The sequence below is a fragment of the Pseudomonas sp. 05N36 genome, from assembly GCF_056397385.1.
This window is the reverse complement of sequence record NZ_JBFTNH010000004.1, coordinates 114,032-344,717: the sequence shown is the minus strand read 5'-3', so window position 1 is coordinate 344,717 and position 230,686 is coordinate 114,032. Positions and strand designations below refer to the sequence as shown.

Below are 230,686 nucleotides of genomic sequence, written 5' to 3'. Positions count from 1 at the left end.
TCAGCGCAAAAAAGAACCCGAACAACTTCCAGTGGACCGTTGTGCGTGAGCGATCCAGGCCCTTTGCCGTGACCTTGAAGGGTCGGCCGAACGGCCGGACCATCGCGCTGAGGATCGTCGCCGTCACCGCCAGTGAGGCGACGATTTGGGTGACCTCGGTAAAAATCGGCAAGGTACGCCGGTCAGTGACCCACGTCCCGTAGCCCCAGAATGCAATCAACGCCGGCATGCCGAAGGCCATGAAATCCGCCGGATGGGCATAGAATCCGGCAATACCGAAATACCAATACAACACCGGCGACACCAGCATCATCAGGATGAATGGCTTGGAGAACCAGTGCATCAAGCCATGCACGAAGTGCAGCCGTTCATTGAGTGAGTAGCCACGACCACGCAAGGGGCCCTCTTTGAGCAGCGCGACCTGGATCGTCCCCAGGCACCAGCGTCCACGCTGATTGATGTACTCGGTCAACCCCTCGGCGGACAAACCGATCGACAGTCGCTCATTCAACCAGCGGGTGACGTAGCCTTTTTGCTGCAGACGGCAGCTGGTGTAGATGTCTTCGCAGACCGAACCGGTCGGAAAGCCACCCATTTCAGTAATCAGATCACGCCGCACGACAAACGAAGTGCCCACGCAAAACGCGGTATCCCAACCATCCTTGGCCGGCTGGTAGACGTCGAAGAACACTCGCTGCTCGTCGACCCAGCAGTTGGATGAACCGAGGTTGTGCTGAATCGGATCGGGGTTGTAGTAGAACTGCGGCGTCTGCACCAGGCCGACCTTGGGGTCGTCGAACAATCCCAGGGTGCGCATCAGGATTGGCTGCTGCGGGGCGAAGTCGGCGTCGAGCACCAGTATGTACGGCGCATTGCTGCTGGCCGCCGACAGACGCAGGCCGTTGTTCAGGTTACCGGCCTTGGCGTGGGAATTGTCGGGACGTCGGGCGTATTGCACACCGACCTCGGCGCAATAGTCGCGCAACCAGTCGCGGCGGGTATCGTCGAGCACCCAGATGGTCACGTTGGGGTAGTCGATCGCCTGGGCGGCGATGATGGTTTTTTCCAGGATATCGAGGCCTTCGTTGTAGGTGGCGATGAACACATCCACCGCCGGCACCGAGTGGCCCTGGGCACGCAAACGTTGCTCCCCGGCATCGGCACTGGCGTGGTGATCCGAGCGACAGAGCAGGACGATGATCGAAAACAGCGTGTAGCCGATCGCCAACATTTCGAAAAACAGGAACGCGTAAGCCCAGACCGAGGCAAATCCTGCGTGTCCATCAGGCAAGGTGTCGCGAATCCGCCAGGCCACGTAATTGATCAACAACAGCGCGGTCATGGCTCCGAAAGCGGCGCGCGCCGCCCATTGATCACGGCGCGTCAGGCAGGTGAACAGAATCACCGCGACCACGGTCCAGAAATTGATTTGCACAAGTTGCAGCGTGTCCAGTGCCTGCATGTCAGTCAGCCTCTTGAAAACCGGTAAAGGGGTTGATGCCGGTGGCAGCGATCGCAGCCCAAGCTGTAGCGCCCAAGTGAGGCAGGTGGTAATAGAAAAAGTCGTTGGTTGTTGAGTCCGGGCCGATGGCCAACCCGGTACTGATACGCGGGGCGGGTGTTGCAAACAGCCAGCCATTGCCGGCCTGTTGGGCCAGCAACACATTCCACAACGGCTGCGCCTTTTCCTTCATACCGCTCAAGCTCGCCACGGCGGCGGTTTGCGCGGTGCCTTCGGTCCATAAACCGTCCGGGTCGCGGTTGAAGCCATACCCGGCACCCGAGCGGTGCGCCTGATCGATAAACGTGAAGACACGCCGCCAGTCCGCAGGAGGATTACTCAAGGCGATCAAGGGCCAGATCTGCGCGTCCAGTCCTGAGCGCTGGCGATCCGAGGTTCGACCATCCTTCCCGGTGCCGATCAGAAAGCGCCCTTCCCCGGCGTCCCACTGACTCGACACGAATTGCCGGGCAATCTGCGCCTGGTGCGCCGAGCCCGGGTCGGGCGCAGCCGTGTTGAGTGCCGACCAGGCTGCCGCCAGGTCGACGTTGTGTTCGGTGGACTTCCAGGTCTGCTGGATCTGCTTGGGGAAATACCCGTAGTAACCGCCGCTGAAACCCGCGGGAGCCTGTCCGTCATACGTGTTTTTCCCGGACCACTGCAACACCCTGCGAGCAGCCTCCAGGTAGGAGGAATCACCGCTCTGGCGCAACGCCTCCAACAACGCCAACGCGGCCCAGGCCTGATTGCCGGTGGCACTGCTGACCTGATAGGCGTCCTGATTCCAGGCATTGCGCTCTACGCTCCAATAACCCGGCAGGCGCATCGACGACGAACCCACCGGGCCTGCCGCGTAGGCGTTGCGCAAGCGTCCATCCTGATATTCCGGGTCATGCGTCGTGGCGAAGGCCAGCGCATCGGCAATCCGTCGCGCCGACTCGGCTTTACCACAGGCAAACAAGGCGATGCTGGCCAGGGCGTTGTCGTAGGTGAACGCAACCCCACGCAACGCCTGGATTGGCGCCGGCTGACCGTCCAGCGGCGGATAACTGGCCAGCAACACCGGCCCCGCCGCTTGCGATTGCACCGCGTGATCCAGCGCTGCACAGGTCATCGACGCCAGTTGCGGCCTGGCTTGCGTTGCCAGCGCAGATCCGCCGCTGCTCATCAGCATCACCCCGATCAGGCCCGGCAGCCACGGCCATTGCACAACGTTGCGCGGACTCATCAGTGAGATACCTCGGCGCTGGCCCACAGCCCTGGATTGCAGGTCATGGCGCGCTGGCTGTCGGTGAGGTCAGCGGCAAAAGTACCGACGACGTACACCGAGTTCTGCTCGGCAAACGGGAAAGGAACGCTGTAGCTGTTAGGGCGAATATCCTTAGTGCTGGATAACAACTGCACGACATTGGCCTTGAGCGGTTCGTCCAGGCCATGGATTCTTACCGTCAGGACACTGTCGTGATCAATCTTGCTGGCCACGCGCTCCGGAAACACCGCGACGACATAGCTTTCTTTGCAGTTGGTGGCTCGCAACAAAGTCGACCCGGCTTGCACCACCGTCCCTTGGGGCGCCAACAGCTCTTGAACCGTGCCGGACGAATACGCCGTGACCTCATAGCCAGCCGTCAATTTGACCCGACTCTGTTCGGTTTCGATCAGGTGGTTGAGATTGTCGAGTTCGCGTTGATAGGTCTCGCGGTTGCGGGCCTGATTTTCCAGGCTCAGTTTCAGGGTGGTCATCTGCGCGCTGAGGTCGAACATGCGCAACTGATCAGGGTCAAGGTAGACCTGCTTATTGGCGGCATTGACATCACCGTCATTGATTTTCAGCTGTGAACGGACAGACTCTGCCGCGCCTTGTAACGAGGCCAACTTGGCTTTCGAGGCGGCGACGACCGCGCCACTGACCGCCCCTTGAGTGAACAACTCGAGGTTGCGATCGAGGGTTTCCTGTGCGTCCGTCAAGCGGGCGCTGGCGGCAGTGCTCTCGGCCTTCAGCGCACGTTGTGCATAGAGCTGACGAGTATGAAACGCCGATTGATAGCGCTGGCTGGTTTTCTCCAACTCGTCGTAATACTGCTGGTCGTGCTCGGCCTGGCTGGCCGATGATGATAGTTCCTGCTCCAGGGTCAAACGCCGGGTTTGCAGGGTCAACAACGTCTCCTGGTTAGCCCGCGGGTTTTCGACCACCGCAATCTTCTGGCCCTGGGTAAAGGTCGAGCCGGGTTTGACCTCAAGCGAATTCACCACCCCCTCGATGGGTGTCGTCAGCAGAATGACCGGTGCATTCAAAATTGCCCGTGTCGCCGATGTCGACACCAGCGGCATCAGCAACGTCGAGAGCAACAGCCAGATGATAAATACCAGGACACCCAAGCCCACCAGACGCGGCAACAGGGACCATGAAAAAAACCTTGAGCGTTCTTCTGCCATGTTTAATTCTCCCAATAAGCCATGAATACACGGCTATATGTCAGCACTGCGCAGCCGTCATGCCCGATTAGAACGTAACCGCAAAACACATTAAGCAGGATCAACGAAAGCGGATCATCAATTCCCCGGACAGCAACAAAGCCCGCACGGTTTATTTAGATTCAGTGTGATGTGAGCAGGAATAAGTTCCCTGTCTTTTTGGAGTATTAGTTGCCATCATGACGCATCATTAAAACGCCAGTATCTTTAAAATAGCACTGCCAAAGTTATGCCAAAGTTGTGAAATTACCGTGAGTACTTGCCCGACAATACAGGCAATTTGCTGTCACCCAACCCCGGCCGATGCCGGAGCAGCCAGGGGGAGACACTAATTTCAGCACCCATCGCTGTCAAGCATCGAGCCATTCAATAAAATGGCGTCAATTATTCAGCGCACCCTGTATTGGATCCACATAAAGCAAGTAACAGCACCCTCCCATTGCAACTGCTTATTTTATTTGAGGATTTTTTTATTATTGAATTTTTACAGCGTTAACATGTCGAGATTTACAGCGTTCTGATCTGGCACACATCAAGAATAAAACGATATAACTACACTGCGCCGACCAGACATAGCCGATGACACATGAACACTTCCAATTTAATAGATGATGTCTAATGGCTCCTTATAATGAACCGCCGCACATGAAAACGCCCCGACAAGTCGGGGCGTTTTCATGTGCGGCCAAGGCTTAGCGCGGCAACGCTGGAGAGTTCACATCGGCCGCCACTCAATCAGAGAACATTAATCCAGTTCACTCAGGATCCGATGCGCCAGGCGCACCCGGGGCTCGTTGGGGTAACTCTTGTTGGCCAGCACCACAATGCCAAGCTTCTTCTCGGGGACGAAGGCCACATAGGCAGAGAACCCGCCGGTCGCCCCCGTCTTGTTGACCCAGACCGCCTCCTGTGGTGCCAGTGGCGGATTCAATGCCGTGACGACATGACTGTCGTAAATCATCTTGTCGGCATTGCCTTCAACCAGCGCACTCAGTTGCACCGGGTAATCGTACTGCTCCCAGATCAGGTCTTGAGTCATCGGACCTAGCTGGAAATAGCCCTTGTGCGTCTCCATCAGTGCCCGACCGAGTTTTGCTTCGACCTTCGCAACGCCCAGATTGGCCTCGACAAAACGAATCAGGTCCGTGGAGCTGGTTTTTACCGAGTAGGCCTCGTCACCCAGCACACCCGGATTCAACCGGACCGGGACATCCTGCTTGTTGTAACCCTGAGCATAGAGCGACAGCTTGCTCGCCGGGATGTTGATGAAGCTGTTAGGCATTCCGAGTGCCGGGAAGAGTCGCTGTTCCAGCGCCACCGCGAACGGCATCTTCATGCTGATCGCCGTAATCATGCCCAGCGCCCCGATGCTGGGGTTGGCATAGGTTCTTTGAGCGCCCGGCGCATACGTCGGCTGCCACGTCTTGAAGTAGTCCATCAGCTGTTGGTTGTTCTGTACCTGATCAGGCACCTGCAGGGGGAAGCCGCCTGCGGTATGGGTCGCCAGGTTGATCAGCGTCGCTTTATCGAACGGGCTTCCCGCAAGCTCGGGCAGGTACTTGCCGGGGTGGTCAGTGAGTGAAAGCTGACCGTTGACCTCGGCGTAGGTCGCCAGGGTGGCCGTGAAGGTTTTACTGATCGAGCCGATTTCAAACAGTGTGTCGCTCGTGACCTTTTGCTGTGTTTCCTTTGAGGCCACGCCGAAGTTGTAGAACCGCTGCTTGCCATTCGCGGTCACCGCAATGGCCAGGCCGGGAATGTTGTACTGCTGCATGACCGCCTGGGCGGTATCTTGCACGACGCTGTCGATATCCGAGCGCTGGGCATTCGCCATGGCGAGGCTGCCGAAAGAGACGGTGGCCGCCAGCAATAGCGATGCTGCGCAAGGCTTTGCGATAAAGCGCATTCAAATCATCCTCAAGTCTGTATATTCGCGGACAAACCTATCATCTTGATACAAAGGCTCCAGAATCGATGTATCACAGGATATTTCGCCAACTCCGCAGGCCGGCCAGACAAACCGCACAAATAAAAACGCCCCGACAAGTCGGGGCGTTTTCAGGTGCGGCTAAGGCTTAGCGCGGGAATGCTGGCGGGTTTACACCGGCCATGTCTTCCATCACGCGAACCACCTGGCAGCTGTAACCGAATTCGTTGTCGTACCAAACGTACAGAACAACGCGGTTGTCTTGGGTGATGGTTGCTTCAGCGTCCACAACACCTGCGTGGCGCGAGCCAACGAAGTCGGTGGAAACCACTTCCTGCGAGTTGACGAAGTCGATCTGCTTATGCAGATCGGAGTGCAGCGCCATGTAGCGCAGGTACTCGTTCATCTCTTCACGGGTGGCGGCTTTCTCAAGGTTCAGGTTGAGGATTGCCATCGACACGTTCGGCGTTGGAACACGGATCGCGTTACCGGTCAGCTTGCCGGCCAGCTCAGGCAGGGCCTTGGCAGCAGCGGTAGCAGCACCGGTCTCGGTGATTACCATGTTCAGCGCGGCGCTACGACCACGGCGATCGCCTTTGTGGAAGTTGTCGATCAGGTTCTGGTCGTTGGTGTACGAGTGAACCGTTTCAACGTGACCGTTGATGATGCCGAACTTGTCGTTCACAGCCTTGAGCACCGGCACGATGGCGTTGGTGGTGCAGGAGGCGGCGGAAACGATCTTGTCGTCAGCGGTGATTTCACCGTGGTTGATACCGTGAACGATGTTCTTCAGCTTGCCCTTGCCAGGCGCGGTCAGAACAACGCGGTCGATACCCGGGCAGGCCAGGTGCTGGCCCAGGCCCTCGGCGTCACGCCATACACCGGTGTTGTCCACCAACAGAGCGTCTTTGATGCCGTACTGGGTGTAGTCCACTTCAGTCGGGTTCTTCGCGTAGATAACCTGGATCAGGTTGCCGTTGGCGGTGATGGTGTTGTTGGCTTCGTCGACGGTGATAGTGCCGTTGAACGGACCATGAACCGAATCGCGACGCAGCAGGCTGGCGCGTTTGATCAGGTCGTTTTCAGCGCCTTTGCGCACAACGATGGCACGCAGACGCAGGCCGTCGCCACCACCGGTTTTTTCGATCAGGATGCGCGCCAGCAGACGACCGATACGACCGAAGCCGTACAGTACAACGTCAGTGCCTTTGCGTGCGGAAGCGTTCTGCTGGCCTACAACGTCAGCCAGTTCTTCACGGACGAACTGCTCGGCAGTACGGCCCTTGCCTTCGGCCTTGAACTTGACCGCCAACTTGCCCAGGTCTACCGAAGCGGCGCCGAGCTTGAGCTCGCTCATCGCTTTGAGCAGCGGGAATGTTTCGTGAACGGACAGTTCGGCGTCATCGGACTGACGATGGCGAGCAAAGCGGTGAGCTTTGAGAATCGCGATGACAGACTGGTTGATCAGGCTGCGGCCATAGATCGAGCTCACCACGTTGTTATTGCGGTAAAGCTGACCGATAAGCGGAATCATCGCTTCTGCGAGTGCTTCACGGTCGATCCATTCACCAAGACACTGGTCGGGCTTCTGAGTCACGGGAACCTTCCACATGTAGGGGCTGAAAAAAGGGGCTACATTATGCCGCCGAGTCGTCTGCGGAGCAATGCACGCCTATCGCAACATGCTTTTCCTTTCGTCGACGGTAGTCTGCAACTGACAGCCGGCACCTTCGCCCGCTACAATTACCGACTTTGTCGCAACGCTGGAGCTCAACCTTCCGTGCCCGTTCTGCGTCTACCGCTTCTCCCTGCCGCGGCAGGTAAACAGCACTGGGGCAACCTGCCCGGTGCCGCCCTGAGCCTGGCCATTGCCGAGGCCGCCAGCGCTGCCAAGCGCTTTACCCTGCTACTGACCGCCGACAGCCAAAGTGCCGAACGGCTGGAACAGGAGCTGAGTTTCTTCGCCCCCGATTTGCCGGTGCTGCATTTCCCGGACTGGGAAACCCTGCCTTACGACCTGTTCTCGCCGCACCAGGACATCATATCCCAGCGCATCGCCAGCCTGTATCGGCTGCCCGAGTTGAGCCATGGCGTTTTGGTAGTGCCGATCACCACCGCCCTACATCGCCTGGCCCCCACCAAGTTCCTGCTCGGCAGCAGCCTGGTGCTGGATATCGGCCAGAAGCTCGACGTCGAGCAAATGCGCACGCGACTGGAAGCCAGCGGCTATCGCTGTGTCGACACGGTTTATGAGCACGGCGAATTCGCGGTACGCGGCGCGCTGATCGACCTGTTCCCGATGGGCAGCAAACTGCCCTACCGCATCGACCTGTTCGATGACGAAATCGAGACCCTGCGTACCTTCGACCCGGAAAACCAGCGCTCCATCGACAAGGTCGAATCGGTCCGGCTGCTGCCCGCCAAAGAATTCCCGCTGCAAAAGGAAGCCGTGACCCGTTTCAAGGCACGCTTCCGTGAGCGCTTCGATGTCGATTTCCGGCGCTGCCCGATCTTCCAGGACCTGAGCAGCGGGATTACACCAGCCGGTATCGAGTACTACCTGCCGCTGTTCTTCGACGAAACCTCGACGCTGTTCGACTACCTGCCACAGGACACCCAGGTGTTTTCCCTGCCGGGCATCGAACAGGCGGCGGAAAATTTCTGGAACGACGTGCGCAACCGCTACGAAGAGCGCCGCGTCGATCCATCCCGGCCATTGTTGCCGCCGGCCGAGCTGTTCCTGCCGGTGGAAGACTGCTTCGCACGCCTCAAGAGCTGGCCGCGGGTAGTTGCCAGCCAGCAAGACGTCGAAACCGGTGTCGGCCGCGAACGTTTTCCCGCTACACCGTTGCCGAACCTGGCCATCGAAGCCAAGGCCAATCAGCCGCTGGAAGCACTGTCGAATTTCCTTGATGGGTTTTCCGGTCGCGTGCTGTTTACCGCCGAGTCGGCCGGTCGCCGCGAAGTGCTGCTGGAACTGTTGGAACGCCTGAAGCTGCGACCGAAAACCGTCGACAGCTGGCCGGACTTCGTCGCCAGTAAAGAACGCCTGGCGATCACCATCGCACCGCTGGACGAAGGCCTGGTACTGGACGATCCGGCACTGGCACTGATCGCCGAAAGCCCGCTGTTCGGTCAGCGAGTGATGCAGCGCCGTCGCCGCGAGAAACGCGCCGACGCCAATAACGATGCCGTGATCAAAAACCTCACCGAGCTGCGCGAAGGCGCACCGGTGGTGCATATCGATCATGGCGTTGGCCGTTACCTGGGCCTCGCGACCCTGGAAATCGAAAACCAGGCCGCCGAGTTCCTGACCCTCGAATACGCCGAGGGCGCCAAGCTTTATGTGCCGGTGGCCAACCTGCATTTGATCGCCCGCTACACCGGCAGCGACGATGCACTGGCGCCACTGCACCGCCTCGGCTCCGAAACCTGGCAGAAAGCCAAACGCAAAGCCGCCGAACAGGTGCGTGACGTCGCCGCCGAACTGCTCGACATCTATGCTCGCCGCGCGGCCCGCGAAGGTTATGCCTTCGCCGATCCGAAAGCCGATTACGCAACCTTCAGCGCCGGTTTCCCGTTCGAAGAAACCCCGGACCAGCAAACCACCATCGACGCAGTGCGCGAAGACATGCTCGCGCCGAAACCGATGGACCGGCTGGTCTGCGGCGACGTCGGTTTCGGCAAGACCGAAGTGGCGATGCGCGCGGCATTCATTGCCGTGCACGGCGGCCGTCAGGTCGCGATTCTGGTGCCGACCACCCTGCTCGCCCAGCAGCACTACAACAGCTTCCGCGACCGCTTCGCCGACTGGCCAGTGACCGTGGAAGTGATGAGCCGCTTCAAGTCGACCAAGGAAGTGAATGCCGCCGTTGCCGACCTCGCCGAGGGCAAGATCGACATCGTCATCGGCACGCACAAACTGCTGCAAGACGACGTAAAGATCAAAAACCTCGGACTGGTGATCATCGACGAAGAACACCGCTTTGGTGTTCGTCAGAAGGAACAGCTCAAGGCCCTGCGCAGCGAAGTCGACATCCTGACCCTGACCGCCACACCGATTCCGCGCACGCTGAACATGGCGGTGTCGGGCATGCGCGATCTGTCGATCATCGCTACGCCACCAGCGCGACGTTTGTCGGTACGCACCTTCGTCATGGAACAGAACAAGAGCACGGTCAAAGAGGCCCTGCTCCGCGAGCTGTTGCGTGGCGGCCAGGTCTATTATCTGCACAACGATGTGAAAACCATCGAGAAATGCGCCGCCGATCTCGCCGAGCTGGTGCCAGAAGCACGGATCGGTATCGGCCACGGACAGATGCGCGAGCGCGAACTCGAACAGGTGATGAGCGACTTCTACCACAAGCGCTTCAACGTGCTGATCGCCTCGACCATCATCGAGACCGGCATTGACGTGCCGAGCGCCAACACCATCATCATCGAGCGTGCCGACAAGTTCGGCCTGGCGCAGCTGCACCAATTGCGTGGCCGCGTCGGTCGCAGTCACCACCAGGCTTACGCCTACCTGCTGACACCGCCGCGCCAACAGATCACGCCAGACGCGGAAAAACGCCTGGAAGCGATCGCCAATACCCAGGACCTCGGCGCAGGCTTTGTACTGGCCACCAACGACCTGGAAATCCGTGGCGCCGGCGAACTGCTGGGCGACGGGCAGAGCGGGCAGATCCAGGCGGTCGGTTTCACCCTGTACATGGAAATGCTCGAACGCGCGGTGAAATCCATCCGCAAGGGCGAGCAGCCAAACCTCGATCAACCGCTGGGTGGTGGCCCGGAAATCAACCTGCGCTTGCCGGCGCTGATCCCGGAAGACTACCTGCCGGACGTCCACGCACGACTGATCCTCTACAAACGCATCGCGTCGGCGACCGATGAGGAAGGCCTCAAGGACCTGCAAGTGGAGATGATCGACCGCTTCGGCCTGCTGCCGGAACCGACCAAGAACCTGGTGCGCATGACCTTGCTGAAACTGCAGGCCGAGCAACTGGGGATCAAGAAAGTCGACGGCGGCCCGCAAGGCGGTCGTATCGAGTTCGGCGCACAAACGCCGGTCGATCCGCTGGTGCTGATCAAACTGATCCAGGGCCAACCCAAACGCTACAAATTCGAAGGCGCCACGATGTTCAAATTCATGGTGCCGATGGAGCGCCCGGAAGAGCGCTTTAATACAGTAGAGGCGCTGTTTGAGCACCTCACTCCAAAATCTGCTTGAAGGACGCCGCATGCGCCTGTTTCGCTCATTGACCCTGTTGTTGACCCTCGTTACCCCGGCGGCGTTTGCCGACAGCTTGTATCAGGTTGAAATGATCCTGTTCCGCCAGAACGCCGTGCCGGCCATTGTCAGCCGCGTCGCGCCGGAAGACTGGGCTGCCGGTGCACGGCCGATCAGTGCCGACAGCCTGCGCACCCCAAGCCTCAATGCCGAGGCTGAAAAGCTGCGCGCCAGCGGCGATTACACGGTGCTGCTGCACAAGGCCTGGCAACAGAGTCTTGGCGAGGACGCGAAAAAAATCTCGATCAGCGATGGCAAGGCGCAATTCGGCCAGTTCCCGATCGAAGGCACGCTGAACCTGAAGCTCGGGCGCTTCACCGACGTCGACGCGAACTTCTGGGTCAACCAGTTCGATGGCTATGGCCGGGTTACCGCCAGCGAACGCCTGAAGCAGCAAAGCCACACCAAAAACGGTCAGCTCAACTACCTCGACAACGGCCACCTGGCGCTGCTGATCAAAATCACTTCGCTGACCGCACCTGCGCGTTCGCCAGTCCCTGACGTTCTCCCGGACTGATTGAAGTCCCCATGCCCGCAAACCTGAGCAAACCCCTGGCCCCCTCATGGGTCAGCCGATTCAAGGAACAAAGTCTGGAGCGTGGCCGCCGCTACGCACTGGAAAATCGTGTCAGGATCGTCGAGGCCGGCGACAGCACCATCACCGCCAGTTGCGAAGGCTCTGGCGGCAATGTTTACCGCCAGACCATTACGCTGCGCGAATCCACCAAAGGCACTCTGTTACTGGTCGATGCAACGTGCAGTTGCCCGGTGCGCGTCAACTGCAAGCATTGCGCTGCAGTGCTGCTCAAAGTCCAGGAAACCCTTGAGTACCCGGCCGCCACCAAAGACGCCGAGCTGCTGGAAAAACTTCAGGCGGTGCTTGAAAACCGTACGCCCGCACCTTTGCCACAACTGCTGGTGGACAACGTGCAACCGGTGCCGCGCCTGTGGCTGGCGAGCATCGAGTTCAGCGCGTTCGAACCACGCAACGGCAAAATGCAGCGCTATATCCAGCACCGTGCCGCGCTGTCGTTCAACTATCTGGATGAATACGTCAGCGGGCAGAAAAATGCCGACATCCTGATCCGACAGGAACAGCAAACGCTACGAATCAAACGCCAGCCAGACGTCGAAAAAGCCTACCGGGAACAGCTGCGAATCCTCGGATTCAGAGTGGCGACCCGCCAAAGCAAAGCCTTGCCGGAAAGCGCTGGCGAACTTTACGAGATGGTCAACGACAGCGCCTGGCTGACGTTCACCCTCAATGAGCTGCCCAAGTTGCGCACCCAAGGCTGGGAGCTGCAGATTGACGAAGACTTCGGCTTTGACCTGACGGCGGTCGATGACTGGTACGCCACGGTCGAAGAAGCACCGGAGCGCGACTGGTTTGATCTGGAGCTGGGGATTATCGTCAATGGCGAGCGCCTGAGCCTGCTGCCGATCCTGCTGAACCTGATGCGCTCGCACACCGAGATTCTCAACCCGGAACGCCTGGCCAGACGCCGCGACGATGAGTTGATCCTGGTGAACATCCCGCACCGTCCGAACTCCGAATACGGCCCGTTGCAGGTCGCGCTGCCGCTCGGCCGTTTAAAGCCGGTACTGGCGACCCTTGGCGAGTTTTACCTGCAAGAGCCCGGCGAAACCCGGTTGCGACTGAGCAGCGCCGATGCCATCCGCCTGAATCCGCTGGAAGACATGCCCCTGCTTTGGGAAGGTGGCGAGCATATCCGCACCTTCGCCCAGCGCCTGCGTGACATCAAGGATTACACCACCGAGGCACCCGAAGGGCTGAACGCCACATTACGGCCCTATCAGCTTGAAGGCTTGAGCTGGATGCAGTCGCTGCGGCAACTGGAAGTCGGCGGCATCCTTGCGGACGACATGGGCCTGGGCAAAACCCTACAGACCCTGGCGCATGTGCTGACCGAGAAAAACGCCGGCCGCCTGGACCGGCCGTGCATGGTGGTAATGCCCACCAGCCTGATTCCCAACTGGCTCGACGAAGCGGCGCACTTTGCTCCGCAACTCAACGTGCTGGCGCTGTATGGCACCGGACGTAAAAAACACTTCGAGCATTTGGCCAAATACGACCTGATCCTCACCACGTACGCGCTGCTGCCCAAGGATGTCGAACGCCTGGCAGCGCAGCCATTGCACGTGCTGGTGCTCGACGAAGCGCAATACATCAAGAACCCCAACAGCAAGGCCGCTCATGCGGCGCGGGAGCTCAATGCCCGCCAGCGCCTGTGCCTGAGCGGCACGCCGCTGGAAAATCACCTGGGCGAGCTGTGGTCACTGTTTCACTTCTTGCTGCCCGGCTGGCTCGGCGACGTCAAAAGCTTCAATCGCGATTACCGCGTACCGATCGAAAAACGCGCCAGCGACGTACGACTGCAACACCTGAACGGTCGGATCAAACCGTTCCTGCTGCGTCGAACCAAGGAACAGGTCGCCACCGAACTGCCGCCGAAAACCGAGATCGTCCATTGGGTCGAGCTCAACGAGGCGCAGCGCGACGTTTACGAAACCATGCGCCTGGCCATGGACAAGAAAGTCCGCGACGAGATCACCCGCAAAGGCGTGGCGCGCAGTCAGATCATCATTCTTGAAGCGTTGCTCAAGCTACGGCAGGTGTGCTGCGACCTGCGGCTGGTCAATGAGGCCGCCCTGCCGACGCGCGGCAGCACCTCGGGCAAGCTCGACAGTCTGATGGAGATGCTTGAGGAACTGTTCGAAGAAGGCCGAAAGATCCTGCTGTTTTCACAGTTCACCTCGATGCTGTCGCTGATCGAAGACGAGCTGAATAAACGCGGCATCGCTTACGCACTGCTGACCGGGCAAACCCGCGATCGACGCACGCCGGTGAAAGATTTCCAGAGCGGCAAGCGTCAGATTTTCCTGATCAGCCTGAAGGCAGGCGGTGTTGGCCTGAACCTGACGGAAGCCGACACAGTGATTCACTATGATCCGTGGTGGAACCCGGCGACGGAAAACCAGGCCACCGACCGCGCTTACCGGATAGGCCAGGAGAAGCCGGTGTTCGTCTACAAGATGATTGCTCGCGGTACCGTCGAAGAGAAAATCCAGCACCTGCAAAAGGAAAAGTCCGACCTCGCGGCTGGCGTACTGGATGGGCGCTCGACCGGGGACTGGAAGCTGCAGAGCGACGATATTGAGGCGTTGTTTGCGCCGCTGCCGGACAAATCGAAGATTTAGCGGCGACTGCGAAATCGCCATCGCGAGCAGGCTCGCTCCCACCCGGGATCGCATAACGACATAAAATTCTCGGCACACATTGATCTAATGTGGGAGCGAGCCTGCTCGCGATGGGGTCGACTCGGTGTAACGGATACTCAGCCCTTCAACACCCGCGCCAATGTCGACTTCACCTTGCCCATCCCGTCATGCAGCGCCTGCTCGATTTCAGCCATGGTAATCACTGCCGTCGACTTGCCCGCCGCCGGGTTCACCACCAGCGCCAGACACGCATAATCCAGCTCCAGTTCGCGAGCCAACGCCGCTTCCGGCATACCGGTCATGCCGACGATATCGCAGCCATCACGCTCCAGACGGGCGATCTCGGCAACGGTTTCCAGCCGTGGGCCCTGAGTGCAGGCATACACACCGTGACTGCTGTAGGCACAGCCTTCAGCCGCCAACGCCGCAATCAACTGCTCGCGCAATGGTTCGCTGTAGGGATAGCTGAAATCGATGTGGGTGACCTGCTCCAGGTCATCGGCAAAATAGGTGTGCTGGCGACCGCTGGTGTAATCGATCAATTGATGAGGCACGCAGAAATGCCCGGTGCCCATGGCGGCATGAATCCCACCGACTGCATTGACCGCCAGAATCGCCTGCGCGCCTGCCTGCTTCAATGCCCACAGGTTGGCCCGATAATTCACCTGATGCGGCGGAAAACGGTGCGGATGGCCGTGACGGGCGAGAAACAGCACTTCACGTCCGGCGTATTCACCGACCTGGATCTCGGCCGATGGTGCGCCGTACGGCGTGTCCAGAGCCAATGACTGGCGAATGCTCAAGCCTTCGAGCTGGGTCAGGCCGGTGCCACCGATAATCGCGTAAACCGTCATTGCAAAAAGTCCTTAATCAATCAGTTGGGCATCTTTGAGCGCGCCAAGGGCAACAAGCCAACGCGGGTCCTGCCGGTAATCGGTGCTGGCGAACGACTGGCTGCGCATCCGCGCGATGCGTGCAGACGGCGTGACCTTCAGGCGTTGAGCTGCGCTCAGTGCCAGCTCGGCGGCCGCACGGTCATTGCATACCAGCCCCATGTCGCAACCTGCAGACAGTGCCGCCTCGATCCGGCTGGCGGCGTCGCCGACCACGTGGGCACCGGCCATCGACAGATCGTCACTGAAGATCACCCCGTCAAACTGCAATTCGCCACGCAGGATGTCCTGCAACCAGCGGCGTGAGAAGCCGGCGGGCTGCGAGTCAACCTGCGGGTAGATCACGTGAGCAGGCATCACCGCCGCCAGCTGCTTGCTCAAGCGTGCGAACGGTACGAGGTCCTTGGTGCGGATTTCCTCGAGACTGCGCTCGTCATTCGGAATCGCGACATGCGAATCGGCCTCCGCCCAGCCATGGCCAGGGAAGTGCTTGCCGGTAGCCGCCATGCCGGCGCTGTTCATGCCGCGAATGAACGACCCCGCCAGCAAGGCCGCACGTTCCGGATCACCTTCGAACGAACGGGTACCGACCACGGCACTGCGCTGATAGTCGAGGTCCAGCACCGGGGCGAAGCTCAAGTCGAGGCCCACGGCCAGCACTTCAGTCGCCATGATCCAGCCACACTGCTCGGCCAGGTATTCGGCGTTCGGGTTGTCAGCAATCGCCCGCATGGCTGGCAGACGCACGAAGCCCTGACGCAGGCGCTGCACCCGGCCGCCCTCCTGGTCCACCGCCAACAGCAGGTCGGGACGCACCGCGCGGATCGACGCACTCAACTCACGAACCTGACGCGGATGCTCGATATTGCGCGCAAAAATGATCAGGCCGCCCACTTCGGGCTGACGCAACAGTTGGCGATCTTCAGCCGTCAGCCAGGTACCGGCGACGTCCACCATCAACGAGCCTTGCAGGCCAGCAGTCATAGAAATTCCTTGATAACGAAAAGCGCGCGCGGCGCATCTTTGAAGAGCCCGGCCCGATGCAGACACACGACTTCGCCGCCAAGGGCGATGCCCGGCGGAACGCGGTCGGTAAAAGAGAAATCGAGCGGGTCTGAAACGAGAGTCGGCATGGGCGGCTAGCTTAGCGGATGTAAGCGGCCGCGCCCACCCGTGAGCCGTTAAACCTTGGCGGCGACGGGTGCCGACTTGCTGCGAGGACGCAACTGGGCCGACGCCATGGCCTCGTCGGTTACGCCGGTTTCTGCGCGCATGCCAGCGGCCAGGAACGGCACCATCAGACGCATCACCTGCTCGATCGAGGTGTTCACCCCGAAATCGGTCTCGGCGATAGCGCGCAAGGCCTTGATCCCCGACATGCTGAATGCCGCTGCGCCGAGCATGAAGTGCACGCGCCAGAACAGTTCGATAGGCGGAATACGCGGTGCGGCTTCATTGACCAGCAACATGTAACGACGGAATACCTTGCCGTACATGTCTTCCAGGTAACGCCGCAAGTGCCCCTGGCTCTGGCTGAATGCCAGCCCCAACAGGCGCATGAAGATAGACAGGTCATTGCCGCTGCGTGGCTGCACCACGAGGGCTTGTTCGACGAGGATTTCCAGCAGCTCTTCAAGGCTCGGCTTGCTGTCCGGCTTGGCCTGACGGCGCTCCAGCTCACGATCGAGGCTGATGCAGAAAGGCCCAAGAAAACGCGAGAAGACCGCTTGAATCAGGGCCTTCTTCGAGCCGAAATGATAATTCACCGCCGCCAGATTGACCCCAGCCTTGCTGGTGATCAACCGCAATGAGGTTTCGGCAAAACCTTTTTCCGCGAACAACTGCTCGGCAGCATCGAGAATGCGTTCAACGGTTTCCGACTGGGCCATGGCTACTCCGCCTGACAAACACTTGTTTGAAACATACGTTTCAGCCTGGGCCTTGTCAAGCCTGCCTGTTCGTTTTGCGAACGGTCGGTCAGCTATTTAACCATACAAGTCGGGAGCTGTAGCCAGTCCTACAGACTGCGAGCAGACGATCTTCAAACCGACCGTCCAGCGGTCGGATAAAAAAGGAGGATTGCCAAGACCACTCCACTGTATATAATCCCAGTCACTGTATAAAAAGACAGAGCGATCGACATGCTAAAACTGACGCCACGCCAAGCTGAGATTCTGGCTTTTATCAAACGTTGCCTCGAAGACAACGGTTATCCGCCGACCCGCGCAGAAATCGCCCTGGAGCTTGGCTTCAAGTCGCCCAATGCAGCTGAAGAACACCTCAAGGCACTGGCACGCAAGGGCGCAATCGAAATGACGCCCGGAGCCTCACGCGGCATTCGCATCCCGGGCTTCGAAGCCAAGGCCGACGAGTCCACCCTGCCCATCATTGGCCGGGTTGCTGCCGGCGCTCCGATTCTCGCTCAACAGCACATCGAAGAATCCTGCAACATCAACCCTTCCTTCTTCCATCCACGCGCCGACTATTTGTTGCGTGTTCACGGCATGAGCATGAAGGACGTGGGGATTTTCGACGGCGACCTGCTCGCCGTGCACACCACGCGCGAAGCCCGTAACGGCCAGATCGTGGTTGCGCGGATCGGCGACGAAGTGACCGTCAAGCGCTTCAAGCGCGACGGCAGCAAGGTCTGGCTGATTGCCGAAAACCCCGAGTTTGCCCCGATTGAAGTGAACCTGAAAGATCAGGACCTGGTGATCGAAGGCTTGAGCGTCGGCGTCATTCGCCGCTAAAGGAGGCGTTATGCAGTTCCCTCACACACCACAGCACACACAACTTCCGCTGTTCGAAGCGTTCATGGCACAGCCATTGGCGCCGATTCTCAAAGACGTGGTCGAGACACCCTGGAGCGCGGAACCCGAAGTGTTCAGTGAGCTGTCATTGCGTGGTGCGGCTGGGAGCTGCCTGAACCTTCTGGCCCCCATCCTCAGAGAGCTGAGCCAGGACAAGGACGCTCGCTGGCTGACGCTGATCGCTCCGCCTGCCAGCCTGACTCAAGCCTGGCTGCGAGATGCCGGCCTGAACCGCGAACGCATTCTGTTGCTGCAACCACGGGGAACACAAAGCGCCCAGCAATTGGCTTGCGAAGCCTTGCGCTTGGGCCGCAGTCACACCGTTGTGAGTTGGCTGAACCCGTTGAGCTCCAGCGCGCGCCAACAGCTGATCAGCGCCGCCCGTACCGGGGATGCTCAAAGTCTGAATATTCGGCTGGGCTAAGTGACACGCACTGTGCACCTGAAGGCGCAGGGCTTCTCCAGGACAGAGAAGCCAATCTGTAACCTTGATATGAAATGATGCCCTACGGAAAGCCGACGAACGGAATCAATGAAGAATCCGCGGCCCTTCTTCTTTGTCGAATTCGCCTTCAACCAAGCGTCCAGCCATCTGCACACCCACGCTCAACATCGCCTTGGCGACTTCAACGTGCTGGCCMTGCAGGAACGCCTTGGCGTCTTCAGAGAAGTCCAAAGTCACCAGAGAACCCTCGTCCTCAGCTCTGCGCAGTTCAATACGACCGTCTGGCAGTTCGACAATTTCTAGAAAGGACGTTGGCATAAAGGTCTGTTCTCCACGAAAGGCGGGGATTATATAGTCATCAGCGCAGCTTCGCTCGGGATCTTGACCGGATGCACATCACCGAAACCGATGCTGAAGATCATCCCTGATCCATGGCCTGTCCTGAACGCTCAGCATTCAGGACAGAGACTCAGCACTCATTCAACCCTTCGCGAAACCGAATCGCCAGTTCTTTGAGGTTCTGGCGCCAGCTTTCCAGCTCTTCTCGACTCAACTCTTCAGGCGTCTCTTCCTCATCGAGGTTAACCGCCATGATCAGCGGCTGGGTCACATCGCCCTTCGGCTTGTGTGGCACGCGTGGCGGCTGAAACAGTGCGGCATGGGCAGCCAGAAGTTTCGCCAGCCAGGTTTCAGGATTGTTCGCCAACTCGACCATCTCCGCCATCTCCGGAATAGCGATGGTTTCGAGCACTTCCCGAGTCAGCAGCAATTCCGCTCGCGGTGCATTGGCCTGAGGCAAGCGGTAGAAACCGGCAATTTCATGACACAGGCCCAGCAGAGCGCCGTACAAATGAAACAACGCTGACTCACGCCCGGCCTGGATCAGCGCCAGGGAGTTCATCGCCCGCCCCTCTTCCGCTCGGGCCAGCGCCTCAAGCGACAGACCGGCAAAGTAAATTTTCTGATTGGTACGGGTATAGAGCTCAAAGGCCATGACGGCAGTCTCCACAACGAAATAAGGCGCGTGATGCAGGTCTGACAGTGTCATGGATCGGACAAGCTGACCGCAAGCAAAAAACAAAAGGCCGCATGAAAACCCGGGGGTTCGCATGCGGCCTTTTGCATCACATTGCCCGGTTACTTGGCAACGCGCTTGTCTTCAACCACCCACTTACCGCCGTCGTAGAACGCCTTCCAACCAGTAGGCTTGCCCTCGACCTCGGTCTGCACATATTGCTCCTTGGTCTTGCGGCTGTAACGGATCACCGCGGGGAGACCATCTGGATCCTTCTTCGGCGCTTCGCAGAGGAAGTGGTACTTCGGATCGATCTCATCCTTGTGCGGCACGATCTCGATCACCAGCGGAGCACGGGTCTCGCGGTTTTTCGGGAACTGGCTCGCCGCCAGGAACAGCCCGGAAGCACCGTCACGCAAAATGTAGGTGTCGTTGACCTTCTCGCACTTGAGCTCGGGCATCTTCACCGGATCCATCTTCGGTGGCGCCGCATCACCGCTCTTCAGCAGTTTGCGGGTGTTCTTGCAGGTCGCGTTGGTGCATCCGAAGAACTTGCCGAAACGACCCGTCTTCAACTGCATTTCACTGCCGCACTTATCGCACTCCAGGCTCGGTCCTTCGTAGCCCTTGATGCGATAGCTGCCTTCTTCGATCTCGTAGCCTGCGCAATCCGGGTTGTTACCGCAGATGTGCAGCTTGCGCTTCTCATCCAGCAGGTAAGCGTCCATCGCGGTGCTGCAGATCGGGCAGCGATGCTTGCCGCGCAACACCAAAGATTCCGACTCACCCTCGTCGTCCGCAGCGATTTCATCGCCCGGCACCAGGTTGACAGTGGCCTTGCAGCGTTCTTTTGGTGGCAGGCTGTAGCCCGAGCAACCAAGGAACACACCAGTCGATGCGGTACGAATCTGCATCGGACGACCACAGGTAAGGCACGGGATGTCGGTCATGACCGGCTGGTTGGCACGCATGCCGTTTTCCGCGCCCTCGGCTACTTCGAGTTTCTTCTTGAAGTCGCCGTAGAACTCGTCCAGCACGTTTTTCCAGTCACGCCCACCCTGGGCGACGTCATCGAGGTTCTCTTCCATGCCGGCGGTGAAGCCGTAGTCCATCAGGTTCGAGAAGCTTTCAGACAGACGCTCGGTGACGATGTCACCCATCTTTTCCGAGTAGAAACGACGGTTGTGCAGCGCGACGTAACCGCGGTCCTGGATGGTCGAAATGATCGCCGCATAGGTCGAAGGACGACCGATACCGCGCTTTTCCATTTCCTTGACCAGGCTCGCTTCCGAGTAACGCGCCGGCGGCTTGGTAAAATGCTGGCTTGGATCAAGCTTGATCAGCTTCAGCACATCGCCCTGCGCCATGTCCGGCAACACATCGTCGTCGCCTGGCTTGGCCATTTGCGGCATGACGCGGGTGTAACCGTCGAACTTCAGGATGCGGCCCTTGGCGCGCAGCTCGAAGCCGCTGGCAGCGACGCTGACGGTGGTCGACAGGTATTTCGCAGGCAGCATCTGGCACGCGACGAATTGGCGCCAGATCAGCTCGTAGAGACGCTCAGCATCACGCTCCATACCCGACAGCTTGCTTGGATCGGTATTCACGTCAGAAGGACGAATCGCTTCGTGAGCTTCTTGCGCGCCTTCCTTGCTGCTGTAGACGTTCGGTGTTTCCGGCAGGTACTTGCTGCCGAACTCACCTTCAATATAAGTACGCGCCATCGCCACGGCATCAGCCGAGAGGTTGGTCGAGTCGGTACGCATGTAAGTGATGTAGCCAGCTTCGTACAGACGCTGGGCCATCATCATGGTTTTTTTCACGCCGAAGCCCAGGCGGTTACTGGCAGCCTGTTGCAGGGTGGACGTGATGAACGGTGCCGACGGCTTGCTGCTGGTCGGTTTGTCTTCGCGCTTGGCGATGGTGTAGCTGGAAGCCTTGAGCTTCTCCAGCGCAGCCATGGCCTGGGCTTCGTTGAGCGGCTTGAAGGCTTCGCCGTTTTCACGGGCCACTTCAAAACGCACATTGGCGCCCTTGGCAGTGCCGAGGTCAGCGTGAACTTCCCAATACTCTTCGGGGTTGAACGCACGAATTTCGCGCTCACGCTCCACCACCAGCTTCACGGCTACCGATTGCACACGGCCAGCAGACAGACCGCGAGCGATCTTGGCCCACAGCAGCGGCGAAACCATGTAACCCACCACGCGGTCGAGGAAGCGACGCGCCTGCTGGGCATTGACCCGATCGATGTCCAGCTCGCCCGGCTGGGAGAAGGCTTCCTGAATCGCCTTCTTGGTGATTTCGTTGAACACCACGCGCTTGTAGCGGCTGTCATCACCACCGATGGCTTCGCGCAGGTGCCAGGCAATGGCTTCCCCCTCGCGATCCAAGTCGGTTGCGAGATAGATGGTGTCAGCATCTTTGGCGAGCCGGCGCAGCTCTTCGATGACCTTTTCCTTGCCCGGGAGGATCTCGTACTTGGCTTTCCAGCCATGATCGGGATCGACACCCATGCGCGAGACCAGCTGCTTGCGCGCCTTTTCTTTAGGCGACAGCGCCGGCGCTTCACCAGCAGCAGCCTTGCCACGCTTGGCAGCAGGCTCTTTGCTGGCGCTAGCCGAACCGCTGGTGGGCAGGTCTCGGATATGGCCGATACTCGACTTCACCACGTATTGGTTACCCAGATACTTGTTGATGGTCTTGGCCTTAGCCGGGGATTCCACAATGACCAGCGATTTGCCCATGGATCAGAAAATTCCTGAATTCTAGAAGTGAAAGGCGGTTGGCGCCTGACGCGGCACCGCTATATATAGTGGCAACAAGGTGAGGTCAAGCGCAGGGTTCTGCGCGCGCTCAGCTTATGGCCTTGAAAAAAGACTTGGTTCGGCCTGCACCAAAGCAAAGCGTGGGACCTGTTCGCCGTCAACTTCGACCGTTTCCAGGAACATGCTCAAGGGACGCACCCAAAAGCCGTAATCGCCATACAGGGCTTGGTAGAAGACCACTTCTTCTTCGGTCTCGGAATGCCGCGCAACACTGAATACGCGGTACTGCGGACCTTTGTAATGCTGGTAGAGCCCTGGTTGTATCGGCATGGTCTGGCCCTCACTCAAATCACTTGAAATAAAAAACAAAAAAAATCTTCAGAAAAACAAAAACCGGGGCACTTGGCCCCGGCTTCCGTCGACGAATCGCTTAAACGCGTTCGAAAACGGTGGCAATGCCCTGGCCGAGGCCAATGCACATGGTCGATACACCGAAGGTGCCGCCATTCTGCTTCATTACATTGAGCAGCGTGCCGGAGATACGTGCACCGGAGCAACCGAATGGGTGGCCCAGGGCGATCGCGCCGCCGTGCAGGTTAACCTTCTCGTTCATCTTGTCGAGCACTTTCAAATCTTTCAGCACTGGCAGGGCCTGTGCAGCGAAAGCTTCGTTGAGTTCGAAGAAGTCGATATCGGCAATACCCAGACCTGCACGCTTCAGTGCTTTCTGTGTCGCCGGTACTGGACCATAGCCCATGATCGCCGGATCCACACCTGCCACTGCCATCGAGCGGATCACCGCCATCGGCTGGATGCCCAGGTCCTGTGCACGCTGCGCCGACATCACGATCATGCACGAAGCACCATCGGTGATCTGCGACGAAGTACCGGCTGTCACGGTGCCACCCTTTGGATTGAACGCCGGCTTCAACGCCGCCAGGCTTTCCAGGGTAGTTTCCGGACGGATGGTTTCGTCGTAGTCGAACAGTTTCAGGAAACCGTTCTCGTCGTAACCCTGCATCGGGATGATTTCGTCTTTGAACTTGCCTTCCACCGTCGCTTTATGGGCGAGTTGGTGGGAGCGCACGCCGAAGGCATCTTGCTGCTCACGGGTAATGCCGTGCATTTTGCCGAGCATTTCAGCGGTCAGGCCCATCATGCCCGAGGCTTTCGCCGCGTACAGCGACATGTGCGGGTTCGGATCGACACCGTGCATCATGCTCACGTGACCCATATGCTCGACGCCGCCAACCACGAACACGTCACCATTACCGGTCATGATCGCTTGCGCTGCGGTGTGCAATGCACTCATCGACGAGCCACACAGGCGACTGACGGTCTGGCCGGCAGCCGTGTGCGGGATCTGAGTCATCAAGGACGCCATGCGGGCGATGTTCCAGCCCTGCTCCAGGGTCTGGTTCACGCAGCCCCAGATCACGTCTTCGACTTCGCTCGGGTCGACCTTGACGTTGCGTTCCAGCAATTTGCTGATCAGGTGCGCCGACATGTCTTCGGCGCGGGTGTTGCGGTGCATGCCGCCCTTGGAGCGGCCCATCGGAGTACGACCGAAGTCGACAATCACGACGTCTCTAGGATTCAAGCTCATATAATTTCACTCTCGCTCTAGTGTGGGCGCTTAACCGAAGAAGCTCTGGCCGTTTTGGGCCATCTCGCGCAGCTTCGCGGTCGGGTGGTACAGCGCGCCCAAATCAGCGTACTGGTCAGCCAGGGCAACGAACTCTGCAACACCGATTGCGTCGATGTAGCGCAGTGCACCGCCACGGAATGGAGGGAAACCAATACCGTAGACCAGGCCCATGTCGGCTTCGGCAGCGGTTTCGACGATGCCGTCTTCCAGGCAACGCACGGTTTCCAGGCACAGCGGGATCATCATCCAGTTGATGATGTCTTCGTCGGTCACTTCACGCTGTTCGAAGACGATTGGCTTGAGCACTTCGAGTACCGACGGATCGGCTACTTTCTTCTGTTTGCCGCGCTTGTCGGTCTCGTAGGCGTAGAAGCCCTTGCCGTTCTTCTGGCCCAGGCGCTTGGCTTCGTAGAGCACGTCCACCGCCGAACGACGGTCGTCTTTCATACGATCCGGGAAGCCTTCAGCCATCACGTCGCGACCGTGGTGACCGGTGTCGATACCGACCACGTCCATCAGGTACGCCGGACCCATTGGCCAGCCGAACTTTTCCATGATCTTGTCGATACGGACGAAGTCCACACCGGCGCTGACCAACTTGGCGAAACCGCCGAAGTACGGGAACAGAACGCGGTTGACCAGGAAGCCCGGGCAGTCGTTGACGACGATCGGGTTCTTGCCCATTTTCTTGGCGTAGGCAACGGTGGTGGCAACGGCCAGCTCGCTGGACTTCTCGCCACGAATGACTTCAACCAGCGGCATCATGTGCACCGGGTTGAAGAAGTGCATGCCGACGAAGTTTTCCGGACGCTTGAGGGCCTTGGCCAACAGGCTGATGGAAATGGTCGAGGTGTTCGACGCGAGGATGGTGCCCTCTTTGACCTGGTCTTCGACTTCAGCCAATACCGCTTGCTTGACCTTAGGGTTCTCGACAACGGCTTCGACCACCAGATCGACGTGACCGAAATCACCGTAGGACAGGGTTGGACGAATGCCGTTGAGCACTTCGGCCATTTTGGCTGCGGTCATGCGGCCTTTATCAACGCGGCCAACCAGCAGTTTCGCGGCTTCCGCCAGCCCCTGCTCGATACCGTGCTCGTTGATGTCCTTCATCAGGATTGGCGTGCCTTTGGACGCCGACTGATAAGCGATACCGCCACCCATGATACCGGCGCCGAGTACGGCAGCCTGTTTCACGTCCTTGGCGATTTCGTCGTAGGCCTTGGCTTTTTTCTTCAGCTCCTGATCGTTCAGGAACAGACCGATCAAGCTCTGCGCAGCAGAGGTCTTGGCCAGTTTGACGAAGCCGGCGGCTTCAACTTCCAGAGCCTTGTCGCGACCGAAGTTCGCGGCTTTCTGGATCGTCTTGATCGCTTCAACCGGTGCCGGGTAGTTCGGACCAGCCTGACCAGCCACAAAACCTTTGGCGGTTTCGAAAGCCATCATTTGCTCGATGGCGTTCAGCTTGAGCTTTTCCAGCTTCGGCTGACGCTTGGCCTTGTAATCGAACTCGCCGGAAATGGCGCGCTTGATCAGCTCCAGGGCTGCTTCCTGCAGCTTCTCTGGAGCGACCACCGCATCGACTGCGCCGACTTTCAGCGCGTCTTCCGGACGGTTTTCCTTACCAGCGGCAATCCACTCGATGGCGTTGTCGGCACCGATGATCCGCGGCAGGCGAACGGTACCGCCGAAGCCTGGGTAGATGCCCAGTTTGACTTCCGGCAGACCGATCTTGGCCGTGGTGGACATGACGCGGTAGTCCGCCGCCAGGCACATTTCCAGACCGCCACCCAAAGCGATGCCGTTGATCGCGGCCACGGTTGGAACATTGAGGTCTTCGAAATCGCTGAAAATCTTGTTGGCTTCGAGGTTGCCAGCAACCAGCTCTGCATCCGGCAGCTTGAAGTTGTCGACGAATTCGGTGATGTCGGCACCGACGATGAATACGTCCTTGCCACTGCTGACGATCACACCCTTGACCGACGCATCTGCCTTGATGGCGTCTACGGCCGAACGCAGCTCGTTCAGGGTTAGACGGTTGAACTTGTTGACGGACTCACCCTTGAGGTCGAATTTCAATTCGACGATGCCACTTTCAAGAGCCTTAACCGTGATGGCTTTACCTTCGTAAATCATCAACTGATCTCCACGATATGGAAGCTGAACAGTACACGTCGGACGCTGACGTTCTGGCTCGGCATGGACGTTACCGTCGATGCTAATGCCATTCCACCAGGCACACCCGCCAACGCGATAGTCGGGATTCTGTAGGAGCCGTCTGTAATACAAACGCTCAATTCATACGCCCGTTTGATTTGGGTACGCCACCTTCACGGAATTTCCGACAATTGTCAATCGCCCAAAAGACGGGTTATCACTCGACTTTGCAGTCATATCCGTACCACGAAGACCTGCAACACGCGGATGCATGTGCAACTATTCATAGAATCAATATTTAGAAACGTCGCCCTAATTACCGGCGCAACTCGAAATACAAGCTACGCTGGCCGGGGACATTAAACGAAAAACAGAAGCGCTTATGGCGAACGCCAAGCGCAAGATCGGCGCCGCGCTCGAGATAGCGCGACGATTCAGCGAATTACCGGCCTGCCTGGCCACTCCAGCCCGATGATGATGTCGGGCTTTTTATTGCCGGTTGTTCAAGCCAGCGCCTTGAGGACAGCATCAATCTGTTGCAACACCTCGGCCTCGCCCCGTTCCCCCCAATACAAGGTGATCATTTGCTTGTCGGCCTCAACCTTGTAGACGTTGGCCGGCAACTTCCGGAAATGAATCAGCAATGACTCATCCTGACAAACCTCTCGCCATTGATTGACCCACACACCCGGCGCACTTTGCCAATAGATCCAGCACGCCGGCTGATTGCCCCGTCGCGGCCGATGGTATTGCGCACACGGGCTGGGCGGCGCCGGCTCCAGCCAATGCGGCCACTCCTGCGGTGCCAACTGCATGGCCAGGCCAATACGCCGCGCCTCCATGCGCAAGGCCATCTGCCCCCCCTGTTTACGCGAAGGCCGCAGCCATGCCAGCGGGCTCAGCACCACTGCAAGGATTGACACCACTATCCAGACCGTCATATCTGTACTCCCGATTCTTGATGGGCGGATTGATCCCTGTCAGAACCAATCCGCTTGAAACCAGCCATACTTACCGTTATCGCAATCCTCAGGAGGAGCACCTCATGCCCTACCACCATATTCTGGTCGCCGTAGATCTAACCGAAGAGTGCGATCCTGTGATTCACCGTGCTCGCGAGTTATCGGTCAGCAACGGTGCCAAATTGTCCCTGGTTCATATTGTCGAACCGATGGCCATGGCCTTTGGTGGTGACGTGCCGATGGACCTGTCGCAATTGCAGCAACAGCAATTCGACCAGGCCAAGGAGCGCCTCGATCGTCTGATCAACAAGTATCCTGAACTTTCCAAAGAATACAGCCACCTGACCTATGGTCAGCCACGCCAGGAAATCCATCATATGGCCAAGGAACAGGAGTGCGACCTGATCGTCGTGGGCAGTCATGGTCGCCACGGCCTCGCACTGCTGCTGGGTTCCACCGCCAATGACGTGCTGCATGGTGCGCCTTGCGATGTGCTGGCGGTGCGCCTGATCAAAAGCTAAAACCCGTAACCCTGTGGGAGCGAGCCTGCTCGCGATGGCGGCTTGTCAGTCAACATTGATTTCGACCGACAGGGCCTCATCGCGAGCAGGCTCGTTCCCACATTGAATCTATTTCGGTCTGCAGATCGTTTTGCATATGAAAAGCCCGACGTTCAGCGATGAACGTCGGGCTTTTTTACATCAGCAACGGATCAATCAGGCATCCAGCTCGGCCCAGCGCTCGACCAACACGTCAAGTTCCGCTTGCAGTTGCTCAAGCTGCGCGATGACCTTGGCGGTTTCGGCAGCAGGACGTTGATAGAAACCGGCATCGGCCATTTCGGTTTGCACCTTGGCGATCTGCTGTTCCTTGGCATCGATATCGCCCGGCAGCGCTTCCAGCTCACGCTGCAGCTTGTAGCTGAGCTTTTTCTTGGCCACTGGTGCTTCTTGAGCCACCACGGGTGCAGGCGCCGCAGTGACGACTGCAGAGTTCAGGTCGGCCTTGCCGGACTTGCTCTCGGTCACGCCCAACAGGCGCGGCGAGCCGCCCTGACGCAGCCAGTCCTGATAACCACCGACGTATTCGCGAACCTTGCCTTCACCTTCGAAGACCAGGGTGCTGGTCACCACGTTGTCGAGGAATGCCCGGTCGTGACTGACCATCAGCACGGTGCCGTTGAAGGTCAGCAAGACCTCTTCCAGCAGCTCGAGGGTTTCCACGTCGAGGTCGTTGGTCGGTTCGTCGAGGACCAGCAGGTTGGCCGGCTTGCTGAACAACTTGGCCAGCAACAGACGCGCACGCTCACCACCGGACAACGCCTTGACCGGCGTACGGGCACGCTGCGGGCTGAACAGGAAGTCGCCGAGGTAGCTCAGCACGTGACGGCTCTGACCGTCGATATCGATAAAGTCTCGACCTTCGGCGACGTTGTCGATCACGGTCTTTTCCAGATCCAGCTGATGGCGCAGCTGGTCGAAATAGGCCACATCGATGCGAGTGCCCTCTTCAACCGTACCGCTGGTCGGCTGCAAGCCGTTGAGCATCAGCTTCAGCAAGGTGGTTTTGCCGGTACCGTTGGCGCCCAGCAGACCGATACGGTCGCCGCGCTGCAAGACCATGGAGAAATCCTTGATCAGGAACGGGCCATCCGGGTGGGCGAAGCTGACGTTCTCGAGGACCATCACCTGCTTGCCGGACTTGTCAGCGGTATCCAGCTGAATGTTGGCCTTGCCGGTGCGCTCACGACGCTCGCTACGCTCGACGCGCAGCGCCTTGAGGGCGCGAACGCGACCTTCGTTACGGGTACGACGAGCCTTGATACCCTGGCGGATCCAGACTTCTTCCTGGGCCAGCTTCTTGTCGAACAACGCGTTGGCGGTTTCTTCAGCGGCCAGCGTGGCTTCCTTGTGAACGAGGAAGCTGGCGTAGTCGCCGTTCCAGTCGATCAGGCCGCCGCGGTCCAGTTCCAGGATGCGGGTGGCCAGGTTTTGCAGGAAAGAACGGTCGTGCGTGATGAACAGCACGGCGCCCTGGAAATCCTTCAACGCTTCTTCGAGCCAGGCGATGGCACCGATGTCCAGGTGGTTGGTCGGTTCGTCGAGCAGCAGCAGATCCGGTTCCGAAACCAGGGCCTGCGCCAGCAGGACGCGACGGCGCCAGCCGCCGGACAATTCGGCGAGGGTTTTGTCAGCCGGCAATTGCAGGCGGCTCAGGGTACTGTCGACCAATTGCTGCAAACGCCAGCCATCGCGAGCTTCGAGGTCGTGCTGGACGTGCATCAGTTTGTCCAGATCAGCATCGGTCACGATGTTCTGGCTCAGGTGGTGATACTGCGCGAGCAGCTCGCCCACACCGTCCAGGCCTTCGGCCACCACGTCGAACACTGTCCGCTCGTCGGCCACCGGCAATTCTTGCGGTAATTCGCCGATCTTGAGGCCTGGTGCGCGCCAGACGGAGCCGTCATCAGGCTTCTGATCGCCTTTGACCAGCTTCATCATGCTGGATTTGCCAGTGCCGTTGCGGCCGATGATGCACACCCGCTCACCACGGGCGATCTGCCAGGACACCTTGTCCAACAACGGCATAGCGCCGAAAGCAAGGGACACATCGCTGAATTTGAGCAGGGTCATGAGCTTCTCCAAAAACCGGGCGCGCATTCTACCTGACTTGCGACGTCAGAAGGCCGGCATTTTCAATGTCGAAACACTCTTTGTTGCGATCTTGTACCAACGAGCGGGCAAAGCTTTCACCGGCTGCTGGCAAAAGGCTAAGCTATAAATAATCAGTGCTCGCATGTGCAGGCACTTGTCGTGTTTTTTCTGCCCGGATGTCTCATGCGCAGTCGCCTCTTCAGTTTTTTATCCTGCTTGCTTCTTTCTGCCGCTGCCGTTCAATCCGCCCAGGCGGTGGACCTGTCCACCCAACGCCAATATTACGACGAAGCCAAGCGCGCCTTGGCCAAAGGTGATACCGGCCCGTATTTTCGCTACAGCCAGGAGCTGAGCGATTACCCGCTGGAGCCGTATCTGGCCTATGACGAGTTGACAGCGCGCCTGAAAACCGCGAGCAACGATGAGATCGAAAGATTCCTCGCCGAGCACGGCGACCTGCCGCAAGCCAACTGGATGAAATTGCGCTGGTTGCGCTGGCTGGCTGAACGGGGTGACTGGTCGACCTTCGTCAAATACTACGACCCCAAACTCAATTTCACCGAACTGGACTGCCTCAATGCGCAATACCAGATCGGTCACAACCTCAAGTCCGAAGGTTACGCCAACGCTGACAAACTCTGGCTGACCGGCAAATCCCAGCCTGAAACCTGCGACTCGTTGTTTGCGCAATGGGCCGCCGAAGGCCAACTGACCGAACAGAAACGCTGGGAACGCCTCAAACTCGCCGCTCACGCACGCAACTATGCGCTGGCCAACAGTTTGATCAACAACATGACCACCCTGGCATCGCGTGGGCGTTTGTTGGTAGACGTCGCGCAAAGACCCGAAATGCTCGACCAGCCTTCGCGCTTCACCCCGGCCGATGAAGCCATGTCTGACATTGTCAGTCTTGGCCTGCGCCGCTTCGCGCGCCAGGATCCGGACCGGGCGATGGCCCTGCTCGACAGCTATGCCGTCAGCATGCATTTCTCTCGCGACGAAAAGGTCGCCATCGCCCGTGAAATCGGCCTGACCCTGGCCCGTCGTTTCGACAGCCGCGCCCTTGATGTCATGACCAAGTATGACCCGGAGTTGCGCGACAACACCGTATCCGAATGGCGCTTGCGCTTGCTGTTGCGCCTGGCGCGCTGGGACGAAGCCTATCAGTTGACCAGCCGCCTGCCACAGGATCTGGCCCTTACCAATCGCTGGCGCTACTGGAAGGCCCGTAGCCTGGAGCTGGCCCAGCCGCAAAACCCGGAAGCGCAAACCCTGTACAAGAGTCTGGCGCGTGAGCGTGACTTCTACGGATTCCTTGCCGCCGACCGCTCGCAATCACCGTATTCGCTGGTCAACAAACCGCTGATGTTGAGCCCGGCGCTGATCAACAAGGTTCGCAATACCCCGGGCATACGTCGGGCGCTGGAATTCCTTGCCCGCGGGCAAATCGTCGACGGGCGCCGCGAGTGGTACCACGTCAGCCGCCACTTCAGCCGTGATGAAATGGTTGCCCAGGCAAAACTGGCGTACGACCTGAAATGGTATTTCCCGGCGATCCGCACCATCAGCCAGGCGCAGTACTGGGATGACCTGGACATTCGCTTCCCGATGGCCCACCGCGACACCCTGGTGCGTGAAGCCAAGGTCCGCGGTTTGCATTCAAGCTGGGTGTTCGCCATTACCCGCCAGGAAAGTGCCTTCATGGACGACGCCCGCTCCGGCGTCGGTGCCAGTGGCCTGATGCAGTTGATGCCCGGCACCGCCAAGGAAACCGCGCGCAAGTTCAGTATTCCGCTGGCCTCGCCGCAGCAAGTGCTGGACCCGGACAAGAATATCCAGCTCGGCGCTGCCTACCTGAGTCAGGTCCACAGTCAGTTCAACGGCAACCGTGTCCTGGCCACCGCCGCCTACAACGCCGGCCCCGGCCGTGTTCGCCAGTGGCTAAGCGGTGCCAACCACCTGAGCTTCGATGTCTGGGTCGAAAGCATCCCGTTCGATGAAACCCGCCAGTACGTACAGAACGTGCTGTCCTACTCGGTGATCTACGGCCAGAAGCTCAACTCACCGCAGCCGCTGGTGGATTGGCAAGAGCGGTATTTCGACGATCAATAACCGGTAATACCGGTTATGTAGGCGCTGCCGAAGGTTCGCCGTCTTCGGCGGCGCCTACAAACTGCAACGCCGCCAACCGCGCATACAGCGCATTGCTGGCGATCAGTTCGTGGTGCGTACCCACCGCGACCAGCTTTCCCTGGTCCATCACTGCGATCCGGTCGGCGTTCTTTACCGTGGCCAGGCGATGGGCGATGACCAGTGTGGTGCGGTTTTTCATCAAGCGGGGCAGTGCTTGCTGGATCAGGTGTTCACTTTGCGCATCGAGGGCGCTGGTCGCTTCGTCCAGCAGCAGGATCGGTGCATCCACCAATAACGCCCGGGCGATGGCCAGGCGCTGACGCTGACCGCCGGAAAGTCCGAGACCACCGTCACCCAGATGCGTCTGGTAGCCATCAGGCATTTTTTCGATGAAGTCGTGGGCGTAGGCAATCTTCGCCGCTTCCTGGACCTGGGCCAGGGTTGCCGAGGGTTTGCCATAGCGGATGTTCTCTTCGATACTGCCGAAGAACAGCGCCGGGTTTTGCGATACCAGCGCGAAACAACGGCGCAAATCCATAGGATCGAGTTGGGTCAGCGGCACGCCATCGAGCTGGATGCGGCCCGCGATCGGATCGTAAAAGCGCAGCAGCAGGTCATAAACCGTCGACTTGCCGGCCCCTGAAGGCCCGACCAGCGCGAGGGTTTCGCCGGCCTTGATGGCCAGGCTCAAACCATCGATAGCGTAGCTTTCGGGCCGTGACGGGTAGGAAAAACGCAGATCTTCGAGCAGCAAATCGCCACGCACCCGATCAGGCAAAGTCACTTGCCCCGAGACCGGTGGCCGGATGATGTTTTCCGAGCGCAGCAACTCGGCAATTCGTTCAGCCGCACCGGCCGCCCGCTGCAACTCGCCAATCACTTCGCTCAAGGTGCCAAAGGCACTGCCGACGATCAGGCTGTAGAACACGAACGCCGCCAGCTCACCCGCAGAAATGCGCCCGGCCATCACGTCCATGCCGCCGACCCACAGCATCACCGCCACCGCCCCCAGCACCAGCATGATCACCAGGGTAATCAGCCAAGCGCGCTGGATGATACGTTTGCGTGCGGTGTCGAAAGCCTCTTCCACAGTGACGGCGAAGCGCTGTTCGTCCTGCACCTGGTGGTTGTAGGCCTGCACGGTCTTGATCTGGCCAAGAGACTCCGACACATAGCTGCCGATATCGGCAATGCGATCCTGACTCAAGCGCGACAGGCGGCGAACCCGGCGACCGAAGATCAGAATCGGTGCGATCACCAACGGCAGCGTCACCACCACAATGCTGGTGAGTTTCGGGTTGGTGATAAACAGCAGCACGACTCCACCGATGACCATCAGCAAATTGCGCAGGAACAGCGACAGCGACGAGCCGATCACCGATTGCAGCAGCGTGGTATCGGCCGTCAGGCGCGACTGGATCTCGGAGCTGCGGTTGTTCTCGTAGAACCCCGGGTGCAGGTAAATCAAATGATTGAACACCTGTTGACGGATATCGGCCACGCAACGCTCACCGATCCACGACACTAGGTAAAAACGCATGAAAGTGCCGATCGCAAGGCCCAACACCAGCAACATGAACACGCCGATGGACTGGTTGAGCAACTGCGGGGACTGGGTCATGAAGCCCTGATCCACCAGCAGGCGAATGCCCTGCCCCATGGACAAGGTAATACCGGCAGTGACGATCAGCGCCAGCAAGGCACCGAGCGCCTGCCAACGGTAAGGTGCAACAAAACGACTGGCCAGGCGAATCGCGCGGCGGTGACGGGCAGACAGCATCAGGATCATCCGAAAGCGCAAACTGAAAGAATCAACCTGGCCAAGCCTACACCGGTCGATCCGCCGCAACGCTGTAAATCACAATGAGTCAGGTTAAATATGACCGCTGACAATAGAGCCTAGATGTTATCGGTCTAAAGTCCGGCTAGAAGTCCGGGGTTATTTCTGATGGACTGGTATTGCCGCCTTGTCCCCTGTAGGGAGTTGTCACAGCTTGGTCATTTGGTGGTTCTACAGTAAACGCACAACCTGATGAGGAGACAGGCCATGTCCTTGCAAAACAGCAGCGATGACAAGATTCAAGTGATCCGCACCCAGCCACACCAGTCTCTGGGGTGCTCCATCATTGACGCTCAAGGGCGCGAAGTACCGATCACTGAAGAGATGATCCAGAGTGCGTGCCGCGAACTGGAACAACGGTTGGTCAAGCCTGCCAAGCAAGATTGATACATCGCCTCACGTCTTCCGACCCGGCCCCTTGGCCGGGTTTTTTATTGCCAGTTTGAAAGTAATGTCGTTTGTCAGGGCCTCATCGCGAGCAGGCTCGCTCCCACAGTGGATTGTCGGTGTTCACAAACCCCTGTGGGAGCGAGCCTGCTCGCGATGAGGTCGACTCGATCCCTAGACGACCACTGCCCCCAGCGCCGCCACCATTTGTCGCAACGCCGGCGACTCCCCCTCAATGCGCACCTTCAGCCCGTCAATCTCACGCCGCTCAGGGTAATGCTTGCGCAACAAGTCAAACGCCGTGCGCTGTTCGGCACCGCTGACCACCAGGCTGCGGCGGAAGTCCGCGTCATCACGACGCGGGTCGTACACGCCACGGCAGACCATCGCCAAGGCCCAGGCCGGATCACAACTGGCGTTCAAGTGGACTTGCGCCAGCCAGGGTGCCGGCAACAGCTCATCAAGAGTGACCTTTGCGGGTTGCCCGAGGAACTGGCAAAACGCCTGATAGATCTGCGCAGTCCCGCGCTGCTTGCCGTCGAGGCTGTAACCGGCGATATGCGGGGTGGCGATCACACACAGCTCGGCCAAGCCGATATCAACGCTCGGCTCGCCTTCCCACACGTCCAGCACCGCTTGCAGGTCTTCGCGCGCCAGCAGCACTTCACGCAGCGCAGTGTTGTCCACCACCGGACCACGGCTGGCATTGATCAGCCAGGCGCCAGGCTTGAGCTGGTTCAAGCGGTTTTGGTCAAACAGGTGCCAGGTCGAATGCTCGGCGTTGTTGCTCAACGGGGTGTGCAAACTGATAACGTCGCATTGCCCGATGATCTGCTCCAGGCTGACGAAGTCGCCGCCTTCGGCCGCCTGACGCGGCGGATCGCAGACCAGCACTTTCCAGCCCAGACCTTGCAGGACCTTGACCAGCCGACCACCGACTTCACCGGCACCGACCACCCCGTAAGTGCGCTCGGCCAGCTCGACACCTTCGATTTCGGCCAGGGTCAGCAGGCTGCCCAACACGTAGTCGACCACGCCCCGGGCATTGCAACCCGGTGCGCTGGACCAGGTGATGCCGGCCTGCTGGAAGTAGTCCAGATCCAGGTGATCCGTACCAATGGTGCAGGTGCCGACAAACCGCACATTGCTGCCTTCGAGCAAGTCGCGGTCGACGTTGGTCACCGAACGCACCAGCAGCACATCGGCCGCCTCGACCGTGGCGCGGTCGATGGAGCGTCCCGGTACACGGCGGATTTCGCCGAAACCTTCAAAGAACGAATCGAGCAGCGGGATATTTTCGTCGGCAACAATCAGCATGGCAGGCTCCTTTGGCGGATCGGCAGTGTAGCGCAGCTCCCGCGGGGAATGAGCTTTACAAATCCGCAACACTGCAATTTTCCTGACTGTGGCGTCAACGCGTAGAATGCGCCGCCCCGCGCATCAATCCCCTCTGGACGCTTCGCCTGTGAATTCCGTAACCGACAGCCTCACCGCTACGCCCCTCAATCGCCCGGCCCGGGTTCGCCTGGAGCTTAAAAACCTGCTTGGCCTGGCGCTGCCGATCATGATCGCGCAACTGGCAACCACTGCCATGGGCTTCGTCGATGCAGTGATGGCCGGCCGGGTCAGCCCACGGGATTTGGCGGCGGTGGCACTGGGTAATTCGATCTGGATTCCGATCTACCTGCTGATGACCGGGGTTCTGCTGGCCACCACCCCCAAGATCGCCCAACGCTTTGGCGCAAAGCAGCACGATGAGATCGCGCCTCTGGCACGCCAGGCCTTGTGGCTGGCACTCTGTGTCGGACTGATGGGCAGTGGCTTGCTGCTTGGCGCCGAGCCGATCCTGCACTGGATGAAAGTCGACCCGCAGTTGATTGAGCCGAGCATGGGCTACTTGCACGGTATCGCCTTCGGCTTTCCCGGCATTGCCTTCTACTACGTACTGCGCTGCTACAGCGATGCCATGGGCCGCACCCGTCCAAGCATGGTCATTGGCCTGGGTGGTTTATTGCTGAACATTCCAGTGAACTACGCGCTGATCTATGGCCATTTCGGCCTGCCGGCCCTCGGCGGCGTCGGTTGCGGCTGGGCCAGCGGCATCGTCATGTGGTTCATGGCGCTGAGCATGGCCGGCTGGACCCGCTGGGCGCCCTTCTATGCCCCCACGCGTGTGCTGGTACGTTTCGATCGTCCGCAGTGGGCGGTGATCAAACGTCTGGTCGGCATCGGCCTGCCGATCGGTATCGCGGTATTTGCCGAGTCCAGCATCTTTGCAGTCATCGCCCTGCTGATCGGCAGCCTCGGATCGACTGTCGTGGCCGGGCACCAGATCGCCCTGAACATCAGCTCGCTGCTGTTCATGATTCCTTATTCCCTGGGGATGGCGGTCACCGTACGCGTGGGTCAGGCGCTAGGGGCCGGGAACCCGTATCAGGCGAGCTTCGCGGCGAAGGTCGGCCTGGGCGCGGCGCTGGTGTTTGCCGCGTTCTCGGCGAGCCTGATTCTGCTCCTGCGCGAACCCATCGCCTCGATCTACACCGCCGACCAGACCGTCATCCAGATCGCCTCGATGCTGATCGTCTATGCCGCGCTGTACCAGTTTTCCGATGCTATCCAAGTGATCTGTGCCGGCGCCCTGCGCGGTTACCAGGACACCCGGGCGACCATGGTCCTGACGTTGTTCGCCTATTGGGGGATCGGCCTGCCGGTAGGGTACGTGCTGGGATTGACCGACTGGTTCGGCCCGGCCAGCGGCCCGAGCGGGCTGTGGGAAGGTCTGATTGCAGGCCTGAGCTGTGCGGCGCTGATGCTGTCGATTCGTCTGACGCGCAGTGCGCGCAAGCGAATCCGCATCAGTCGGGCAGCGAGTTAAGCGACGGTAAAAAGAAGGCCTGCAAACGCAGGCCTTTTTTTCGGGTCCGTTAATCGGACTTCTTGCGAATCCAGTACAGATAGGTCCCGGCATCTTCATGCTGTCCCACCAGTTCATGGTCCAGGAACACGCAGAACTTGGGAATGTCGCGACGGGTCGACGGGTCGGTGGCGATCACCTTGAGCAGGCCGCCAGGCACCAGGTCACGAATATGCTGGTGCAGCATCATCACCGGCTCCGGGCAATTGAGGCCGGTGGCGTCGAGGGTGCCGTCTACCGGCGTATTGATCATTTCACTCATGATTCACTCCTGAAACTGGCCGGCATTGTCGCGCAAAACCGGGTGTTCAGTCATCTGTGACATCTGTGGGAGCGAGCCTGCTCGCGATAGGGCCATCACATTCAATATCAATGTTGATTGTTACACCGCTATCGCGAGCAGGCTCGCTCCCACATGGGGCCGGGGGAATCAGCGGGTTTTCGGTTTCTTTACGTCATGCCGGCGCAAATGGCAGGTCACTTCTTCGCGGTCGTGGTACAGCTGTTTGCAGCCGATATCGACCCGAATGCCACGCGCCTTGAAGCCTTCTGCAATGCGCTCAAGCAAGCGCTTCACTTCAGCATAACGCTGCTTCATCGGCAGCTTCAGGTTGACCACCGCCTCGCGGCAATGCCCTTCGCCAATCCATTCTTCCAGCATCGCCGCGTTACGCGCCGGCTTCTCGACGATGTCGCAAACCATCCAGTCCACCGGCTGCTTGGGCTTGAAGGTAAAACCGTCCGCCATCAAGTGCTGAACCAGCCCGGTGTCCATCAGGCTTTCAGCCATCGGACCGTTATCGATCGCCGTCACCAGCATGCCGCGATTGACCAGTTGCCAGGTCCAGCCGCCCGGCGCGGCGCCAAGGTCGACACCAGTCATGTCGCTGTGCAGGCGCTCGTCCCACTGATCACGCGGAATGAAGTGGTGCCACGCCTCTTCCAGCTTCAGGGTCGAACGGCTGGGCGCTTCACGCGGGAACTTCAGGCGCGGAATGCCCATCGGCCACATCGCCGAGTTGTTGGCTTCGGCCAGGCCGACGAACACTTCACGACCGCTTTTGAAGGTCAGCAGCAAACGTGGCTTGCTGGCGTCTTCCACCAACTTGCCGGCGCCGCTCAGCGCCTTGCGCAGCGGGCCTTCGAATTTCTTGCAGAAGTTCGACAGCTCTTTGCCGTCGTTGGTGTCGACCACTTCCAGCCACAGGCTGCCACACGTCGGGAAGCTCGCCAGATGGGCGAGGATCACGCTGATGCGGTCGGTTTCCGGCAGATCGATGAAGATCCCGCGCGCCCATTGGCGCGGAAAAATCAGCTCGGCGAAACGCTGGCCGCGCATCAGGCGCTCGGCGCCATCTTCTTCGGTGCAGACAAACTCGGCGCAGGCACTGGCGGCTTTGGCCTTGGCATAACCGGCCACGTTCAGCCGCGCGGCGTGTTCGGAAATCTCGGAACAGACTTCGCCTTCGAAGCCCGGCCGGCAATGCATAAAGAGGGTGTTCATTCTTACTCCTGGGCAGATGGCGAGACATTCAACCACTGCGCGATGCCCAGACTTGCGTTGAAGCAAAGCCTGTCACGAAAACCGGCGCATGATAGCCGAGTTCGCAACGCCGGACTTGTCCATAGCGTCCGGTTATTAGCCAGATTTGCCAAACAGGGCTAGGTTAAAGGCTCTGTCCGTCCCGTCAGTCCGTAGCCGTGCGGACTCAAAGGAGTCATTTCAATGCCGTCCCTTGATAGTCTGAAGACCCTTAAAACGCTGAAAATAGACGACAAGACCTACCATTATTTCAGCTTGCCGGAAGCCGCAAAGTCCTTGGGCGATCTCGACAAGCTGCCGATGTCGCTCAAAGTGCTTCTGGAAAACCTGCTGCGCTGGGAAGACGAAAAAACCGTCACCGGCGCCGACCTCAAGGCCCTCGCCGCCTGGCTCAAAGAGCGGCGCAGCGACCGGGAAATCCAGTACCGCCCCGCGCGCGTGTTGATGCAGGATTTCACCGGTGTGCCAGCAGTGGTCGACCTCGCGGCCATGCGCGCCGCCATGGCCAAGGCCGGTGGCGATCCGCAGCGAATCAATCCGCTGTCGCCGGTGGACCTGGTGATCGACCACTCGGTGATGGTCGACAAATTCGCCAGCAGCACGGCCTTCACCCAGAACGTCGACATCGAGATGCAGCGCAATGGCGAGCGTTACGCCTTTCTGCGCTGGGGCCAGAGCGCCTTCGACAACTTCAGTGTGGTGCCGCCGGGCACCGGCATTTGTCACCAGGTCAACCTCGAATACCTCGGCCGCACCGTATGGACCAAAGATGAAGACGGCCGCACCTATGCCTTCCCTGATACGCTGGTCGGCACCGACTCCCACACCACCATGATCAACGGTCTCGGCGTACTCGGCTGGGGCGTGGGCGGCATCGAAGCGGAAGCGGCGATGCTCGGCCAACCGGTGTCGATGCTGATCCCGGAAGTGATCGGTTTCAAACTCACCGGCAAACTCAAGGAAGGCATCACCGCCACTGACCTGGTGCTGACCGTCACCCAGATGCTGCGCAAGAAAGGCGTGGTCGGCAAATTCGTCGAGTTTTACGGTGACGGCCTCGCCGAGTTGCCGCTGGCGGATCGCGCAACTATCGCCAACATGGCCCCGGAATACGGCGCCACCTGCGGCTTTTTCCCGGTGGACGAGGTGACGCTGGAGTACCTGCGCCTGTCCGGTCGGCCCAGCGCCGTGGTGAAACTGGTTGAGGCCTACTGCAAAACCCAGGGCCTGTGGCGTCTGCCCGGCCAGGAGCCGGTGTTCACAGACAGCCTGGCGCTGGACATGAGCAGCGTCGAAGCCAGCCTCGCCGGCCCCAAACGCCCGCAAGACCGGGTGTCGCTGCCAAATGTCGCCCAGGCGTTCACTGACTTCCTCGGCCTGCAAGTCAAGCCCGCCCGCCCCACCAGCAAGGAAGAAGGCCGCCTCGAAAGCGAAGGTGGCGGAGGCGTCGCCGTCGGCAATGCCGATCTCGTGAGTGAGGCGGACTACGAGTACGAGGGCCAGACGTATCGGCTGAAAAACGGTGCCGTGGTGATTGCCGCCATCACCTCGTGCACCAACACCTCCAACCCGAGCGTGATGATGGCGGCCGGGCTGGTGGCCAAAAAAGCCGTGGAGAAAGGCCTCAAGCGTAAACCGTGGGTGAAGAGCTCTCTGGCGCCGGGCTCCAAAGTGGTCACTGACTACTACAAGGCCGCCGGCCTGACCCAATACCTCGATGAATTGGGCTTTTCACTGGTCGGCTACGGCTGCACCACCTGTATCGGTAACTCCGGCCCATTGCTGGAACCGATTGAAAAAGCCATCCAAAGCTCCGACCTGGCCGTCGCCTCGGTGCTGTCCGGCAACCGCAACTTCGAAGGTCGCGTGCACCCGCTGGTGAAAACCAACTGGCTGGCCTCCCCGCCGCTGGTCGTCGCGTATGCCTTGGCCGGCAGCGTGCGCATGGACATCAGCAGCGAGCCGCTGGGTGAAGGCAAGGATGGCAAACCGGTGTACCTGCGGGACATCTGGCCGAGCAGCAAGGAAATCGCCGACGCCGTGGCGCAGGTCGACACCGCGATGTTCCACAAGGAATACGCCGAGGTGTTTGCCGGAGATGCGCAGTGGCAAGCCATCGAAGTCCCGCAAGCGGCGACCTACGTCTGGCAGAAGGATTCCACCTACATCCAGCATCCGCCGTTCTTCGATGACATTTCCGGCCCCCTGCCGGTGATTCAGGACATCAGCGGTGCACGCGTACTGGCGCTGCTCGGCGATTCAGTGACCACCGACCACATCTCCCCCGCCGGCAACATCAAGGCCGACAGCCCGGCCGGACGTTACCTGCGTGAACAAGGCGTGGAACCGCGAGACTTCAACTCCTACGGCTCACGTCGCGGCAACCATGAAGTGATGATGCGCGGCACGTTTGCGAACATCCGCATTCGCAACGAAATGCTCGGCGGCGAAGAAGGCGGCAATACGCTCTACATTCCGACCGGGGAGAAACTGGCGATCTACGATGCCGCCATGCGCTATCAAGCGTCAGGCACCCCGCTGGTGGTGATTGCGGGCCAGGAATACGGCACCGGTTCAAGCCGTGACTGGGCGGCCAAGGGCACCAACCTGCTGGGCGTCAAAGCGGTGATTGCCGAGAGCTTCGAGCGGATTCACCGTTCCAACCTGGTGGGCATGGGCGTGCTGCCGCTGCAATTCAAGCTCGACCAGAACCGCAAGAGCCTGAACCTGACCGGCAAGGAGACCCTCGACATTCAAGGGCTGACGGGCGTCGAGCTGACGCCGCGAATGAACCTGACGCTGGTGATCACCCGCGAGGACGGCAGCAGCGAGAAGGTGGACGTGTTGTGCCGGATCGACACGTTGAACGAAGTGGAATACTTCAAGGCGGGAGGAATTCTGCATTACGTGTTGCGGCAACTAATTGCTTCATAATGTCGCACTGACAAAAACACCGCCTTTGGGCGGTGTTTTTATTTGTGGGATTCTCGTCTCTATAATTCAGCGCCATTTGATAGGCGCTGCTCACAATGTTGTGCCAGACACAAAACCACTGTGGGAGCGAGCCTGCTCGCGATAGCGTACTGACAGTCAACATCAATGTTGAATGTAATTGCCTCATCGCGAGCAGGCTCGCTCCCACAGTGGATCGCGTCACACTGCAGAAACTCGTACACAAGGACTTTACATGATTGCTCTGCCATGGCTCTACCTGGCACTCCTCTCCATCGGCTACGCACTGGCCCTGGTCTACAGCCACCTCGGCTGGCTGGCGACCATTTCCGTCGGGTTGTTAGCGTTCGCCGGCTTTGCCGTTCGCCAACCACAGATCCAGGTCGGTCGCGTCCTGGGTCACGGCCTGTTCGTTTTCCTCGCGGTAGCGCTGGCCATGCACTGGCTTCCCGGTTTCTACAACGGTCGCGGTATCGGCCCGGAACGCTTCAGTGCCGATGCCGTGCCGTTTTCCATGTACCTGAATCTGGACAAGCCACTGATTGGCTTCTGGCTGTTGCTGGTGTGCCCGTGGATTGTCGGTCGCCGCTCCCTGCGCCTTTCACTGTATGCCACCGCCGTGGCACTGCCCTTGAGTGCGCTGGCCGCTCTTGGTGGCGCAATGCTGCTGGGCATGATCAGTTGGGCGCCGAAGTGGCCCGATCAAGCCTGGCTCTGGGTACTGAACAACCTGCTGCTGGTGACGCTGGTCGAGGAGGCGCTGTTTCGCGGTTACATCCAGGGTGGTTTGAGCCGCTGCCTGCAACACCTGCGCTACGGCGAACACCTCGCCCTGCTTGGCGCCACCTTGCTGTTCGGTCTGGCGCACTTCGGTGCTGGCTGGCAATGGGTGCTGCTGGCAAGCCTTGCCGGAGTCGGTTACGGGCTGGCATACCGTTTCGGTGGGCTGGGGGCCGCCATCGCCACGCACTTTGGCTTGAATCTGCTGCACTTTGGCCTCTTTACCTACCCGATGCTGGCGGGCTGAAGTTCAAGGAATGTGCGCCAGCGCTGAATATTGAAAAAATAATTTCAATTTATTCCTGGCATTGCCGACACCCTGTCAAAGCCTTGCGGATTGAAAAAGCCATGCGTAATAACCAGCCCATTACACAACGCGAACGGACCTTTCCGGCTCAGCAACGGTTGATTTCCACGACCGATGCCAAAGGCGTGATCACCTACTGCAACGACGCTTTCGTCGAAATCAGCGGGTTTTCTCGTGAAGAGCTGATCCGTGCACCGCACAACCTGGTCCGTCACCCCGACGTTCCGCYTGCGGTCTTCGCGCACATGTGGGGCACACTGAAACAAGGCTTGCCATGGATGGGCATTGTCAAGAATCGCTGCAAGACCGGTGATCACTACTGGGTTAACGCCTATGTCACACCGGTGTTCGACGGCAATCAGGTGGTCGGTTACGAGTCGGTGCGGGTCAAGCCCAGCGCCGAACAGATCCGCCGCGCCGAAGCACTCTACCAACGCATCAATCAGGGCAAGTCGGCGATTCCTCAAACAGACAAGTGGCTGCCGGTGCTGCAGGACTGGTTGCCGTTCATTCTGGTCAGCCAGTTGAGCTTCATGATCGGCGCCACGCTCAACTCGCAGTGGGGTTTTGCGCTGGCTGCCGGGCTGTCCGTGCCGCTTGGCCTGCTGGGCTTGAGCTGGCAACAGCGTGGCCTCAAGCGCTTGCTGCGCCTGGCCGAGCAGACCACATCCGACCCGCTGATTGCGCAGATGTACACCGACAGCCGCGGCGCTCAAGCGCGCCTGGAAATGTCGATCCTCAGTCAGGAAGCCCGTCTGAAAACCTGCCTGACTCGCCTGCAAGACACCGCCGAACACCTGAACGAGCAAGCTCGACAGTCCGACACCCTGGCGCACAAAAGCTCGACCGGCCTGGAACGTCAGCGCGTCGAAACCGAGCAAGTGGCGACCGCCGTCAACCAGATGGCCGCCACCACCCAGGAAGTCGCCAGCCACGTGCAACGCACCGCTGACGCGACCCAGGAAGCCAATCGCCTGACCGGTCGTGGCCGTGACATCGCCGGTGAAACCCGTGACGCAATCCAGCGTCTGTCGGTGGTGGTCGGTGAAACCGGCCTGACCGTGACCCAACTGGCCAAGGACAGCGACGAAATCGGTGGCGTGGTCGACGTGATCAAAGGCATTGCCGACCAGACCAACCTGCTGGCCTTGAACGCGGCCATCGAAGCGGCTCGCGCCGGCGAGATGGGCCGTGGTTTTGCGGTGGTTGCCGACGAAGTAAGGCAACTGGCGCAACGCACCAGCGAGTCGACCGGGCAGATCCACACCCTGATCGCCAAGCTCCAGCAGACCGCCAGCACCGCGGTGCAAACCATGGAAGCGGGTCACCGTCAGGCTGAAGAAGGCGTGGCACGGGTTCTGGAAGCCGACCAGGCACTGGTGGGCATCAGCGAAGCGGTGGCCAACATCACCGACATGACCACCCAAATCGCTGCCGCGACCGAAGAGCAAAGCGCAGTAGCCGAAGAGATCAGCCGCAACATCAGCACCATCGCACAACTGGCTGACCAGACCTCGGAACAGGCACAGAACTCGGCGTTACTGAGCGAAGAGCTGACCCGCACCGCGAATACCCAGTACTCGTTGGTGGAGCGCTTTAACCGCTGATTGTTGCTGGCAAATACAAAACCCGGGAGGTGAATCTTCCGGGTTTTTTATTGCCAATCTGAAAGTGATGTCGCCTGTCAGGCCCCTATCGCGAGCGGGCTCGCTCCCACAGGGTTTTGTGCATCACCACAATCCACTGTGGGAGCGAGCCTGCTCGCGATGAGGCCGCAACTGCCACCCTCATTATCAGAGAAGAAACTCAGCAACCTTCTGCGCCGCAGCCGCCAAATGCTGCTCATGAGTAAACCCGGACGCCTTCAACGGCTTCAAATCATGATCGCCAGCCACCAGCCAGAACACCTCGATATTCGGCGCTAACGTATAACCCTCGACCGCCTCACGACTCCCCAACGCATCCCTCTCCCCTTGCACAATCAGCGTCGGCGTCTTTAAACCGGCCAGATGCTCGACCCGCGGCTTTTCCGGTTTACCCACCGCATAAAACGGATACCCCAGACACACCAACCCATCAGCCCCCAACTCATCAGCCAGCAAACTGGCCATGCGCCCGCCCATGGACTTGCCGCCTATGGCCAGACGCCCAGCGACATGGCGTCGCACCAGGGCATGCACTTCACGCCAGCATTCGAGCAATTTGGGCGCCGGATTCGGCGGGCGTTTGCCACCGTCGATGCGCCGCTGCGCCATGTACGGAAACTCGAACCGCAACACGTTGACGCCCAGCCCGGCAAGGCGTGCGGCGATGTCGTTCATCCACTCACTGTCCATCGGTGCGCCCGCGCCATGAGCGAGAATCAGCGTCGCCGATGCCGGCGCCGAGGCGGCGTCCCACAACCATCCGCGATCCTGCACGCACTGCGCCCATTGATCCCCGTCAATACTGGCCTTGTGCTGTTTGTCCATGCTTGCCTCGCTTTTAATCTGCCTATAACTCCAGGCGAAGGGAGCGTCATCGCCATGCGCGAACGCTTTCACTTCGGCTGAACCGTGGATGGGGAACCATGAACACTTCTTTAAGTACCGCCTATAACTACAAGGTGGTCCGCCAATTCGCCATTATGACGGTGGTGTGGGGCATCGTCGGCATGGGGCTCGGGGTTTTTCTCGCGGCTCAATTGGTCTGGCCTGAACTCAACTTCAATTTGCCCTGGACCAGCTTCGGCCGTTTGCGCCCGCTGCACACCAACGCGGTGATCTTCGCGTTCGGCGGCTGTGCCCTGTTCGCCAGCTCCTTCTATTCGGTGCAACGTACCTGCCAGACGCAGCTGTTCGCGCCGAAAATCGCCGCATTCTGCTTCTGGGGCTGGCAGTTGGTCATTGTCCTGGCCGCCATCAGCCTGCCGCTGGGCTACACCACTTCCAAGGAATACGCCGAGCTGGAATGGCCGATCGCCATTTTGATCGCTATCGTCTGGGTCGCCTACGGCGTCGTGTTCTTCGGCACGGTGATGAAGCGCAAGACCAAGCACATCTACGTCGGTAACTGGTTCTTCGGTGCGTTCATCATCACCGTGGCCATCCTGCATATCGTCAACCACGCCTCCCTGCCGGTGAGCTGGACCAAGTCCTACTCGGCCTACGGCGGTGCAACGGATGCCATGGTCCAGTGGTGGTACGGACACAACGCGGTAGGTTTCTTCCTCACCGCCGGTTTCCTCGGGATGATGTACTACTTCGTGCCGAAACAGGCCGAACGCCCGGTGTACTCGTATCGCCTGTCGATCGTGCACTTCTGGGCACTGATCACCCTGTACATCTGGGCCGGCCCGCACCACTTGCACTACACCGCGCTGCCGGACTGGGCGCAGTCGCTGGGCATGGTGATGTCGCTGATCCTGCTGGCACCGAGCTGGGGCGGGATGATCAACGGCATGATGACCCTCTCGGGCGCCTGGCATAAGTTGCGCAGCGACCCGATCCTGCGCTTCCTCGTGGTGTCCCTGGCGTTCTACGGCATGTCGACCTTCGAAGGGCCGATGATGGCGATCAAGACGGTCAACGCCCTCTCCCACTACACCGACTGGACCATCGGCCACGTACACGCCGGCGCACTCGGCTGGGTGGCAATGATCTCGATCGGCGCGCTGTACCACATGATCCCGAAAATCTTCGGCCGCACGCAGATGTACAGCCTCGGCCTGATCAACGCGCACTTCTGGCTCGCGACCATCGGCACCGTGCTCTACATCGCCTCGATGTGGGTCAACGGCATCGCCCAGGGCCTGATGTGGCGCGCGGTCAACGAAGACGGCACGCTGACCTACTCCTTCGTCGAAACCCTGGTGGCCAGCCACCCAGGCTACGTCGTGCGGCTGGTGGGCGGCGCGATCTTCTTCAGCGGCATGCTGCTGATGGCTTACAACACCTGGCGCACCGTGCGTGCCGCACAGCCAGCCGAAGTCGCCGCCGCGGCGCAGATGGCCTGAGGAGTCCGCCATGAAACACGAAACGATTGAGAAAAACGTCGGCCTGCTGTTGCTGCTGATGGTCTTCGCGGTGAGCATCGGCGGTCTGACCCAGATCGTCCCGCTGTTCTTCCAGGACGTCACCAACAAGCCGGTCGAAGGCATGAAGCCTTACACCGCGCTGCAACTCGAAGGTCGCGACATCTACATCCGCGAAGGTTGCGTCGGTTGCCATTCACAGATGATTCGTCCGTTCCGCGCCGAGACCGAGCGCTACGGCCACTACTCGGTGGCCGGTGAAAGCGTCTGGGATCACCCGTTCCTGTGGGGCTCCAAACGCACCGGCCCGGACCTGGCCCGGGTCGGCGGTCGCTACTCGGAAGACTGGCATCGCGCGCACTTGTACAACCCGCGCAACGTGGTGCCGGAGTCGAAGATGCCCGCCTACCCATGGCTGGTGGCCAACGCGCTGGACAGCAGCCACACCGAAACCAAGTTGCGGACCATGCGCACCCTCGGCGTTCCGTACACCGACGAAGACATTGCAGGCAGCGTCGAAACGCTCAAGGGCAAGACCGAAATGGACGCGCTGGTCGCCTACCTGCAAGTGCTCGGCACTGCGATCAAGAGCAAGAGGTGAGCCATGGCCATGTTCTTTGAGATAAGTAGCGGAATGATCCGTGGCCTGGGCACCGTCGTCGTCTTCATCGCCTTCGTCGGCCTGACACTGTGGGTTTTCAACGGCAAACGCAGTCCGGATTTCGCCGAAGCGCGCCTGCTGCCTTTTGCCGATGAACCGCAACCCGACGACACCAATAGCCAAGAAACAGCAACAACAAGGAGTACCCGGCCATGACCACCTTCTGGAGTACGTGGATCTGCGTACTGACCATTGGCAGCCTGATCGGCCTGACCTGGCTGCTGATCGGCACCCGCAAGGGCGAAACCAAGGGCAGCGTCGACCAGACCATGGGCCACAGCTTCGACGGCATCGAGGAGTACGACAATCCGCTGCCGCAGTGGTGGTTCATGCTGTTCGCCGGGACCCTGGTGTTTGCCGTCGGCTACCTGATCCTTTATCCGGGCCTGGGCAACTGGAAAGGCGTACTGCCGGGCTATCAGGACGGCTGGACCCAGACCAAGGAATGGGACCGGGAAATGGCCAAGGCCGACGCCAGGTTCGGGCCGATCTTCGCCAAATTCGCGGCCATGCCCGTGGAAGAGGTCGCCAAGGATCCACAAGCGCTGAAAATGGGCGGACGCCTGTTTGCCTCCAACTGCGCGGTCTGCCACGGCTCGGATGCCAAGGGCGCTTTCGGCTTCCCTAACCTCACCGACAACATCTGGCGTTGGGGCGGCAGTGCCGAAACCATCAAGACCACGATCATGGGCGGACGCATGGCGGCCATGCCGGCCTGGGGTGAAGTACTGGGCGAGACCGGGGTGAAAAACGTCGCGGCGTATGTGCGTCACGAGCTCGCCGGCCTGCCGCTGCCAACCGACAGCGGCGCTGACCTGCAAGCCGGACAGCAAACGTTCAGCACCACCTGCGTAGCCTGTCATGGTGCAAAAGGCCAGGGCACGGAGCTGATGGGCGCGCCAGACCTGACGCAACCGACAGGCTTCATCTACGGCACCAGCCTGACGCAGCTGCAACAGACCATCCGCCATGGTCGCCAGGGTCAGATGCCGGCGCAGCACGAACTGCTCGGTAACGACAAGGTGCAACTGCTGGCCGCGTATGTGTACAGCTTGTCTCACAGCCCGAACGCCGAGCGTTTGCAGGCTGAAAGCAAAACCGAATAAATCGTCACTGCCCAACTGCTGCATTCACCCGAATGCGGCAGTTCCCTGCTCCTTTGCGACGCATTGTCGCACCCCTCAATGGTCTGCCTTTCGGTTCGGTGGATTCGCGTCTACGCTTGCTTCGAAGCGGACTGGCAACAGCCGGTCAAAGGTCAACCGTACACGATGCGTTCGACGAATCTGTTCGATGACAGGCCGCAAAGGCTGGTAGATACCGGCTGTCGCGCAAATTGCCGCCTGTCACCTGCCCGCCTCGTTTGAACACACCCAGTTACACCTGACCCGACCCCCTCGCCTTTTTGGTCCGCCGAGACATTTTGTCCATGGGCAATTTTGTCCCTACGCGGAGCATGGAAAGGCCGCAGAATCAGCTTTTGAAAGCATTGACGTGGGTCATGGCGCGTTGCAATGACCCCCCGCTTTCTCCATACTTGCGACCGATTTTTATCCCTAATAAAACACCTAAACCGTGGAACCTTAGAATGAGCACAGCAATCAGTCCGACTGCTTATAACTATAAGGTAGTCCGCCAGTTCGCCATCATGACGGTGGTCTGGGGGATCCTTGGCATGGGGCTCGGTGTCTTCATCGCCTCACAACTGGTCTGGCCGGAGTTGAATTTCGGCCTGCCGTGGACGACGTTTGGACGCCTACGCCCATTGCACACCAACCTGGTGATTTTCGCCTTCGGTGGTTGTGCACTGTTTGCCACTTCTTACTACGTCGTGCAGCGAACCTGCCAAACGCGACTGATTTCCGACAGCCTCGCCGCCTTCCACTTCTGGGGTTGGCAAGCGGTGATCGTCGGCGCGATCGTTACCTTGCCGTTGGGTTACACCACCACCAAGGAATACGCGGAACTGGAATGGCCCCTGGCTATCCTGCTGGCCATCGTCTGGGTCACCTACGGCCTGGTGTTCTTCGGCACCATCGTCAAGCGCAAGACCAAGCACATCTATGTCGGCAACTGGTTCTACGGTGCCTTCATCGTCGTGACAGCGATGCTGCACATCGTCAACCACGCGTCCTTGCCGGTCAGCTTCTTCAAGTCCTACTCGGCGTACGCCGGTGCGACTGACGCCATGATCCAGTGGTGGTACGGCCACAACGCGGTAGGTTTCTTCCTGACCACCGGGTTCCTGGGGATGATGTACTACTTCGTGCCGAAACAGGCCGAGCGTCCGATCTACTCGTATCGCCTGTCGATCGTGCACTTCTGGGCACTGATCACCCTGTACATCTGGGCAGGTCCGCACCACCTGCACTACACCGCACTGCCGGACTGGGCCCAGTCGCTGGGCATGGCGATGTCGATCATCCTGCTGGCACCAAGCTGGGGCGGCATGATCAACGGCATGATGACCCTGTCGGGCGCCTGGCATAAGCTGCGCACCGACCCGATCCTGCGTTTCCTGGTCGTGTCCCTGGCGTTCTACGGCATGTCGACCTTCGAAGGCCCGATGATGGCCATCAAGACCGTCAACTCGCTGTCTCACTACACCGACTGGACCATCGGCCACGTACACGCCGGTGCCTTGGGCTGGGTAGCGATGATTTCGATCGGTGCGCTGTACCACATGATTCCGAAAATCTTCGGTCGTGCGCAGATGCACAGCATCGGCCTGATCAACACGCACTTCTGGCTCGCGACCATCGGTACCGTGCTCTACATCGCTTCGATGTGGGTCAACGGCATCACCCAGGGTCTGATGTGGCGTGCAATCAACGATGACGGCACCCTCACCTACTCCTTCGTCGAAGCCCTGCAAGCCAGCCACCCTGGTTTCATCGTCCGCGCCCTTGGTGGTGCGTTCTTTGCCAGCGGCATGCTGTTCATGGCGTACAACGTGTTCCGCACCGTACGCGCCTCGAATCCGGAAGATGCTGAAGCCGCCGCTCAGATCGCTGTCGTTGGAGCTCACTGATGAAGCATGAAGCAGTCGAGAAGAATATTGGCCTGCTGGCCTTCTTCATGGTCATCGCCGTCAGCATCGGCGGCCTGACCCAGATCGTCCCCCTGTTTTTCCAGGACGTGACCAACAAGCCGGTTGAAGGCATGAAGCCACGCCCGGCGCTGGAACTTGAAGGCCGTGACATTTTCATCGCCAACGGTTGCGTCGGCTGCCACTCGCAGATGATCCGTCCGTTCCGTGCTGAAACCGAACGTTATGGCCACTACTCGGTAGCCGGTGAAAGCGTTTGGGACCACCCGTTCCTGTGGGGCTCCAAGCGTACCGGTCCGGACCTGGCCCGCGTAGGCGGTCGTTACTCCGATGACTGGCAGCGTGCGCACTTGTACAACCCGCGCAACGTGGTGCCTGAGTCGAAAATGCCGGCTTACCCGTTCCTCGTGGAAAACAAGCTCGACGGCAAGGACACCGCGAAGAAAATGGAAGTCTTGCGCACCCTCGGCGTTCCTTACACCGACGAAGACATCGCCGGTGCAAAAGATGCCGTGAAGGGCAAAACCGAAATGGACGCGCTGGTGGCCTATCTGCAAGGCCTGGGCACCATCATCAAAAGCAAACGGTGATCTGGATGGATATCGGGATGATTCGTGGCCTGGGCACCGTTGTCGTGATGGTTGCCTTTATCGGTCTGGCGCTGTGGGTATTCAGCCCCAAGCGCAAGTCGGAGTTTGAAGACGCGACCTTGCTGCCTTTCGCGGATGATCCCGAAGCCATCAAGCACGTCGAGCAAGCTTCTAGGAGTAACAAAGAATGACTACGTTCTGGAGTCTGTACGTCACAGTCCTCAGTCTGGGTACCATCTTCGCCCTGACCTGGCTGCTGCTGTCGACCCGCAAGGGCCAGCGCGCCGAGCAGACGGATGAGACGGTTGGCCACGCCTTCGACGGGATCGAGGAGTATGACAACCCGCTGCCGAAATGGTGGTTCATGCTGTTTGTCGGCACCATCATCTTCGCCCTCGGCTACCTCGTGCTGTACCCGGGCCTGGGCAACTGGAAAGGCCTGCTGCCAGGTTACGGCTACCTCGACAACGAGAAGCAGACCGCGTTCGCCAACGGCCAGTCCGGCTGGACCGGCGTTCACGAGTGGGAAAAGGAAATGGCCAAATCGGACGCCAAGTTCGGTCCGATCTTCGCCAAATTCGCAGCCATGCCAATTGAGGAAGTTGCCAAGGACCCGCAAGCCCTGAAGATGGGTGGCCGCCTGTTCGCCTCCAACTGCTCGGTTTGCCACGGTTCCGACGCCAAAGGCGCTTACGGCTTCCCGAACCTGACCGACGAAGACTGGCGTTGGGGCGGCGAGCCACAAACCATCAAGACCACCATCATGGGCGGTCGCCACGCGATGATGCCGGCCTGGGGTGAAGTGATCGGCGAGCAAGGCGTCAGCGATGTTGCCGCGTTCGTGTTGACCAACCTCGATGGCCGCAAGCTGCCGGAAGGCGCCAAGGCCGACCCGGTTGCCGGCCAGAAGATTTTCGCCGCCAACTGCGTGGCTTGCCACGGTCCGGAAGGTAAAGGCACCCCAGCCATGGGCGCGCCTAACCTGACCCACCCGGCCGCGTTCATCTACGGTTCGAGCTTCGCTCAACTGCAGCAGACCATCCGTTACGGCCGTCAGGGCCAGATGCCTGCGCAAGAACAGCTGCAAGGCAACGACAAGGTTCACCTGCTGGCCGCTTACGTCTACAGCCTGTCTCACGGTGAGAAGGCAACAAACGCCGAGTAAGGCAAACGCGTGATCGCAACAAAAAACGGCCCCGCCAGTGATCTGGCGGGGCCGTTTTCATTTCCGTCATTCATTTGCCTACTTCAAGACAGGGATGACCTTATCGAGCTTTCGACTTGGCCAGTTACTGTTGCGGACAACGCTGACCGCCAGCGACTGCCGGTCAGCGGTAAAACTGGCAATCAGATAAGTTTGCTGGGAGGCAGAGCCGCTCAGAAACACCGGCACATCACCAAAGTACTTTGGCTTGCCCCAATCAAAGTAAGCCCCCGCCCAGCCGTGATCATGCCCACCAAAGACCGCCGTCACCCGGTATGTCTCGAGCATTTGTTGAAATCGTGCAATTTGCTCGTCATCCCCCTTCCAATCGAAAACCTTGTGCATATTGAGAATAATGATCTTGCCCTGCTCCCGAGCGCTCTTTAGATCCTCCTCCAGCCAGTCAAGCGCAGGGGTAATTTCAAACACTGTCGGAGCCAGTGGATTGCCGGAGGTAAAACTGACGGTATAGGTCGGCTCATTGTTCAATTGAACCATGTGCACATCACCGACATTTTTCGAGTAAGCGAGGCTGCCATAATAGATACTTCCCAAGCCTGAACTTCTTGCCGCCAGATCCATGGATTCGACTTTTCCCCAGTAGCGCTCCTTGAGGTCGTTGACACTGCCAGCCGCACAGAGATTCAGGAAGCAGTCGCCCACGTTATTGGCATAGTCATGATTACCCAGCCCGTAATCATATAGCCCCTCCAGTTTATTCTCGAAAACCGACTTCATGTATGAACGTTCGCCACCATGGCCAAAGGCTGTGATATCTCCGTTAATCATCACCGGTATGCGGGATGCGCCGCCATTCAGCTTCCTGAAACTTGAAATATCGGAGTACTGCAACTCTATCAGCTCTTTTGAGCGCGCCTCCTTGTTGGGGTCCGGAAGATCATCATCCGTGAGATCAGTCCAGGGGTATTGCGAATCCGATACAAACACCATATGGCGCGGCGTCTCTGTAGACGAGGCGCCATAGACCACAGGGATAACCAACACCAGTGCAAGACACACCAGCCACACACGCTCTTTATATAAAGTCATAGAAGTCCATTTCCATCGATAGTTAACAGCCACTCCATAGCGGCAACTGCAAAATATATCGCCCATCGATAATTAACAAACTACCGACCTCTGCAGTTCAACAGCAGATATTTCCAACATTTCCTGATATTCGCTCACTTCAAAACATTCACTAAAAAATGTTCTATATAGTCCAGCGCAAATGAACGTCAGGCAGTGGAAGGCGGGGGATGCGGGAGTCGGACTCGGTACGCCCCTTGCGGGCGCGCGGAAGTCACCCTGGCCGGACGGACAGCTATACTCAACAAGTCAATTGATCTGCATCACGATTTGTTACATTTGCTACACCATCTACGAATTTTCACCAACGCGACCAAAGGTCGCACCCTTGAACTAGAGCGACAGGCGTATCATTGCGCCACTGCAACAACCCTTTTTGACCGCGGTCGGCACGTACTGACCGAGGCATTTTTCCACTGCCGTGGGATGCAATGATGAGCAACCAGATTCCGGTACACGACGTCACCCCGCCTGCCAAAAACGCAAATAACAGCGTCGACCTCTACGCCTCTCGGGAAAAAATCTACACCCGTGCCTTCACCGGCTTGTTCCGCAATTTGCGGATGGCCGGCGGTGCCGCGTTGTTCCTGCTGTATTTCGGCACGGTCTGGCTCAATTGGGGCGGTCACCAGGCGGTCTGGTGGAACCTGCCGGAGCGCAAATTCTTCATCTTCGGTGCGACCTTCTGGCCGCAGGATTTCATCCTGCTGTCCGGCCTGTTGATCATCAGCGCCTTCGGCCTGTTTTTCATTACCGTCTATGCCGGACGCATCTGGTGCGGCTATACCTGCCCGCAAAGTGTCTGGACCTGGATTTTCATGTGGTGCGAGAAGGTCACCGAAGGTGACCGCAACCAACGCATCAAGCTCGACAAGGCGCCAATGAGCGCCAACAAGTTCTTGCGCAAGCTCAGCAAACACACGATGTGGCTGTTGATCGGTTTCGTCACCGGCATGACTTTTGTCGGCTACTTCTCACCGATTCGTGAACTGACGATCGACTTCTTCACCGGCCAGGCTGATGGCTGGTCGTATTTCTGGGTCGGCTTCTTCACCCTTGCCACTTACGGCAACGCCGGCTGGTTGCGCGAACAGGTGTGCATCTACATGTGCCCTTACGCGCGCTTCCAGAGCGTGATGTTCGACAAGGACACGCTGATCGTTTCCTACGACCCGCGCCGCGGCGAAGCCCGTGGTCCGCGCAAAAAAGGCATCGACTACAAGGCTCAGGGCCTGGGCGACTGCATCGACTGCACCATGTGCGTTCAGGTGTGCCCGACCGGCATCGACATCCGTGACGGCTTGCAGATCGAATGCATTGGCTGTGCCGCCTGCATCGATGCCTGCGACAGCATCATGGACAAGATGGACTACCCGCGCGGCCTGATCAGCTACACCACCGAGCACAACCTGTCCGGGCAAAAAACCCATAAACTGCGTCCGCGCCTGATCGGTTACGCGCTGGTGTTGCTGGCCATGATCAGCTTGCTGATCACCGCGTTCTTCATGCGCTCGCTGGTCGGCTTCGATGTCAGCAAGGACCGCGTGCTGTACCGCGAGAACGCCGAAGGCCGGATCGAGAACGTCTACAGCCTCAAAGTCATGAACAAGGACCAGCGCGACCACACCTACGTGCTGGAAGCCTCCGGGCTGCCGGATCTCAAGCTGCAAGGCAAGCGCGAGATCAAGGTGGCTGCTGGCGAAATCTTCAGCATGCCGGTCGAACTGTCGAGTGCACCGGAACAACTGCCGTCGAGCACCAACGAGGTGAAATTCACCCTCAAGGATGCCGACGACAACAGCGTCCACGTTGAAGCCAAGAGCCGATTCATCGGCCCACAAACCCGTTGAGAGAAGTCATCATGCCCGCAGCAACTGCCACCAGCCCTTGGTACAAGCACCTCTGGCCATGGATCATCATCGGGATTCTGACCTGTTCGGTGACACTGACCCTGTCCATGGTGACCATTGCCGTCAAAAACCCGGATAACCTGGTCAACGACAATTACTACGAGGCGGGCAAAGGCATCAACCGTTCGCTGGACCGCGAGCTGCTGGCCCAGACCCTGCTGTTGCGCGCCAACGTGCATCTGGATGAGGTGACCGGCGAAGTCGACGTGCGCCTGACCGGTAACAGCATGCCCGCGACCCTGGAACTGAACCTGATCTCGCCGACCCAGCCGGATAAAGACCGCAAGATCACCCTGACCCGCAGCGCGACCGAACCCGGTCGTTATATCGGCCAGTTGACCGACAAGATCGAAGGCCGGCGCTTCGTCGAGCTGCTGGGCAGCCAGGACGATCATGTGTGGCGAATGTTCGAAGAAGAACAGATCGGCCACGACAAGCATTTGCTGCTCGGTGACGAACCGCTGCAAGGCGCCGAAGATCAGTAGCAGTAACACCTGCGCTTCGCGCATCGCGAGCAGGCTCGCTCCCACAGTGACCTCTGGCGTACACAACTCTTGTGCATGACATTGATCAAATGTGGGAGCGAGCCTGCTCGCGATGAGGCCCTCCCGGACGATATAGACCTTATCGCATGACCACTCCACTCCCCTGCTACCACTGTGCCCTGCCCGTCCCGCCCGGCAGCCGGTTTACCGCCGTCATCCTCGGCGAAACCCGCGAGCTCTGCTGTCCGGGTTGCCAGGCCGTGGCCGAGGCGATTGTCGCGGGCGGGCTGGAGCACTATTACAGCCATCGCAGCGAGGCCTCGGCCAACCCTGAAGCCTTGCCGGTGCAACTGGTGGACGAACTGGCGCTGTATGACCGCGCCGACGTGCAACAACCGTTTGTCCGCCACGACGGCGAACTCGCCGAAACCACCTTGCTGATGGAAAGCATCAGCTGCGCGGCCTGCGGCTGGCTGATCGAGAAACACCTGCGCAGCCTGCCGGCCGTGGCCGAGGCGCGACTGAACCTGTCCAACCATCGCCTGCACGTGCGCTGGGCCGACAGCCAGTTGCCCTTGAGCCAGCTGCTCAGCGAGCTGCGTCACATCGGTTATGCCGCCCACCCCTACCAGGCCGACCGCGCCAGTGAACAACTGGCCAGCGAAAACCGCCTGGCCCTGCGTCAACTGGGGGTTGCCGGCTTGCTGTGGTTCCAGGCGATGATGGCGACCATGGCCACCTGGCCGGAATTCAACATCGACCTCAGCCCCGAGCTGCACACCATCCTGCGCTGGGTCGCTCTGTTCCTGACCACGCCGATTGTGTTCTACAGCTGCGCGCCCTTTTTCAAAGGTGCGATGCGCGACCTGCGCACCCGCCACCTGACCATGGACGTTTCCGTGTCGCTGGCCATCGGCGGTGCCTACCTCGCCGGGATCTGGACCTCGATCACCGGCGTCGGCGAGCTGTATTTCGACGCGGTCGGGATGTTTGCGCTGTTTCTGTTGGCGGGCCGCTATCTGGAGCGCCGTGCCCGAGAACGCACCGCCGCCGCCACCGCGCAACTGGTGAACCTGCTGCCCGCATCGTGCCTGCGCCTGAGCGCGGACGGCCAAAGCGAACGCATCCTGCTCAGTGAGTTGCGTCTCGGTGACCAGGTATTGGTGCACCCCGGCGCCATCCTCCCGGCCGACGGCAAGATCCTCGATGGCCAGTCGAGCATCGATGAGTCGCTGCTGACCGGCGAGTACCTGCCGCAACCCCGGACGCTCGGCGATGCGGTGACGGCCGGCACCCTGAATGTCGAGGGCGCCCTGACCGTCGAAGTGCTGGCGCTGGGCCAGGACACTCGCCTCTCGGCCATCGTCCGCCTGCTGGATCGCGCCCAGGCCGAAAAGCCGCGCCTGGCAGAAATCGCCGACCGCGCTGCGCAGTGGTTCCTGCTGCTGTCATTGATGGCCGCCGCAGCCATTGGTTTGCTCTGGTGGGAGCTGGATGCATCCCGGGCTTTCTGGATCGTGCTGGCGATGCTGGTCGCGACCTGCCCTTGCGCGCTGTCGCTGGCCACGCCGACCGCGCTCACCGCCGCCACCGGCACCTTGCACAAACTCGGCCTGCTGCTGACCCGCGGCCACGTGCTGGAGGGTCTGAATCAAATCGACACGGTGATTTTTGACAAGACCGGCACACTCACCGAAGGTCGCCTGGCCTTGCGTTCGATTCGAGCACTGGGCGCACTCGACAGCGATCAGTGCCTGGGCCTCGCCGCCGCCCTCGAAAACCGTTCTGAACACCCGATTGCCCGCGCCTTTGGCCGAGCGCCGCTGGCCGCCGAAGAAGTCCTCAGCACCCCGGGATTGGGCCTTGAAGGCCTGGTTGGCGAACAGCGCCTGCGCATCGGTCAGCCGGCGTTTGTCTGCGAACTCAGCGGCTGCGCTGTGCCGGCTATCCCGGATGAAGCCGGCCAATGGCTGTTGCTTGGTGACAGCCATGGCGCACTGGCCTGGTTCGTACTCGACGACCGTCTGCGCAACGACGCACCGGCGCTGCTCGCGGCGTGTAAAGCACGCGGCTGGCGCACGTTGCTGCTGTCCGGCGACAGCTCGCCGATGGTTGCCAGTGTCGCCGCCGATTTGGGTATCGACGAGTTCCGGGGCGGCTTGCGCCCGGATGACAAGCTGCAGGTGCTCAAGCAGTTGCACCAGCAGGGCCGCAAGGTGTTGATGCTCGGCGACGGGGTCAACGACGTGCCAGTGCTGGCCGCCGCCGACATCAGCGTGGCCATGGGCTCGGCCACCGACCTGGCGAAAACCAGCGCCGACGCAGTGCTCCTGTCCAATCGTCTCGACGCCTTGGTGCAAGCCTTCAGCCTGGCCCGGCGTACACGTCGGGTAATCATCGAGAACCTGCTGTGGGCCGGGCTGTACAATGGCCTCATGTTGCCGTTCGCCGCCCTCGGCTGGATCACTCCGGTATGGGCCGCGGTCGGCATGTCGATCAGTTCGCTGACCGTGGTGCTCAATGCGCTTCGCCTGACTCGCATGCCGAGCCAGCCAAGCGCCAGTGCCACGCCAGTCACCCGCCCGCTACCGGTTTGATCCGGTCAGGCATGGAGTCCAGATGCCAGCTCTTTATGTAATGATCCCGGCGGCGCTGCTGATCGTCGCCATCGCCATTTACATTTTCTTCTGGGCGGTCGACAGCGGTCAGTACGACGACCTCGACGGTCCGGCCCACAGCATCCTGTTCGACGACCAGGACCCGAGCCATCAGGCAGCAGCCGACGAAGCCCGCGGTCACGCACCGACCGATCCGGCCAAACCGAGCGACAAGGCCCCGCCTCATGCTTGAGTTGGCGCCACTGCTGGTTTCTGCGGTGATCCTTGGCCTGCTCGGCGGCGGGCATTGCCTGGGCATGTGCGGCGGGTTGATGGGCGCGTTGACCCTGGCGATCCCCAAGGAGCAACGCAGCCGGCGCTTCCGTCTGCTGCTGGCGTACAACCTCGGGCGGATTCTCAGCTACGCCACTGCCGGCCTGCTGATCGGCCTGGCGGGATGGGCGGTGGCCAACAGCCCGGCGGCGATGTTCATGCGCATCCTCGCCGGCTTGCTGCTGATCGCCATGGGCCTGTACCTGGCCGGCTGGTGGAGCGGCCTGACCCGCATTGAAAGCCTGGGACGTGGCCTGTGGCGCTACATACAGCCAGTTGCCAACCGTTTGTTGCCGGTATCGAGCCTGCCGCGCGCGCTGCTGCTCGGCGCACTCTGGGGCTGGTTGCCGTGCGGTTTGGTCTACAGCACGTTGTTGTGGTCTGCCAGCCAGGGCAACGCCATCGACAGCGCCTTGTTGATGCTCGCATTTGGCCTTGGCACCTGGCCGGTTTTGTTGGCCACTGGCCTTGCGGCCGAACGGGTCACGGCGTTACTGCGCAAACGCAGCGTGCGCATGACCGGTGGTTTGCTGGTGATCCTGTTTGGCCTCTGGACCTTGCCTGGACCGCACCAGCATTGGTTGATGGGGCACTAGATCGGCGGTGCTCCCATCGCGAGCAGGCTCGCTCCCACAGGGATTTTGTGAGCGCTGGAGATCCAATGTGGGAGCGAGCCTGCTCGCGATGAGGCCGTCACCGACAACATAGATCCCGACCGAATGCCCCCTTGATGCAAATCAAGATGCCCCAACGCCGCACCCCCTAGACTCGCCACCACTGCCAGCCTATCCGGGGGAATGCCCGCATGCTCGACGCCATTCGTTGGGACACAGATCTGATCCGCCGTTACGACCTGGCGGGGCCACGCTACACCTCGTATCCGACCGCGGTGCAATTCAACAGCCAGGTCGGCACTTTCGATCTGTTTCATGCCCTGCGCGAAAGCCGCAAGGCCCTGCGCCCGCTGTCGCTGTATGTGCACGTGCCGTTCTGCGCAAACATCTGCTACTACTGCGCCTGCAACAAAGTCATCACCAAGGACCGTGGCCGCGCCCTGCCCTACCTGCAGCGCCTGGAACAGGAAATCCAGCTGATCGCCTGTCACCTGGACCCGAACCAGAAAGTCGAGCAACTGCATTTCGGCGGCGGCACCCCGACCTTTCTCAGCCATGACGAACTGCGCCAGTTGATGGCGCAACTGCGCAAGCATTTCAACCTGCTGGACGATGACTCCGGCGATTACGGCATCGAGATCGACCCACGGGAAGCCGACTGGTCAACCATGGGCCTGCTGCGCGAACTGGGTTTCAACCGGGTCAGCATCGGCCTGCAAGACCTTGACCCGGCCGTACAGCGTGCGGTCAATCGCCTGCAAAGCCTGGAGGAAACCCGGGCAGTGATCGAGGCAGCGCGCACCTTGCAGTTCCGCTCGATCAATATCGACCTGATCTACGGCCTGCCCAAGCAAACCGCCGAGAGCTTTGCCCGCACCGTGGACGAAGTCATCAGCCTGCAACCGGATCGGCTCTCGGTGTTCAACTATGCGCACCTGCCCGAACGTTTCATGCCTCAGCGGCGAATCAACAGCAGCGACCTGCCGGCAGCCGCCGAAAAACTGAACATGCTTCAGCGCACCATCGAGCAACTAACCGCCGCCGGTTATCGCTACATCGGCATGGACCATTTCGCCCTGCCGGATGATGAGCTGGCCATCGCACAGGAAGAGTCGACGCTACAACGCAACTTCCAGGGTTACACCACCCACGGTCATTGCGACCTGATCGGTCTTGGCGTGTCGGCCATCAGCCAGATCGGTGATTTGTACTGCCAGAACAGCAGCGACCTGATTCAGTACCAAAACACCCTGGCCAGCGCGCAACCGGGCACCAGCCGTGGCTTGCTGTGCAACCAGGACGACCGTCTGCGGCGGGCAGTGATTCAGCAATTGATCTGTACGTTCAGCCTGGCATTCGCCCAGATCGAGCAGGCTTTCAACATCGATTTTCGCGGCTATTTCAGCGAGCTCTGGCCGCAGTTGCAGGCCATGGCCGAGGACGGCCTGATCGAACTCGACAGCGAAAAAATCGTGGTCCTGCCGGCCGGAAGGTTACTGGTCCGCTCGGTGTGCATGGTCTTCGATGCGTACCTGGAACAACAGAATCGCCAGCGATTCTCTCGAGTGATTTAAGACACTGCAGACTGGCCTCCAGGTCATTGCGTGGGTTACCCTTACGTCTTATGTGTGTTTCCCCACAAGGATCTAAGAAATGTCCGAGCCAGTTAAACTGCGCGCTCACAGCCAGGCACATTGCAAGGATTGCAGTCTGGCTCCCCTCTGCCTGCCACTTTCGCTGAATCTGGAAGACATGGATGCGCTGGACGATATCGTCAAACGGGGTCGCCCGCTGAAAAAAGGCGAGTTTCTGTTCCGTCAGAGCGATCAGTTCGATTCCGTTTTTGCAGTACGCTCCGGCGCGTTGAAAACCTTCAGCCTGAGCGATGGCGGCGAAGAACAGATCACCGGCTTCCACCTGCCGAGCGAACTGGTTGGCTTGTCGGGCATGGACACCGAGAGCCACCCGGTTTCGGCCCAGGCCCTGGAAACCACCTCGGTATGCGAAATCCCCTTCGAACGGCTCGATGAACTGGCCCTGCAACTGCCGCAATTGCGCCGCCAATTGATGCGTGTGATGAGCCGCGAGATTCGTGACGATCAGCAGATGATGCTGCTGCTCTCGAAAAAGACCGCCGACGAGCGTATCGCCACGTTCCTGGTCAACCTGTCGGCGCGTTTCCGCGCACGCGGATTCTCCGCCAACCAATTCCGCCTCAGCATGTCGCGCAACGAAATCGGCAACTACCTGGGCCTCGCAGTGGAAACCGTGTCCCGGGTATTCACGCGCTTCCAGCAAAACGAGCTGATCGCGGCCGAAGGCAAGGAAGTGCACATCCTCGACCCGATCCAGCTGTGTGCACTGGCCGGCGGCTCGATCGAAGGCTGACGTTGCGATTGCGGCTGAGCGAACCTGCCCGGCCGCAGTTATACTTCGCCGTTTGCAGCCTGCCAGGACATCTCGACGATGGTCATCGACTCCTTCGACATCAAATCCCTGATCCGCCCCGTGATCGATTTTCCTAAGCCGGGCGTGATCTTTCGCGACATCACCCCGCTGTTCCAGTCCCCAAAGGCCCTGCGCCTGGTGATGGACAGCTTTGCCCACCGCTACGTCGAAGCCGACTTCACGCACATCGGCGCCATGGATGCGCGCGGCTTCCTGATCGGTTCGATCCTCGCCTATCAGTTGAACAAGCCACTGGTGCTGTTTCGCAAGCAAGGCAAGCTACCGGCTGACGTACTGTCCGAGGGGTATCAGACCGAGTACGGCGAAGCTTTTCTTGAAGTTCACGCCGACAGCCTCTGCGAAGGCGATTCGGTGCTGATCTTCGATGACCTGATCGCCACTGGCGGTACGCTGATCGCTGCGGCCAACCTGATTCGGCGCATGGGCGCGCGGGTTTTCGAAGCCGCGGCAATTATCGACCTGCCGGAACTGGGCGGCTCCCAACGCCTGGAAGATATGAACATTCCGACGTTCTGCCTGACGCAGTTTGCGCTGACTGAAAGATAAGCTGGCGCCTTCACCGACGCCATCGCGAGCAGGCTCGCTCCCACACTGGATCTTCGGTAGTTACAAAATCCCTGTGGGAGCGAGCCTGCTCGCGATGGCGTCAGCCCCGGCACCGCCTGATTCAAAGCCCCATCTGCTTGCTGATGATCTCGTTCATCACTTCCCGCGTGCCGCCGCCAATGGACAGGATCCGGCTGTCGCGGTACAGCCGCTCCACCAGGCTTTCACGCATGTAGCCCAACCCACCGAGAATCTGCACCGCGTCATTGGTGATGCGATCGGCAGTGTCGGTGGCAACATTCTTGGCCATGGATATTTCCTTGATCACGCTCTGCCCCGCCGCCATTTTCGCAGCCTGGCGATAGGTGAACTCCCGGGAGACTTCCAGCGCCGTGGCCATCTCCGCCAAGCGATGCTTGAGCACCTGAAACTTGCCAATCGGCTTGCCGAACGCTTCGCGCTGCCGAGCCCATTTCAGGCTCTCTTCCAGCGCCAGTTGTGCAGTCATGTTGGCCATCAATGCCAGCGCCAGGCGCTCGTTTTGAAAGTTGCCCATGATACAGGCAAAGCCCATGTTCTCGACGCCGATCAGGTTGCCCACCGGCACACGGCAATCATCGAAAAACAGCTCGGCGGTATCCGACGCCCACCAGCCCATTTTCTTCAGCTGACGACCGACAGTGAATCCTGGCGTGCCCTTCTCGATCAGCAGCAGGCTGATGCCGCCAAAACCCGGCTCACCGGTGCGCACCGCGACGGTATAAAAATCCGCGCGAACTCCACTGGTGATAAAGGTTTTGCTGCCACTGACCCGGTAGTAATCCCCGTCACGCACGGCGCGGGTTTGCAGGTTGGCCACATCGGAGCCGCCGCCGGGCTCGGTAACCGCCAGCGCGCTGATTTTTTCGCCGCAAAGGACTTGCGGCACCACTCGGTCGCGCACCTCGGGCCTCGCCCATTTGAGGATTGGTGGCAGGCCGATGTCCAGTGAGCCCAGCCCCGCCACCAGCCCGCCGGAACCACAGCGCATCAGCTCTTCACTGGCGGCGATCTTGGCGAACAGGTCTCCTTCGTGACTACCACCCAGCGCTTCGGGGTAGCCAATGCCGAGAATCCCCGCTGCGCCGGCCTTGAGGTAGAGCTCGCGGGGGAAGCCCTCGGCCTCCTCCCACTGATCGATGTCCGGCAGAATCTCGCGCTCGACGAAACGTCGCACGCTGTCGCGGACCAACTGATGGCTGGGGTCGAAGTATTCCTGAAAGGCAGGCATCGGCGAGCTCCACTGAAGGTTCAGCGAACTTACCGAGCGCTTGCTTGGTTTTCAATAGAATTGTGTGAGTCAGGGAGACCGGGTCGCCCGTATCGCGAGCAGGCTCGCTCCCACAGATACGGCGCTAACCTTGTGGGAGCGAGCCTGCTCGCGATGACGTCAGTTAACGCGCTACAGAACGATTGGCTTACGCCCGGCAAACGAATGAGCCAGGGTGCCGCCATCCACCAGTTCAAGCTCGCCACCCAACGGCACACCATGGGCGATGCGCGAAGCAATCAGGCCTTTATGGCTGAGCAACTGGGCGATGTAGTGCGCTGTCGCTTCACCTTCAACCGTCGGGTTGGTGGCCAGGATGACTTCAGTGAACGTACCCGCCTCTTCAATCCGCGCCAGCAATTGCGGAATGCCGATGGCTTCCGGCCCCAGGCCGTCGAGTGGCGACAAATGCCCCTTGAGCACGAAGTAACGACCGCGAAACCCGGTCTGCTCCACGGCATAGACATCCATCGGCCCTTCGACCACGCACAGCAAGGTGTCATCGCGACGAGGGTCGGCGCACTGCGGGCACAGATCGTCTTCGGTCAGGGTGCGGCACTGCCGGCAATGGCCGACTCCTTCCATGGCCTGACTCAGGGCCAGCGCCAGCCGCGAGCCGCCACTGCGATCACGCTCGAGCAGTTGCAACGCCATGCGCTGGGCGGTTTTCTGACCGACACCGGGCAAGATGCGCAAGGCGTCGATCAGTTGGCGAATCAAAGGGCTGAAGCTCATGGGGGAAACGTCCGACATATCAACGAGACGCGGTTTATACCCGCGCCTCTGGCCAGCGTCAAATGCTCATCGACGGTATCACGCTCGATGTTTCTTCAGCATTACCGAGTCGACTTCATCGCGAGCAGGCTCGCTCCCACAGGGATTTATATTGTGACATCAATCGCGAACATCCCCCTATCCAATGTGGGAGCGAGCCTGCTCGCGAAGGCGGCCCTATGGACGCTGCATGCTCTCCCGTCGAAAACAAAAATGCCAGGCTGAGTGCCTGGCATTTTTGTAGTCCATCCGACGCGTCAGCGAATCAGAATGGCAGTTTCATGCCCGGCGGCAGTTGCATGCCTGCGGTCATGCCGGACATTTTGTCCTGGCTGTTGGCTTCGATCTTGCGCACGGCGTCGTTGACGGCGGCAGCGAACACGGCCTCCAGCATCTCCTTGTCGTCTTCGCTCAGGCCTTCTACCAGGCTTGGATCGATGGTCACGCGCTTGACGTCGTGACGACCGGTCATCACCACGGTGACCATATCGCCACCGGCTTTACCGGTGACTTCGGCGTTGGCCAGCTCTTCCTGCATCTTGGCCATTTTTTCCTGCATCTGCTGCGCCTGCTTCATCAGGCCGGCCATGCCACCTTTCATCATGGGAATCACCTCAAAAGTACTTGGATCAAAACAGCGCCCGGCCCAGCGGGCCGAACACCTTCAGTTATTAGCCCTGGCTGACCAGAGCCTCGACAGGTTCAATAGTATCGTTACGGATCACCGCGCCGAACTGTTGCATCATTTGCTGGATGAACGGATCGCCGTGGATCGAGTCCTCAGCCTCGCGCTGGCGGTCGGCACGACGACGCGAAGCCGCCTGGGCCGGGGTTTCCTGCTCAGGCTTGATCAGCTCGATGCTGACCGTCAGGATGCGCTGGTGATACTGGTTCAGCGCATCGTTCAGCCGGCGTTGTTGAGTCGCATTGAACAGTGCGCTGTGGGCCGGGTCCAGGTGCAGCAACCAGTGGTCGCCATCGACGGCAATCAGCGTGCAGTTGGCGGCGATGCTGCCGGTCATGCCGGAAATCGGCAATTTCGGGAACAGCTCCAGCCATTGCAATGCCAGCCCTGTGGCCGGCATCGCGGCCGGTTCAGGCTCGGGGGCCGGCGCGGGTTCTGCGGCGTGCTCACTGGCCAGTTCATCAAGGTAACTATAGGCCGAATCCATGTCCGGCTCGATGTAGTCCTCGTCCAGCGGCGGCTCGTCATCCAGGTCCATTCCCGGCGTGGCGGCGTCGACTTCAGCCACCGGCGGCTCGGGAATCGGCGCTGCCACCCACTCCGGCGCATCGGGTACAACGCTGTCCGGAGTCGGCGTCGGTATTGGCGTCAGGTCAGGCTGCTCGGCAATCGTCTCCAGCACCGGCTCGACAGCCGGTTGCTGCACGATCTCAGGCTCTACCGGATCGTTCCAGGGCAAGTCGACGACTTCTTCGACAATGACCACGGGTTCAGCCACCGCTTCGACCACCGGCGCAGGCACGACCACTGGAGCAACAGGCTCAGGTGTCGGCACTGGCGCAACCACCTCGGCAACCGGTTGAATCGGCGCCGCACCAGGTGCAGCGGCAACGGGAGCAGGCGCAACTACCGGCGCAACACGCGGTGCGCCAGCCACTGAGTTTGCGGAATCAACTGTGGCCTGGCTGATCCCCACTGGCTTTAGCGGCTGCCTCGGCGCGTCTGCAGTGTCTGCCGGACGGAACGCGAGCATTCGCAGCAAGACCATTTCGAACCCACCGCGCGGGTCCGGTGCCAGCGGCAAATCGCGGCGACCAATCAAGCCCATCTGGTAATAGAACTGCACATCTTCGGGCGGCAAGGCCTGAGCCAGTGCCAACACCCGGTCGCGGTCGCCATGACCGTTATCGACGCCTTCAGGCAGGGCCTGGGCAATCGCCACGCGGTGCAGCACGTTAAGAATTTCCGACAGCACACCGTTCCAGTCCGGGCCCTGCTCCGCCAGATGCCGCACCGCTTCGAGCAACGCCTTGGCATCGCCATCCAGCAGCGCGTGCAGGACGTCGTAGACCTGACCGTGATCGAGCGTGCCGAGCATCGCCCGCACGTCGGCCGCCATGACCTTGCCTTCACCGAAGGCAATGGCCTGGTCGGTGAGGCTCATCGCATCGCGCATCGAACCGTCGGCAGCACGGCCCAGCAGCCACAGTGCATCGTCTTCGAACGGCACATTCTCGACGCTCAGCACGTGGGTCAAATGCTCGACCACACGCTCCGGTGTCATGTTTTTCAGCGAGAACTGCAGGCACCGCGACAGAATCGTTGCGGGAAGTTTCTGCGGGTCGGTGGTCGCCAGGATGAACTTGACGTAGGGCGGTGGCTCTTCGAGGGTTTTCAACAGCGCATTGAAGGAATGGCTGGAGAGCATGTGCACTTCGTCGATCAGGTAGACCTTGAAGCGCCCACGGCTCGGCGCGTACTGCACGTTATCGAGCAGCTCACGGGTGTCCTCGACCTTGGTCCGGCTCGCGGCGTCGATCTCGATCAGGTCGACAAAGCGCCCTTCATCGATTTCACGGCACACCGAGCACTCGCCACACGGCGTCGAAGTGATACCGGTCTCACAGTTCAGACATTTGGCAATGATCCGCGCGATGGTGGTCTTGCCCACACCGCGGGTGCCGGTAAAAAGATAGGCGTGGTGCAGCCGCTGGCTGTCCAAGGCATTGATCAGAGCCTTGAGCACATGGGTCTGGCCGACCATTTCGCGGAACGAGCGCGGACGCCATTTACGTGCAAGAACCTGATAACTCATCGAAAACCGTCGCATCTGGGAAGCGGAAGCGGGTAATGCTAGCGGAGCAAGGCCAAAATTGCATCCGGTGTGCTCGGCTAATCTGGCTAAGCTGGTATTTGGATCCGTTTTAATCGGCTCCTGCCGGTCTTTTTGCTGGAGATTTTATGCGTTCTGCCTTGGGGGCTTTGCTGTTGATCAGCGTCAGCGCTGCTGGTGCGCCCGCCCCCTTGCGCTTTGCGATCACCGACAGCTGGGCGATGCCCATGGTGCAAATAGAGCACGGCCGACCGACCCAGGGCATTCTGTACGACGTGATGCTCAGCCTGGCCACACAACTGAGACTGCCGACGGAGTTTCACGTGCTGGCCCGCGCACGCGTGCAGAGCGCCATGGAGCACGGGGAAATCGACATCCGCTGCTACGCGGCGCAATCCTGGCTGCCAAATCAGTCCGGCGACTATCTCTGGAGCGTTCCGTTGTGGTTTCAGCGCGACGTACTGGTCAGCACGCAAGGCGCTCCTGCCTCGATCATCCCGGCCAGCCTTTCCGTGCAGCCGATCGGCACCGTACTCGGCTACAGCTACCCGACCCTGCAACCACTCTTCGACAGCGGCCAACTCAAACGCGACGATGCGCGCAATCAGGAACAGGTGTTGAAAAAACTGGCAGCCGGCCGAAATCACTACGCTGTCAGCAATCAATGGGCCCTGGACTGGTTCAACCTGCAAATGATGCCTGACCGGCCAATGCGGGCAGTCGCGGTGTTGCAGGAGCAAAACGTCGGTTGCTACGTGCGTAACGACCCAAGACTGCCGGTCCAGTTGATTCTGCAAACGCTGCTCAAGATGAAAATGTCCGGGGAAATCGACGACATCATCAGGCTCTACACCGGAACCAGCGAACCGACCCTGGCCGATCAGTAAGCCTCAGACCGCCTGGTCCAGCACCTGCCACCGGGTCGGAGCGACGAAAGCCTCGACCCAACGCGGCACTTCGCTGGCCGGCATCGGCCGGGCAATGAAATAGCCCTGCGCCACCTCACAGCCCAGGCGCAACAGCAACTCGCCATGCTCGATGCTTTCCAGACCCTCGGCGATCACCTCTCGCCCAAACGCCCGGGCAAGACCAATGACTGCGGTGGTCAACGCCAGGTCATCGCGATCATGCAGTATGTCGCGCACAAATGACTTATCGATCTTGATGGTTTGCGTGTGCAGGCGCTTGAGGTAACTCAGCGACGAATAACCCGTGCCAAAATCTCCCAGGGAAAACCTCACGCCCAGCGCCTGACAGGCTTGCAGGCAGGTGCTGACGTGCTGAATATTCTCGATCGCCACCGACTCGACAATCTCCAGGTCAAGCAACTGGGGCGCGACCCAGGCGTGCCGTTCGAGCACGGTCTTGAGCCGATCAAAAAAGTCCGCCCGCTGAAAATGCCGGGCAGCGATGTTGACGCTGACCGGCCAGCGTTGACCGTTTATTTGCCATCGCGACAACTGCGCCAGAACCTGCTCCATCACCCACTCGCCAATATCGACGATCAGGTCCGTCTCCTCGACAAACGGCAGAAACTCCTTGGGCGGCACCAGACCGTTCTGCGGGTGCTCCCAGCGCAGCAACGCTTCGAAACCAACCACCGCACCGCAGCGCATATTGACCTTGGGCTGGAAGTGCAGGCGCAGCTCATTGTTGAGCAAGGCCTGGCGCACCCGCGCGACCGTCTGGTGTGTGGCCTTGACCTCTTGGTCGCGCACTACATCAAACAGATGGAAGCGGTTACGCCCGCTCTGTTTGGCCACGTACATCGCCTGATCGGCGTGGCGCAGCAGGGTCTCCGCATCTTCGCTGTCATCCGGGAACAGCGTAACGCCGATGCTGGCAAACACATTGATGTCCTTGCCCAGAATCGAATACGGCGCAGAGATCGCCTCCAGCACGCGATGCAGCGCCGCGCGTAATTCCGGCATATCGCGCACAAACCGCAAGATCAGCACGAACTCGTCCCCGGCCAGCCGCGCCACCACGTCCTCGCCGCGAACGATGGTGCGCAGACGCTTGGCCACCTCGACCAGCAACAAGTCGCCGCTGGCGTGACCATAGCCGTCATTGACCGCCTTGAAGCCGTCGAGGTCGAGCATGCATACCGCCAACGGCACGTTCTCGACGCGGGAGTAATCCAGGGCCTGTTCGAGCAAATCGGAGAGATACGCCCGATTGGGCAGGCCGGTCAGGACGTCATGGCCGACCCGCCATTGCAGCGAGTGCAGCAACTGACGCTTTTCACTGATATCGAAGCAAATCGACAGATACCGATGGACCCGTCCGGTCGACTCATCCAGCACCGGCACCATGGTGCTGTCGACCCAGTGCAGGCTACCGTCCTTGGACCGGTTGCAGATTTCGCCCTTCCAGACTTTGCCCAAGGCAACGGTGCGCCACATCGTGGTGAAGAAATCGTCAGGATGCAGACCCGAGTTGAGGATGCGGTGGTTGGCCCCCAGCAACTCCTCGCGACTGTGACCAGACACGGCGCAAAACAAATCGTTGACGTAAGTAATGCGCCCCGCCAGGTCCGTCTCGGAGAAAATGGCGGCTGCATCTACGGCCCTGCGGTACTTCTCATCCATGAGTGCGGCTCACTGTGGCTAGCGGTTGTACCGCTCGACCAGCGCACAACGCCCGGAAGAGATGTTTTGAAGGATGCGGCACTGCGCAGAGGGTCGCAGCGCGTGATGCTGCCAGGGCAACATCCTTGTAAAAGAGCGGGCCGGCAAATTCAGATGCACGTTAAAACTCCATGAACAGCATTTGATGGCCCCCGAACAGACGACTATCAACTAGGCTCAGAGGCCTTGTACAAACACGTCAGAAACGCTGACTCTGGTAATATTGAAACGGCATTTCGCTTCGTCAGCGGCGCCTCTGCACACCCTGCGAGGTAACGCAATGCTGGCCGTCTCACATTGCCTGGACTTATGAAGCCAGGTCACCAAATGCCTGTACGAAACGGGGATTCTACGAAATACATCACATTTTGCAAAGCAAGGTGATGGATCATGCAGTTGTCTAATGCAAAAATCTATCGTTAAGTTCTTGATTCTAAATGGGAATTGAGCGATGCAAATTTCAAGTTTGGGTCCAGCCATAAGGCGCTATCGCAAGGTGGCGGGGCTTACTCAGGCTGAACTCGGTGAAAAAACCGGTTTTGACCCCAAAACCATCAGCCGCTTCGAAACCGGCACCTATACCCCCAGCGTGGAAGCCCTGTTCATGCTTGCCGATGTGCTGGGAGTGAAGCTCAAAGCGTTTTTTGCCGATCTTGGCGACGAAGACGAACAGCGAGCGTATTTGTTCGGTGTCATACACAAAGCCACCCCGAAGGATCTGGGAAAGCTGATCGCGGCGGTAGACCAGGCCTTGTCCAAGCCTTAGAGCCAGAAACAAAAAAGAGCAGGCACGTGTATCGGCTTGATACACCTGCCTGCTCTTTTGCTATCGACTACTGACAGAAACTGACAGACCGACCGTTTAGGCTTGAGCCATCAACGCCAACGACATCGGAGTCGCCATGAACGCCCAACATTACCTGCTGCTGTACGTCGACAGCCCCGCCACCAGCGCCAACTTCTACAGCCGCCTGCTCGACAAACCACCGGTTGAACTGCAACCGACCTTCGCACTGTTCATTCTTGATTCGAGGCTAAAGCTTGGGCTCTGGTCCAGGCACACCGTTGAACCTGCGGCCGAAGCGGCGGGCGGTGGCGGCGAACTGGGATTCTCGGTGGCCGACGAACAGACAGTCGACACGCTGTACGCCGCATGGACCGCACAAGGGCTGCGCATCGCCCAAGAGCCGATCGCACTGGATTTCGGCTACACCTTCGTGGCGCTCGATCCGGATGGGCATCGGTTGCGGGTGTTTGCGCTTTCGGAATGACGGCGAGGTTGTTTCAGACGAAATGAGGCATCGATCAGGAACGATCAATGAGATAGAAATTCTGGATTTTTTTGAGGATCATAAGCCTTGCGAATGAAGGCTTGGCGTTAAGGTGGCGACCCCACCAGCCACACCCCGGCACACAATGTTCCCGCTGTGGCTGCTTCCTTCCGGATCTGACCAGGTTCACGGGTAATCGTTGCGGGGGGACCGATGGGGTCACCATAACGACGCTCACCTGACGGCGAGCCGCGCCATTGTACCTATCTGAGACGAAGTTACAACCGTTCGCGCAGATTAAAAAATATGAGGCACGTCAAGGACCTGCGTTGGTCCTGAAAAGATCGCGGCCTGCAGCGGCTCCTGCCGGTAAATGCCGACTCCGGAGCTGCCGCAGGTTGCGATATCAAACATTGATGCCGTGCGCCTTCAAAAACTCGACAAACGCCTCTTCGTCCAGCACCTTCAACCCCAGCTCATTGGCCTTGACCAATTTGGAGCCGGCGCCGGGCCCCGCCACTACACAATAGGTCTTGGCCGATACCGAGCCCGCCACCTTGGCGCCGAGGCTTTCGAGCTTGTCCTTGGCGACATCACGACTCATCAGCTCCAGAGAACCAGTGAGCACCCAGGTCTGGCCTGCCAGCGGCAAGCCTTCGACGACTTTCTTCTCGCTGTGCCAGTGCATGCCGAAGTCGCGCAACTGCTGTTCGGCATCCAGCGCCAACCGACGGTTCTGCTCGATGGCGAAGAATTCCCGAACGGCGTTGGCCTGCTTCTCCGGCAGCGCCTGGCGCATGTCCAGCCAGTCGGCGCTGATGATCGCTTCCAGCGAACCGAACTTGTCAGCCAGCTTCTGCGCCCCGCCCGGCCCGACCGAGGGAATGTCCAGTTTGTCGATCATCCCGCCCAGCGTGGTACTGGCGGCAAACTCGGCGCCCAATTCGCCCTGATCCTGAATCTCCAGGCCATGCTTGAGCAGTTCTTCGATCACCTTCCGGTTGTGCGCGTCTTCAAAGAAGCTGTGAATCTCGTAGGCGACTTCCAGGCCGACATCCGGCAAGTACGTCAGCACCTGCGGCAATGCCTGCTGAATCCGCGCAAGCGATGCCAGCGAGCGCGCCAGGACCTTGGCCGTCTCTTCACCGACATCCGGAATACCAAGGGCGTAGATGAAGCGCGCCAACCCCGGTTTCTTGCTGTCGGCAATCGCGCTGAGCAGGTTCTTGCTCGACAACTCGGCGAACCCTTCAAGATCGACGATCTGTTCGAAACTCAAGGCGTACAAATCCGCTGGCGAGCTGACCAGGCCTTCATCCACCAGCTGCTCGACACTCTTCTCGCCCAGCCCCTCAATGTCCATGGCCCGGCGCGAAACGAAATGGATAATTGCCTGCTTGAGCTGCGCCGCGCAGGCCAGACGCCCGACGCAGCGATATACCGCCCCTTCGCTGACCGTTTCACGACCCTTGCTGCGCTTGACCAACTGCGTGCGCTCGACATGTGAACCACAGACCGGGCAGCACTTGGGGATCTGTACGGGACGGGCGTTTTCCGGACGACGCTCGGTAACCACTTGCACCACCTGCGGGATCACGTCACCGGCGCGGCGAATGATCACCGTATCGCCGATCATCAGGCCCAGCCGCGCGACTTCGTCCATGTTGTGCAGTGTCGCGTTGGACACGGTCACACCCGCCACTTTCACCGGTTTCAAGCGTGCAACCGGAGTCACCGCACCGGTTCGGCCGACCTGGAACTCCACGTCGAGCAACTCGGTGAGCTCTTCCATCGCCGGAAACTTGTGGGCAATTGCCCAGCGCGGCTCGCGAGCACGAAAGCCCAGCTCACGCTGCGAGGCGAGGTTGTTGACCTTGAACACCACGCCATCGATTTCATAAGGCAGCGCGTTGCGGCGCTCGCCGATATCGCGGTAGTAATCCAGGCATTCAGCGATGCCCTTGGCCAGTTTCAACTCGTGACTGACCGGCAAGCCCCATTGTTTGAGTTGTTGCAGATTGCCAACGTGCGTGTCGGCAATCTCGGCCGAGACCTGGCCAAGACCGTAGCAGCAGAACTCCAGCGGACGACTGGCGGTAATCTTCGAATCCAGCTGACGCAAGCTGCCTGCCGCGGCGTTGCGCGGGTTGGCGAAGGTCTTGCCGCCGGCTTCCAGTTGCGCGGCGTTCAGGCGATCGAAACCGGCCTTGGACATATACACTTCGCCGCGCACTTCCAGGGTCGACGGCCAGCCGCTGCCCTGCAGCTTGAGCGGAATGTTGCGCACGGTGCGCACGTTGACGCTGATATCTTCACCGGTGGTGCCGTCGCCGCGAGTGGCGCCGCGCACCAGCATGCCGCCCTGATATAGCAAGCTGACCGCCAGGCCATCGAGCTTCGGCTCGCAGCTGTACTCCACCTCGGCGCCACCGCCAAACAAATCGCCGGCCGGCAAATCCAGACCTTCGGTGACCCGACGATCGAACTCGCGCATGTCGTTTTCTTCGAAGGCGTTGCCGAGACTGAGCATCGGCACTTCGTGCCGCACCTGAGTGAACGCCGCAAGCGCCGCACCGCCAACCCGCTGGGTCGGCGAGTCGACAGTGACCAGCTCGGGGTTTGCCGTTTCCAGCGCCTTGAGCTCATGGAACAGCCGATCGTATTCGGCGTCCGGAATGCTCGGCTCGTCGAGGACGTAGTAACGGTAGTTGTGCTGATCCAGCTCAGCGCGCAGCTCTTGAATGCGTTTTTCAACGGCGGTCATGGGTGCTCTCTCATAAAGCAAAAGAGCAGCCGAGGCTGCTCAATCTTCAAAATACGATAGCGTAAAGACGCAGATTCTGTGGCGAGGGAGCTTGCTCCCGCTCGGCGGCGAAGCCGTCGTAAACCAGAATGGGGCCGCTTCGCAGCCCAGCGGGAGCAAGCTCCCTCGCCACAAGAAGCTCTCTAGTCATAGAGAGCTTGACCATTCGATATCAGCGCTTCTGGGTCAGGGCGCGACGCTCGAACTCGACGATACGTTGACGGTAGTGCTCGATGGTCTGAGCGGTCAGCACGCTGCGCTGATCGTCCTTCAGTTCGCCATTGAGCTCCTGAGACAGTTTGCGGGCAGCCGCGACCATCACGTCGAAGGCCTGTTTCGGGTGGCGCGGGCCTGGCAAGCCGAGGAAGAAGCTGACGGCCGGGGTGCTGAACAGGTCGATATCGTCCAGATCGAACACGCCAGGCTTGACCGCGTTGGCCATGGAGAACAGCACTTCACCGTTGCCGGCCATGCTTTCGTGACGATGGAAGATATCCATCTCGCCAAAACGCAGACCGCTTTCCAGGATGTTCTGCAACAGGGCCGGGCCTTTGAAACCACCCGGGTCACGGCAGATCACGCTGATGACCAGGACTTCTTCTGCCTGCGGCTGTTCTTTATTGGCGGCAGCACTCGACGACTTGGTTTCGTCCGGGAAATCATCACGGCTGCTGAAGCTCGGGCCGCCATCCAGGTCCAGATTCAAATTCAGGTCGCCCTGGGATGGCTCGCCACCCCGCTTGCCGCGCTTGGAGCCCGATTCACGCGGCTCACGGGCAGGCATGCTCACCGACGGCAAGTCATGCTCGTCGAGTTGCGGTTCTTTATGGGTATCCAGCACGCGTGGCGGGCCCAGCAGTTCGGCACCACTGTCCTCGTCCGGCAGGTTGGACAGGCTTCGGTCCAGGCGAAACTTCAGCTTGCCCTTGCCGCCGCGCATGCGCCGCCAGCCATCAAAAAGAATACCGGCAATGACAATAATGCCGATGACGATCAGCCACTCGCGCAGACCGATTTCCATGTAATCCCGTGCCTCTATAAAAAATGCTGAAAAATAAGGGGTTTACAACCTGTAAACCGCTTTAAAACGTGGCGCCAACTCTATGTTCTGAATGGCGTTTTGCCCACGCATACGAAAAATTGACATTAAACTAGCACGACCAAAGATAACTTTACACCGTCAGTCACAATGGCTTCAGCCATTATGTCGATTAGCCAGCATTCTCTGCGGAAAAAAATCCCTGCTTCGCGCAAATATCTGGCCTACGCGCCATGACTCAGGCGTCCACCATCGCCATCGCCTCCTCGACATCCACAGCTACCAGACGCGAACAACCAGGCTCATGCATCGTGACCCCCATCAATTGGTCGGCCATTTCCATGGCGATCTTGTTGTGGGTGATATAGATGAACTGCACTGTTTGTGACATCTCTTTCACCAATCGGGCATAGCGTCCAACGTTAGCGTCATCCAGCGGTGCGTCAACTTCGTCGAGCATGCAGAACGGCGCCGGGTTCAGCTTGAAGATCGCAAATACCAGTGCCAATGCCGTCAGGGCTTTTTCACCGCCTGACAGCAAATGGATGGTGCTGTTCTTCTTCCCGGGCGGACGCGCCATGATCGTTACCCCTGTATCGAGTAGATCTTCGCCCGTCAGTTCCAAATAAGCGCTGCCTCCACCGAAAACTTTTGGAAAAAGAGCCTGCAATCCACCGTTAATCTGATCAAAGGTATCTTTGAAGCGATTGCGGGTTTCCTTGTCGATCTTGCGAATGACGTTTTCCAGCGTATCGAGCGCTTCCACAAGGTCAGCATCCTGAGCATCCAGATAACGCTTGCGCTCGGACTGCTGCTGATACTCGTCGATGGCTGCGAGGTTGATCGCGCCCAGTCGCTGAATTCGCGCAGCAATACGCTCGAGCTCTTCTTCGGCGTCTTTTTCGTTCGCTTCAGCCACCAGGGTGGCGAGCACCCCGTTCAGGTCATAGCCGTCTTCGAGCAATTGATCCTGCAAGGTTTTGCGGCGCACGGTCAGGGCCTGCCATTCCATGCGCTGCTGTTCAAGTTGACCACGGATCAGCTGTGATTGCTGCTCGGCCTGGCTGCGGCGTTTCTCGGCATCACGCAACTCACGGTCGGCATCTTCCAGGGCGATCTGCGCGGTTCTGAGTTCTTCGTCGACGCTCATGCGCTTGTCGAGCAACTCTTCAAGCTTGAGCCGCAACTCTTCCAGCGGTGCTTCGCCCTCCTCCAGATTAAGACTGAGCTGCTCGCGCTTTTCCGTCAGACGCTCGGACTGCAATTCCAGCCGTTCCAGCGCCTGACGGGTTGAATCGTGTTGCGCCTTGAGCGAGCCCAGACGCACCGCCAATTGGTGCGCGTGGTCTTTATGCTGACGGGCCTCCTGCCGCACCCGATCCAGGCGCTCGCGCAAGCTGTCGCGCTGAGCCAGCAGCAGCTCGCGCTGTTCGGTGTCGATCGCCATGCTGTCGAGGGCTTCCTGCAATTGCAGGCGCGACTCGCCAATCTGTTCATGTTCCAGCGCGCGTTGCTCCGCCAATTCACCGAGCTCTTCGTCGAGCCGCGTACGGCGTAACGTCAGTTGCTCGGCCTTGGCTTTACCGGCCGACAGCTGAGCTTTCAACTCGCCTTGCTGGCGCGCTTCGTCTTGCAGCAAACGGCGCAGGTGTTCGCGGCCATTCTCTTGCTGACGCTGCTGGGCGCGCAGGTTTTGCAGGGTGGTTTCCAGCGTCTCGACGGTGGCTTCGCGCTCTTCGCGCTCAAGCCCCAGACGCTGGATTTCCTGCCCGCGCGCCAACATGCCGCTCTCGGCCTCACTGGCGCGGCGCACCCGCAAGAAGTGCCGCCCAACCCAGTAGCCATCACGGCTGATCAGGCTTTCGCCGACCGACAATTGACCACGCAGCGACAGCGCCTGTTCAAGACTGTCCACCGGCTTGACCTGTCCCAGCCATGGCGACAGATCGATCTGCGCCTCAACCTTGTCGAGCAGGCTGCCGGGGATCCGCACACCATCGCTGGCTGGGCTGAGCAAACGCAGATCGCCTTGGGCAAAGCCGGACAGATCGAAGCCCGCGAAGTCATCGACCAGCACTGCTTGCAGGTCGGCACCGAGCACGGTTTCCACCGCCAGCTCCCAACCCGCTTCAACCTTCAAGCCTTCAGCCAGACGCGGACGTTCGGCCAGACGCTGTTCACGCAACCACTCGGCGGCGCCGGTGCCCGGATCAAGCGCCGCTTGCTGCAACGCCTCCAGCGAGGCCAGGCGCCCGTTGAGCCGTTGCAAGTCGCCCTGCGCCTGCTGCTGGTTTTGCAGGGCCAGCTGCAGTTCCTGACGCAACTGCTCAAGCCGCTCGACCTGCGCTTCTTCGCTGGCCTGCAAATCTTCGAGGGTTGCTTCACTGGCGGCAAGCTGTTCGCTCAGATCAAGGATCGCCGCGTCTTCCGGTGCTGCCGACAACAGGTCGCGCTCTTCGGCCAAGCGACGTTGGCGCTCGGCCAGGCGTTCCATGCTGGTTTCCAGCTGTTGGATGCGCGACTGCTGGACTTCGGCCTGACGCCGTGGCTCGGCCGAGCGCAGGTTGAAACTGTCCCACTGCTCCTGCCAGCCGTGCATGGTGGTTTCGGATTCTTCCAGCGCGGCGGCGGCCTCTTCAGCAGCGGCGCTGGTGACTTCCTGCTCGGGCGTGAGCATGTCCAGCTCTTCGCCGAGGGTCGCCAGCAAGGTGCGGTCGTGGCCCAGGTGCGACTCGGTTTCCAGGCGCGAACGCTCGGCTTCCTTCAAATCGTCCTGCAACTGACGCAAACGCTGCTGACCGTGCTGGATGCTTTGCTCGACCCGGGCGATATCGCCGCCGACCGAATAGAAACGGCCCTGCACCAGATTGAAGCGCTCAGACAGGTCGTGATGACCGTCGCGCAGCCGCTCGATGCTCGCATCGGCATTGCGCTGTTCAGCGACCAGGGCCTCGAAACTGATTTCCTGGTTGCCGATGATTGCTTCGCGCTGGCCGACCTGTTCGTTCAATGCCTGCCAGCGTAGCGCCGACAGCTGCGCCTTGAGCTGACGCTCTTCGGCTTTGTATTCCTGATACTTCTCGGCGGCCTGGGCCTGACGATGCAGGCGTTCGAGCTGACGTTCCAGCTCTTCACGCAGGTCGGTCAGGCGCTCAAGGTTTTCGTGGGTGCGACGGATACGGTTTTCGGTCTCGCGCCGGCGCTCCTTGTACTTGGAGATCCCCGCCGCTTCTTCAATAAAGTTACGCAGGTCTTCCGGCTTGGACTCGATCAGCTTGGAGATCATCCCCTGTTCGATGATCGAGTAGCTGCGCGGGCCCAGGCCGGTACCGAGAAAAATGTCGGTGATATCGCGGCGACGGCATTTGGTCCCGTTGAGGTAATACGTGGTCTGGCTGTCGCGGGTGACTTTACGGCGAATGGAGATTTCCGCGTAGGCCGCGTACTCGCCGAGCAACGTGCCGTCGGAGTTGTCGAACACCAGTTCGATGCTCGCCTGGCTCACCGGTTTGCGACTGGTGGAGCCGTTGAAGATGACGTCGGTCATCGACTCGCCGCGCAAGTTCTTGGCCGAGCTCTCGCCCATCACCCAGCGTACGGCGTCGATGATGTTCGATTTGCCGCAACCATTGGGCCCGACCACCGCCGCCATGTTACTGGGGAAGTTTACCGTGGTCGGGTCGACGAAGGATTTGAACCCCGCCAGTTTGATGCACTTGAGCCGCACGCTCAGGCAACCGGCAAGGCAGACAGCACCAGATCGCAACTGCGCCGGGCATAAGCCGAGAGCACGACGCGAATCTCTGGCAAATCACGAGCCAGCACGGCCGCGAGCAAGCGCTCGAACAGCTCGAGGAACTCACTCATCTCGGCCTTGCGCTGTTCCAGGGCGAGAAAATACGCACGGCTCATGGCCGGTTGCAGGTTCTCGACGGTTTCCTGCAAGTACGGGTTATTGGCGAATGGGTACGCCGCCCGCATCACGCTGAAACTGTCTTCGACAAAAGCGCGGATGTCCTGACGCTCGTAACTGGCGCTCAGGCGCTGCTGGATTTGCAGGAACGGCGCCATGTCGGCCTGGACCTGCCAGCCACTGGCCACTGAATTACCGAGCAGGATGTACAGCTCGCTCATCAGCGTGCACAGGCTCTGCACCTTGTGTGCGGTGAGTTCGGTCACATGAGCACCACGACGCGGCAGGATGGCGATCAGGTGCCGGCGCTCGAGAATCAGCAAGGCTTCGCGAACCGAGCCGCGGCTGACATTGAGGGCCAGGGTGACCTTCTGTTCCTGGATGCGCTCTCCGGGCTTGAGGTCGCCGCGAATGATGCGTTCGGCGAGGTGGTGAGCTATTTGCTCGGCGAGGCTGTCCGGCGCCTTGAACGTCATGGTTTTCCTTCAAACTCTTCGATCTGCACAAGCGGCGCAGTGTAGCGCACTTGCGGGGTGATGGCGCAGGGCCCAGCCAGCGGAATTTGGCACGATTCAAGCAAAAAGCGAGGTATCCCGCGAGGGTCAATAATGAAAGAAGCCGTTGTTGATCGGCAAAAGCGAATTTCCTGACCTTTAAGTCAGAAAATCATTGACCGAAAAGTCAGACCTGATAAATTCAGGTTCGTCGGTTAACAACAATAATGAGTCTGCGAGGCCTTCCGTGATCCAGTTTTTACTTAACCAGGAACTCCGTAGCGAGCACGCCCTGGACCCGAACCTGACCGTGCTGAACTATCTGCGCGAACATTTGGGCAAACCCGGTACCAAAGAAGGTTGCGCCAGCGGTGACTGTGGCGCGTGTACGGTGGTGGTCGGTGAATTGCAGACCGATGACAGCGGCCACGAACACATTCGCTATCGCAGCCTCAATTCCTGCCTGACGTTTGTGTCGTCGCTGCACGGCAAACAGCTGATCAGCGTCGAAGACCTCAAACACCAAGGCAAGCTGCACAGCGTGCAAAAAGCCATGGTCGAGTGCCACGGCTCACAGTGCGGCTTCTGCACACCGGGCTTCGTCATGTCGTTGTTCGCCCTGCAGAAAAACAGCGATCACGCCGATTCCCATAAAGCCCACGAAGCCCTCGCCGGCAACCTTTGCCGCTGCACCGGCTACCGGCCGATCCTCGCCGCCGCCGAACAAGTGTGCAGTGCCAGACAGCCCGACCAGTTCGATGCCCGCGAAGCCGAAACCATCGCTCGCCTGAAAGCCATTGCGCCGACCGACACCGGTGAACTGAACAGCGGCGATAAACGCTGCCTGGTGCCACTGACCGTCGCCGATCTGGCCGACCTCTACGACGCTTATCCGCAAGCCAGACTGTTGGCCGGCGGTACCGACCTGGCACTGGAAGTGACCCAGTTCCACCGCACGCTGCCGGTAATGATCTACGTCGGCAACGTCGCAGAAATGAAGCGCATCGAGCGCTTTGACGATCGCCTGGAAATCGGCGCCGCTACCGCCCTCTCCGATTGCTACGACGCCCTCAAGGCCGAGTACCCGGACTTCGGCGAATTGCTGCAACGTTTCGCCTCCTTGCAAATCCGCAATCAGGGCACCCTGGGCGGCAATATCGGCAACGCCTCGCCGATTGGTGACTCGCCTCCGCTGCTGATCGCTCTGGGCGCACAGATCGTGCTGTGCAAAGGCGAAACCCGTCGCACCCTGGCGCTGGAAGACTACTTCATCGATTACCGGGTCACTGCGCGCCAGGAAAGCGAGTTCATCGAAAAGATCATCGTGCCGCGCGCCAGCGCTGAACAACTGTTCCGCGCCTACAAGGTCTCCAAGCGTCTGGACGATGACATTTCCGCGGTCTGCGCGGCATTCAACCTGCGCATCGAAAACGGCGTGGTTACCGACGCCCGCGTCGCGTTCGGCGGCATGGCTGCGACGCCGAAACGCGCGAAAAGCTGCGAAGCCGCACTGCTCGGCGCGCAGTGGAGTTCACTTTCTCAAGGGCAGACAACGGTCGAACGTGCCTGCGCCGCCCTTGCGCAAGACTTCACACCGCTCACGGACTTCCGTGCGAGCAAGGAATACCGCCTGCTCAGCGCGCAGAACCTGCTGCGTAAATACTTCATCGAACTGCAAACACCGCACATCGAGACTCGGGTGACCGCTTATGTCTAACCATCACAAAGTCGAGAAGACCCAAGCCGAACTGGCCGAACTGTTTGCCAAGGACCTGACCACCGGTGTCGGTCGCAGCGTCAAGCACGACAGCGSCGACAAACACGTGTCCGGTGAAGCGCAGTACATCGACGATCGACTGGAATTCCCGAATCAGCTGCACGTTTACGCACGGCTCTCCGACCGCGCCCACGCGAAAATAATCAGCATCGACACCCAGCCCTGCTACGCCTTTGAAGGCGTGCGCATCGCCATTACCCATGAAGACGTGCCGGGCCTGAAAGACATCGGTCCATTGTTGCCGGGCGACCCATTGCTGGCCATCGACGACGTACAATTCGTCGGTCAACCGGTGCTCGCGGTGGCCGCGAAAGATCTGGAAACCGCACGCAAGGCGGCAATGGCCGCGATCATCGAATACGAAGATCTGGAGCCGGTGCTCGACGTGGTCGAAGCCCTGCGCAAACGCCATTTCGTGCTGGACAGCCACACCCACAAGCGCGGAGATTCAGCCACTGCGCTGGCGACCGCCGAGCACCGGATTCAAGGCACGCTGCACATCGGCGGCCAGGAACACTTCTATCTGGAAACCCAGATCTCTTCGGTGATGCCGACCGAAGACGGCGGCATGATCGTCTACTGCTCGACCCAGAACCCCACCGAAGTGCAGAAACTGGTGGCGGAAGTGCTCGACGTGTCGATGAACAAAATCGTCGTCGACATGCGCCGCATGGGCGGCGGCTTTGGCGGCAAGGAAACCCAGGCCGCCAGCCCCGCCTGTCTCTGCGCGGTAATTGCGCACCTGACCGGGCAGCCGACCAAAATGCGTCTGCCACGGGTCGAAGACATGCTGATGACCGGCAAGCGTCACCCGTTCTACATTGAATACGATGTGGGCTTCGACGACAGCGGACGCCTGCACGGCATCCAGCTGGAACTGGCCGGCAACTGCGGTTGTTCACCGGACCTGTCGGCGTCGATCGTCGACCGGGCGATGTTCCACTCGGACAACTCGTACTACCTGGGCGACGCGACCATCAACGGTCATCGCTGCAAGACCAACACCGCATCGAACACCGCCTATCGTGGCTTTGGTGGCCCGCAAGGAATGGTCGCCATCGAAGAAGTGATGGACGCCATCGCCCGTCATCTGGGCCTCGATCCGCTGGCCGTGCGCAAGGCCAACTACTACGGCAAGACCGAGCGCAACGTCACCCATTACTACCAGACCGTCGAGCACAACATGCTCGAGGAAATCACCGCCGAGCTGGAAGAAAGCAGCCAGTACGCCGAACGCCGCGAAGCGATCCGCCGCTACAACGCCAACAGCCCGATCCTGAAAAAAGGCCTGGCGCTGACCCCGGTTAAATTCGGTATTTCCTTCACTGCCAGCTTCCTCAATCAGGCCGGTGCGCTGATTCACGTCTACACCGACGGCAGCATTCATCTGAACCACGGCGGCACCGAAATGGGCCAGGGCCTGAACGTCAAAGTCGCGCAAGTCGTGGCCGAAGTGTTCCAGGTTGAAATCGACCGTGTGCAGATCACCGCGACCAACACCGACAAAGTGCCGAACACCTCGCCGACCGCCGCGTCCAGCGGTGCCGACCTGAACGGCAAGGCTGCGCAAAACGCCGCCGAAATCATCAAGCAACGCCTGGTGGAATTTGCCGCGCGCAAGTATGCGGTCAGCGAAGAAGACGTGGAGTTTCACAACGGCCACGTGCGGGTTCGCGATCAGATCCTGACCTTCGAAGAACTGATCCAGCAGGCGTATTTCGCCCAGGTGTCGCTGTCCAGCACCGGCTTCTACAAGACCCCGAAAATCTACTACGACCGTAGCCAGGCTCGCGGCCGGCCGTTCTACTACTACGCGTTTGGCGCAGCCTGCGCCGAGGTGATCGTCGACACCCTGACCGGCGAATACAAAATGCTCCGCACCGACATCCTGCATGACGTCGGCGCTTCGCTGAACCCGGCCATCGACATGGGCCAGGTCGAGGGTGGCTTCATCCAGGGCATGGGCTGGCTGACCATGGAAGAGCTGGTCTGGAATGCCAAGGGCAAACTGATGACCAACGGCCCGGCCAGCTACAAGATCCCGGCGGTCGCCGACATGCCGCTGGATTTGCGGGTCAAGCTGGTGGAAAACCGCAAGAACCCGGAAGACACGGTGTTCCACTCCAAAGCCGTAGGCGAGCCGCCGTTCATGCTGGGCATCGCCGCCTGGTGTGCGATCAAGGATGCGGTGGCGAGCCTGGGCGATTACCGGCATCAACCAAAAGTCGACGCGCCGGCCACACCGGAGCGGGTGTTGTGGGGCTGTGAGCAGATGCGCCAGTTGAAGGCGGTGAAAGCCGTGGAAGCCGAAACCGAGCTGGCTTCGCTGTAAAGACCGCGTCGCGGCCAATCGCGAGCAGGCTCGCTCCCACAGGGTTATGTGCTGATTGTTGGACCTGTACAAATCCAATGTGGGAGCGAGCCTGCTCGCGATGAGGCCCGAACAGACAACGCAGATGTTGAGGTGAACATGTACAACTGGATCGACGCCCTCGCCGACCTGCAAAACCAGGGTGAGCCCTGCGTGTTGGTGACCATCATCGAAGAGCTCGGTTCGACGCCGCGCAATGCCGGTTCGAAAATGGTCGTCAGCGCCACGCAGGCGTTCGACACCATCGGTGGCGGGCATCTGGAATACAAGGCGATGCAGGTCGCCCGGGAGATGCTTGCCAGCGGCAAACAGGACACCCACCTGGAGCGTTTCACCCTCGGCGCCAGCCTCGGTCAATGCTGCGGTGGCGTCACGGTGTTGCTGTTCGAGCCCATGGGCCAGGTACAGGTACAGATCGCTGTATTCGGTGCCGGCCACGTCGGTCGGGCGCTGGTGCCGTTGCTGGCCAGCCTGCCCTRCCGCGTGCGCTGGATCGATTCGCGGGAGGCCGAGTTCCCCGAACAGATCCCCCACGGCGTACGTAAAATCGTCGCCGAAGAACCGGTGGACGAAATCGACGACCTGCCCGCTGGCAGTTACTGCATCGTCATGACTCACAATCACCAGCTCGACCTGGAACTCACCGCGGCGATCCTCAAGCGCAACGACTTCGCCTACTTCGGCCTGATCGGCTCGAAGACCAAACGGGTGAAATTCGAACACCGCCTGCGCGAGCGCGGTTTCGACAACGCCGTGCTGCAACGCATGCGCTGCCCGATGGGCCTGGGTGAGGTCAAAGGCAAATTGCCGGTGGAAATCGCCATCTCCATCGCTGGCGAAATCATCGCCACCTATAACGCGAATTTCGGCGCGCACAGCACGAAAGCCGAACCTATTGCCAAACTGCTGCCCGCCTCGCGCCGCAGTCACGCTTCGAACTAAAAAGCCACGAACCGAGAACGACAATGCCTTTGACTCGCAAAGCCTACCGTGCCGCCATTCTGCACAGCATCGCCGACCCAGCCGTGGTGGGTATCGAAGCCTCCTACGAGTATTTCGAAGACGGCTTGCTGGTGACTGAAAACGGCCAGATCAGCGCCATCGGCCACGCCAGCGAGTTGCTCGCCAGCCTGCCCGCCGACATTCAAGTCAGCCATTACCAGGATGCGCTGATCACCCCGGGCTTCATCGATACGCACATCCACCTGCCGCAAACCGGTATGGTCGGCGCCTACGGCGAACAACTGCTGGACTGGCTCAACACCTACACCTTCCCGTGCGAAAGCCAGTTCGCCGACAAGGCCCACGCCGAAGAAGTCGCCGGTATCTTCATCAAGGAGCTGCTGCGCAACGGCACCACCACCGCACTGGTGTTCGGCAGCGTGCACCCACAATCGGTGGACTCGTTCTTCGAAGCCGCCGAAAAGCTCGACCTGCGGATGATCGCCGGCAAGGTGATGATGGACCGCAACGCGCCGGACTACCTGACCGACACCGCCGAATCCAGCTATGTCGACAGCAAGGCGCTGATCGAGCGCTGGCACGGCAAGGGTCGATTGCACTACGCGGTGACGCCTCGTTTTGCACCGACCAGCACCCCGGAACAACTGGCCCTGGCCGGCCAGTTGCTCAGCGAATACCCCGACCTGTACATGCAGACCCACATCAGTGAAAACCTGCAGGAAGTTCAATGGGTCAAGGAACTGTTCCCGGAGCGCAAGGGCTACCTGGACGTCTACGACCACTACAAACTGCTCGGCGAACGTTCGGTATTCGCGCACGGTGTGCACCTGTGCGATGACGAATGCGCGCGCCTGGCCGAAACCGGTTCGGCGATCGCCTTCTGCCCGACCTCGAACTTCTTCCTCGGCAGTGGCCTGTTCAACCTGCCGATGGCCGAAAAACACAACCTGAACGTCGGCCTGGGCACTGACGTTGGCGGCGGCACCAGCTTTTCGCTGCTGCAAACCCTGAATGAAGCCTACAAAGTCATGCAGCTGCAAGGCGCACGCCTGAGCCCGTTCAAATCGCTGTACCTGGCAACCCTTGGCGGTGCCCGCGCACTGCGCCTGGAAGACAAGATCGGCACCCTGCAACCGGGCACCGACGCCGACTTCCTGGTGCTGGACTACAACGCCACGCCGCTGCTCGGCTATCGCTTGAAACAGGCCAAGAGCATCGCCGAGACGCTGTTTGTGCTGATGACACTGGGGGATGACCGGACGGTGTTGCAGACGTATGCGGCGGGGAGCCTGGTGCACCAGCGTTAAGTTTTTCCAGAAATAAAAAATCCCCCGCAGCCATTCGGTTGCGGGGGATTTTTTTATCGTCTGTCAGACCGCCATCGCGAGCAGGCTCGCTCCCACAGTTGATCTTCAGTGGTTACAGAATTTGTATTCAGCACAAAACCCTGTGGGAGCGAGCCTGCTCGCGATAGGCGCGCCGCGGTCTATCAAAGCTTGGCGGTCGGCCGCCCTGGCTTTTTGGTCTGCAACAGGTGCGAGAACACCGCGTGCAAATCGTCCGAGGCGCTTTCTTCGTCGAGGTTGAGCTTGCTGTCGATGTGATCCATGTGATGCATCATCAGGTTCACCGCCAGGTCGGCATCGCGGGCCTCGATGGCATCGATCAGCTGAGTGTGTTCATCGTAGGAACAGTGCGAGCGGTTACCGCTTTCATACTGGGCGATGATCAAGGAAGTCTGCGACACCAGGCTGCGCTGGAAGCTGATCAGCGGGGCGTTCTTCGCCGCCTCGGCCAGCTTCAGGTGAAACTCGCCAGACAGACGGATACCGGCACCGCGGTCGCCACGGGAGAAGCTGTCGCGCTCGTCGTTGACCATTTGCCGCAGCTCGGCAATCTGTTCGGCCGTCGCGTGTACGACTGCCAGTTCAGTGATCGCCTTCTCTACCAGACGCCGCGCCATGAATACCTGACGGGCTTCTTCGACACTCGGGCTGGCAACCACGGCACCCCGGTTGGGCCGCAACAGCACCACGCCTTCGTGGGCCAGACGCGACAGCGCGCGGCGAATGATGGTGCGACTGACCCCGAAAATTTCTCCCAGCGCCTCTTCGCTCAACTTTGTACCGGGCGCCAGGCGCTGTTCGAGGATGGCCTCGAAGATATGCGCATAGACGATATCGTCCTGGGTTCCGCTGCGGCCGGCTTTGCCTGCTCGCGGTTGTTTCTTGAGGGGCTGCAACTGTTCGTTCATGGGCACTCGAGTCGGGAGAACTGCGGCGAATTGACTGTGACTGTAATACGTCACAGAGGGTCGCTGGCAAGTATTGCGTAAAAAACACAGCACATTGTACACAACCGCTGGTGGCAACACGACTGTACGGCCACATACGCCCCCGGCTGTATTGCAACGAGCTGCCATGTTTAAGTTTAGGCTTGAACACATGGCCCGTGGCGAGGGAGCTTGCTCCCGTTGGACTGCACAGCAGTCCTGAAACCTGCCGACTCGTTTATTCAGATAACCTCGCTCACACATTACGACCGCTACGCGGCCGAGCGGGAGCAAGCTCCCTCGCCACGCGGGTGGCAGCGGACTTTATTCGTATATCAAGAACAAGGAACACCGCGCCATGACCGACGCCACTCACGCGCAACTTCGCCCGTTGGCCGACACTTCACCTTCGGCCATCGTCGCCGGGTTCATCGCCATGATGACCGGCTACACCAGCTCACTGGTGCTGATGTTCCAGGCCGGCCAGGCGGCGGGCCTGACCAGCGGGCAAATTTCATCGTGGATCTGGGCGATTTCGATTGGCATGGCGGTGTGCTCGATCGGTTTGTCCTTACGTTATCGCACACCGATCACCATTGCCTGGTCGACGCCCGGTGCGGCGCTGCTGATCACCAGCCTGTCGGGCGTGACCTACGGCGAGGCGATTGGCGCCTACATCACTTGCGCCGTGCTCGTCACCCTTTGCGGCATGACCGGCAGCTTCGAACGCCTGGTCAAACGCATTCCTGCGTCACTGGCGGCAGCGTTGCTGGCGGGGATTCTGTTCAAGATCGGCAGTGAAATTTTCGTCGCTGCTCAGCACCGCACCGGCCTGGTATTGGGGATGTTTTTCACCTATCTGGTGGTCAAGCGCCTGTCGCCGCGTTATGCAGTGCTGGCGGCGCTGCTGATCGGCACGGCACTGTCCGGCGTCATGGGCCTGCTGGATTTCAGCGGTTTTCATCTGGAAGTGGCCACCCCGGTCTGGACCACCCCACACTTCTCCCTCGCGGCAACCATCAGCATCGGTATTCCATTGTTCGTGGTGGCCATGACCTCGCAGAACATGCCCGGCATCGCCGTGTTGCGCGCCGACGGCTACAACGTGCCGGCCTCGCCGCTGATCACCACCACCGGCATCGCCTCACTGTTGCTGGCGCCATTTGGCTCCCACGGGATCAACCTGGCAGCGATCAGCGCCGCAATCTGCACCGGGCCGCATGCCCACGAAGATCGCAACAAGCGCTACACCGCGGCCGTCTGGTGCGGGATTTTCTACGGGATTGCCGGGGTCTTTGGCGCAACGCTCGCAGCGCTGTTCGCCGCCTTGCCAAAAGAGCTGGTGCTGTCGATTGCCGCGTTGGCGCTATTCGGCTCGATCATCAACGGCCTGAGCATCGCCATGGCGCAAGTGAAGGAACGTGAAGCGGCATTGATCACCTTTATGGTCACTGCGTCGGGGCTGACGCTGTTTTCCATTGGTTCGGCATTTTGGGGAATTGTGGCGGGGGTGGTGACGCTGACGATTCTGAACTGGCGCAACGCCTGAAACGAAAAAAAAAACGGCGACCTTCAGGTCGCCGTTTTTTTGAACATCAGGCTACCGGATTGATCGGCTTTTCCGGGTACCAAACGTCCAGCAACGGGCTGACTTCTACGCTGGTCAGCTCGGTGCGGGCTTTCAGCCAGGCTTCAACGGCGGCGCGTTGTTCTGCGCTGACCGAGCCACGTTTTTGCAGGCAAACCAGACCGAAGTCGTCGCCGCCAACGTAGCCGAGGCCGTTTGCTTCCATGGCTTCTTTCAGAAACGCGTCGAGGAAAGCGTCAACAGCYTCATCAGCCAGACCTTCTTTGAAATCCAGGTTCAGTTCAAAACCCAGCTCTTGAAATTCATCGACGCAAAGCTTTTTGCGCAGACGCTGGGAACGGTTAGTCGCCATTGGAACAATCCTCAAAAGTAATAACGGGCAGCACTTTAGCAGTTTAAGCCGTTGTTTGCCCGACTCTCTGGCTGCTTGTGCCCACCGCCGGTAAAAAAATAGCGGATTCGGCCTTCTGGATACGGCACAAGCCGCTACTCCTTGGGGCATAATGCCGACACTTTCGCGACCACCGAGGGAAATTATTCTCATGCCCTCATCTTTTTCCCCTCGGCTGTAGGGTTTTATTTCAGATGATCAAATCTTTGCGTCCATTGCTTCTTGCCAGCCTGCTTGTGCCGCTGGCCTTCCCTGTTTCCGCTGCCCCAGTCAACACCACCCTGCCACCCAGCGTTGAAAAAGCACTCAAAGCCAGCAAGTTGCAGGACAGCGCCCTGTCGCTGGTGATGATTCCGCTCAACGGCCCGGGCACACCGACGGTCTTCAACGCTGACGTTTCAGTCAATCCGGCCTCGACCATGAAACTGGTCACCACCTACGCCGCGCTGGAAATGCTTGGCCCGAACCACCAGTGGAAAACYGAGTTCTACACCGACGGCACCCTCAATGGCGGCATCCTCCACGGCAACCTGTACCTCAAGGGTGGCGGCGATCCAAAGCTGAACATGGAAAAACTCTGGCTGCTGATGCGTGACCTGCGGGCCAATGGCGTGCAGCAAGTCACCGGTGACCTGGTGCTGGACCGCAGCTTCTTCGTCCAGCCGCAACTTCCTGAATTCAATGACGATGGTAAAGACGAGAACAAGCCGTTCCTGGTCAAGCCCGACGCGCTGATGGTCAACCTCAAGGCCCTGCGTTTCGTTGCTCGCAACGATTCGGGCAAGGTTCTGGTGTCGGTCGAACCGCCGATCGCCAGCATTCGCATCGACAACCAGGTCAAAGCGCTCAGCGGCAAACAGTGTTCCGGGGGCGTGCGCTACAACCCGGTGACCCAGGCCGACGGCAGCGTGTCCGTGACGGTTGCGGGCCAGTTGGCCGACGGTTGCAGCTCGCAGACTTACCTTTCGCTGCTCGATCATGCGACCTACACCGCCGGCGCCGTACGGGCGATCTGGCAGGAACTGGGTGGCAGCATCCAGGGCAAGGATCGTCTGGCCGCCGTACCAAAGGATGCCAAGGTACTGGCGCGGGCGTTCTCGCCGGACCTGGCGGAAATCATCCGCGATATCAACAAATACAGTAACAACACCATGGCTCAGCAGCTGTTCCTCAGCCTGGGCGCGAAATACCGCACCGATGCCGATGCTGACGATGCCAAAGCCGCACAACGCGTAGTGCGTCAGTGGCTGGCGAAGAAAGGCATCACCGCGCCGCACCTGGTGATGGAGAACGGCTCGGGCCTGTCGCGTGCCGAACGGGTCAGCGCCCGTGAAATGGCGAGCATGCTGCAAGCGGCCTGGAGAAGCCCGTACTCGGCCGAGTTCGTCAGTTCGCTGCCGATCAGCGGCATGGACGGCACCATGCGCAAACGCCTCAAGACCACCGCAATGCGGGGTGAAGCACACGTCAAGACCGGTACCCTGAACACCGTGCGCGCCATCGCCGGTTTCAGCCGCGACAACAACGGCAACACCTGGGCGGTGGTCGCGATCCTCAACGACCCGGCGCCTTTTGGTGCGCATACGGTGCTCGACCAGGTGTTGCTGGACCTGTACCGCCAGCCGAAACTGGCAACGGCCGAGTCGGCGCTTTAAGCCGCACTTAAACACTGCGCAACTGTGGCGAGGGAGCTTGCTCCCGGCTCGGTTGCGCAGCAGCCGCAAAATCAACAAATCAGATACATCTGACCCAACTCGATCATCGCCTTCCGGGCCGCTTCGCGCCCCAACGGGAGCAAGCTCCCTCGCCACACAAACCTGAACCGGCCTACACCAGTTCCATCTCAACCCGATCCCGCCCGGCCTGCTTCGCCGCATAAACCCCCGAGTCAGCGCGCAGTAGCAAGGCATCAGCCCCCTCTCCGGAACGCCAGCTGGCGATACCAAAGCTGGCAGTCACCGTGCCCAGGCCGTCGATCGGCGTATTGCGCAAGCTCTGCCATAACTCGACGGCCAACGCATGGGCATGCTGCCCGTTGGTGTCCGGACACAGCACCATGAATTCCTCGCCTCCCAGGCGACAGAACACATCGGTGCGCCGCAAACGGTGGCGGATGCGCTGACAGATCGCCTGCAACACCCGATCGCCGGCCGCATGGCCGTGCACATCATTGATGCGCTTGAAGTGATCGATATCCAGCATGATCACCGCCAATTCCCCGACACCTCGCTCGACCCGGGCCATTTCCATGGTCAACCGCTCCTGGAAATAGCGTCGATTGTGAATGCCGGTCAGCGAGTCGGCCACCGACAAGGCGCGCAGCTCTTCCTCGACCCGCTTGAGGTCGGAAATATCCGAAATGTAGCCATGCCACAACACCCCGCCGCCGGGCAGCTCTTCAGGTGTTGCCTCAACGCGTACCCAACGCAGGCCACGGACCGGCAACTGCACGCGGTACTCCTCGCGCCACGGGCTGAGCTTTAACGAAGAGACCCGGATCGAGGCACGCACCCGAGCGACGTCCTGCGAATGGATCCGCTCGAAAATGGCCTCGGCGTTCTGTTGCAGCACGTCCGGGTCGATTTCGTAAATATCGCGGATGCCATCACTGGCGTAGATCACACTGAAGCGCCCGTCTGCCGCCATCTTGAATTGATAAATGCCGCCCGGCACATGAGCGCTGAGTTTCTTGAGCAGCAAATCGCGCGCCGCCAATGCCTCATGCACCCGCTTGCGCTCGGTAATGTCGATGCAGATCGCCAGATTCCCGACCCACAGCCCCTGCTCATCAAGCATCGCGGTGGCGAGCATGTTCACCGTCAGATGGCTGCCGTCCTGGCGCACCAAGGTCCACTCACGCGCTTCATGCCCACCCGCTTCACCACCTTCCACCAGCATCGCCTGGCAGCTTGGCACCGGTTTGCAGTAACGCTGACTGAGCTCGACGGCTCGCGCCTCCAGCTCAGCGGGCAGATGCAAGCTTTCCAGGGTCGCATGCCCCAATACATCGACACTGCGATAGCCGAGCATGTGCTCGGCACCGGCATTGAAGGTGGTGATGACACCGCGCAGGTTGGTGGCAATCACCGCCACCTGGGTCGCCGCGTCCAACACCCCGCGTAACTGACCATGAGCGCCGCTCAACTCCTGTTCTCGCAGGCGCAACTCGCGAGTGCGCTGCTCCACCAGCGCCAGCGCTCGTTGCCGTTGACTGACCAGAATGTAGAGCAAGGCGCTGAGCAGCACGCTCAACAGCCCCCCCATCACGATCAGGCTGGCAACCGCCGAACGATTGGCATGTTCGAACACGCTGCTGGTGCGAATATCAAGATCGTAGACACGATCGCCCAGTCGCAACATCGAGCTGTAATGCAACGGCTGATTCGCCACTGGGTTGGTCGATTCATAGAGCGCTTGCGCCTGACCGTCCTGCGCCCGACCACGAATCTGCACCACAAGGTTGTCCTGACTGGGCAACGGAAAACCATCGGCCACCAACTGACGCATGCTGATCACTGCCAGCACATAACCAAGGGGTGCGGTGTCATGAGCAGGCCCTGCGGTATCGCGCAAAACCGGCTCGACCAGCAGCACGCCACGGGCATACTCAGGATCGATGCCAATCAGCAGCGTGGGCTCGGACACCGCCATCGCGTTGAGGTCGCGGGCCCTTTGCAGGGTTGCCTGGCGTATCGGTTCCGAGAGCAAATCAAAACCCAGCGGCGCGCCTTTTGAGTCTAGCGCCTGGCTGTACAACACCGGCGCGTATTCATCGCGCTCGGCGGCAGGTTGCAACGTGGCGGAAGGTGTCAGATCGCGGATGGAAAACCCTGCTTTACCTTGCTCGCGCACCCGTTGCTCGAACGCGGAACGCTCACTGCGGGCAACCCGCGGCGCCCAGGCGTAGGCCTGAGTTCTGTGCAACAGTGCTTTGGTAAAGCCGTCGAACTCTTCACGGGAAACCGACTCGGAGTTGACGAAGAAACGCCGCAGGCTATCAAGGCGCTGTTCCTGATCGTCGAAACGCTCGGAGATCCGGCTCTTGCGTTCGTTGACCAGCATTTGGAAACGCTGCGTCATCTGCTGATGGTGCGCATTGAAGCTGGCCCAGGCGAGCAGCCCCGTCAGTGCGCCGCCGGCCAGCAACACCAGCAGCGCAACGAGCCAGGCCGAAACATCTTCACTGATCAAGCCCAGGATCTTGGGTCGTACGGCGTGCAACGGCATAAACAAAACTCAAAACGCCGGCGTGCTTTGGCGTCACCTTGGCTTTGAGTGAAGTTATAGCTATTAGCCATTAGATTAGCTAGCGCAAAAACACCACAGAACCCCGAAAAATCAAGGCTCTGTGGATCCAATCAGGCCTCAGCGCGCCATGATTTTCCAGGCGCGGTGGATCTTGCCGTTACGGGCAAAGTCCGGGTCGATGGTTTGTGCGGTGATCTCCTCGACGGCATAGCGCGCCTCGAGGTTTTCTTCGAGCTGGAACTTGCGGAAGTTGTTGGAGAAATACAACACGCCACCCGGCGCCAGGCGGGCCATGGCCAGGTCCAGCAACTGCACGTGGTCACGCTGCACGTCGAAGATCCCTTCCATGCGCTTGGAGTTGGAGAAGGTCGGCGGATCGATAAAGATCATGTCGAACTCGTCACGGTTGGCTTCCAGCCAGGCCATCACGTCGCCCTGCTCCAGGCGGTTCTTGTCGGAGAAACCGTTCAGCGACAGGTTGCGACGCGCCCAATCCAGATAGGTTTTCGACAGGTCGACGCTGGTGGTGCTGCGTGCACCGCCCTTGGCCGCGTGAACGCTGGCGGTTGCGGTGTAGCAATACAGGTTGAGGAAGCGCTTGCCGGCCGCCTCTTTCTGAATCCGCAGGCGCATTGGACGGTGGTCCAGGAACAGGCCGGTGTCGAGGTAGTCGGTCAGGTTGACCAGCAACTTCACGCCGCCTTCGTTCACCTCGGTGAACTTGCCCTGCGCGCTCTGGCGCTCGTACTGCTTGGTGCCGCTCTGACGTTCGCGACGCTTGACGACCACGCGGCTCTTGTCGATGTTCAAGGCCTGTGGAATGGCTGCCAGTGCATCGAACATCCGCGCCGAGGCTTTTTCCGGATCGATCGATTTCGGCGCCGCATATTCCTGAACATGGACCCAGTCGTGATACAGGTCGATGGCCATGGAGTATTCCGGCATGTCGGCATCGTAGACACGGTAGCAGTCGACACCCTCGCGCTTGACCCACTTGCCCAGTGCCTTGAGGTTTTTTTGCAGGCGGTTGGCAAACATCTGCCCGCCTTCGCTCAGACGTGGCTGCTCGACAACAGGAGCCGGCGCCGGTGCAGGTTTGATCGGGTTGCCGTTTTTGTTGTACTGACGCTCTTGCGGTTCGGCCGGCGACTGATCGTAGGCCGCCTGCTCGCGTTCGGCCTGACGCTGTTCCGGGGTACGACGCTCACCCGTGACGAACTGGTCCGGCAGTACTTTGATCAGCAGCAATTTGCACGGCAAGGCGCCGTTCCAGAACGAGTACTGTTTGTGACTGCGAATACCCATGCGCTTGCCCAGGTCCGGTGCGCCGGTGAACACCGCCGCTTCCCAGTTCAGGCAGGCCTGACGCAGACGCTCGCCGAGGTTCTGGTAGAGATAGAGCAAGCTCGCCTCGTCGCCCAGACGCTCGCCGTACGGAGGGTTGCAGATCACCAGGCCTTTCTGGTTCTGGTCCGGGCGCGGCTCGAAGGTTGCGACTTCACCCTGGTAGATCTTGATCCACTCACTCAGGCCTGCGCGCTCGACGTTATTGCGCCCCGGTTGAATCAGCCGAGGGTCGGCTTCGTAACCGCGAATCCACAGCGGTGGCTTGGCCAGACCGGCAGCAGCGCGGGCGACGGCTTCTTCGTGAAGTTTTTTCCACAGCGCCGGCACATGGCCGAGCCAGGCGGTGAAGCCCCACTGCTCGCGACGCAGGTTCGGCGCCATGTCGGCGGCGATCATCGCCGCTTCGACGAGGAACGTACCGACACCGCACATCGGGTCAGCCAGGGCGCCGCCTTCAGCCGCAATGCGCGGCCAGCCGGAGCGGATCAGAATTGCGGCGGCGAGGTTTTCCTTCAGCGGCGCCGCACCTTGCTGCAGGCGATAACCGCGCTGATGCAGGCTGTGACCGGAAAGATCGAGGGACAGAATCGCTTCGCCACGGTCCAGGCGCAGGTGAATACGCAGGTCCGGGTTGAGCTTGTCGATGGACGGACGCTCGCCCGACGGGGTGCGCAGTTTGTCGACAATGGCGTCCTTCACTTTCAGGGCGCCGAAGTGCGTGTTGTCGATGCCCGAGCCATGACCGCTGAATTCGACGGCCAGGGTGCCGTCATTGAGCATGTGGTCTTGCCACTCGATATCCAGCACGCCGTGGTACAGGTCTTCGGCATCCTTCATCGGGAAACGCTTGAGTACCAGCAGCACCCGGTTAGCCAGACGCGACCACAGGCACAGGCGATAAGCCGTTTCCATGTCGGCCATGCCGCGCACAGCCGACGTGTGCTCACGCGCTTCCTCAAGGCCAAGCCCGACGGCTTCCTCGATCAGCAGGCCTTCGAGGCCCTTGGGGCAAGTGAGGAAGAGTTCGTAACGATCCGACATGGGAGTTCCAGGGCCTTTAGCAATAAGTGAACGGACAACGCATTGACCGCTCGGTTTTCAATCAAGCGCTTTTCTTGAAGAGCGCTCGCGTGGCACGAAAGTGTGCCGCCCCACCCTGGCCACACAGCCAACCAACTGGTTGAATGAGCTTAGATGCCCGGGCAGATAAAAAATTCTGTGCAACAAAATGTCATAACTCGACCCTTCGTCGAATAGTACCCGAGTGCAACGGGTGGACATTTTTACTCAATCATTAGCCTCATCATCCAGTGAAAGGCCGATCATAGCGAGCTTTGGTCAATGAACACGGGAATTACATCGTGTTACTTATGGCCTTAGCATCATTATCGTTACGTCCTTATGACAAAACGATCATTCCCTCGATGTGACGCATTGGTTAGAACTCAACACAGGTTGACGCCGCAACGACGTCAACACCTTGGCTCGTGACGCCGGCAGCGAGCCACCAACGGCAGAAATTTTTCTGCCTGACCTCGATCGAGGTCGACGCGACAAATACAGTCAACAAGTGAGGGAAACACCCTATGAGAAGACTTAAGCGTGATCCGTTGGAAAGAGCATTTTTGCGCGGATATCAATATGGCGTTGGTGGAAAATCCCGTGAGCTTTGCCCCTTTACTCTACCGTCGGTACGCCAAGCCTGGATCAACGGCTGGCGAGAAGGACGCGGCGACAACTGGGACGGTATGACCGGCACTGCGGGAATCCATAGACTCAACGAACTTCACGCCGTCGGCTAAAACAGGGCACACACTCCGACACGAAAATCTGAATAGGTAACGACTTAACCACGCACGTCCTCTCCGGACGGCGGGCTTCGGCCCAAGGGCTCCTTCGAGGAGCCCTTTTTTATTCCAGCGCCTCCACAATCCCTGTAGCAGCTGCCGAGCCTGCGAGGCTGCTACGAGGTCAACGCAGGGCTGCGATCGCGTCTACAGATTCGCGAATCAACGCCGGGCCCTTATAGATGAAGCCAGAGTACAGCTGCACCAGACTGGCACCCGCAGCGATTTTCTCAGCCGCGTGCTTGCCTTCGGTAATACCGCCCACCGCGATGATCGGCAAACGCCCGGCCAGCTCGGCTGCCAGCACCTTGACCGTGTGAGTGCTCTTGTCGCGCACCGGAGCGCCGGACAATCCGCCCGCCTCGTCACCGTATTCCATGCCTTCGACGCCTACGCGGCTCAAGGTAGTGTTGGTCGCAATCACCGCGTCCATCCCGGTGTCGATCAGCGCTTGTGCCACCTGAACGGTTTCTTCGTCGGTCATGTCCGGAGCGATCTTGATCGCCAGCGGTACACGCTTGCCGTGGCGTTGAGCCAGGTCTTCCTGGCGCTGACGCAAGGCTTCGAGCAGTTGCTTGAGCGAATCACCAAACTGCAGGCTGCGCAGGCCCGGAGTGTTCGGCGAGCTGACATTGACCGTCACGTAACTGGCGTGAGCGTAGACCTTGTCCAGGCAGATCAGGTAGTCGTCGACCGCACGTTCAACCGGCGTGTCGAAATTCTTGCCGATGTTGATCCCCAGCACGCCCTTGTATTTGGCCGCAGCCACGCGTGCCAGCAGATGATCGACGCCGAGGTTGTTGAACCCCATGCGGTTGATGATCGCCTCGGCTTGCGGCAAGCGGAAAATCCGTGGCTTTGGATTACCCGGTTGTGGACGCGGGGTGATGGTGCCGATTTCAACGAAGCCAAAACCCAACTGCGCAAACCCGTCGATCGCTGCACCGTTCTTGTCCAGACCTGCCGCCAGACCCACCGGGTTTGGAAAATCCAGGCCCATGACATTCACCGGCAGCTTCGCTGGCGCCTTGCACAGCAAGCCATTGAGACCCAAACGCCCACCTGCGCCGATCAGGTCCAGGGACAGATCGTGGGAGGTTTCCGGGGAGAGTTTGAACAGCAGTTGGCGGGCCAGGGTATACATGGGCGGGCTTGACTCGGTTGGCGGCGAAATAAGGCGGCGATTATAGCCGTGCATCGGGGTCGCAAGCGAGGCGCACGATGAAATCAGCCATCAGTGGCATATGCCTTGCACTGGTACTGACATCGGCACCCATGCCAATGGCGGGATGCGTGCCAGGTAACGATTTGAAAGGACAACGGCGTCGTCACCTGGCCTGGTTTGCACATGGGGCCTGGGTACGGCGCTTTTTTCATGCAAGGTGCTTATGTGATGACTGAACCTGAAGCAGGACCGCTGGCCTGGGTCAATGGCAGCGATGCCCCGGAAAAGACCGCGATCAACCTCGGTTTCATGGCCCTGAGCGACTGCGCATCCGTAGTGGTTGCGGCGACTCAGGGCTTCGCCCAACCCTACGGGTTGACCCTGAACCTCAAACGCCAATCGTCGTGGGCCAACCTGCGGGACAAACTGGTCAGCGGCGAACTGGATGCCGCCCACAGCCTCTATGGTTTGATCTACGCGGTGCATCTGGGCATCGGCGGCGTCGCCGCGACGGACATGGCCGTGCTGATGGGACTGAACCAGAACGGCCAGAGCATCAACCTTTCCCATGGCCTGCAAGGGTTGGGCGTGACCGGTCCTGAAGCGCTGGAACGTCACGTGCACCAAAGTCGCCCAAAACTCACCTTTGCCCAGACCTTCCCCACTGGCACCCACGCCATGTGGTTGTATTACTGGCTGGCGAGCCAGGGCATTCATCCGTTGCAGGATGTCGACAGCGTCGTGGTGCCACCGCCACAAATGGTCGCGCACTTGCAGGCCGGACGGATCGACGGTTTCTGCGTCGGCGAACCCTGGAGCGCCAGTGCGGTGAAGCAGAACCTCGGCTTCACCCTGGCGACAAGCCAGACCATCTGGCCCGACCACCCGGAAAAAGTTCTCGGCTGCACCCGCACCTTCGTCGAGCAATACCCGAACACCGCACGAGCACTGGTCATGGCGATCCTGGAAGCCAGTCGCTTCATCGAGCAAAGTACGGAAAACCGTCGCAGCACCGCGCAACTGTTGAGCGCTGTCGAATACCTCGATGCACCGCTCGACTGCATCGAGCCGCGCTTGCTGGGCGATTATGCCGATGGCCTGGGCAATCGCTGGCAGGACCCTCACGCACTGCGCTTTCACGGCGGTGGCGAGGTCAATCTGCCGTACCTTTCCGACGGCATGTGGTTCATGACCCAATTCCGGCGCTGGGGCTTGCTGCGCGAAGACCCGGACTATCTGCAGGTGGCGCGTCAGGTCCAGCAACTGGCTGTCTATCGCGATGCCGCCAGCGCGCTGGGGATCGCGGGCCAGGATCAGGAAATGCGCAGCAGCCAGTTGATCGACGGTAAAATATGGAATGGCTCGGACCCGGCGGCGTATGCCCGCAGTTTCAAGCTGCACGCCATGACCGACACCCCCGCTCTTCTCGCCCGCCGCTGACAGGAGGCTGCAAATATGTTGCGTATCCTGCTGATCAACGACACCGCGAAAAAGGTCGGGCGGCTCAAGGCCGCGCTGACCGAAGCCGGGTTTGAGGTGATCGATGAATCAGGACTGACCATCGACCTGCCTGCGCGCGTCGAAACGGTGCGTCCGGACGTGATCCTGATCGATACCGAGTCACCGAGCCGCGATGTGCTGGAGCAAGTGGTGCTGGTCAGCCGCGACCAGCCCCGGCCGATCGTGATGTTCACCGACGAGCACGACCCGGACGTAATGCGCCAGGCGATCAAGTCCGGCGTCAGCGCCTACATCGTCGAAGGCATTCATGCCGCACGCCTGCAACCGATCCTCGACGTGGCCATGGCACGCTTTGAAAGCGATCAGGCCTTGCGTGCCCAACTCCAGGCCCGCGACCAGCAACTGGCCGAGCGCAAGCGCATCGAACTGGCCAAGGGCTTGCTGATGAAAATGAAGGACTGCAATGAAGAACAGGCCTACACCCTGATGCGCCGCCAGGCCATGAGCCGCCAGCAGAAGCTGATCCAGGTGGCCGAGCAGATCATTGCCATGAGCGAGTTGCTGGGCTGACCCTTCTAGCGCCTGTTGGGGCGCCCATCGCGAGCAGGCTCGCTCCCACAAGGAAATTGCGTCGTACACAAATCAACTGTGTGCGAGCCTGCTCGCGATTGGCCGCTACGCGGTTTCGCCTGTTGGCACAGATCTCGCTAAGTAAACCACACAGGTAACCAACGGCGGTTGCCCCACCTACGACAAAGACGTCGCATACCCCTTTCGCGCAAGTGCAGCGGGTTGCGGCGTTTTTTCGTTTTGGCCCCACAGCCCGGGGCCGGTGGTGCGGCCGTCGCGGCGCGCCACCGCCAAGCTCATGACTCCCTTCGAGACTCTTTACAGCTGAGGTGCGCGATGAATTCAAGCTTCTGGAAATCCGGCCATACCCCGACACTCTTCTCGGCCTTCCTGTATTTCGACCTGAGCTTCATGGTCTGGTACCTGCTGGGTCCGCTGGCAGTGCAAATCGCCGCCGACTTGCACCTGACTACCCAGCAACGCGGGCTCGTGGTGGCCACGCCGATTCTGGCCGGGGCCTTCTTGCGCTTCGTGATGGGATTGCTGGCAGATCGTCTGTCACCGAAAACCGCCGGGCTGATCGGTCAAGTGATCGTGATCTGCGCCCTGTTCGGCGCCTGGAAACTCGGCATTCACAGCTACGAACAAGCGCTTCTGCTGGGCCTGTTCCTCGGCATGGCCGGCGCCTCGTTCGCGGTCGCCCTGCCCCTGGCCTCGCAGTGGTATCCGCCACAGCATCAGGGCAAGGCGATGGGCATCGCCGGCGCGGGCAACTCAGGCACGGTGTTCGCCGCGCTGATCGCCCCGATGCTGGCGGCCTCATTTGGCTGGAGCAACGTCTTTGGCTTCGCACTGATCCCGCTGATCCTGACGCTGATCATCTTCGCCTGGCTGGCGAAAAACGCACCTGAACGGCCGAAAGCCAAATCCATGACTGACTACCTCAAGGCCCTCGGTGACCGCGACAGCTGGTGGTTCATGTTTTTCTACAGCGTGACCTTCGGCGGCTTCATCGGCCTGGCCAGCGCCCTGCCCGGCTACTTCAACGACCAATACGGCCTGAGCCCGGTCACCGCCGGCTACTACACCGCAGCCTGCGTGTTCGGCGGCAGTTTGATGCGACCACTCGGTGGTGCACTGGCGGATCGTTTCGGTGGCATTCGCACCTTGCTGGTGATGTACACGCTGGCCGCGACCTGCATTGCTGCCGTGGGCTTCAACCTGCCCAGCTCCTACGCTGCACTGGCACTGTTCGTCTGCACCATGCTCGGCCTTGGCGCGGGTAACGGTGCGGTGTTCCAGCTGGTACCACAACGCTTTCGCCGCGAAATCGGCGTGATGACCGGGTTGATCGGCATGGCGGGCGGCATCGGCGGTTTCGCCCTCGCGGCAGGCATGGGTGCGATCAAGCAGAGCACCGGCAGCTATCAGCTGGCCTTGTGGTTGTTCGCCAGCCTCGGTGTTCTGGCCTGGTTTGGCCTGCACGGGGTCAAACGCCGCTGGAGAACAACATGGGGTTCGGCTGCTGTGACCGCCGCGCGGGTATGATGCACCGATGAGCCTGCAATTGAGCTTCGCCGAGGCCAGCGCCATCGGCCCACGGGACGAAAACCAGGACGCCCTGCGCCTGGTCACGCCCGCCGCTGAACTGGCGGCGAGCAAGGGGTTTCTGTTCGCCATCGCCGACGGCGTCAGTCRATGCGCCGATGGCGGGCTCGCCGCCAGGGCGACCTTGCAGGCCCTGGCCCTCGACTACTACGCCACGCCGCAGACCTGGGCTGTGGCGCAAGCGCTGGACCGCCTGCTGCTGGCACAGAATCGCTGGTTGCAGGCCAATGGCGGCGGCCAGCCATTGCTCACCACCGTCAGCGCGCTGGTGCTGCGCGGTCGTCGATTCACGTTGGCGCACGTTGGCGACTGTCGAGTGTATCGCTGGCACGCCGATCAGTTGCAGCGCATCACCGAGGACCACGTCTGGGAACAACCGGGCATGCAGCATGTGCTCAAGCGCGCACTGGGACTGGATCAACATCTGGTGCTGGACTTTCTCGATGGTGAATTACGCGCCGGCGAGAGCTTCGTCCTGCTAAGCGACGGCGTTTGGGCGACGCTGGGCGACACCGCCATCGCCGCCATTCTGCGCGATCAACCCGACCTCGACAGCGCGGCRCAAACCCTGGTCAACGCCGCTCACCTGGCCGGCAGTCAAGACAACGCCAGCGCGCTGCTGGTTCGGGTCGACACCCTTGGTGAAACGAGCATCGGCGATACGCTGATCCAACTGCAGCAATGGCCATTACCGCCGCCCCTCAAACCCGGCCAGGCCTTCGAGGGCTGGCACGTCGAGAGACTGCTCGGGCAGAGTCAGCAGTCGCTGATTTACCGTGTCCGTGATGGGCAGCAACAGCCCTGGCTACTGAAAACACTCCCCTCCCAGTTGAACAACGACACAAAGGCCGCCCAGGCGCTGCTCTCTGAAGAGTGGTTTCTCAAGCGCGTTGCCGGTCGAAGCTTTCCGGAAGTTCACCCAGCGGCGCAACGTCAGCACTTGTACTACGTGATGCGCGAGTATCCGGGGGTGACCCTGGCCGAGCTGTTCGCGCAAAACGGTCCGTTGCCGCTGCCCCAATGGCAGCAACTCGCCGAACGTTTGCTAAGGGCGGTGGGCATGCTGCATCGGCGGCAGATCTTCCATCGCGACATCAAACCGGAAAACCTGCTGCTGTCTGAGGACGGTGAGTTACGGCTGCTGGATTTCGGCCTGGCGTACTGCACCGGTTTATCCGAAGACCAATCGAACGCGCTGCCGGGCACCCCGAGTTATATCGCCCCGGAAGCGTTCAACGGGAGTCCACCGACACCGCAACAGGATCTGTATGCCGTCGGCGTGACGCTTTATTACCTGGCTACCGGGCATTATCCCTACGGGGAAATCGAAGCCTTTCAGCGGCCGCGCTTTGGCCTGCCAATCAATGCCAATCGTTATCGGCCGGATTTACCCGACTGGCTGGGACAAAGCCTGGAACGCGCAGTATGTGCCGACCCGGCGCAACGCTATGAAACGGCGGAGGAATGGTTGCTGCTGCTGGAACAAGGCGAGCGGCGCAGTTTGAGCGTGCGCCCCAGACCGTTGCTGGAACGTGAACCGTTGAAGGTGTGGCGGACGTTGGCGCTGGTGTCGTTGCTGATCAATCTGGTGCTGTTGTATCTGGCATTTCATGCCTAACGCCTTGCTTTACGTAGCAGCTGGCGCAGCCTGCGTTCGGCGGCGCAGCCGTCGTAAACCCTATGTGCAAGGTGTACCTGAAAAACCGCAGTGCCTGATTTCACGACGGCTGCGCCGCCGAACGCAGGCTGCGCCAGCTGCTACAGGGATTTGTCGCGCCAATTGCGGGCGCCGCGCTTTGATTTGGTGCAAAAAGCTCAAGTCAGGCACTGAATAACGAAGCGAAACCCAACAAAACCGCGCCCTCCGCCGATTTGGCACGACCACTGCATTACCCTTTCCAACAGACATAAAGCCCGGCCTTCAACGACGAAGGGCGTGCTTCCCGAGAGAACGGGACCAGGACAAAGGCGTCCTCGCTAGGTAACTAGCGGGACGCCTTTTTTTGTTTGCGCAAAATTTGTCGAGCCAGCCTGACCGCCCTGATGAGGCAAGCCTGAGCTCCCCCGGAGAACCTGATGAAAAAACTAAAACTGGTGATGATCGGCAATGGCATGGCCGGGGTTCGCACCCTGGAAGAATTGCTCAAGCTGAGCAGCGAGCTGTATGACATCACGGTCTTCGGTGCCGAGCCCCACACCAACTACAACCGCATTCTTCTTTCGCCAGTGCTGGCGGGTGAGCAGACCTTTGAAGAGATCGTGCTGAACGATCTTGATTGGTACCTGGAAAACAACATCAAACTGCTGCTCAACCGCAAGGTAGTGGAGATCGACCGGGTCAAACGCCGGGTCATCGCCGAAGACGGCAGCGAAGCCGAATACGACCGCCTGCTGATCGCCACCGGTTCGACGCCATTCATCCTGCCGATTCCGGGCAACACCCTGGAAGGCGTCATCGGTTACCGCGACATCGCCGACACCCAGGTCATGATCGACACCGCCAAGACCCACAAGCACGCAGTAGTCATCGGCGGCGGCCTGCTGGGCCTTGAAGCGGCCAATGGGCTGATGCTGCGCGGCATGCACGTCACCGTGGTGCACCTCGGCGAGTGGCTGCTGGAACGGCAACTGGACAAAACCAGCGGCCAGCTGCTGCAAACCGCCCTGGAAGGTCGCGGCTTGCACTTTCGCCTGTGCGAACAGACCCAGGCCCTGCACGACGCCGGCAATGGCCGGGTCGGCTCGGTGCAGTTCAAGAACGGCGACATCATTCCCGCTGACCTGGTGGTAATGGCCGCCGGCATTCGCCCCAATACCGAACTCGCGGAAAAATCCGGCATCCCGTGCAACCGCGGGATTCTGGTCAACGACACCCTGCAAACCTATGACCCGCGCATCTATGCAATCGGCGAATGCGCCAGTCACCGCGGCATCGCCTACGGCCTGGTAGCGCCGCTGTTCGAGCAGGCCAAGGTCTGCGCCAACCACCTGGCGCAGCTGGGGTTTGCCCGCTATTCGGGGTCGGTGACCTCGACCAAATTGAAAGTCACCGGCATCGACCTGTTCTCTGCCGGCGACTTCATGGGCGGCGAAGGCACCGAAACCATCACCCTCTCCGACCCGATTGGCGGGGTCTATAAAAAACTGGTGATCAAGGATGACGTGCTGGTCGGTGCCTGTCTGTACGGCGACACTGCGGATGGCGGCTGGTATTTCCGGCAGATTCGTGAGAACCACGCCATCGGCGAAATCCGCGATCACCTGATGTTCGGCGAAAACGCTCTGGGCGATGTAGGCCATCAAGGCCAGGACAAAGCCATGAGCATGGCTGACAACGCCGAAGTCTGCGGTTGCAATGGCGTCTGCAAGGGCACCATCGTCAAGGCGATTCAGGAACACGGGCTGTTCAGCGTCGATGAGGTCAAGAAACACACCAAAGCGGCCAGCTCCTGCGGCTCCTGCGCCGGACTGGTGGAACAGATCCTGATCAACACCGTCGGCGGCGCGGCGGACGTCAAACCGAAAAGCGAAAAAGCCATCTGCGGTTGCAGCGACCTCAACCACGGACAGATCCGCCAGGCGATCCGCGAAGAGCATCTGCTGACCATCTCCGGGACCATGAGCTACCTGAACTGGCGTACCCCGAATGGCTGCGCCACCTGCCGTCCGGCGCTCAATTACTACCTGATTTCCACATGGCCAGGCGAGGCCAAGGACGATCCGCAATCACGGCTGATCAACGAACGGGCCCACGCCAACATCCAGAAAGACGGCACGTACTCTGTAGTCCCACGGATGTGGGGCGGTGTGACCAATCCTTCGGAGCTGCGGCGTATTGCCGATGTGGCCGACAAGTACAACGTGCCCATGGTCAAGGTCACGGGCGGCCAGCGCATCGACTTGCTGGGGATCAAGAAGCAGGATCTGCCCGGCGTCTGGAAGGACCTCGACATGCCGTCCGGCCATGCCTACGGCAAATCGATCCGCACGGTCAAAACCTGCGTCGGCAGCGAGTTCTGCCGCTTCGGTACGCAAAACTCCACGCAACTGGGCATTGAACTGGAGCATGACCTGTTCAACATGTGGTCGCCGCACAAGGTCAAGCTGGCGGTCTCAGGTTGCCCGCGCAACTGCTCGGAAGCCGGGATCAAGGACGTCGGAATCATCGGCGTCGACTCGGGTTGGGAGATGTACATCGGCGGCAACGGCGGGATCAAAACCGAGGTCGCGGAATTCTTCGTCAAACTGAAAACCGCCGAAGAAGTTCGCGAGTACAACGGTGCTTTCCTGCAGCTGTATCGCGAAGAAGCCTTCTACCTCGAGCGCACCGTGCACTACCTGCAACGGGTCGGCATGGAGCACATCAAGAAAGCCGTGCTGGAAGATCCGGAGCGCCGCAAAGCACTCAACGATCGGCTGCAATTCTCCCTGTCGTTCGAGCAGGACCCATGGAAAGAACGCCTTGAACAGCCGTTGCTGAAGAAGGAGTTCGATGTGATCCCCGTGAAAAACCTGGAGGTGCCGGCATGAACTGGCTGGATATCTGCGCACTCGAAGAAATCAACGCCTTGGGCTCGCGCATCGTCAGCGGCCCCAAAGGTGACATCGCGATTTTTCGCACCAGCGACGACGAGGTTTTCGCGCTCGACGACCGCTGCCCACACAAAGGTGGACCGCTGTCCCAGGGACTGATCTACGGCAAACGCGTCGCTTGCCCGTTGCACAACTGGCAGATCGACCTGGAGTCCGGTCAGGCCCTGGCGCCCGACGTCGGCTGCGCTCATCACCATCCGGCGCGGGTGGAGAACGGTCGGGTCATGCTGGCTCTGCGGGAAGCAGGCTGATGAACCGCCAGACGACCGCCTCGACCTGCTGTTATTGCGGGGTGGGCTGCGGCGTACTGATCGAGCATGACGGCGAGCAGATCCTCGGCGTCAGCGGCGACCCGACGCACCCGGCCAACTTCGGCAAGCTGTGCAGCAAAGGCTCGACCCTGCACCTCACTGGCGACCTCGCGGCACGGGCGCTGTACCCGGAACTGCGTCTCGGCAAAGGTATGGCCCGCAGCCGTGCCGACTGGGACACCGCTCTCGATCACGCCGCCAGCGTGTTCGCCGACACCATCGCCGAGCACGGCCCGGACAGCGTGGCGTTCTATATCTCCGGGCAACTGCTGACGGAAGACTATTACGCCTTCAACAAGTTGGCCCGGGCGCTGGTCGGCACCAACAACATCGACAGTAATTCGCGACTCTGCATGTCGTCGGCGGTGGTCGGCTACAAGCGCAGCCTGGGCGCCGACGCCCCGCCGTGCAGCTATGAAGACCTTGAGCTGAGCGATTGCGTGATGATTGTCGGCAGCAACATGGCCTACGCCCATCCGGTGCTGTTTCGCCGACTGGAAGAAGCCAAATCCCGCCGACCACAGATGAAAGTCATCGTCATTGATCCTCGACGTACTGACACCTGTGACCTTGCCGACCTGCACCTGGCCATTCTGCCGGGCACCGATGTCGCGCTGTTCCATGGGATTTTGCACCTGCTGCTGTGGGAAGACTGGGTCGACCGTGAGTTCATCAAGGCGCACACCGAAGGTTTGGCCGAGCTGAAGAACCTGGTGCGCGATTACACCCCACAAATGGTCGCGCAACTTTGCGGCGTCAGTGTTGAACAGCTGCAGCAATGCGCCGAGTGGGTCGGCACCTCAACCAGTTTTCTCTCGCTGTGGTGCATGGGCCTGAATCAATCCACTGCCGGCAGCGCAAAAAACAGTGCACTGATCAACCTGCACCTGGCCACCGGGCAAATCGGCCGGCCGGGCGCAGGCCCCTTCTCGCTCACCGGTCAGCCGAATGCCATGGGCGGGCGCGAAACCGGCAGTTTGTCGAACCTGCTGCCTGGCCATCGCGAAGCGGCCAATGCTGAGCATCGCGCCGAAGTGGCGGCTTACTGGGGCGTCGAGAAACTACCTGACACCACCGGGCTAACCGCCATTGAACTGTTCGAACAGGTCCAGAGCGGCAAGATCAAAGCAGTGTGGATCGCCTGCACCAACCCGGCGCAGTCGTTGCCGGATCAGCAAACCGTGCGCGCTGCATTGCAGGCTTGCCCATTCGTGGTGCTGCAAGAAGCCTTTCGGACCACCGAAACCGCGCCGTTTGCCGACCTGCTGCTGCCGGCCGCCAGTTGGGGTGAGAAAGAAGGCACGGTGACCAACTCCGAACGGCGGATTTCCCACGTTCGCCGCGCCATCAACGCACCGGGTGAAGCGCGCCCGGACTGGGCGATCACTGTGGATTTCGCACAGCGTCTGGAACAGCGCCTGCGTCCAGGACAGCCCAGCCTGTTTGCTTTCGAGCAACCGGCGCAGGTCTTCGATGAATACAAACAACTGACGCGCGGACGCGATCTGGACCTCTGCGGGATCAGCCATGCGCTGCTCGAGCGCCTCGGCCCGCAGCAATGGCCGTTCCCTGACGGTGCCTTGAGCGGAACGCCACGGCTTTATGTGGACGGGATTTTCCCTACCGAGAGTGGCCGTGCACAGTTTGTCGCCGACCCGTATCGCGCCGCCAAGGAGCAACGTGACGCACGCTTTCCGCTGACCCTGATCACCGGGCGCCTGCGCGATCAATGGCACGGCATGAGCCGCACCGGCACGGCTGCACAATTGTTCGGCCATGTCAGCGAAGCCCTGTTGAGCCTGCACCCCGATGAACTGCGTCGGTATCGGCTGCAGACCGGCGACCTGGTCAACCTCAAAAGCCGTCGAGGCAGCGTGATCGTTGCCATCGGCAGTGATGACAGTGTGCGCCCGGGCCAGGCGTTTCTGCCGATGCACTGGGGAGACCGTTTCCTCAAGGGCGGCGTCAATACGCTCACGCAGCCGGCATTCGACCCCCTGTCGAAGCAACCCGAACTTAAACACAGCGGCGTGCGTATCGAACCGGTAAAGCTGCCATGGCAATTGTTCGCACTGGTTGAGGGCGATGTTCAGCAGCATTTCGAGACCTTACGACCGCTCTGCGAGGACTTTGCCTACGTCAGCCTCAGCCTGGCCGGCCGTGAACGCCCAGCGCTGCTGATACGCGCTGCCAGCGCCCAGGTACCTGATCCGCAACGATTGCATGACATCGATCAACAACTGGGACTCAACGATGGCCCGGTCCTGGCTTACGACGATCCACGGCGCGCCATTGGCAAACGCGTACGCATCGAACAGGGCCGGATTACCGCCATTCGCCTGGCTGGCGAAACCCTTGCACAACACTGGCTGCAAAACCTCTGGCTGGAAGGCCGTGCCGACGAACAACTGCGGCGCTGGCTGTTGGCGCCGTTGAGCACGCCACCCGGCAGTGCGGGCTCATCCGTCAGCGCCACGAAAACTCTGTGCAACTGCAAGAACGTCAGCGAAAGCGCGGTGTGCGCCGGCATTCGCAGTGGCCTGGATTTGCAGGGCCTGAAACAACAACTCGGTTGCGGCACGCAATGCGGCTCCTGCGTCCCGGAAATCAAGCGTCTGTTGGCGGCCAACGTGCAGCCCATCGCAATCACCTCGTGAGGAATAGAACATGAGCGCAAAAGTCTGGTTGGTCGGTGCAGGTCCCGGTGACCCTGAATTGCTGACCCTCAAAGCTGTACGGGCGCTGAACGAAGCCGATGTGGTGCTGATCGATGACCTGGTCAACGACGCGGTGCTGGTGCATTGCCCGCAGGCACGAATCATTGCGGTCGGCAAACGTGGTGGCTGTCGCTCTACTCCGCAGGCGTTCATTCATCGCTTGATGCTGCGTTATGCCCGCCAAGGCAAGTGTGTGGTGCGGCTCAAGGGTGGTGATCCGTGCATTTTCGGACGTGGCGGTGAAGAAGCGCAGTGGCTGCGCGAGCGCGAGATTGAGGTGGAGTTGGTCAATGGCATCACTGCAGGCCTGGCCGGCGCAACGCAATGTGATATTTCCCTGACCCTACGCGGCGTTGCCCGCGGCGTAACTCTGGTCACCGCACACACTCAGGACGACAGCGAGCTTAACTGGCGAGCCTTGGCCCAAAGCGGTACGACACTGGTGATTTACATGGGCGTGGCGAAATTGAGCTCAATTGGCGAGCAATTGCTTGCCGGTGGGATGGCGGCTGATACGCCCGTGGCGATGATTGAAAATGCTTCATTGCCTCACCAGCGCGAATGCCGGAGCAACCTGACTGCAATACAGGAAGATGCCCACAACTTCCAACTGAAAAGCCCGGCGATCCTGGTGATCGGTGCGGTGGCTGCCAGTGACAATGTTAAAAGATCGCAGCCTGCTGCAGCTTCTGCAGAGGAGTATTGGAACGCCAATCTCGCGTAGGAGCTGCCGAAGGCTCGGGCCACGTTCGGACGATCTTTCAAAAAGCTAAATCGCAGACAAAGAAAAGCCCGGCCTAAGCCGGGCTTTTCCGAACTACCAGGCTAATTACTTAGCGGTAGCTTCAACCTGCGCTTCTACGCGACGGTTTGCAGCGCGGCCAGCGTCAGTGCTGTTGTCAGCAATTGGGCGGGACTTGCCATAACCAACCGAGTGAACGCGGTTAGCCGAAACACCATCCTTGACCAGGACTTGTTTCACAGCGTCAGCACGACGCTGGGACAGCTTCTGGTTGTAAGCGTCAGGACCGACGTTGTCGGTGTGACCTTCAACTACGGTGGTGGTGTTCGGGTACTGCTTCATGAAGTCAGCCAGGTTCTTCACGTCGCCGTAGCTGTTTGGCTTGACAACAGCCTTGTTGAAGTCGAATTTCACGTCCAGTTGAACGCGAACAACTTCAGCAACTGGAGCTTCTGCAACTGGCTCTGGAGCCGGTGCTGCAACCGGTGCTGGAGCTGGAGCAACTTTGCCGCCAGTGCCGCCGAAGTTAACGCCCAGGCCGATCAGAGCCTGGTAGTCCCAACGACCGTTGTCCAGCTTGTAGTCAGCTTCAACGCCAGCACGAGCGTACAGGTTGTCGGTCATGTACCACTTGGCGCCAGCGCCAGTGGTCAGGTAGGTGGACTTGTCACGACCAGTGTGACCGTCAGCAGCGACGTTGGTCATGCTGCCGTGGGATACACCGCCTTCAACGTAAGGACGGATAGCGTCGCCAACGGTACCGAAGTGGTACTGGGATTTCAGGCCGAAGTGATCGCCACGGATCCGCTGGTTGCCAGTATCGGTGTCCGAACGGGTGTATTCGTCTTTGCGATAGGTCGCGTTCACAGACACGTCATCGGTCAGGAAGTAGCCGATCGAGACGCCAGGTGTACGGCCGTTCTGGTAGGAATCGACGCTGTGGTTCCAGGTTTTACCCCAGAACGCCTCACCTTCGACCGCGCCTTGGCCTTGTGCCAGAGCGCCGAACGAAGTAGCGGCAATAAGAGAACCAATGGCCAAGCCCAAGGTGTTTTTCAGTTTCATCCGTTAAATCCCCATCTGGTGATTGTAAAGCAGTCCCGCAAACCGGGGGACAACTCGGCGGCAAGTCTATCAGAACTTGCCTACACGTAAGAAATATTTGCGCTGAACTAAGTTTCAGCGATGCCTGCAAATTTCTCACGTAATTTGTCAAGAGCGCGTTTGTACCGCATTTTCGTTGCACTCAAACCCATGTGCATGATGTCCGCGATCTCCTGAAACTCCAACTCTGCGACAAATCGTAGCACTAGAATTTCTCGGTCAATCGGGTTCACATACACTAACCAGCGATCAAGTCCACCCTTTTCCTCAGGTTTCGGCGCCTTCTCTTCAGACGCTTCCTCAAGGGGGTCCAGACTCAAAGCGTCCATCAAGCGACGCTTACGCCGTTCCTTCCGATACTGTGTGATGCATTCGTTGTACGTGATGCTGTAGAGCCACGTTTTGAACTTCGATTTACCCTCGAAGTTCTTCAAACCGTACAACACCTTCAACATCACTTCCTGACAGACATCATCTGCGTCACGATCGTTCCCAAGATACCGTGCACAAACGTTAAATAATGTTCTCTGATAACGCCGCATCAGCTCTTCGTAGGCGCGCGTCACGTGAAACAGCTCCGTGTGCGAGCGCGCGACCAACTCCTCATCAGAGAGCTCGCGGGGGTCGTAGCGCATGGATAGCGATTGGGCTTTATTCAAAACAAGTCGGGCCGACAGTCAGGTCAATGTCCGCCGCAGCCCATCGTATCGGGCATTTTGCGGCGGCATACATTAGCAGGGTTTGCCGGGTTAGCGGCTACTAACATGCTGTTCCAGGAGGATCCGATTGGAAAGTGAGACTAGCTCACCCTCATCGGTCAGCAATGTAGTTTTAACCGTGCCGATCTCTTCGATCTGACCTTCGACCTCACCAACACGCACTTGTTGCCCAACCTGATACAACTCACGCACATAGATTCCAGCAAGAATCTGACCAGCGATTTCCCGACTTCCCAACCCCATGGCCAAGGCAACTGCCAGACCAACGGTAATCAAGACAATCACGATCACATGGTTCAGCAGGTCCGTTTTGACCTCAAGCTGACTGATCGCGACCGAAATACTGATGATGATCACCAGGCCTTGAGCGATACGCCCAAGACCTGCTGCGTAATCCAGCCCTACGCCTTCTGCGGCGCCACGCACCAGCCCATTGGCCAATTGTGCGAGCAACACGCCCACCAGCAACACCAGTGCGGCACCAAATACTTTCGGCAAATACAGCGCCAGCATGTCGAGCGTAGCCGAAACTCGCTCCAAGCCAAGGGATTCTGCAGCAGAAACCAGAAAAATCAGCAAAACGAACCAATAAACGATCTTGCCGATCAGCGTAGAAATCGGCACCTGCAGCCCTGCGCGGGACAGCAGCTTGGTCAAGCCGGTACCGCCCATCAAGCGATCCAGGCCCAGTTTTGCGAGCAATTTCGAGAGCAGGGTGTCGAGCAGCTTGGCTACGACAAAACCCAGCAGAAGCACTACCAGTGCGCCGAACAGGTTCGGAATGAAGTTCGCTACCTTGGTCCACAACGCAGTCATTGCAGTGACGAGGCTCTGAGTCCAGAGATCAAGTTCCATATTCAATCAGCCTTATCAGCAGTGCGGGCAGCAGGTTTATGACGGGAAACCGGCATGACATGGGCCGATCCGTTATTCAGGGCGATCATCAGCGCGGGCAGCCAGCGGCCCAGCAGACTGAACAAATCACCGGCACCAACCTGGCGGTTGGCGGTTTTCAGCACACGCCCCAGACAGGCATCGTCGTCACGGGTGGACGGTGATGCCTTGAGCATGTCGCGCAAGGACTGTTCAAACGGATCGTGCATACGCACCTCTCGTGATATCTGTGAAAGACGCGATCAAAATTCCTCGGGTCACATGGCTCTCCCTCATACCCAGCGCAAACGCCGGAACAACCACCACTGCCCCACCCCTACCGTCACCATCATCAGGCAGGCAATCACGAAGCCATAAGGGTTCCCGGAAAAAGGAATTCCGCCGACGTTTATTCCGAGCAAACCGGTCAGAAAACTCATCGGCAAAAAGATCCCGGTGATGATCCCGAAGCGGTACATGATGCGATTCATGTGCACGTTCAAACGCCGGTCTTCAGTCTCAAGCACCAGCCCCACGCGCTCCCGGGTCAATTCCAGTTCTTCCAGGTAACGCGTCAGGCTGTTGTTCAATTCGTTCCAGTAGTCGCCGTCATCATCGACAAACCATGGCAGTTTTATCCGCGTCAGTTGGCCGAAGATATCCCGCTGCGGAGCAAGGAAGCGCTTCAGCCCGGCCGCTCGCCGACGGATCTGCACAATGGCGCCATGCTCCGGAGTATACCGTTCGTCGGCATCCAGCTTTTCTTCTTCGTCATCGACGATTTCGGAGAGATCACTGACCAGATCCTGCACCTTATGGGTGAGGTACTGAGCCAGATAAAGGACCAGTTCAGAGGTGGTTTTCGGCCCCTTGCCCTCGTTCAGTTGCACCAGCAACTCATCGGTGGCGCGTAACGGGCGTAAACGCAGGGAAATGACCCGCTGAGCAGAGGCGAAGATGCGCACCGACACCATGTCTTCAGGCTCGGCACCCGGGTTGAGGTTGATTCCGCGCAAAAACAGCAACAGCTCGGAGTCCGGCAGCGCCAACAGGCGTGGCCGGGTATTCTCCTCGAGCAGCAGGTCACAGCTGAACTCACTCAGACCGCTGGATTTACGTAACCAGGTCTGAGTTTGCGGGTGACTACGGTCCCAGTGCAGCCAAAGGCTTTCATGGGGTTGCAGTTGCAGGTCATCCAGTTCAGTCCGGGCAAGCCAACGCGCACCACCTTTACCATCCAGCACCAGGGCATGCACCAGCCCCCACTGCGCGTTTTCTTCCTCGAACATCCTCACCCCTGGCTTGAATCGGCTGTTTATTCTGGCATCTTCAACGGACTTGGCGAGACGATCACGCCGTTATTGTCCGCGTAGATGTATTCACCCGGACGGAAAGTCACGCCGGCGAAGGTTACCGCAACATTCAGCTCACCGACGCCACGCCTGTCGGTTTTCATCGGATGGCTGGCCAGCGCCTGCACGCCCAGGTCGGTTTGCGCGATAACGTCGACATCACGGATGCAGCCGTAGATGACCAGCCCTTCCCACCCGTTTTTTGCGGCTTTCTCGGCGATCATGTCGCCCAGCAAGGCGCGGCGCAGCGAACCGCCGCCATCGACCACCAGCACCTTGCCATTCCCTTTGAGCTCGGCCTGCTCCTTGACCCGCGAGTTGTCTTCGAAACACTTGATGGTAACGATTTCGCCGCCGAAGGAGTCACGGCCACCAAAATTGCTGAACATCGGCTCCAGCACCTGCACCAGTTCCGGGTAGGCATCACACAGGTCGGGAGTGAGGTAATGGTTCATCGAGAAACTCCTGTAAAAGAGAAAGAACACGATCGTGGGCTGTCGAAAATCGCAGGGATTACGGCATCGAAACGAGTATCAGCAAAGAATTTAAACATCTATTCCGATGCGATCACCCTCGTAAGCCACCTTCAGCATACTCAAGCCAGGACACTGTGCCTGTACCGGCACGCCGCTGGGCAACTGAAATTCGATACCGTGGCGCCGACAACGCAGGATATTTCCCGACAATGTCGCGCTGCCGAGCGGCGAGCCTTGGTGCGGGCAGCTGTCTATCAGCAACAACGGCTGATTATCCAGCACCAACAACAGCAGGCTACGCCCTTCAACCTGGAACGTCCGCCGATAACCTTCATTCAGGTTGATCAGACGCTCAAGCGGTACGAACATAAGGCCGACTCAACAACTGTTTGTGACCAGAACAGCTCAATGCGTCATATCTTAGCCGTTCGCTGATCAGAGCGAAACGCTCTTGTCAGAGCATTCGCACTCAGACTGCCGTGGCCAAATCCAGCTTGCCAGCCAGCAACGGCGCCTGCGGATCTGTCAGCCAGCGCTGCACCAACGGCCAGACTTCGGCCTGAGCAGCTATGCTGACGAGCATTTCAACATGCCCGAAATTGTCCGAAAAACCCTGCTCGCGCCCCAGGCAGATGAACTGCTTGTGCTCGGAACCAATCTGATCGAACAGCTTGCGACACGCCCAATCCGGGTCCTGATGATCGCTGGTCGCGCTGACGCCCAGGACCGGCACCTGAACCTCGGCCAGCCCGGCCCACCAGTCTTTCTCGGCATCACCAAAACGTCCGAACAAGCCGTACCAGCGCATGCCTTCCAAGGCCAGGCCTATCGGCTCGTCCTCCGGACCGCGCTTGAGGCGAGAGCCCGAAATTTGCGCGAAACGCTTCAGGATGAACCGCCCGCTCCACTCCACCGGGGGAATTTTCAACGGCCAATAGGTGCGGCTGACCTGCGTACCAAAAAATGCCGCAGAGGCCACGGCAGGCTCCCCCAGGTACTGACCACCCAGCGCTGCCGCCAGGGTGATGCCGCCCAGTGAATGACCAATCCAGTGCGGAACCTGAGCGCTTTGCTCACGAACGAACGCAGCAATCGCCGGCAGATCGTAACGGGCATAGTCGGCAACGCGGTTCTTTCGATAGTTCTGGTTGCGCTGGGACAAGCCGTGACCGCGCATTTCCGGTATCCACACATCAAAGCCGGCACGCGCCAGATAGGCGCCCAGACCAAGGCCTTTGGGGGAAAACCAGAAACGTCGATTGGAAAAACTGCCGTGAAGCAAAATCACCGGGACGCCGCGCACGGAGGGCTCATCAGCCATGCCCAGGCGGGTGACCGCCAGCTCGACAGTACCGTCCGGGCTGTTGCCGGGTTTCAAACGGTAGACGTCCTCGCTCAGATCGCCGCGACGCTCGGCGCTGATCAAGGCGACAGGAAATAGGTTGCTGCTGCTTTGCATAATGCTCTTGCACAAAAAAGGGCGGCGTCCACCGGAGCCCGCCCTACTTGAATCTTAAAGCCCGTGTCAGCAGTGTAGCCGACCCGGGCTTCATTCACGGATCAGACCGCAGCCTGACCTTCAGCCAGGAAGAACCAGGTTTCCAGTACGGAATCGGGGTTCAACGAAACGCTTTCGATACCCTGCTCCATCAGCCACTTGGCCAGGTCTGGGTGGTCGGAAGGGCCCTGGCCGCAAATACCGATGTATTTGCCAGCCTTGTTGCAGGCCTGAATCGCGTTGGACAGCAGCTTCTTGACCGCTGGATTACGCTCGTCGAACAGATGCGCGATGATCCCGGAGTCACGGTCCAGGCCCAGGGTCAGCTGGGTCAGATCGTTGGAGCCGATGGAGAAACCGTCGAAGAACTCGAGGAACTCTTCAGCGAGGATCGCGTTGGACGGCAGTTCGCACATCATGATGACGCGCAGACCGTTTTCGCCACGCGCCAGGCCATTCTCGGCCAACAGGTCCACGACCTGGCTGGCTTCGCCCAGAGTACGGACGAACGGCACCATGATTTCGACGTTGGTCAGGCCCATGTCGTTGCGCACGCGTTTCAGCGCACGGCATTCGAGCTCGAAGCAGTCACGGAACGACTCGCTGATGTAACGCGAAGCGCCGCGGAAACCCAGCATCGGGTTTTCTTCTTCCGGCTCGTAGAGCTTGCCGCCGATCAGGTTGGCGTATTCGTTGGACTTGAAGTCCGACAGACGCACGATGACCTTTTTCGGCCAGAACGCGGCGGCCAGGGTGCTGATGCCCTCGACCAGTTTCTCGACGTAGAAGCCGACCGGATCGTGGTAACCGGCAATGCGCTTGTCGACGCTTTCCTTGATTTCCGACGGCAGGCCGTCGTAGTTCAGCAGTGCTTTAGGGTGCACACCGATCATGCGGTTGATGATGAACTCCAGACGGGCCAGGCCCACACCGGCGTTCGGCAACTGCGCGAAATCGAAGGCGCGGTCCGGGTTACCGACGTTCATCATGATCTTGAACGGCAGTTCCGGCATGGCGTCGACGGAGTTTTTCTTGATGTCGAAGCCCAACTCGCCTTCGAAGATGAAACCGGTGTCGCCTTCAGCGCAGGAAACCGTCACGCCCTGGCCGTCTTTCAACAGCTGGGTGGCATTACCGCAACCCACGACTGCCGGGATACCCAGTTCACGCGCAATGATCGCCGCGTGGCAGGTACGGCCGCCACGGTTGGTGACGATGGCGCTGGCGCGCTTCATGACCGGTTCCCAGTCCGGGTCGGTCATGTCGGAAACCAGAACGTCGCCCGGCTGGACTTTGTCCATCTCGGAAACGTCTTTGATGATGCGCACTTTACCAGCGCCGATGCGCTGGCCGATGGCGCGACCTTCAACCAGCACGGTGCCGGTTTCTTTCAGCAGGTAACGTTCCATGACGTTGGCCTGGGTGCGGCTCTTCACGGTTTCAGGGCGAGCCTGAACGATGTACAGCTTGCCGTCGTCGCCGTCTTTGGCCCACTCGATGTCCATCGGGCACTTGTAGTGCTTCTCGATGATCATCGCCTGCTTGGCCAGTTCGCTGACTTCAGCATCGGTCAGGCAGAAACGCGCGCGTTCGGCCTTGTCGACATCGACAGTCTTGACCGAACGACCGGCCTTGGCTTCGTCGCCGTAGATCATCTTGATGGCTTTGCTGCCCAGGTTGCGGCGCAGGATCGCCGGGCGACCCGCTGCCAGCGTGCCTTTGTGGACGTAGAACTCATCCGGGTTCACCGCGCCCTGTACGACAGTTTCGCCCAGGCCGTAGGCGCCGGTGATAAACACCACGTCACGGAAGCCGGATTCGGTATCGAGGGTGAACATCACGCCGGCAGTGCCGGTTTCCGAACGGACCATGCGCTGCACGCCAGCCGACAGGGCCACCAGCTTATGGTCGAAGCCCTGGTGCACGCGGTAGGAAATGGCACGGTCGTTGAACAGGGAAGCAAACACTTCCTTGGCAGCGCGAATGACGTTTTCAACGCCGCGGATGTTCAGGAAGGTTTCCTGTTGACCCGCGAAGGAAGCGTCCGGCAAGTCTTCGGCTGTTGCCGAGGAGCGCACGGCCACAGCCATGTCCGGGTTACCGGCCGACAGCGTGGCGAACGCGGTGCGGATCTCGGTGTTGAGCTTCTCCGGGAACTCGGCTTCCATGATCCATTGACGGATTTGCGCACCGGTTTTAGCCAGGGCGTTCACGTCGTCGACGTCCAGCGCATCGAGGGCAGCGTGGATCTGGTCGTTCAAACCACTTAATTCGAGAAAATCACGATAAGCCTGAGCCGTCGTGGCGAAGCCACCTGGGACCGATACACCGGCACCCGCAAGATTACTGATCATCTCGCCCAGGGATGCGTTCTTGCCCCCCACATGCTCTACATCGTGGACGCCGAGCTTATCGAGGGAAACTACGTACTCTACCAAGGTGATCTCTCCACTAACTGTGTTGGAAAAGCTCAGGGCGCTGGCGGCTCATCAGGAGCATTTGCCAGCAATATGGCCTGGACCTGGAAAATAAGTGAGAATGCGGGCCAATCCAGGCCGACAAACCGCGCCTATCATATCCAAGAATCGTCACCAGCTTAAGGCCCAAGGCGCAAATGAAACGATCTGCTTTCTTTATCTCCGATGGCACGGGCATTACAGCCGAAACCCTGGGTCAAAGTCTGTTGGCGCAGTTCGAAAACATTACCTTCAGCAAAGTCATACGACCGTACATCGACAACGTGGACAAAGCGCGGGCCATGGTACAACAAATCAATATGGCCGCCGAAAAGGACGGATTTCGTCCGATCATCTTCGACACGATCGTCAACCAGGATATTCGTGAGATCCTCGCGACCTCCAATGGTTTCATGATCGACATTTTCTCGACCTTCCTTGCGCCGCTCGAGCTGGAACTGAGCGAGCACTCGTCGTATTCGGTCGGCAAGTCCCATTCCATTGGTCACAACTCCAACTACATGGAGCGTATCGAGGCAGTGAACTTCGCCCTCGATAACGATGACGGCGCCCGCACCCACTATTACGACAAGGCCGACCTGATCCTGGTCGGCGTATCGCGCTGCGGTAAAACCCCGACCTGCCTGTACATGGCCATGCAATTCGGGATTCGCGCGGCCAACTACCCGCTGACCGAAGACGACATGGAGCGCCTGCAATTGCCAGCGGCATTGCGTGCCCACAAGCACAAGCTGTTTGGCCTGACCATCGATCCGGACCGCCTCACCGCGATCCGCAACGAACGCAAGCCCAATAGCCGCTACTCGAGCTACGCCCAGTGCGAGTTCGAAGTGCGTGAAGTCGAAAACCTGTTCCGCCGCGAGAACATCGCGCACATCAACTCCACGCATTTTTCCGTGGAAGAGATTTCGGCGAAAATCCTGGTGGAAAAAGGCGTGGAGCGGCGGTTCAAGTAATTCCTTGTTGCCAGGTCTACCGCCATCGCGAGCAGGCTCGCTCCCACATTTGATCTTCAGTGAACACGTTACTTGTGTACGACGAAGAAATAATGTGGGAGTGAGCCTGCTCGCGATGAACGATTACGCGGTCTGCTAGATCACCCACAAATCGACAAAACGGTTAACCGGCGTGGCCTCAAGGCTCGCCTGATCCTTGCACAGGGCAAAGATCTGCGCCGACCGTTGCGCAGTGAATCGCGTTGCCAGATTGGCCTTGAACTTGTCCTCCAGCAAGGGAATGCCCTCGGCGCGGCGACGACGATGACCAATCGGGTATTCGACCACCACTTGTCCGGTGCTTGAGCCGTCCTTGAAGAACACTTGCAGGGCGTTGGCGATAGAGCGCTTGTCGGCCTCCAGGTACTCACGGGTGTAGCGCGGCTCTTCGACAATGACCATCTTCTCGCGCAACTCGTCGATGATCGGGTGCGCGGCGTGGAACTCGTCTTCGTACTGTTCAGCCACCAGCGTGCCGAAGGCCAGCGGCACGGCGGTCATGTACTGGATGCAGTGGTCGCGGTCCGCGGCATTGGCCAGTTGGCCGACCTTGGAAATGATACGAATCGCCGACTCGTGAGTGGTGATAACGATCTTGTCGATTTCATCCAGACGATCGCGCACCTGCAGGTGCAGAGTCACCGCCGCTTCGCAGGCGGTTTGCGCGTGGAACTCGGCCGGAAAACTGATCTTGAACAGCACGTTTTCCATCACGTAGGTGCCGTACTTCTGCGAGAGGCTGAACGTACGTTTATCGGCGGGCTTGAGCGCCAGGTCCTTGTTGGTGTGGCTGAACAGCACGTCGTAGAAACCCCATTGCGGCGCGGTCAATACACCCGGAATGCCCATCTCGCCACGCATGGCGATGTCCGCCAATCGCACGCCACGACTGGAGGCGTCGCCCGCGGCCCAGGACTTGCGCGAACCGGCGTTCGGCGCGTGACGGTAAGTGCGCAATGCCTGGCCGTCGACAAACGCGTGGGACAGCGCCGCCAACAGTTGCTCGCGATTGGCGCCCATCAGTTTCGCGGTCACCGCCGTCGAGGCGACTTTGACCAGCAGCACGTGGTCCAGGCCAACCCGGTTGAAGGAGTTCTCCAGGGCAATCACACCCTGAATCTCGTGGGCCATGATCATCGCGTCCAGCACCGCTCGCATGGTCAGCGGCGCATCGCCATTGGCCACGCGTTTTTGCGACAGGTGGTCGGCAACCGCGAGGATCCCGCCAAGGTTATCGGACGGATGGCCCCACTCGGCAGCCAGCCAGGTGTCGTTGTAATCGAGCCAGCGAACGATACAGCCGATATCCCACGCCGCTTTTACCGGGTCGAGACGAAAATGGGTGCCGGGAACACGTGCGCCAAAAGGCACGACCGTGCCTTCAACGATAGGTCCCAGGTGTTTGGTGCATTCGGGAAAGCGCAGGGCCAGCAGGCCGCAGCCGAGGGTGTCCATCAGGCAATTGCGGGCGGTGTCCAACGCCTCTTGGGACTCGATCTTGAAATTGAGAACGTAATCGGCAATGTCCTGCAGGACCTTGTCGTAGTCGGGGCGAATGTTCAGGTCAACGTTGGCGCTCATGTTCGATTCACTCTGACAGTGGTTCGTAAATGGGACCTCGGCTCAGGGTTAATCTTAGTCAGCTACAACATTCTTATTATTGAAAAAACGGTCAATTGTGGGAGCGAGCCTGCTCGCGATGGCGGTGTGACAGCCAACATAGATACTGAATGTTATGGCCTCATCGCGAGCAGGCTCGCTCCCACATGGGCTCGGTGTCGGGATCAGAAAGAGTCACCCGGCACGCGCACCCAGCCTTCCATCAGTACCCGCGCACTGCGGCTCATGATGGCTTTGGTCACGGTCCATTCGCCATCCGCCTGTTGGGCTTCGGCGCCCACGCGCAAGGTGCCTGACGGATGGCCGAAGCGCACCGCGTTGCGTGGAATACCGCCCGCGGCGAGGTTGACCAGCGTGCCGTCAATCGCCGCCGCGGTGCCAATCGCTACGGCAGCGGTGCCCATCATCGCGTGGTGCAACTTGCCCATGGACAGTGCGCGGACCAGCAGGTCGACATCGCCTGCTGCCACCGGCTTGCCGCTGGAAGCAAGATAATCGGCAGGCCGTGCGACAAACGCCACCTTGGGGGTGTGCTGACGCTTGGCGGCGTCTTCAAGATTCTGGATCAGCCCCATGCGCAGTGCGCCATGGGCGCGAATGGTCTCGAACATCGCCAGCGCTTTCGGGTCACCGTTGATATCGCCCTGCAACTCGGTACCGGTGTAGCCGATGGCTTCGGCGTTAACGAAAATGGTCGGGATGCCGGCGTTGATCATGGTCACCTTGAGCGTGCCGACACCGGGCACTTCCAGGTCATCGACCAGGTTGCCGGTCGGGAACATCGAGCCGCCTGCGCCCTCTTCCTCGGCCGCCGGATTCATGAATTCGAGCTGCACTTCAGCGGCCGGAAAGGTCACGCCATCGAGTTCGAAATCACCGGTTTCCTGCACCGCGCCGTCAGTGATCGGCACGTGGGCGATGATGGTCTTGCCGATATTGGCCTGCCAGATGCGCACCACCGCCATGCCGTTATGCGGAATGCGACTGGCCTCGACCAGGCCACTGCTGATGGCGAACGAACCGACTGCCGCCGAGAGGTTGCCGCAGTTGCCGCTCCAGTCGACAAAAGGCTTGTCGATGGAGACCTGACCGAACAGGTAATCGACATCGTGATCGGCCTTGATGCTCTTGGACACGATCACCGTTTTGCTGGTGCTGGAGGTCGCCCCGCCCATACCGTCGATTTGCTTTTCATACGGGTCAGGGCTGCCGATCACGCGCAACAACAGCGCGTCGCGGGACGGACCCGGCACCTGCGCCGATTCCGGCAGGTCTTGCAGGCTGAAGAACACGCCTTTGCTGGTGCCGCCGCGCATATAGGTGGCAGGGATCTTGATCTGAGGTACGTGGGCCATAATGTTCCTTATGCGCCGGAGCAGGACGTCACCGCCCTGCCCCGGCAAGTCGCGTTAGACAGCAACAGCCGATTCAAGGAAGTCCTGGGCGAAACGCTGCAACACGCCGCCGGCTTCATAGATCGAAACTTCTTCAGCCGTATCAAGACGGCAGGTCACCGGCACCGACACCTGCTCACCGTTCTTGCGGGTGATGACCAGGGTCAGCGTGGCCCGCGGCGTGCGCTCGCCGATCACATCGAACGTTTCAGTGCCGTCGATGCCCAGCGTCTTGCGGTCGGTGCCCGGTTTGAACTCCAGCGGCAACACCCCCATGCCCACCAGGTTGGTGCGGTGGATGCGTTCGAAACCTTCGGCAGCGATGGCTTCGACACCGGCCAGACGCACACCCTTGGCGGCCCAGTCACGGGACGAACCTTGGCCGTAGTCGGCACCTGCGATGATGATCAGCGGCTGCTTGCGTTCCATGTAGGTTTCGATGGCTTCCCACATGCGCATGACCTGGCCTTCCGGCTCGACACGCGCCAGCGAACCCTGCTTGACCTTGCCATTTTCCTGAACCATTTCGTTGAACAGTTTCGGGTTGGCGAAGGTCGCGCGCTGCGCGGTCAAGTGGTCACCGCGGTGCGTCGCGTAGGAGTTGAAGTCCTCTTCCGGCAAGCCCATTTTCGCCAGGTATTCGCCAGCGGCGCTGTCGAGCATGATGGCGTTGGACGGCGACAAGTGATCGGTGGTGATGTTGTCCGGCAGCACTGCCAGCGGGCGCATGCCCTTGAGCGGACGCGCCCCGGCCAGTGCGCCTTCCCAGTACGGCGGACGACGGATGTAAGTACTCATCTCGCGCCAGTCGTACAGCGGTTTGACTTTCGGGCCCGTGTCTTCGTGGATGGCGAACATCGGGATGTAGACCTGGCGGAACTGCTCCGGCTTGACCGATGCCTTGACCACCGCGTCGATCTCTTCATCGCTCGGCCAGATGTCCTTGAGGCGGATTTCCTTGCCGTCAGCCGTCAGGCCCAACACGTCTTTTTCGATGTCGAAACGGATGGTCCCGGCAATGGCGTACGCCACCACCAACGGCGGCGAAGCAAGGAACGCCTGCTTGGCATATGGGTGAATCCGACCGTCGAAGTTGCGGTTACCCGACAACACCGCAGTGGCGTACAGATCGCGGTCGATGATCTCTTGCTGGATCACCGGGTCCAGCGCACCGGACATGCCATTGCAGGTGGTGCAGGCGAATGCCACCACGCCGAAACCGAGTTGCTCCAGTTCAGAAGTCAGGCCAGCTTCATCGAGGTACAACGCCACGGTTTTCGAACCCGGCGCGAGGGACGATTTCACCCACGGCTTGCGAGTCAATCCGAGCTTGTTGGCGTTGCGTGCCAGCAGGCCGGCGGCGATGACATTGCGCGGGTTGCTGGTGTTGGTGCAACTGGTGATGGCAGCAATGATCACCGCGCCGTCCGGCATTTGGCCGGGCACATCGTCCCACTGGCCGGAGATGCCCTGGGCCGCGAGATCAGACGTAGCGACACGGGCGTGAGGATTGCTCGGCCCCGCCATGTTGCGCACTACCGAAGACAGGTCGAAGGTCAAGCCGCGCTCGTATTGCGCACCTTTCAGGCTATCAGCCCACAGGCCTGTGGTCTTGGCGTAATTTTCGACCAACTGCACCTGCTCGTCTTCGCGACCGGTGAGTTTCAGGTAGTCGATGGTTTGCTGGTCGATGTAGAACATCGCGGCGGTGGCGCCGTATTCCGGGGCCATGTTGGAAATGGTCGCACGGTCACCAAGGGTCAGCGCGGAGGCGCCTTCGCCAAAGAATTCCAGCCAGGCTCCAACGACTTTTTGCTTGCGCAGGAACTCGGTCAACGCCAGCACCATGTCGGTGGCAGTGATGCCCGGTTGCAGCTTGCCGGTGAGTTCAACGCCGACGCTTTCCGGCAGACGCATCCACGAGGCGCGGCCGAGCATCACGCTTTCCGCTTCCAGCCCGCCAACACCGATGGCGATCACGCCCAGGGCATCGACGTGCGGGGTGTGGCTGTCAGTGCCGACGCAGGTATCCGGGAAGGCCACGCCGTCACGCACCTGGATCACCGGCGACATTTTCTCCAGGTTGATCTGGTGCATGATGCCGTTGCCTGGCGGAATCACGTCGACGTTCTTGAAGGCCTTCTTGGTCCAGTTGATGAAGTGGAAACGGTCTTCGTTGCGACGGTCTTCGATGGCGCGGTTCTTTTCGAACGCTTCCGGATCGAAGCCACCGCGCTCGACGGCCAGGGAGTGGTCGACGATCAATTGCGTCGGTACCACCGGGTTCACTTGCGCTGGATCGCCACCTTGCAGGGCAATGGCATCACGCAGGCCAGCGAGGTCGACCAGGGCAGTCTGGCCAAGAATGTCGTGGCACACCACGCGGGCCGGGAACCACGGGAAGTCGAGGTCGCGTTTGCGCTCGATGAACTGTTTCAGGGATTCGGTGAGCGTGGCCGGGTCGCAGCGGCGCACCAGGTTTTCCGCCAGTACGCGGGAGGTGTACGGCAGGGTGTCATAGGCGCCGGGCTGGATGGCCTCGACTGCCGCACGGGTGTCGAAGTAATCCAGATGGCTGCCGGGCAGCGATTTGCGGAAATCTGTGTTCATCGTCAGGACTCGGTCACGGTGATTACAAAAGGTGGGGCCTGGCACCGGCTTTGAAGCGAACTCGCTCCCACAGGGTTCTCCGTTGCTCCAAAAATCGGCGGTCAGGCCCTCCACCATTCAGCGTTGTTCGATTGGCACGAACTTGCGCTGTTCGACGCCGACGTACTCGGCGCTCGGGCGGATGATTCGGTTATTGGCACGCTGTTCGAACACATGCGCCGCCCAGCCGGTCAGGCGCGAGCAGACGAAAATCGGCGTGAACAGCTTGGTTGGAATGCCCATGAAGTGGTACGCCGAGGCATGGTAGAAGTCCGCGTTGGGGAACAGCTTCTTCTGCTCCCACATGGTCTTGTCGATGGCTTCCGACACCGGGAACAACACGGTGTCACCGACTTCGTCAGCGAGCTTTTTCGACCAGCCCTTGATCACTTCATTGCGCGGGTCGTTGTCTTTGTAGATCGCGTGACCAAAACCCATGATCTTGTCTTTGCGCGCGAGCATGTCGAGGGTGCCTTTGATCGCCTCTTGCGGCGACGCGAAGCGCTCGATCATTTCCATCGCCGCTTCGTTGGCGCCGCCATGCAGCGGGCCGCGCAGGGAACCGATGGCTGCGGTAACGCAGGAGAACAGGTCAGACAAGGTCGATGCGCACACGCGGGCGGTGAAGGTCGACGCGTTGAACTCGTGTTCCGCGTAAAGGATCAACGAAACGTTCATCACCTTGACGTGCAACTCGCTCGGTTTCTTGTCGTGCAGCAGGTGCAGGAAATGCCCGCCAATCGACTCTTCATCGGTCACGCAGTTGATGCGTTTGCCGTCATGGCTGAAGCGATACCAGTAGCACATGATCGCCGGGAACGCGGCCAGCAGCCGGTCGGTTTTGTCATGTTGCTCGGAGAAGTCATGCTCCGGCTCAAGGTTGCCGAGGAACGAGCAACCGGTGCGCATCACGTCCATCGGGTGGGCGTCGGCCGGGATGCGTTCGAGCACTTCCTTCAGGGCTTGCGGCAGGTCACGCAGCTTGCTCAGTTTGTTGATGTAGGCGGCCAGTTGCGCCTTGTTCGGCAGTTCGCCGTACAGCAGCATGTACGCCACTTCTTCGAAATGCGCCTGGGCCGCCAGTTCGCGAACGTCATAGCCGCGATAGGTCAGGCCTGCGCCTTCCTGGCCCACGGTGGACAATGCGGTTTGCCCGGCCACCTGGCCACGCAGACCGGCGCCACTCAATACTTTTGCTTCGGCCATTGCTGTCTCCAATCTTGAATTTGTTAGGGAAACTTATGGGAGCGAGCCTGCTCGCGATGGTGGATGGCTCACCTAGGTGCATCAGGAACACCGCGTTATCGTTAACGTCCATCGCGAGCAGGCTCGCTCCCACAGGGTTTGATTCAGTTCTTCTTCTGCGCAAACAACGCATCGAGCTTCTGCTCGAAGGTGTGGTAATCGATGCGATCGTAAAGCTCCATGCGGGTCTGCATGGTGTCGATGACATTCTGTTGCGTACCGTCGCGACGGATCGCGGTGTAGACGTTTTCCGCCGCTTTGTTCATCGCGCGAAAGGCCGACAGCGGGTAGAGCACCAGCGACACATCGGCAGCTTTCAGTTGCTCGGTGGTGTACAGCGGCGTGGCGCCGAATTCGGTGATGTTGGCCAGGATCGGTGCTTTGACGCGGCTGGCGAACAGTTTGTACATCTCCAGTTCGGTGATGGCTTCCGGGAACACCATGTCAGCGCCGGCTTCGATGCACGCCGCGGCGCGATCCAGTGCCGACTCCAGGCCTTCGACCGCCAGGGCGTCGGTGCGGGCCATGATCACGAAGCTGTCATCGGTACGCGCATCGACTGCCGCCTTGATCCGGTCGACCATTTCCTGCTGCGAAACGATCTCTTTATTCGGGCGGTGACCGCAGCGCTTGGCGCCAACCTGGTCTTCGATGTGAATCGCTGCCGCGCCGAACTTGATCATCGACTTCACGGTGCGCGCGACGTTGAACGCCGAGGAACCAAAACCGGTGTCCACGTCCACCAACAGCGGCAGGTCGCAGACATCGGTGATCCGGCGTACGTCGGTCAACACGTCATCGAGCCCGGTAATCCCAAGGTCCGGCACACCGAGAGAACCGGCAGCGACCCCGCCACCGGACAGATAAATAGCCTTGAAACCGGCGCGCTTGGCCAGCAGCGCATGGTTGGCGTTGATCGTGCCGACCACCTGCAAAGGATGCTCGCTGGCAACCGCATCGCGGAAACGCTGGCCTGGTGTGCTCTTGTTCGAACTCATGACTCACCTCGTGGAGTGGCTGTCTGATGGGCTCCGTCCTGGTAGTGACGGGCGATATTGCGTTTTGAAGCGCCGATGTGACGACGCATCAACAACTCGGCCAATTCACCGTCACGGTCGGCGATGGCATCGAGAATCCGGTGGTGCTCGGCAAACGCCTGGCGCGGCCGATTGGGCGTGGCGGAAAACTGGATGCGGTACATGCGCACCAGCTGATACAGCTCGCCGCAGAGCATCTGCGTCAGCGTGCGGTTGCCGCTGCCTTGAATGATTCGGTAGTGAAAGTCGAAATCGCCTTCCTGCTGGTAATAGCCGACGCCTGCCTGAAACGCCGCATCGCGCTCGTGGGTTTCCAGCACCTGACGCAACTCGTCGATTTCTTCGGTAGTCATGCGCTCGGCGGCCAGGCGACAGGCCATGCCTTCCAGGGACTCGCGAATTTCGTAGAGCTCAAGCAGTTCGGCGTGACTCAGCGACACCACCCGGGCCCCCACGTGCGGGACGCGAACCAGCAGGCGCTGACCCTCCAGACGGTGGATCGCCTCGCGCAACGGCCCGCGGCTGATGCCGTAAGTGCGCGCCAGTTCAGGCTCGGAAATCTTGCTGCCCGGGGCGATCTCGCCTTTGACGATAGCCGCCTGAATGCGTCGGAAGACGTTTTCGGAAAGGGTTTCCGAATCGTCTGACGCCATCACCGGGGGATCAAGTTGATCCAGCATATTGTCGACACCTCATAAGCCAATGCGGCAAAAACTAACCAATATCGCGCAGCCAGTCAAAGGAAATAGAACTATTGTCGACAATCGTCTAATAAACACCTTAGGTAAAACCTAAGTAAAGGACAGGCCCGCGTCTGGCGCCATAAAACCACCGTGCTAGAATGCCGCCCGCATTTGTCTGTCATCTTTTTATGGCAGGCACTAGAAGGAGCTTGTGCAGCAATGCCAGTCGCCTTGAACTGAAGAACGGACGGCACCGCGCCAGGATCTATGAGACTCAAGCCCTTCACCCTGTTGATCTGTCTACTCCTCTGCCTGCCAGGTCTCGCTATCGCGGGCGAAAAGACCGTGTACGGTCTCAACGAATACGCGCAGCTGGCAGGGATCGACCTGGAAGTCGCGGCCAAACTCGACACCGGGGCCAAAACCGCCTCCCTCAGTGCCCGGGATATCAAGCGCTTCAAACGCAACGGTGAATCGTGGGTGCGCTTTTACCTGGCCATCGACACCGCCCACTCGCACCCGATCGAGCGCCCCTTGGCACGCGTGAGCAAAATCAAACGCCGCGCTGGCGACTTCGATCCCGAGGAAGGCAAGCAGTACACCGCTCGCCCGGTGATCGAGCTGGATATCTGCATGGGCACGGCGTTGCGCAGCATAGAAGTGAACCTGACCGACCGAAGTGCATTCCAATTCCCGCTCTTGATCGGTTCTGAAGCCTTGAAACGCTTTGATGCGCTGGTCGACCCGAGTCTTAAATACGCTGCTGGCAAACCCGCCTGCGCCACCGACGCTCATACCGCAGAGTAATGCCCATGCGCTCCCTTACCCTCCACCTGAAAATCCTGATCACCCTCTTGGTGGTGCTGGGCCTTTCAGTTACGGCCTATCAGATTTTCGTGCTGGGCATTCCGGTGACCGAAGACGCCACCGACGACTTGTGGAACATCGACGCCAAGGTCGAGTTCGTCGCCAGTGCCAAGGACCCGGTCAAGATCCAGATGTTCGTGCCACCGCTGAGCCGCGACTACGTCAGCCTCAATGAAAGCTTTATCTCCAACAACTATGGCGTTGCGGTCAACCGCGTCGACGGCAACCGCAAGGTCACCTGGTCGGCACGCCGGGCCAAGGGCAACCAGACGCTTTACTACCGCCTGGTGCTGACCAAGCGCTACACCGGTGAAAAATCCAAAGTCAAAGGCCCGACCTTCCGCGACAGCATCGCCGTCGAAGGCCCGGAAAAAATTGCCGCCGACGCCCTTCTCGCGCCGATTCGCCAGCACTCAGCAGACGTCGAGACCTTCATCGGAGAAGCGATCAAACGCGTCAACAATGCCAATGACGACAACGCAAAACTGCTGCTGGCCGGCGATCCGTCACCAGCGCACAAAGCGAAAATTGTCGAGCTGCTGCTGTCCATCGCCCACGTACCGTTGGAAAAGGTCCACACCATCCGCCTGGTCGCCGATCAGCCGCAAACTCCGGAGCTCTGGCTGCGTAGCTTCAATGGCACTGACTGGCTGTACTTCAACCCGGAAACCGGCGAGCAAGGCCTGCCTACCGATCGCCTGCTGTGGTGGACCGGCGATGACAACCTGATCACCGTCGAGGGCGGCAAGAAGGCCAACGTCACCTTCAGCCTGAACAACAGCGAAATGAACGCCATTCGCCTCGCCAAGCTGACCGACGAAAACACCGACGCCAGCTTCCTTGATTACTCGCTGTACGGCTTGCCGCTGCAAACCCAGCAAACTTTCATGATCATGGTGATGATCCCGATCGGCGTGCTGGTTATCCTGATCCTGCGTAACCTGATCGGCTTGCAGACCCTTGGCACCTTTACCCCGGTGCTGGTTGCCCTGGCCTTCCGCGAAACCGGGTTGGGTTTCGGCATCGCGCTGTTTACCGTGATCACGGCACTGGGACTGTCGCTGCGCTCCTACCTTGAGCACCTGAAGCTGCAAATGCTCCCCAGACTGTCGGTGGTGCTGACCTTCGTCGTGGTACTGATTGCCGCCATCAGCCTGTTCAGCCATAAACTGGGGCTGGAACGCGGGCTGTCGGTGGCGCTGTTCCCGATGGTGATCCTGACCATGACCATCGAACGCCTGTCGATCACCTGGGAAGAACGTGGCGCCGGGCATGCGTTGAAAGTCGCGATCGGTACGCTGTTCGCCGCCTCTCTGGGACACCTGATCATGAGCATTCCGGAACTGGTTTATTTTGTGTTCACCTTCCCGGCGATCCTGTTGATCCTGGTGGGCTTCATGCTGGCCATGGGTCGCTATCGCGGTTATCGCCTGACCGAACTGATGCGCTTCAAAGCCTTCGTCAAGGCCGATTCGTAATGTTCGGTTTCTGGAAGACCTGGAAGGCCCTGCACGCCCGGGGCATCATGGGCATCAATCGGCGCAACGCTGACTACGTACTCAAGTACAACAAGCGCAGCCTGTACCCGATTGTCGATGACAAGATCATCACCAAGGAACGCGCAATCAAGGCCGGCATTCACGTGCCGGAGATGTACGGCGTGATCTCCACCGAGAAAGAAATCGAAAAGCTCGGCCAAATCATCGGCAACCACAGCGACTTCGTGATCAAACCGGCGCAGGGTGCCGGCGGTGACGGCATCCTGGTGATCGCCGATCGTTTCGAGGGCCAGTACCGCACGGTTTCCGGAAGGATCATCAGCCATGAAGAAATCGAGCACCAGATCTCCAGCATTCTGACCGGCCTGTATTCCCTGGGCGGTCACCGCGACCGCGCGCTGATCGAATACCGGGTGATTCCCGACCAGATCTTCAAAAGCATCAGTTATGAAGGCGTGCCGGACATCCGCATCATCGTGCTGATGGGCTACCCGGTGATGGCCATGCTGCGTTTGCCCACCCGGCAGTCCAACGGCAAGGCCAACCTGCACCAGGGCGCTATCGGCGTCGGGGTCGACCTGGCCACCGGCGTGACGCTGCGTGGCACCTGGATGAACCGCATCATCGCCAAGCACCCGGACACCACCAACGCGGTGGATGACGTGCAACTGCCCTACTGGGACGGTTTCATGAAGCTCGCCGCCAGCTGTTATGAGCTGTGCGGCCTGGGCTACATCGGCGTCGACATGGTGCTGGACCAGGAAAAAGGCCCGCTGATTCTCGAACTCAACGCGCGGCCCGGGCTGAACATTCAGATCGCCAATGATTGCGGGTTGACCACGCGCACTCATGCCGTCGAGGCACGCCTGGAAGAGCTCAAAGCCAGAGGGATTACCGAAACGCCGCAAGAGCGGGTCGAGTTTGTTCAGGAGATGTTCGGGAATATCCCCTCGGCCGAAGGCTAAGCCTTTGTGGCGAGGGAGCTTGCTCCCTCGCCACAGAGTTTGTGCAGTCGCACATGATGTATCTCTTCCCGACATCCCCTCTAGGAGCAAATCCCACAGAGGACTACAATCGCCCCCCCGCCTCGATGGCTGATCTGCCCCGCTCATGTCGACCTGCTCCGTATACCCGCTTCCCTATCGCGCCAACCCCGCCGAGTATTTCGCGGCGATTCGTCATGCCCCGGGCAGCGTGCTGCTCGACAGCGGCCGGCCGAGTGCCGAGCGCGGACGTTATGACGTGCTCAGCGCCTGGCCACTGGCAACGCTGGCGGTATCGCCTGACGAAAGTGGCGGCGCGTTCCTGCAACGCCTGCGCGCCACGCTGGCCCGGCTCGGCGATGCAGCGATCCCTGCCCCCTACGAATTACCGTTCGCTGGTGGCTTGATCGGCTACCTCAGTTACGATTTCGGTCGTCACCTGGAGGCCATGCCCTCCCAGGCTCTCGATGACCTGCAACTGCCCGACGCGCGCTTCGGCCTGTATGACTGGGCACTGATCAGCGATCACCTGATCGGCAGCAGTCAGCTGGTGTTCCATCCCAACCTGATCGACACCGAGCGCCAGCGCCTGATCGAACTGTTCAGCCAGCCCGCGACGGCAGCTGCCGCACCGTTCACCCTGAGCGGCGCCATGAGCCCCGACCTCAGCGCCAGCGACTATCAGCAGGCGTTCGTGCGTATCCAGCAGTACATCCAGGCCGGCGACTGCTATCAGGTCAACTTCGCACAACGCTTTCGCGCGCAATGCCAAGGCGATCCGTGGACGGCGTATTGCGCGCTGCGAGCAGCTTGCCCAACACCGTTCTCTGGTTTCCAGAGCCTGCCCGACGGTGGCGCGGTACTGAGCCTGTCGCCAGAGCGTTTCGTCAAAGTCAGCAAAGGCCACGTGGAAACCCGCCCGATCAAAGGCACTCGCCCACGTGGCCAGAACGCCGCCGAAGACGCGGCCAACGCCGCCGAACTGTTGGCCAGCCCCAAGGATCGCGCGGAAAACCTGATGATCGTCGACCTGTTGCGCAACGATCTGGGCCGCACTTGCCGCATTGGCTCGGTGCGCGTGCCCGAGTTGTTCAGCCTGGAAAGCTACCCCAACGTGCATCACCTGGTGAGCAGTGTCACCGGCGAATTGGCTGACAACAAAGATGCCCTGGATCTGATCGCCGGCAGCTTCCCCGGTGGCTCGATCACTGGCGCACCGAAAATCCGCGCCATGCAAATCATCGACGAGCTGGAACTAACCCGTCGTGGTTTGTACTGCGGCTCGTTGCTGTATCTGGACGTACGCGGGGAAATGGACAGCTCGATCGCCATCCGCAGCTTGCTGGTCAAGGATGGCCAGGTCTGTTGCTGGGGTGGCGGTGGGATCGTCGCCGATTCGGACTGGCAGGCCGAGTATCAGGAGTCCATCACCAAGGTGAAGGTGTTGCTCGAAACCCTGCAAGGCCTTTAAAACATCGTCGGAACGCCGCCCGGAGCAGGCTCGCTCCCACAGGTACAGCGTTGTCCTTGTGGGAGCGAGCCTGCTCGCGATAGCGCCATCAGCCCCGACACATGACCTACAGGCTCAGCTCACGATTCGAAGCCTTGATGAACTCGCGCTTGAGATCCTCGAAGCTGTGCACCGCCGGAAACTGCGGAAACTCGCGGATCACGTTGTCTGGTGCGTGGAACAGGATTCCGGCGTCCGCCTCGCCCAGCATGCTGGTGTCGTTGTACGAATCACCGGCAGCAATCACCCGATAGTAGAGGCTCTTGAAGGACAATACCGACTGACGCTTGGGATCTTTCTGACGCAGTTGATAGCCCGTCACCCGCCCTGTGTCATCCGTAATCAGACGATGGCAGAGCAAGGTCGGGAAGCCCAGTTGACGCATCAGCGGCTGGGAAAATTCGTAGAACGTGTCAGAAAGAATAACCACCTGGAACCGCTCGCGCAGCCAGTTGACGAACTCGATGGCACCGTCGAGTGGCTTCAGGGTAGCGATCACTTCCTGAATGTCGGACAGCTTCAGGCCGTGCTCGTCGAGGATGCGCAAGCGCTGCTGCATCAGCACGTCGTAATCGGGAATATCCCGGGTGGTTGCCTTGAGGGATTCGATCCCGGTTTTTTCGGCAAAGGCGATCCAGATCTCCGGGACCAATACACCTTCCAGATCGAGACAGGCAATTTCCACAAGACACTCCCATTTGTACTGATTATTGAGTTGAGCGAGCAAAAGGACTGTCGAACTCTAGCGAGACATACCGACCGACGCAACGCAGAGGAGCGCCCCTGTCGCTTCGGGATTTTGCTACCATCGCCACCCTATAGAGCGCTTAGCGCCACCGACCTGTAGGAAACCGCCCTGATGAGCCCATCGTTCGACGTCACTGAACTCGCTGCGACCTATGCCAACAAATCCGCCCAGGACATTCTCAAACTGGCTTTTGCCGAGTTCGGGGACGACCTGTGGATATCCTTCAGCGGCGCCGAAGACGTGGTGCTGGTGGACATGGCCTGGAAAATCAACAAGAACGTAAAAGTCTTCAGCCTCGACACCGGGCGCCTGCATCCGGAAACCTATCGCTTCATCGATCAGGTGCGCGAGCACTACAAGATCGAGATTGAACTGGTCTCCCCGGACCATACAAAGCTCGAACCGTTCGTCAAAGAAAAAGGCCTGTTCAGCTTCTACAAGGATGGCCATGGCGAATGCTGCGGCATCCGCAAGATCGAACCGCTGCGCCGCAAGCTGTCCACCGTCAACGCCTGGGCCACCGGCCAGCGCCGTGACCAGAGCCCCGGCACTCGCAGCCAGGTTGCCGTACTGGAAATCGACAGCGCGTTCTCGACGCCAGAGCGCACCCTGTACAAATTCAACCCGCTGGCACAAATGACCAGCGAAGAGATCTGGGGCTATATCCGCATGCTGGAGCTGCCGTACAACAGCCTGCATGAACGCGGCTTCATCAGCATTGGCTGTGAACCGTGCACCCGCCCGGTGCTGCCAAACCAGCACGAGCGTGAAGGTCGCTGGTGGTGGGAAGAAGCCACGCAGAAAGAATGCGGCTTGCACGCGGGCAACATCATCCAGAAAGCTTGATCCTTCTGCTCTGCGAAGTACTCTCCTGCTCGCGATAGCGGTGTAACAATCAACATCGATGTTGAATGTCAGTCCGTCATCGCGAGCAGGCTCGCTCCCACAGGGGTTCTCCATTGATTGCAAATTTTGCAAACGACACGGAGCTGATGTCGGAGCGCGGTTTGCCCGCGATGGCAGCGACTCGGTCCTGCGCCAAGCTCAAACAGCACTGAACCGCCGCGCCAATTGCTGCTCGGCAAACTGCTCGATGATGAAATCCACGAACGCTCGCGTCTTGCCCGGCAGCAGTTTGTGTTCGGCATAGTAGATAGAGATGTTGCCGTCATCGACGTACCAGTCCGGCAGCACACGCTGCAAGGTTCCGGCATTCAGGTAGCCGACGGCAAACGGCATGCTCACCAGCGCAATCCCCAAGCTTTGCGCCGCAGTGGCGCAAGCGGCTTCGGAGTCACTCATGGTCATCCGCGCCTTGAGGCTCAGCGGGCTGTGCTCCCGACGACGACTGGTCAGTTGCCAGGAACGCACGCGGCCCGTCTGCGGCGAACGAATCAGAATCCCGTCGCAGTCACTTAAATCATCCGGCTCACGAATCGCCTCGCGCTGCGCCAGATAATCCCTCGATGCCACCAACACCCGGTGAGCCGGCGTGAGCTTGCGCGCCACTACCCCTGGCGGCAATTCAAAACCGCCACCAATCGCCGCGTCGAAGCCTTGGCCGATCAAATCGACCTGGCGGTTATCGAAATGCCAATCCGGGTTGATCGCCGGAAAACGTCGCAGAAACTCGCCCAGCAGCGGCACGATGTACAGCCGTCCAAACACCGTGCCCATGCTGACTTTCAGTGTCCCGGCGGGACGTCCTTCGGCGCTGGCCAGATTGGCCACGGCATTTTGAATGGTGTGCAGACTGGCACTGACTTCACCCAGAAACAGCTGACCGGCTTCAGTCAACGTCAGGCTGCGTGTGCTGCGCTGAAACAGCCGAACGCCCAGGCGCGCCTCGAGCTTGGCGACACTTTTGCCCACCGCCGCCGGGGTCAGGCTCAGGCGCCGCGCGGCTTCGGCGAAGCTGCCGACCTCAGCGCTGCGCACGAAGCATTCGATACTGCTGAAGGTTTCCATGGTCGCCACTATAAACTTCTGGTTTACACAGACTATAGCAATGACCGTCTACACAGGGGCTAACCCGATATCGATACTAGGCTCCATCAACCGAGACATCTCGCCTCGGGACTTTGGAGATCGACATGACCACTCAGAACCTCAGCGGTAAAGTAGCTCTGATCCAGGGCGGCTCCCGCGGCATCGGCGCCGCCATTGTCAAACGTCTGGCCGCTGAAGGCGCAGCGGTTGCCTTCACTTACGTCAGCTCCGCTGCCAAGGCTGAAGAATTGCAGAACAGCATCATCGCGACGGGTGGCAAAGCCCTTGCCATCAAGGCCGACAGCGCTGATGCAGTCGCCATTCGCAATGCCGTCAACAGCACCGTCGAAACCTTTGGCCGCCTCGATATTCTGGTCAACAACGCCGGCGTGCTGGCCGTCGCCCCACTGGAAGACTTCAAACTCGAAGACTTCGACCAAACCCTGGCGATCAACGTACGCAGCGTGTTCATCGCGACTCAAGAAGCCGCCAAACACATGACCGCAGGCGGTCGCATCATCAACATCGGCAGCACCAATGCCGACCGCATGCCCTTCGCCGGTGGCGGCCCTTACGCCATGAGCAAGGCGGCGCTGGTCGGCCTGACCAAAGGCCTGTCCCGCGACCTGGGCCCACGCGGCATCACCATCAATAACGTGCAGCCTGGCCCGGTCGATACCGACATGAACCCGGCCCACGGTGATTTCGCCGAGAGCCTGATCCCGTTGATGGCTGTTGGTCGTTATGGCACCGCCTCCGAGATCGCCAGTTTCGTTGCTTACCTGGTCGGCCCGGAAGCCGGCTACATCACCGGGGCCAGCCTGAGCATCGACGGTGGTTTTGGCGCCTGATCCAGCTTTTTTGCAGCGTAAAAAAACGCCGGGCAACCCTTGATCAGGTTGTCCGGCGTTTTGTTGTCCAGTGTTTTCCCGTTACGCCTGCTCGAGTGCCGGCAAGCCATACGCGTGCGGCTGGAACGCTTTCAACGTACGCAGAATGCTGTCGGCATGCGCGTATTTTTCGTCGGCCATGGCCGCATCCGGCACCGCAATCGCCGTCATCCCCGCCGCTTTTGCTGCGGTGACGCCAAACGGCGAGTCCTCAAACACCAGGCAATCACGCGGTGCCACACCCAAACGTCGTGCCGCGGTGAGGAAAATATCCGGCGCTGGCTTGGCCGCACCGACTTCAGGGTCATCAGCGGTCACAATGGTGTCGAACAGCGCAAACCAATCGCCATGCAAGGTGGTTTTCTGCCCGAATGACTGACTCGAAGAGCTGGTGCCCACGGCAATCGGAATATTGTTCGCCTTCAAATGCTGAACCAACTCCTGCGCCCCCGGCATCGCCAGCGCACGCGGGAAACGTTCACGCATCAACGGCTCGCGGATCAGCAGAAACTCTTCGGCGCTGATCGGCAGCTCCAGCGCCTCGACGACATAGCGCGCCAGATCGCCAGCACCACGGCCGATGATGTTCTGCTTGATGTGCCAGTCGAAGGTTCGGCCGTAGCGTTCGGCAATGATTTGCGTGACCTCGGTGTAGATACCCTCGGTATCGAGCAGCAAACCATCCATATCGAAAATCACGGCCTTGATCGGGCCGAAGTCGAGCGGTGCATTCATCGCATCTGATCCGTTATCAACACAACATTCCGGGAAGCAGCTCAGGTACGGCCAGTGCCTTGATTGATCGAAAAAGGATCGATCAAAGGGCTGAGCAGCATAGCGAGCGCTGTTCACATGCGGCAACTGTTTGCCGCTCCTCGCCCTCAGATCACGACCTAGGGTGTGTAGTGAGCGCAAGGGAAGCGCCACGCGGTAACTTATAGAAATATAAGAAAACCATTGCATAACTTATGGAAGACTTATTAAGCTCTCATGAACGAAATCTACTGGACCCGCAAAGCCGTAAAGCAACTGCTCAGGGTACACACGGAGCACCGGGTGCAAATCCGCGATGCCGTAACGCAACTGGACAATCAACGTCAAGGCACTGGCCCTGCACAATTGCGGGTATCGCCTGAGAGTCGGTAGCTACCGGGTTCTGTTTGACTGGGACGGCTCGGTCCAGGTAGTCAGCATTCAAGAGGTCAAAAAACGTGACGAACGCACCTACTGACATACAAATCATCAACGGCCCGGACGGTGAGCCGGCCTTTGTGGTCATCCCCTACCAGCAATATGTCGCTCAACACGGCGGCACCGAGCTGATTCCTCATCAGGTGGTCAGCCGTATTGTCGACGGTGCCACCCCTATTCGCGCCTGGCGCGAACACTTGAACCTGACGCAGGAAGAAGTGGCAAAGCGAATGGGGATATCACAACCTGCGTTCGCCCAACAGGAAGCGGTGAACAAACCGCGCCGCGCCACTCGGGAAAAGATCGCCATGGCGTTCGGGATCAGGGCTGATCAGCTGGAGTTGTGAAGTCCGGGGCACTGCAGGCTCTGGATTCAGGTAGCGCACTGGCATGGGGTGCCAGGGATCGAGTCACCCAATCGAAAAAGCCCGGCAATTAGCCGGGCTTTTTCAAATCGTATCGCTGGAATCAGTGCGCTTACTTGCCCATGAGCGCGCCGCCGGCTGCGCCACCAAGGCCAGCACCGATGGCGGAACCGGTCTTGCCGCCCAGCGAGTTGCCGATGACCGAACCACCTGCTGCACCTACACCACCGCCGATTGCTGCTTTAGCGCGATGGCCCTTTTTCGCGCCGGCAGCACTGCCTGCCGCGCCTGCAACGCCTGCACCGATCGCCGCGCCGGTGCTGCCACCGAGCTTCTGACCGACCACATTACCCAGCGCACCACCCAAGCCGCCGCCGAGCGCTGCGCTGCCATCACCGGCCATTGCGCCTTGAGCGACCAGAAGACCCAGAACCAGAGCAGGCAAAGTTAAACGCATGACATGAACCTCAAAAAGGGTACTGATTAGTAAAAAACCGGATGCTTAAAAAGGCCGTCGATTCTGTCACAGAACCGGCCCAACCCTCATGAGCTCGAGGGTTGGACAGTTTATACGCAAAGAGTTTTATCGCAGGCAAAAAAAAGCCCGCTGGGGAGACGGGCTAATGGAATTGCTTTTTAACGGATGAGTTGAGCCTACGGATATGCTTGTGAAAGAAGCGTGAAAGAAACGCCCGAAAATCAATAATGTTGATACCGCGCATGACACGTCGCACGCCCCACTAACCTCCTGCACCACGCCACACGCTCAGACACCTCACAAAAAACCCCGCTCGATGGCGGGGTCAGTCTAATTTTTCGATTACTTGCGTACAGGCGCTGAGATCTTGGGCATGAACGGCTTTGCGGTGGTTTTTGTCATCGCTGGCAGCCTGGCCTTGCCCGGCTTGGTCGGTGTTTCACCAAACCCCGCCACATAATCCGTCTGGCCACATTGCACACAATTGTTGACCGGATACTCAGCGCCATCATCTTCAATGTAAGCATTGCTCATCTATCAGTCCCTCCAGACAGATCGATACCGGCAAGCAACTGATTGCCTAAAGAAATACCGACCTCAAGGTTTTTGAGACTAGCCGGTCATTCCAGGACAACTGATTCAAATGCGCAACACCCGACGAACGGCCAGGAAAAGCCTCAGACCTCGTCGACCTGTTTCTGACAGATAAAACATCAGTCAGCCTACTTGAGCGTCACTGCCGTTCCCGTCACGAACACCATCAGCATACTGCCCCTGCCGGAGGGCATACTGATCTCGAAGTCCACCCCGACCACCGCATCCGCCCGCAGACTCTGTGCACGCTCCTTGAGCTCTTCCGTTGCCTGGGCTCGCGCCTCCTTCAACGCCCTTTCCAACGTCTGGGAACGCCCGCCGAAGAAATCCCGCATTCCGGCGAACATATCCCGCACAACGTTGATGCCCTGCACGGATTCGGCGCTGACAATGTCCAGGTAGGCTGCGATCTGACGGCCTTCGATGGATTGGGTGGTGGTTATGATCACGTGGCATTCCTTTATTGACTGAGTATCAGCCATGCTGCTGGCTGAAGCTGGAGAGACATACATACTAAGGACTAAGTTCATCCCGCGGTTTTGATGTTGGGTGCACAGGAGGTCGTATGACGGTATTTTTGCTGCTGTACCTATGCACTGACGCCTCCCGTACTGACTGCCAGGTGATACCCGTGGAACACTGGGTACACGCTGATGCTTACAAACAATGCATGGCTGCAGCCAAAAAGCTGACGATCGATCTCACCGCCAAGAATCGAAAGAGCAATTACTTTGTCTGCGAAACTCAAGTCAATCAGTGACCGTCAATGGAGACACCTGTTAGCGCTCCTGCATCAGGAATAAGTCGCCAAGCCATCTCGACAGATACACCCCATGCCCAGCAACGCCGCTTCGACAGCCTCATCCAACGGCGTATGCGGCTCGCGCCCCAGCACCTCGATCAATCGCGCATTGTCCATCTGTACCGGCGTGCGCCACAAATAACGCATTTCCAGCATTTCACGGAAGGTCACGACAAAAGGCGAAGCCAGCGTCAGCAACCACCACGGGAACGCTGTCACACGCGGCTTCATGCCTGTGTGCCGATTAACAACACGCTGGATAGCACCGCTCATACAGGTACCGTCGGTGTCCAGATGACCGGCCATATGAAAGCTTTCGAAGGCGTGAAGTGAGGTGCGGCGCTCCAGCAACTCGACCATGGTCCGCGCAACGTCAGGCAGATAGGCCCACTGGTGAGCAACGCCCTGCTCACCTGGATAACTCACTGCGTTGACGGGCCTCCCCGGCTTGATCAAGCCCATGGAAAACCAATTGCTACCGGCTCGCGGCCCGAAAAAATCCCCGGCGCGAACGATCAGCGCACGAGCCCCGTTGTCGGCAGCCTTGCGCAAGCGTTGCTCCATCTCCACCCGAATAGCGCCTTTTCGGGTAAGCGGCTGCTGTGGTGAGTCTTCATGCACTACCGGAAAAGCATCAGGGCCGAAGTTATAAACCGTGCCGGGCAGCACGATGGTTGCACCCTCGGCCACGGCCGCAGCGATGGTGTTGTCGAGCATCGGCAACACCAGCTCCGGCCATCGACGATAGCGCGGCGGATTGACCGCATGCACAATCACCGAACAGCCCTTCGCGGCCTCGATAACGTCTTGCCGATTCAACGCATCGCCGCGCAACCACGTGATGCCCGCGTGTTGATTGACGGCCGTTTCGAGATGACGTGTTAGCGCGCGCACCTCCCAACCGGCATCTTTCAATTGACGCGCCACCTCCCCGCCAATCCCGCCTGTCGCTCCCAGTACCAGCACTTTATTGCTGCTCATGCCCGCCACCTCAAGGTTATAGAGGGCTTGATCCTGAGCGAACGGACGCTATAGATAAATTGCAGAAGATCAGCGTGACGCTATACATTTATGCATGGCATCAAATATCGGTTGGGAGCTCTATCGATCCTTCCTGGGTGTGCTCAATGAAGGATCGCTGTCGGGCGCGGCGCGCTTGCTCGGCATCACACAGCCAACGGTCGGCCGGCACATCGCCGTGCTCGAAAAAGCGCTGGACGTGGTTTTGTTTACACGATCACAAACAGGGTTGATGCCCACCGAAGTGGCACTGACCCTGCGCGCCCACGCACAAACCATGGAAAATACAGCGGCCTCGATTGAGCGAGCAGCCTCAAGTCAGGGCGCGACAGTACAGGGGATTGTCCGTATTTCAGCCAGCGACGTGATTGGCGTCGAGGTGTTGCCGCCGATCATCACCCGGCTTCGCCAACAACACCCGGCATTGAAAGTGGAACTCGTACTGACTAACCGCGTGGTGGATCTCTTGCAGCTGGAAGCGGACATCGCCGTGCGCATGATGCGCCCCCGCCAAGAGCAGCTGGTGGCACGTCGGATCGGCCATATCGAACTCGGGCTGCATGCACACGCCGAGTACTTGAGCCAACATGGCATGCCGCGCGACCTCAACGAACTGGCCAGCCATTCGATCATCGGCTACGACCAGCCGAACGCCTTTATCCGCAGCATCAGCAAGTCCATCAAAGGCATTGACCGCCAGCTCTTCTCACTGAGCAGCGACAGCGATCTGGCGCAGCTGGCATTGATACGCGCGGGGGCCGGTATCGGCTTCTGCCAGGTTCCGCTGGCCAAGCGTGATGCAGCATTGCAACGCGTGCTGTCGACGTCGTTTTCGCTGGGATTGGAAACCTGGGTCACCATGCACGAGGACTTGCGCAACAGCCCGCGATGCCGCACGACCTTCGACGCATTGGTTGAAGGGTTGCAGCACTATGCCAATCCGGACGCTCTGGATTATTGAATTGCCAAAGGGGACGGCTTACCTGGTGTAGCTTTTAATAAGCACTGACGTTGCTGGCGTACTTCAAATCGCAACTGGCAAACCCTGCTCGCGCAGAATTCACCAGCCCTCAGCACAATATCCGACGGGTTAAGCTTTGGTGTTGATGAGCTCGCCGGTTATCTGCCCATTGCCATTCACAACCCCGGTAGCAGGTGCTTTGGACGGCGTTGCAGCACCTGAGTGCAGGTGTTTGTGTTGGTGTTTTTGCATCAATAGTTGAGCTTGATGATCACCATGCCCAGCCTCTTGGGCAGTTTGTGCTGCGGTCTCGTTGGCTTCTTTCGATGCTGCCGCAACGTTACCGGCAACGCTGGTGGAGCTGGTGGATGCAGTTGCCTGATCCGCTTGCGCCTTGGGCTGACTTTGGGCAGAACTGAGCCCGTTGATAGTCACTGGGTTGGAAGCCGAAATTGCTCCGATGGACATAGGTAACTCCTGAATAAGTGGATTACACACGCGTGAATCGTTAAGGCGATTGGCGTCAACGTTACCCTTTGAGTCCTGCCCTTTGCCTGTACCTCCTCACTCTCAGCCAACGGCGCCGCAGAGCTTGGGTTTCGGGTTGTAGGGTTACCGTCGGATAGAGGTGAAAACTTCGTGATTTCCCGAATAAATAATCCGAAAGCGGCGCATTGAAATAGCGCCTTTGTCAAATACTGCCGTTACAATTTGACACTTATTCACTCCCCAAAGACCAAAGTCATGACTGAAGACTTCGAAGTCCCCAGCCCGCACGAAAAGCATCTGGAACACGCTACCGAGCACGCCCAGGCCCGTGGAGACAATTTTGCCAGCAAGATAGCGGTGATGACCGCGATCATGGCAACCATCGGTGCCATGCTCAGCTATCAGGCGGGCTCCACCGAGAGCGAAGCGGCCATGGACAAGAACAACGCCGCCATCAAGAAAACCGAAGCCTCCAACGAGTGGAATTACTACCAGGCGAAATCCAGCCGACAAAACCTCTCTGAACTGGCGATTCACATCCCAGGCCTCGATGCCGCGCACTACACCGCCGAAGCGCAACGCTACAAGACCGAAAAGGAAGCCGTGCGCAAGAAAGCGGAAGAACTCGAAGCAGAAGCTCGCGAGTGGGATGCAAAATCAGAATTGGCATTGCACCAGCATCACCGTTGGGCACAGGCCATGACGGCGATTCAGATTGCCATATCACTGGCAGCGATCACCTTGTTGACGCGCAAGGAATGGCTGAAACGGATGGCGTACAGCGCAGCAGGCATTAGCGTCGTGCTGGGTTCGCTGGCGTGGTTGCATCTATAGGTTTTTTGAGAGGGGGCGACGTCAGTTCCCCCCGCCACCCTGACTTATGAGCTACAAACAGTCGTGCACCGACTTCATCAGCGCGCTGGATTTGGCCCACGGTGGACCTTGATACAGCGATATGCGGCTCCCATTCTTGTACTTCACGATATCCAGCGTCTCATCGGCCGTCACAACACTTGGCGCAGTAATCCTGTAGCCGTTTGAAATCGTAACCTGGGTGGTTTTAGGGATCGCACGCTGCCAGGCCGGCAGAACGCACTGCGCGTACTCCTTGGGAACCTTGGCAGTGATTTCACTGACATTCGGTTCACCCGGCACCAAGGAGGCCGGCAACGAGCACCCAGCCAACGCTGCAACAGCAAGCGCACCTATCAAAACTCGCATAATTGTTCTCTGCAATAAAATGTGGCAAATGTAACGCGAGGCCGGGTAGACATCCAGCGTAATTAAGGGAACGCACTGTTGCATTATTGAGAACAAACCTATCGAAAAGGAACGCTTTCGCGTATTTCTGAAAGTCGCTCTGCTTCTTTTCGCAAACCCCGCCACGCGTGGGCTTTCTGTCATCTGCCCTTCCCTCGCACGTCATTGCCTCAGCCCTGAGGAAATTTGGCGTGCACCGCCGAACTCGACTTTACTTTTATTGATGCACCCAAGAGTTTCTTCGCGACACTCACTTTCGGGAGCCCCGTCATGAACACCCGTCTATTCGCACTGGTCGTCGCGCTGTCCGCGGTGGCTGGATGCAGCTCCGAGACATCGGTCTATCGAGAGCAACCGCTGGTCGCAAAGGTAGAAATGGGCATGAGCAAGGATCAAGTCCAGCAAATCGGCGGCAAGCCTTTATCAATCAGTGATCGCACCGTCGAGCCCGGCACCTGCTTTGACTACATGCTCACGCAGGCCGGCCAAAAGCACACGTTCAATGTCAGTTTTGATGGTCGAGGCAAAGTCGACCACAAGAGCTTCATGACGTGTGCGGAATGGAGTCATATGCAGCAAAAGGCCAGAGAGCCATCTGGCGGTACGGGCGGCGGGATGGGTGGTGGCGGTTATTAGCCTATGACAGCCCTTGCCCTCACGGACTTCTACCTCCCTCCCCGACATCAGTTCAACCGTATTTCGTCGCGGAGTCGTTGACGCGCCCCTTTTTGGGGCGTGGAATATTCTGGATCTGTTGACGTTTGGTGGCGAACCGGGTCGCGATGCCCTACGTCAAATGGGCCGCCGTCGCGGTCATCACAAAACATCAATAGCCCCTGATGCAACAGATGTCGGGAGGATTTCCACATGGCTAAAATCAATGTTCTAGCTGGTGATTTTCTTCATGGAGTGGGGGTGTACGAATCCGGTGTCGTCAGTATCGAGACAGCGCTCTATCCGTGGCCTGGTATCAATGTCCCGGTAACGGATATCAAACATATTAATGTCGTCAACCAAACCCCGATCGAACTGACACAATGCCCCGCCGGAATGGGCTTGGCCGCTGCGATGGCTTTAGCACCCACCTGGTCCGTGACAGACACCGCCATGACCCGGGCTGATGCAGAGGTAACGTTCTGGATTGAGCTCAGGGATGGCAGGAAAATGCTCTGCCTGACAGATATCGCCACCTATCGCCACCTGGATGCGGGATGCTCGCGGCCCATCTTGGGGTACGATCAAGATGAGAGGTGAAAATAGCCAACGGCAGCCTGATGATCAAAGGCGAAAAGATCGTGCAGATTAAAGCCGAATAAGCCGGTGATAGCCCCCCTTGCCGGGAAACCGGCAACAGGCTTAATCAGATGGTCACCTGAACACCCTGCGAGGGCTAGCTTTCGCAGGGTGTTTTGTTTTCAGGCGGGATGACTCGAGTGCGCTGATCAACTGCCAGCCTGCTCCCTCCGCAAACCAACATGAAATTTTCATCAGGAAGCCAGGCAATTTTTATTGGCAAAATTGGACATCCGGTAATGTCTTTTCATTAGGTAACCGATATGTCCCGTATTTTGACCATAGAAGATGATGCCGTTACGGCAAAGGAAATCGTGGCCGAGTTACAAAGCCATGGATTTGAGGTGGACTGGGTGGACAATGGCCGTGAAGGCCTGGTGAGCGCGGTCAGTGGCAATTACGATCTGATCACGCTCGACCGTATGCTCCCCGAGCTCGATGGCCTGGCCATTGTCACCACACTGCGTACCATTGGCGTGGTGACGCCCATCCTGATGATCAGCGCCCTCTCCGATGTTGACGAACGCGTACGCGGTCTGCGCGCCGGCGGTGACGACTACCTCTCCAAGCCGTTCGCCACCGACGAAATGGCCGCGCGTGTCGAAGTGCTGCTGCGGCGCAAAAGCCCGGTCAGGGAATTCGAAACCACCCTTAGAGTCGCCGATCTGGAACTCAACCTGATCAGTCACGAAGCCATTCGCGACAATCAGCCGCTGAATCTGCTGCCCACCGAATACAAACTGCTGGAATTCATGATGCGCAATCCGGGACAAGTTCTCTCGCGGATGATGATTTTCGAAGAAGTATGGGGTTATCACTTCGACCCGGGAACCAACCTGATCGACGTGCATATCGGGCGCCTGCGCAAGAAGATCGACCCTCCCGGCATGACTCCCTTGATCCGGACGATACGAGGCTCGGGCTATGTCATTGCTGACCCCCTCTAAAGGCTGGAGCTCTTCGACCAGTCGCTTGCTGGCGCTCTACAGTACGTTGTTCGTGATCTGGAGCGGCGTCCTGATGGGCGGGCTCTATTACGAAGTTTCCGGTTACATGAACCGTCTGGCCAAACACTCGTTGATGCAGCGCCAGCACCTGCTCTCGCGCTTTCAAGGCGATCAACTGATCGAAGCGCTGACCACCAGCATGCAGTTCGATATGCCGAACGTGGATGCCTTTGGGGTATTCGACAGGCAAAAAAAACCGCTGAACGGAGCGATCAGGAAAATACCTGCACAACTGCCTCTGGACGAGCGGATTCACGAGTTGAACAGCTGTGTAGATTCCGACGATCCGGCGCTGCCGCAGTCCAGCTGTTATGCCATCGCGACCCACATCCAGAATGACCGCTGGCTGGTTCTGGTTCGGGATAACGGTTCATTGCTCGCAGTCACCCTGATCATTTGGCATGCGCTGCTCTGGGGTATTTCCCTGACCATCATTCCCGGCATCGTTGCCTGGCAACTGTTGCGCCGCCGCCCACTGCACCGGATTCGCGCGATTCAGGCCAGTGCGCAATCCATTGTCGCCGGCAAACTGACCCAACGCCTGCCGCTGTCGGATCGACGTGACGAACTGGATATGCTCGCGGCTATCGCCAATGCCATGCTGGAACRAATCGAGCGGTTGCTGAATGAAGTCAAAGGTACATGCGACAACATTGCCCATGACTTGCGCACCCCCCTCACCCATATACGGACGCAGCTCTACCGCATTCAACAACAAGCCAGTGAAGGTTCGCCGCAGGCCTTGCAAATGAACAAGGTCATTGCCGAAGCCGATACGTTGATGGCGCGCTTTCACGGCCTGCTGCGCATCTCTGAACTGGAAGATCATCAGCGTCGCTCCGAGTTCATCCAGTTCGATCCAATGACGTTGTTGAAGGAGGTTCACGACTTCTATTTGCCGCTTGCCGAGGAGCGCCAACTCACTCTGCTGTTGCAGCTACCGCAATCGCTGCCGTCCCTGGACGGCGACCGGGCATTGCTGTTCGAAGCGCTGGCCAACCTGCTGAGCAATGCGATCAAGTTCACACCGCATGGCGGTGAGGTCATCCTCAAGGCCGTCAGTCATGAAGGCAGCACACGGATTGAAGTGTTGGACTCCGGCCCGGGAATTCCTCCCGCTGAACGAGAGGCGGTATTCCAGCGGTTCTATCGCTGCGACAGCACTCACCAGCAGAGCGGCTTCGGACTGGGGCTATCGATTGTTGCAGCGATCATCGATCTGCACGGGTTCAGACTGGAGGTCGGAACCCGTGAGCATGGAGGCGCTCGACTGATTCTGGATTGTCGTCCCGATTAGATCCGGTTCGGGCAAAACCTTAGTGCGCCGATCTGGCCAGTTTCAGTCGCGCACGACGGCCCCCTGGAAGGGTTTACCCCGGCATGCATCTAAAGTCGCCAGTCTGTGCGACTTGCTGACCGTGGGAGTCCTCCAGACGTGCAGTGACTTCCTGCCCCAGGCTCGACTCCACCAGTGTGTAGTGTTCGCCCGCCTTGAATTGGTTGTAGTGGACCTCGCCTTGGCAGTCCTGCTGGTTCGAGTCACCACTCGGGATCTCGAACAGCGTCACGGCCAGATCATGAGCCCCGGGGGTCACTTCGAAAAAGCGTCCGTCATCGATAYGTTTGCCATCCACCCGTTCCGCCAGCATGTCATTGGGTGCCTCATCCCGAAGCCCGATCCAGGCCATGCCCGGATCAGGTTTTGGCATCGGGCCGGCACAGGCGGACAACAGACAGGCCACGCTCAGGCCAGGAATCAGCAGCAGTTGTTTAAGTGTCATCGAATGACTCTCTCTCATGTAAAAAACACAGACCCCGGCATGCCTGCAGGTCAATCACCAATCGTTGGAAAGCTGGCCTACAAACACTTGAAGCGGTCGCTTTGCGCGACTTGCTTGCCGTGGGAATCCACCAGGCGGGCGCTGGCGGACTGCCCCTCGCTCGACGTATTTATCTGGTAATGCTCACCTGCCTGAAAGTCGCTGTATTGAAGATGCCCCATGCAAGTGGGCTCAACCGAGTTGCCATCTGCCCCGGTCAGCAGCGTCATCTGCAGACGATGAGCGCCAGGCTTGACCTCGAAATAGCGACCATCGTCGACTCGCCGGCCATCGACCCGATCCGCCAGCAAACTGCTGCTCGAGGGTTGTTGCAGACCAATCCAGGCATCGCTCGGATCGGACTTGGGAACCGGCCCCGCACAGGCGGACAACAGGCAGACCAGACCAAGACCTGGAATCAGTAACAGGGGTTTGAATGTCATTGAAAAAAACCTCGCAAATGACAGCCGATGTCGTCGGCAGGGTTGAAAGCAGCCCATCGGCTTGAGCATCAGAGTGGCGAGACAGGCAGGTGCAGACAAATGAATCCAGGTGAAAGGATTTTCAGGAAATCGGTAAAAATTTCTTCATCCCGATGAAGGCAAATTGTTAGTTTGCAACCGCAAGACTGCCGAGGATTGCAACTCAACTCCTCGGAGGTTTACGGCATGCTCGGGCTGGTAAAGACTGCACTGCTAAAGCCCTACACGTTTATCGTGCTGGCAATTTTCATCTGCATCATCGGGCCCATGGCTGCGCTGCGCACACCGACCGATGTCTTCCCTGACATCGGCATTCCGGTGATTGCGGTGGTCTGGCAATATAACGGACTGGCCCCGCAGGATATGGCCGGACGGGTGATCTATACCTATGAGCGCTCCCTGAGCACCACGGTCAACGACATCGAACATATCGAGTCGCAATCGCTGCCGGGCATGGGCATCGTCAAGATTTTCTTCCAGCCAGGCGTCGATATCCGTACCGCCAATGCCCAGGTTACGGCGGTGTCACAGACAGTCCTGAAACAGATGCCCCCGGGGATTACCCCGCCGCTGGTCCTGAACTACAGCGCCTCCACGGTGCCAATCCTGCAGATGGCGTTCTCCAGCCCGACCCTGTCGGAAGCGAAAATTCGCGACCTGGTGCAGAACAGTATCCGCCTGCCACTGACCTCGGTCCCGGGCTTGGCGATTCCCACTCCCATGGGCGGCAAGCAGCGCCAGATCACCCTCGACCTCGACCCTCAGGCGCTGGCCGCCAAGGGGCTCTCGGCGCAGGACGTGGGAAACGCGTTGGCGGCTCAAAACCAGATCATCCCGGTGGGCACCGCCAAGCTCGGCCCCAATGAATACACAGTGCTGCTCAACAACAGCCCGCAAGCCATCGACGAACTCAACGACCTGCCGATCAAGACGGTCGACGGCGCGCTGATCACCATCGGCCAGGTGGCCCACGTGCGTGACGGCTCACCGCCACAGACCAATATCGTGCGAGTCGACGGCCGACGCGCCGTGCTGATGCCTGCGTTGAAGAACGGCAACATCTCCACCCTGTCGATCATCGACGGCATTCGCCAGATGCTGCCACGCATCAATGAAACCCTGCCGCCATCGCTCAAGACTTCACTGCTGGGCGATGCGTCGGTGTTCGTCAAACAGTCGGTGGGCAGCGTAGCCCGGGAAGGCATCATCGCCGCCTTGCTGACCAGTGCGATGATCCTGCTGTTTCTAGGCAGCTGGCGTTCGACCCTGATCATCGCTGCCTCAATTCCGCTGGCGGTGCTGTCGGCCATCGCCCTGCTGGCCGCCAGCGGCCAGACCCTGAACGTCATGACCCTTGGAGGGCTGGCGCTGGCGGTGGGGATTCTGGTGGACGATGCCACGGTGACCATCGAGAACATCAACTGGCATCTGGAACAAGGCAAGGCGGTGAAGACCGCGATCCTCGACGGTGCGAAACAGATTGTCGGTCCGGCCTTCGTGTCGCTGCTGTGTATCTGCATCGTGTTCGTGCCGATGTTCCTGCTGCAGGGCATCGCCGGATACCTGTTCCGGCCGATGGCCCTGGCAGTGATCTTCGCCATGGCCAGTTCGTTCATCCTCTCGCGGACACTGGTGCCAACCCTCGCGATGTTCCTGCTCAAACCCCATGTGCCCGAGCAAGGTCCGGGGCATCACCCGGAAGATGAATTCATCAATCATCATGAAGGTGAACATCACCACACGCCTCGCCATCCGTTGCTGCAAGCGCTGCTGAATTTCCAGCAGGGGTTCGAACAGCGATTTTCCAACCTGCGGGACACCTACTACGGACTGCTGGAACTGGCTCTGGAATACCGCAAGCGATTCCTGCTGGGGTTTCTGGCCTGTGTCCTGGCTTCCTTTGCGCTGCTACCGAGCCTGGGCCAGGACTTTTTCCCGGTCACCGACGCCGGTGCGCTGTCCTTGCATGTGCGCTTGCCGCTGGGCACGCGGATCGAGGAAAGCGCTGCGGCCTTCGACCGGATCGAAGCACGCATTCGCGAGATCATTCCGGCCGGGCAACTGGACACGATCGTCGACAATATCGGTATTCCGCTGAGCGGTATCGACATGGCCTACAGCAACAGCGGCACCATCGGTCCCCAGGACGGTGACATTCAAGTCACCCTAAAAGCGGAACACAGCCCCACCGCCGACTACGTGAAGCGGCTGCGCGAGGCCTTGCCCGAAAGCTTCCCCGGCAGCCATTTCGCTTTTCTGCCAGCGGACATCAGCAGCCAGATCCTCAACTTCGGCGCACCGGCACCGCTGGACGTGAAAATCTCCGGCCCCGATAGCGACGCCAACCGTGCCTACGCGGTGGAACTGGAGCGACGCCTGCAACATGTGGCCGGTATTGCCGACCTGCGAATCCAGCAGTCCACCGGTTATCCGTCGCTGCAAGTCAAGGTCGACCGACTGCGGGCCAATGGCCTGGGCATCACCGAACGTGACGTGACCAACAGCATGGTCGCGTCCCTGGCCGGCAGCTCCCAGGTCGCGCCGAGCTTCTGGCTAAACCCGGCCAACGGCGTGTCGTATGGAGTGGTCGCGGCCACCCCGCAATATCGCCTGGACAGCCTGCCATCGCTGGAAGCCTTGCCGGTCACCGGCAGTGACGGTCGCTCGCAGATCCTCGGCGGCTTGGCGAACATTTCCCGGGGGCAGAGCGAGGCGGTCGTCAGTCACTACAACGTTATGCCGACCCTGGACCTGTACGCCAACGTGCAGGGCCGTGACCTCGGCGGCGTGGCCAAGGACATCCAGAAAATTCTGGACGACACCGCTTCCTTGCGACCCAAGGGTTCGGTGATCAGCCTGCACGGGCAAATCGACGCCCTGCATGAAGCCTTCAGTGGGCTGAGCTTCGGCTTACTGGGTGCGGTGGTGCTGATTTATCTGCTGATCGTGGTCAACTTTCAGTCCTGGGTCGATCCGTTCGTGATCATCACCGCCCTGCCCGCAGCGCTCGCCGGGATTGTCTGGATGCTCTTTCTCAGTGGCACCTCGTTATCGGTGCCGGCTCTGACCGGGGCAATCCTCTGCATGGGGGTGGCTACCGCCAACTCGATTCTGGTCGTCAGCTTCTGTCGCGAACGCCTGGCGGAACATGGCGATGCCCTCAAGGCGGCGCTGGAAGGCGGCTACACGCGCTTTCGCCCGGTGTGCATGACGGCCCTGGCGATGATCATCGGCATGCTGCCGCTGGCCCTGTCCGAAGAACAGAACGCGCCACTGGGCCGCGCCGTCATCGGCGGCCTGATCCTCGCGACCACTGCCACTCTACTGTTCGTTCCGGTGGTGTTCAGCCTGGTCCACGGACGTCAATCTCGCGCTATTGCTGAAGAAAATTTTGCTGGAGAAAGCTCTCATGTCGCCTGATCAAAAACCGTCGCGCAAACGCCTGATGCTGGTGGGCATCGGAGGCCTGACCCTGGCCGCGCTGCTGGTCGCCAACGGCCTGGTCGCCCGTACCCGCCATGAACAAGCCGTAGCCGCCTGGACCGAAACGGCAGCCATGCCCTTAGTCAGCGTGTTCCAGCCGCAACAGAACGTGCACGGCGACAGCCTGCGTCTACCGGCCCATCTGGAAGCCTGGAGCAAGGCACCGATTCATGCCCGGGTCAGCGGCTACCTCAAGGACTGGAAAACCGACATTGGCACTCAGGTCAAAGCCGGGCAGATCCTGGGCGAAATCGACAGCCCGGACCTTGATCAACAAGTCGCACAGACCCATGCACGGCTGATCCAGGAGCAAGCCAACGCACGCCTTGCCGAAACCACCGCGACCCGCTGGCAAAACCTGCTGGCGACGCATTCGGTGTCGCGTCAGGAAGCTGATGAAAAACGCTCCAATGCAGCAGCAGCCAGGGCCAACGCTCAGGCTGCCGCCGCCGATTACGCCCGGCTCTCGGCGCTGGAAGACTACAAAACCATCCGTGCGCCATTCGCCGGGACCATCACCGCCCGCAACACCGATATCGGCCAATTGATCAAGGCTGACAGCGACAGCGATCCGGAGCTGTTCGACATCGCCGACACTCATCAACTGCGCCTGTATGTGCCGGTGCCGCAGAACTACGCCAGCGTCATCCGCCCCGGCATGCAAGCCCAATTGATCGTGCCGGAACACCCCGGCCAGCACTTCAGCGCCAGACTGATCGGTGAATCCACCGCCGTCGACCGCCTATCCGGGACCTTGCTCGCACAGTTTGTCGCCGACAACCCCGACGGGGCGTTGCTGCCCGGCGATTATGCCGAAGCCACCCTGCAGATTCCGGCCGACACTCATGGTGTGAGCATTCCCGCCAGCTCGCTGATCTTCCGCGCCCAAGGCACTCAAGTGGCAGTACTCGACCGGGATAACCGTGTGCACTTGCGCGATATTCATATCGGTCTGGACCTGGGCGCACGGCTGGTCATTGACCAGGGCTTGAAGCCTGCCGACCGTGTCGTCGACAACCCGCCGGATGCGTTGCGTGAAGGCGACACCGTACAACTGGCCGACGCCGGAGGTACTCATGCGCCCAAGGCTTGAGCCTCTCGCCGCAGTGCTGGCCATGGCGCTGGCCCTGCAGGGCTGTTCACTGGCGCCAAGCTACAAGGCGCCGCCGATCGACTTGCCCGCGCAATACCGCGAACAGACCAGCGACGGTCCCTGGCACATGGCCAAACCCGCCGAACAGCTGTCTTCGCAATGGTGGCAGTTGTACCAGGACCCGCGCCTGGACAAACTGCAACAGCAACTGCTCAAAGCCAACCCGGACCTGGCGGCAGCCCTCGCGCACTTTGATGCGGCGCAGGCTTATGCCGGCCAACTGCATGCCGGGCTGTTCCCACAGGTCACCGCCAGTGCGCAGCCGCTGCGCCAGCGCCAGTCGGACAACCGGCCATTACGCGGGGCCACCCAACCGTCGGTGTACAACAGCAATACCGCAGGCTTTGCACTGAGCTTCGACCTCGACCTGTGGGGGCGCATTCGCAACCAGGTGGCCGCCGGCGATGCCCAGGCCCAGGCCTCTGCCGACGACCTAGCCGCCGCTCGTTTGAGCCTGCAACATCAACTGGCAACGCTGTATGTCCAGCTCAATGGCCTTGATGCCCAGAGCAAGATCCTCACCAGCTCCCTCGATGATTACAGCCAGGCCCTGCAGCTGACCCGCGACCGCTATCAGGGAGAAATCGCCTCGGAACTCGATCTGACCCGAGCCCAGAGCCAACTGGCCGAGGCCAAGGCGCAACTGGACGATGTCCGCGCGCAACGCAATCTGACCGAACATGCGATCGGTGAGCTGGTTGGCCAACCGGCCAGTGATTTCCATCTGGACGCAAACAGCCAGGCCCTGAATCTGCCATCGATACCCGGCGCGCTTCCGAGCAGCTTGTTGCAACGGCGCCCGGATGTCGCAGCAGCCGAGCGAAGAGTCTTTGCCGCCAACGCCGGAATTGGTGTCGCCCGAGCGGCCTGGTACCCGGACTTCAGCCTGACGGGGCTGCTCGGAGGGCAAACCGCCGGCAGCGGCAATCTGCTGGCTGCCGGCAACCGCTATTGGGCGCTTGGGCCGTTGGTCAATCTGCCGATTTTCGACGGCGGTCGCCTGGATGCCAACGAGCGCCAGGCCAAGGCCGAGTTCGAAGAAGCGGCCGCCCATTACCGCAGCCAGGTGTTACGAGCGGTACGCGAAGTCGAAGACAACCTCGCGCAAATGCGTGACCTGCAGCGTGAGGCTGAGGATGAGCAGGCCGCGGTCAACGCCGCGCAAACGACCCAGGCATTAGCCATGAACAGCTACGAAGCCGGGGCCGTGAATTATCTGGATGTGGTGACCGCACAAACCGCCGCCCTTCAAGCGCAGCGACGCTTGCAGGATCTACAGACCCGGCAATTGCAGGCGAGTGTCGGGTTGGTCGTGGCACTGGGAGGGGGCTGGAGCAACTCAGACTGAAACCGATCGGCAACCCATCACTCATCACCCGGTGAGAATCAATCCATGGAACTCCACCGCGCAATCCAATCGAACCTGCCCTGTGCGCGTCTTGTGCCACGCCAATCCCACCTGCTTCGGGATCAGCGTGGCACTGTTGCCATACGCAAAGAGAGGCAGGTTATCGATTGAACCGCTCGACCAGTGAGTACTGAGTCGCCGCCGTTTTAGTCAGCTCGTTGCTGAGCTCTGCCGAGTGATGGGCTTGCTCTGAGGTCTGATCTGCCAGGTGAGCAATGGTGCTGATATTGCGGCTGATTTCCTCAGCGACGGCGGTTTGCTCTTCGGTCGCAGCCGCAATCTGCGTGGTCATGTCGGTGATATTGGCTACCGCTTCACTGATACCCACCAACGCCCGGTCTGCCTCAAGCACCCACGCCACGCCCTCTTCGGCCTGACGATGACCGTTTTCCATCGTCTGCACAGCGTTATTGGAGGACGCCTGGAGCTTGGTGATCAGGCCATGGATCTGTGTCGTTGACTCGGACGTGCGCTGCGCCAGCTGACGAACCTCGTCAGCCACCACGGCGAAGCCTCGACCCATATCGCCAGCACGTGCCGCTTCGATCGCGGCATTCAGGGCCAGCAGGTTCGTTTGATCGGCAATGCCCTTGATCACGTCGACGACTGTTCCGATTTCAGTGCTGTCCTTGGCCAACTGCGCCACCGTTTGCCCGGTTTCACCGACCACGGCGGAAAGACGCTCAATGGCTTCGCGGGTGTCTCTGGCCACATCGCGTCCGCGCCCGGTCAGCTGGTTAGCCTCCTGGGTGGCGTCAGCGGTGCGCTGGACATGGCTCGCGACTTCCTGCGTGGTCGCCGCCATTTGATTGACCGCGGCGGACACCTGCTCGGTTTCGACACGCTGGCGATCAAGACCTTGTGAGCTATCGGACGCCAGAACGTTGGATCTTCCGGCAAGCCCGCTGAGTTGCTCTGCGGTGTCTTGAAGACGCGTCAGGCAGGTCTTCAGGCGCGCGTCCTGACTGACAAAGGCCGTTTCCAATCGTGCTTGAGTCCCGCGCTCATCGCTGTACATCTGTGCGATGAGTTGGTCGGACGTGGAAGGTTCAGCCATCTGCAACAGACGCAGCGTGCTTTGCTTTTGCCAGCGGGACGTCATCAAGCCGAGTGGAATCGAGACACCTGCCGCGACGACAAAAGCCAGCGTGGAATTGAGGAACATCCCTCCCACAGTGCCCACCAGCCCCATAACCAGATACGGCAGGCAATCCTCGAGGACAGGTTGCCACTTGTCTCGAGTGGGAATGGCCGGTTTTCCCTGACTGATGCGCTTGTAGAGGGCTTCGGCGCGGCGGATCTGTTCGGCGGTAGGTTTGACCCGGACCGACTCAAAACCAACCACTTGGCTGCCTTCAAAAATCGGTGTGACGTAAGCGTTGACCCAGTAGTGATCACCATTCCTGGAGCGGTTCTTGACGATCCCCATCCAGGGATTGCCTTGCTTGAGAGCCCCCCACATATGGGCAAAAACGGCGGGTGGCACATCAGGATGGCGAACGATGTTTTGAGGGGCGCCAATCAGATCGGCCCGGTCGAAACCACTGATCTCGACGAAGGCGTCATTGCAGTAAGTGATGACGCCTCGGGCATCGGTTGTCGAGATCAGTTTTTGTTGAGGTGCAAGCGCGATTTCACGTTGTGTAACGGGTTGGTTGTTTCTCATTCCTGCTGCTCCCTGTGTCCTGTAATAGTGCCATCGGCAGGCATCAGGAAAAGGTTAGCTGTGTTTTCTTAAAAAATCCTTTAATAACAATGAGTTGCATTATTTCAGCTTGATTGAATTGGATCCAAAACAGTATGTCTCCATATCGTCGAATACTCTGGATAAATAGCGATTCAAACAGGCTGGAGACGTTCACGGACGACCTGAAAGCTCGCATCATCTCTAACAACGCGGAATGAGATATCAACCCTGCCCACCGAATATTTGCGAGCGCGTGCCGCGTGAGGCGACGCATGGGAGTAGCAGTGGTCAGAGTAGGATAAGATGCCTGTAAATCAGGCTCGCCATGAGTAGCCCCGCATGACAGATAACAGTCGGAACACCACCCGTCTGATCAAGAAGTACCCGAATCGCCGTCTATATGACACGCACACCAGCAGTCATTTGACCCTTGCGGATATCCGCCAGTTGGTCGTCGATAAAATCCCGTTCGAGGTGGTCGACGCCAAGACCGGCGAGGATCTGACCCGAAGTATTTTGCTGCAGGTCATTCTGGAAGCCGAAAGTGGCGGTGAACCGATATTCTCCAGTGAGATGCTCATGGGGATCATCCAGTTCTACGGTCCCTACCAGAGCGTCCTCGGCAGCTACCTGGATAAAAGCATCCAGACAGTCATCGACATCCAGTCCCAGACCGGAGCCCAGTCCTCTGAAGCCTGGAGCGAGTTCATGCACCAGCAAGCACCGGTCATGCAGGATTTGATGCGCCAGTATGTCGACCAGTCAAAAGCTCTCTACCTGAACACTCAGAACCTCTTCGGCCTGTTCGGCGGCATGGCACCCGGCAAGCCAGGTGCCGGTGGCGGGACGAAAAAAAATGGCGATGGGGAGTAAACCCATCGCCATCCGTTCAACCGCTCTAATGTGACTTACTTGCTGCCGCTTGTGGCCTTGGCACCTGGAGCGGCTTTGCCGGCTGCTGCGGTCGCTGCCTCAAAACCGCTCTGGGCAACGTCAGCAGCCTGTTTTACGGCTTTCTGTGCACTTTCAAAAACGGTACCGGCATTCGCCAGCGACGACTTGAATGCGGCCACAACAGGCTCGGAGCCAGCCGGTGCATTCTTGCTGATCACGTCAACGAACTCTTGCACCTGCTGGGTACCCGCCTCGACCTGACGCGAGGCCAGCTTGGTGATTTCCGAGTGGGTGCCGACAATCAACGCTTGCACTTGGCGATTGAACTCAGCCAGGCGTTCGGCTTGCACATTTGGCTGGGTGAAAGAAGCCTGGAGCTCAGCGAACCCTTGTGGATCACGGACTGCCAGCAGTTTGCGGAAGACCTCGAACTGCTCCTCGGTGGAGGCCTGCAGTGTCTTGAACTGCAGTTGGCTGAGCTGTTCAACACTGGAGAAGATTTTGCCGCTGATTTGCTGCAGGAGGTCTAGGTTGGCCTTCTGAGCGTCTTGCAATTTTTCCGAGTTGAAAAAAGACATGCTTGAATCTCCTGATTCTGAAAGGCCGACATGGGCCAGAGGACGCGATAGCGATCCTGCCGGTCATCGCGCTGGATTTAATATTGCAGTGCACAATTTTTTTTGGCAATGGTTTTTTGTGCATCGCACAAAAATTTTTCCACCACTGCTGATATTCGCTATAGACTCCTGACATCAAGCGGACAGCCTGTCTCTCATTCATCAATGAGCCGCAGGCCGCTGCTTCGCATGCATAACCTCAGGAGATCACCATGGGCCAGGAAGATATTATTGCATCGCAATATGAAAAACCTTTCTCTCAACGCGGCCTGTTTGAACACCTGAGTCATCTGCAGCGCCTCAATACGCTGAACATCCTTGGTGCTTTGCGCCAGCGCCAGGAAAAAACCCTCGCGCCGCTGAAGCAGGGTCAACTCAGACAACCTACGCCCGCTGAATGGCAGGAATATGTCACCGACCTTGGCCAACGCTGCCTGTTGTTCTGGGACACCTTGCGCCAGCGCGGCGACAATACGCTGGCCCATGAACGCGCCGGGTATCCGCTGCTGCTCAAGTTCGATCATGAAACCCTGATCGCAGGCGCCGATCTCCCGCGCCCGGTCAACTATTCACTGCTGCGAATCCTCCTGGGCCCCGAGCAAAAAATCGACAGCAATGGCCAGCCGGTGATCATCATTGACCCACGCGGCGGCCATGGCTCGGGAATCGGCGGTTTCAAACAGGATTCGGTATTAGGCGAAAGCCTCAGAGCCGGCCACCCCACGTATTTCATCTCTTTCAGCCACTCACCACAGCCTGGGCAAACCCTGGCCGATATCGTCGAAGCCCAGGCCCGGTTCATCGAGGTCGTCAGCGCCCTTCACCCAACCAACAGCAAGCCGATCATTATCGGCAACTGCCAGGCCGGCTGGGCCTTAATGGGATTGGCGGCAACACGGCCGGAACTGCCGGGATTGATCATTATCAATGGTGCCCCCTTGTMGTACTGGGCCGGTGTCAATGGACGCAATCCAATGCGTTACACCGGTGGCCTGCTGGGTGGCGGCTGGATGGCTCGCCTGGGCAGCGACTTGGGCAATAACCGTTTCGACGGCACCTGGCTGGTCAGCAATTTCGAAAACCTGGACCCGGCCAACACCTATTGGGGCAAGTACTACCAGTTGTTCAGCCAGATCGACAGTGAGGCTGCGCGCTTTCTCGACTTCGAACGCTGGTGGGGCAGCCCGACCCTGCTCAATGGCGAAGAGATCGAGATGATTGTCGATGACCTATTCATCGGCAACCGGTTGTCCGGCGGACTTGGCCGCAAGAGCTCCGGTATTGACCTGAAACGGATCGAAGTACCGGTGGTGGTTTTCTGCTCCTACGGCGACAACATCACCCCTCCCCAGCAAGCGTTGAACTGGATCGCCGATGTCTATCCCAGCGATCTCGCTTTGCATGATGCAGGACGTACCATCGTCTACCTGCGACACGCCAGCATCGGCCATTTGGGCATCTTTGTTTCCGGCAAGGTGGCGCGGCGTGAACACCGTGGATTGCTCGGTGCAGTCGAAGCCATCAGTGCGCTGCCGGCAGGGCTATACGAAATGCTGATCGACGATCTACCGGCCCCCTCAGGCAGCGGTGACGTGCAATACAGCGTGAGTTTCGAATCAAGGCGAATCGCTGATATCCATGATGACGTCGAGCCAGCCCGTGATGACGATCGTGAATTCTCTCTGGTGGAGCATGCCTCTGAAATCAACAGCGAGTTTTACGACGGGTTCATACGCCCGTGGCTGCGTCAGGTCGTCAACGAGCCCATTGCCGAACTGATGCGCAGGATGCACCCCTTCCATCAGCAGCAAGTGCTATGGAGCAGCCTGAATCCGGCGCTGTGGTGGTTAGCCGGGGCCGCCTCCCAAGTGTGCAGTGATCGTCGTCCCGCACGCCAGGACAACCCGTTGCTGGCGTGGCAGGAGCTGTTCTCCAACCAGCTACAAGACGCCCTGAATACTTATCGCGATGTGCGTGACGCCACTCAGGAGCTGTGCTTTTACGGAATCTACGGCGCACTGGGCGCCCTCACCAGCAACCACCCGGTGCGAAATCTCCAGGCACATGCCGACCAGCAGGACCAGGTCCTGATCGAACGCCTGCAGGATGCGCTGCCCCACGGCGGCCCCCTGGAAGCGTTGGTGCGGATTCTGTTTTTGCTGGGCCGCGACAGCGACAAGGCAGGCAAGGAAAGCATAGAGAAACTGATCCAGCAGGTGCACTTGCTGGTTCAGGACTACAGCACTGAACCCACAACCCTGCGCGAAGCCATCCGATTGCAGAACCTGCTGGTTTTTGCCCACCCGCAAGAAAGCTTGCGCAGCCTGCCCTTGTTGCTACCCGAGGCCAAGGAACGCCAACAGGTGCTGACCGCCGTTGGGCAATTAATGCCTGAATTGCTCACGACCGCTGGAACCGAAGGCGAATTCTGGCGTGAGCTGCACACGCTGCTCGAAGTCCCCCTGCCCGCTCCCACCATCGTCGTTAAAGCCCCAAAGCGTAAAGCGACAAAAGGTCCAAAGCCTCAATGACCCTCCACAGGGGATTAGCGGTGTATCCGTTCGGCGTAGGCGCTGGCGAAGCCTGCGATCTTATGGTCTCTGCGCAGACCGACCGAGTTCATGGCTCGGACCGGCACCGGCACGGCCTCGACTTCCTTGAGCGCAAACAACGACTCATCGGCTCGATACTGACCGGGGGGCATGCCGAACCAACGGGTGCATGCCTTATGGAAGCTGCTGTGATCATGAAAGCCGAGCAGATACGTCACATGCTTCATGTTGAAATGAGAATGGCGCAAATAGAAGTCGGCCAACTGCCGGCGCACATCGTTCAAGACATCCTTGAATTGCGTGCCATCCTTTTCAAGGCCTCGCTGAAGCGTTCGCTTGCTGATGTTCAGTGCCGCCGCAATCGATTCCATATCACATTGCCCTTGGCCCTGCCCCTGACTCAAGCGCTCGATAATCAGCGCGCGAATCCTGCCAACAATAGAGCCGCCGGACAACTGGTCCAATTGAGCCTCGGCAAAACTGTCATGGAGTACGGCGAGCGCCTCGTTGGCCATGCTCAAAGGACTCAGAAGCTCCTCGCCATCGAACAGGATGCTGTCAAAAGCCGCCCCGAAATGCAGCGGGCAGCCAAAAAGCCGCTGATGCTCCGACGTGTCTTCAGGCTCGGGATAAGTGAACTCTACACTCAACGGTTGCGGTGACTTTCCACCCGCCAGCCAGCGGCAGAACCCCAGCAGCGAAGCCAGCCCTGCATCCGCATATTGCCGGGGTTTGACCGAGCCACGTTGCTGATGATCGAGGCTGGCCAGACGGAAATGTTGCTGCTCCTGGACAAAGAAAAGGCTGAATCCGGTACTTATCAACGGGCTGAAACGAACCAGGCGTTCGAGCGCCCTTTTCAGATTCGAACTGGACATCATCGTGTAGCCCACGATCTGAAAAACGCCGGGGTGAAAACTCCCGTAGGCCTTCAAACCTATGTCCGGATCATCCGAGGCCTGAGCAGCCAGATCCCAAAGACGATAGATAACGCTTCGCTCGCAGTATGCTCCAGGTTTATTCACGAACTCGACGTCCAGTCCCGCCTCCTGGCACAGACCGGTAACGTCCAGCCCCTGAGCCAAAAGCGTATTCGCCAGCATGCCTGCATAACCTGAACTCATTCTATACATAGCGCCCTCAATAACCTGTGGAACCGAACATCCTGTCCGGAGCCGATATTGACCTACGCTGAACATATTTCAGCCATGTTTCACGAATATTAATTATCCGTTCCGTTTCAAGTATTGATCCCAGTATAGGTACTCCTCATTTTTTGCAAGCCGTCTAAAACGCCTGTGTGGCACCGATGGACACGAATACGTCACCTACCAACACTTCCGCACGAACCGTTGATATCGAACAATCTTCGCTCCTGCAGCGCAAAAAGAAGGGAAGTGGAAATATGGAGTCGCGTAGTCGTATTGCGGTAGTAACAGGTGGTATGGGCGGCATTGGTACAGCCATCAGCCAACGTCTGTACAAGGAAGGCTTCAAGGTTATTGTCGGCTGCAGTGCCAATTCGGGTCGCAAGGATGACTGGATGGCAACACAGCTTGCAGCAGGCTATCAATTCGAATGCGTCGAAACCGATATCACCGATTGGGAATCGACCCGCAAGGCCTTTGAGATGGTGCGCGAACACTTCGGGCCGATCGACGTACTGGTCAACAATGCAGGCATCACTCGTGACGCGTCCTTCCGCAAGCTCACCCCGGAAGACTGGAACGCGGTGATCGGGACCAACCTGAACAGTTTGTTCAACACCTCCAAGCAAGTCATCGAAGGCATGCTCTCCAAGGGTTGGGGGCGGATCATCAACATCTCGTCGATCAACGGCCAGCGTGGCCAGTTCGGTCAGACCAACTACTCGGCCGCCAAGGCTGGCATCCATGGTTTCACCATGGCACTGGCCCGGGAAGTTTCCGGCAAGGGCGTGACCGTCAACACCGTCTCCCCCGGCTACATCCAGACCGACATGACTGCGGCAATCCGCAAGGACATTCTGGACGGCATGATTGCCGGCATTCCGGTGGGTCGCCTTGGCCAACCCGACGAGATCGCCTCGATCGTGGCCTGGCTGGCCTCCGATGAGTCCGCCTACAGCACCGGTGCCGACTTCTCGGTAAACGGCGGCATGAACATGCAGTAAGCCCAACCAGGGCATGAATGCCCTGGTGTGTTCGACGAATTTTGTCTTTTCAATGAGGTCACGCATGAACGAAGTCGTAATCGTTGCCGCTACTCGTACCGCCATCGGCAGTTTCCAGGGTGCTTTGTCTGCCATTCCCGCGACCGAACTGGGTGCCGCAGTGATTCGTCGCTTGCTGGAGCAGACGGGTATCGATGCTGCTCAAATTGATGAAGTGATCCTCGGCCAGGTACTCACTGCCGGCGCTGGGCAAAACCCGGCCCGCCAGACAGCGATCAAGGCCGGCTTGCCACACACCACGCCTGCCCTGACCTTGAACAAGGTCTGCGGCTCGGGTCTCAAGGCGGTCCATCTCGCCGTCCAGGCAATCCGTTGCGGCGACGCGGAACTGGTGATCGCTGGCGGTCAGGAAAACATGAGTCTGGCTCCCTACGTTCTGCCCAAGGCACGCACGGGTCTGCGCATGGGCCATGCGCAGCTGCAAGACAGCATGATCCAGGATGGCCTGTGGGACGCCTTCAACGACTACCACATGGGTATCACCGCTGAGAATCTGGCGCAAAAATACGAGATCTCTCGTGAAGCGCAGGATGCCTTCGCCGCCGCCTCGCAACAGAAGGCCGCTTCTGCCATTGAGGGCGGGCGATTCCAGAGCGAAATCACCCCGATCCTGATTCCTCAGCGTAAGGGCGAACCACTGGTCTTCGACACCGATGAACAGCCGCGTATCGACAGTACTGCGCAAGCCTTGGCCAAACTCAAACCGGCATTCCAGAAAGACGGCAGCGTGACCGCCGGCAATGCTTCGACCCTCAACGATGGCGCCGCCGTACTGTTGCTGGCCAGCGCCGCTAAAGCACAAGCGCTGGGCCTTCCGGTACTGGCACGGATCAAAGCCTATGCCAGCGCCGGTGTGGACCCGTCGATCATGGGCATCGGCCCGGTCCCGGCTACGCGTCTGACCCTGAAAAAGGCCGGCTGGAACGTCGAGGACCTGGACCTGATCGAAGCCAATGAAGCCTTCGCCGCCCAGGCGCTGGCCGTTGGCAAAGAGCTGGGTTGGGACGCCAGCAAGGTCAACGTCAACGGTGGTGCGATCGCCCTTGGCCATCCGATCGGCGCGTCGGGGGCACGGATTCTGGTGTCGCTGGTACACGAACTGATCCGTCGCGACGGCAAGAAGGGACTGGCCACTTTGTGCATCGGTGGCGGACAAGGCGTCGGCCTGGCTATCGAGCGCTAACCAACGGCATCCGAGTAGCCAATGCGCGGACCTGGGACCTTGTTCCGCGCATCAGGCTGGCGTCAAACAATGCTGCCCGCATTCCTGCCGTCGCTACGCCGAAGTCCGGCAAAGCGCGGCTTTTTTCTGCCCGGCTCATCGGTATGGGCAAGGAACTTTAATGGACAACAACGCGCATACATTCAAGACCTATTGGTCAGGCCAGGTTCCGTTCATCGCGTCCTTTGCAGTGCAACAATTGCGCCTATGGGTCAGCACTAATCCCTGGTTTTCCGGACATGAGCACGGCGCCTGGTTCGAGCTGCCTCGCGAAACCCTGGACAGCCTTCAAGCGGACTACCAGGTTCAATGGGGCCAACTCGGCCAAAAACTGCTGACCGGCCAACCCTTCAGCTTCGATGATCGACGTTTCGCCAGCGGCAACTGGAGCGAGCCAGTGTTCGGCTCCCTCGCTGCGTTTTACCTGCTCAACTCCAGCTTTCTCCTGAAACTGCTCGACGCGCTGCAGATCGACGACAAGAAACCGCGCCAACGCCTGCGCTACCTGGTGGAGCAAGCCATTGCCGCCAGTGCGCCCAGCAATTTTCTGGTCAGTAACCCTGATGCGCTCCAGCGTGCGGTTGAGACTAAAGGTGCCAGCCTGCTCACCGGCCTGCAGCATCTGGCCAGCGACATGAACGAAGGCAAAATGCGCCAGTGTGATAGCGGTGCCTTCAAGGTTGGCGTCGACCTGGCCAATACCCCGGGCGAAATCGTCTTCGAGAATCACCTCTTCCAGCTCATTCAGTACTACCCGCAAAGCGAGACCCAGTACCGACATCCGGTATTCGTCGTACCGCCGTCGATCAACAAGTACTACATCCTTGATCTGCGCCCGGACAACTCGATGGTCCGCCATCTGCTGGAAAAGGGACATCCCGTATTCCTGATCTCCTGGCGCAACTTTGACGAGGAACACGCGGGCACCACCTGGGATGATCTGATTGAGCACGGGGTCATCGACGCCCTGCAAGTGACCCGTGAGATCAGTGGCGAGCAGCGACTCAATTGCGTGGGTTTCTGCATCGGCGGCACCCTGTTGAGCACCGCGCTGGCCGTACTGGCTGCACGCGGTGATCGAGAGATCGCCAGCGTGAGCCTGTTGACCACGTTCCTTGATTACCTGGATACCGGTCCCATCGACATTTTCGTCGACGAAGAACTGGTGGCCTATCGAGAGCGCACCATCGGCGGCATGAATGGCCCCATCGGCCTGTTTCGTGGCGAGGACATGGGCAATACCTTCTCCCTGCTGCGCCCCAACGAGCTGTGGTGGAACTACAACGTCGACAAATACCTCAAGGGGCAGAAGCCGATTCCGCTTGATTTGCTGTTCTGGAATAACGACAGCACCAACCTTCCGGGCCCGATGTACTGCTGGTACCTGCGCCACACCTATCTGCAGAACGATTTGAAATCAGGTGAGCTTGAGTGCTGTGGGGTCAAGCTGGATTTGCGTGCAATCGACGCTCCCGCTTACATCCTCGCCACCCATGACGATCACATCGTGCCCTGGAAAAGTGCCTACGCCAGTACCAACCTGCTCTCCGGGACCAAGCGTTTTGTACTGGGCGCTTCCGGGCATATCGCCGGTGTCATCAATCCACCCGCCAAGCAGAAGCGCCATTACTGGACCAACAATCGGGTCACGAAAAACCCGGAGACCTGGTTCAAGAATGCCGAGCAGCAACCCGGTAGCTGGTGGAATGATTGGTTCAACTGGCTGGAGGGACACTCCGGCGAGCGCCAACCCGCGGTTGCGCACACCGGGAACGAAAAATTCCCGCCTCTGGAGCCGGCGCCAGGCAGTTATGTAAAGCAATGAAAGGCTGCGGTGGGCCAGAGCGCGACACATCATTTATTTGGGTACTAAGGAGAGACGACCCGTGATCACCCCGTTCCGCATCAACGAAGCACTTTTGATTGCCAGCCACGCATTCAAACCTTTTCAATGTGTCGCCTGGGCTCCGCAAGACGGTAATGGCGAACTGAGCCTGAGCGTCATCGACCCGGCCAACACGCGTATTTGTCGCAAACTGATTCCAAGCAGTGCCTATTCCGACCCGACGCAGCTGGAACGCCTGCTGGAAGAGGTGCGCACCGAGTTGAGCCAAGAGGGTTACACGCTGCAATCCTGGACAATGCCAGCGTAAGCATTCTCGCGGATCGCCAACGCTGATCCACCTACCGCTGAACGCTTCGCCGGCCCTGTGTACTTTCCCATGGAACACCCCATCGGTTATGTCTAACCGTTGGGGTGCAGTCCAAATTCAGCTGGACACCACCGCCTTTGGCGTCGGGGTCAGAAAGGCGTGAAGAATGCGGCGTGACATCCGGTTTTTGCATCAGCATTAAAACAACGAGCTGATAAACCCAATCGCAACGATCGAATAGAAGGCTGCGCAGATCATCCCGAACGATTTTCGCGTTCGAGTGAAAAACGGTTCAGCCGAATGGGCTGAAAACGCCAATGCGTAAGTACTGAAGATCAGGAACCCGAGCACGGCACAACCGGCCACCAGGACAAAACTGGCCCAGGCGGGTGCATTCGCGCTAAGCCCGACCGTGGTCACGGTGAACCAGGTCAAGGCAGCTTTTGGGTTGGTGAGGTGAATACCCAGTCCTTGTAAATAATACCCAATGTTCCTGGTCTGTTTGGTGCGAGCTCGAGCAACCGTGGTGGCATTGTGTGCCAGTGCACCGCGAATCGACTTGTAGGCCAGAAAGAACAAATAGCAGGCGCCAAGGACTTTCAGCCAGACCAGAATCTGCGTGTAGGAAAGCAGCAACGCCGATACCCCAGCCGCGGTCATTGCCCCCCAGCACAGCGAACCGGAAATGACCCCCGCCGCCAACGCCAGCCCAGGTGTGCGCCCAAAGTTCAGGGAGGTATTGGCAATCGCCAGGTTACCCGGACCGGGGCTGGCGGTGCCGATGACGTAGACCGCCAGCGCGGCTCCGAAGCTCGAAAGATCAAACATATGACGGTCTCTTATCAGTCGCACCAACGCGCGCAATGCACACCCTTCAGGCCGCTATCGGCCTGAAGCCCCCCCAAAAAAAGCATTTATTTGAAGCAACGATGATCGGGCTCCTGGGCGCGAATTTTTTCCATCCAGGGTTTCAGCTCGGATTGCTTGTACAGCCGCTCGCCCCAGCGCTCCGGTGAAACCGGCAACGACCGCCCTTGCAGGATGTAATCGGTGAGCAGATGAATAAACTGCTGCAAGCAATACGCGCCCACATGCAAACGGAGCGAAGACGCCGTCTCGGCCGGAGCAACGTTAAAGCGCGCGACATGGATGATCTCCCCGCTGTCGACCGAAGGCGCCAGGTGATGGCAAGTCGAACCGTAGGTTTCATCGTTGTAGTAAATCGCATAGTGCTGGCTGCCCAGCCCACGGTATTTTGGCGGAGCCGGGTGCAGGTTGATCGCGCCCTTGCGGGCGTTCTTATAGATACTTTCCGGGAAGATAAAGTCGCCGCGATAGGAAATGATCCAATCGCCTTCCCAGTCATCCAGGTGATAGGGATAAGGATCGCCGGGATCCCAGCAGAACACTTCAAGGTTGGAAAACACGGTTTTGGCGAACTCGACTCCGTGATCGCACCAGTCCATGGTGCACACCGAAAGGAGGACTTTGTCCTTGCATGCCTCAATCATCTGCATCTTCTATTCCCCATCAACGAGTAGTAACGGTGAAACCGGCAAGCGCTGAACGACTGTCGCGAACGTGCTCACGCCTGCGCAAAAAGGGCGAACCGTCATTGACCGACGGCCCTTACAACGGCACTGAAACGTTCGACCATCTCGGCGACTTCGGCCTCGCTGGAAATAAAGGGCGGCGCAAACAGCACATGATTGCCGTGAGTGCCATCGACGGTTCCACTGCCGGGATAGATCAGCAGACCGTGTCTCAAGGCTTCCTGCTTGAGGGCGGCGGCATACGCCCCACCACCACGAAACGGCTCTTTACCCGTGCGGGTTTCGACGAATTCGAGGCCGACAAACAAACCACGGCCTCGCACATCGCCGACGGTCTCAACGTCAGCCAGGCTTTCCTTGAGCCAACTGCGCAATTGCTCGCCACGGGTGCGAACCGTTGCCAACAGGTTTTCTTCAGCGATGACCTTCTGTACTTCCAAAGCAATCGCGCACGCCAGCGGATGGTTGACATGGGTTTGGCCGTTGCCCAGCACCCCGGAACCCTGGGCCATGACCGAATGCACCCGGTCGCTAACCAGCAACGCTGAAATAGGCATGTAACCGGCCGCAAGCCCTTTGCCCACGGCCACCATGTCCGGCACGATCCCGTCGTCGGCATAGGCGTACATCTGGCCGGTGCGGCCCATGCCCGCCATCACTTCATCGAGGATCAGCAGAACGTCGTGACGCTCGCAGACTTCCTTGATTTTGCGAAAGTAGCCGGGGACGGGAGGAACCGCCGCGTTGGTCGAGCCGACAACGGTTTCAGCGAAGAACGCGGCGACATTTTCGCTGCCCAGCGCGTTGATTTTGTCGTCCAGCTCCTGGGCCAGACGCGTGGCGTACTGCTCTTCACTCTCGCCTACGCGCAGTTCGCGATAGGCATAACACGGCGAAACAAATTCAGCGGGCGGCAACAGTGGCCCGAACACCGACTGACGTTGGGCATTCCCGGAAATACTCAGGGTGCCCAAGGTGCTGCCGTGATAGCTCTGGCGCCGCGAAATGAACGTCGACTTGGTGGGCAAGCCACGCTCACATTGATATTGGTAGGCGATCTTCATCGCCAACTCCATGACCTCCGAACCGCCCGACAAAAACTGCGCCCGCGCCAAGCCACCGGAAGCGCCTACCAGCTGTTCAGCCAGCTCTTCGGCGGCTGCCGTGGTGAAACTGCCGGCATGGGCCCAGGCGAGCTTTTTCGCTTCGCGCTCGAAAGCCGCCACGATACGCGGATGCGCATGCCCAAGACTCGACACCGCTACGCCACCACAGGTATCGAGGTAACGCTTGCCTGAGGCATCCTCAAGCCAGACACCGGCCCCGTTGACGGCGAGGATCGGTGAGGTGTTCAGGTTTTTGTAAATGACCTTTGACATGGGCGTGAGTCCTTGGGCTGTTGGGATTATTTTCCCTTTGCCGGATGATCCCATGCCGTCGGGGCCTGGTGAAAATTCCGGCCAAAACGGGATGAATGAAAGACCGAGCGGGTCAGTCCAATGGGCAGCAGTACAACGATGAACATAAGAAACGCGAGGAACCTGAGCACGAAAAAATCTCCTTATTGTTGAAGGTGAACATCAGTCCAGCGGGATATCGCTGCGCCAGTCGACTTCTTCAACGAACGCTGGCTGACCAGGACGCTCAAGCACGAAACGGCCGAGCACCAGCACGTCCATTTCCGTACGCATGAAGCAGGCATAAGCCTCTTGCGGCTTGCACACGATGGGTTCGCCACGCACGTTGAACGAAGTGTTGACCAACACCGAGCAACCGGTACGCGCTTTGAAACTGCGCAACAGATGTGTGAACGGTGCGTTATTTTCTTCGGTCACGGTTTGCACCCGAGCCGATAAGTCGACGTGAGTCACCGCCGGCAACTGCGAGCGAATATTGTTGATGCTGCCCAACCCACGCGCGGGACCGCCCTCTTTGAGCGAAGTCTCGGATTTGATCGAGTCGGTCACCGGCGCGACCATCAACATATACGGGCTACTTTCACAGATATCGAAATAAGTCTTGGCGTCTTCAGCCAGGACCGCTGGCGCAAATGGCCGGAACGATTCGCGATACTTGATCTTCAGGTTCATGGTGCGCTGCATCTCGGGGTTGCGGGCATCGCCGAGAATCGAACGTGCGCCCAAGGCCCGCGGACCAAATTCCATACGCCCCTGGAACCAGCCGACTACCGCACCGTCAGCCAGGCGGCTGGCGACCTGGTCATACAGCTGGGCATCGTCATAGCGGGTGTAGGGGTAGTTGTTTTCGCGCAGGAACGCTTCGATCTCTTCGTCGCCAAATCCTGGCCCCAGCAGGCTACCGCTCATGGCGTCAGTCTTGCTCCCGGTCAGGTGTGGACGCCCGGTACGCTTGACCGAATAGTCCATCGCCGCACCCAGCGCGCAACCGGCATCGCCGGCCGCCGGCTGGATCCAGATCGAGTCGAAACGCCCGGATCGGCTGAGCACGCCGTTGGCCACGCAATTTAACGCCACGCCTCCGGCCAGGCACAGATTACGCTGACCGGTCTGCTTGACCGCAGCGGTCGCCAACCCCAGCACCACCTCTTCAGTGACTTTTTGGACCGAAGCCGCGAGGTCGCATTCACGCTGGGAAATCGGGCTTTCCGGTTTACGGATCGGCCCACCGAACAGCTCTTCGAAGGCCTCGCCCACCATGCGCTCGCCGCGCAGGTATTCGAAGTACTTCATGTTCAGGGTAAACGAGCCGTCAGGGCGGATATTAATCAGCTCATCGCGAATCTTGTCGGCGTAGATCGGCTGACCGTAAGGCGCCAGGCCCATCAGTTTGTATTCGCCGGAATCGACCTTGAAGCCGCAGTAATAGGTCATCGCCGAATAGAACAGGCCCACCGAATGCGGGTACGAAATCGAGTTCTTCAGCTCAAGCCTGGAGCCTTCGCCCTGCCAGATAGTGGTCGAGTGCCATTCGCCGATACCGTCGATGCACAGTACCGCGGCGTTCTCGAAGGGCGACGGGTAGAAAGCCGCAGCGGCGTGGGAGCGATGGTGCTGGGACGCCTGGGTGCGCGGGGCTTTGCCTCGCTCCAGCTCTTCGAGTTTTTCATCGACGAACTTGAGTACGTTCCACTTCCAACGAATCCATTCCGGCATCGCGTTGATGAACGTTCGCGCGCCACCGATGCCGCCGCTGGCAAAGGAGGAAATCACCCGTGAGAACTTCTCCTGGGGGTCTTCGTAATAGACCACGGCCTCCAGGTCATCCAGGGTAATGCCCTCGGCATCCAGGCAATACCGAATCGCCTGGGCCGGAAATGCCGCGTCGTGCCGCACGCGGGTGAAACGCTCTTCCTGGGCAGCTGCAACCGGGACGCCATCTTTCACCAAGGCGGCAGCACTGTCGTGATAGAAGGCAGAGATCCCTAATACATAAATAGCCATTTAAACGTGCATCCTCTTAGCATCATGCCAATACATGGAATCCCTTTCGCCAGCCGCATCTACTGGCTTCTCGGTAACTCTTGCTTTTATAAATACCTTCAAGACCACCACTCGCCGAACGGCAAGCTTTTCAATACCGGTATCAATGACGCCACCAGCACCAGGCTCATGGAGATGTTGAACGCCTTCAAACGCTGCGGGTAAGTCAAGAAGCGCCGCAGGTATTGCCCAAAAAACACCCAGACCATCGAGCACGGCGAGCCGAACAAAAAGAACAGCAGCGCGATCAGCAAAATCTGAAAACCGTAGGCATCGGCCGGCGAGGTATACGTCAGCACCGCACCCACCGCCATCACCCAGGCCTTGGGGTTGACCCACTGAAACAATGCCGCACGGGTGAAGCCCAAGGGTTTTCCAGACTTGTCGTCAAGGTCCGCGGTCGGCGCGCTGGCGATCTGGTAGGCCAGGTACAACAGGTACAGCGCACCCACCACCTGCAACACATCGTGAAGCCTGGGGTACTGTTGAAAAATCGCCCCGGCCCCCACCCCGACGGCAATCAGCATCAGCGGAAAACCGATGTTGATCCCCGCCACGTGGCGCATCGTGCGCCCGATGCCAAAGTTCGCTCCCGACGACATCAACATGACGTTGTTAGGCCCCGGTGTGACGCAGGTGGCGATGACAAACAAAATGATCGAGTAGTAATCCAGGGTTTGCATCGTCCCCCCCTTATCAACGGTAATCTTCCAGCGTCCCGCGCCGACGGATGTCGACCGACACACAATGGAAACCGCCACTCAAACTGCGGGCATGGCGCATCTTCAATGGCGCCACATCGACGCCATGTTTTTCCAACGCGCGGATCAACGGAACCTGCTGGTCGTTGATCACCGCCAGTGACGGGTTGACCATGATGAAGTTCATGCCCTGCCAGATCGACGCGCGCGGGTAGGACCAGCAATAACCGGTATCGACCATTTCCGGCGACCAGATGATGTCCCAGTTTTTGAAAATCTCCGGGACCTGGTCTTCGCGAATTCGCTCGGGGTTCAACACCACCAGCCCTGGACGCACCAGGGTGATGGTCGTGTCCAGGTGCGTGCCGTCATAAATCCCACTGACCGCGTGCACCCGGTACTGATCGCCGAGCACACGCTTGAGCCATTCGTAACCCTGCTGATTGCCGCTGCGTGACACCAGGTAAAGAATGTCGCGCCCGATCCGCAGCACATTGGCGGCATCGAAAATGGGCTCGTCGTTGGCGATGATCGACCCCTCGGAGGGGTTGACCCGATAAGTGGAATCGGCCAATTGCGGCTTGGGTGCCGAGATCCAGTTGGCGCCGCTGGCGAAATAGTCCTGCACATGCTTGCGATAGGCGAAGGGTTCGAAATACCGGCTACGCAGGGCCATCGGCGCTTCGATGATGGTCTGGCCGATCGGCAGCAACACATCGCGCGGACAGTAATTGTATTCACCATCGGTTTGCCATTCGCAAGTCCCGAATACCGCTGCGTGATCGGAAGTCTCCGGCCGGCGCACGGTCACGCCGTGGGAGACCAGGAACGCAGCGAAGGCATCGAGGTCCTCAGTGGCTTCCTCAATCACTTGCTCTGGGTACGGGCCGGAAGGAATGTCCTCTTGATCGGTGTGGTGCTCGCTATAGTCGAGGGCGAACAAGCCTTTATCAGGCAGTGGCACCCGCGCGCCATGGGCGACGCCGACAATCATCTCTTCGAGGGGATCCCACTCGTTGTGCACATTGACCAGAGACATGTGTAGCTCCTTGTTGTTGTTATTAGCCGTTTATCAGTCGGCGACTTCTACCAATGTTTCGCGGGTAATCGGCAAATGGTGGAAGAGCTGTTGCGAAGAGGCCCGGCGTCCGGCCCGTGGCAATACGCCCCCTGCGGACCCGACTCCCAGCCGGCGCAACACCGAAGTCCACTTGCCCGGCATCGGTGCCAGGGACTCATAGCCCACCCGCACCCGCTGCCAGTGCTCGGCCAACGACTGCGCGCCACCTGCGGCAATCTTGCGCATGTAGGCGTCAATCGCATCGGCGGCCCAGGCCGAGTGCCCGGTGGAAACGTTGTCGATGGTGTTGTGCAAGTCCACGAAGGCCGTGCTGAAACCGTAATGGCGCAGGAAGCGCCGCGCCAAACGGTAACTGCCGCCCACGCCGGATAATTCCATCGCCAGGTTCATGCCGAGCGTCTCCGGCATAAACGTCACCGGCAATTTGCCCAGGCACAGCCAATACACCGGCAAGCGGAACGACTCCTCGTCCAGACGCGGGTCCTGGGCAAACTCACGACTGCCGGTCGGTGCCAGCTCATGCCCCATCTGACGCAAACCGTCGCGATAAATCTTTGGATGATTCAATGCGTAAACGCCGTTGCCCAGTTCATCCCAATAGGTTTGAAACAGCGCATAGCCAATAGGCGAGGACGCCAGGTCAAGGTCGGTGAAACCCTGCAACCAAGCGCCGTCGATTAGCGTCAGGGGCGCCAACTGTAGGGTCGACTCGACAATTTCTTCGCGGGTCGGCATTTGTTCCGGGTCGCTTTCATCGAACTGCTCGCCGTTCTGGTCATGTTTGTCCAGCAACCAGGAGCGCAACACGTTCGCGCCCCAGTACTCTGGTAGCCGACGCCCGGAAGTCTCCAGCGAACGGCTTGAGCGCTCCAGCCATCGCGTCACGTAGGCGTGGGCAAAGGCTTGGGTGGTTGGCCCGAGCGCGCGCCCCTGCAAGACAAAATAGGCCTCGCGCAGGCTTTGCGGCCAGTGACCGAGAGACGCGTGGCGGGTTTCGGCCAGGGTGTGGATAGCGCCTGCATCGGTAGGGTTGATGATTGACTGGCGAGGCAAGGGTTCGCTGTGTGCTGCCTGGGGCAGCCAGTCGATCCATTTACGAATCACGCTCAGGTCGGCGTCGCTGAAGATCCGGAACATGCGCCCGGTCGGCGCAACCAGGCTGGTGACCAGGATACTTTTTTGCGCATTGCCGGGTACGATCAAGCGGCTGCGCGACAGGACGTCCAACAGCGGCAGCGGATCGGTTTGCGCATCCTTGAGCCACTCGGAAAGGCTACGTCCTTCCACCAGGTAATTCTGGTGATAAACCGCACCAACCCGAGCCAGCCGCTGGATCAGTTGCGCCATCGCATGCTGCGGTGACGAGGCTGCCAGTACCGCGTTGTAGAGCTGGGCATTCCAGCGCCGCAGCGCCGAGAATAACCAGGTGGCGCCCCTTATCAATTCGGTATGCCGGGCTTCGCCTTGAGCGGCGACCTGCTTGCTGATCCACTGCGCGATCGCCAGCGGCGAGGTCTCGTCCAGCCCCCCGAACGGTTCGCTCAAATCCAGCCGCCGGACGTCCAACGGCAGGCTTTCAATCTGCCCCAAGACGGCCCAGCCAGGGCAAAGGCCAACCGTACGCAGCGCCCAATCAATGCCGCAAAGCACATCGCCAAACTCATCGCTGCGACGGCTGAGGGCCAGCAATAGCGCGGGCAACTCAAAGGCCTCATCGCTTAAGTCCGGCAACATCGAAAGCTCGAAAGGCACTACCGCATAGGACTTCAGCTCCAGCTGACCAAGCAACGCCTTGAAGTGATCGGCGCGTGAGGCCTGGGGGCGGCCCACGCCGACGTCATGAGCAAACAGCTGCATGATTTTCAGCTGTGCATTGTCTTCGAAGACCCCGGGCGCACTCATGCCTTGCAGCCAGCAACCCAGAATCGACGCCATCGGCGCCGAGTAAATAGCCAGCGCCTGGGCAAATGCCTTGGCATTCCCGTGTTGCGCAGCGGCAGCGGCCACGGCGCGATAGGCCGTGCCCTGTTCGACCCGCCAGCAGTTGATCTGTTGCGCCAGTTCCGACAAGCCAGGACCGGCTTCACCGGTAGCTGGCGCGCACGCCTGCATCAGGCTTTTGAGATGCACATCATCCAAAAAGCTTTCGGGACTGATCGCCGAGCGATACAGCTGGCGCCACACATCCCCCGCCCTTGCGTGATTTGAAACCGAGCCATCCATTGCCAACATCCTGTTCAGTGCAAGTGACGTTAATAAGCGAACGTCAGAACATCGGATAAATGGAGGAGTCCGGCTTTTTCTTCTTTTTACCGAAGAGGCGTTGGATAAGTTTTTTGATCGATTTCATCACAGTTTCCCTTTAGTGAGTGGCATCAAGAATGAGCTTTGAAACGAGGTCATTGCCTTTGTCGGTGAAGTGAATCCGGTCGACGAACTGCCAGTCATTCGGGCCCAGCGCTTCAGTCATCAACGGCGTGATATCGACAAAGTGCACACCCATTTTGTGCGCCCCTTCGCGCAACTGCGCGGCATAGGCTTCACGCACACGGGTCTGCAAAATATCGCCATACACCTCAGTGAAATTTCCGGCCTGATCCAGTTCGGCAAACAGTTGCTCCTCTTCACTGCAACCTTTTGCCCGAATCCAGCCGGCCAGCGGTTGCAAAATGAAGGTCAGCTTCGCGCCCATATCCTTGGCCAGGGCGCGCCAGATATCCAATTGTTGCAGCGTCAGGTTGGCCGCGTAGTCGATCTGCTCTCCCATCGACGGCGGAGCCGGTGGCTCTGGCTCCTGGGTCTTGCCGAACAGGTTGGTCAGGCTCCACGAGCTGTGCGTTGGCTGCTCGGGCGCGAATGCATTGAAGAACTGATGGCAGTTGAAAAAGGCCCCGTGCTCGCCACGGTACTCCTTTGGCTGGCGTGCCAGGCCGAGGTTGTTGAACCCGGAAAACAGCACGATCTCATCCACCTTTGGCAGCAGGTGACGGTTGAGCGTGAAGAGCATCAGTTCCTGGGTTGAGTTGAAACTGCGACCGCCGAAGTTGAGCCAGCGCTGACCGCGCGGATCGTTCGCCGACAGGCGCGAAGACAAGGTGCAACTGTCGGAACTGGCACCGATACCGAATACCGTAGAACTGCCAGCCAACAGGCGAACACTGCCGCTTTTGTCGCAATCAGCCGCCGAATACTCGACGCCCAGAGCTTCGGAGTAGCGAAAGCCCAAACTGTCGGTGTTGACCACCGGTGAGCGGTGGTTGGCCGGATGGAAATACATCAAATACGGTAACCAACGAACTTCGCCGCCATCCGTGAACTTTTGCTCGTATTCAGCCATTTGCGGAGTGAGTGTCATCCTTGCAGTCATGCCGCCTTCATCCTCATCAGTAATCGCTGCTCATGTGCCGGAAGCGTGCCAAGCCGCTGCCAGACGTCTGAATTTGTAGGATTTTTCCTAAGACATGGGGTGCCACCTTGACTGGACATTCGCGGACCCCAGGGGCGCTATCATCCCAAGGTGCCTGGGTGTATTGCAGATACAGCGCCGGCTATTTTTTTTAATACAGTTGGCTTTTTTTGGCGAAAAATATTTCAAAATAAGTCCAATCTGTAGCTTCTTAAGTTACAGATGGCGCGCTACAGTCAGAGCCATGACTCTCTATCTGAACCTTGCCGAATTCATCAGCAGCCGCATCGAGCAGGGCCTTTATGGACCCGGCGAGCGCTTGCCCTCTGTGCGCACGCTAAGTCAGGAACACGGCGTCAGCCTGACCACCGTGCAACAGGCCTATCGCGTACTTGAATGTTCGGGGCTGGCGATACCGCGCCCCAAGTCCGGTTACTTCGTGCCGACCGACCGACGCATACCGGAACTGCCGCAGATGGGCCGCCCGACCTTGCGGCCGGTGGACATTTCCCAGTGGGACATGGTGCAGGAGCTGATGCGCTTCGAACAAAGCGCCAACGTCGTGCAGCTGGGTTGCGGCATGCCGGATGTCTCCGCCCCTACCCTCAAGCCGCTGCTCACCGCCATGGCGCGCATCAACCGGCGCAGCGACAGCCAAAGCCTGCAATACAATCACATCCAGGGAGTGCCGGTCCTGCGCGAACAGATCGCCCGGCTGGCCATCGACTCCGGCTGCCGCCTGAACCCAACCGAGATCATCGTCACCAGCGGTTGCCAGGAAGCCCTGTCAACCGCCATCCGGGCGATTTGCGTGCCGGGTGACATCGTTGCCATCGCCTCGCCGAGCTACCACGGGATGATGCAAATCCTCAATGCCACCGGTTTGAAGGCCTTGGAGATTCCCACCGATCCAGTGACCGGCATCAACCTGGAAGCCCTGGAAATGGCCCTCGAACAGTGGCCGATCAAAGCCATCCAGGTGACCGCCAACTGCAACAATCCGCTGGGCTACATCATGCCCGACGACCGCAAGCGCACCCTGATCCGCCTGGCCCAACGCTTCGATGTGCCGATCATTGAAGACGACATCTATGGCGACCTGTCCCATCGTTATCCACGGCCGCGCACGCTGAAGTCCTTTGACGAAGACAACCGCGTGCTGCTGTGCAGTTCATTTTCCAAGACCCTGGCGCCCGGCCTGCGCGTCGGCTGGATTGCACCGGGGCGCTACCTGCAACAAGTGCTGTACATGAAATACATCGGCTCCGGCACCACCGCGACCCAGCCACAACTAGCCGTCGCCGAATTCATCGCCAAGGGCAACTACCTGCTGCACCTGCGACGCATGCGCAAGCAATACAAACGCAACAGCGACCTGATGACCGAATGGGTCAGCCGTTACTTCCCGGCGGGCACCCGCGTCAGCCAGCCGCAGGGCGGCTTTACCTTGTGGGTCGAACTGCCGGAAGATTTCGACACCTATTCCCTCAACCGCTTGCTCGAAGCCCAGGACGTACAAGTCGCCAACGGCAACATCTTTTCGGCGGCCGGCAAATACCGCAACTGCATTCGGCTCAACTTCGCCAACGCACCTAATCGAAAAATCGAAATGGCCGTGAGCAAGGTCGGCCAGACCATCAGCCAACTGATACACCTGAATTCAGCTTTCGGGCCTCCGACACCCAACGCTTAGCGTCAAACAGACCGTGCGGCGTCTTTTCCCGGGATGGATTTGTTGGCAACAGCCTCGAAAAAAAGCCCTGTCTCTCATTGAGAGACAGGGCTTTTTTAAATCGCAGACAAGGTGTGCATCTGGATCGTGGGGACGATCAAGAAATCACGCAGTACGATGCTGCTCGAGCATTAAACGTACCGCGAGTCCCGCCAGCACAAACCCCATGAAGTAGCGCTGCACCGCCAGCCACAATGGGTTGTGGACGAACCACGCGGCAATCCCCGAGGCGAATAGCGCGATCAGCAGGTTGACCGAAAAGCTTACGCTGATCTGGGTCAGGCCGAGGACGATACTCTGGGTGAACACGGAACCGTGCTCGGGGTTGATGAACTGCGGAAATACCGACAGGTAGAACACCGCGATTTTCGGGTTCAGGGCGCTGGTGAAAAACCCCATCAGGATCAGTTTCTTCGACGAGTCCGGCGGCAACTGCTGGGCCTCGAACGGCGAGCGGGCCCCAGGTTTGAGCGCTTGCCAGGCCAGCCACCCCAGGTACAGCGCACCCGCCCATTTCAGCACTTCATAAGCCATCGGTACGGCGAGGAACACTGCCGTCAAACCTGCGGCGGCAGCAAATAGATGCACGAAGAAACCCGCCACCACCCCCAGCAAAGAGGTGACGCCAGCCCTGCGGCCCTGGCATATCGAGCGGGAAATCAGGTAGATCATGTTCGGCCCTGGTGTGAGTACCATGAGCAGCGCGGCGGCAACGAACACGACTAAGTCTTGAGTGGGAATCATGGGGCAGTCCTTTGTCCTCTGGAGATCAGCTTGATGGCGATAGTTCGGTGTAAAAGAATTAACGATAACTAGGCTACCGATGCGCAACCCAGAAGTCACGAACGGTGAATAGACTGAACGAGCCGTTCGATCCTGATCGAGGCTTGAGACTGGGAGACACAGGTGAAGGCGCTATTGCTGAATGCGTACATGATTGAGTGCCCGTGTGGCTGGATGCACATAAGTTCGAATTTGGCGGTGAAGGAGAAAGTCGAAGCATCAGCCCAGGTCAGTGAAATTTCGGCATTTGGGGCAGTTTCCAGATCAGCAGCAACACCCAAGTTTTGCCAAGCATCACACCTTCTACCAAGGTGCCTCTCAAGCTCATCAGGGTCGTTACGAAAACTCGCCGAGCGGCGATCAAGCAGGTTTCCTACAGAGCCTATGGTGAGCTGTACGACCTGCGGGACGAGGGCTGCGCGCCCTTGATGGTAACGACCGGGACACGTAGTTCGGGTTGAGTGATGTCATAGACCTGCAGTTCACACCCTTCCCCCCGATCTACGAAGACAAACTCCGCCAGATAGACCTTTTGCTTCTCGGGAATAAAGGCACTTGTGATCGGCCCACAGGTGTAATACGACGAGACGGTCGGATTGGCGGTTACCTTTTTCTCAAACTTGTTCTTCGACTGGTTGAATACATAGTCTTCGTTGTAAAGCGTCCGATAACCCGGCGCCGGAATCCGGCTATTGATCGTCGATGACCCGCCCACTTGCAAAATCTGGCCGGGATCGGCCTGTATTTCCAGCTGGGGGAAATGCTTGGAGAGCGCGCTGTTGAGACGACTGAACCATCCGCCGACTTTACTGCGAAACGGTTTGACTACTGTCCCCAGTTGATCGGGACGTGTATCCGGGTCGTTACCTCGGACCACTTCAAAATCGACTGGGTTGGCCGTATCGCCTGATGCCTGCATGATCACTTTAGCGTGTTGATCATCTACGGTGACCTTCTTCTGCTCCAGCATGATGCCATCTGTCCAGAGTGTCGGCGCAGAGCTGCGAGAGTCGGAACCGCAGCCGCACAACCCCAAGAATAGAACCATCGTGACAACTGTCTTCACTGCGCTTCCCTGCGTTGAACTGCCGATGAGCTACCAGGTAAGTAGCGCTTCCTGAAGGCGATAACAGAACGCCACTATCGCGCAGAACCATAACCAAAGGGAACCGCTGAAACGCGGGAATTTCACCCTCGTTTACTGGAAAACTCCAAAGCCTTCTTGTCAGAGCCTGCTTTTTACGCGTCGAATAGAGCGCCAGTCCCATAGTGGTCCCATATGACCCTTTTTCAGACGCCAAAAACCACAAACCCCCGACTTTCTCCAGGAAAATCGGGGGTTTGTGTTTACTTAATGTGGCGGTGAAGGAGAGATTCGAACTCTCGATACAATTTCTTGTATACACACTTTCCAGGCGTGCTCCTTAAGCCACTCGGACACTTCACCGTATCTCTTCAAACATGTTCTGTCTGTCGAGGCGCGCTAATGTAGTCGAAAGCTTTTCCGATGGCAAATATTTTTTTCAGAATTTTCATGCGGTTAAGCGATTTGTGAGTTCAGGCGGATTTGGAGGCATGGCAAACCTGCCAATCTTCGGCCGGGTGAATGTTTCTATATAGAGGGCAATGCGCGGTACGTATGGCCGGCTACGCTGGGCGGGCGCGAATTGGCTGACTGGACGGTCAGTCATGGCGCTTTACCTGACCTACGACGGTGGGTAACGTCTGCCCCACTTCAATACAAGGAATAGCGTCATGAGTGAGTTGATTTCCTATCAACCCAACTCATCAGCATCAACTCAGTAAATCCAGCAATATCAATACATTATGCGATATTTATGTTTATTATCCGCATATATCGCCCTCTACCGTGGACACAATGTGGACACTCTATACAGGTAAAGCTCGCGCCCCCACCCACCTCCAAGCCCTGACTAAACTAGGGTAATGTGATCAGCAGGAAGCCAGGAGCATTTTATGGATAGCAAGCGGGCGATTGAGCTGGGCGCAAAGGTCATAGAAATACAGACATTAATGATCGCGTATGCCACCGACGGCCGAACCTCCGCTCAACCTGCCGAATACCGGGAGCTCTATGGGGAGGTGACGATTGATCTGGAAGACGCGAAATATGCGAATCCCAACCCGCACAAATCGCTCGAAGTCTTCATGGCATTTTGCAAGCTCCAGGACATGAGCACTTATGCAAGCCGGCGTGCCTACGTGCAGGAGCTCTATGCCGATATCTTGCTCGACCTCAAACGGATACAACGACACGCCCCATCATCCAGGAATTGGGGTAAAGCAAATGAAGCGTTGGCTGATGAATTGACGCCAATCCGTAAGCAATGGCTAAAGGCGAAGAACTTCATCTACTCAGCAACGCCTGATTTCGAAAACTCCATAAAGGAGTCAATCAGCTCTGTTGAATCAAGCCTCATGGTGCTGCTGAACGAGCCAAATGGAACGCTCGGCAAGATCATCAAGCAAGCAAAGCTCGACGCTGATATTGAACGCTTGATCACTCAAGCCTATGGCTATGCGAGTAACAAAGATTTCGTTAGGCACGGCGGCACAGTCGAGTCAGGTCTTTCAAGGGCAGAAGCAGAGTTTTTTCTTGAGTTCGCCGCAACATCCATCGTCTACATCACCACCCGGCTAAAAAAACCATGATTCCAAGATGTTGATTGACGCAATCTTGAAAGCCATCTTCTCCAGCAAGTATGTGAAATGAAGGAATAGCCGGGGACGCCAGCCCGCTAAGGCTTTCAACCGTTCGGCACCCTCCCCCCCAGTAAGAAAAAGCGCACCAAGGCAATCCGATTAGAATTCTAAAACAAGGTTCTTAGCCAGTTTTTAACGGTGCGGCCCTTATAAACCGGGGACTTCTGATTCCGTTAGTCACGTCACCGCGCTTCGAGCGTCATGCAGAGCTCTTTCATTTTTTTGCAAAACCTTTCACGCGGTGCAATTGCCGAATAGCCCACAGACCCCGCGGCGGGCCTGGGCGGGGGTATCGTTTACACCACCATCCACCTTTGCACAAAAAAGGAACGCAAAGCCCGTCGGCGGGAGGGGGATAAGTGCTTTTTCATCTATTTTTTGTCTTGGCTGGTATTTTTGCCGGTACGGCTATATTTGTGTGCGTCACTTGACGCAACCCGACTGAAATCCCTCCCGCCTATAGACTCCGGGCATAACTGAGCAAGCTAACCACTTCAATCGCCAATTAATATTGCGAAAGCTTGGATAACTACAGACTCATGGAGCGATTTGGAATAAACCCTTTATGAATGTGCCGGTAGCGCGCAATTACTTATATCGTTGATTTATATTGGTAATGCGTAAGATTGGGTGGGAGTTGGCCTCTGTGGCAGCTACTTCAGCAGCCAGATTTGCAACCACTGTGCGGGTTGAGGTTTTTGGAAATCCACAAATGGACGCGAGGCAGGCTTTACTTCTGACCAAATAGATCTATGGTAAATACATAGTCGGCTGATTATTTTACGATACCAATAGAATTGCTAGTGATTTCTATTTGGGTTGCACATGTAGCTCTAGGGCATACACCATCGTAAAAGTGAGTATATATCAGGTAGCGAAGGTGGATAACATGAAGAAAAAACAACAAGGGCTTGCCGCTGTCGAACTCTCACTCGTGCTACCAGTTCTTTTCCTAATAATATTCGTCATTATTGAGTTTAGTATTGCCCTTTATGACAAGGCTATAATAACGAATGCCAGCCGAGAAGCAGCAAGAGCGGGCATAGTGCTAAAGACTCCAAAACTCACCACTGCTCAAATCCAGAGTATTGCTAATAACTATCTGGGCACCAACTTGATAACATTTGGATCGGCCGTCACCCCGGTGGTAACTATTCCCTCAGGAGCCGGAGGACTTTTTGGCACACCGCTAACTGTTCAAGTCTCATACCAATACTCCACTATGGTTCTGGGCGGCATTCTCCATGTAGTCAACAATCCGATTAACTTATCGGCGACAACAGTGATGCTAAATGAGTGACTTCAACTTAGGATACTCACCATGTGTACAATGGTTGAAATAAAAGCATTGCCACATACCCATATGGCCCCCCAAAAAAAGGCAGGTCATGTTCGGATTAAGAAAAACCAGCAGGGCGCAGCATTAATTTTAGTGACTATTGCACTGCCCGTGCTGTTCGGCGTTACAGCTTTGGCTGTAGATTTTGCTTATGCTTACGTTGTGCGTAACGAACTTCAAAACGCCTCTGATGCCACTGCCCTTGCAGGCACGGGTTGTTTATACCCGCGTACCGAGTGTGGAAACTCAACCAGTAGTGCACCCGATTTCACTACGGCATCCAGTCACGCAAATACGGCGATTTCGCTCAATAAATCCGGAAACACCACTTTAACAAGCGGCAGTATTAGAACCGGTTACTGGGATGTTACAAACACTTCAATTGGTGTGCATGCTTTGCCGGCCGCATCAGATTTTCCAGCGATACAGGTGACCATCACGAAAGATACCGGCCTGAACGGTGGGCCTGTAAACACTTTTCTTGCGAGCATCTTCGGGGTTAAAACCGTGCCCGTAACTTCCACTGCTACTGCGATAATAGCAAGCCCCGGCACCGTTGCGCAGGGGCTTCTCCCCGTCGTAATGACTAAGTGCATGTATGATAATTATTGGAACTCAAGTTCATATCCACCACAACCAAAAAATGACCCCGCCACGGGAAAGCCCTATGTAATTAAAGTTGGATCATCTTATCATACCGGGGCTTGCGAAGCTGGGCAGTGGACATCATTTGGCGTTGACAGCAATAACGTCCCAACGATAAGAGACCTTATTACTAATGGAAACCCAACACCACTTAGTATCGGAGATAGCACCTGGATTCAGCCCGGCACTAAAACCACACTTTTCTCCTCGATAAACAGTTGCAGTGCAGCAGGTGACAAAAGCTGCGAGTATGTTACGATTCCTGTTGTTGTAAATATATCCACTCATTCATTTGCTCCCATTGTGGCCTTTGCTTGCCTCCACATCGACTTAGCAGATGGGGGGTCGGGAAAATACATTCAAGCTGAAATGAGTACAAAGTGCCCCCCTCTTAATTCAAGTGGAATCGGCCCAGCGTATGGTGCCATTACACCACCACGACTTGTTCAGTAGGGCAAAGGCGGTAGTATCATTGGTACAATCTATGGCGGTATTGTCGTACTGCCGCTCAGGCTTATTACTCTTCAAGTATCTGAAGGATTGGGCCTAACTGAATCTACAAGCCTAGAAAGCGCTCAACAAAAACAAGTAAAATTCGGTTAAGACCGGAAGAAACATCCCGAGGCATAGTTAATTAAACCACAGATCAACCCTTATTAAGCCCAGGCTAATTAATTCACAACCGCTAGAAGATCGAGCACCAAAAACTCTGCCTAACAATGGAGAACCTATCAACTCCGATTGGCTCCACAGCTAACATCAGAGGCGTAATCAAAGGGTGATCGGCTTCATCTTGCCGACCAGTTGCTTGGCGGCCTCTGACGCAGCAGTAAACGCGGCGGCATTGGTGGGCGGTGGTGTTGATCCGTGTGTATGCCCAGCCAGTTGGCTATTCATCTGCTCCACCAGATCGAGCAGATCACATAGCACTTGCAACACATTCACCCCGCTCGATCCAATCCAGGTCTTTGGCGCCTCGTACCGCTGACTGACTTTGGCCACGCTTTGGCGCAGTCCCTGAATCCTCTCCTGCATGTCACCACCCACCGTGGCGTTGTGCGTTTTCCCGACTACCAGGTTCAAGTCTCGGCCAGTGGCCTGGTGCAAATCATCCACCGCCGCCAGGCTCGCTGAGCCGCCTGACAGCAGCTTCAACGCGCCCAGCGCCTCAATCTTTTTGACGCCGCCTACCGATTCGGTCGAATGATCGTCGACCGTCCTGGTGTGGCTCTGGAACTGCTCGCGGTTCTCCAGGGCTTCCACGTCGCGCTCGATCGCCTTGTCAGTGATCTTGCCGTCAGTCTGGCGCAGCCAGTTGCCATCGGCATCGACGCGCTGCTGGGCGGCCTCGCTGTGCTGCCAAACCTGATCTCCCTTTGGCACCTTGGGCATGCTCAGGCCGTGCGGGAGGATCGTCTGAATATAGGGCTTGTTTGGCAGGCCGTAGGCGAAGCACACGACTACCTGGGTGCCCTCCTCCGGAAAGGCATACATGCCCATTTCTTCGCCACCGGTGGGCAGTGGCAAGGGCACGCCGGCGAGCTGGGGCAGTTGCGGATCGGGTTCACCGTCTGGCCCCAGGACCTCGATGTCGACCGCGTAGCGCGGCCGGAAGTCGTCGCAGATCCCGGCGCCGGCGGGCGCATCAGCCACAGCAATGACGCGGGCAAAGCGCGGCAGGTGGTAGCCGCCGGTGAGTTCGGGAAACTGGCGCTCTACAGCGCGGCGGATTGCGTCTTCCATCGGATGGCCATCTGGTCATTGGCAAGGGCCACACTGGTGATGCGCTCGCCGTGGTTGATTGTTGCACCTGGTCGTAACCCGGGAAGGGCCGCGATCATCGCGCTCTGGTTGCCCTGGTAGCCGTCGAACAGCTCCGTAGGGATCTGAAGCGGCGCCCGTGCGCCAAAGAAACTGTCGGCCCAACTGCCGGCAAACACTTCACCGTTGCCCAACTGGTGCCAGGTGAAGTCGGGGATGTTGAACACCCGGGCCAGACTGTCCATCGCCTGGTAACCGGCGGCCAGGCTGTAAAAGAACGGGGCTTTGACGCTGGCGTAGGGCCGATCGGGAACACGGAAGCGCAGGCCGGTTTGTTCGCTGACCTGGGCCAGCACGGCACGCAGATCGACATGACGCAGGTTCAGCGGCAATGGGTTGGCCAACACGGCGGCCAGCTCGCGGCAGAACAACACCTGCTCGATGCCGTTGGCGGCGGTGCAGCGCTCGACGTAGCCGATAAAATGCCGTTGCAGCGTGCCGTCGTTGTAGCCGATATCCAGCGTCACCAGGCCTCTCACCGATTCCGCGGACTTGATCGTGAACGTCGCCCGCCCAGGGCTGGAGGCATCCAGTCGAACATCCTCTTTCACCAGGGCGAACGGCGCGCCATTGATCGCCAAGACTTTGTGCAGCTTCACGTCGGCTCACTCCCGCCCAGCCACTTATCGACGCGGCCCAGCACCTTTTCGAAGCCGCTCAACGCCGGGTTGTCAGTCGTCGAGTCTTTACCCTCACCACCACCGTCGCCGACCGCACTGCCTGGCCCGCCTTGTGCGTTGACCTTGTTGCCGGCGCGCCGACCTTCGACCTTTTCCGGGTTGGACTGACGTTCGCTCAGCGTGAACTGGACCAGCCAGGCGCGCAGTGAATCATCCTCGCGCGCGCTGATCCCATCGGAAAACTCGACCTGGCGCACGCCGAAGGCCTCGGCCGAGTCGTTGACGACGCGATACAAATGCAGCTGGCCACCGCCGGCAGTGGCTTCGGCCAGGCGCATCAGATCGATTAGCTGGGACTTATCCACAAACGGAATCATCAACGAGATAGTCAACGTCTTGGGCTTGAATCCTTTGTGGGCCTTGTCGGTGTTGCTGGTCTGGCCGGACATGTCGCCGCTTTCAATGCGCAGATTGGCCGTCACCTTGAGGTTCTTGCCCTGGACCTTGTGGCCGTCGAGTAGCAGCGTCATAGGCCGACCAGCTCCTGTACAAAACTCAATCCTTCTTTCGAACCGACCAGGATCACACCGGCGCACAGCACCCACTCATGCCCTGGCGCATCGCCGGTCAGCAACTCGTGCCGCAACTCGCTGGTGTTGCCCGGGCCGATCAGGCGGGCCCGCATGCTGACGTCAGGGTTTCCCCCAGCCAGCAGACTTTTCAGGTCAGCCAACTGCTGATCGCGGCCCTTTTGCTGGGCGGCTTTGCGAGACGCCAGTGCGGCCAGATCACCCAACGGCGAGCTGTCGGCCGCGTAGCTCTCCAGTACCGCCAGTTGGCCGGTCATGGATTGCTTGGCAGCCTTGACCACGGTGCAGCGCTCCAGGGGCAGCGTTTGCCAACGCGGCAACGGGCCGGCGCCAGGGATCTCCCACTTTTCCGTTTCCAACTTGACCAGGTGCTGGGCACGGCGTTCGGTGCGGACCAGGTCGGGGATCGGCAGCAAGGCGTTGAACCGCGACAAGCTGCTGGCCAGCTGATCCAGGCGCGTGCCCAGGAACAGGATCGACAGCGCGTATTGCGGACCAGCCGGTCGCCCGGTGTCGGTCACGTCCTCCAGCTTTTTCGCCAGGTGCTCCAGCAGGTTCGGCGCCGACAGGAAACGCTGGTAGCCACTGCCCTGGCCAATGCCGCTTTGAAACGGCGTCACCACCAGGCACGCCGGCACCTGACCCAACTGCTCAGCCAGGGCCGCACGGCCGGCGGCGATCGCGCCTGTGGCGGCGTCACCGACCGGCCCCGGGTTGGTGCTGGCCAGGCCGTTCAGTCCGGTCAGGCGTTGCGCGGTGCTGGCCAGCTCACCACTGGCCAGATCCTTGGCCGCCGTCAGGCCGTCCATCCATTGCGTGGCCTGTTCTGGCCAGCGCATGGTCACCGGTGCCCAGGTCATGCCGGCGCCGTCCAGGTGATGGCTTTCATGGCCTTGAGGTCTTTGTCTTTCAGGGCCTTGGCCACGGCTTGTCGAAGGCTGTCAGCGTGCTGCATGGCGGCCTGTTTGAAGCGCACCAGGTCCTGGCTGACCTTTTGCAACTGGGCGATGGTGTGCGGTCGAAAGGCTTTCACCTGGTCAACGTCATAGCAGGGGTATACGTCATCCAAGCCCAGCAGCACCTGTCCGTTCAAGTTCACCTGGTCATCGATCGCGCTGCTGTAGCGGTACACCTCACCCAAGGCAGTCGAACTGAAGCCGGCGGCGATGTACTGGCTGCATTCGGCGCTGATCGCCTGCTGTTTTTGCTCATGCAGCGCAGCCAGTACGGCGTTGATGTCGTCGATCCATTCGCCGTCCTTCCAGATCTGATTCGGTCCCGGCTTTTTCAGGGTGTAACCCGCCGGCAGCGAATCGAAGCCTTCGAGCGTCTTCGGCTCCCCGGTCTCGATGCTGTAGGCGACGACTCCGCCGAAGTAATCCACCAATTGCCAGGCCCGACCATTCCACCAGGCAACTTTATGCTCAGGAATCGCTGGTGGTGGGACTTCCACGCACCCGCCGGGAATCAGATAGACACCCGGCTCTAGAGGCGATTCGGCGGCCTCGGCAGACCCGATGAAAATGCCCAGGTGGTCGGTCTGGTACACGATTTTAGTGGTCATGGTCGGTCTCAATACTTGATGCAAAACAGAAGGGCCAAGTTCTTTGGACGAGTCTCAGCGCCACCGGCGGCGGACACCGTCACGCCGTGGCTGTGAGTCCCGGCGCCGCCAATGCCGACGGTGTGGCCATGGTTACCGGCAATTTCCATAGATACGGTGTGGGCATGGTTGCCGGCGTAATCCATTCCGACGGTGTGGGTGTGAGAACCGGCGTGGGAGGTGTTTTGCTGGCCGTCCGCTTGCTGGACGGAGTTGATACCGCCGGAGCCTTGACCAATGCCGGGTACACCGTTGCTGGCGTGAGCGTGATTGCCTTGCATATCAGTCCAAGCGCGGTGCCCGTGCTCGCCCTGTCCATCGGTCCACGATCGGTGATTGTGGTTACCCTGGACGTCGGTCCAGGCACTGTGAACGTGGTCGCCCACCGCAGCGGCTGAGGCGCCGTGCCCGTGGGAATGCAGCATCATCTCCTGGTACGAGCCGAAGGCCCGGTTGGGGTCTACTCCGCGACCATCGTCCCAGCCTCGCGGAAATAGCCCGCGCATATCGGGCAGATTGAACGTGTTCACCCCGTCGCCGGCGCCGTAGGTAGTGCCTAAGCGGGAGAACAGACTGTTGTAGGTAGTACGAGATACCGCCGCGCCGTTGCACGCCAGCCAGCCGGTGGGTGGGTAGCTCATCGAAAACGGGGCCACCATGCCGATCAGAGACGCAGCAATCTGCTGCCTGACTTTGCTCAGCGCGGCGGTGGTGGCCAGGATCTCGCTGCTGTTGCTGTCGGGGTCGTCGCTCTTGGCATTGGGCAAGTTGCCAAGGTCGACATCCTCCTTGGTCGTCGCCCGGGCACGCAACTCTGCATAGTCGCCAGTACGTGCAGCAAAGTATTTAATCAAGGGGCCCGCGGCCGGCTCAGCCGGTCGCAAGTCCACGATCTGGCTCGACGAGATGTAATCGGCAATGGGCACGCAGTAATGGCGGTTTCCGGCGGCGTCGGTGTAATCGACCTGGTTGCCATAGGCGACCTTCCAACTGGCCACCCGATCATTGAATTGGCGTTCCAGGCAGACGTCCAACCAGACTTTGCCCACAGGGATAACGCCGGTGACCACGAACGGTTCGTCCAGGGCCACCCGAATGCCTTCGATGTAGGCCCCACCTGGTCGAATCTGAAAGCTGGTACCCACTTTTTCAAAGGTCAGCGAACCACTGAAAAAACACGCACGACCATACATCGTTCGATTGCTCATGCGCCCGCGCTCATCGATGCCGGCCAGACGCACCGTGAAGTCATGCTGCCAGGTGCGTGCGTCGATCGTGACGGCGGTCAACTTCATCGCACCATCAAACGCCACCAGGAAGTTGCGGGTGATGTTGTTGCCGATCTGAAGCGGCGGGATGTTCTTGCGCTTTTGCTGTAGCGGCACGTAGGACACGGCAAACAACACACCGTCTTCGTCCTCCAGGCCGACCCAGTTGAAATCCCAGTCGCCAACATCCGAGCCCAGTTGCGCGCTGTACACCACCTGGTTGGGGTTCACATAGCCGGCGTTTTCTTTGGGGATGGTATAGACGTGGACGATCTGCCCCGCCGGCGGTTTGCCGGCAGCACGATCGACCGGCGCCAGAGTGTTCAGCCCGGGCACATTGGCAAAGATGAATTTGCTGACAATCTGCGGCTTTTTCTGGCTTTGCTTGAGAGCAATTTGGCTTTCGCCGGCCAAGGTAATACTGGCGCTCACGGTGCGCTCCTACAGGCGGGCAATCAGCGTTTGCTGATCGTCGTTGAAGTCGATAAGGGCGATTTGCAGCGCCACGGGGGTGATGGTCACGAAGTCATAACGCCGGCACGTCCGGCCGTATTGCTGAATCAGTACGCGCAGCAACTCGGGGTTGAGCGACAGCTGCGCATTGCTGAATTTGAGCAGCACCACGTCCCAGTCCCGATCGGGTTGGCGCTCCTCGATCTCGACGTACCCCACGCCCAGGCGTTCGAAAATGCGCTTCATGCCGGCGGTGCTGCCGGCGTCCACCGAGTTGATGAAGGCGTATTTCACGCGCAGACGAAACAAGGCCTCAGGTTCGCCATTGAAGCGCGTGACATCGCGCTGCCAGGCCCACAGCTCCAGGATGCTCAGGTGACAAGTGTCGGGATCAATCTGGTGATACGGCCAGCGCAGCCAGCCGGCGACCGTCTCCCACCAGGCTTGCGCGGCGGCGACCAGCTTCGACAGTTCGGTGCCGGCGAGCCAAAAGGGCAATTTTATTTTGATCATCGCGGGGTCACCGTCAGCGTCTGAATCCGGGGAATGTTCAGGCCTGAAACGATGTCTGGAGTGATGAACCGCAGTGACTGAATATCGGGAAACTGGCTGTGCAGTTCCTTCGTTAACACACTGAAACTGAACCGCGACTGGGGATAGGTCAGCGTCGGCTGGTAGTCGCGCACGGTGCTTTCACGAAAAGCGGCGCGAATGAACAGTTCCATTTCGGCTTTCAACGTAACCGCCTGCTCAGCCGTGAGGTTGGCCCGTGGCCACAGGTCCACGCTGATGGTGTACGGGACCTGTGGCATGACCATGGCCAACAGGTCATCCCCGTGGCCATGGTTGCCCTGGTCCCGAATGTGCGCGTTGATTTGTGCCAGGTAGCTGTCCGCCGGCACACCCGCGTCAAACAACACAAACGCATTGGCACTGCCGGGGCCGCGTGGCGCACCATGCTCGAAGTACACACCATCCGGCCGCACGCCCGGGAAGGCAGAAATCATGGCCCGATACACAGCGTCGGTGTGCCACTGATTGACCGCCGAGAACTGATTGCGCACCCTCAGGCGTAGCTGGTCGTTGGGCTCCGGATCTGCACCAGGTGAAGCCAGCCAGCCGTCAGCATTGGCCACCTGGACGATGCCAGGCACCGGCACGGGCAGAATCGCGTAGTAACCCGGCGCCAGGTTGTAACCGCTGCCGGCGTCTTTCGCCTCCACCGGTACTTCCAGTTGCAGTTGCCCTACCAGGAACGTACCGGCGGCGGTAGTCGACAGCTCGTAAACGTGGCCATTGATTGCAGCAGAGTGGACGACAATGCCCTTTTCCAGCTCCATCACGCCGTCTGGCGTAGCCCGGGTAAACAGCAAGGTGCCTTGGGCTTTGGTCGCGCCCTTACGCTCGACGTTGACGGCCCAAGCGAGCATGTCCAGCCACGCATCCACCGCCGTTTTCACAAAGAAGTTCGGCAGGATGGTCAGGCACAGGAAATCGAGGAGCCACAGCACGGGCTTGGTGACCAGGGCCGTCATCACTCGCCAGAACGGCGAATAGCTGCTGGTGTTCGCGACCTTAGCGCCCTGGGCGACTACCTCTTTTTCCCAAGCCGCTTTCAAGCCCGCCTCAGTGGTCGGGATGCCGGTGTCAGCGATCACCTGTTTAAAATCGACCTCGCTCACAGGGTCACCTCGATCAGTCCGAATTTCAGGGTTTTGGCCGTGACCAGGTACTGCCCAGGCTCTAGCTGTTTGATCAACGCGGTGCCTGGCACCAGGCGTTCGTCAGACTCCACCAGCAGCTCCAGTTGCTGAATACAGTCGCGCTGTCGCAGGCGGTCGCGCTCGGCCACCAGGGTCACCAGCAGGCCGCTGTCGCGGATCATGTGCGCGATGTCCTGGGCAATGCAGGCGCGATCATCGATCAGCCGCGGCTGGCGAGACGGGTCCAGTACCAGGTCGTTGTCGACAATCAACAAATCCACGTACTCGCTCATCCGCCCACCGCCATGGCGACCATGTTTTCCATCTCCAGCGGCGTCATGGTCTTGCCGGTGTGAATGTTCACGTTTTCCACATGCGTGCCCTTGTTCTGGCTGCTGCTGTTGTTCTGAATGCTGGTCAGCAGGCCGCCAGGCGGCACCGCTGTCGGTCGCGTCGGGGACAGGCTGGGGATTGCCGCATTGATGGTTTGCTGGGCTTTTTCGGCAGAGTTCGCGGTGTCGGCTGCCGTCAGCGTCGCGGCGACACCGGGCACCGTCGGCATGGCGCCCAGTGCTGGATTGACGCCAGGCACTGCTGGTATTTCCGGCACACCGGGCAACTGGCCCATGCCGGGAACCGTGGCTGGAACCGCAGGCATCACCCCCACGGCGGGATCGATGTCAGGCATCTCAGGCATGTCGCCGAACCGCGCCTCGATGTTCACGCCGGGGATGCTGTTGATCAGCTCAATCAGGCTGTTGATGGCCTTGTAAAAGACGCCGACGATGCTGTCCCATGCGCCTTTGGCCATGCCAGACCAGCCGCCCATGGAGTTGAACCAGTCGGCCAGCTTCTGGAACTGCTCGCTGACAAACTTGAACGCCTCGCTGTTAAGCAGCGCCGTGGTCCATTCATCCCAGTAGTAGACGGCGGCGGCCACGGCCGCGACCAAGGCGATTACGCCGATCACGATCCAGACGATCGGGTTGGCCAACAGCGCCGCGTTGACCAGCCATATCGCACCCTGCCAAAGGAGCATGACGCCGCGAATGATCCCCATCGCGGTGGTCAGCAGTGTCAGGCCAGCGACGTAAAGCACCACAGCAGCGGCTTGCAGCAGGAAGCCGGCGATGGTGCGCAGGTTGAGCAACTGGACCACTTTCCAGACTGTTACCAGGCCCAGCCAGGTCATCCTTGAAATGCCCACCACCAGGGTGAGCAACGACATGGCGCCGACAATCCCCATGATGGTCAACGCGGTGATGCCGATCACGCGGGTGATGTTGGGGAACAGCTGCGACCAGCGCACCAGCGTCTTGCCGATGTCGACCATCTTGTTCATGAACGGCGTCAGCACCGGGATCAGCACCTGGCCAAACACCACGCGCATGACCTCGACCAGGGACGCCCACTGCTGCCAGGGATCGACCATGGCCTGGGCCATCTGCTCGGCCTTCTCCAGACCGCGCACCTTGCCCAACTGATCGAGGCTGTCGCGCAGGCGTCCGGTGTCCTTGGCCAGTGCGCCAATCACCTGGGCACCTTCACCGCCGAAGGCCTCCATCAGCTTGGCCCCGGCCGACGCGCTGGTCAGATCGCCGAACTTGCCCTGGAGCTTGTCCAGGATGGACATGATCGGCAGGATCTTGCCCTGCTGGTCGGTGAACTTCATGCCGAGCTTTTCCGAGGCGGCGCCGATGTTCTCGAAAAACGCCTTGTAGCGCCCGCCGGCATCGCCGCCTTCCATGGTGCTGCTCAGCGTACCGATCACCGCCATCTGCTCGGCCAGGTCCACCCCGGCTGTGGTGGCGATCGCGCCGGCTTCCTTGAATGCATCCTTCATCGCGGCGCCACTGGTGCGGAACAGCTGCACTGCTAGCGCAGTCTGCCCGCCGAGTTTTTCGACCCACGCACCTTTGCCCATGGCGTCGGCCTGGGACTTTTGCAGGTTGTAGAGGGTGCCGACGTATTCGCCCATGGTCGCGGCGTCGGTCTTGGTGGCCTTGGCCACCAGGTTGCTGGTGTTGGTGAACGTGGCCAACTGACTGCCGGCCAGGCCTTTAATCGCGCCATCGATCTGGTAAGCCGAGGCGACAAACTCCCGAGCGTTCTCGCCGTAGTTCACGGCGAACTCCAGCGACTTGCTGTTGAGCGCGGTCAACGCATCCTCGGCCACGCCCAACGATCGGACTTCGCCCAGGGCGCGATTGACCTCCAGCGCCGGCGCCATGGATTGCTGAATGCCGACCACGGCCGCCGTCAGACCGCCCAGGCCGAGGCCCATCGTCTTGATGTGCTTTTCGCTCTGTTCGGCAAGGTCGGAAAAACCCATTTTCACCTTGCCCAGGGGCGCGGTGACCTTGTCGGTCAGGCTCAAAATGAAAGCAAGGCTGGCGCTACGGTCTGCCACTGTCGTTACCCGTTCAGCGCAACGGCGATGCCGTTAGCTACGGACATCTCCATGCGTCTCCAGTATTCGTCCTCCAGCCACTTGGCCGTGCCCATCGCTTCAGGCGTGGGCTCGGCGCCAGGTAGCCAGTGGTTCGTCAGGGCCACCAACTGGCCCAGGCCGTTTTCGGTCAGGCGCTCAGCGTGGCCGAGCGCTTTTTTACGATCACTTCAACCTTTGGCCCGTACTCCTCGAGCAGTGCGCCGGCGAGCTGCATCACCATCACCGGATTGACCAGGAGTGGTTTCAGGGTGGCTTTTTCTTCCTGCTTGACGGTGGTCATCAGCAGGTTGTTGCCCGGGGCGACCTTGTTGGTCTGGGTCAGCGCGTTGAAGTACTTGGTGACGTCTGGCGGGGTCAGGGTGAAAGTGAATTCCTGCTCGCCGACTTCCAGGGTGATTTCTGCGTTTTGCTCGTTCATGGGGTAGCTCTCTTGTTGAGGTTGAAAAGTGGTTGCCCAGGGACGCCGGTTTTCACCGGCACACCCTGAGGACGTGTTGCTGTAGGCCCAGAATCATTTGCTTGCTGAGGGCGAGCTGATCTCTGAGGGTGAAATAATCTCGTCGAGCGTCTGCTGCGAGTTCGGCGGCTCCTGCATCAGCCAGGCGGCCGGCGCCGGGATCGGCGGGCACTGCGGCTGGACAGGTGGCTTTAACGCGCAGCCGCTTAAGGCCAGCGTCAACATCGCGGCGCAGGCTTTGGTTTTCGGTGATTGCATGGTTCAGTTCCGTGGTGCGTTCAAGATCGATCGCGTCCCGTTCGGCCAACATCTCGCCGCTGATTCGGGCCGCTTCGCGCAGGCCGTTCACTTCGGCTTGCGCACTGTCGCGTTCGCGGCGGGCGGTGTCGCGCTGACCTTCCAACAGGTCAAAACCGAACCAGGCCACCCCACACAACAACAGGAAAAACAAGGCATCACGCGGCATCACAAGCCCGCCTTGCACAGATCCGCTTCCGCCAAACGCCGCGCATGCAGGCCCCGGACGAACTCCTTTTTGCCCTGGGCATTGGTGACAAAGGCCCACACGGGTGTCTTGCCATCCGCCGCCCAGGCCAAGGCGTTGCAGCCTTCGGCGATACGGCCGGCGTTGATCAAGCCCATCGCTCGACTGGCGCAGGTACTGGGCACGCCGACGTTGTGGGAATGGCTGCTCAAGGCGTCAAAAGTGTTCTGGCCCACTTGCTGATTGGTGATGCAGTCGGCGAGCTGCAACTGTCCTTTCTGGATCACCAACTGCTCGACCTGGTCGCATCGAGCGGGAGACCAGTAGTCGCCGATCACGACCGGAAACGGGCTGGTGTAACGAGTGATGCCCAGGCACACGGTCGGCAGCCCTCGGGCCAGCTTGTCCGCGTAAACGACGTTCTGGCCCTGGCCTTCCCAGGTGCCCAGGAACACCACCAACGAGGTACTGCACAGCGCAATGGCACCGGCGGCGATCTTGCCGCGCAGGCTCATGGGAACCACACCCGAAGCAGTGCCGGCACTGCCATTTGCAGCACGGCGCCGACCAGGGTCAGGATGGTCAACAGCCGGCCCACCTTCGAGCCGATGTCGTTGACCGCCACGGTCAGCGTCTGCTGGCCGGCGTTGAGTTCCGAGAGCTGGCCAGCCATGTGTTCAAACTGCTGTTCCAGCTTGGTGACGCGCGTCGGCACGGTTTCGTGGCGATCTTCGATCTCGCCCACCCGGTGCTCGATCACCGCCATTTTTCGCTCAAGGCGTCCGAGGCGTGCGGCATCAGCGACGGGCTCGACGGGGTGTTGAGCAGTGGTCATCGGCGGTTACTCCGCTCTGAAAGGGATTCGCAGGGTGTGCAGCGGAGAATCCCGCCCAGGGTTCGACGGTTCTCGGGGATCGGTTTTTCACAGTCCAGGCAGTGGATGCGGCTCGGACCTGAAGGACGCGGCCGCGCTCGCTGAGCCGCGATCGCGTGTTCACGCTCCAGCTGTTCCAGCGCCGAGGCCTGTTCGAACYAATCCCCCATTAGCGCAGCCCCTCGATCTCGGTAGCGTCGAGGTACGGCACGCCGTTGATGTGGACGAAGTCCGGACTGGTGACGTCGAACGGCACCTTGTGTTTGCTCTTCTCGCCGCCCTTGGGATCAATGCCCAACAGGCTGGAGATTTTCACCTTGCAGCCGAACGCCTCCACACGCAGCTCGTCGTCGCCAGCCTTGGCGAAGAACACCACGTCGAACGGTTTCAGGGCGCGGAAGCTGCCGGCGGATCGGGCCGCATCGATCAGCAAATTAAAGTTGCTGGAGTCCAGTTCGAATTCGCCGGCAGCGGCGACATCGCCTTCTACGAAGCCGTCTGGCACGCCCCGGGTTTGTGCTACGGCTGAGTTGTCGGTGATATCCAGGGTGCAGTTTTCGACGTGCAGCGACAGGTCACCCAGGCTCACATCGAAGTTCTTGCCGCCAATTTTTGCCATTGGGCGTTACTCCGCTTTGTCGTTGGAAAGGTCCAGGGCGATGTTCGCCTTGAGGTCTTTCGGGCAGTTGAGGGGTTTGAGCTTGATGTAAGCCGTGACCTTGGTTTTGCTCAGCCAGCTCAGCACCAGGTCACCGTCTTTCGGCGGCTCGATGTCGCCGGGGAACACTTCACCGTTAAAGACGGTGGTCTTGGCCATGGCACGCAACGGCGCCATCAGTTGGTTGGTGTTGACCGCCATGCTATTGGGGGTGCTGTTCAAGCGGCGATCGGCCACACGGCGGATCAGTAGCACTCGGACCAGGCGCGCCGCCTTGTCGGTGATGCGCAGGTGTTCAACGACCTGAAAGTCACTCGCTGGGGTGTCGAGCATGTTGCCGTCGCCCCAGTACACGCCCGGATAATCTGGATAGGTCTGCGACACGGAGAACCGCGCCCGGTCCAGCTCGCTGCGCACCGCCGACGACAGTGGGATTTTGTCGGCATCGATCGGCACCGGGCCGAGGCCCAACACTGGGCCGGTGGCCACGCGCATCGGGCTGTCAGCAATGCTCACGGACGCGTTGGCCAAGCGACCGGCCAGCACGCCCAGGTCATTGCCGTGCAGTTGCGGTACCGGCAGGACACGCGGCGCCGCCAGATCGGCCACCAGGGCTTTCTGCTCGGTGACGTACTGCGCCCAGGTCTGTTGCACGGTGATGCCGGCAGTGGACGCCATCACGAAAACACGACGGCCGTAGGTGTTGTTCAGCGCAATGGCCGCGTCGTGCATGGCCGACAGCTCGTCCGCCTTGGCCACCGGCTTGGTAATCACCACGGCCTCGACCGAAAACCCCTGGTGCTGGGCTTTTTCCAGTGCCTCGGACCAGTTGCCTTCGGCGCCGATCGGAGCGGCTACGCAGGCCCAGCGCTGACCACCGTTGAGACGGGCAGCAGTGATTTGGGCTTTCAGATCGTTGGGCGCTACGCCCAGGGCCGCGTCCAGGTCGCTGTCGGTGTTCAAGGGGACGAACTGGCCGACGTTTTTGGTCGCCGGACCGATGAAAAGGAAGTAGCGCTCAATCTCTGTTACGGCACCCTGGCCCAGATTGAGATTGTCGACGGTGACTTGACCGAGTGCCATGCAGTGCCTCGTTAGCGGGGTGAATGTAGGATTTGTTGCAACACCTGGTTAATCAGCAGGCTGGTGTCGCGGTCGGTGTTGACGCCGATGAACTGGCGTTTTGGCAACGTGATTTCCCAGCTCTGCGCGCCGCTGGATTCACTGCGCTCGTCGTCGAGGATGCGAATCAGCAGCCCCGCCTTGGCGTAGTTCACATGCTCTTGAATCCACGCCACTGACGGCCGGGTCAGGGTCTTTTTGCCCGCCTGGCGCACACGGAAGCCCAACCGGCGCAAGCGCTTGGCTTGCTTGTCGGTGGCGGCCAGGCCGGGTGGAGTTCTGTTCCAGCGGCGCATCTGCGCGGCGGTGCGGCGCTCACTGACGCCATGGTGTTGCTGCGCGGCGACCCAGCGAGTCAGGGCGTTTTTCCAACCCAGTTCCGCTTCGTCAGCGCTGACACGGGTCACCACCATCAGCTTGGCCAGGCCGGCTTCCATCTTCTTTTTGCCCTTGCCCGATCCCTTGCGTGCCTCGAAAGGCGAACCGTCCAGATTCTGCTGATCGCGTACACGTCGGCGGCTCATCGTCCGCACGCGCTTGGTGACGTTGTTCAACAGCCGTCGGCGCAGTTGCGGCGGCAGGCTGAGCAGCGCCAGTTGCGCTTCCACGGCCAAGTGACCACGTGCGTGGAGTTCGAAGGTGCTACGCCCCGCCATGGGTGGCCACCTCGCCGCGTTCCGCGACCCACAGGTCAAACGGTACGAACGCCCAGGACTTTCCGAAGGCTTCAATCTCGCCGGCCGGGTCTTCGGCCAGGTATTGCGGTTCGACGAACTCCAGGGTGATTTCCACGTCGAACAAATCGCTGTCCAGCGGTTCAACCGCGAACAACGGCGCCGGCAACTCGTGCCGATCACGCTCCGGATCGTGGTTCTCCAGCCAGCTGCCGACCAGGGCCATCAGCCGCGCCGGATGATCGGCGAAGCGCTCCAGCACGATCGCGGCGCGATAGCGCATGTTGCCCAGGTGCATACCGTCGACGTCGGGTTTCCACACCAGTTCCAGCGTGACCTGCTCGGTCCAGCTGTCGAGTTGTTCCGGCAATACCAGGCGGCGTTCGATCAGATAGCGGGTCAGCGCTTGCAGTTTGGTCATAGCAGCGCCGCCGTGATGCGGCCACGGCCTTGCAACGAGCGAACGGCCTGTTGGCTGAATGCCAGGAACGTTTCCTTGCGCTCCGGTTCCTCTTTGCCCAGGTTCTCGGCACTTTCGCGGCGGACCACCGAGGCGAACTGCGGCAGCAAACTGGCCTTGGCGCGGCAATACACAGCGCGCTTGTACGTCGCTACGTGAAATGTGCGCTCGGGCAGCACCATAGGGTCAGCAGATTCAACGCTGGTGATGCCTACGGCCTGCCATCTGCCTTTGCACTTGGCCAGATCTCGATTGACCTCGACCATCGCGGTGGTCAGATCAGTGACCAGCATCTCAACCAGGTACTCCGCCGGAAGGCGGTAACCCTTCTGAAACTCGACCACGGAGAGGTTCGGCCAGAAGCCGTCGTTCTCGATCGCTTGCTCCACAAAGGTGGTGGGTTTCCCGGAAAAGCTCATTGCTGGCCACTCAAATAGGGGCGGGAAAACTGTTTCAGTGGGTCAGGCCATAAATGGTTGGCTCACATCCACAGTTTCTCGCCGGGGGGGGTAGTCGGGTTATTCGGCGGCTTGGTCAGCCCGTTGTTTTTCCAAGGCCTTGCGAGACCCTTTCAGGCGCGTATCCACACCTATGCTGGCGTACAGCTCTGTGGCGCGTTCAAAGTGGCGGATCGCCTTTTCCCAGTCCTTGGCGTCCATTGCGCGGATGCCAATCAACTTGTGGTACTTGGCCGGGATTTGTTCGGTCAGATCCCATTCACCATCTACAAACGGCAGCATGTCGCTCAGGTATGGCTCGGGACTGCGCCCGCATTTCTGCTCGTTGTCAGCCCACTCAATAACCGCATCGCCAACGAAGGTCGGGATGTCACGCTTGAAGCGCTCCGGCATCGACTGGCCTTGCTCGATGGCGAACATCGCGACTTCAAGGCCCAGTTCGAATTGCTCGGTGTCGAACAGCCAAACCATGACTTGCATCAGCACCGGATTCGGGTGGTTCAATCCGGAGTCGCGGTAACGCTCGACGTAGTCCATGTATTTGGGCAGCAGCTCGTCACGCTTGAGCAACTGACGGCTTTCGAGATTGTTGATGTCGCCGAGGCGTTCCAGGTCGATCGCCAAAGCGCCTTCCATCAGCTTGAGGTGCTTTTGCGCATTGGCGGGACTGGCCAGGGCAGTGCTGGAGCTGTAAGGCTCGACACCTGCCACTGCCGTCGGGCCTAGCGCGAGAACACGCCGCTTGTGGGCCAGGGCGATGCTCACGGCAGCAGCTCCAGGTTGCCGGCTTCGATGGCGGCGAACTTCTCCAACTGCTCGATCACGTAGCCCTCATTGCGGCCGTTGTAATCTTCGACGCGGGAGCGTTTCGGGTTCTCGATCAGGTGGCGGCGCCAGCTGCTGTCCTGGAAGTACAGCGACAGGTTGTCCCAACTGGTGACCACCACGCCGGTGGCCGGAAAGTGTGGGATCAGGAAGGACGGCAAGCCTCCATAGGTGGCGATTACCTGGGCGCCTTCAATGCGTTCTTTCTCGGTCGGGGTGTCGCCCTGTTTGGCGTACAGCTTGCCCTTGTCATTGGCCAACAGGTCGCTGCCGATGATCGCGATCAGGTCGCCAGCATCACGGAATACCGGGTCAATCATCTGCTTGACGTCATGCACCAGGGCGTCAAGGTTGGCGTAGTCGCCGCCGGCGCCGAGGGTGATTTTTCCGGCGGTCTTGCCTTCCTTGAGTACCTGGGCCGGGATCTGCTCGCGAGCGATTTGCAGCCAGCCTTTGTTCACGTCCTCCAGCATTGGGTGCGCGTCGATGTCGGTCTGTGACGCCGCATGCGTGCCGTGCCAGCCGATCATGATTCGGTCCAGGGCGATTTGACGTTGCACGGCCGCGCTGTAGCGATCAGCAAAGTCGGGGAACTTGGCCCAGCTGTCGATCTTGGCGAACGACAGGCCCACGTCGGACTCGGTGTGGAACAGCTCGTAGTCCAGACCAGACAGGTCGCTGAAATCCTTAGCTTCGCGGTCCTTGGTTTTGGTGTTGGTGCGGCTGGACACAGGGCCAGTCACGCCGATCATCACTTTTTGGCCTTTGATTTCGCTGACCGGCACCACGTTGATGCGACTCAAAAAGTCGGATTTCTCGGTGATTTTGTCGTTCAGCTCCTGGGCAATGGCAGGCTCGACGGCGAACTGGCGGGACGCATCCTGGACGTTGTACGTCTCGGCCAAGTCATCCTGCATGAGGGCGAACTGTTCCTGGGCGTTACTGCTCAGCGTGGCCATTTACACGACTCTCCGCTTTTGGCTGCGAGTCGCGCCGGTGGTGTGCGGAACCTGGCGACCTTTCGGAGTGTTCAGCAGCGTGTTGAATTTCTTGTCCAGGTTGGCAATGGCCATGGCCAGCGCTTTGTTGGTGGATACACCCTTGCCGCGACGGGAGAATTCGCGCTCTTCTTCGGCGGTGTCGAGAATGTCCTGAACGGAGGTTTCGACGTTGTCGATCGGTTCCTGCTCAACCACTACGTCAGTCGTCGCAGGCTCGATCAAGGTTTGAATGCCGGCAGTGACCAGCAGCAACTGTTCAACCAGTGCCGCCAGCGCTTTGGCTGTAGCTTCATCCATTGGGGGTTTGCTCTCTGTTTGGGTTTGCGGAGGTGCTGCGGGGGATTCTTGAAGGCCGAGTCGCTTGAACAGGCTGGTGACCATCGCAGTCAGCTTGCCCAGCTCACCTTTTGGCTCTGTGTCCGTCAGGGAGCCAAGTTCCACCGCGTCGGCGAAATAGGCGTCCTTACTGGTCTTGCGGGAAAAATAGAGTTCCTGAGTGCCCAGGCTGGCCGGGGAGTCGGTGACGGCCAGGCCGGTCAGGTAGGCTTTGCCCGAGCCCGCGAAGTTGGGGGTGACTTCGATGCTGGTGAACAGCTTTTCGCCCTGGTCGTTGAGCGACAGCAGTTTGTCGTTGGGCTTGAGCTGTGCCTCCAAGCCAATTTGGCCAGGCTCTAGATCTTCGCCTTCTTCAACCAGGCGCACGGCGTACACGGTGCCGTGGGAGCCCATCCACCGTTCGTGTTCACTCCAGATCACCGCCGTGTATTTCGACGGTTTGTAGGTCTCGGCGACATCACGCAGTTCCTGGGGAAGGATCTCGCGACCATCGGCGGTGGTGCCGCTGGTCGCGACACGTTTCCATAGCGAAACAAGGGAACGGGGCATGGGCGTTAACTGCGCTCAATCGGTGGTTTGAGCCGCCACGATAGGGAGCCGACAGCACCCAAACAAACGCTTTGCTTTTGCGTTCCTCCTATATTCACGATCTAGGAGGTTGGCGGAATTTAACCCCGCGTTTTGCGCGTTTTCGCCGCATAGACTGCGGCCCATGCTCTATTCAATCGAAGTCAAAGAAGCCGCCAAACGCCTCTATCTGCGCCGCTGTAAGCCGCGAGAGATTCAGGCTCAGCTCAAGCTGCCGAACATCCGTATCGTCTATTACTGGATCGCCAAGGGCGGCTGGGACGAGATGCTTTCGGACGAGGAACCGCTGACGGCGGTCGGCCGGCGAATCACCCTCCTCCTGGAGAAACAGACCACCCTGACCAAGGGCGAACTGGACGAGCTCGACCGGCTGACCACCGTTCGCGATCGGCTGTTGAAGCAATCGACCAAACCGTCGCCGGCGTCGATCGGCGATGCGCCGGCGGAACACCAGGGCGAGCGCCAAGGCCAGCGCGGCGAACGTCGAGAGCGAGGCGACAAGGGCGGCAAGAAGCGCGAGAAGAAAGTAAAAAACGACGTCAGCGAACTGACCGAGGTCGACTTTCTCGACAAGTTCATCAGCAAGATGTACGGCTATCAGAAAGAGCTGTTCGCGGCCAAACAGAACCCGCTGACGTGTCGAATCCGGAACATCCTCAAAAGCCGCCAGGTGGGCCTGACCTACTACTTCGCCGGTGAAGCGTTCATGGACGCCGTACTGACCGGCGACAACCAGATTTTCCTGTCGGCCAGTCGCGCCCAGTCCGAGATTTTCCGCAGCTACATCATCGCGTTCGCACAAGAGTGGTTCGGCCTGGAGCTGACCGGCAACCCAATTGTGTTGAGCAAAGACGGCAAGCCGTGGGCCGAGTTGCGCTTTCTCAGCACCAACAGCAGCACTGCCCAGGGTCACCATGGCCACGTCTACATCGACGAATATTTTTGGATACGCGACTTCGAAAAACTGAACACCGTCGCCAGTGCCATGGCCACCCACAAGAAATGGCGAAAAACCTACTTCTCTACGCCCAGCGCTGTGTCGCACCAGGCCTACCCGTTTTGGTCCGGCGAGAAGTTTCGCAACGGCAAACACAAAAGCGCCAAAGACCCATGGCCCAGTGAAAAACAAATCGCCGCTGGAGCCCGCTGCCCGGATGGTCAATGGCGCCAGGTCATCACCATCCTGGACGCAATCGCCGGGGGGTGCGATCGGTTCGACCTTGAGCAACTGCAACTGGAGTTTGACGGCGACAAGTTTGAACAGCTGTTCATGTGCAAATTTATCGACAGCACACAGAGCGCTTTTTCCCTGTCCGACCTGGAGCGATGCTACTCCGATCTGTCGCTGTGGACCGACTACGACCCCGACGATCCGCGCCCATTCGGCAACAGCCCAGTATGGATCGGCTACGACCCCAGCCGCACCCGCGACGATGCCAGCTGTGTGGTCATCGCTCCGCCGCTGGAGCCAGGCGCCAAGTTCCGGATTCTGGAAAAGCACAGCTGGCGTGGGCAGTCGTTCAAATTCCAGGCCGAGCAGGTCAAGAAACTTACCGAGCGTTTCAATGTGCAGCACATCGGCATCGATACCACCGGTATCGGCTACGGCGTGTTTGACCTGGTGCGCGACTTCTACCCGCGTGCGACCTCGATCCACTACAGCCTGGAAACCAAAAACACCCTGGTACTCAAGGCACAGGACACGATTCAGGGCAGCCGCATCGAATGGGACGCCGGCTGGAACGACATCGCCCAGGCGTTCCTGACGATCAAGCGCGGCACCACGGGCGGTGGTCAGGTCACCTACAGCGCATCTCGTACCGACGCCTCGGGCCACGCCGATATTGCTTGGGCAATCATGCACGCCCTGGCCCACGAACCCCTCAATACCAACAAGCAGCGGCGTAGTCGCTACTCACTGACTGGATCAGCAAACAATGGCGCGAAAAAAACGACAGCAAACACCGGCAACCAAAGCCCCCGGGCGAGCGCGGATGTTTTCCTTCGGCGCTCCCGAACAGGTACTGAGCGAAAACATCGGGCAGTACCTGGGCGTGTTCGCCACGCACGACGGCAGGATCTACACACCGCCGGTGTCGCGACAGGGGCTGGCCAAGTTGCTGCGCGCCAACGCACACCACGGCGCCATTCCCGGGTTCAAGCGCAACCTGTTGCTGCGTGAGTTCATTCCGTCGGAAGGCTGCTCGATCGCGACCATGAGCCGTGCAGGACTCGACTTTATGGTGTTCGGTGAGGCGTACTTCCTACGCAACCGCAATGCCTTTGGCCAGGTGCTGGAAATGGAGCATCTACCAACGATCAACATGAGGGTCAAAGTGAATGGTGGTTTTGTGATGTTGCTGCCGGACGGCAAGGAAGTGGAGTTCGACCAGGACGAGATCGAGCACGTCATGAACTACGACGTGGAACAAAACATCTACGGCGTACCCGATTACCTGGGAGGCATGCAGGCGCTGCTGCTCAACGAAGCCGCCACCCTGTTCCGCCGGCGCTACTACAGCAACGGCGCCCATGCGGGCTACATCTTCTACACCAACGACCCGAACCTGAGCGAAGACGACGAGGACGAGCTGAAGGCCCAGATCACTGCCAGCAAAGGTGTGGGTAATTTCCGTTCGATGTTCGTCAACATCCCGGGCGGTGCGAAAGAGGCGATCCAGATCATTCCAGTGGGGGACTTCCAGGCCAAGGACGAACTGGAGAAGGTCAAGAACATCACCCGTAACGACGTGATTGCCGCTTGGCGCATGAACCCAGCACTGGCTGGGATCATCCCGGAAAACAGCGCGGGGTTTGGCGATATTGAAAAGATTGACCGGGTCTACACGAGTAACGAGATTCGTCCGATCTGCCAGCTGTTCAACCAGCTCAACGATACGTTGCGGCCGGATCGGTGGATAAGTTGGCGGGACGCTCCAGCGCCGGCGGATACTTGATGTAGGGGTCTCGACACGAGAAAGGCACTACATCTTGTGGCAGAATAGTGCCTTATTTGGAACCTTGGGGAAGGGGCATTATGCGGGTGTACTGCACAGAGTGTGGCAGCAAAGGGCGGATTGCTTCGCGGGATGAACTGTCGAAGAAATTTGCCAAGCTCTACTGCCAATGCGGTGACGCTACGTGCGGCCACACCTGGGTGGCTAATCTGACCTTTTCTCACACCTTGAGCCCTTCAGCTCAAGCGGTTGACCGCCTGATGTTCGATCGGCTCCGCCACCTGACTCGCTCTCAACAGCGAGAACTTTTTGAGCAGCTGGGTGCGCAACCTGTTCTGTAGTTTTTCAACTTCAGTTCGAATTCGTCGAATTGCTCAACTAGATCAGCGCTTATATCGATAAAGCCGTTTCTAGCACGCTCAGACAATTGGTGTTCTGAGGCGGACGCACCCATCAAAAATATGAATTTATTACCGAGGCTTTGAGCGTCGTCAATCAATTCTGTCATTTTGGCTTCCGCGTCAATCATTGTAAAACTTCCTGTTTGGATGGGGTTGATTGGCCGAAGTTTAGTTAGCGTTATTTTGAATCGTCAAGACTTTTTTAAAGTCTTGTAAAACTTTCAATAATCGGCATTTTATTTTTATGGAGGGGCTTATGGCACGTTTCGTTGTGTAGTCGCACCCAGCGTAGGAAGGGGTTTGGCCTGTGGTTATGCCGCCGTCATTCCGGTAGTAAAGAATTAACGAAATGACCAATTCGTTAATTATGTATGTATGTACATAAGTGAAAATGGCCAACGGTACAAAAGGGTCATAGTCGCTAAAACGCTATGGCGTCAAAGCGTCAAGGGCGCTTCGGTATAGTGATGCTGTGCCGAGAGCTCAGATAGCAAGTGATGGTTAATTACCGATCACTTGCTTCGATATAATGATTGCATTTGCTATGTGTTGTTGGCGCCCTAGTAGGGTTTTTGATTGCATTTTGGCGATTATCATCTAGCGGAAGTTATAGCTTTCATTGTTCGGTATAACGATATTGATCCGTCATGGTTGTCGGGTTGAGGTTGTGGGACGGTACGAAAAAGGGCGCCGAGAAGGCGCCCTGTTCGTTTGAGTTGTCAGTTTTTTAGCCGCTAAATGTTTCAGACCTTAGCTGATCAGGCCATCGATTTTGACCACTCCGTAGCGTCGCTGTCCGTTCGAGTTTTCAAAAGCAGCGACCAGTTGCCCACCTGGCAGCGGAATCTGCACCAGGCCATTACCGGTGTTGTGATACAGCAGGCGTGTGGCTTCTACCAGGTGAAAGTCGGTTGGTAGCTCTAACTGTTGGCGAGCCTGTCGCTGCTGATCGTCTGACACGGCGATAAATTGTCTGTCAATAATCATGCTCGCGCTCCATTGAGGTGTTGTCGATCGGCGAGCAGTTCCGCAACAACGGCGGCATCTTGCTCAGTGAGGTCGCCCATGGCTTGGGCCAGGCCAGCGACACTCCGGAGGTGTACGAGGGCGTCTGGCGTCTTATGGATCTGGTAGCCGATCAGTGCCGCGCCGACCACAGCGGTGGCCAGCATTCGACGGGATGGTTTAAAGACGCTACGAGCGGCCTGCTGCGGTGCTGTGGTAGCCTTCATTTCACTGCTGCTTGGGTGCTGTGCTTGCATGGTGTTGCTCCTTTTGTGGTGGTTGGTGTCGGGGAGGTGCGAACTCCTCGACACCGTCTCTATCAGGCTTGCCGCAATAGGCTTGCCGTGAATACCGGGCGCTGCTCACAGCGCACCTCAAACAACCCCAAGTCGTGACCGTCTACGTCCTGCATGTGCACGACGGTGATGAACGTCGGGGTGTCTTCCGGGTGATCCCTCCAGTGTGCGGCGGCTGCCAGTTCGGCCAGGTCCTCGGCTGTGCGCTGTTCGACGTAGTCGGACGGCAGCGGAAGCTGACCCGGTAAGGTGTTGGCGCAGTAGCGAATAATCATTGCGACTTCTCCGCTCAGGCCTGGCGCACCAGATGCACGACGAAATCGGACGGAATCCCCGAGTGAATGCCCCGTGCTTTTAGCTCCATAACAGCCTGGATCTGGAACTGGGTGCAGTCGTCAGCCAAAAACTGCTTGGCACCGGCCATGGCCTTATCGGCAATCTGGTTGATGAAGAACGGGGTTGTGCAGTGTTCGCCGACAATGATTGGTACCTCGATCCCTTGGTCTTTCAATTCGGTTTGGATGGCGCGCAGACGGGTGGTTTTGCCGGTGCCTTGGTCGCCGGTGATGACTTGTATTTGCATGGTGTTGCTCCTTTTTTTGCTGGTTGAATCGGGCGCCGCGCCCGAAATAATTCCGCGTGTGCCCGGGGTGTACCCCGGAATATCCGGAACGGCTAAAAGTTGAAGGACGCTAGCCCACGGAATACGGGGCTTTCAGGGCGGTAGGTGCTTGGAACACCAAGCCGGAACATTGCAGAACAGAATTTATTCAAAATCTGCTGTAGGCCTTGATTTACAAGGGCTAGCGCCGTGTTCTGGCAAATACCTTTGGTGGAACACTTACAGAACAGGAAACAGAAAGATGTTCCGGTGTGATCCAGCGTGTTCTGGTCAGTGGTGATGCGGCGTGGTTGGTTATCTATCTGTTTTTTATAGATATTTTTCTTATAAATATTCATGTTCCAGATGTTCCGCCTAACCATTGGCCACACACGCATCCCCTTAAAAACACTGGTTTGCCCCCGTACACGTCTTTTTATCCCCAGGACGTTCATCAGGATTTGCTCCCCTTCCGGAACAGCCAGCAGTTGAGCGAGCGCTTCTCAATGACCGAGCGGACTTTGCGAGTCTCGACAAAGGTGTGTGAGGTGCTGAGCGGCAGCGCGCGGTGCAATTGAGTCGCGTGAATGACTTCCTGGCCAGCGAGACGACAGGCGTTGTGGAAGTGCTCGATGTTGATGGCGATCAGGCTTTTATCAGCGCTGTGGTTGAGCGTTTCCTGAATGACTTCACGATCGCCAAACTCATCGCTGATCGAAACCACTCTTTCATTGAGGTAGTGATAGATCTGCCAGAAGCGCCCAGCTGTTGGGTTCTCAGTGCTTACACGCTGCTGCCGATCGATGGCGCGGCGTTCTATGTGCTTGATGACTTGTTCCAGGGCGTCGTCGCTCCAGTCCGGGAACAGCGCTTGTGTGGCTTTTGTGGCTGCCATCATCTGCGCATGACAAAGCACGATCCGTTGGTGCTGAAGAACAGGGTTTGCTTGCAGACGTTGCTCGTATTCTGGAAACGCATCGAAGTAGCGCTGGAGCCAGGCTGACTCCTGCCCAATGCAATGCCCCAGGTATCCGGCCAATTGCTCGACGGGCAGGCTATTCAAACCAGTGGCGAGAACCTTCAAGGCAGGGGTGTGATGCGCCCTGTTCGCGTGAAAATGGCTGATGCGGGTCAGGATCGCCTCGGAGCCCTCAACACTGGCGTTCTGAGCAATGCACAGAGCCGCAAGGAAAATCAGGCTGTCAGTGTCGTTGCTTGAGGACTTCACCCCTACAGTGCGAAGCGTGGCGTTGTGGTCAAACAGGGCTTTCCACTTTTCCCAGTTGTATTGACTGACTACCGTACGGCCCTGAGCGTCGACGCTCTGGCTGTCAGACTCGATCAGCACCACCGGAAAGTTACTGACCTGGGACAGGGCACGGGTCAGGCCGATGGCGCTGGCGCCGTCGCTGTTGGGCTTGATGCCTTCATAGTTGGAACGGCCGACTAAACGCCACAGAAAACGCAGCAAGCTGGACTTGCCGGCGCCGGCATCGCCGGTCAGCTCTAGGAACGGCCAAGACTCCTGTTTGGTTCGGATCTGCTGCACGAACAGCGTGGCAGTCCACCACGACAACGCTGCGAGCCCGTTCAGGTGATGCACTGCAAAGAAGTCGGAAAACCAGCTCGGGTCGAAGTCATTGCCACGGACAATCGCCAGGCTATTGAGCGAGGTTTTCAGACCGATTTTTCCGATTTCAAGGTATCCGTGGTTGTTGGCCAGGTACTCACGCCCTTTGTGGTAGCCGAACTTCTGAAAGCAGTAGGTTTTGCTGGCCGCGTCGTAGCCGACGAAGGGCAGCGATCGCACAGTCAGAGCATTGTCCAACCACTTGCTGCGCAGCATGGCCAAGACCTTTTCTCCGCCTTCGAAGTTGCCGCCAGGTGTGCGCTCCAGCAGCGATTTGGCGAAGCTTCTCGGATCGCCGATCGAGTTCGGCGCCAGGGGCTCCTTGCAGTTCTGTGCCGCGTTGGGAAAGTTGAATTGAAAGAAGAACTGCTGGTCACCGCTGATCGCATCGCGCTGGATGTATTCAAAGCGCGGCACGCAGTTGGCCACCTGCTTGATGTCGCAGTATTTGTAGAAAAGCTGCTCTCGAGCGACCGCGGCTTCGTCTTCCCGTGGTTTGTTCAGTTCATCGGAATTCACCTTGGCGGAGTAGAGGCGTTCGCCGAAGTCCAGCAGGAAGAAGTTGAGCGGCTTCTTCTTGTGGAGCAGGTAGGCCTTTTTCGCAGGGCTCTCGGCGATGAAGATTCGCCCTTGGTAGTTGGCCTCCTGCATGAACGCGTCGTTCAGCTGGCCATCGCGGTACACGTCGTCCCAATCGCGGTCGTTGCCGGCGAGGGCCACCCATGCCAGCTCTTCACGGGCAAGCAGCTGGCTGCGGTACTTCGGAATAACTGAGTGTCCGGCCGCGTCGTCGTCCAGGGCGATGATCCAGCGAACCTTCAGGCCCTTGTGCGCCTCGATGATGTCCCAAGGGAAGTTGTTGGCTGAGATAGACGCGATAGCCTTGTAGCCAGCCAGGAACAAAGCGATAGCGTGGAAGATGCCCTCTACGACGTAGACGGTGTCTCCTTGCTCGATGGACATGCCAGGCGGAACCCAGGCGCCGCCCTTGTAGGACATCTTGGATTTGATGCCGGCTTTGTCCCCGCCATTGGCAGTGACCATCGTCGCGTCAATGATTCGTTCCCAGTAGCCGTCACAGAGCTGGAAACGGACGGTATCAGCCCACTGGCCATCCTTCATTTTGCGTCGACTCTGCTCGTACCAGCCTTTCATCTTGCTGATATCAAAGCCGCGATTACGCTGTAGGTAGGCGTCGGCCGTCGCGGTCGGATTTATCTCTGTACGCGGAAACCGCTCGCTGAGGTTTTCGAACAGGTGGCTGTAGCGCTCGCGAGTTTTCTCTTCGAACTGGCACTGGTTGAGGCGGTTGCACTTGAGCTGGTACGGCTGCTTGCGAGCGATGTACAGCGTGCGTTCGCCACAGCCTGGGCAGACGCCTTTCTGAAAGTAGGTGCTGCCGATGTCCTTGAAGTCCAGGTCGTGGTCATGCTCCAGGGCGGCGACCACTTCCAGGCGGTAGATATCTTCGAACTGCATTTGCCGGCTCCTTACGCTTCACCGGCTTTTGTTTTGGATTTTCCGCCGCGTACACGCTCGGCTTGCTCTGCCGCCTCCATTGCGAGGTGAATCATGTTGATGAAGACGGTTCCTTTCTTTTGGCCCGGCTCCTTTTCCCTGACCAAAATCATTCCTTGGTCGATTTTGTGACGCACAGAGCGCTCTGAGAGCCCAGCACGACGCGCAAACTCATCTGGGGTCACGTATGGCGTGTCGATTACAACCTGCATTTGGTATTCTCCTTGGGCATATATTCTGAAATAGTTCCAGATCTGGAACTATATTGGTTCCACAAATGGAACTTGTCAAGGGAGAGATCGTGGAGATTCCAGCGAAGCTGAAGGCGATACGGGCGAAGGAAGCGCTAACTCAAAGCGAGTTCTGTGAGGTGATGGGATTTAGCATCAGCACCCTAAAAAAATATGAGGCTGGTATTTCTGAAATGGGCGCCCCTCCCCTTTTCAAGATCGTCAATCACCCGCGCTTCAAGAAGTACACCCTCTGGCTCATGACCGGCGACACCGCTCCCGAGTGCGGCCAAATCAGCCCCCTCTAATCTTTGGCAAGGAACGTTTCGTGCCCTCTCATTCAATGCAGCGCGCAATCAGCCAATGTCTTTAAAAAAGCTTGAGTCTGGCGAATGGCTTGTGGACTGCCGGCCAGACGGGCGTGCCGGCGCGCGAGTAAGAAAGAAGTTTCGAACAAAGAACGAAGCGATGGTGTTCGAACGTCGCCTGATGGGTGACGGTGCCAAAGGAGAGTTTGAGAGGAAGCCAAAACAGGACGAGCGCCGGCTGTCAGATCTTGTATCCCTATGGTTCAAGCTTCACGGCTGTCACCTGAAGAGAGGGGAAAAATGCCGGGCGTTCCTTGATCGAATGGTCACGAACCTAGGTGACCCCCGCGCAGTTGATTTCTCAGCGAGTAGCTTTACTCAATACCGGTCGGACAGGTTGGCTGGGAAATGGGGACGAGCGAAAGTCGATGAAACCGGAAAACGAGACGGAACCACTGCGCCAATCTCAGCCAATACAGCCAATCACGAGCTGAGTTACCTTCGCGCCGTATTCAATGAATTGGAGCGTCTAGGCGAATGGTCAGGTGAGAATCCGCTGTCCAAAGTACGGGCGTTGAAGTTTGATCAAAGCGAAATGTCGTACCTCTCAAGCGAGCAGATATCGTGCTTGTTGACCCGCCTGGATCAAGAAAAGTCAGACGTAGGTGTTATTGCTCGAGTATGCCTTTCGACAGGGGCACGTTGGGCAGAAGCGGCAAATCTTGAGCCCAACCAGGTGCGAGATAGTCGGATCTACTTCACACGCACCAAGTCATCGAAAAATCGTACGGTGCCAATCTCGTCGACGCTAGAGGATCGGTTGACCAAAGCAATGCCGTTCAAGTCATCCTACCGGGAAACTTGGTACGCCTTCGCAGATGTCGTCAATGAGCTGGCCTTAGGTTTGCCTAAAGGTCAGATGACCCACGTACTGCGTCATACCTTCGCCAGTCACTACATGATGAACGGCGGAGACATCCTCACGTTGCAGCGTGTGCTTGGCCACTCGACCCTAGAAATGACCATCCGCTATGCCCACTTCAGCCCAGGACATCTTGCGGAAGTGGTCAATCTGAACCCATTAGCCGATGAGCGTGGACACTTTGTGGACACTGCGCAACAACCAGCAATGCGAAGCGAACATTCAAATACCCACCAACCCCTTAACACAAAGGGGAATAACGACAAAACAACAAAAGGAATGCAACATGAGTGACCTGATTTCCTACCACCTCGAAGACGGTATCGCGACCCTGACCTTGAGCAATGGCAAGGTCAATGCCATCTCGCCGGACGTGATTGCCGCGTTTAATGCTGCGCTGGATCAAGCGGTGACGGATCGTGCGGTGGTGATCATCACCGGTCAGCCAGGCATTCTGTCGGGCGGTTATGACTTGAAGGTGATGACGGCCGGCCCTAAAGAAGCCGTGAGCCTGGTGACCGCTGGTTCGACCCTCGCCCGTCGTCTGTTGTCGCACCCTTTCCCGGTGATCGTCGCGTGCCCTGGACATGCAGTGGCCAAGGGCGCGTTCATTCTGTTGTCGGCCGATTACCGGATTGGTGTCGACGGCCCGTTCAGCATTGGCCTGAACGAAGTGCAAATCGGCATGACCATGCACCACGCCGGCATCGAATTGGCCCGTGATCGCCTGCGCAAGTCGGCGTTCCACCGTTCGGTGATCAACGCCGAGATGTTCGATCCGCAGGGCGCTGTGGATGCTGGCTTCCTCGACAAGGTCGTTTCTGCCGAAGAACTGCAAGGTGCGGCCCTGGCCATGGCGCGTCAGTTGAAGAAGATCAACATGACCGCGCACAAGAACACCAAGCTCAAAGTACGCAAGGCCCTGCTGGAGATGTTGGACAACGCGATCATCCTCGATCAGGAACACTTGGTTTAATCCCGAAAGCGCTGCGACGAAAAGCCCGACCGCCGAGTCGGGCTTTTTCTTGCCTGATCTGTTTAGAGTCCTTCAGCCGCTCTACTCCGCATCTGACGCTATCAGTCTGAAACATGCGCTTAAACATCGCCTATCTCCTACCTCTATAGCGGCAATTGCCGAAAACAGTGCACATCCGTACACTGCGCCACCTTTTGTCCCGGCGGGCCTGTAGATGCTGTATCTGTTTCGCATGTTATTGATGGGCCTGCATTTTGCTGTAGCGGGTGTGCTCGGTGTGGTGCTTGGCCTGTGCCGACCGTTCAATCCGGATAACAGTCGTTTGTGCGCGCGCCTTTATGCCTGGCCGGCGATGTGCATTTTGCGATTGCGGGTGAAGACCGACGTCGCTGGGCTGACGAACAAGACCCAAAGCTGCGTGGTGATCGCCAACCATCAGTCCAACTACGATCTGTTCGTGCTGGGCAATGTGGTGCCGCACCGCACCGTGTGCATCGGCAAGAAAAGCCTGAAGTGGGTGCCGTTGTTCGGGCAGCTGTTCTGGCTGGCGGGTAATGTGTTGATTGACCGTGGCAATGCGCACAAGGCTCGGCAGTCGATGCTCACCACCACCAACACCTTGCAGCACAAGGACACCTCGATCTGGGTGTTCCCGGAAGGCACGCGCAACCTGGGTGAAGAGTTGCTGCCATTCAAGAAAGGTGCGTTCCAGATGGCCATCGCTGCCGGGGTGCCAATCGTGCCCGTGTGCGTCAGCAGCTACATCAACCAGATGCGTCTGAACCGCTGGCGCAGCGGCAAGATCCTGATCCGCTCGCTGCCGGCGATTCCTACCGCCGGATTGAGCATGGACGACATGCCGATGCTGATCGCCCAGTGCCGCGAACAGATGCGCGAGTGCATTGAATCGATGGATCGACAACTGCAAGCAGCCTGAATGAAGCCCGCCTCGTGCGGGCTTCTTTTTGCCGGCGAACTTCGCTGATTTTGCTGACTCTCAAGCTTAAGAGCAGGATAATCTGGTCATTGCCTGTCATTGCCATTTGCCAAGAAGAAGTGAATAAGAATTATGGGTAGAGTCGTTGCGGCTGCGGTCTACAGTGCCGGTAAGAGAGTCACCGATATCACCCTTGATGAGGGCGCCGCCTGGGCTGCAAAACCCGGTCACTTTGTATGGATCGGCCTCGAAGAGCCGAACGCCCAGGAGCTGGCCAACCTGCAACGTCAGTTCGGCCTGCACGAACTGGCAATTGAAGACGCCCTGGATAAACACAGCCGATCGAAGCTGGAAACCTTTGGCGATGCGCTGTTCATCGTCACGTACTCGCCGGTGCGCCATGAGGGCAAACTGGAGTTCATCGAAACCCACATCTTTGCCGGCAAGGGGTACATCATCACCTGCCGTAACGGTCACTCGGCGTCCTACGCCCATGTGCGCCAACGCTGTGAGGCGCGTCCGCTGTTGCTTGAGCACGGCGAAGATTTCGTGCTCTACGCCCTGCTCGATTTCGTCATCGCAAACTATCAGCCAGTGGGCGAAGCGATCCATAGCGAGATCGATGAGCTGGAGCGTAACGTGCTGTGCAGCACGCTCAACGAAAAGGACATTCAGAACCTTCATGGATTGCGTCGCGACGTATTGCGCCTGCGCCGTTATGCGGCGCCGATGGTGGAAATCAGTGAAGAGCTGCAGAAGCTGAGCTTCCCGTTCATTGACAAGAACATGCGCCCGTACTTTCGCGATGTGCAGATCCATGTCACGCGGCAGATGGAAGACCTGACGACGTTACGTGACATTGCCAGCCAGACCATCGAGATTGGCGTATTGCTGGAAGCGGCCCGACAAAGCGTGGTGCAGCGCAAGTTTGCAGCCTGGGCGGCCATTCTGGCGTTCCCGACGGCGGTGGCCGGTATCTACGGGATGAACTTTCAGAACATGCCGGAGCTGAGCTGGCACTACGGCTATTTTGTGGTGCTGGGGTTTATGACCGTGGGATGTTTCGCGTTGTGGGCGAGCTTCAAGCGGTCGGGCTGGTTATAACGGCAGGATGCATGGCGAGCGCTTCGCGCTCGATCGCGGGCAAGCCACGCTCCCACAGGGTTCAGGTGTACCTGTGAGAGCGTGGCTTGCCCGCGGTGCTTTCAGGTTTTAAACGGATTTTGTCTCGGGTTTGTGGGCCACAAACCGCATCATCCACTCGGCAACGRTGGTGCCGTGGTGCTCTTGCGCCAGGCTTTCCATACCTTTCTGATAGACCTGTTCGCCCAGGTGCTGCTGGCGGATTTCCAGCAACGCCCGCGAGTAATCGTGAATGAACTCCGGGTGGCCCTGGAAGCACAGCACCTGGTCGTTGATGTGATACGCGGCGTACGGGCAAAAATCACTGGATGCGATCACCGTAGCGTTTTCCGGTAGCGCGGTGACCTGATCCTGGTGGCTGATCAGCAGTGTCAGTTCTTCCTTCACCGGGCTCATCCACGGCGCTTTGGCGGCCAGTTTGTACTTGTGGATGCCAACCCCCCAACCCTGGGTCGCGCGCTCGCTTTTGCCACCCAGCAGCAGCGCCAGCAATTGATGGCCAAAGCACACGCCCAGCAGCTTGTCGCCGCGCTTATAGCGCGACAGCAGATAAGTCTTGAGGGTTTGAATCCACGGGTCGGAACCGAACGAATCAGCCTTGCTGCCGGTCACCAGATAGGCATCGAAACTCAGGTCATCGCTTGGGTATTCGCCCTGCATGACGTTGTAGACAGTGAATTCGGCAGCGATGGGTTGCTGCGAAAACAGACGCTGGAACATCTGCCCGTAACCCTGATATTGATCGACCAACTCTGGACGCAGGATGTCGGTTTCCAGAATGCAGATGCGTAACGACATAAAAAATACCTGACACGATAGAGGCGATAGTGCACACCCAGAGCCTGCCTTGAAACGCGGGGTCAGGCAAGCCCGGTGCGCACCGCCAATCCCTCAGAGCGACTCCCTCAGAACAACGCGCCCTTCGCGGCTTTTTCCAGCAACAAAGCCGGCGGCGTAAAGCGCTTGCCGTACTGCTCGGCCAGGTATTGGGCGCGGGCAACAAAGTCCTTAACGCCATATTGGTTGATGAACTGCAAAGCACCGCCGGTCCAGGCGGCGAAACCAATGCCGAAGATCGAACCGATGTTGGCATCGGCCGTCGACAGCAGCACGCCCTCCTCCACACAGCGCACGGTTTCAATGGCTTGCACAAACAGCAAGCGATCGCGTACATCCTGTGGCGATATCTGCCCGTCAGCTTTCTCGAAACGCGTTTTCAGCTCTGGCCACAAATGTTTCTGTCCACCGGCCGGGTATTCATAGAAACCGCCACCCGCGGCTTTACCGGGACGCTGGCATTCGTTGAGCAGCAGATCGATCACCGCAAACGCCGGGTGCGCGGGCAGCGGTTTGCCTTCGGCTTGCAGGTCCTTGGCAGTTTGCTGACGGATATGGCTCATCAGGCTCAGGGAAACTTCGTCGGAGATCGCCAGCGGACCTATCGGCATTCCAGCCTTGCGCGCCTCGGTCTCGATCATCGGCGCCGAGATACCCTCACCGAGCATGGCGATACCTTCATTGGTAAAAGTGCCGAAGACTCGCGAGGTGAAGAAGCCACGGCTGTCGTTGACCACAATCGGGGTTTTCTTGATTTGCAGGACGAAATCAAAACCACGGGCCAGGGTTTCATCGCTGGTATTGGCACCTTTGATGATTTCCACCAGCGGCATTTTGTCGACCGGGCTGAAGAAGTGCAGGCCGATGAATTTCGACTGATCCGGCACGGCGGTCGCCAGACCACTGATTGGCAAGGTCGAGGTATTGGAAGCAATGACCGCGTCTGCCCCGACGACTTTTTGTGCGGCGGACGAGACCCTGGCTTTCAGCTCGCGGTCTTCGAACACCGCTTCGATGATCAGGTCACAGCCCGCCAGATCGGCATCCTGCTCCGTGGTCTTGATCCGCGCCAGGGTGGCGTCACGCTGCTCCGGGCCCAGCTGACCACGGGCGACTTTTTTGTCCAGCAGTGCTGCCGAATGGGCCTTGCCCTTCTCGGCTGCCGCCAGGTTGATGTCCTTGAGCACCACGTCGATACCGGCCACGGCGCCGACATAGGCGATCCCGGCACCCATCATGCCCGCGCCGAGTACACCGAGTTTTTTCGTCACGTGCGGCGCAAAATCCGCAGGACGCGAGCCGCCAGCGTTGATCTCGTTGAGCTGGAACCAGAAGGTGCCGATCATGTTCTTCGCCACCTGGCCGGTAGTCAGCTCGGTGAAGTAGCGGGTTTCGATCAACTGCGCCGTGTCGAAATCAACCTGAGCGCCCTCAACCGCGGCGCAGAGGATCTTCTCCGGCGCCGGCAGGCAACCCTGGGTTTTGCTTCGCAGAATCGACGGCGCGATGGCCAGCATCTGCGCGACTTTCGGGTTCGACGGCGTGCCGCCGGGAATCTGGTAACCGCTCATATCCCAAGGCTGCTTGACCGTCGGGTTGGCAACAATCCAGGCTCGTGCCTTGGCCAGCAGTTCATCACGATCCGCCGCCAGCTCATCGACCAAACCGGCTTGCAGGGCTTGCTGCGGCCGGACTTTCTTGCCTTCGAGCAGATACGGCAGCGCCTTCTCCAGACCCAGCAGGCGCACCATGCGCACCACCCCACCGCCACCCGGCAGCAGCCCCAGCGTGACTTCCGGCAAACCGATCTGCACCGACGAATTGTCCAGCGCAATGCGGTGATGGCAGGCCAGGCAGATTTCCCAACCGCCACCCTGCGCCGCGCCATTGATCGCGGCGACTACCGGTTTGCCGAGCGTCTCCAGTGTCCGCAGCTGAGCCTTGAGTGTCAGCACCATGTCGTAGAAGGCTTTGGCCTGAGGCTTGCCGACCTTGATCAGCTCGTTGAGATCGCCGCCGGCAAAGAAGGTTTTTTTCGCGGAGGTGATGATCACTCCGGCAATCGAATCCTTGTCGGCCACCAGACGAGCAACGCAACCAGCCATGGCCTCGCGGTACACCGCGTTCATGGTATTGGCGCTCTGGCCCGGCATGTCGATGGTCAGGACGACGATCTGATCCTGGGCTTTTTCATAACGAATGGCATCGGTCATGGCAATTTTCCTTGAAGTCGGAGGCTCAGAGGCGTTCGATGATGGTGGCGATGCCCATGCCGCCGCCGACACAGAGGGTTGCCAGGCCGTAGCGCAACTGCTGCGCTTCCAGTTCATCGAGCAAGGTGCCGAGGATCGCGCAACCGGTGGCGCCCAGCGGGTGGCCCATGGCGATAGAGCCGCCGTTGACGTTGACCTTGGCCGGATCGATGGCCATGTCCTTGATGAACTTGAGCACCACCGAGGCGAACGCTTCGTTGACCTCGAACAGATCGATGTCCTCGACCCGCAGCCCGGCCCTGGCCAAGGCCTTGCGAGTGGCCGGCGCCGGACCGGTGAGCATGATGGTCGGATCGGTGCTGGTGACCGCCGTGGCGACGATTCGCGCCCGTGGCTGCAAGCCCAGTGCCCGACCTTTGGCTTCGGAGCCGATCAACATCAGCGCCGCGCCGTCGACGATCCCCGAGCTGTTGCCGGGCGTGTGAACGTGATTGATTCGCTCCACGTGGCTGTAGACCCGCAACGCGGTAGCGTCGAAACCCATTTGCCCGAGCATCTCGAAGCTCGGCTTGAGCTTGCCCAAACCTTCCAGCGTCGACTCGGCGCGAATGAACTCATCATGATCCAGCAGGACGATGCCGTTCTGGTCCTGCACCGGCACCAGGGACTTTTTGAACGAGCCATCCGCCCGTGCCCGCGCAGCCTTCTGTTGAGAATGCAGCGCGTACGTATCGACGTCTTGACGGCTGAAGCCCTCAATCGTGGCGATCAGGTCGGCGCCCACGCCCTGCGGGGTGAAATGGCTGTGCAGGTTGGTCTGCGGATCCAGCGCCCAGGCGCCACCGTCGCTGCCCATCGTCACCCGCGACATGGACTCGACGCCGCCGACCACGACCAGATCTTCAAAGCCGGAACGCACTTTCATCGCCCCAAGATTCACCGCTTCCAGTCCGGACGCGCAGAAGCGGTTGATTTGCACACCCGCGACGCTCACGTCCCAGTCGGCCACCAACGCTGCGGTTTTGGCGATATCGGCGCCCTGATCGCCAATCGGCGTGACACAGCCGATCACGATGTCATCGACCTCGCGGGTGTCGAGTTGCGTCCGCTGTTGCAGAGCGCCGAGCAAGCCTGCCAGCAGGTTCACCGGTTTGACGCTGTGCAAGGCGCCATCAGCCTTGCCACGGCCACGGGGCGTACGTAACGCGTCGAAAATCAAAGCTTGGGTCATGACGTCCTCGTACCGCTGGGCAGGTGAATAGTTGACGAGTTCTCACCTTAGGCTCAGCAGCGGCGGATTCAATGACCGAAGCGCTCAACGGCCTTGACGGTCACGCTCAGACGAACGGTAGTGAGCTATCGGATTAATCGATGCAGGTCACGGAACGGTCTAGCAAAAGGCCGGTAAAGCAGATGGCAGTATGCCTCATAGCTTTTTAGAAGCCGCTTGCTCTTACTTGATACGAAATGGATCTAAAGCACAGCCTGCGGGGCCCCTAATGTAAACCTTACGAGGTTGTCGTCGGGTTTTGCCGAGGCGCCCGTGAGAAAGGAATTACAGCGCTTTGCCGTCATGGAGAAATGCAGGCAAGCATTCGACGCTCAGGAAATAACAAAAAAAGGCAAACAGCCATGTTCAAACATTCGAAAGTGCGTCAAGCCGGGCTCATTTTATTCGCCACTACGCTGCTGCTGATTTTGCCGAACCTCACCAAAGTGATCGGATAATCAAGCGTGGTTGTTGACGACGCCTCACTAAAAAACTGACTCGCTCGCTATCCGGGTCGGCGTGCGTGTGCCAACCTTTACGGCATACCTTCGACAGGATGGCGATCACTTGAAAGCTCTACTTTTGCTTGGGGCCTTGCTGCTCAGCACGCCCTCGTATGCCGCACAGCTGGTGCTCGACCTGGGCACCGGCAGCCGAACCTGGAAAACCGAGGAGTTGCTCAAGCATCCTCAGGTCCAGACGATTCAGATCACCGACGATGTTTCCTACAAAAGGAACATGCGTTATCGCGCGGTGCCGCTGGCGGCATTGTTGACCGGTATCAAGGCTGACGACCACTTGCAAGCCGTGGCCCTGGACGGTTTCGCTGCGGAACTGGCGGCCGCGCCGTTGCTCAACACGGTGGGCGCACAGGCGTGGCTGGCCATTGAAGACCCGGCCAACCCTTGGCCAGCGCTGGCGGAAGGCAAACCCAGTGCCGGACCGTTTTATCTGGTCTGGACCAACCCTCAGGCCGGCCATATCAGCCCCGAGCAATGGCCATTCCAGGTCGCCAGCATCAAACGCCTGGCGGCGGTCGGCGTACGCTTCCCCGCCCTGCTCCCAGACCCGGCGCTCGCTGCCAATGACCCGGTGAATCTGGGCTATGCGTTGTTCCAGAAAAACTGCCTGGCGTGCCACCGCCTGAACGGCGCAGGGGACGCGCAGTTTGGTCCGGACCTGAACATTCCCTTCAGCCCTACCGAGTACTTTGGCGCTGAATTCCTCAAGCGCTATATCCGCGACCCGCAAAGCTTGCGCCAATGGCCACAGGCAAAAATGCCGGGGTTCTCGACGGCGGTATTGTCGGATGAGGAGCTGACGTTGCTGGTGGGGTATTTGAAGCATATGGCGGGGCGTAAGCAGCAGCCTTGATAGCTTGAGAGGTGTGGCGCCTGAGCGGGCCCCATCGCGAGCAGGCTCGCTCCCACATTAGATCTGCGGTGTTCACAAGACCTGCTCGCGATGCGGTATTCCCGATATTACTGCTGCTGAACCGAGATCACCGGCGTCGGCGCGACGAACACCTTGGCGTGCATCTGGTCCCCACCACCGCCACGGCGCATGCCGCGTACCGGGCAGGCATCGAGATAGTCGAGGCCCACCGCCAGCTTCAGATGACGCTCGGGTTTGGCCAGTTCATTGGTGACATCGAAGCTGTACCACGCGTCGTCGAGCCAGGCTTCAGCCCAGGCGTGACTGGCCAGGTGTTCGCTGTTTTCGCTGTACAGATAACCCGACACATACCGCGCAGGAATCCCCAGGCTACGCGTGCAGGCAAGAAACGCATGGGCGTGATCCTGGCAGACCCCGGCGCGCCCGGCGAACGCTTGAGCGGCGCAGGTGTCGACTTCGGTGGAGCCCGGCGTGTAGGTCATGTGCTGGTTGAGGCCATGCATCAAGTCGATCAACGCTGTGCGATCACGCCGTTGGCGACATTGCTTCTCGGCGAATGCACGTAACGCTTCATCCGCCTCGGTCAGTCGAGTGAAACGCAAGAACGGCAGCGCCGACTGGCTCTCATGCTCAGCCTCACGCAACTCATCGATGTCCACCTGCCCCCGCGCGCCGATGATGATTGCCTCATGGGGCTCGTCCATCGTCAGCACATGCAGGATGTTGCCAAACGGATCGAGTTGCGCGCGCACTGGCCGTGGCAGGTCGAGCTGCCAGCTCAGTACGTGCTGACGCTCGCTGTCGTGAGGCGTCAGTCGCAAATACTGGATGCTTGCCCGCACCTGATCTTCATAGTGATAGGTGGTCTCGTGGCTAATGGAAAGTCTCATGCAGCCTCCAGATAGGAACTGTGTATGGCGTTGCCCAACTGGCGCACCAGCGGGATGAACTCGGTCAGCCAGGCGTGCAGGCCTTCGGCGAGGATTTCGTTGATGCCGGTGTAACGCAGCCGTGCATCGATTTCTGCCGCCAGACGCTGCGCGGGACGGCCGTTGGCACCCGGCAGACTGGCGAGGATCTGGTCGATTTCTTCAGTGCAGGYACGCAGCGAGCGCGGTACGTCGGCACGCAGCAGCAACAGCTCGGCGACGTGCCGCGCGCCAGGGGCGTCGCGGTAGATCTCGGTGTACGCCTCGAACGACGACAAGGCTCGCAGCAGCGCACTCCACTGGTAATACGCGTGGGCCGTACCGTCGCTGACCGCCTCGGCCTGATCGCCGGCCATTTCGTAGCGGGCATCGAGCAGGCGCAGCGTGTTGTCGGCCCTTTCGATGAAGGTCCCCAGGCGAATGAAGCGGAAGGCATCGTTGCGCATGATGGTGCCGTAGCACGCGCCCCGGAACAGGTGGGAACGTTCTTTGATCCACTCGCAGAAACGGCTCATGCCATAGCGGCTGAGGCCCTGTTCGGCGATACCGCGAATTTCCAGCCAGGTCGCGTTGATGTTTTCCCACATGTCGGCGGTGATTCGCCCACGTACTGCGTGAGCACTGGCCCGCGCGGCGCCGAGACAACTGTAGATACTGGCCGGGTTCGCTGCATCCAGGGCGAAGAAGTGCAGCAAACGCTCGGCATGCAATTGACCGTGGCGCTCAAGGTAATCGTCCAGCGTGCCGGTGATCAGCAAGGGCATCGCCAATTCGTGCAGACCATCGCCGCGCCCATCCTGCGGCATCAATGACAGCGAATAACTGATGTCGAGCATCCGTGCGAGGTTTTCCGCCCGTTCCAGGTAACGCGACATCCAATACAAATCCGAGGCGGTTCTACTTAACATGGCAGGTTTCCTTCAATCCTCGACCACCCAGGTGTCCTTGGTTCCGCCACCCTGGGACGAATTGACCACCAGGGATCCTTCGCGCAGGGCTACACGGGTAAGGCCACCGGGTACGACCCGGGTTTCGCGGCCAGACAGGACAAACGGACGCAAGTCGATGTGCCGCGGCGCGATGCCGCTTTCGACAAACGTCGGGCAGGTCGACAGGGACAACGTCGGTTGGGCGATATACGCGTGGGGCTTGGCCTTGATGCGTGCGCGGAACGCTTCAATTTCAGCGGCGGTGGCTGCAGGCCCGACCAGCATTCCGTAACCACCGGAACCCTGGGTTTCCTTGACCACCAGCTCAGGCAGGTTCGCCAGCACGTGAGAAAGCTCTGACGGGTTGCGACACTGCCAGGTCGGCACATTCTTCAGGATCGGTTCTTCGTCCAGGTAGAAACGAATCATCTCGGTCACGAACGGATAAACCGACTTGTCGTCCGCGACACCGGTGCCGATGGCATTCGCCAGCACCACATTGCCGGAACGATAGGACGACAGCAGCCCTGGAACGCCGAGCATCGAATCCGGGTTGAACGCCAACGGATCGAGGAAAGCATCGTCGAGGCGACGGTAGATCACGTCGACGGCTTTCGGCCCGTCGGTGGTGCGCATGAACACCTTGTCGTCACGTACGAACAGGTCCGCGCCTTCCACCAGCTCCACGCCCATCTCCCGCGCCAGAAACGCGTGCTCGAAGAACGCACTGTTGAAGCGCCCGGGAGTCAGTACCACGACACTCGGATTGTCCAGCGGGCTGGAGCTTTTCAGCGTGTCGAGCAACAGGTTCGGGTAATGATCGATGGGCGCGATGCGCTGGGCGGCGAACAACTCGGGGAAGAGCCGCATCATCATCTTGCGGTCTTCAAGCATGTAGCTGACGCCACTGGGCGTGCGCAAATTGTCTTCGAGCACGTAGTACGTGCCGTCGCCATCGCGCACCAGATCGACGCCAGAGATGTGCGAATAGATATCGCGATGCAGATCCAGCCCTTGCATGGCCAGCTGGTATTGCTCGTTGGCCAGCACTTGTTCGGCGGGGATGATGCCGGCCTTGATGATGCGCTGCTCGTGGTACAGGTCGGCAAGGAACATGTTCAATGCCTTGACCCGCTGGATACAGCCGCGCTCGACGATCCGCCATTCACTGGCGGGGATGCTGCGGGGAATGGTGTCGAAGGGAATCAGGCGCTCTGTCCCCTGCTCATCACCATAGAGCGTGAAGGTTATCCCGGCACGATGAAATAACAGATCGGCCTCGCGTCGCCGTTGTGCCAAAAGCTCGTCAGGCGTTTCAGCTAACCAACGGGCGAACTCCCGATAGTGCGGGCGGACCAGGCCGCCAGCGTCGTACATTTCATCAAAATAGGTGCGGATCATGCCGTACTCCTTGTCACCCGGACACCTGGACTTCGCAAGGCCCGTGCCAGCGGCATAAACGCTTTACTATCAATCGGTTGGCTAATCGTCGAAGACTCGCCGCACCAATCCTGTGCAGCCAATGCCTCAACCTGTTCGTCTCCCGCCTCATTGCGAAGCAATGCTGATGGACATTACCGGTATAGCCAGAGTTGGTTTCACGGCCTGTGTGCGGTTGCGATCCCTTGACTTCTCAATGTCCGAAAACGAAAACGGCCAACCCTGAGGTCAGCCGTTGCTGAGTGTTGTCGCTGTTCATAGTGTTATGCGAGTAGCCCTCGTACCTCCTGCTTGACGCCCCATCCTTCGATAATCCCGCCCAAAGGCTCGACCACCGCCTCAAAGTCCTGTTCGAAGTCGCCAATGCCGCCATAAGTGGCGTACATCACTTTGCTCAACTCCAGATGCCAGGCACCGTCATCACGCACGCTGACCTGCGCATTCAAGGATTCACCGCGAAAATGCCCTGCCGCCCTGCGTGCCCGCTCCTCATCCGGAAAAATGGCGTAGAACTCGATGGGATGGAACCGTGAAAAGTCAAAACCGCCTTCTTTCATGCGGCGCAGCACACTGCTGCTGATGTCTTCTTGATAGGCTGTGCTCATGAAACGTCCTCCTCAATCTGATGGATAGACTTTCCGTACTCCCTGCGCCCGCAACCGAATGGTGAGGGCGATACGGCAATCAGATTGCCGCCGGGAAACAAGCATGTAGCTGACAAGACCAGACCTTAGCGATCCATTCGCTGATCTCGATTGCAGAGTAGCCCCAAGTCAGAGCTGCTGCCAAGGCCTGTTTGCGAGTCGCATCAAGTGGTTATGCAAGTGGAGTGATACTGAGGATTTCTATGCTGTTCTGATCTTTCAGGCTTTTGACTGTCGGATCATCCGTTCGCCCCTCCAGATCATTGAGATCGAGCTCGGCCGGGACAGGGAGGAGTTTTGAGCGAATCAATTGCGCGGCCCGCTCCATCGTGGGTTTTTGTTCGCAATCGAATTGCTCGACGGTCTGCACACCGTGATCATCAACGAAGGTGACTTCCCACTTTTGCATCAGTGCCTCCTTGGTAAAACCCACAGATGGGCTTACAACATCTCGACCCCGAACGCCGGATAATCGTTCCCCCTGAATCCATCGGTTCGACATGAAAAAGGCCGCCGATTGGCAGCCTTATTTGCAAAGAGCACAGGATTACTTCTCGGCGCGTGCTTTCAGGGCTTTCAAGGTATTGAAGGGTGCGTCGACCACAAACTTGTTGGCCAGCCACGACGGCACGCTGCCACCCGGCTCGGTGTGAACCTGATAGGTCACTTCGACCTGGTCTGCACCTTTTGGAACAAACTTCCAGAAACCCTGGACCTGGGTGACACGAACAAAGCCTTTTTCTTCAGGAAGGTAGGTCGGTACACCTTCAAGCTTACGCGTCAGGCTGCCATCGGCGCCTTCGACAGTGGTCACGTGCAACACCGAGTCACGCGCCGTCACCGGCCATGGGGTGCTGAACTGAGTGTAGGTCCAGCTTTGATCGCCTTCGTGCTTGAGCAACTTCTGCACCTTGCACTCATGAATCCAGGCACACGCGCCGGGCACGTCTTCCTGAAGCGCGCGCAACTTGGCCACGGAGGTCTTCATTACGGTCACACCGCGATAGGCCTTGTACTGAGACCCGGCGACTTCACTCAGGGAAACCTTGATTCCGTCCTCATCCTTGGCAGTTTTCCAGTCTTCAGCCTGGGCTGTCGTGGCCAGCAGAACGGTCAAACCACACAACACAGCGATACGATGCAGCGAACCCATAGTCTTATTCCTTATTGTTGAAGTTCCGTTCGTTGAACACATTACGCCGCGGTCATTTGCTCCCACCAACCAATCAACTTGATGGCTTCTTCCCGGCTGTCGCCGCACACCTCGACATCCGCCTGAAACGCGCTACATACCGCCGGCCGTTCAGGCTTGCCGAAAATACTGCACAGATTATCGACAGACAGTTGCACACAACGTTCTCCCGCCGCCTTGCCGTTTGGCATGCCAGGGATGGGTGTGCTGATGGAAGGGGCAATGCAACAGGCGCCACAGCCTTCACGGCAGTTCATGACGACACGCTCCTGGCGACGGGTAATGTGTTGAATAACGTGGACTAGAGTACCCGCTAAAACAGCCGTTTGAAATTGGCCGGATAGAGGTTTTTCGCTCAAACACGCGTGACTGACCAGTCTCCGACAAAGCGTCAGGTGCGCGGGTCACAGATCAATGCAAGTTTTACTGTTTGAACTGAAACTCCAGCGCCGCACCTTCGACTTCCCGGTGCTCTTCTTTGCGCATTTGCAACTGCATTTCGTTGCTGAGCAGGCGACCGTTGAGCTGGAACGGGCTGTCATCCCTGGTTTTTTCACCAAACATGGGCGGCAGTAAAGGAGCATGTTTGACCAGCGGAACGGTGCCAACAGGTTGCAACTGCTTGACCATGTCCGATGGCAGGCTCAAATCCAGCGTGGCCGGTGGCAAGTACGTGGTTCTGACCACTTCGCTCGCGGATTTTGATTTTGAAGCAACCGGTGGGCGTTTTTTCGAAGGCGTCGGCTTCTTTGCCACTTTGGGCTTTTTGACCGGCGTAGGTTTTTTGGCCGGTGCAACGGGCTTCACTTTTGCTTCAGACGTGCTGTCGCGCCCCTTATCCAGAGCAGTCGCAGCCATCGCGCTGCCAGGAATGAAAACATTCAAGAGGCACGCCAACATCAAACCAGCAGGGAAAATCGCTTTCATGAACACTACAGCGCTAACGGCAGAGGGCCATATGCTCGCTTGTTGCAAGGTCCCTGACAAGCTCGCATAGCAATCCAGCCCCCGGTATGCGTCAAAAACCGCTTGCCGTCTCCTGACAAAGTTGAGTGGCCAGCATCCCGAGCGTCATCAGCGCCCGCTCTGCTTCACGATTCCACGGTGTGCCGCAGTTCAAGCGAATGCAGTGATTGAATTGCTCGGTGTTACTGAAAATCAGCCCCGGCGCGATGCTGATGCCCTGCTGCAGCGCACGTACATGCAGTTCCTGCGTATTGACCCGCCCCGGCAGGCTGACCCACAGAATGAAGCCGCCTGTGGGCCGGGTTATCTGCGTTCCCTCGGGGAAGTACTGCTGCACCGCCAACTGAAAAGCGCTGAGGTTCTTGCGGTACTCCTGGCGGATGTAGCGCAAATGGCGATCATAACCGCCGTTTTCCAGATAGGCCGCAATCCCCATCTGCGTCACGCTGCACGCCGAATGGGTGCTGAAGGTCTGCAGGCGCTGGATTTCCTGCTGGTACTTGCCCGCAATCATCCAGCCGATGCGTACGCCGGGTGACAGGGTCTTGGAGAAACTGGAGCAATAGATGACCCGATCCAGTCGGTCATAGGCTTTCAGCGATTTGGTGCGGCCTTGCTCGAACATCAATTCGCCGTAGATATCGTCTTCGACAATCTGGATATCGAAGTCCGAAGCCAGACGCAGCAGCTGTTTTTGCCGCTCTTCCGGCATGGTGCCGCCCAGCGGGTTGCTCAGGCGCGTGGTCAGCACCAACGCCTTGATCGACCACTGGTTGGCTGCCAGTTGCAAGGCTTCCAGGCTCATGCCCGTCGCCGGGTCACTGGGGATCTCGATGACTTTCAAACCCAACAAATCGGCGAGCTGCAACAAGCCGTAGTAAGTCGGCGACTCAGCCGCGATCAGATCGCCGGGACGCGTCAGGACGCGCAACGACATTTGCAGCGCATCGACGCAACCATGGGTGATGACCACTTCCGATGGGTCGACCACTACACCGGCATCTCGCATGCGGATCGCCACCTGGCGACGCAACGGCTCAAAACCCGGGCTGAACATGTAACTGAACGCCCGCGGGCTGTGGAACCGCGTGACCTTGGCCAATTGCTGGTGCAGTGCCCGTACCGGCAGATAGTCGACACTGGGCACCGCCGCGCCCAGCGGGAACACCCCTTCGCGACGCGACTCGACCAACACTTGCTGAATGATACTGCTGCGCGTGACCAGGCCGGGGCGTTCGACACGCGCGATATCCGGCGTCGGCGCGGTCAGTGCCGGGGTCTGGTGGACGTAGTAACCCGACTGCGGGCGTGCACGAATCAGCCCCTGGTCTTCGAGGTTGGCATACGCCTGAAGCACCGTCGCGTGGCTGACATTGAGCTGCGAGCTCATCTTGCGCACTGAAGGCACGCGCTCGCCGGGCTGATAGACACCACGCCGGATATCCTCAGCCAATTGCTGAGCGATACGTTGATAGAGCAAGAGATTGGTCATGACGCAGCACTCGATTTCACGGGCATTTTATTCTTGTGTGAAACATTACCGGAACAGTTTAGAAGTGTACTGGGACAGTTACCACAATAGTCGACCGTACAGTGCAGTGACAGCAAAAACTGTACTGTTTTGCGGGCCATTTCGCAGGTATAAAAAAACCCGGCACCGCTGAGGGGCCGGGTTTTCCAGTAACGCTGACCTTAGCGGGCAGCGCCGAGCTGGCCTTTTTCGTCGGAGAACACAATTTCGACCCGACGGTTCTGCGCACGCCCCCGCTCGGAAGCGTTGGCCTCTACCGGGTATTCATCGCCATAGCCTTCGACTTGAATGCGCTTATCTTCGATCCCCAGATCGATCAGCATGTCCGCCACCGACTGGGCGCGATCGCGAGACAGATTGAGATTGTCCTGCTTGCCGCCGGTGCTGTCGGCATAACCTTCGATACGCACTACGCGCTTGGGGTTGAGCTGCAGGAACTGGACAATTTTCAATACGGTGCGATTTGCCGAGTTTTTCAGCTCGGCCTCACCGGTGTCGAACAGTACATCCCCCAGGGTCATGACCAGACCGCGATCAGTCTGGGTCGTCGCCAGGTTGATGATTTGCTCTTCCAGCCATTTACCCTGTTGTTGCACGCTGAGCAGTTTGTTCTCGCGCAACGCCAACTGCAGGCGCTGACGCTCCAGCTCAAGCTTGGCCCCACGTTCGTCATTCAGCGCTTGCTCGGTGTGCTGACGGGCAATTGCGCTGTAACGCTGACTCAGGTAAGCGTAATGCTTAACATCCGGGCCGCTGCCCCAGTAGGTCGACAGGCGATCAGCCCGGGCAAGGGACTCACCCGCCCGAATCACGTCCTTGGGCGCGATGCGCAGCACATTCGAATCTTCCTTGACCTTCTGAAAGTCAGCGCTGGCTTGTTGCAAAGCCGCTGCGCTGTGTTGACCTGCGCAGCCAGCTAGCCCTGCGCAACCCACCAGCAGCAAACCACCCAGAATGGTGTTTTTCAGGCTCATTGGGCATCTCCCAATTGCTTGCGCAGACGAGTGATGCGGGTGTTGAGCACGTTCAGTTTTTCCTGACTCTTCACTGTCAGCACCTTGGCCTCGGCCAGACGCGCGTCCAGCTCTGCCTGTTCGGCTTGCATGCGCGCATCCTTGAACGCTTGAGTGGTCATGTCGGCCTTAGCCTGAGCGAACTTGCCTTCAGCAAGTTTCAGTTCAGGCACGTCTTCAGTCGTTGCCCCGACAGCGGCGGCCTGTTCCAGGGCCCGTTCGGTCAAACGCAATTGTTCATTCGGCGCCGGATCGGCAGCACAACCCGCCAGAACCATAACGGCCATGGCAGCGAAAAGAGGTCGAAGAGTCACTAAAAATCCCTACTGTTTTGGGGTGCTGACGGGTTGCTGCATGTGTGCTTTCCAGCGCTCCAGATTGCGCTGCAGCACGGCCTCCGTCAGGCCGGACGCGGGCAATTCTGTCATCTTTTTCGACAACTGTCCGCGTAACCATGGATCGTTGCAGGCAGAGTTGCGGGAAATGGCGAGGAACAGCCCCGGTCGGTCGATCGGCTGCGGATACGCCTGCACATCGTTGGCCATACCCAATGTCTGTGCCATGGCCATCCCGGTATAACGCCCGGCGAGCACATAGTCCGCCTCACCCAGTAGCAACTTCTGAAAAGCCTGTGTCAGGTTCGGCAGGCTCATCAAGGTCAATTGCTCTTGTGCGTACGCCTCGAACGGTTGTGTCAAACGAGCCTTTGCCGAGACGGCGCCGACATGCCCACGCAAATCCTGCGCCGCGTTGTAGACCAATGCCGAGCCCTTGCGGGTCCAGACCAGATAGTCGTTTTCCAGCAACGGCGGCTGGATGTAGTCCAGTGATTCGAGTTGATTGTCCATCAGAGGCGCGTCGGCCAGCATGTCGATACGCCCGCTGCGCACTTCATCCAGCGTTTGAGATCGATTGCCGGCGTACAGCAACTCGACCTTGATCCCCAACTCCCCCGCCATCTGCTGCAACAAGTCGGCGCTGGTACCGATCAAGTGTGTCGGGTCTTGCGGGTCTCGCCACAGATACGGTGGTGCATCGGGGCTGCCGGTCACCACCAGACGCTCGCATTTGCCCGCAGCGACTGACAGCGAGGGCAAAGCCAGCAGGCTCAGCAGCCCCCACAAGCCGCTCAAGCGACGCAAATCCATGGCGTATTTCCCCACACTCAAATCGCAGACAATAAAAAGCCCGGCCAAAAGGCCGGGCTCTTTATAAGTCAAGCCGCTGGATTAGACCAGCTTCTCAAACTCGGGGATGGCTTCGAACAAGTCCGCCACCAGGCCGTAATCGGCCACCTGGAAGATCGGCGCTTCTTCGTCCTTGTTGATCGCAACGATCACTTTGGAGTCTTTCATGCCGGCCAGGTGCTGGATCGCGCCGGAGATACCGACGGCGATGTACAGCTGCGGTGCAACGATCTTGCCGGTCTGACCGACCTGCATGTCGTTCGGTACGAAACCTGCGTCGACCGCGGCGCGGGAAGCGCCAACAGCAGCGCCCAGCTTGTCGGCCAGGGCGTACAGGTGCTTGAAGTTGTCGCCGTTCTGCATGCCGCGACCGCCGGAAACGACGATCTTGGCAGCGGTCAGTTCCGGACGATCGGACTTGGCCAGTTCTTCGCCAACGAAGCTGGAAGTGCCAGCGTCGTGAGCAGCCGCAACTGCTTCAACGGCAGCCGAACCACCTTCGGCTGCAACCGGGTCGAAACCGGTAGCACGCACGGTGATGACTTTTACCGAAGCGTTGGACTGAACGGTAGCGATGGCGTTGCCGGCATAGATTGGGCGCTTGAAGGTGTCAGCGCTTTCAACCGAGATGATCTCGGAGATCTGGTCAACGTCCAGCTGAGCGGCAACGCGCGGCAGGATGTTTTTACCGTTGGAGGTGGCAGCAGCCAGGATGTGGCTGTAGCCCTTGCCCAACTCTGCTACCAGCGGTGCAACGTTTTCTGGCAGTTGGTGTGCGTAGGCAGCGTTGTCGGCGACCAGCACTTTGGCCACGCCAGCGATTTTCGCGGCCGCTTCAGCTACAGCGCCAACGCCCTGACCGGCAACCAGAACGTGGATGTCACCACCGATTTTGGCGGCAGCCGCCACGGTGTTCAGCGTGGCTGGGGCCACTACTTTGTTGTCGTGTTCGGCGATTACCAAGATAGTCATGATCAGATTACCTTCGCTTCGTTTTTCAGTTTCTCGACCAGTTCAGCCACCGACTTGACCTTGATGCCTGCGCTGCGTGCAGCCGGCGCTTCGACTTTCAGGGTTTTGTTGGTAGAGGCGGTGGAAACGCCCAAAGCGTCAGGAGTCAGCACTTCAAGCGGCTTCTTCTTGGCTTTCATGATGTTTGGCAGGGACGCATAACGCGGCTCGTTCAAACGCAGGTCGGTGGTGACGATGGCCGGCAGTTTCAGCGAAACCGTCTGTGCGCCGCCGTCGATTTCGCGGGTCACGGCAACTTTGTCGCCAGTGACTTCGACTTTCGAAGCGAACGTGCCCTGACCGTAACCGCTCAGTGCAGCGAGCATCTGGCCAGTCTGGTTGTTGTCGCTGTCGATGGCTTGTTTGCCAAGGATCACCAACGA

General features: G+C 59.1%; 208 protein-coding genes, 1 tRNA gene, 1 other RNA gene and 1 pseudogene (2 of these 211 cut by a window edge). 85 read left to right on the top strand and 126 right to left on the bottom strand.

Annotation, left to right across the window (positions count from 1 at the left end):
• The 5 genes from AC1DIH_RS08235 to AC1DIH_RS08215 form a co-directional block, all read right to left on the bottom strand.
• Positions 1-1,462 carry the 5' portion of a glycosyltransferase family 2 protein gene (locus AC1DIH_RS08235; RefSeq protein WP_477771318.1) on the bottom strand. It extends 689 nt beyond the left edge of the window, so only the first 1,462 of its 2,151 coding nucleotides appear in the window; it begins with the start codon at positions 1,460-1,462; its stop codon lies off the left edge, out of view.
• Position 1,463: 1 nt separating this feature from the next.
• Positions 1,464-2,729, bottom strand: a complete 1,266-nt coding sequence (locus tag AC1DIH_RS08230; protein WP_477771317.1) for a hypothetical protein — start codon at positions 2,727-2,729, stop codon at positions 1,464-1,466.
• Positions 2,729-3,937: an HlyD family secretion protein gene (locus AC1DIH_RS08225; protein WP_477771316.1), complete on the bottom strand. Its 1,209-nt coding sequence runs from the start codon at positions 3,935-3,937 to the stop codon at positions 2,729-2,731. Before AC1DIH_RS08225 ends, AC1DIH_RS08230 begins: the two co-directional genes overlap by 1 nt.
• A gap of 784 nt (positions 3,938-4,721) precedes the next feature.
• On the bottom strand, positions 4,722-5,882 hold the full coding sequence (gene ampC / locus AC1DIH_RS08220) for a class C beta-lactamase (RefSeq protein ID WP_477771315.1): 1,161 nt from the start codon (positions 5,880-5,882) through the stop codon (positions 4,722-4,724).
• 169 nt (positions 5,883-6,051) lie between these two features.
• Positions 6,052-7,515: a glyceraldehyde-3-phosphate dehydrogenase gene (locus AC1DIH_RS08215; protein WP_477771314.1), complete on the bottom strand. Its 1,464-nt coding sequence runs from the start codon at positions 7,513-7,515 to the stop codon at positions 6,052-6,054.
• 168 nt (positions 7,516-7,683) lie between these two features.
• On the opposite strand from AC1DIH_RS08215, the gene mfd reads away from it, so the two are divergent.
• The 3 genes from mfd to AC1DIH_RS08200 are packed head-to-tail and all read left to right on the top strand — an operon-like array spanning position 7,684 to position 14,412.
• Positions 7,684-11,133 carry a transcription-repair coupling factor gene (gene mfd / locus AC1DIH_RS08210; protein WP_477771313.1) on the top strand — a complete coding sequence of 1,150 codons (3,450 nt, stop codon included), beginning with the start codon at positions 7,684-7,686 and terminating at the stop codon, positions 11,131-11,133.
• Between the two features lie 10 nt (positions 11,134-11,143).
• Positions 11,144-11,710 carry a CsiV family protein gene (locus tag AC1DIH_RS08205; RefSeq protein ID WP_477771312.1) on the top strand — a complete coding sequence of 189 codons (567 nt, stop codon included), beginning with the start codon at positions 11,144-11,146 and terminating at the stop codon, positions 11,708-11,710.
• A gap of 11 nt (positions 11,711-11,721) precedes the next feature.
• Positions 11,722-14,412 (top strand): DEAD/DEAH box helicase, encoded by a 2,691-nt coding sequence (locus tag AC1DIH_RS08200; RefSeq protein WP_477771311.1) that lies wholly within the window; start codon positions 11,722-11,724, stop codon positions 14,410-14,412.
• A gap of 137 nt (positions 14,413-14,549) precedes the next feature.
• Here AC1DIH_RS08200 and AC1DIH_RS08195 read toward each other — a convergent pair whose 3' ends face one another.
• From AC1DIH_RS08195 to AC1DIH_RS08180, 4 genes are read right to left on the bottom strand one after another with little or no spacing between them, the layout of a single operon-like run.
• The gene (locus AC1DIH_RS08195; protein ID WP_103315332.1) at positions 14,550-15,287 is read right to left on the bottom strand and encodes an S-methyl-5'-thioinosine phosphorylase; all 738 of its coding nucleotides are present in this window, start codon (positions 15,285-15,287) and stop codon (positions 14,550-14,552) included.
• 12 nt (positions 15,288-15,299) lie between these two features.
• Positions 15,300-16,298 (bottom strand): beta-N-acetylhexosaminidase, encoded by a 999-nt coding sequence (gene nagZ / locus AC1DIH_RS08190; RefSeq protein ID WP_477771342.1) that lies wholly within the window; start codon positions 16,296-16,298, stop codon positions 15,300-15,302.
• 8 nt (positions 16,299-16,306) lie between these two features.
• Entirely contained in the window at positions 16,307-16,459 is a 153-nt protein-coding gene (locus AC1DIH_RS08185) for a hypothetical protein (RefSeq protein WP_477771310.1), read from the bottom strand.
• A gap of 48 nt (positions 16,460-16,507) precedes the next feature.
• Entirely contained in the window at positions 16,508-17,215 is a 708-nt protein-coding gene (locus tag AC1DIH_RS08180) for a TetR/AcrR family transcriptional regulator (protein WP_054593186.1), read from the bottom strand.
• A gap of 252 nt (positions 17,216-17,467) precedes the next feature.
• Here AC1DIH_RS08180 and lexA point away from each other — a divergent pair, with 252 nt between their 5' ends.
• On the top strand, positions 17,468-18,076 hold the full coding sequence (lexA, locus tag AC1DIH_RS08175) for a transcriptional repressor LexA (protein WP_019692743.1): 609 nt from the start codon (positions 17,468-17,470) through the stop codon (positions 18,074-18,076).
• 10 nt (positions 18,077-18,086) lie between these two features.
• Positions 18,087-18,560 carry an SOS-induced cell division inhibitor SulA gene (gene sulA, locus AC1DIH_RS08170; RefSeq protein WP_477771309.1) on the top strand — a complete coding sequence of 158 codons (474 nt, stop codon included), beginning with the start codon at positions 18,087-18,089 and terminating at the stop codon, positions 18,558-18,560.
• A 105-nt stretch (positions 18,561-18,665) separates the two neighbouring features.
• Here the strand turns inward: sulA and AC1DIH_RS08165 are convergent, their stop codons facing one another.
• The 7 genes from AC1DIH_RS08165 to AC1DIH_RS08135 form a co-directional block, all read right to left on the bottom strand.
• Positions 18,666-18,899, bottom strand: a complete 234-nt coding sequence (locus AC1DIH_RS08165) for a hypothetical protein (RefSeq protein WP_477771308.1) — start codon at positions 18,897-18,899, stop codon at positions 18,666-18,668.
• A 151-nt stretch (positions 18,900-19,050) separates the two neighbouring features.
• Positions 19,051-19,575, bottom strand: coding sequence for a DUF6586 family protein (locus AC1DIH_RS08160; RefSeq protein WP_477771307.1), 525 nt, complete (start codon positions 19,573-19,575; stop codon positions 19,051-19,053).
• A 143-nt stretch (positions 19,576-19,718) separates the two neighbouring features.
• Complete coding sequence (gene topA / locus AC1DIH_RS08155) at positions 19,719-22,340, bottom strand: type I DNA topoisomerase (protein WP_477771306.1); 2,622 nt, start codon at positions 22,338-22,340, stop codon at positions 19,719-19,721.
• 114 nt (positions 22,341-22,454) lie between these two features.
• Entirely contained in the window at positions 22,455-22,691 is a 237-nt protein-coding gene (locus AC1DIH_RS08150; RefSeq protein WP_477771305.1) for a DUF1653 domain-containing protein, read from the bottom strand.
• Between the two features lie 100 nt (positions 22,692-22,791).
• Positions 22,792-23,967, bottom strand: coding sequence for an acetyl-CoA C-acyltransferase FadA (fadA, locus tag AC1DIH_RS08145; protein ID WP_019692749.1), 1,176 nt, complete (start codon positions 23,965-23,967; stop codon positions 22,792-22,794).
• A 30-nt stretch (positions 23,968-23,997) separates the two neighbouring features.
• Positions 23,998-26,145, bottom strand: coding sequence for a fatty acid oxidation complex subunit alpha FadB (fadB, locus tag AC1DIH_RS08140; RefSeq protein ID WP_477771304.1), 2,148 nt, complete (start codon positions 26,143-26,145; stop codon positions 23,998-24,000).
• 524 nt (positions 26,146-26,669) lie between these two features.
• Positions 26,670-27,107 (bottom strand): hypothetical protein, encoded by a 438-nt coding sequence (locus AC1DIH_RS08135; RefSeq protein WP_477771303.1) that lies wholly within the window; start codon positions 27,105-27,107, stop codon positions 26,670-26,672.
• 104 nt (positions 27,108-27,211) lie between these two features.
• Between AC1DIH_RS08135 and AC1DIH_RS08130 the strand changes: the two genes are divergently transcribed.
• Positions 27,212-27,649: a universal stress protein gene (locus AC1DIH_RS08130; RefSeq protein WP_427544752.1), complete on the top strand. Its 438-nt coding sequence runs from the start codon at positions 27,212-27,214 to the stop codon at positions 27,647-27,649.
• Between the two features lie 195 nt (positions 27,650-27,844).
• On the opposite strand, the gene AC1DIH_RS08125 is transcribed toward AC1DIH_RS08130, so the two are convergent.
• The gene (locus AC1DIH_RS08125; RefSeq protein WP_477771302.1) at positions 27,845-29,761 is read right to left on the bottom strand and encodes an ATP-binding cassette domain-containing protein; all 1,917 of its coding nucleotides are present in this window, start codon (positions 29,759-29,761) and stop codon (positions 27,845-27,847) included.
• A gap of 204 nt (positions 29,762-29,965) precedes the next feature.
• On the opposite strand from AC1DIH_RS08125, the gene AC1DIH_RS08120 reads away from it, so the two are divergent.
• The gene (locus tag AC1DIH_RS08120) at positions 29,966-31,894 is read left to right on the top strand and encodes a transglycosylase SLT domain-containing protein (RefSeq protein ID WP_477771301.1); all 1,929 of its coding nucleotides are present in this window, start codon (positions 29,966-29,968) and stop codon (positions 31,892-31,894) included.
• A gap of 13 nt (positions 31,895-31,907) precedes the next feature.
• On the opposite strand, the gene AC1DIH_RS08115 is transcribed toward AC1DIH_RS08120, so the two are convergent.
• Positions 31,908-33,704 carry an ABC transporter transmembrane domain-containing protein gene (locus tag AC1DIH_RS08115; RefSeq protein ID WP_477771300.1) on the bottom strand — a complete coding sequence of 599 codons (1,797 nt, stop codon included), beginning with the start codon at positions 33,702-33,704 and terminating at the stop codon, positions 31,908-31,910.
• Between the two features lie 258 nt (positions 33,705-33,962).
• Here AC1DIH_RS08115 and AC1DIH_RS08110 point away from each other — a divergent pair, with 258 nt between their 5' ends.
• The gene (locus AC1DIH_RS08110; protein WP_477771299.1) at positions 33,963-34,142 is read left to right on the top strand and encodes a PA1571 family protein; all 180 of its coding nucleotides are present in this window, start codon (positions 33,963-33,965) and stop codon (positions 34,140-34,142) included.
• 174 nt (positions 34,143-34,316) lie between these two features.
• On the opposite strand, the gene pdxB is transcribed toward AC1DIH_RS08110, so the two are convergent.
• Positions 34,317-35,459: a 4-phosphoerythronate dehydrogenase PdxB gene (gene pdxB, locus AC1DIH_RS08105; protein ID WP_477771298.1), complete on the bottom strand. Its 1,143-nt coding sequence runs from the start codon at positions 35,457-35,459 to the stop codon at positions 34,317-34,319.
• Between the two features lie 148 nt (positions 35,460-35,607).
• Here pdxB and AC1DIH_RS08100 point away from each other — a divergent pair, with 148 nt between their 5' ends.
• A complete protein-coding gene (locus tag AC1DIH_RS08100) occupies positions 35,608-37,017 on the top strand; it encodes an MATE family efflux transporter (RefSeq protein WP_477771297.1) in 1,410 nt (469 codons plus the stop codon).
• A 49-nt stretch (positions 37,018-37,066) separates the two neighbouring features.
• Here AC1DIH_RS08100 and tusA read toward each other — a convergent pair whose 3' ends face one another.
• A complete protein-coding gene (tusA, locus tag AC1DIH_RS08095) occupies positions 37,067-37,318 on the bottom strand; it encodes a sulfurtransferase TusA (RefSeq protein ID WP_477766381.1) in 252 nt (83 codons plus the stop codon).
• Between the two features lie 168 nt (positions 37,319-37,486).
• Positions 37,487-38,560: a 23S rRNA (cytidine(2498)-2'-O)-methyltransferase RlmM gene (rlmM, locus tag AC1DIH_RS08090; protein WP_477771296.1), complete on the bottom strand. Its 1,074-nt coding sequence runs from the start codon at positions 38,558-38,560 to the stop codon at positions 37,487-37,489.
• A gap of 222 nt (positions 38,561-38,782) precedes the next feature.
• Here rlmM and acnA point away from each other — a divergent pair, with 222 nt between their 5' ends.
• The 3 genes from acnA to AC1DIH_RS08075 all read left to right on the top strand — a co-directional run bounded on the left by acnA (position 38,783) and on the right by AC1DIH_RS08075 (position 44,245).
• Entirely contained in the window at positions 38,783-41,533 is a 2,751-nt protein-coding gene (gene acnA, locus AC1DIH_RS08085) for an aconitate hydratase AcnA (protein ID WP_477771295.1), read from the top strand.
• Between the two features lie 253 nt (positions 41,534-41,786).
• Positions 41,787-42,578 (top strand): lysostaphin resistance A-like protein, encoded by a 792-nt coding sequence (locus AC1DIH_RS08080; RefSeq protein WP_477771294.1) that lies wholly within the window; start codon positions 41,787-41,789, stop codon positions 42,576-42,578.
• A 101-nt stretch (positions 42,579-42,679) separates the two neighbouring features.
• On the top strand, positions 42,680-44,245 hold the full coding sequence (locus tag AC1DIH_RS08075; protein ID WP_477771293.1) for a methyl-accepting chemotaxis protein: 1,566 nt from the start codon (positions 42,680-42,682) through the stop codon (positions 44,243-44,245).
• Between the two features lie 186 nt (positions 44,246-44,431).
• Here the strand turns inward: AC1DIH_RS08075 and AC1DIH_RS08070 are convergent, their stop codons facing one another.
• Positions 44,432-45,109 carry an alpha/beta family hydrolase gene (locus AC1DIH_RS08070; protein WP_477771292.1) on the bottom strand — a complete coding sequence of 226 codons (678 nt, stop codon included), beginning with the start codon at positions 45,107-45,109 and terminating at the stop codon, positions 44,432-44,434.
• A gap of 98 nt (positions 45,110-45,207) precedes the next feature.
• On the opposite strand from AC1DIH_RS08070, the gene ccoN (AC1DIH_RS08065) reads away from it, so the two are divergent.
• The 8 genes from ccoN (AC1DIH_RS08065) (at position 45,208) to ccoP (AC1DIH_RS08030) (ending at position 52,115) form a co-directional block, all read left to right on the top strand.
• Entirely contained in the window at positions 45,208-46,632 is a 1,425-nt protein-coding gene (gene ccoN, locus AC1DIH_RS08065; RefSeq protein WP_477771291.1) for a cytochrome-c oxidase, cbb3-type subunit I, read from the top strand.
• A gap of 10 nt (positions 46,633-46,642) precedes the next feature.
• Positions 46,643-47,251 (top strand): cytochrome-c oxidase, cbb3-type subunit II, encoded by a 609-nt coding sequence (gene ccoO, locus AC1DIH_RS08060; protein ID WP_019689557.1) that lies wholly within the window; start codon positions 46,643-46,645, stop codon positions 47,249-47,251.
• A gap of 9 nt (positions 47,252-47,260) precedes the next feature.
• The gene (locus AC1DIH_RS08055; protein ID WP_477771341.1) at positions 47,261-47,467 is read left to right on the top strand and encodes a cbb3-type cytochrome oxidase subunit 3; all 207 of its coding nucleotides are present in this window, start codon (positions 47,261-47,263) and stop codon (positions 47,465-47,467) included.
• Entirely contained in the window at positions 47,464-48,417 is a 954-nt protein-coding gene (ccoP, locus tag AC1DIH_RS08050; protein WP_477771290.1) for a cytochrome-c oxidase, cbb3-type subunit III, read from the top strand. The genes AC1DIH_RS08055 and ccoP (AC1DIH_RS08050) overlap by 4 nt, the downstream gene beginning before the upstream one ends.
• Positions 48,418-48,899: 482 nt before the next feature.
• Complete coding sequence (gene ccoN / locus AC1DIH_RS08045) at positions 48,900-50,342, top strand: cytochrome-c oxidase, cbb3-type subunit I (RefSeq protein WP_054593208.1); 1,443 nt, start codon at positions 48,900-48,902, stop codon at positions 50,340-50,342.
• A complete protein-coding gene (gene ccoO / locus AC1DIH_RS08040; protein WP_054593209.1) occupies positions 50,342-50,950 on the top strand; it encodes a cytochrome-c oxidase, cbb3-type subunit II in 609 nt (202 codons plus the stop codon). Before ccoN (AC1DIH_RS08045) ends, ccoO (AC1DIH_RS08040) begins: the two co-directional genes overlap by 1 nt.
• Before the next feature lie 5 nt (positions 50,951-50,955).
• Positions 50,956-51,141, top strand: a complete 186-nt coding sequence (locus AC1DIH_RS08035; protein ID WP_003175465.1) for a CcoQ/FixQ family Cbb3-type cytochrome c oxidase assembly chaperone — start codon at positions 50,956-50,958, stop codon at positions 51,139-51,141.
• Positions 51,138-52,115, top strand: a complete 978-nt coding sequence (ccoP, locus tag AC1DIH_RS08030; RefSeq protein WP_427532928.1) for a cytochrome-c oxidase, cbb3-type subunit III — start codon at positions 51,138-51,140, stop codon at positions 52,113-52,115. Before AC1DIH_RS08035 ends, ccoP (AC1DIH_RS08030) begins: the two co-directional genes overlap by 4 nt.
• Positions 52,116-52,193: 78 nt before the next feature.
• On the opposite strand, the gene AC1DIH_RS08025 is transcribed toward ccoP (AC1DIH_RS08030), so the two are convergent.
• Positions 52,194-53,204: a metallophosphoesterase family protein gene (locus AC1DIH_RS08025; protein ID WP_477771289.1), complete on the bottom strand. Its 1,011-nt coding sequence runs from the start codon at positions 53,202-53,204 to the stop codon at positions 52,194-52,196.
• A 473-nt stretch (positions 53,205-53,677) separates the two neighbouring features.
• On the opposite strand from AC1DIH_RS08025, the gene ccoG reads away from it, so the two are divergent.
• The 8 genes from ccoG to AC1DIH_RS07985 all read left to right on the top strand — a co-directional run bounded on the left by ccoG (position 53,678) and on the right by AC1DIH_RS07985 (position 62,197).
• On the top strand, positions 53,678-55,093 hold the full coding sequence (ccoG, locus tag AC1DIH_RS08020) for a cytochrome c oxidase accessory protein CcoG (protein WP_347929443.1): 1,416 nt from the start codon (positions 53,678-53,680) through the stop codon (positions 55,091-55,093).
• A gap of 11 nt (positions 55,094-55,104) precedes the next feature.
• Entirely contained in the window at positions 55,105-55,638 is a 534-nt protein-coding gene (locus AC1DIH_RS08015; protein WP_477771288.1) for a FixH family protein, read from the top strand.
• 146 nt (positions 55,639-55,784) lie between these two features.
• Positions 55,785-58,235 (top strand): heavy metal translocating P-type ATPase, encoded by a 2,451-nt coding sequence (locus AC1DIH_RS08010; RefSeq protein WP_477771287.1) that lies wholly within the window; start codon positions 55,785-55,787, stop codon positions 58,233-58,235.
• A 22-nt stretch (positions 58,236-58,257) separates the two neighbouring features.
• Positions 58,258-58,488, top strand: a complete 231-nt coding sequence (gene ccoS / locus AC1DIH_RS08005) for a cbb3-type cytochrome oxidase assembly protein CcoS (protein WP_477771286.1) — start codon at positions 58,258-58,260, stop codon at positions 58,486-58,488.
• On the top strand, positions 58,481-59,164 hold the full coding sequence (locus AC1DIH_RS08000) for a sulfite exporter TauE/SafE family protein (RefSeq protein ID WP_019689546.1): 684 nt from the start codon (positions 58,481-58,483) through the stop codon (positions 59,162-59,164). The genes ccoS and AC1DIH_RS08000 overlap by 8 nt, the downstream gene beginning before the upstream one ends.
• Positions 59,165-59,373: 209 nt before the next feature.
• Complete coding sequence (gene hemN, locus AC1DIH_RS07995) at positions 59,374-60,756, top strand: oxygen-independent coproporphyrinogen III oxidase (protein ID WP_477771285.1); 1,383 nt, start codon at positions 59,374-59,376, stop codon at positions 60,754-60,756.
• 79 nt (positions 60,757-60,835) lie between these two features.
• Entirely contained in the window at positions 60,836-61,570 is a 735-nt protein-coding gene (fnr, locus tag AC1DIH_RS07990) for a fumarate/nitrate reduction transcriptional regulator Fnr (RefSeq protein WP_427532922.1), read from the top strand.
• A 78-nt stretch (positions 61,571-61,648) separates the two neighbouring features.
• Complete coding sequence (locus tag AC1DIH_RS07985; RefSeq protein ID WP_477771284.1) at positions 61,649-62,197, top strand: adenine phosphoribosyltransferase; 549 nt, start codon at positions 61,649-61,651, stop codon at positions 62,195-62,197.
• A gap of 121 nt (positions 62,198-62,318) precedes the next feature.
• On the opposite strand, the gene AC1DIH_RS07980 is transcribed toward AC1DIH_RS07985, so the two are convergent.
• From AC1DIH_RS07980 to dnaX, 4 genes are all read right to left on the bottom strand, one after another.
• Positions 62,319-63,467, bottom strand: coding sequence for an acyl-CoA dehydrogenase family protein (locus AC1DIH_RS07980; RefSeq protein WP_477771283.1), 1,149 nt, complete (start codon positions 63,465-63,467; stop codon positions 62,319-62,321).
• 171 nt (positions 63,468-63,638) lie between these two features.
• Positions 63,639-64,241 (bottom strand): recombination mediator RecR, encoded by a 603-nt coding sequence (gene recR / locus AC1DIH_RS07975; protein ID WP_477771282.1) that lies wholly within the window; start codon positions 64,239-64,241, stop codon positions 63,639-63,641.
• A gap of 304 nt (positions 64,242-64,545) precedes the next feature.
• Positions 64,546-64,884 (bottom strand): YbaB/EbfC family nucleoid-associated protein, encoded by a 339-nt coding sequence (locus tag AC1DIH_RS07970; RefSeq protein ID WP_008028561.1) that lies wholly within the window; start codon positions 64,882-64,884, stop codon positions 64,546-64,548.
• A 67-nt stretch (positions 64,885-64,951) separates the two neighbouring features.
• Positions 64,952-67,060, bottom strand: a complete 2,109-nt coding sequence (gene dnaX, locus AC1DIH_RS07965) for a DNA polymerase III subunit gamma/tau (RefSeq protein ID WP_477771281.1) — start codon at positions 67,058-67,060, stop codon at positions 64,952-64,954.
• Between the two features lie 146 nt (positions 67,061-67,206).
• Between dnaX and AC1DIH_RS07960 the strand changes: the two genes are divergently transcribed.
• Positions 67,207-67,965, top strand: coding sequence for a substrate-binding periplasmic protein (locus AC1DIH_RS07960; protein ID WP_477771280.1), 759 nt, complete (start codon positions 67,207-67,209; stop codon positions 67,963-67,965).
• A 3-nt stretch (positions 67,966-67,968) separates the two neighbouring features.
• On the opposite strand, the gene AC1DIH_RS07955 is transcribed toward AC1DIH_RS07960, so the two are convergent.
• Positions 67,969-69,669, bottom strand: coding sequence for a putative bifunctional diguanylate cyclase/phosphodiesterase (locus AC1DIH_RS07955; protein WP_477771279.1), 1,701 nt, complete (start codon positions 69,667-69,669; stop codon positions 67,969-67,971).
• Between the two features lie 490 nt (positions 69,670-70,159).
• Here AC1DIH_RS07955 and AC1DIH_RS07950 point away from each other — a divergent pair, with 490 nt between their 5' ends.
• Both AC1DIH_RS07950 and AC1DIH_RS07945 read left to right on the top strand, forming a co-directional pair.
• The gene (locus tag AC1DIH_RS07950; protein ID WP_054593225.1) at positions 70,160-70,474 is read left to right on the top strand and encodes a helix-turn-helix domain-containing protein; all 315 of its coding nucleotides are present in this window, start codon (positions 70,160-70,162) and stop codon (positions 70,472-70,474) included.
• A 136-nt stretch (positions 70,475-70,610) separates the two neighbouring features.
• Complete coding sequence (locus tag AC1DIH_RS07945) at positions 70,611-70,979, top strand: VOC family protein (RefSeq protein WP_477771278.1); 369 nt, start codon at positions 70,611-70,613, stop codon at positions 70,977-70,979.
• A gap of 119 nt (positions 70,980-71,098) precedes the next feature.
• Here the strand turns inward: AC1DIH_RS07945 and ffs are convergent.
• The 5 genes from ffs to AC1DIH_RS07920 all read right to left on the bottom strand — a co-directional run bounded on the left by ffs (position 71,099) and on the right by AC1DIH_RS07920 (position 79,210).
• Positions 71,099-71,195, bottom strand: an RNA gene (ffs, locus tag AC1DIH_RS07940) — signal recognition particle sRNA small type.
• Between the two features lie 190 nt (positions 71,196-71,385).
• Positions 71,386-73,743, bottom strand: a complete 2,358-nt coding sequence (gene ligA, locus AC1DIH_RS07935; RefSeq protein ID WP_477771277.1) for an NAD-dependent DNA ligase LigA — start codon at positions 73,741-73,743, stop codon at positions 71,386-71,388.
• A 211-nt stretch (positions 73,744-73,954) separates the two neighbouring features.
• Positions 73,955-74,803, bottom strand: coding sequence for a cell division protein ZipA (gene zipA / locus AC1DIH_RS07930; RefSeq protein WP_477771276.1), 849 nt, complete (start codon positions 74,801-74,803; stop codon positions 73,955-73,957).
• 256 nt (positions 74,804-75,059) lie between these two features.
• The gene (smc, locus tag AC1DIH_RS07925) at positions 75,060-78,548 is read right to left on the bottom strand and encodes a chromosome segregation protein SMC (RefSeq protein WP_477771275.1); all 3,489 of its coding nucleotides are present in this window, start codon (positions 78,546-78,548) and stop codon (positions 75,060-75,062) included.
• Positions 78,549-78,550: 2 nt separating this feature from the next.
• Positions 78,551-79,210, bottom strand: a complete 660-nt coding sequence (locus tag AC1DIH_RS07920) for a GntR family transcriptional regulator (protein WP_216744939.1) — start codon at positions 79,208-79,210, stop codon at positions 78,551-78,553.
• Between the two features lie 265 nt (positions 79,211-79,475).
• On the opposite strand from AC1DIH_RS07920, the gene xdhA reads away from it, so the two are divergent.
• The 4 genes from xdhA to guaD all read left to right on the top strand — a co-directional run bounded on the left by xdhA (position 79,476) and on the right by guaD (position 85,646).
• Positions 79,476-80,945 (top strand): xanthine dehydrogenase small subunit, encoded by a 1,470-nt coding sequence (gene xdhA, locus AC1DIH_RS07915; RefSeq protein WP_477771274.1) that lies wholly within the window; start codon positions 79,476-79,478, stop codon positions 80,943-80,945.
• Positions 80,938-83,337: a xanthine dehydrogenase molybdopterin binding subunit gene (gene xdhB, locus AC1DIH_RS07910; protein ID WP_477771273.1), complete on the top strand. Its 2,400-nt coding sequence runs from the start codon at positions 80,938-80,940 to the stop codon at positions 83,335-83,337. Before xdhA ends, xdhB begins: the two co-directional genes overlap by 8 nt.
• A 138-nt stretch (positions 83,338-83,475) precedes the next feature.
• On the top strand, positions 83,476-84,318 hold the full coding sequence (gene xdhC, locus AC1DIH_RS07905; RefSeq protein ID WP_477771272.1) for a xanthine dehydrogenase accessory protein XdhC: 843 nt from the start codon (positions 83,476-83,478) through the stop codon (positions 84,316-84,318).
• 23 nt (positions 84,319-84,341) lie between these two features.
• Positions 84,342-85,646, top strand: coding sequence for a guanine deaminase (gene guaD, locus AC1DIH_RS07900; protein WP_477771271.1), 1,305 nt, complete (start codon positions 84,342-84,344; stop codon positions 85,644-85,646).
• Positions 85,647-85,828: 182 nt separating this feature from the next.
• On the opposite strand, the gene AC1DIH_RS07895 is transcribed toward guaD, so the two are convergent.
• Positions 85,829-86,593 carry a GntR family transcriptional regulator gene (locus AC1DIH_RS07895; RefSeq protein ID WP_103315365.1) on the bottom strand — a complete coding sequence of 255 codons (765 nt, stop codon included), beginning with the start codon at positions 86,591-86,593 and terminating at the stop codon, positions 85,829-85,831.
• A 376-nt stretch (positions 86,594-86,969) separates the two neighbouring features.
• On the opposite strand from AC1DIH_RS07895, the gene AC1DIH_RS07890 reads away from it, so the two are divergent.
• Positions 86,970-88,160 (top strand): benzoate/H(+) symporter BenE family transporter, encoded by a 1,191-nt coding sequence (locus AC1DIH_RS07890; RefSeq protein ID WP_477771270.1) that lies wholly within the window; start codon positions 86,970-86,972, stop codon positions 88,158-88,160.
• A 46-nt stretch (positions 88,161-88,206) separates the two neighbouring features.
• Here AC1DIH_RS07890 and AC1DIH_RS07885 read toward each other — a convergent pair whose 3' ends face one another.
• The gene (locus AC1DIH_RS07885; protein WP_477771269.1) at positions 88,207-88,551 is read right to left on the bottom strand and encodes a YggL family protein; all 345 of its coding nucleotides are present in this window, start codon (positions 88,549-88,551) and stop codon (positions 88,207-88,209) included.
• Positions 88,552-88,784: 233 nt separating this feature from the next.
• On the opposite strand from AC1DIH_RS07885, the gene dacB reads away from it, so the two are divergent.
• Positions 88,785-90,245 carry a D-alanyl-D-alanine carboxypeptidase/D-alanyl-D-alanine endopeptidase gene (dacB, locus tag AC1DIH_RS07880; protein ID WP_477771268.1) on the top strand — a complete coding sequence of 487 codons (1,461 nt, stop codon included), beginning with the start codon at positions 88,785-88,787 and terminating at the stop codon, positions 90,243-90,245.
• Between the two features lie 172 nt (positions 90,246-90,417).
• Here dacB and AC1DIH_RS07875 read toward each other — a convergent pair whose 3' ends face one another.
• Positions 90,418-92,817, bottom strand: a complete 2,400-nt coding sequence (locus tag AC1DIH_RS07875) for a sensor domain-containing diguanylate cyclase (protein WP_477771267.1) — start codon at positions 92,815-92,817, stop codon at positions 90,418-90,420.
• Positions 92,818-92,955: 138 nt separating this feature from the next.
• Complete coding sequence (gene rlmKL / locus AC1DIH_RS07870) at positions 92,956-95,226, bottom strand: bifunctional 23S rRNA (guanine(2069)-N(7))-methyltransferase RlmK/23S rRNA (guanine(2445)-N(2))-methyltransferase RlmL (RefSeq protein ID WP_477771266.1); 2,271 nt, start codon at positions 95,224-95,226, stop codon at positions 92,956-92,958.
• A 545-nt stretch (positions 95,227-95,771) separates the two neighbouring features.
• On the opposite strand from rlmKL, the gene rmf reads away from it, so the two are divergent.
• Positions 95,772-95,987, top strand: a complete 216-nt coding sequence (gene rmf / locus AC1DIH_RS07865; RefSeq protein WP_003223300.1) for a ribosome modulation factor — start codon at positions 95,772-95,774, stop codon at positions 95,985-95,987.
• Positions 95,988-96,156: 169 nt separating this feature from the next.
• Here rmf and AC1DIH_RS07860 read toward each other — a convergent pair whose 3' ends face one another.
• The gene (locus AC1DIH_RS07860; RefSeq protein ID WP_477771265.1) at positions 96,157-97,176 is read right to left on the bottom strand and encodes a quinone-dependent dihydroorotate dehydrogenase; all 1,020 of its coding nucleotides are present in this window, start codon (positions 97,174-97,176) and stop codon (positions 96,157-96,159) included.
• A 249-nt stretch (positions 97,177-97,425) separates the two neighbouring features.
• Between AC1DIH_RS07860 and AC1DIH_RS07855 the strand changes: the two genes are divergently transcribed.
• The 8 genes from AC1DIH_RS07855 (at position 97,426) to cobA (ending at position 109,181) form a co-directional block, all read left to right on the top strand.
• Positions 97,426-98,637 carry a CmpA/NrtA family ABC transporter substrate-binding protein gene (locus AC1DIH_RS07855; protein ID WP_477771264.1) on the top strand — a complete coding sequence of 404 codons (1,212 nt, stop codon included), beginning with the start codon at positions 97,426-97,428 and terminating at the stop codon, positions 98,635-98,637.
• A gap of 15 nt (positions 98,638-98,652) precedes the next feature.
• Positions 98,653-99,228, top strand: a complete 576-nt coding sequence (locus tag AC1DIH_RS07850; protein ID WP_145015334.1) for an ANTAR domain-containing response regulator — start codon at positions 98,653-98,655, stop codon at positions 99,226-99,228.
• Between the two features lie 336 nt (positions 99,229-99,564).
• Positions 99,565-100,776: a nitrate/nitrite transporter gene (locus tag AC1DIH_RS07845; RefSeq protein ID WP_216744927.1), complete on the top strand. Its 1,212-nt coding sequence runs from the start codon at positions 99,565-99,567 to the stop codon at positions 100,774-100,776.
• A gap of 7 nt (positions 100,777-100,783) precedes the next feature.
• On the top strand, positions 100,784-102,454 hold the full coding sequence (locus AC1DIH_RS07840; RefSeq protein ID WP_477771263.1) for a bifunctional protein-serine/threonine kinase/phosphatase: 1,671 nt from the start codon (positions 100,784-100,786) through the stop codon (positions 102,452-102,454).
• Between the two features lie 458 nt (positions 102,455-102,912).
• Positions 102,913-105,366 (top strand): nitrite reductase large subunit NirB, encoded by a 2,454-nt coding sequence (gene nirB, locus AC1DIH_RS07835; protein WP_477771262.1) that lies wholly within the window; start codon positions 102,913-102,915, stop codon positions 105,364-105,366.
• On the top strand, positions 105,363-105,680 hold the full coding sequence (gene nirD, locus AC1DIH_RS07830; protein WP_054593246.1) for a nitrite reductase small subunit NirD: 318 nt from the start codon (positions 105,363-105,365) through the stop codon (positions 105,678-105,680). Before nirB ends, nirD begins: the two co-directional genes overlap by 4 nt.
• Positions 105,680-108,397 (top strand): nitrate reductase, encoded by a 2,718-nt coding sequence (locus AC1DIH_RS07825; protein ID WP_477771261.1) that lies wholly within the window; start codon positions 105,680-105,682, stop codon positions 108,395-108,397. The genes nirD and AC1DIH_RS07825 overlap by 1 nt, the downstream gene beginning before the upstream one ends.
• A 10-nt stretch (positions 108,398-108,407) precedes the next feature.
• On the top strand, positions 108,408-109,181 hold the full coding sequence (gene cobA, locus AC1DIH_RS07820) for a uroporphyrinogen-III C-methyltransferase (RefSeq protein ID WP_477771260.1): 774 nt from the start codon (positions 108,408-108,410) through the stop codon (positions 109,179-109,181).
• 105 nt (positions 109,182-109,286) lie between these two features.
• Here the strand turns inward: cobA and AC1DIH_RS07815 are convergent, their stop codons facing one another.
• From AC1DIH_RS07815 to rraA, 6 genes are all read right to left on the bottom strand, one after another.
• Complete coding sequence (locus AC1DIH_RS07815; RefSeq protein WP_477771259.1) at positions 109,287-110,264, bottom strand: OmpA family protein; 978 nt, start codon at positions 110,262-110,264, stop codon at positions 109,287-109,289.
• A gap of 107 nt (positions 110,265-110,371) precedes the next feature.
• The gene (gene sigX / locus AC1DIH_RS07810; RefSeq protein ID WP_075949123.1) at positions 110,372-110,962 is read right to left on the bottom strand and encodes an RNA polymerase sigma factor SigX; all 591 of its coding nucleotides are present in this window, start codon (positions 110,960-110,962) and stop codon (positions 110,372-110,374) included.
• Between the two features lie 90 nt (positions 110,963-111,052).
• Positions 111,053-111,877 (bottom strand): mechanosensitive ion channel family protein, encoded by an 825-nt coding sequence (locus AC1DIH_RS07805; protein WP_008027407.1) that lies wholly within the window; start codon positions 111,875-111,877, stop codon positions 111,053-111,055.
• Positions 111,878-111,879: 2 nt separating this feature from the next.
• On the bottom strand, positions 111,880-112,125 hold the full coding sequence (locus AC1DIH_RS07800) for a hypothetical protein (protein ID WP_054593251.1): 246 nt from the start codon (positions 112,123-112,125) through the stop codon (positions 111,880-111,882).
• Positions 112,126-112,188: 63 nt separating this feature from the next.
• Entirely contained in the window at positions 112,189-113,184 is a 996-nt protein-coding gene (locus tag AC1DIH_RS07795; RefSeq protein WP_427540247.1) for a zinc transporter ZntB, read from the bottom strand.
• Positions 113,185-113,210: 26 nt separating this feature from the next.
• Positions 113,211-113,702: a ribonuclease E activity regulator RraA gene (rraA, locus tag AC1DIH_RS07790; RefSeq protein WP_019689473.1), complete on the bottom strand. Its 492-nt coding sequence runs from the start codon at positions 113,700-113,702 to the stop codon at positions 113,211-113,213.
• Here rraA and AC1DIH_RS07785 point away from each other — a divergent pair.
• Positions 113,694-114,158: a hypothetical protein gene (locus AC1DIH_RS07785; RefSeq protein WP_477771258.1), complete on the top strand. Its 465-nt coding sequence runs from the start codon at positions 113,694-113,696 to the stop codon at positions 114,156-114,158. The genes rraA and AC1DIH_RS07785 overlap by 9 nt on opposite strands.
• A gap of 34 nt (positions 114,159-114,192) precedes the next feature.
• On the opposite strand, the gene AC1DIH_RS07780 is transcribed toward AC1DIH_RS07785, so the two are convergent.
• Together AC1DIH_RS07780 and ppsA are read right to left on the bottom strand one after the other, a co-directional pair.
• A complete protein-coding gene (locus AC1DIH_RS07780) occupies positions 114,193-115,182 on the bottom strand; it encodes an alpha/beta fold hydrolase (protein ID WP_477771257.1) in 990 nt (329 codons plus the stop codon).
• Positions 115,183-115,283: 101 nt separating this feature from the next.
• Positions 115,284-117,659 carry a phosphoenolpyruvate synthase gene (gene ppsA, locus AC1DIH_RS07775; protein WP_477766428.1) on the bottom strand — a complete coding sequence of 792 codons (2,376 nt, stop codon included), beginning with the start codon at positions 117,657-117,659 and terminating at the stop codon, positions 115,284-115,286.
• Positions 117,660-117,835: 176 nt separating this feature from the next.
• On the opposite strand from ppsA, the gene ppsR reads away from it, so the two are divergent.
• Positions 117,836-118,654 carry a posphoenolpyruvate synthetase regulatory kinase/phosphorylase PpsR gene (ppsR, locus tag AC1DIH_RS07770; RefSeq protein WP_477771256.1) on the top strand — a complete coding sequence of 273 codons (819 nt, stop codon included), beginning with the start codon at positions 117,836-117,838 and terminating at the stop codon, positions 118,652-118,654.
• 135 nt (positions 118,655-118,789) lie between these two features.
• Here the strand turns inward: ppsR and prpD are convergent, their stop codons facing one another.
• The 6 genes from prpD to AC1DIH_RS07740 all read right to left on the bottom strand — a co-directional run bounded on the left by prpD (position 118,790) and on the right by AC1DIH_RS07740 (position 127,318).
• Positions 118,790-120,274, bottom strand: coding sequence for a 2-methylcitrate dehydratase (gene prpD, locus AC1DIH_RS07765; protein WP_477771255.1), 1,485 nt, complete (start codon positions 120,272-120,274; stop codon positions 118,790-118,792).
• Positions 120,275-120,477: 203 nt separating this feature from the next.
• Positions 120,478-121,668 carry a 2-methylaconitate cis-trans isomerase PrpF gene (gene prpF / locus AC1DIH_RS07760; RefSeq protein ID WP_477771254.1) on the bottom strand — a complete coding sequence of 397 codons (1,191 nt, stop codon included), beginning with the start codon at positions 121,666-121,668 and terminating at the stop codon, positions 120,478-120,480.
• Between the two features lie 54 nt (positions 121,669-121,722).
• The gene (gene acnD / locus AC1DIH_RS07755) at positions 121,723-124,317 is read right to left on the bottom strand and encodes a Fe/S-dependent 2-methylisocitrate dehydratase AcnD (protein ID WP_145015362.1); all 2,595 of its coding nucleotides are present in this window, start codon (positions 124,315-124,317) and stop codon (positions 121,723-121,725) included.
• Positions 124,318-124,434: 117 nt separating this feature from the next.
• Complete coding sequence (gene prpC, locus AC1DIH_RS07750; RefSeq protein ID WP_427528242.1) at positions 124,435-125,562, bottom strand: bifunctional 2-methylcitrate synthase/citrate synthase; 1,128 nt, start codon at positions 125,560-125,562, stop codon at positions 124,435-124,437.
• Between the two features lie 143 nt (positions 125,563-125,705).
• Complete coding sequence (gene prpB, locus AC1DIH_RS07745) at positions 125,706-126,599, bottom strand: methylisocitrate lyase (protein ID WP_123583003.1); 894 nt, start codon at positions 126,597-126,599, stop codon at positions 125,706-125,708.
• Entirely contained in the window at positions 126,596-127,318 is a 723-nt protein-coding gene (locus AC1DIH_RS07740; protein ID WP_019689463.1) for a GntR family transcriptional regulator, read from the bottom strand. The genes prpB and AC1DIH_RS07740 overlap by 4 nt, the downstream gene beginning before the upstream one ends.
• Before the next feature lie 270 nt (positions 127,319-127,588).
• Here AC1DIH_RS07740 and rloA point away from each other — a divergent pair, with 270 nt between their 5' ends.
• The 4 genes from rloA to pabB all read left to right on the top strand — a co-directional run bounded on the left by rloA (position 127,589) and on the right by pabB (position 132,141).
• Positions 127,589-128,128 carry a retropepsin-like aspartic peptidase RloA gene (gene rloA, locus AC1DIH_RS07735; protein WP_477766436.1) on the top strand — a complete coding sequence of 180 codons (540 nt, stop codon included), beginning with the start codon at positions 127,589-127,591 and terminating at the stop codon, positions 128,126-128,128.
• Positions 128,129-128,133: 5 nt separating this feature from the next.
• Positions 128,134-129,666: an osmotic stress tolerance membrane protein RloB gene (gene rloB / locus AC1DIH_RS07730; protein WP_477771253.1), complete on the top strand. Its 1,533-nt coding sequence runs from the start codon at positions 128,134-128,136 to the stop codon at positions 129,664-129,666.
• Positions 129,666-130,652 (top strand): alpha-L-glutamate ligase-like protein, encoded by a 987-nt coding sequence (locus AC1DIH_RS07725; protein WP_477771252.1) that lies wholly within the window; start codon positions 129,666-129,668, stop codon positions 130,650-130,652. Before rloB ends, AC1DIH_RS07725 begins: the two co-directional genes overlap by 1 nt.
• Positions 130,653-130,797: 145 nt before the next feature.
• The gene (gene pabB / locus AC1DIH_RS07720) at positions 130,798-132,141 is read left to right on the top strand and encodes an aminodeoxychorismate synthase component I (RefSeq protein ID WP_477771251.1); all 1,344 of its coding nucleotides are present in this window, start codon (positions 130,798-130,800) and stop codon (positions 132,139-132,141) included.
• Between the two features lie 106 nt (positions 132,142-132,247).
• Here the strand turns inward: pabB and thrH are convergent, their stop codons facing one another.
• Positions 132,248-132,865, bottom strand: a complete 618-nt coding sequence (gene thrH / locus AC1DIH_RS07715) for a bifunctional phosphoserine phosphatase/homoserine phosphotransferase ThrH (RefSeq protein ID WP_477771250.1) — start codon at positions 132,863-132,865, stop codon at positions 132,248-132,250.
• A gap of 174 nt (positions 132,866-133,039) precedes the next feature.
• Here thrH and AC1DIH_RS07710 point away from each other — a divergent pair, with 174 nt between their 5' ends.
• Positions 133,040-133,774: a phosphoadenylyl-sulfate reductase gene (locus AC1DIH_RS07710; protein WP_477771249.1), complete on the top strand. Its 735-nt coding sequence runs from the start codon at positions 133,040-133,042 to the stop codon at positions 133,772-133,774.
• Positions 133,775-133,972: 198 nt separating this feature from the next.
• Here the strand turns inward: AC1DIH_RS07710 and AC1DIH_RS07705 are convergent, their stop codons facing one another.
• Positions 133,973-134,896, bottom strand: a complete 924-nt coding sequence (locus AC1DIH_RS07705; RefSeq protein WP_477771248.1) for a LysR family transcriptional regulator — start codon at positions 134,894-134,896, stop codon at positions 133,973-133,975.
• A 125-nt stretch (positions 134,897-135,021) separates the two neighbouring features.
• Between AC1DIH_RS07705 and AC1DIH_RS07700 the strand changes: the two genes are divergently transcribed.
• Positions 135,022-135,768 (top strand): 3-oxoacyl-ACP reductase family protein, encoded by a 747-nt coding sequence (locus tag AC1DIH_RS07700; protein ID WP_477771247.1) that lies wholly within the window; start codon positions 135,022-135,024, stop codon positions 135,766-135,768.
• A gap of 81 nt (positions 135,769-135,849) precedes the next feature.
• On the opposite strand, the gene AC1DIH_RS07695 is transcribed toward AC1DIH_RS07700, so the two are convergent.
• Positions 135,850-136,542: an HAD-IA family hydrolase gene (locus AC1DIH_RS07695; RefSeq protein WP_477771246.1), complete on the bottom strand. Its 693-nt coding sequence runs from the start codon at positions 136,540-136,542 to the stop codon at positions 135,850-135,852.
• Between the two features lie 255 nt (positions 136,543-136,797).
• Here AC1DIH_RS07695 and AC1DIH_RS07690 point away from each other — a divergent pair.
• Positions 136,798-137,038, top strand: a pseudogene (locus tag AC1DIH_RS07690) (type II toxin-antitoxin system RelE family toxin).
• Positions 137,019-137,345 carry a helix-turn-helix domain-containing protein gene (locus tag AC1DIH_RS07685; protein ID WP_019689429.1) on the top strand — a complete coding sequence of 109 codons (327 nt, stop codon included), beginning with the start codon at positions 137,019-137,021 and terminating at the stop codon, positions 137,343-137,345. Before AC1DIH_RS07690 ends, AC1DIH_RS07685 begins: the two are co-directional and overlap by 20 nt.
• Positions 137,346-137,475: 130 nt before the next feature.
• Here AC1DIH_RS07685 and AC1DIH_RS07680 read toward each other — a convergent pair whose 3' ends face one another.
• The 3 genes from AC1DIH_RS07680 to AC1DIH_RS07670 all read right to left on the bottom strand — a co-directional run bounded on the left by AC1DIH_RS07680 (position 137,476) and on the right by AC1DIH_RS07670 (position 138,884).
• The gene (locus tag AC1DIH_RS07680; RefSeq protein ID WP_054593274.1) at positions 137,476-137,820 is read right to left on the bottom strand and encodes a hypothetical protein; all 345 of its coding nucleotides are present in this window, start codon (positions 137,818-137,820) and stop codon (positions 137,476-137,478) included.
• Positions 137,821-138,183: 363 nt separating this feature from the next.
• Positions 138,184-138,375, bottom strand: coding sequence for a hypothetical protein (locus AC1DIH_RS07675; protein ID WP_427528267.1), 192 nt, complete (start codon positions 138,373-138,375; stop codon positions 138,184-138,186).
• A gap of 188 nt (positions 138,376-138,563) precedes the next feature.
• Positions 138,564-138,884, bottom strand: a complete 321-nt coding sequence (locus AC1DIH_RS07670; protein ID WP_427528269.1) for a YbjQ family protein — start codon at positions 138,882-138,884, stop codon at positions 138,564-138,566.
• Positions 138,885-139,000: 116 nt separating this feature from the next.
• On the opposite strand from AC1DIH_RS07670, the gene AC1DIH_RS07665 reads away from it, so the two are divergent.
• Positions 139,001-139,195, top strand: coding sequence for a hypothetical protein (locus tag AC1DIH_RS07665; protein WP_477771245.1), 195 nt, complete (start codon positions 139,001-139,003; stop codon positions 139,193-139,195).
• Positions 139,196-139,228: 33 nt separating this feature from the next.
• Here AC1DIH_RS07665 and AC1DIH_RS07660 read toward each other — a convergent pair whose 3' ends face one another.
• Positions 139,229-140,218, bottom strand: coding sequence for an SDR family oxidoreductase (locus AC1DIH_RS07660; RefSeq protein WP_477771244.1), 990 nt, complete (start codon positions 140,216-140,218; stop codon positions 139,229-139,231).
• A 94-nt stretch (positions 140,219-140,312) separates the two neighbouring features.
• Between AC1DIH_RS07660 and AC1DIH_RS07655 the strand changes: the two genes are divergently transcribed.
• Positions 140,313-141,218, top strand: a complete 906-nt coding sequence (locus AC1DIH_RS07655; protein ID WP_477771243.1) for a LysR family transcriptional regulator — start codon at positions 140,313-140,315, stop codon at positions 141,216-141,218.
• A gap of 129 nt (positions 141,219-141,347) precedes the next feature.
• On the opposite strand, the gene AC1DIH_RS07650 is transcribed toward AC1DIH_RS07655, so the two are convergent.
• The gene (locus tag AC1DIH_RS07650; protein ID WP_477771242.1) at positions 141,348-141,686 is read right to left on the bottom strand and encodes a hypothetical protein; all 339 of its coding nucleotides are present in this window, start codon (positions 141,684-141,686) and stop codon (positions 141,348-141,350) included.
• Positions 141,687-141,962: 276 nt separating this feature from the next.
• On the opposite strand from AC1DIH_RS07650, the gene AC1DIH_RS07645 reads away from it, so the two are divergent.
• Positions 141,963-142,541 (top strand): DUF4337 domain-containing protein, encoded by a 579-nt coding sequence (locus AC1DIH_RS07645; RefSeq protein WP_477771241.1) that lies wholly within the window; start codon positions 141,963-141,965, stop codon positions 142,539-142,541.
• Between the two features lie 51 nt (positions 142,542-142,592).
• Here the strand turns inward: AC1DIH_RS07645 and AC1DIH_RS07640 are convergent, their stop codons facing one another.
• Positions 142,593-142,928 carry a hypothetical protein gene (locus tag AC1DIH_RS07640; protein ID WP_477771340.1) on the bottom strand — a complete coding sequence of 112 codons (336 nt, stop codon included), beginning with the start codon at positions 142,926-142,928 and terminating at the stop codon, positions 142,593-142,595.
• A 309-nt stretch (positions 142,929-143,237) separates the two neighbouring features.
• On the opposite strand from AC1DIH_RS07640, the gene osmE reads away from it, so the two are divergent.
• From osmE to AC1DIH_RS07620, 4 genes are all read left to right on the top strand, one after another.
• Positions 143,238-143,603 (top strand): osmotically-inducible lipoprotein OsmE, encoded by a 366-nt coding sequence (gene osmE, locus AC1DIH_RS07635; RefSeq protein ID WP_477771240.1) that lies wholly within the window; start codon positions 143,238-143,240, stop codon positions 143,601-143,603.
• A gap of 231 nt (positions 143,604-143,834) precedes the next feature.
• On the top strand, positions 143,835-144,221 hold the full coding sequence (locus AC1DIH_RS07630; RefSeq protein WP_477771239.1) for a hypothetical protein: 387 nt from the start codon (positions 143,835-143,837) through the stop codon (positions 144,219-144,221).
• Positions 144,222-144,523: 302 nt separating this feature from the next.
• Positions 144,524-145,207, top strand: a complete 684-nt coding sequence (locus AC1DIH_RS07625; protein WP_477771238.1) for a response regulator transcription factor — start codon at positions 144,524-144,526, stop codon at positions 145,205-145,207.
• Positions 145,185-146,564, top strand: coding sequence for a sensor histidine kinase (locus AC1DIH_RS07620; RefSeq protein ID WP_477771237.1), 1,380 nt, complete (start codon positions 145,185-145,187; stop codon positions 146,562-146,564). The genes AC1DIH_RS07625 and AC1DIH_RS07620 overlap by 23 nt, the downstream gene beginning before the upstream one ends.
• Before the next feature lie 73 nt (positions 146,565-146,637).
• Here the strand turns inward: AC1DIH_RS07620 and AC1DIH_RS07615 are convergent, their stop codons facing one another.
• The gene (locus AC1DIH_RS07615) at positions 146,638-147,048 is read right to left on the bottom strand and encodes a PA0061/PA0062 family lipoprotein (RefSeq protein ID WP_477771236.1); all 411 of its coding nucleotides are present in this window, start codon (positions 147,046-147,048) and stop codon (positions 146,638-146,640) included.
• Between the two features lie 77 nt (positions 147,049-147,125).
• Positions 147,126-147,530, bottom strand: a complete 405-nt coding sequence (locus tag AC1DIH_RS07610; protein ID WP_477771235.1) for a PA0061/PA0062 family lipoprotein — start codon at positions 147,528-147,530, stop codon at positions 147,126-147,128.
• Positions 147,531-147,755: 225 nt separating this feature from the next.
• Between AC1DIH_RS07610 and AC1DIH_RS07605 the strand changes: the two genes are divergently transcribed.
• The 3 genes from AC1DIH_RS07605 to AC1DIH_RS07595 are packed head-to-tail and all read left to right on the top strand — an operon-like array spanning position 147,756 to position 153,553.
• On the top strand, positions 147,756-150,989 hold the full coding sequence (locus AC1DIH_RS07605) for an efflux RND transporter permease subunit (RefSeq protein WP_477771234.1): 3,234 nt from the start codon (positions 147,756-147,758) through the stop codon (positions 150,987-150,989).
• Positions 150,979-152,145 (top strand): efflux RND transporter periplasmic adaptor subunit, encoded by a 1,167-nt coding sequence (locus AC1DIH_RS07600; protein WP_477771233.1) that lies wholly within the window; start codon positions 150,979-150,981, stop codon positions 152,143-152,145. Before AC1DIH_RS07605 ends, AC1DIH_RS07600 begins: the two co-directional genes overlap by 11 nt.
• A complete protein-coding gene (locus AC1DIH_RS07595) occupies positions 152,129-153,553 on the top strand; it encodes an efflux transporter outer membrane subunit (RefSeq protein WP_477771232.1) in 1,425 nt (474 codons plus the stop codon). The genes AC1DIH_RS07600 and AC1DIH_RS07595 overlap by 17 nt, the downstream gene beginning before the upstream one ends.
• A 160-nt stretch (positions 153,554-153,713) precedes the next feature.
• Here AC1DIH_RS07595 and AC1DIH_RS07590 read toward each other — a convergent pair whose 3' ends face one another.
• Positions 153,714-155,279 (bottom strand): methyl-accepting chemotaxis protein, encoded by a 1,566-nt coding sequence (locus AC1DIH_RS07590; RefSeq protein ID WP_477771231.1) that lies wholly within the window; start codon positions 155,277-155,279, stop codon positions 153,714-153,716.
• A gap of 360 nt (positions 155,280-155,639) precedes the next feature.
• Here AC1DIH_RS07590 and phaR point away from each other — a divergent pair, with 360 nt between their 5' ends.
• The gene (gene phaR / locus AC1DIH_RS07585) at positions 155,640-156,173 is read left to right on the top strand and encodes a polyhydroxyalkanoate synthesis repressor PhaR (protein ID WP_427528304.1); all 534 of its coding nucleotides are present in this window, start codon (positions 155,640-155,642) and stop codon (positions 156,171-156,173) included.
• 35 nt (positions 156,174-156,208) lie between these two features.
• Here phaR and phaP read toward each other — a convergent pair whose 3' ends face one another.
• Positions 156,209-156,772: a TIGR01841 family phasin gene (phaP, locus tag AC1DIH_RS07580; RefSeq protein WP_054593289.1), complete on the bottom strand. Its 564-nt coding sequence runs from the start codon at positions 156,770-156,772 to the stop codon at positions 156,209-156,211.
• A gap of 251 nt (positions 156,773-157,023) precedes the next feature.
• On the opposite strand from phaP, the gene AC1DIH_RS07575 reads away from it, so the two are divergent.
• Positions 157,024-159,342 carry a DUF3141 domain-containing protein gene (locus tag AC1DIH_RS07575; protein WP_477771230.1) on the top strand — a complete coding sequence of 773 codons (2,319 nt, stop codon included), beginning with the start codon at positions 157,024-157,026 and terminating at the stop codon, positions 159,340-159,342.
• Positions 159,343-159,356: 14 nt separating this feature from the next.
• On the opposite strand, the gene AC1DIH_RS07570 is transcribed toward AC1DIH_RS07575, so the two are convergent.
• On the bottom strand, positions 159,357-160,496 hold the full coding sequence (locus AC1DIH_RS07570) for an AraC family transcriptional regulator (RefSeq protein ID WP_477771229.1): 1,140 nt from the start codon (positions 160,494-160,496) through the stop codon (positions 159,357-159,359).
• 272 nt (positions 160,497-160,768) lie between these two features.
• Here AC1DIH_RS07570 and phbB point away from each other — a divergent pair, with 272 nt between their 5' ends.
• The 4 genes from phbB to AC1DIH_RS07550 all read left to right on the top strand — a co-directional run bounded on the left by phbB (position 160,769) and on the right by AC1DIH_RS07550 (position 164,950).
• The gene (gene phbB, locus AC1DIH_RS07565; RefSeq protein ID WP_427528312.1) at positions 160,769-161,515 is read left to right on the top strand and encodes an acetoacetyl-CoA reductase; all 747 of its coding nucleotides are present in this window, start codon (positions 160,769-160,771) and stop codon (positions 161,513-161,515) included.
• 64 nt (positions 161,516-161,579) lie between these two features.
• Positions 161,580-162,758: an acetyl-CoA C-acetyltransferase gene (locus tag AC1DIH_RS07560; protein ID WP_477771228.1), complete on the top strand. Its 1,179-nt coding sequence runs from the start codon at positions 161,580-161,582 to the stop codon at positions 162,756-162,758.
• Positions 162,759-162,918: 160 nt separating this feature from the next.
• Positions 162,919-164,622, top strand: a complete 1,704-nt coding sequence (phaC, locus tag AC1DIH_RS07555; RefSeq protein WP_477771227.1) for a class I poly(R)-hydroxyalkanoic acid synthase — start codon at positions 162,919-162,921, stop codon at positions 164,620-164,622.
• Positions 164,623-164,683: 61 nt separating this feature from the next.
• On the top strand, positions 164,684-164,950 hold the full coding sequence (locus AC1DIH_RS07550; RefSeq protein WP_477771226.1) for a hypothetical protein: 267 nt from the start codon (positions 164,684-164,686) through the stop codon (positions 164,948-164,950).
• A 198-nt stretch (positions 164,951-165,148) separates the two neighbouring features.
• On the opposite strand, the gene AC1DIH_RS07545 is transcribed toward AC1DIH_RS07550, so the two are convergent.
• From AC1DIH_RS07545 to AC1DIH_RS07510, 8 genes are all read right to left on the bottom strand, one after another.
• Positions 165,149-165,778, bottom strand: a complete 630-nt coding sequence (locus AC1DIH_RS07545; protein WP_054593296.1) for a LysE family translocator — start codon at positions 165,776-165,778, stop codon at positions 165,149-165,151.
• Between the two features lie 86 nt (positions 165,779-165,864).
• Entirely contained in the window at positions 165,865-166,461 is a 597-nt protein-coding gene (locus tag AC1DIH_RS07540; RefSeq protein ID WP_477771225.1) for a formyltransferase family protein, read from the bottom strand.
• 101 nt (positions 166,462-166,562) lie between these two features.
• Positions 166,563-167,882, bottom strand: coding sequence for an aspartate aminotransferase family protein (locus tag AC1DIH_RS07535; protein ID WP_477771224.1), 1,320 nt, complete (start codon positions 167,880-167,882; stop codon positions 166,563-166,565).
• Positions 167,883-168,083: 201 nt separating this feature from the next.
• A complete protein-coding gene (locus AC1DIH_RS07530; protein WP_477771223.1) occupies positions 168,084-169,925 on the bottom strand; it encodes a carbamoyltransferase family protein in 1,842 nt (613 codons plus the stop codon).
• Positions 169,926-170,023: 98 nt separating this feature from the next.
• The gene (locus AC1DIH_RS07525; RefSeq protein ID WP_477771222.1) at positions 170,024-170,647 is read right to left on the bottom strand and encodes a LysE family translocator; all 624 of its coding nucleotides are present in this window, start codon (positions 170,645-170,647) and stop codon (positions 170,024-170,026) included.
• 13 nt (positions 170,648-170,660) lie between these two features.
• Positions 170,661-171,704, bottom strand: coding sequence for an inosamine-phosphate amidinotransferase 1 (locus AC1DIH_RS07520; RefSeq protein WP_477771221.1), 1,044 nt, complete (start codon positions 171,702-171,704; stop codon positions 170,661-170,663).
• A 33-nt stretch (positions 171,705-171,737) separates the two neighbouring features.
• On the bottom strand, positions 171,738-173,930 hold the full coding sequence (locus AC1DIH_RS07515) for an iron-containing redox enzyme family protein (RefSeq protein ID WP_477771220.1): 2,193 nt from the start codon (positions 173,928-173,930) through the stop codon (positions 171,738-171,740).
• 178 nt (positions 173,931-174,108) lie between these two features.
• Positions 174,109-175,113, bottom strand: a complete 1,005-nt coding sequence (locus AC1DIH_RS07510; RefSeq protein WP_477771219.1) for an SGNH/GDSL hydrolase family protein — start codon at positions 175,111-175,113, stop codon at positions 174,109-174,111.
• A gap of 283 nt (positions 175,114-175,396) precedes the next feature.
• Here AC1DIH_RS07510 and AC1DIH_RS07505 point away from each other — a divergent pair, with 283 nt between their 5' ends.
• Positions 175,397-176,845: an aminotransferase-like domain-containing protein gene (locus tag AC1DIH_RS07505; protein ID WP_477771218.1), complete on the top strand. Its 1,449-nt coding sequence runs from the start codon at positions 175,397-175,399 to the stop codon at positions 176,843-176,845.
• 144 nt (positions 176,846-176,989) lie between these two features.
• Here the strand turns inward: AC1DIH_RS07505 and AC1DIH_RS07500 are convergent, their stop codons facing one another.
• From AC1DIH_RS07500 to AC1DIH_RS07490, 3 genes are all read right to left on the bottom strand, one after another.
• On the bottom strand, positions 176,990-177,628 hold the full coding sequence (locus AC1DIH_RS07500; protein WP_477771217.1) for a LysE family translocator: 639 nt from the start codon (positions 177,626-177,628) through the stop codon (positions 176,990-176,992).
• Between the two features lie 421 nt (positions 177,629-178,049).
• A complete protein-coding gene (locus AC1DIH_RS07495; RefSeq protein WP_477771216.1) occupies positions 178,050-178,637 on the bottom strand; it encodes a hypothetical protein in 588 nt (195 codons plus the stop codon).
• 387 nt (positions 178,638-179,024) lie between these two features.
• Positions 179,025-179,114, bottom strand: a tRNA-Ser gene (locus AC1DIH_RS07490).
• Between the two features lie 530 nt (positions 179,115-179,644).
• Between AC1DIH_RS07490 and AC1DIH_RS07485 the strand changes: the two genes are divergently transcribed.
• From AC1DIH_RS07485 to AC1DIH_RS07475, 3 genes are all read left to right on the top strand, one after another.
• The gene (locus tag AC1DIH_RS07485; protein ID WP_477771215.1) at positions 179,645-180,340 is read left to right on the top strand and encodes a hypothetical protein; all 696 of its coding nucleotides are present in this window, start codon (positions 179,645-179,647) and stop codon (positions 180,338-180,340) included.
• 940 nt (positions 180,341-181,280) lie between these two features.
• On the top strand, positions 181,281-181,691 hold the full coding sequence (locus AC1DIH_RS07480; protein ID WP_477771214.1) for a TadE/TadG family type IV pilus assembly protein: 411 nt from the start codon (positions 181,281-181,283) through the stop codon (positions 181,689-181,691).
• 21 nt (positions 181,692-181,712) lie between these two features.
• Positions 181,713-182,828 carry a TadG family pilus assembly protein gene (locus AC1DIH_RS07475; RefSeq protein ID WP_477771213.1) on the top strand — a complete coding sequence of 372 codons (1,116 nt, stop codon included), beginning with the start codon at positions 181,713-181,715 and terminating at the stop codon, positions 182,826-182,828.
• A gap of 318 nt (positions 182,829-183,146) precedes the next feature.
• Here the strand turns inward: AC1DIH_RS07475 and AC1DIH_RS07470 are convergent, their stop codons facing one another.
• From AC1DIH_RS07470 to AC1DIH_RS07355, 24 genes are all read right to left on the bottom strand, one after another.
• Positions 183,147-184,118: a hypothetical protein gene (locus AC1DIH_RS07470; protein WP_477771212.1), complete on the bottom strand. Its 972-nt coding sequence runs from the start codon at positions 184,116-184,118 to the stop codon at positions 183,147-183,149.
• On the bottom strand, positions 184,091-184,795 hold the full coding sequence (locus AC1DIH_RS07465; RefSeq protein ID WP_477771211.1) for a hypothetical protein: 705 nt from the start codon (positions 184,793-184,795) through the stop codon (positions 184,091-184,093). Before AC1DIH_RS07465 ends, AC1DIH_RS07470 begins: the two co-directional genes overlap by 28 nt.
• The gene (locus AC1DIH_RS07460) at positions 184,792-185,346 is read right to left on the bottom strand and encodes a baseplate complex protein (RefSeq protein ID WP_477771210.1); all 555 of its coding nucleotides are present in this window, start codon (positions 185,344-185,346) and stop codon (positions 184,792-184,794) included. Before AC1DIH_RS07460 ends, AC1DIH_RS07465 begins: the two co-directional genes overlap by 4 nt.
• Positions 185,343-186,266, bottom strand: coding sequence for a hypothetical protein (locus AC1DIH_RS07455; RefSeq protein WP_477771209.1), 924 nt, complete (start codon positions 186,264-186,266; stop codon positions 185,343-185,345). Before AC1DIH_RS07455 ends, AC1DIH_RS07460 begins: the two co-directional genes overlap by 4 nt.
• Positions 186,263-186,970, bottom strand: a complete 708-nt coding sequence (locus tag AC1DIH_RS07450; protein ID WP_477771208.1) for a DUF4376 domain-containing protein — start codon at positions 186,968-186,970, stop codon at positions 186,263-186,265. Before AC1DIH_RS07450 ends, AC1DIH_RS07455 begins: the two co-directional genes overlap by 4 nt.
• Positions 186,971-186,978: 8 nt before the next feature.
• Positions 186,979-188,709 carry a phage tail-collar fiber domain-containing protein gene (locus tag AC1DIH_RS07445; RefSeq protein WP_477771207.1) on the bottom strand — a complete coding sequence of 577 codons (1,731 nt, stop codon included), beginning with the start codon at positions 188,707-188,709 and terminating at the stop codon, positions 186,979-186,981.
• 9 nt (positions 188,710-188,718) lie between these two features.
• Positions 188,719-189,243, bottom strand: coding sequence for a phage tail protein (locus tag AC1DIH_RS07440; RefSeq protein ID WP_477771206.1), 525 nt, complete (start codon positions 189,241-189,243; stop codon positions 188,719-188,721).
• On the bottom strand, positions 189,240-190,412 hold the full coding sequence (locus AC1DIH_RS07435) for a baseplate J/gp47 family protein (protein ID WP_477771205.1): 1,173 nt from the start codon (positions 190,410-190,412) through the stop codon (positions 189,240-189,242). Before AC1DIH_RS07435 ends, AC1DIH_RS07440 begins: the two co-directional genes overlap by 4 nt.
• Positions 190,409-190,726: a DUF2590 family protein gene (locus AC1DIH_RS07430; RefSeq protein ID WP_477771204.1), complete on the bottom strand. Its 318-nt coding sequence runs from the start codon at positions 190,724-190,726 to the stop codon at positions 190,409-190,411. Before AC1DIH_RS07430 ends, AC1DIH_RS07435 begins: the two co-directional genes overlap by 4 nt.
• The gene (locus tag AC1DIH_RS07425; RefSeq protein ID WP_477771203.1) at positions 190,723-192,843 is read right to left on the bottom strand and encodes a phage tail tape measure protein; all 2,121 of its coding nucleotides are present in this window, start codon (positions 192,841-192,843) and stop codon (positions 190,723-190,725) included. Before AC1DIH_RS07425 ends, AC1DIH_RS07430 begins: the two co-directional genes overlap by 4 nt.
• Positions 192,844-192,848: 5 nt before the next feature.
• A complete protein-coding gene (locus AC1DIH_RS07420; protein ID WP_477771202.1) occupies positions 192,849-192,989 on the bottom strand; it encodes a DUF6890 family protein in 141 nt (46 codons plus the stop codon).
• Positions 192,990-193,012: 23 nt separating this feature from the next.
• Entirely contained in the window at positions 193,013-193,303 is a 291-nt protein-coding gene (locus AC1DIH_RS07415; RefSeq protein ID WP_477771201.1) for a putative phage tail assembly chaperone, read from the bottom strand.
• A gap of 52 nt (positions 193,304-193,355) precedes the next feature.
• Positions 193,356-193,808, bottom strand: a complete 453-nt coding sequence (locus AC1DIH_RS07410; RefSeq protein ID WP_477771200.1) for a lysis system i-spanin subunit Rz — start codon at positions 193,806-193,808, stop codon at positions 193,356-193,358.
• Positions 193,808-194,341 carry a lysozyme gene (locus AC1DIH_RS07405; protein WP_477771199.1) on the bottom strand — a complete coding sequence of 178 codons (534 nt, stop codon included), beginning with the start codon at positions 194,339-194,341 and terminating at the stop codon, positions 193,808-193,810. Before AC1DIH_RS07405 ends, AC1DIH_RS07410 begins: the two co-directional genes overlap by 1 nt.
• Positions 194,338-194,661 carry a hypothetical protein gene (locus tag AC1DIH_RS07400; RefSeq protein WP_477771198.1) on the bottom strand — a complete coding sequence of 108 codons (324 nt, stop codon included), beginning with the start codon at positions 194,659-194,661 and terminating at the stop codon, positions 194,338-194,340. The genes AC1DIH_RS07405 and AC1DIH_RS07400 overlap by 4 nt, the downstream gene beginning before the upstream one ends.
• Positions 194,658-194,870 carry a TraR/DksA C4-type zinc finger protein gene (locus AC1DIH_RS07395; protein ID WP_477771197.1) on the bottom strand — a complete coding sequence of 71 codons (213 nt, stop codon included), beginning with the start codon at positions 194,868-194,870 and terminating at the stop codon, positions 194,658-194,660. The genes AC1DIH_RS07400 and AC1DIH_RS07395 overlap by 4 nt, the downstream gene beginning before the upstream one ends.
• Positions 194,870-195,319: a phage protein gene (locus AC1DIH_RS07390; protein ID WP_477771196.1), complete on the bottom strand. Its 450-nt coding sequence runs from the start codon at positions 195,317-195,319 to the stop codon at positions 194,870-194,872. The genes AC1DIH_RS07395 and AC1DIH_RS07390 overlap by 1 nt, the downstream gene beginning before the upstream one ends.
• Before the next feature lie 6 nt (positions 195,320-195,325).
• The gene (locus tag AC1DIH_RS07385) at positions 195,326-196,441 is read right to left on the bottom strand and encodes a DUF2586 domain-containing protein (protein WP_477771195.1); all 1,116 of its coding nucleotides are present in this window, start codon (positions 196,439-196,441) and stop codon (positions 195,326-195,328) included.
• 11 nt (positions 196,442-196,452) lie between these two features.
• Positions 196,453-197,136, bottom strand: coding sequence for a phage virion morphogenesis family protein (locus AC1DIH_RS07380; protein WP_477771194.1), 684 nt, complete (start codon positions 197,134-197,136; stop codon positions 196,453-196,455).
• Complete coding sequence (locus tag AC1DIH_RS07375; RefSeq protein ID WP_477771193.1) at positions 197,123-197,575, bottom strand: phage tail protein; 453 nt, start codon at positions 197,573-197,575, stop codon at positions 197,123-197,125. Before AC1DIH_RS07375 ends, AC1DIH_RS07380 begins: the two co-directional genes overlap by 14 nt.
• Complete coding sequence (locus tag AC1DIH_RS07370; RefSeq protein ID WP_477771192.1) at positions 197,572-198,033, bottom strand: head completion/stabilization protein; 462 nt, start codon at positions 198,031-198,033, stop codon at positions 197,572-197,574. Before AC1DIH_RS07370 ends, AC1DIH_RS07375 begins: the two co-directional genes overlap by 4 nt.
• Positions 198,034-198,132: 99 nt before the next feature.
• The gene (gene gpM, locus AC1DIH_RS07365) at positions 198,133-198,837 is read right to left on the bottom strand and encodes a phage terminase small subunit (protein WP_477771191.1); all 705 of its coding nucleotides are present in this window, start codon (positions 198,835-198,837) and stop codon (positions 198,133-198,135) included.
• Positions 198,834-199,856 carry a phage major capsid protein, P2 family gene (locus AC1DIH_RS07360; RefSeq protein WP_477771190.1) on the bottom strand — a complete coding sequence of 341 codons (1,023 nt, stop codon included), beginning with the start codon at positions 199,854-199,856 and terminating at the stop codon, positions 198,834-198,836. The genes gpM and AC1DIH_RS07360 overlap by 4 nt, the downstream gene beginning before the upstream one ends.
• The gene (locus AC1DIH_RS07355) at positions 199,857-200,783 is read right to left on the bottom strand and encodes a GPO family capsid scaffolding protein (protein WP_477771189.1); all 927 of its coding nucleotides are present in this window, start codon (positions 200,781-200,783) and stop codon (positions 199,857-199,859) included.
• 163 nt (positions 200,784-200,946) lie between these two features.
• On the opposite strand from AC1DIH_RS07355, the gene AC1DIH_RS07350 reads away from it, so the two are divergent.
• From AC1DIH_RS07350 to AC1DIH_RS07340, 3 genes are all read left to right on the top strand, one after another.
• Positions 200,947-203,004, top strand: coding sequence for a terminase large subunit domain-containing protein (locus tag AC1DIH_RS07350; protein ID WP_477771188.1), 2,058 nt, complete (start codon positions 200,947-200,949; stop codon positions 203,002-203,004).
• Positions 202,940-203,779 (top strand): phage portal protein, encoded by an 840-nt coding sequence (locus AC1DIH_RS07345; RefSeq protein ID WP_477771187.1) that lies wholly within the window; start codon positions 202,940-202,942, stop codon positions 203,777-203,779. The genes AC1DIH_RS07350 and AC1DIH_RS07345 overlap by 65 nt, the downstream gene beginning before the upstream one ends.
• Before the next feature lie 80 nt (positions 203,780-203,859).
• The gene (locus tag AC1DIH_RS07340) at positions 203,860-204,120 is read left to right on the top strand and encodes an Ogr/Delta-like zinc finger protein (RefSeq protein WP_477771186.1); all 261 of its coding nucleotides are present in this window, start codon (positions 203,860-203,862) and stop codon (positions 204,118-204,120) included.
• Here the strand turns inward: AC1DIH_RS07340 and AC1DIH_RS07335 are convergent.
• The 8 genes from AC1DIH_RS07335 to AC1DIH_RS07300 all read right to left on the bottom strand — a co-directional run bounded on the left by AC1DIH_RS07335 (position 204,072) and on the right by AC1DIH_RS07300 (position 209,442).
• Entirely contained in the window at positions 204,072-204,308 is a 237-nt protein-coding gene (locus AC1DIH_RS07335) for a hypothetical protein (RefSeq protein WP_477771344.1), read from the bottom strand. The two genes, AC1DIH_RS07340 and AC1DIH_RS07335, sit on opposite strands and share 49 nt — an antisense overlap.
• Positions 204,309-204,930: 622 nt before the next feature.
• A complete protein-coding gene (locus tag AC1DIH_RS07330) occupies positions 204,931-205,167 on the bottom strand; it encodes a hypothetical protein (RefSeq protein ID WP_477771185.1) in 237 nt (78 codons plus the stop codon).
• A complete protein-coding gene (locus tag AC1DIH_RS07325; RefSeq protein WP_477771184.1) occupies positions 205,164-205,442 on the bottom strand; it encodes a hypothetical protein in 279 nt (92 codons plus the stop codon). The genes AC1DIH_RS07330 and AC1DIH_RS07325 overlap by 4 nt, the downstream gene beginning before the upstream one ends.
• Positions 205,443-205,504: 62 nt before the next feature.
• A complete protein-coding gene (locus tag AC1DIH_RS07320) occupies positions 205,505-205,756 on the bottom strand; it encodes a hypothetical protein (RefSeq protein WP_477771183.1) in 252 nt (83 codons plus the stop codon).
• A 14-nt stretch (positions 205,757-205,770) separates the two neighbouring features.
• Positions 205,771-206,064 carry a hypothetical protein gene (locus tag AC1DIH_RS07315; protein WP_477771182.1) on the bottom strand — a complete coding sequence of 98 codons (294 nt, stop codon included), beginning with the start codon at positions 206,062-206,064 and terminating at the stop codon, positions 205,771-205,773.
• A 92-nt stretch (positions 206,065-206,156) separates the two neighbouring features.
• On the bottom strand, positions 206,157-206,441 hold the full coding sequence (locus tag AC1DIH_RS07310; protein WP_477771181.1) for a hypothetical protein: 285 nt from the start codon (positions 206,439-206,441) through the stop codon (positions 206,157-206,159).
• Between the two features lie 95 nt (positions 206,442-206,536).
• Positions 206,537-209,191: a toprim domain-containing protein gene (locus AC1DIH_RS07305; protein ID WP_477771180.1), complete on the bottom strand. Its 2,655-nt coding sequence runs from the start codon at positions 209,189-209,191 to the stop codon at positions 206,537-206,539.
• 11 nt (positions 209,192-209,202) lie between these two features.
• Entirely contained in the window at positions 209,203-209,442 is a 240-nt protein-coding gene (locus AC1DIH_RS07300; protein ID WP_477771179.1) for a hypothetical protein, read from the bottom strand.
• Between the two features lie 65 nt (positions 209,443-209,507).
• On the opposite strand from AC1DIH_RS07300, the gene AC1DIH_RS07295 reads away from it, so the two are divergent.
• The 5 genes from AC1DIH_RS07295 (at position 209,508) to AC1DIH_RS07275 (ending at position 213,707) form a co-directional block, all read left to right on the top strand.
• A complete protein-coding gene (locus AC1DIH_RS07295) occupies positions 209,508-209,768 on the top strand; it encodes a helix-turn-helix domain-containing protein (RefSeq protein ID WP_477771178.1) in 261 nt (86 codons plus the stop codon).
• A 55-nt stretch (positions 209,769-209,823) separates the two neighbouring features.
• Positions 209,824-210,984: a phage integrase gene (locus tag AC1DIH_RS07290; RefSeq protein ID WP_477771177.1), complete on the top strand. Its 1,161-nt coding sequence runs from the start codon at positions 209,824-209,826 to the stop codon at positions 210,982-210,984.
• Positions 210,977-211,666 (top strand): crotonase/enoyl-CoA hydratase family protein, encoded by a 690-nt coding sequence (locus tag AC1DIH_RS07285; protein ID WP_477771176.1) that lies wholly within the window; start codon positions 210,977-210,979, stop codon positions 211,664-211,666. Before AC1DIH_RS07290 ends, AC1DIH_RS07285 begins: the two co-directional genes overlap by 8 nt.
• A 214-nt stretch (positions 211,667-211,880) precedes the next feature.
• A complete protein-coding gene (locus AC1DIH_RS07280; protein ID WP_477771175.1) occupies positions 211,881-212,603 on the top strand; it encodes a 1-acylglycerol-3-phosphate O-acyltransferase in 723 nt (240 codons plus the stop codon).
• Positions 212,604-212,735: 132 nt separating this feature from the next.
• The gene (locus AC1DIH_RS07275; RefSeq protein WP_477771174.1) at positions 212,736-213,707 is read left to right on the top strand and encodes a magnesium and cobalt transport protein CorA; all 972 of its coding nucleotides are present in this window, start codon (positions 212,736-212,738) and stop codon (positions 213,705-213,707) included.
• A 108-nt stretch (positions 213,708-213,815) separates the two neighbouring features.
• Here AC1DIH_RS07275 and AC1DIH_RS07270 read toward each other — a convergent pair whose 3' ends face one another.
• From AC1DIH_RS07270 to AC1DIH_RS07260, 3 genes are all read right to left on the bottom strand, one after another.
• Complete coding sequence (locus AC1DIH_RS07270) at positions 213,816-214,544, bottom strand: amidotransferase (RefSeq protein ID WP_477771173.1); 729 nt, start codon at positions 214,542-214,544, stop codon at positions 213,816-213,818.
• Positions 214,545-214,651: 107 nt separating this feature from the next.
• Positions 214,652-216,796, bottom strand: a complete 2,145-nt coding sequence (locus tag AC1DIH_RS07265) for a 3-hydroxyacyl-CoA dehydrogenase NAD-binding domain-containing protein (protein WP_477771172.1) — start codon at positions 216,794-216,796, stop codon at positions 214,652-214,654.
• A 25-nt stretch (positions 216,797-216,821) separates the two neighbouring features.
• Entirely contained in the window at positions 216,822-218,027 is a 1,206-nt protein-coding gene (locus AC1DIH_RS07260) for an acetyl-CoA C-acetyltransferase (RefSeq protein WP_477771171.1), read from the bottom strand.
• Positions 218,028-218,633: 606 nt separating this feature from the next.
• On the opposite strand from AC1DIH_RS07260, the gene AC1DIH_RS07255 reads away from it, so the two are divergent.
• A complete protein-coding gene (locus tag AC1DIH_RS07255) occupies positions 218,634-219,440 on the top strand; it encodes a c-type cytochrome (RefSeq protein ID WP_477771170.1) in 807 nt (268 codons plus the stop codon).
• Positions 219,441-219,547: 107 nt separating this feature from the next.
• Here the strand turns inward: AC1DIH_RS07255 and AC1DIH_RS07250 are convergent, their stop codons facing one another.
• From AC1DIH_RS07250 to AC1DIH_RS07185, 14 genes are all read right to left on the bottom strand, one after another.
• Positions 219,548-220,351: a transglutaminase family protein gene (locus AC1DIH_RS07250; protein WP_477771169.1), complete on the bottom strand. Its 804-nt coding sequence runs from the start codon at positions 220,349-220,351 to the stop codon at positions 219,548-219,550.
• Positions 220,348-221,298 carry an alpha-E domain-containing protein gene (locus AC1DIH_RS07245; RefSeq protein ID WP_477771168.1) on the bottom strand — a complete coding sequence of 317 codons (951 nt, stop codon included), beginning with the start codon at positions 221,296-221,298 and terminating at the stop codon, positions 220,348-220,350. Before AC1DIH_RS07245 ends, AC1DIH_RS07250 begins: the two co-directional genes overlap by 4 nt.
• Before the next feature lie 12 nt (positions 221,299-221,310).
• Positions 221,311-222,720: a circularly permuted type 2 ATP-grasp protein gene (locus AC1DIH_RS07240; RefSeq protein WP_477771167.1), complete on the bottom strand. Its 1,410-nt coding sequence runs from the start codon at positions 222,718-222,720 to the stop codon at positions 221,311-221,313.
• A gap of 302 nt (positions 222,721-223,022) precedes the next feature.
• On the bottom strand, positions 223,023-223,364 hold the full coding sequence (locus AC1DIH_RS07235; protein ID WP_019689386.1) for a ribonuclease E inhibitor RraB: 342 nt from the start codon (positions 223,362-223,364) through the stop codon (positions 223,023-223,025).
• A 211-nt stretch (positions 223,365-223,575) separates the two neighbouring features.
• The gene (locus AC1DIH_RS07230; RefSeq protein WP_477768311.1) at positions 223,576-223,812 is read right to left on the bottom strand and encodes a hypothetical protein; all 237 of its coding nucleotides are present in this window, start codon (positions 223,810-223,812) and stop codon (positions 223,576-223,578) included.
• Positions 223,813-223,950: 138 nt separating this feature from the next.
• Entirely contained in the window at positions 223,951-224,556 is a 606-nt protein-coding gene (locus tag AC1DIH_RS07225; RefSeq protein ID WP_019689384.1) for an START domain-containing protein, read from the bottom strand.
• Between the two features lie 41 nt (positions 224,557-224,597).
• Positions 224,598-224,852: a YkgJ family cysteine cluster protein gene (locus AC1DIH_RS07220; RefSeq protein ID WP_477771166.1), complete on the bottom strand. Its 255-nt coding sequence runs from the start codon at positions 224,850-224,852 to the stop codon at positions 224,598-224,600.
• Positions 224,853-225,018: 166 nt separating this feature from the next.
• Entirely contained in the window at positions 225,019-225,522 is a 504-nt protein-coding gene (locus AC1DIH_RS07215; protein ID WP_477771165.1) for a translation initiation factor 2, read from the bottom strand.
• A gap of 91 nt (positions 225,523-225,613) precedes the next feature.
• On the bottom strand, positions 225,614-227,053 hold the full coding sequence (locus tag AC1DIH_RS07210; protein WP_145015431.1) for an aminotransferase-like domain-containing protein: 1,440 nt from the start codon (positions 227,051-227,053) through the stop codon (positions 225,614-225,616).
• A 200-nt stretch (positions 227,054-227,253) separates the two neighbouring features.
• Positions 227,254-228,066, bottom strand: a complete 813-nt coding sequence (locus AC1DIH_RS07205) for an OmpA family protein (RefSeq protein WP_477771164.1) — start codon at positions 228,064-228,066, stop codon at positions 227,254-227,256.
• The gene (locus AC1DIH_RS07200; protein WP_477771163.1) at positions 228,063-228,419 is read right to left on the bottom strand and encodes a DUF4398 domain-containing protein; all 357 of its coding nucleotides are present in this window, start codon (positions 228,417-228,419) and stop codon (positions 228,063-228,065) included. The genes AC1DIH_RS07205 and AC1DIH_RS07200 overlap by 4 nt, the downstream gene beginning before the upstream one ends.
• Before the next feature lie 9 nt (positions 228,420-228,428).
• Positions 228,429-229,253 carry a substrate-binding periplasmic protein gene (locus AC1DIH_RS07195; protein WP_477771162.1) on the bottom strand — a complete coding sequence of 275 codons (825 nt, stop codon included), beginning with the start codon at positions 229,251-229,253 and terminating at the stop codon, positions 228,429-228,431.
• Positions 229,254-229,334: 81 nt separating this feature from the next.
• Positions 229,335-230,264: an electron transfer flavoprotein subunit alpha/FixB family protein gene (locus AC1DIH_RS07190; RefSeq protein ID WP_477768316.1), complete on the bottom strand. Its 930-nt coding sequence runs from the start codon at positions 230,262-230,264 to the stop codon at positions 229,335-229,337.
• Between the two features lie 2 nt (positions 230,265-230,266).
• Positions 230,267-230,686, bottom strand: the 3' portion of a protein-coding gene (locus AC1DIH_RS07185; RefSeq protein WP_477771161.1) for an electron transfer flavoprotein subunit beta/FixA family protein. It continues 330 nt past the right edge of the window; only the last 420 of its 750 coding nucleotides appear in the window; the start codon falls outside the window, past its right edge — the gene reads right to left on this strand; it ends in the stop codon at positions 230,267-230,269.

Excerpts from the sequence above, each read along its gene's own strand:
- AC1DIH_RS08230 (WP_477771317.1), bottom strand. The coding sequence starts at position 2,729 with ATGAGTCCGCGCAACGTTGTGCAATGGCCGTGGCTGCCGGGCCTGATC.
- AC1DIH_RS08225 (WP_477771316.1), bottom strand. The coding sequence starts at position 3,937 with ATGGCAGAAGAACGCTCAAGGTTTTTTTCATGGTCCCTGTTGCCGCGT.
- ampC (WP_477771315.1), bottom strand. The coding sequence starts at position 5,882 with ATGCGCTTTATCGCAAAGCCTTGCGCAGCATCGCTATTGCTGGCGGCC.
- AC1DIH_RS08215 (WP_477771314.1), bottom strand. The coding sequence starts at position 7,515 with ATGTGGAAGGTTCCCGTGACTCAGAAGCCCGACCAGTGTCTTGGTGAA.
- AC1DIH_RS08205 (WP_477771312.1), top strand. The coding sequence starts at position 11,144 with ATGCGCCTGTTTCGCTCATTGACCCTGTTGTTGACCCTCGTTACCCCG.
- AC1DIH_RS08200 (WP_477771311.1), top strand. The coding sequence starts at position 11,722 with ATGCCCGCAAACCTGAGCAAACCCCTGGCCCCCTCATGGGTCAGCCGA.
- AC1DIH_RS08195 (WP_103315332.1), bottom strand. The coding sequence starts at position 15,287 with ATGACGGTTTACGCGATTATCGGTGGCACCGGCCTGACCCAGCTCGAA.
- AC1DIH_RS08185 (WP_477771310.1), bottom strand. The coding sequence starts at position 16,459 with ATGCCGACTCTCGTTTCAGACCCGCTCGATTTCTCTTTTACCGACCGC.
- AC1DIH_RS08180 (WP_054593186.1), bottom strand. The coding sequence starts at position 17,215 with ATGGCCCAGTCGGAAACCGTTGAACGCATTCTCGATGCTGCCGAGCAG.
- lexA (WP_019692743.1), top strand. The coding sequence starts at position 17,468 with ATGCTAAAACTGACGCCACGCCAAGCTGAGATTCTGGCTTTTATCAAA.
- sulA (WP_477771309.1), top strand. The coding sequence starts at position 18,087 with ATGCAGTTCCCTCACACACCACAGCACACACAACTTCCGCTGTTCGAA.
- AC1DIH_RS08160 (WP_477771307.1), bottom strand. The coding sequence starts at position 19,575 with ATGGCCTTTGAGCTCTATACCCGTACCAATCAGAAAATTTACTTTGCC.
- topA (WP_477771306.1), bottom strand. The coding sequence starts at position 22,340 with ATGGGCAAATCGCTGGTCATTGTGGAATCCCCGGCTAAGGCCAAGACC.
- AC1DIH_RS08150 (WP_477771305.1), bottom strand. The coding sequence starts at position 22,691 with ATGCCGATACAACCAGGGCTCTACCAGCATTACAAAGGTCCGCAGTAC.
- fadA (WP_019692749.1), bottom strand. The coding sequence starts at position 23,967 with ATGAGCTTGAATCCTAGAGACGTCGTGATTGTCGACTTCGGTCGTACT.
- fadB (WP_477771304.1), bottom strand. The coding sequence starts at position 26,145 with ATGATTTACGAAGGTAAAGCCATCACGGTTAAGGCTCTTGAAAGTGGC.
- AC1DIH_RS08135 (WP_477771303.1), bottom strand. The coding sequence starts at position 27,107 with ATGACGGTCTGGATAGTGGTGTCAATCCTTGCAGTGGTGCTGAGCCCG.
- AC1DIH_RS08130 (WP_427544752.1), top strand. The coding sequence starts at position 27,212 with ATGCCCTACCACCATATTCTGGTCGCCGTAGATCTAACCGAAGAGTGC.
- AC1DIH_RS08125 (WP_477771302.1), bottom strand. The coding sequence starts at position 29,761 with ATGACCCTGCTCAAATTCAGCGATGTGTCCCTTGCTTTCGGCGCTATG.
- AC1DIH_RS08120 (WP_477771301.1), top strand. The coding sequence starts at position 29,966 with ATGCGCAGTCGCCTCTTCAGTTTTTTATCCTGCTTGCTTCTTTCTGCC.
- AC1DIH_RS08115 (WP_477771300.1), bottom strand. The coding sequence starts at position 33,704 with ATGATCCTGATGCTGTCTGCCCGTCACCGCCGCGCGATTCGCCTGGCC.
- AC1DIH_RS08110 (WP_477771299.1), top strand. The coding sequence starts at position 33,963 with ATGTCCTTGCAAAACAGCAGCGATGACAAGATTCAAGTGATCCGCACC.
- pdxB (WP_477771298.1), bottom strand. The coding sequence starts at position 35,459 with ATGCTGATTGTTGCCGACGAAAATATCCCGCTGCTCGATTCGTTCTTT.
- tusA (WP_477766381.1), bottom strand. The coding sequence starts at position 37,318 with ATGAGTGAAATGATCAATACGCCGGTAGACGGCACCCTCGACGCCACC.
- rlmM (WP_477771296.1), bottom strand. The coding sequence starts at position 38,560 with ATGAACACCCTCTTTATGCATTGCCGGCCGGGCTTCGAAGGCGAAGTC.
- acnA (WP_477771295.1), top strand. The coding sequence starts at position 38,783 with ATGCCGTCCCTTGATAGTCTGAAGACCCTTAAAACGCTGAAAATAGAC.
- AC1DIH_RS08080 (WP_477771294.1), top strand. The coding sequence starts at position 41,787 with ATGATTGCTCTGCCATGGCTCTACCTGGCACTCCTCTCCATCGGCTAC.
- AC1DIH_RS08070 (WP_477771292.1), bottom strand. The coding sequence starts at position 45,109 with ATGGACAAACAGCACAAGGCCAGTATTGACGGGGATCAATGGGCGCAG.
- ccoN (WP_477771291.1), top strand. The coding sequence starts at position 45,208 with ATGAACACTTCTTTAAGTACCGCCTATAACTACAAGGTGGTCCGCCAA.
- ccoO (WP_019689557.1), top strand. The coding sequence starts at position 46,643 with ATGAAACACGAAACGATTGAGAAAAACGTCGGCCTGCTGTTGCTGCTG.
- AC1DIH_RS08055 (WP_477771341.1), top strand. The coding sequence starts at position 47,261 with ATGTTCTTTGAGATAAGTAGCGGAATGATCCGTGGCCTGGGCACCGTC.
- ccoP (WP_477771290.1), top strand. The coding sequence starts at position 47,464 with ATGACCACCTTCTGGAGTACGTGGATCTGCGTACTGACCATTGGCAGC.
- ccoN (WP_054593208.1), top strand. The coding sequence starts at position 48,900 with ATGAGCACAGCAATCAGTCCGACTGCTTATAACTATAAGGTAGTCCGC.
- ccoO (WP_054593209.1), top strand. The coding sequence starts at position 50,342 with ATGAAGCATGAAGCAGTCGAGAAGAATATTGGCCTGCTGGCCTTCTTC.
- AC1DIH_RS08035 (WP_003175465.1), top strand. The coding sequence starts at position 50,956 with ATGGATATCGGGATGATTCGTGGCCTGGGCACCGTTGTCGTGATGGTT.
- ccoP (WP_427532928.1), top strand. The coding sequence starts at position 51,138 with ATGACTACGTTCTGGAGTCTGTACGTCACAGTCCTCAGTCTGGGTACC.
- AC1DIH_RS08025 (WP_477771289.1), bottom strand. The coding sequence starts at position 53,204 with ATGACTTTATATAAAGAGCGTGTGTGGCTGGTGTGTCTTGCACTGGTG.
- ccoG (WP_347929443.1), top strand. The coding sequence starts at position 53,678 with ATGAGCAACCAGATTCCGGTACACGACGTCACCCCGCCTGCCAAAAAC.
- AC1DIH_RS08015 (WP_477771288.1), top strand. The coding sequence starts at position 55,105 with ATGCCCGCAGCAACTGCCACCAGCCCTTGGTACAAGCACCTCTGGCCA.
- AC1DIH_RS08010 (WP_477771287.1), top strand. The coding sequence starts at position 55,785 with ATGACCACTCCACTCCCCTGCTACCACTGTGCCCTGCCCGTCCCGCCC.
- ccoS (WP_477771286.1), top strand. The coding sequence starts at position 58,258 with ATGCCAGCTCTTTATGTAATGATCCCGGCGGCGCTGCTGATCGTCGCC.
- AC1DIH_RS08000 (WP_019689546.1), top strand. The coding sequence starts at position 58,481 with ATGCTTGAGTTGGCGCCACTGCTGGTTTCTGCGGTGATCCTTGGCCTG.
- hemN (WP_477771285.1), top strand. The coding sequence starts at position 59,374 with ATGCTCGACGCCATTCGTTGGGACACAGATCTGATCCGCCGTTACGAC.
- fnr (WP_427532922.1), top strand. The coding sequence starts at position 60,836 with ATGTCCGAGCCAGTTAAACTGCGCGCTCACAGCCAGGCACATTGCAAG.
- AC1DIH_RS07985 (WP_477771284.1), top strand. The coding sequence starts at position 61,649 with ATGGTCATCGACTCCTTCGACATCAAATCCCTGATCCGCCCCGTGATC.
- AC1DIH_RS07980 (WP_477771283.1), bottom strand. The coding sequence starts at position 63,467 with ATGCCTGCCTTTCAGGAATACTTCGACCCCAGCCATCAGTTGGTCCGC.
- recR (WP_477771282.1), bottom strand. The coding sequence starts at position 64,241 with ATGAGCTTCAGCCCTTTGATTCGCCAACTGATCGACGCCTTGCGCATC.
- AC1DIH_RS07970 (WP_008028561.1), bottom strand. The coding sequence starts at position 64,884 with ATGATGAAAGGTGGCATGGCCGGCCTGATGAAGCAGGCGCAGCAGATG.
- dnaX (WP_477771281.1), bottom strand. The coding sequence starts at position 67,060 with ATGAGTTATCAGGTTCTTGCACGTAAATGGCGTCCGCGCTCGTTCCGC.
- AC1DIH_RS07960 (WP_477771280.1), top strand. The coding sequence starts at position 67,207 with ATGCGTTCTGCCTTGGGGGCTTTGCTGTTGATCAGCGTCAGCGCTGCT.
- AC1DIH_RS07955 (WP_477771279.1), bottom strand. The coding sequence starts at position 69,669 with ATGGATGAGAAGTACCGCAGGGCCGTAGATGCAGCCGCCATTTTCTCC.
- AC1DIH_RS07950 (WP_054593225.1), top strand. The coding sequence starts at position 70,160 with ATGCAAATTTCAAGTTTGGGTCCAGCCATAAGGCGCTATCGCAAGGTG.
- AC1DIH_RS07945 (WP_477771278.1), top strand. The coding sequence starts at position 70,611 with ATGAACGCCCAACATTACCTGCTGCTGTACGTCGACAGCCCCGCCACC.
- ligA (WP_477771277.1), bottom strand. The coding sequence starts at position 73,743 with ATGACCGCCGTTGAAAAACGCATTCAAGAGCTGCGCGCTGAGCTGGAT.
- zipA (WP_477771276.1), bottom strand. The coding sequence starts at position 74,803 with ATGGAAATCGGTCTGCGCGAGTGGCTGATCGTCATCGGCATTATTGTC.
- AC1DIH_RS07920 (WP_216744939.1), bottom strand. The coding sequence starts at position 79,210 with ATGACGTTCAAGGCGCCGGACAGCCTCGCCGAGCAAATAGCTCACCAC.
- guaD (WP_477771271.1), top strand. The coding sequence starts at position 84,342 with ATGCCTTTGACTCGCAAAGCCTACCGTGCCGCCATTCTGCACAGCATC.
- AC1DIH_RS07895 (WP_103315365.1), bottom strand. The coding sequence starts at position 86,593 with ATGAACGAACAGTTGCAGCCCCTCAAGAAACAACCGCGAGCAGGCAAA.
- AC1DIH_RS07890 (WP_477771270.1), top strand. The coding sequence starts at position 86,970 with ATGACCGACGCCACTCACGCGCAACTTCGCCCGTTGGCCGACACTTCA.
- AC1DIH_RS07875 (WP_477771267.1), bottom strand. The coding sequence starts at position 92,817 with ATGCCGTTGCACGCCGTACGACCCAAGATCCTGGGCTTGATCAGTGAA.
- rlmKL (WP_477771266.1), bottom strand. The coding sequence starts at position 95,226 with ATGTCGGATCGTTACGAACTCTTCCTCACTTGCCCCAAGGGCCTCGAA.
- rmf (WP_003223300.1), top strand. The coding sequence starts at position 95,772 with ATGAGAAGACTTAAGCGTGATCCGTTGGAAAGAGCATTTTTGCGCGGA.
- AC1DIH_RS07860 (WP_477771265.1), bottom strand. The coding sequence starts at position 97,176 with ATGTATACCCTGGCCCGCCAACTGCTGTTCAAACTCTCCCCGGAAACC.
- AC1DIH_RS07855 (WP_477771264.1), top strand. The coding sequence starts at position 97,426 with ATGACTGAACCTGAAGCAGGACCGCTGGCCTGGGTCAATGGCAGCGAT.
- AC1DIH_RS07850 (WP_145015334.1), top strand. The coding sequence starts at position 98,653 with ATGTTGCGTATCCTGCTGATCAACGACACCGCGAAAAAGGTCGGGCGG.
- AC1DIH_RS07845 (WP_216744927.1), top strand. The coding sequence starts at position 99,565 with ATGAATTCAAGCTTCTGGAAATCCGGCCATACCCCGACACTCTTCTCG.
- nirB (WP_477771262.1), top strand. The coding sequence starts at position 102,913 with ATGAAAAAACTAAAACTGGTGATGATCGGCAATGGCATGGCCGGGGTT.
- nirD (WP_054593246.1), top strand. The coding sequence starts at position 105,363 with ATGAACTGGCTGGATATCTGCGCACTCGAAGAAATCAACGCCTTGGGC.
- AC1DIH_RS07825 (WP_477771261.1), top strand. The coding sequence starts at position 105,680 with ATGAACCGCCAGACGACCGCCTCGACCTGCTGTTATTGCGGGGTGGGC.
- cobA (WP_477771260.1), top strand. The coding sequence starts at position 108,408 with ATGAGCGCAAAAGTCTGGTTGGTCGGTGCAGGTCCCGGTGACCCTGAA.
- AC1DIH_RS07815 (WP_477771259.1), bottom strand. The coding sequence starts at position 110,264 with ATGAAACTGAAAAACACCTTGGGCTTGGCCATTGGTTCTCTTATTGCC.
- AC1DIH_RS07805 (WP_008027407.1), bottom strand. The coding sequence starts at position 111,877 with ATGGAACTTGATCTCTGGACTCAGAGCCTCGTCACTGCAATGACTGCG.
- AC1DIH_RS07800 (WP_054593251.1), bottom strand. The coding sequence starts at position 112,125 with ATGCACGATCCGTTTGAACAGTCCTTGCGCGACATGCTCAAGGCATCA.
- AC1DIH_RS07795 (WP_427540247.1), bottom strand. The coding sequence starts at position 113,184 with ATGTTCGAGGAAGAAAACGCGCAGTGGGGGCTGGTGCATGCCCTGGTG.
- AC1DIH_RS07785 (WP_477771258.1), top strand. The coding sequence starts at position 113,694 with ATGGTTCATCGAGAAACTCCTGTAAAAGAGAAAGAACACGATCGTGGG.
- rraA (WP_019689473.1), bottom strand. The coding sequence starts at position 113,702 with ATGAACCATTACCTCACTCCCGACCTGTGTGATGCCTACCCGGAACTG.
- AC1DIH_RS07780 (WP_477771257.1), bottom strand. The coding sequence starts at position 115,182 with ATGCAAAGCAGCAGCAACCTATTTCCTGTCGCCTTGATCAGCGCCGAG.
- ppsR (WP_477771256.1), top strand. The coding sequence starts at position 117,836 with ATGAAACGATCTGCTTTCTTTATCTCCGATGGCACGGGCATTACAGCC.
- prpD (WP_477771255.1), bottom strand. The coding sequence starts at position 120,274 with ATGAGCGCCAACGTTGACCTGAACATTCGCCCCGACTACGACAAGGTC.
- prpF (WP_477771254.1), bottom strand. The coding sequence starts at position 121,668 with ATGGCCCACGTACCTCAGATCAAGATCCCTGCCACCTATATGCGCGGC.
- acnD (WP_145015362.1), bottom strand. The coding sequence starts at position 124,317 with ATGAACACAGATTTCCGCAAATCGCTGCCCGGCAGCCATCTGGATTAC.
- prpC (WP_427528242.1), bottom strand. The coding sequence starts at position 125,562 with ATGGCCGAAGCAAAAGTATTGAGTGGCGCCGGTCTGCGTGGCCAGGTG.
- prpB (WP_123583003.1), bottom strand. The coding sequence starts at position 126,599 with ATGAGTTCGAACAAGAGCACACCAGGCCAGCGTTTCCGCGATGCGGTT.
- AC1DIH_RS07740 (WP_019689463.1), bottom strand. The coding sequence starts at position 127,318 with ATGCTGGATCAACTTGATCCCCCGGTGATGGCGTCAGACGATTCGGAA.
- rloA (WP_477766436.1), top strand. The coding sequence starts at position 127,589 with ATGAGACTCAAGCCCTTCACCCTGTTGATCTGTCTACTCCTCTGCCTG.
- rloB (WP_477771253.1), top strand. The coding sequence starts at position 128,134 with ATGCGCTCCCTTACCCTCCACCTGAAAATCCTGATCACCCTCTTGGTG.
- AC1DIH_RS07725 (WP_477771252.1), top strand. The coding sequence starts at position 129,666 with ATGTTCGGTTTCTGGAAGACCTGGAAGGCCCTGCACGCCCGGGGCATC.
- pabB (WP_477771251.1), top strand. The coding sequence starts at position 130,798 with ATGTCGACCTGCTCCGTATACCCGCTTCCCTATCGCGCCAACCCCGCC.
- AC1DIH_RS07710 (WP_477771249.1), top strand. The coding sequence starts at position 133,040 with ATGAGCCCATCGTTCGACGTCACTGAACTCGCTGCGACCTATGCCAAC.
- AC1DIH_RS07705 (WP_477771248.1), bottom strand. The coding sequence starts at position 134,896 with ATGGAAACCTTCAGCAGTATCGAATGCTTCGTGCGCAGCGCTGAGGTC.
- AC1DIH_RS07700 (WP_477771247.1), top strand. The coding sequence starts at position 135,022 with ATGACCACTCAGAACCTCAGCGGTAAAGTAGCTCTGATCCAGGGCGGC.
- AC1DIH_RS07695 (WP_477771246.1), bottom strand. The coding sequence starts at position 136,542 with ATGAATGCACCGCTCGACTTCGGCCCGATCAAGGCCGTGATTTTCGAT.
- AC1DIH_RS07680 (WP_054593274.1), bottom strand. The coding sequence starts at position 137,820 with ATGCGTTTAACTTTGCCTGCTCTGGTTCTGGGTCTTCTGGTCGCTCAA.
- AC1DIH_RS07675 (WP_427528267.1), bottom strand. The coding sequence starts at position 138,375 with ATGAGCAATGCTTACATTGAAGATGATGGCGCTGAGTATCCGGTCAAC.
- AC1DIH_RS07665 (WP_477771245.1), top strand. The coding sequence starts at position 139,001 with ATGACGGTATTTTTGCTGCTGTACCTATGCACTGACGCCTCCCGTACT.
- AC1DIH_RS07660 (WP_477771244.1), bottom strand. The coding sequence starts at position 140,218 with ATGAGCAGCAATAAAGTGCTGGTACTGGGAGCGACAGGCGGGATTGGC.
- AC1DIH_RS07655 (WP_477771243.1), top strand. The coding sequence starts at position 140,313 with ATGGCATCAAATATCGGTTGGGAGCTCTATCGATCCTTCCTGGGTGTG.
- AC1DIH_RS07650 (WP_477771242.1), bottom strand. The coding sequence starts at position 141,686 with ATGTCCATCGGAGCAATTTCGGCTTCCAACCCAGTGACTATCAACGGG.
- AC1DIH_RS07645 (WP_477771241.1), top strand. The coding sequence starts at position 141,963 with ATGACTGAAGACTTCGAAGTCCCCAGCCCGCACGAAAAGCATCTGGAA.
- AC1DIH_RS07640 (WP_477771340.1), bottom strand. The coding sequence starts at position 142,928 with ATGCGAGTTTTGATAGGTGCGCTTGCTGTTGCAGCGTTGGCTGGGTGC.
- osmE (WP_477771240.1), top strand. The coding sequence starts at position 143,238 with ATGAACACCCGTCTATTCGCACTGGTCGTCGCGCTGTCCGCGGTGGCT.
- AC1DIH_RS07630 (WP_477771239.1), top strand. The coding sequence starts at position 143,835 with ATGGCTAAAATCAATGTTCTAGCTGGTGATTTTCTTCATGGAGTGGGG.
- AC1DIH_RS07625 (WP_477771238.1), top strand. The coding sequence starts at position 144,524 with ATGTCCCGTATTTTGACCATAGAAGATGATGCCGTTACGGCAAAGGAA.
- AC1DIH_RS07610 (WP_477771235.1), bottom strand. The coding sequence starts at position 147,530 with ATGACATTCAAACCCCTGTTACTGATTCCAGGTCTTGGTCTGGTCTGC.
- AC1DIH_RS07605 (WP_477771234.1), top strand. The coding sequence starts at position 147,756 with ATGCTCGGGCTGGTAAAGACTGCACTGCTAAAGCCCTACACGTTTATC.
- AC1DIH_RS07600 (WP_477771233.1), top strand. The coding sequence starts at position 150,979 with ATGTCGCCTGATCAAAAACCGTCGCGCAAACGCCTGATGCTGGTGGGC.
- AC1DIH_RS07595 (WP_477771232.1), top strand. The coding sequence starts at position 152,129 with ATGCGCCCAAGGCTTGAGCCTCTCGCCGCAGTGCTGGCCATGGCGCTG.
- AC1DIH_RS07590 (WP_477771231.1), bottom strand. The coding sequence starts at position 155,279 with ATGAGAAACAACCAACCCGTTACACAACGTGAAATCGCGCTTGCACCT.
- phaR (WP_427528304.1), top strand. The coding sequence starts at position 155,640 with ATGACAGATAACAGTCGGAACACCACCCGTCTGATCAAGAAGTACCCG.
- phaP (WP_054593289.1), bottom strand. The coding sequence starts at position 156,772 with ATGTCTTTTTTCAACTCGGAAAAATTGCAAGACGCTCAGAAGGCCAAC.
- AC1DIH_RS07570 (WP_477771229.1), bottom strand. The coding sequence starts at position 160,496 with ATGTATAGAATGAGTTCAGGTTATGCAGGCATGCTGGCGAATACGCTT.
- phbB (WP_427528312.1), top strand. The coding sequence starts at position 160,769 with ATGGAGTCGCGTAGTCGTATTGCGGTAGTAACAGGTGGTATGGGCGGC.
- AC1DIH_RS07560 (WP_477771228.1), top strand. The coding sequence starts at position 161,580 with ATGAACGAAGTCGTAATCGTTGCCGCTACTCGTACCGCCATCGGCAGT.
- phaC (WP_477771227.1), top strand. The coding sequence starts at position 162,919 with ATGGACAACAACGCGCATACATTCAAGACCTATTGGTCAGGCCAGGTT.
- AC1DIH_RS07545 (WP_054593296.1), bottom strand. The coding sequence starts at position 165,778 with ATGTTTGATCTTTCGAGCTTCGGAGCCGCGCTGGCGGTCTACGTCATC.
- AC1DIH_RS07540 (WP_477771225.1), bottom strand. The coding sequence starts at position 166,461 with ATGATTGAGGCATGCAAGGACAAAGTCCTCCTTTCGGTGTGCACCATG.
- AC1DIH_RS07535 (WP_477771224.1), bottom strand. The coding sequence starts at position 167,882 with ATGTCAAAGGTCATTTACAAAAACCTGAACACCTCACCGATCCTCGCC.
- AC1DIH_RS07530 (WP_477771223.1), bottom strand. The coding sequence starts at position 169,925 with ATGGCTATTTATGTATTAGGGATCTCTGCCTTCTATCACGACAGTGCT.
- AC1DIH_RS07525 (WP_477771222.1), bottom strand. The coding sequence starts at position 170,647 with ATGCAAACCCTGGATTACTACTCGATCATTTTGTTTGTCATCGCCACC.
- AC1DIH_RS07520 (WP_477771221.1), bottom strand. The coding sequence starts at position 171,704 with ATGTCTCTGGTCAATGTGCACAACGAGTGGGATCCCCTCGAAGAGATG.
- AC1DIH_RS07510 (WP_477771219.1), bottom strand. The coding sequence starts at position 175,113 with ATGACTGCAAGGATGACACTCACTCCGCAAATGGCTGAATACGAGCAA.
- AC1DIH_RS07505 (WP_477771218.1), top strand. The coding sequence starts at position 175,397 with ATGACTCTCTATCTGAACCTTGCCGAATTCATCAGCAGCCGCATCGAG.
- AC1DIH_RS07500 (WP_477771217.1), bottom strand. The coding sequence starts at position 177,628 with ATGATTCCCACTCAAGACTTAGTCGTGTTCGTTGCCGCCGCGCTGCTC.
- AC1DIH_RS07495 (WP_477771216.1), bottom strand. The coding sequence starts at position 178,637 with ATGCTGGAGCAGAAGAAGGTCACCGTAGATGATCAACACGCTAAAGTG.
- AC1DIH_RS07485 (WP_477771215.1), top strand. The coding sequence starts at position 179,645 with ATGGATAGCAAGCGGGCGATTGAGCTGGGCGCAAAGGTCATAGAAATA.
- AC1DIH_RS07480 (WP_477771214.1), top strand. The coding sequence starts at position 181,281 with ATGAAGAAAAAACAACAAGGGCTTGCCGCTGTCGAACTCTCACTCGTG.
- AC1DIH_RS07475 (WP_477771213.1), top strand. The coding sequence starts at position 181,713 with ATGTGTACAATGGTTGAAATAAAAGCATTGCCACATACCCATATGGCC.
- AC1DIH_RS07470 (WP_477771212.1), bottom strand. The coding sequence starts at position 184,118 with ATGGAAGACGCAATCCGCCGCGCTGTAGAGCGCCAGTTTCCCGAACTC.
- AC1DIH_RS07460 (WP_477771210.1), bottom strand. The coding sequence starts at position 185,346 with ATGACGCTGCTACTCGACGGCCACAAGGTCCAGGGCAAGAACCTCAAG.
- AC1DIH_RS07455 (WP_477771209.1), bottom strand. The coding sequence starts at position 186,266 with ATGACCTGGGCACCGGTGACCATGCGCTGGCCAGAACAGGCCACGCAA.
- AC1DIH_RS07450 (WP_477771208.1), bottom strand. The coding sequence starts at position 186,970 with ATGACCACTAAAATCGTGTACCAGACCGACCACCTGGGCATTTTCATC.
- AC1DIH_RS07440 (WP_477771206.1), bottom strand. The coding sequence starts at position 189,243 with ATGATCAAAATAAAATTGCCCTTTTGGCTCGCCGGCACCGAACTGTCG.
- AC1DIH_RS07430 (WP_477771204.1), bottom strand. The coding sequence starts at position 190,726 with ATGAGCGAGTACGTGGATTTGTTGATTGTCGACAACGACCTGGTACTG.
- AC1DIH_RS07415 (WP_477771201.1), bottom strand. The coding sequence starts at position 193,303 with ATGAACGAGCAAAACGCAGAAATCACCCTGGAAGTCGGCGAGCAGGAA.
- AC1DIH_RS07410 (WP_477771200.1), bottom strand. The coding sequence starts at position 193,808 with ATGCCGCGTGATGCCTTGTTTTTCCTGTTGTTGTGTGGGGTGGCCTGG.
- AC1DIH_RS07405 (WP_477771199.1), bottom strand. The coding sequence starts at position 194,341 with ATGAGCCTGCGCGGCAAGATCGCCGCCGGTGCCATTGCGCTGTGCAGT.
- AC1DIH_RS07400 (WP_477771198.1), bottom strand. The coding sequence starts at position 194,661 with ATGACCACTGCTCAACACCCCGTCGAGCCCGTCGCTGATGCCGCACGC.
- AC1DIH_RS07390 (WP_477771196.1), bottom strand. The coding sequence starts at position 195,319 with ATGGCAAAAATTGGCGGCAAGAACTTCGATGTGAGCCTGGGTGACCTG.
- AC1DIH_RS07385 (WP_477771195.1), bottom strand. The coding sequence starts at position 196,441 with ATGGCACTCGGTCAAGTCACCGTCGACAATCTCAATCTGGGCCAGGGT.
- AC1DIH_RS07380 (WP_477771194.1), bottom strand. The coding sequence starts at position 197,136 with ATGGCGGGGCGTAGCACCTTCGAACTCCACGCACGTGGTCACTTGGCC.
- AC1DIH_RS07375 (WP_477771193.1), bottom strand. The coding sequence starts at position 197,575 with ATGACCAAACTGCAAGCGCTGACCCGCTATCTGATCGAACGCCGCCTG.
- AC1DIH_RS07370 (WP_477771192.1), bottom strand. The coding sequence starts at position 198,033 with ATGAGCTTTTCCGGGAAACCCACCACCTTTGTGGAGCAAGCGATCGAG.
- AC1DIH_RS07360 (WP_477771190.1), bottom strand. The coding sequence starts at position 199,856 with ATGGCCACGCTGAGCAGTAACGCCCAGGAACAGTTCGCCCTCATGCAG.
- AC1DIH_RS07355 (WP_477771189.1), bottom strand. The coding sequence starts at position 200,783 with ATGCCCCGTTCCCTTGTTTCGCTATGGAAACGTGTCGCGACCAGCGGC.
- AC1DIH_RS07350 (WP_477771188.1), top strand. The coding sequence starts at position 200,947 with ATGCTCTATTCAATCGAAGTCAAAGAAGCCGCCAAACGCCTCTATCTG.
- AC1DIH_RS07340 (WP_477771186.1), top strand. The coding sequence starts at position 203,860 with ATGCGGGTGTACTGCACAGAGTGTGGCAGCAAAGGGCGGATTGCTTCG.
- AC1DIH_RS07335 (WP_477771344.1), bottom strand. The coding sequence starts at position 204,308 with ATGATTGACGCGGAAGCCAAAATGACAGAATTGATTGACGACGCTCAA.
- AC1DIH_RS07330 (WP_477771185.1), bottom strand. The coding sequence starts at position 205,167 with ATGATTATTGACAGACAATTTATCGCCGTGTCAGACGATCAGCAGCGA.
- AC1DIH_RS07325 (WP_477771184.1), bottom strand. The coding sequence starts at position 205,442 with ATGCAAGCACAGCACCCAAGCAGCAGTGAAATGAAGGCTACCACAGCA.
- AC1DIH_RS07320 (WP_477771183.1), bottom strand. The coding sequence starts at position 205,756 with ATGATTATTCGCTACTGCGCCAACACCTTACCGGGTCAGCTTCCGCTG.
- AC1DIH_RS07315 (WP_477771182.1), bottom strand. The coding sequence starts at position 206,064 with ATGCAAATACAAGTCATCACCGGCGACCAAGGCACCGGCAAAACCACC.
- AC1DIH_RS07310 (WP_477771181.1), bottom strand. The coding sequence starts at position 206,441 with ATGAATATTTATAAGAAAAATATCTATAAAAAACAGATAGATAACCAA.
- AC1DIH_RS07305 (WP_477771180.1), bottom strand. The coding sequence starts at position 209,191 with ATGCAGTTCGAAGATATCTACCGCCTGGAAGTGGTCGCCGCCCTGGAG.
- AC1DIH_RS07300 (WP_477771179.1), bottom strand. The coding sequence starts at position 209,442 with ATGCAGGTTGTAATCGACACGCCATACGTGACCCCAGATGAGTTTGCG.
- AC1DIH_RS07295 (WP_477771178.1), top strand. The coding sequence starts at position 209,508 with ATGGAACTTGTCAAGGGAGAGATCGTGGAGATTCCAGCGAAGCTGAAG.
- AC1DIH_RS07290 (WP_477771177.1), top strand. The coding sequence starts at position 209,824 with ATGTCTTTAAAAAAGCTTGAGTCTGGCGAATGGCTTGTGGACTGCCGG.
- AC1DIH_RS07285 (WP_477771176.1), top strand. The coding sequence starts at position 210,977 with ATGAGTGACCTGATTTCCTACCACCTCGAAGACGGTATCGCGACCCTG.
- AC1DIH_RS07280 (WP_477771175.1), top strand. The coding sequence starts at position 211,881 with ATGCTGTATCTGTTTCGCATGTTATTGATGGGCCTGCATTTTGCTGTA.
- AC1DIH_RS07275 (WP_477771174.1), top strand. The coding sequence starts at position 212,736 with ATGGGTAGAGTCGTTGCGGCTGCGGTCTACAGTGCCGGTAAGAGAGTC.
- AC1DIH_RS07265 (WP_477771172.1), bottom strand. The coding sequence starts at position 216,796 with ATGACCGATGCCATTCGTTATGAAAAAGCCCAGGATCAGATCGTCGTC.
- AC1DIH_RS07260 (WP_477771171.1), bottom strand. The coding sequence starts at position 218,027 with ATGACCCAAGCTTTGATTTTCGACGCGTTACGTACGCCCCGTGGCCGT.
- AC1DIH_RS07250 (WP_477771169.1), bottom strand. The coding sequence starts at position 220,351 with ATGAGACTTTCCATTAGCCACGAGACCACCTATCACTATGAAGATCAG.
- AC1DIH_RS07240 (WP_477771167.1), bottom strand. The coding sequence starts at position 222,720 with ATGATCCGCACCTATTTTGATGAAATGTACGACGCTGGCGGCCTGGTC.
- AC1DIH_RS07235 (WP_019689386.1), bottom strand. The coding sequence starts at position 223,364 with ATGAGCACAGCCTATCAAGAAGACATCAGCAGCAGTGTGCTGCGCCGC.
- AC1DIH_RS07230 (WP_477768311.1), bottom strand. The coding sequence starts at position 223,812 with ATGCAAAAGTGGGAAGTCACCTTCGTTGATGATCACGGTGTGCAGACC.
- AC1DIH_RS07225 (WP_019689384.1), bottom strand. The coding sequence starts at position 224,556 with ATGGGTTCGCTGCATCGTATCGCTGTGTTGTGTGGTTTGACCGTTCTG.
- AC1DIH_RS07220 (WP_477771166.1), bottom strand. The coding sequence starts at position 224,852 with ATGAACTGCCGTGAAGGCTGTGGCGCCTGTTGCATTGCCCCTTCCATC.
- AC1DIH_RS07215 (WP_477771165.1), bottom strand. The coding sequence starts at position 225,522 with ATGAAAGCGATTTTCCCTGCTGGTTTGATGTTGGCGTGCCTCTTGAAT.
- AC1DIH_RS07210 (WP_145015431.1), bottom strand. The coding sequence starts at position 227,053 with ATGACCAATCTCTTGCTCTATCAACGTATCGCTCAGCAATTGGCTGAG.
- AC1DIH_RS07205 (WP_477771164.1), bottom strand. The coding sequence starts at position 228,066 with ATGAGCCTGAAAAACACCATTCTGGGTGGTTTGCTGCTGGTGGGTTGC.
- AC1DIH_RS07195 (WP_477771162.1), bottom strand. The coding sequence starts at position 229,253 with ATGGATTTGCGTCGCTTGAGCGGCTTGTGGGGGCTGCTGAGCCTGCTG.
- AC1DIH_RS07190 (WP_477768316.1), bottom strand. The coding sequence starts at position 230,264 with ATGACTATCTTGGTAATCGCCGAACACGACAACAAAGTAGTGGCCCCA.